We start from the raw sequence: 217228 nt of genomic DNA, 5'->3' as shown, positions 1-217228 counted from the left end.
GACGAGCGGGAGACGGCGCTGCGACGACCGACGGAGCCGTCCGGCGACTCGCCGGCCCACACAGCTTTTGTACGCGGTTCGTAAATATTGCCGCATGCAGTCACACGAACGGGACGAGGAGTGGTCCATCGGCGAGCCGTCCCCAGAGTGGCGCGAGTACCAGGGGTCTCCGACCGGCACCGACATCGAGTGTGAGGGCTGGCGACAGGAGGCCGCCCTCCGGATGCTGAACAACAACCTCGACCCCGAGGTGGCCGAGAAGCCCGAGGAACTGGTCGTCTACGGCGGCACCGGGCGGGCCGCCCGGAGCTGGGACGCCTACGACGCCATCCTCGCGGAACTCCGCGAACTGGGCGACGACGAGACGCTGCTCGTCCAGAGCGGCAAACCGGTAGGGCGGTTCGAGACGCACGAGCGCGCGCCGCGGGTGCTCGTCGCCAACTCGAACCTGGTCGGGCGGTGGGACGACTGGGAACACTTCCACGAACTCGAAGCGGAGGGGAAGATAATGTACGGCCAGATGACCGCCGGGTCGTGGGCGTACATCGGCACGCAGGGCATCGTCCAGGGCACGTTCGAGACGCTGGCGGAACTCGCCCGCCAGCACTACCCCGAGAGCGACGGCCTCCGCGGGAAGGTCGTCGCCACCGGCGGTCTCGGCGGGATGGGCGGGGCACAGCCGCTGGCGGTCACGATGAACCACGGGGTGTGCATCGCCGCCGAGGTGGACGAGCGACGCGTCGACCGCCGCATCGAGACGGGCTACTGCATGGAGAAGACCGACGACCTGGACGAGGCCGTCGAGCGCGCGAGTGCGGCCGCCGAGGCGGGCGAGCCGTACTCGGTGGGCGTCCACGGTAACGCCGCGGACGTGCTGGAGGGGATGCTCGACCGGGGATTCACTCCGGACGTGGTCACCGACCAGACCAGCGCGCACGACGCGCTGGAGGGGTACTGCCCGAGCGGCTACACCGTCGCCGAGGCGGACGACCTGCGCGAGACCGACCCCGAGCGCTACCTCGACGAGAGCCTCGACACGATGGCGCGGCACGTCCGGGCCATCCTCGCTCTGCAGGAGGCGGGCGCGGTGGCGTTCGAGTACGGCAACAACATCCGCGGGCAGGTGCAGGAGGAACGCAGCGTCGAAGACGCGTTCGACTTCCCCGGGTTCGTCCCCGCGTACATCCGCCCGCAGTTCTGCCGCGGGCGCGGCCCGTTCCGGTGGGTCGCGCTGTCGGGCGACCCCGCCGACATCCACCGAACCGACGAGGCGGTGAAGGAGCTGTTCCCCGGGAAGGAGCGGCTCCACCGCTGGATAGACCTCGCCCAAGAGCAGGTGCAGTTCCAGGGTCTCCCCGCGCGGGTCTGCTGGCTCGGCTACTCGACCGACTCCGGCGGTCTCACCGAACGCGCGGCGTTCGCGCTCCGCATCAACGAGTTGGTCCGCGCGGGCGACATCGCCGCGCCGGTCGTCGTCACCCGCGACCACCTCGACGCCGGCTCCGTCGCCAGCCCGAACCGCGAGACGGAGGCCATGCGAGACGGCACCGACGCGGTGGCCGACTGGCCCGTCCTGAACGCCCTGCTCAACTGCGCGGCGGGCGCGGACATCGTGAGCGTCCACGACGGCGGCGGCGTCGGCATCGGCAACGCGCTCCACGCGAACAACCACGTCGTCCTCGACGGGACGGACCTCGCGGCCGAGAAGGCCCGGCGCGTGTTCACCACCGACCCCGGCATGGGCGTGATTCGCCACGCCGACGCCGGCTACGAGGACGCGCTCGACGAGGCGGAACGGTCGGGCGTCCACGTGCCGATGCGCGACGACGCGGCGGCCGACCGGGCGGGACGGGGGGACCGATGACGGACCGCTTCACCGGCCGGTGGTACGACTGGGCCGGCCCGTCGACCGACCCGAACGACGAGCAGTTCGGCGACGTGGTGACCGGGGCGACGCTCGACGACGCCGACGGGTACGCCGCCGTGCTCGTCGGGGAGCCGTACGACGGGGGCGTCATCGGCCGCCGCGGCGCGCGCGAGGGACCGGCGGCCGTCCGGGACGCGCTCGCGGGCGTCAAGACCCACCACTTCGACGCCGGGCCTGTCGGGCGCGGCGACCACTCCGTCGCGGACCTCGGCGACGTCGCGTTCGGTGACGACAGCGTGGACAGGCCGCCCGTCGCCGACCGGCTGACCGTCCGCGAGGCGCAGGAGACCGTCGAATCGGTCGCGGAGGCGGTCCACGCGCTCGACGCGCTCCCCGTGTTCCTCGGCGGGGACAACTCGCTGACGTACCCGAACGCGGCTCCGCTGTGCGACCGGGGCCGTCTCGGCGTGCTCAACTTCGACGCCCACCTCGACGTGCGCGAGGTCCGCGACGGCCCGACGAGCGGGACGCCGTACCGGCAGCTGTTCGAGGCGGGCCTCGACGGCTACGCCTGTGTCGGCGCGCGCCACTTCGAGACGAGCACCGCCTACCACGACTACGTCCGCGAGCGCGACGGGACGGTCGTCACCGCCGAGGAGGTGGGCGAGGACCCGGTGGCGGCCGTCGACCGCGCGCTCTCGGCGCTCTCGGACGCCGACGACCTCTACGTGAGCGTCGACGTGGACGTGCTCGACGCCGCCTACCCCGGGTCGAGCGCGCCCACGCCCGGCGGTCTCGCGCCGCGAGAACTGTACCGCGCGCTCCGGCTGGTCGCCGGCGACGACCGCCTCGCCGGCGTCGAAGTCGTGGAGTGCGCGCCCCCCCTCGACCGCGACGGCCGGACCGTCGACGCGGCCGCCCGGGCCGTCGCGCACGCGCTCGGGGGGTGGAGCGCGTGAGCGGTCGGGACGGCGACACCGACCTCGACCCGAGCGCGAACCGGGATACCGGTGCCGACGGCGACGCGGACGTGGTGGTCCACGGCGCGGCCGAACTCGTCGTCGGTCCCGGCACCGACGACCCGCTCGCCGCCGTCGCGGACGGCGCGCTCGCCGTCGCGGACGGCCGGGTGGTCGCGGTCGGGTCGACGGAGGAGGTGACGCGCGAGCACCCGCCCGAGAACGCGTCGGTCGCCGTCGACGCTCGCGGGAAGACCGTCCTCCCGGGGTTCGTCGACGCGCACACCCACGCGCTGTTCGCGGGCGACCGCTCGGACGAGTTCGCCGCGAAGCTCCGCGGGAAGACGTACCAGGAGATCGCCGCCGAGGGCGGCGGCATCCTGCGGACGGTCCGCGCGACCCGGGCGGCCGACGACGGCCGCCTGCTGTCGACGCTCCTCGCTCACATGGACGTGATGCTCGCACACGGCACCACCACGGTCGAGGTGAAGTCGGGGTACGGCCTCGACCGGGAGACGGAACTCCGGCTGCTCGACGTCGTGCGCCGCGCGGGCGAGCGTCACCCGGTCGACGCCGTGGCGACGTTCATGGGCGCGCACGCCGTCCCGGAGGGGACGGACGCCGACGCGTACGTCGAGCGGGTCGTCGACGACCAACTCCCGGCGGTCGAGGCGCAGGGCGTCGCGGAGTTCTGCGACGTGTTCTGCGAGGAGGGGGCGTTCACCGTCGAGCAGTCGCGGCGCGTCCTCGAGGCCGGCCGCGACCGGGGGCTGACCCCAAAGGTCCACGCCGAGGAGTTCGTCCGCCTCGGCGGGGCGCAGTTGGCCGCCGAGGTGGGCGCGGCGAGCGCCGACCACCTGCTCCACGCCACCGCCGAGGACGCCGAGGCCCTGGCCGCGGCGGACGTGACGCCGACGTTCCTCCCGGGCACCGCGTTCGCGCTCGGCGCGGAGTACGCCGACGCGGACCCGTTCCAGCGGGCGGACGGGCCGCTAGCCGTGGCGACCGACTTCAACCCGAACTGCTACTCCCAGAGCGTGCCGTTCGCCGTCGCGCTCGCGTGCGTCGGGATGGGCCTGTCGCCCGCGGCGGCGCTCGCGGCGGCGACCCGCGGCGGGGCCCGCGCGCTGAACCGCGGCGACCCGCCCGGGGGGGACGGCCCGCCGGGTGGACTCGGCACGCTCCGGCGGGGCGCCTCCGCGGACTTCCTCCTCGTCGACGCGCCGTCACACGTCCACGTCCCGTACAACTTCGGCGTGAACCCCGTCGCGGCCGTCTTCAAGCGCGGTCGGCGGGTCCACCCGGCGGGCGGTTCGATGGACCCGAGCGGCGCGACCGACGCCGACAGCGCGGACGACCCGACCGTCGGACGGGACGACGGGGCGGGAGGGAACCGTGACTGACCGGACGGACGGGCGGGAGGGGAGCGACGCCGACGTCGTCCTCGACGGGGCGTCGCTGACCGTCGAGGAGGTGGTCGCGGTGGCGCGCGAGGACGCCGCGGTCGGACTCGCCGAGGGGGCGCGCGAGGCGGTCCGGGCGTCGCGCGAGCGGGTGCGCGACGTGGTCGAGTCGGGCGACCCGGTGTACGGCGTGAACACGGGGTTCGGCGAACTCGTCGACACCCGCATCCCGCCCGACCGGGTGGAGGAACTCCAGACGAACCTGATTCGGAGCCACGCCGCGGGCGCCGGACGGGACCTGGAGCGCGAGGAGGTCCGCGCGCTGCTTCTCACCCGCGTCAACGCGCTGGCGAAGGGCTACTCCGGCATCAGGGAGGTGGTGCTCGACCACCTGCTCGCGCTGTTGAACGCGGGCGTCCACCCGGTCGTGAGGTCCCGGGGGAGCCTCGGCGCGAGCGGCGACCTCGCGCCGCTCGCACACCTCTCGCTCGTCCTGCTGGGCGAGGGGGAGGCCGACGTGGACGCCGACCCGTCGACGCCCGCGGCGCGCGCGGACCGGACGCGCGGCGGGGACGAACGCGAGGGAGACGCACGCGTCAGCGAGCGCCTCCCCGGGGCGGAGGCGCTGGCGGCGGCCGGGGTGGAACCGCTCGCGCTCGGCGCGAAGGAGGGACTCGCGCTCATCAACGGCACCCAGCTCACGGTCGGGGTCGGCGCGCTCGCGGTCCACGACGCCGAGCGGACGCTCCGGGCCGCCGACGCCGCGGGCGCGCTCACCACCGAGGTGACGATGGGGACCACCGCGGCCTGCGACCCGGCCGTCCACGACCTCAGGCCGCACGCGGGCCAGTCGGCGGTCGCCCGGAACGTGAAGCGGCTGACCGCCGGTTCCGACGTCGTCGAGTCGCACCGCAACTGCGACCGGGTGCAGGACGCCTACTCGATTCGGTGTCTGCCGCAGGTTCACGGCGCGGCCCGGGACGCGGTCGCACACCTCCGCGAGGCGGTGGCGGTCGAACTCAACAGCGCCACGGACAACCCGCTGGTGTTCCCCCGCGAGCGGGTGGACGACCGGGCGAGCGGGACCGCGTCGGCCGCGGTGCTCTCGGGGGGGAACTTCCACGGCGCGCCGCTCGCGCACCGGCTGGACTACGCGGTCGGTGCGCTGACCGACCTCGCGGCCGTCTGCGAGCGCCGGGTCGACCGGATGGTGAACCCGAACCTCCAGGAACCGCACCTGCCGCCGTTCCTCACGCCCGAGAGCGGGGTGGGGTCGGGGTACATGATTCCCCAGTACACGGCCGCGGCGCTCGTGAACGAGTGCCGGAGCGAGGGGCGACCCGCGACGGACACGGTTCCGGTCAGCGGCGGCCAGGAGGACCACGTCAGCATGAGCGCGACGTCCGCGTTCGCCGCGCGCCGCGTCGGCGAGCGGGTCCGGACGGTGGTGGCGGTCGAACTCCTCTGTGGCGCGCAGGCGGCCGAGTTCGTCGACGACGCGCTCGACCACGGCGTCGGGACCGGAGCGGCGTACGAGGCGGTCCGCGCGGTCGTCCCGCCGCTCGACGCGGACCGACCGAGCGACGGCGACATCGACGTGCTCGCCCGCCTCGTCGCCGACGGGGCGCTCGACGACGCGGTGAACGCGGCACTCGCGGAGGAACTGGAGTAGTCGAAAAACGGAACCGGGTTCGCCGCGACGGGGGAGCGGTCCGCCCGTCAGCCGTCGGTCCTACGCCGTCGCGCCGCCGGCGTCGAGTTCGTCGCGCTCGTCGAGCGACTCGAGCGCCGCCACCGCGGCGTCTTTGTACTCCTCGACCGGGAGGTCGTACTGCTCGCGGGCCATCCGGGCGTACTCGTTGCCCTCGTCGTCGAAGCGCTCGACCCGGTCGAGCGTGCGCGCTGCCGTCTCGACGACCCACCGGTCGCGCGTCGCCGCGTCGACGGTGGTGATGGACTCGGGGCGGACCGAGACGTTCACGCTCCCGTCGTCGGTCTCGTACGTCCGCGGCTTCCCGACCACCGCCACGTACGCGGGCGGTTCGAGGTCGCGGAGCGCGCTCGCCGCCTCGGGCTGGTACTGCCCCGCGTACACGAAGAACGTGCCCGTGGGGTCGACGATGCGGCCGCGCCAGTACTCGCTGTCCTCGCCCACGTCCTCCTTCTCGGTGAGCGTGCCGGCGAGGAACACGCGGTTCGCGCGCTCCCCCGTCGGGAGCAGGAGGTACAGCGGTGCGCGTTCGTCGTCGGACTCCTGGAACGTGTAACTGCCGTCGTTGAACTCCCGGGCGAAGACGCGCCGCGCGACCTCTCGGGAGGGGATGTTCTGCTGGCTCATTTCACATCGACCTCGCTCTGATGAGTACGGCCTCCGCGTCGGCGGGGCCGGACAGTTCCTCGAACTCGTCGACGAGCACGTACCGGCCGAGCGTCGGGCCCCGGACGCGGTAGTAGCGCCCGACGACGCGGTCGGCCATCTCCTCGCCCACGACGGTCGTGTCGAGGGCGTCCTGCGCCATCGACTTCGCCTCGTCGAGCGAGATGTCCGTCAGTTCGGTGGTGGCGTCCTCGTCGAAGATGACCTCGTGGACGGCCTCGCCGTCGTCGAGGACCGCCTTGATGCGGAGGTCGAACTCGCCGTCGACCTGTCCGTGTTCGCTGCACCGACCGTTCTGGAGGACGCGCGTACAGCCCTCCTCGGGGCAGCGCTTGATGAGGCCCGACCCGGACTGGATGTCCACCAGTGCGCCCTCGACCTCGTCGGCGTCGTCGCCGACCTCCACCGCCTCGTCGAGTTCGGTGATGGTCGTCGTCCGGTTCAGCTTCACCGAGAAGTTGCCCTGGTACTCGTCGGTGACGACGTTCGAGAGCGCGTAGCTCGTCCCCTCCTCGAGTTCGGGGAGGTCGCTCGTCGTGAACGCGACGAACTTCATCGTCCCCGACTCGTCGCCGACGAGACCGACCTGCGCGATGGACTCGTGGCCGGGGTCCCAGAGGTCGACGACCTTCACTCGGAGGTCGACCCACTGTTCGTCCTCGTCGATCTCGCCGAGGAGGACCTGCTCGCTCCCGCCGCCGCCGCCGAGTTCGTCGCGGTCGAGGCCCGCCTCGTCGAGGTAGGCGTTCACGACGCTCCGGCGCGCCTCGTCGACGGGGACGCGGTACTCGTTGACGAGTGCGTCGAGGCGCTCCTCCACGTCCTCGACCGTGAGGTCCAGGTGGTCTGAAAACTGCTCGCGTATCTCTTCCGCGTGGGTTCGCACGTCTGCCATGGTTGTCCTGCCTCCGTTCTGTTTCGGGTGGGAGGCGTACGACGGTTGGTGCGCGATGATATTTAAATCTCCGGTGGTACGGTGAAAGTGAAAGGGGACGTTTCGAGCCGCGTATACCCCGAATACGGGACCTACATCGGGCTGTCGCACGGTCCGTCCTCGCGGTGTCCGGGACGCCTCACCGACACGCGGACGGCGTCGAGAGGGGTGCACCATCCGGGGCCGGTCCGGGACGGGCCGGGAGGCAACGGACCTATGCCGCCCGCGGCCCCACTCCCACGCATGACGCTGAGCGACCGGTTCCGCCGCGTCCTCAGACAGCAGGCGCGCAAGGTCGGCCGGGAGTACGCCCGGAGCAGGCGCGCCTACCGGGAGGGACAGGACGCGGGCGAACGCGGGGTCGGTGAGGGCGAGCCCGCCGCGTTCGGCCTGCCGGCCGACGAGGAGGGCCGCGCGCGCATCGTCTGCCGGCGACACGTCGACAGGCGAGCGGTCCTCCTCGACCCCGACGGGCGACCCGCGTGTTTCGAGTCGGGCCACCGGGACTGCGAGGGCTGTGCGGAGGACGTGCGGGAGGGCGTCGTGCAGACGTGGCAGCGGTGACCGAACCGGGCGAACCGGGGAGAGCGGAGCGGAACGGAGCGGGCCGACCGCGGCGCCTTTTGTCGGCGGGGACGAGACGCGGACGTGAACCGTCCCATCGTCGCCGTCGTGCTCGCCGGCGGCACCGGCACCCGACTCTACCCCGCCTCGCGGAGCCACCGACCCAAGCAGTTCCTCGCGCTGGGGGGCGAGGAGTCGCTCCTCTCGCGCACCGTCGCCCGCACTGGGTTCGCGGACGAGACGCTGGTCGTCACGCGCGAAGCGTTCGCCGACCGGGTGGCCGAGCACGCACCCGACGCCGGCGTCGTCGTCGAACCCGAGGGGAAAGACACCGGGCCGGCGCTGGTGTACGCGACGCACCGCGCGCGCGAACTCGCCGGCGGCGGGGAGTCGGACCCCGTCGTCGTCGCCCTCCCGTCGGACCACCACGTGCCCGACGCGAACGCGTTCGAAGCGGCGATGGACCGCGGCGCGCGCGTCGCCGCCGACACCGGCCGTCTCGTGGCGTTCGGCGTCGAACCGACCCGACCCGAGACGGGGTACGGGTACGTCGAACCCGGCGACGACGACGGGGAGTACTACGACCTGGCGGCGTTCCACGAGAAACCGGACGCTGAGACCGCCGCCGAGTACGTCGAGGCGGGCTACTACTGGAACGCCGGCGTCTTCGCGTGGACGCCGGACGCGCTGTTCGACGCGGCGCGCGACACGCCGCTCGCGCCGCTGGTGGAGTCGCTGGCCGCGGGCGACCCCGACGCCGGGTTCGCGGCGGTCGACCCGGTCAGTATCGACTACGCCGTCATGGAGCGTGCCGAGAGCGCCGCCGTCGTCCCCGTCGAGTTCGCGTGGGACGACCTCGGGACGTGGGACGCGCTCGCACGCGTACTCGCGCCCGACGCGGACGGGAACGCCGTCGCCGCGGACGCGGAGGTGCTGCCGCTCGACGCCGCCGACAACGTCGTCGCGAGCGACGGAACGCACGTCTCGCTGGTCGGCGTCTCCGACCTCTGCGTCGTCGCGTACGACGACCGCGTGCTCGTCGTTCCGAAGGCCGCGGCGGGTCGGGTCCGCGAACTCGTGCGACGACTGGAGGACGAGGACCGGTTCTGACTCGCCCGCCTCACTCGGACCGGCGGACGCGGACCGCGCCGGTCCGCGTGACGCCCACGAGGATGGGAGCGACCACCTCTCGTCCCTGCACGGCGTCGCCCGCCTCGTCGCTCACGAGTTTCATCAGGTCCGGCGCCGTGTGGTTCACCTTCACGCCGGCGGCGTCACAGGCGTCGTACACGCGCTCCGGCACGTCGTAGAGGTCCGTTCCCCCCTCCACCTCGACGCGGACCGGGGCGGCGAGCGCCTCCGCGAACGCGACCGTCTCGCGCGCCTTCGCGACGTTCTCGCGGGCGCTCGCCTCGACGCTTGAGACGTTCGCGCGCGACGTCCCGAGCAGGGCCGCGATGTCGGCCTGCCGGGCGCCGTGCTCGCGGAGTGCGAGCACCTCCGCCTGTCGCCGGGTGAGAACGCTCCGGTCCGGGTCGAACCCCGCGCGGTCGAGCAGGTCGTCCACGTCCGCGTCGACCGCGTCGGCGTCACGCTCCGGGTCGGCCATGGCCGACGTGCGCGGCCCGGCCACAAAAAAGGATAGTCCGGACTGTCCGTCCGCGGTCCCGGGGGCGCTCCGGGGTTACGAACCCCAGAAGTTGTCGCGCGACCCGAGCCGCTGTCCCTCTCTCTCGTCCTCGCGTTCCTCTCGGTTCTCGCGTTCCTCCCCCGCCGGGCCGGTCCCGTTGCGGTCGACGTCGTCCTCGTCGTCCATCGGGAGTCGCTCGACGACGTCGACCGCCTTCGCGTGGTTCTGTTTCACCTGGTCGATGCGGACCTTCGCCCGCGTCGGCGGCAACAGCCCGTCTATCATCACGATGAAACCGTCCTCGGTCCGGCCGACGCCCGCGCCGCTCTCGTGGATGTCCTCCACGTCGACGACGACCTCCTCGCCGGGTTTGACCGGCTGCTGTTTCAGGTCCGAGATGGGCATGTCGTAGCTGTTACACCACTCGGCACCGCCGCGGTCGCCGTAGTGCTGACAGCCCATGCCCTGGATGCGCTCGGAGAATCGGGGGCACTCGTCCGCCAGTGGACAGTCCGGCATGGGTGAACGTAGCCGTGGCCCCGTCTAAACGCTTCCGTCTGGTCGCCTGCGACCCGCCGGGACCGACGAGAGCGACGGCGTTAACGCTCGCCCGCCCGAACCGCGGGCGTGAACCGACGGGTGCCGGAGCTGGCGCTGGTGACGGGCGCGCTGCTCGCCGTCTCGTTCGGCGGGTTCGCCCTCTGGGCGACCGGCGACGTCTCCCGGTCGTTGCTCGGCGCCGTCGCGGTCCTCTACCCGTTCGCGCTGTACGCCGTCCACCACGACGCCGACCCGACGACGGTGCTGCCGCCGCTCGGCGTCGCGGGCGCGGGCGCGCTCGCCGGGGTGGTCGTCGTGACCGACGCACTCGTCCGGGCGACGGGCGACCCGGTCGAGACGTTCCTGCGCGGCCTGTTCTACGGCCTGCTCGTCGCGCTCCCGCCGGCCGCCTACGCCACCCGCTACGGCGACGCGGACGGGGCGCTCCCGCCGCGGGCGGTCCTCGCCGTCGGGGTGGTCGCGGGCGGTGCACTGGTGCTGGCGGGCGTCGCCGTCGGGTCGGGGTTCGGCCCGACCTGCGGCCTGCTCGTCGCGCTCGCGGGCGGGCTGTACGCCCACGAGCGCGGCGTCCGGGTCGGCCGGACCGCGAAGCTCGCCGCCGTCGCGGCGGGCGTCCTCCTCGGGAGCGTCGCGCTCGTCGCCGGACTCTCGGCCGCCGGGCCGCCGGACGCGTACGTCGTCGCGGCCGTCGCGTTCGTGCTCGCGCCCGCGACGTACTACGCGCTCACGGTCGAGACGAGCGCGTTCTGAGTCTCACGCCCCCCCGTCGGGGGCGCTACAGGAAGTCGCGGACCTCGGAGTACCACATGTCGTGGTGGTCGACCCGGTCGAGACGCTCGGCCACGTCGACGGCGAGCGCGTGCCAGCACTGCTCGTCGGGGTCGTTCGGGTCGAGGTTGTACGCCGCGTCCTCGCAGTCGCAGCCGCCCCCCTCGACGACGTGCTCCGCGCGGTAGCCGACGACGACGGTGAAGTCGCGGTACTGCTTCACCCGCTCCTCGGAGACGGCCTCGATGGCGCGCCGGCCGCGAGCGCCGTGCGTGGAGACGACGGCGTCGACCACCGCCGGGGTGAGTTCGCCCGCGGCCGCGAGCGCCGCGCGCCAGTCGTCGGCCGCGAGGGCGTCGGCCGCGTCCCCCTCTCCCTGAGTCACACGTTCGCTTCGCTGTCGGCGGGCAAAACCCTTCGGACGCGGCGGAGTCGCGAGCCGCACGGCTTAACCCCGCCAGCGCCCGAGCGGTCACACGAACGATGGAGCGAGAGGAGGGCGGCGTGACCGTCGAAGTCGAGAGCGCCCGCGACGGGGCCAGCGAGGGGACCGGCGGGGAGGTGTTCTACAACCCCGAGATGGAGTTGAACCGCGACGTGACCGTCGCCGTCCTCCGGGCGTACCGCGAGCGGGAGTCGCGCGCGGAGACGTACCTCGACGCGATGGCGGCCTCGGGCGTCCGCGGGGCGCGAGCGGCCGCGGAGGGGTGGGACGTCACCTGCGCCGACGTGGACGAGGCGGCGGTCGACCTCGCCGGGTCGAACCTCGCGCCGTACGGCGGGGAGGCGGTCGAACGGGACGCGAACGCGCTGCTCCACGAGGCGTTCTTCGACGTGGTCGACGTCGACCCGTACGGCTCGCCGATGCCGTTCGTCGACGCCGCCGTGGCGGGCACGCGGAACCTGCTGTGCGTCACGGCGACGGACACCGCCCCGCTGTGCGGCGCGCACTTCGAGAGCGGCGTGCGGCGTTACTCGACGGTGCCGCGCAACACCGACTACCACCCCGAGATGGGCCTGCGCGTCCTGCTCTCCGCGCTCGTCCGCCGCGCGGCGAGCAGAGACAAGGCCGCCCGGCCGGTGCTCTCGCACGTCTCGCGCCACTACGCCCGGACGTACGTCGAACTCGACGCGAGCGCGACCCGCGCGAACGAGGCGGTCGGCGACCTGGGCCACGTCTACCACTGTCAGGACTGCCTCGAACGGGAGTCCGAACGCGGACTCGTCGCGGACCCGCCGGAGTCCTGTCCGCACTGCGACTCGGCCCGACTGGTCACCGCGGGGCCGCTCTGGCTCGGGCCGGTGGCCGACCCCGGGTTCGCGCGCGCCGTCCGCGAGGAAGTGACCGACGACATGGGCGAGGCGGAGCGCGCCCGGAGGCTCCTCGACACCGTCGCGGTCGAACTCGACACGCCGACCCACTACGACCAGCACCGGCTGTACAAGCTCTGGGGTCGCCCGGCGTGCGGGATGGACGCGTTCGTCGACGCCCTCCGGGACGCGGGGTACGACGCGAGTCGCGCCCACTACTCCGGCACCGCGTTCAAGACCGACGCGAGCGTCGCGGAGTGCCGCGAGGCGACCGCGGGCCTCGGCTGATTCCGTTTATTGGGTAACTCCCCGGTAAGTAATGGAGGGTGAGCGGCCGCGACTCTCTTTCGTACCCACCGCTAGGACCCTCTCGTGTCGAACGACGGGCTGTCGGAGCTGGTGCGCGACGACGACCGCGGCGAGCGTGTCAACGGCGACGGAGGCGCGAGCGACGACCGCGGCACCGGCGACGACGCGGTCGGCGACTACGCGGGCGGTGGCCGCCCCGAGAAGGGAGGCGACCTGCGAGACGCGAGCGTCGTCCGGCGGATGTACGTCGCCGTCCGCCGGGCCGACGCGACGTTCATCGCGGGCAGTCTCGCGTACCACAGCATCGTGGCCGTGCTCCCGGCGGTGGTGTTCGGCTTCGCCGTGGTGTACGAACTCAGCGGACAGACCGTCGCGCAGAGCGCCGTCGCCGCCGCGGGCGACGTGCTCACGCCAGTCGGGCGGGCGTTCGTCCTCGACGCGATGACGGACGTCTCCCAGCGACGGGGTATCCTCCTCGTCTCCGTCGGGCTGGTCTGTTTCGCGGCCGTTCAGCTGTTCCGCGGGTTCGACCGTGCGTTCGCCGCCGTCTACGGCGCCGAGGAACGCGGAGCGCTCGACCAGGCCACCGACGCCGTCTACGCGTTCCTCGTCGGCGCACTCGGCGTCGCCGCGGTGCTCATCGCCGGCGGCACGCTGTCGGTGTACGCCAACGCCTCGCTCGCGCACGTCGCCGTCCCCGCCGGGATGTTCGTCCTCTCGGTGCTGGCGCTGTGGCCGCTGTACCACGGGCTGCCGGCCGTCGAGACGACGTGGCGGGAGACGCTCCCGGGGACGGTGTTCGCCTCCGTCGGGTGGACCGTCTCCGGCGCCGGATTCGGCCTGTACGCCTCCGGCGACGTCGCCGTCGGCATCTACGGCGTGCTCGGCGGGCTGGCGCTGCTGCTGCTGTGGTTCTACGTCGCGCACGTCCTCTTGCTCGTGGGCGCGGCGCTCAACGCCGTACTCGCCGGCCGAATCGAGTGAGCCGCGAGCGGGCGCCGGCCGAGCGCACGCCGCCCGAGGCTTCTTGGTCGGGTCAGCCGAACGAGTGGTCGTGTCATCGCAGTCCGCCGGCGGCGGACGGGTCGCGGGCGCGGTCGCGCTCGTCCGAACCGTCGCCACCCGCACGAGCGAACAGGACGTGACGTTCCTCGCGGCCGCCGTCGCCTACTACGCGTTCGTCTCGCTGCTCCCGGCGGCGGTGCTCGCGCTCGTCGTCGCGACGGCGCTCGGCGGCGACCAACTCGCCGCGCTCGTCGTCGCCGCGAGCGACGACGTCCTCACCGACACCGGGCAGGAGCTGCTGATAGCGACGCTCCGGAACGGCGGCCAGGGGGGAGCGACCGTCATCAGCCTCCTGCTGACCCTCTGGGGGACGCTCAAGGTGTTCCGCGGCGTCGACACCGCGTTCGTCAAGATATACGGCGTCGTCGAGTCCGCCTCGCTACTCGACCAGGTGAAAGAGTCGCTCGTCGTCGCCGCCAGCATCGGCGCGAGTTTCCTCCTGATGGTGCTGCTGGGGGGCGTCGTCGCGGCGCTCAACCTCGACGTCGTGCTGGAACTCGCCGGGGTGCTCGTCCTCCCGGTGGTGTTGACCGGCGCGTTCCTCCCCATGTACTACTTCTTCCCCGAACCGCGCGTGAGCGTCCGGGAGGTGCTCCCCGGGGCGGCGTTCGCGGGCGTCGGCTGGGCGGTGCTGCAGGCGCTGTTCCAGGCGTACGTCGGCTTCCAGAGCGCGCGCGGCAGCGGACAGGTCGAACTCTACGGCGTGGTCGGCGGCGTCCTGCTGCTCGTCACGTGGCTCTACCTCGGGGCGACCATCCTGCTGGTGGGCGTCGTGGTGAACGTCACCCTCTCGGACCGCCGGAGCGTCGGGTTCGAGGGCGGAGCGCCGGGGGTCGGCGGCGGCCGGCCCGCCGCCGACGGGCGGGGTGGCCCCTCCCGAGACCGGCACGGTAAAGGGCTCCCCGCGTATGCGCGTCAACACATGAGCGAGGACGAACGCGAGGACGGCCCCGCGCCGGACATCTCCCAGCTCGACCGGCAGGTGGCCGAACTGCGGGCGGACCTCGACGACATCGACGACAGGACCGTCGAGAAGCCCGCGCTCGAAGACGAACTGAAACGGTACGTCCGCGCGCGCATGCGACGGGGCCACGCCCGGGGGTGGGGGCCGTACCTCGTCCTCCTGTACGGCGTCGTCCTCACGCTCGGCGCGTTCGCCTGGCTCGACGGCTGGTTCGCCATCGGCGCGATGATAATCCTCTTCCTCTCGACGCTGGGGCTGTACGTCCTGTTCCTGCTCGTCGGCGTCGGGCTGAACCTCGTCGACGTACCGGGCAGGGCCATCGACGCGGTCCGGAACCGGCGGTGAGAGAGGCGTGCAGGTGTGGCGGGCGGGCGCGCCGCGCGGGTCCGACCTCGCGCTCGCGGTCGCGGCCCTGCTCACGCAGGCGGGCGACGCCTGGTTCGTCTTCTTCGGGGTCGCGCTGCTGTACTGGCTCGGCGACGAACGGCTGAGCGCGAACCCGCGCCGAGTCGGCGCGACGCTGGTCGCCGTCGCGCTGAGCGCGGTCGCGGTCACGGTCGGACTGAAGAGTCTGTTCGCGCTGCCCCGCCCGCCGGGCGCGTCGGAGGCGACTCCCCTCCCGTGGCTCCCCGCCCGGGTGGCCGCGGCGTACGTCTCCGTCGCCACCGACACCGGGTTCGGTTTCCCGTCGGGTCACGCCGTCGTCGCGACGATGTGGTACGGCGGGCTGGCGGCCTTTCTCGACGTCTGGACCCGGCGCGGCCGGTGGGCGGTCGCGGGGGTCGTGGTCGGGTCCGTGGCGCTCACGCGGCCGGTGCTCGGCGTCCACTACCTCGCCGACGTGGTCGTCGGCGTCGCGGCGGGCGCGGTCGCGCTCGCCGGTGTCGAGCGGGCCGCGCGTCCGGGGTTCCGCCCCCGCCCCGACCGCGCGTTCTTCCTCGCCGGTGCGCTCGGGGTCGTCGCGCTGACCGTCGCGCTCGTCGGCGGACACGGCGCGGAGGCGGTGAAGGCGGCGGTCGGCGCCGGCGGCGGCTTCGGCGGCTACGCAGTCTGGCGGGTTCGCGGGAGCGAGCGAGCGCGCGTGGGCGTCGGGTGGGCCGCCGTCGGCGCGGCGGTCGTCGCCGTGCCGTTCGCCGGGGCGTACGTCGTCGCGACCGGCGGGCTACCGGTCGTCTTCGGGGTCGTTCCCGACACGACGCCGTACCGACTGCTCGCCGTGGGACCGCTCTCGTTCGTCGCCGTCGCGCTGGTCGTCGCGTGGCCCACGGTCGTGCGGTGGACGACCGACGAGATTCGGACCGCCGGGTCGTGACGGGCGGAGCGCGTCGCCCGGAACGGGCGAGCCGTCGGAGCCAGCGCTGGTCGAGCACCGCGCGGCGAAAGAAAGCGAAATCGGAGGAGCGGACCCGTCGAGTGCCGGACCGCCGGTCGAGGTCTAGAACGTCTCCAGGTACTGGTCGAGTTCCCAGTCGGACACCTCGACGCGGTACTCGTCGTACTCGGCCGTCTTCGCCTGGATGAACTTCTCGCTGATGTGTTCGCCCAGCGCGCCCTGGACGGCCTCGTCGGCTTCCAACTCGTCGACGGCCTCGCCGAGGTTCGACGGCAGCGTGTTGATGCCGTACTCCTCGCGCTTCTGCTCGTCGAACTCGTAGATGTTCTCCCGGACCGGGTCGTCGCACTCCAGTTCCTGTTCGATACCGTCGAGCCCCGCCGTGATGAGCGCGGCGAACGCGAGGTACGGGTTGCACGACGGGTCGGGGAAGCGCGCCTCGATGCGGGAGGCCGCCGGGACGCGCGCGGCCGGTTTGCGGATGAGTGCCGAGCGATTCCGGTCGGACCACGCTACGTAGACGGGCGCCTCGTATCCGGGGACGAGCCGTTTGTAGCTGTTGACCGTCGGATTGGTGACGGCCGCGAGCGCGGGTGCGTGTTCGAGGATGCCGGCGACGAACTGCTTCGCCGTCTCGCTCAGGTTGAACTCGTCGTCCTCGTCGTGGAACGCGTTCTCGCCGTCCTCTGTGAACAGCGACAGGTGCGTGTGCATGCCCGACCCGTTGATGCGGGCGATGGGCTTGGGCATGAACGTCGCGTGGAGGTCGTGCTGGGCCGCGATGGCGCGCACGACCGTCCGGAACGTGCCGACGTTGTCCGCCGTCGAGAGCGCGTCGTCGTACTCGAAGTTGATCTCGTGTTGTCCCTCCGCCACCTCGTGGTGGCTGGCCTCGATCTCGAAGCCCATGTCCTCCAGCCCGTAGATGATGTCCCGCCGGACGTCGGAGGCGAGGTCCTTCGGCGCGAGGTCGAAGTAGCCGCCCGCGTCGTTGGTCTTCGTCGTCGCGCGCCCGTTCTCGTCCTCCTCGAAGAGGAAGAACTCCGGTTCGGGAGCCGCGTTGACCTGGAAGCCCATCTCCTCGGCGCGGTCGAGGACGGTCTTCAGCACGCCGCGGGGGTCGCCCTCGAACGGCTCCCCGCTGGACGTGTCCATCACGTCACAGATGAGACGGGCCGCACCCCCGCCCTCCTCGCGGGTGCGCCACGGGAGGACGGCGAACGTCTCGGGGTCCGGCTTCAGTCGCATGTCCGACTCCTGAATCCGCACGAATCCGTCGATAGAGGAGCCGTCGAAGTAGATTCCCTCGCTGAACGCCTTCTCGGCCTGCGAGGCCGGGATGGAGACGTTCTTCACCGTCCCGAGGATGTCCGTGAACTGGAGTCGGAGGAAGTCGATTCGCTCCTCCTCGATTCGATCGATGACGCCCTGTTCTTGCGCGCTCAAGCCACCGTCCGGTGCCGCCGTGTCGTCTGTCATGTTCTCGAGCGTCTGTCCGATACACATCCACCATAAAATCCTTGTCGGTACGTGCAAGTGACCCGGCGAGCCCGAGACGGTGGACATTCGTTAAATTATAATGGGTGGAGGTAGTGGCCGAGTGTGATGACGTACGAAAACCTCGACGCGAAACTCGTCAACGCCCTCCTCGGGAACGGACGGGCGAGTCTCAGAAGCCTCGCCGAAGAACTCGACGTCTCCGTCACCACCGTCTCGAACCACCTCCGCGACCTGGAGGAGGAAGGGGTCGTCGAGGGGTACACCCCGCGGGTCAACTACGGCCGCCTCGGCTACGACGTGACCGCCATCGTCCAGTTGAAAGTCGAGGGGGACGCGCTCCCGGACATCACGGACCGGCTGAAATCCCAGAAGAAGATGGTGTCGGTGTACGAGGTGACCGGCGACTACGACATCATCGCCATCGGGAAGTTCCTCGACACCGACGACATGAACGACGGGATCAAGGGACTGCTGGCGGACGCGGACATCCGCGAGACCAACACCTCCGTCGTGCTCAACACGGTGGTCGAGAACGCGCAGTTCGAACTCGACGTCGCTGAGTGAGACGCCGGGGACTCCCGGGGGGTCACTGTCGCTCCTGAGAAGTGGGGGGTCGTCAGACCAGATGGTCCGTGACGTCGTTCATGTCCGTCCGACAGAACGGACAGCGGTAACGGGTCGAGAAGCCACCTGACTGGGCCGTCGTCTTCGCTTCGAGTTCGTGCATCCCGATCTGACGGCTGCAGTCCGGACAGTTGACCTTCGGCACAGGTGTGACACACGATTACACGGAGATAAACCCCCCGAACGCGGCCGGAGGAAAACGTATTAGTGCGTCGACTCCTTGTGCTGCGTCCGCTCCCCTCCGTGCGGGACCGACGACTCGCGTCCGTCAGTCCGCCCGCTCCTCGAACGTGAACGTCCCGTCCCGCTGAACCACCTCGCCGTCCACCTCGATGACCGAGTCCTCGGACATGTCGACGATCATGTCCACGTGCTCGGCGCTCTCGTTCACCTCGTTCCCCTCGCCGACGCACTCGGGGTAGGCGCTCCCGACGGCCATGTGGACGGTGTCGCCCATCTTCTCGTCGAACAGCATGTTGTACGTGAAGCGGTCGATTTCGCGGTTCATCCCGATACCGAGTTCGCCCAGGTAGCGGGCGTTCTCGTCGGTGGCGAACACGCCGTCGAGGACCTCCTCGTTCCGTTCGGCCGAGTACGACTCCACGCGGCCGTCCTCGAAGCGGAGGCGCACGCCCTCTATCTCGCGGCCCTGCCGGTACAGCGGCAGGTCGAAGTGGACCTCCCCCTCGACGGACGCCTTCACCGGAGCCGTGAACACCTCGCCGCCCGGGAGGTTCTTCTCGCCGTAATCGTTGAGCGCCGTGTTGCCGGCCACCGACATCGTCACGTCCGTCCCCTCGCCGGACCGGATGCGCACCTCGTCGGCGTCGTCGAGTATCTCGACCATCCGTTCTTGGAACTCGCGCTGTCGCTCCCAGTCGAGCGAGACGGCGTCGTACACGAAGTTCTCGTACGCCTCGGTGCTCATCCCGGCCAACTGGGCGCTCCCGGCGGTGGGAAACTGGGTGAGACACCAGCGCTTCGAGAGCCGTTCCTGCTGGACGGGCCGCGTCGCGCGGTTGTACGCCGCGGTCGTCTCGGGGTCGACGTCGGCTTTTTCCGAGACGTTCGCGCCGCCGCGCGCGATGACCACCGCGTCGGCCGCCTCGAACAGCGCCAACTGGTGGTCGGGCGTCTCGAAGGCGTCCTCGCGGGCGCGGAGGAACGCGCGTTCGACCCGGTCGGAGTTGTTGAGCAGCACCGGGTTCGCGCCGCGGTCGCCCGCGAGTTCGTGGACGGCGACGGCGAGGTCCTCCGCCTCGGGCGGGAGCTGGACGACCAGGTCGTCGCCCGCCGCCAGGTCGACGGAGTGGTCGACGATCGTCTCGGCGTGTTCGCGGATTCTGGGGTCCATCGTTCGTCCGACTGTCCCCGGCCGGGGGATTACGGCTTTCGGAACGCCACCGACCGCGAGCGGTCCCGGTCGTCTCAGCCGTCCGCGTCGGCCGAACCGTCGTCGGGACCCGCGCCGGGGTCGGCGACCACGCGCTCCAAGACGACGCCGTCGTCGAAGCCGCCGCGCTCGTCGGCCTTCTCCGCGCGGAGCCGTGCCACCTCCTCGCGGCCGACGGCGTCGAGCAACGCGTCGACCACCTCCAGCACGTCCGCCAGTTCTCCGGGGTCCCGCTCCTCGCGGAACTCGGCCGCCTCCTCGGCGAGTTTCGCCGCCAGGTAGCGCTCGTACTCCGCGCCGTCGACCCGTCGGGTGACCGGCGTCTCGCCGTCCGCGCGGACGACCGCCGGAACGCCGTCGCGGACGAGTTTGTCGTACTCGGTCACCGTCGGGGAGTCGTCCGAGCGTTCGGTCATTCCAGTGCCAGACAGGCGGTCGTGCGCCGGAGACAAGCGAGTTTCGATGGCCGACCGGGCGAAAGCGGCGGGGCGCCGACTCAGGCGTTCAGCACGGTCCGGAGCACGTCCGGCGCGTCCGCGAGCGCGTCGTCGAGCGCGTCCACGTCGGGGCCGCCGCCCTGCGCGAACCCCGCCGGGCCGCCGCCGCCGCCGCCGACGCGGGCGGCCAGGTCGCTCACCACTTCGCCCGCGTTCACGCCGACGCCGTCGGGGACGGCGACCACGACGGTCGCCGACCCGTCCGCGCCGGAGCCGATGACCGCCACCTTCCCCTCGGCGGCGAGCGCGTTCGCGGTGGCGCGCAACTGGTCGGCGTCGGCGTCCATCCGTTTGACGACGGCGGTCGTCCCGTCGAGGTCGACCTCCTCGCCGCCGGCCTGCGCGCGCAACTCCGCGAGTTCGTCCTTCAGGCGGTCGATGGTCTTGCCGCGCTCCTTCCACTCGGTGAAGAAGCGCTCGGCCGTCTCGGGCACGTCGTCCGGGTCGACGTCGAGCGTCGCGGCGGCGTCGTACAGCGCGTCCTCGGTGCGGTGGGTGGCGTCGATGGCCGCCTCCCCCGCGGCGAACACGATGCGCTCGACGCCGTCCTGTACCGGCTCCGTCTTGAGCACCTTGATGGTCCCGATGTCGCCGGTCCGCGCGACGTGCGTCCCGCCGCACGCCTGCACGTCCTCGCCGACGGTGATGATACGGATGCGCTCGCCCGGCGGGATGCCGCCCTGGTACAGGTCGAACCCGTACTGCTCTTGGGCCGCGTGGCGGTCGGGCCACTCCTGTTTGACCGAGAAGTTCCGGCGCACCAGGTCGTTGGCGACGCGCTCTATCTCCTTCACCTGCTCGCGCGAGATGCGCTCGTAGTGGCTCACGTCGAGCCGCGAGGAGTCGAGCCCCTTCTGAGCGCCCGCCTGTCGGACGTGCTCGCCGAGTACCTCGCGGGCGGCCGCGCCGACGATGTGCGTCGCGGTGTGGTGGCGCATCAGCCGCCGACGGCGCTCTCCGTCGACCTGTCCGCGGACGAACTCGCCCTTCCCGGGGTCCTCGTCCGTCCGGTGGACGACCACGCCGTCGCGTATCTGGACGTCCTCCACCTCGACGGTCACGTCGTCGGTCGAGAGCGTGCCGCGGTCCGCGGGCTGGCCCCCGCCCTCGGGGTAGAACATCGTCTGGTCGAGCACCACGTCGAACCCGTCGTCTCGCTCGAACACGTCGAGGACGACCGCCTCGAACTCGGTGCGCTCCTGGTCGTCGTAGTAGAGCCGCTCCGTCTCCGGGAGGTCCGCCAGCCGCTCGTCGGCCTCGGCCTCCGGACCGAACGCGGACGCGGAGTCGTGGCGCGCCGCCACCAGTCCGTAGAAGTCGTCGGGCACCTCGACGCTCGCGCCGCGCTCCTCGGCGATCTCGGCGACCATGTCGGGCTGGATGCCGTGGCTGTCGTACAGTTCGATGAGTTCCTCGACCGGGATGGGCTCGTCCGTGCCGGCGTACTCGTCGGCCAGCCCCTCGACCTTCCGCGCGCCCCGGTCGAGCGTCTTGCGGTACTTCTCGACCTCGGTCCGCACGATGTCGCGGATGGTGTCGCGGTTCCGGTAGCCCAGCCGCTCGGCCTGCATGTCGACGAGTTCGTCCAGCGGCGCGTCGACGCCCACGTTGTCGACCAGTCGCTTGGTCCGCCGGAGAACCATCCGGGCGAGGTAGCCCGTGCCGACGTTGCTCGGGACGATCTCGTCGCCGAACATGTACGCGAGCGTCCGGCAGTGGTCCGCGATGGCGTAGATGTCCTCCAGCGGGCGCAGGAGGTCGGTGAGCCGCTCGGTCTCCACGTCGAGTTTGTCCGCGATGTTGTCGCGGGCGACCTCCAGGTCTTCGGCCTCGTCGATGTCGAGGTGGCCGGCGAGTTTGGAGGCGCGGTGGACCAGTTCCGCCTCCTCGTCGGTGAGGTCGATGCCGGCGTTCTGCTTGAGGAACTCGATGCTCTCGGGGTACACCGCCTCGTACACCGTCGGCGTCCCCTGGCTCATCCAGGTCCAGCGTTCGAGCCCGTAGCCGGTGTCGACGATGTACGTGTCCATCTTCGAGTAGCGGTTCCCGTCCTTCATCTCGAACTCGCCGTCGGGGTCCTGCTCCATCGACATGAAGACGAGCGTGGCGAGTTCCGCGCCCTTGTAGATGACCTCGATGGCGGGACCGGCGTTGCCGCCGCCGACCCACGGGTCCTCGATGTACGTTATCTCCTCCAGGTCCGCGCCCATCGACTCGAAGAAGCCGTCGCAGTAGCGCACCGTCTCGTCCTTCCAGTACACCTCGCCGCTGTAGGCGTACTCGTCGCCCACCTCCTCGCGGGCGTTGAACGCGTGGTGGGCCATCATCTCGAACGCCATCGTGTGCCGGCCCGTCTTGCCCACGTTGTCGATGTCCTGCATCCGGATGCACGGCTGGGAGATGCACAGCGGGTTCGCCGGCGGCGGCGTCGCCCCCGAGGTGACGAGCGGCTGGAAGTCGTAGATGGACGCCTGCGTGAGCAGCACGTCGTCGCGCCAGCGGTTCGCCGCCACCGGGTACGGGTCGACCCGTTCGTGGCCGTTGTCCTCGAAGTACGAGAGGAACGCCTCGCGCATCTCCGTCAGGGTGTACGCCTCGTCGAACCCCGGGTCGTCGATGAACGAGTAGTCCTCGCACGGCGGCTCGCCGCACAGTTCCCGTCCCTCGTCGCGCGTCCAGAAGTGGTCCCCGCAGGAGGTACACTCCTTCCGCAGGAACCCCTCCTCCTCGAAGTAGTCGAGGCGGTACTCCGCGGTGAGGTCGCTCATTACGGTGTGATGCCCGGTCACCGTGCAAAAGGGTTCCGGGCTGGAACAGCCGGCTCGTTCCGCGAGTCGGCCACGCGTGGCCGCACGCGGCCGGCGTCCCGCTTCACACGGACGATAACCGGAGGCGGAGGTTTATGTAGTCGAAATCAGACGTTCGGGTGAATCGTACCGCCGCCATGCCCACTGTGTACACGCTCCTCACCGTCGGCCTCACCGACTCCGCCGCGGGCGCGCTCGACGCCCGCGCGGGCGTCGAGACGGTACGCGTCGACACCGAGGGTGTCGTGGCCGCCGTCGGTCCGGGGACGACTCCACCCACCGCGGCGGTGGTGGGCGACGGCATCGCGCTCGACGCCGACGCCGTCGCCGCGCTCGACGCCCGCGGCGTCCCGGTGGTCGCGCTCGCGGACGACCCGCCCGCCGCGGCGTACGTCGACGGGGTCGTCCGCCCGACGGACGACCCGACCGACTCCCTGCTCCGCGAGGTGGACCACGCTCTCGCCGGCGAGACGCGCGTCCAGTTGCGCGACGCTCGCCGGCGGCTCACCCGCCTCCACGAGTGCGCGGCCGACGTCGCCGCCGCGCGGACCGTCGAGGAACTGTTCGAGCGGGCCGCCGCGGCGATGCGGCGGGCGCTCCCGGCGGACCGCGTCGAGGTGCTCGTCCACGAGGGCGACGCCCTCGTCTCGACGGTCCGGGAGGGCGCCGAGACACACGCCGAGGTACCGCTCGACCGCGGCGTCGCGGGCGAGACGTACCGGACCGGCGAGCCGGCGGTCGTTCGCGACGCGAGCGCCCGCGACGCCGTCGTGGACCCGCACGGCGCGGTGGGGTCGCTGGTCAGCGTTCCCGTCGGGAAGTGGGGCGTGCTCGAGGCCGCGGCGGCCCACCCGAACGCGTTCGACGAAACCGATCGGGAGCTCGCCACCCTGCTTGCGACTCACGTCGTGCGAGCGTACGACCGCCTCCGCGACGAGACCGACCCCGGACGGGGGGAGTCGACCGCGGCGACCCTACACGAGGCGATTCCCCGCCTCATCGACGCCCGGGACGAGGCCGCCCTGTTCGAGTCGACCGTCGACGTCGCCGAACGGGCGCTGTCGTTCGACCGGTCGTACCTCCACGTCCGGTCGGACGGGGGATTCGCCACCGTCGCCCGGACGGACGACGACCCGCCCGAGCGACCGTCGGACGTGCGCCTGCTCGGACGGACGTACGCCGAGGGGCGGTCCGTCCTCGTGCGGGACGCCCGCGACCACCCCGCTGGCCGGCCGGCGCACGCGGGCGCGCGGTCGGTCATCAGCGTCCCGTTCTGCGGGGACGGAGTGTTCCAGGCGTTCGCCGACGACTCCGACGCGTTCGACGAGACCGACGTCGAACGCGTGGAACTGCTCGTCTCGTGTGCGGCCGCGACACGCGATCGGATTCGCTCGGAGGCGGCGCTGCGCGAGTCGCAGCGCATCGTCGAGTCGCTCCACGCGGCCGCCGCGGACGTGGCGACCGCCGGGACCGAATCGGCGGTGGTCGAGCGCGCCGTCGCCGCCGCCGAGGACGTGCTCTCGTTCGACATCTGTACGCTCATGCTCCGCGACGGCGAGATGCTGGTCCCGGCGGTCGACTCGACCGACAGCCCGCCCGACGCCTCCAGGCCGATGCGCGTCTCCGAGGGCGTCGCCGGGAAGACCGCTCGCACCGGCGAGTCGGTGCTCGTCGACCGCGTCGCGGACGCGCCGGACGCCGACCCCGCGCGCTCGGAGTACCGGTCGGGCATCAGCGTCCCGATCGGCGACCACGGCGTGTTCCAGGCCGTCGGGACCGAACCGGGGATGTTCGACGAGGACGACGTGAAGCGGGCCGAACTGCTCATGGCGCACGTCGCGGTGTCGCTCGAACGGGTCCGCGCGCAGGCGGACCGCCGCGAGGAACACGACCGGCTGTCGGCGCTGTTCGAGAACGTCCCCGACGCCGCGCTGGGGTTCGAGTTGGTCGACGGCGACCCGGTCGTCCGCGAGGTGAACAGCGCCTTCGAGGAGTCGTTCGGCTTCGCCGCCGAGGAGGTGCTCGGGGACCCCGTCGACAGCCACGTCGTCCCCGCCGAGGAGACGGCCGAGGCGGAGGCCGCCGAGTTGAACGGGCGGCTCCGCCGCGGCGAGACCGTCCGCCGGGAGGTCCGGCGGCGCACCGCCGACGGGGAGCGGGACTTCCTCGCGTTCGTCGTCCCGCTGACGGTCGACGAGTCGAACGTGGGGGGGTACGCCATCTACTCCGACATCACCGAGCGGAAGGAACGCGAGCGCGAACTGCGACGCCAGAACGAACGGCTCGACGAGTTCGCCTCGGTCGTGAGCCACGACCTGCGGAACCCGCTGTCCATCGCCGACGGCTACCTCGACCTGGCGCGCGAGACCGGCGATGACGAGCACTTCCGGACCGCGGAGGACGCCATCGAGCGGATGCGGACGCTTGTGGACGACCTGCTCACGCTGGCGCGCGAGGGTCGGGTCGTCGGCGAGTCCGAACCGGTGGCGCTCGACCGGGCGGCCCGGGAGGCGTGGACGAACGTCGATACGGGACGCGCGGACGTCGACGCGACGGCCGCCGAGGGGACGACGGTGCAGTCGGACCCCGACCGCCTCCGGGAACTGTTCGAGAACCTCTTCCGGAACGCGGTCGAACACGGCGGCGAGGACGTCACCGTCCGGGTCGAGTCGACGGCGACGGGGTTCGCCGTCGTCGACGACGGCCCCGGGGTGCCGCCGGCAGAGCGCGACCGGGTGTTCGAGACGGGCGTCAGCACCGCCGCGGACGGGACGGGGCTCGGCCTCACCATCGTCCGACGCATCGCGGAGGCGCACGACTGGAGCGTCGCCGTGACCGACGGCGAGGCGGGCGGCGCGCGCTTCGAGTTCGAGACCTGAACCCCGGCGGAACGGAGCGCGGTTTATTCCCCTCGGCGGCGTTGGGTTCGGCATGAGCACGTCTGCGTCCACGTCCACCGGCGGCCTCGCGGACCGCCTCGACGGCCCGCTCGGTCTGTTGGCACTCGTCGTCGCCGTCAACCTCGTCGGCGGCGCGCCGGCGCTGCTGGCCGGCCCCGACTCGGCGTGGTTCGCCGCGCTCGAGAAGCCCGCGCTGTACCCGCCGCCGGTCGTCTTCGGCGTCGTCTGGACCGCGCTGTTCACCCTCCAGGCGCTCGCGCTGTGGCTCGTGGTGCGCGGCGGGAGCGGCCGCGCCCGCCGGGTCGCCGTCGGCGCGTTCCTCGCCCAGTTCGCCGTCAACCTGGCGTGGACGCCGGTGTTCTTCGCGCTGCACGAACTGCTCGCGGCGCTGGCGATCATCGCGCTCCTGTTCGTCCTCGTCGCCGGCACCGCCGCCGCGTTCGCGCGGGTGGACCGCCGGGCGGCGCTCCTGCTGGTGCCGTACCTCGCGTGGGTGGCGTTCGCGGGCGTGTTGAACTACCGGTTCTGGGTGCTGAACTGAGATGAACGAACTGGACGTGGACCCCGGCGAGTGAGTGGAGGCGGTGGGTGGCGGCCGCGTCAGATGTCGGCCACGTAGACGGCCCCCCCCGAGTCCGAGCTGGGCGACCCGACCACGGCCGAGTTCTCGCCGAGTGCGACCGAGAACCCGAACAGGTTCCCCGACCGAGACGCCGGGACGTACCTGGTCCGTTGTGTCCACGTCCCGTCGCTCCCCTCGAAGAGGTACGCGCCGGGGCCCCCCGAGGCCCCGACGAGTATCCGGTCACCCCGAAGCGCGACTGAGCGCTCGAATCCATCCCCGGTAGCCCCGTCGCTGGCGGTCAGTTTCGCCGACCGGCTCCACCCGGTCTCCGACCGCGAGAACACGTACACTGCGCCGGCATTGGGCACCTCGTCGGCGTCGGCCCACGACGCCGCGACGACGATCCGCTCACCGTCGGTGTCGACGGCTCCGCCGAAGCGGGCTTGGTCGGGGAGACTCTCGCCCGGTGAGAGTCTCGCGGTCTGTTCCCAGTTCCCGGAGCGGTCGTACGCCGCTCCGACGCGCTCGCCGGCCTCGTTCGGTTTCCCGTCCTCGCCGACCACGGCGGTATCGCCCGAGACGGCGACTCCAGTCCCAAAGGTGTAGTCCTCGTCGTCGATCGGGTCTCCCGGGAGTAGCCGTGCCGTCCGCTCCCACGTGCCGGTGTCCGCCTCGTATACGTACGCGGAGCCTGGAAGGTCCACTTCGTTCGGGGCGCCCACGATCGCCACCGAACTATCGATGTCGACCGTCCACCCGAAGATCTCGCTCGGGACGGTGCCGGTCAACATCTGTGCTTGATCCCACGTGTTCGTTCCCGGAACGCGTCCGAACACAGAGACCATCCGAGGGCTACTGCCCGACGCCGAGACGAACGCCGTGTCACCCTCGACGGCGACATCGCGGCCGAACCCGGCGGCGCGGATGGACGGGCCGATCAGCTTCTGCGACTGGGTCCAGCCGTCGGTTCGAGCGAAGACGTACGCCGCTCCGGCGCCCGGACTCGCGTCGTCGTCGCCGGGCGCACCGACGAACAACGTCGACTCATCGACTGCAACCGACAGGCCGAAATCAGTGTCGGCGTCGGGGTCGCTCCCAGTCAGCCTCGTCGTCATCCGTGTCGTCGGCGCCGACGGCTCGCACGGAATCTGGACGCTCAACTGGTGCGTACCGGGACCGAACGTACCCGTCTCCGAATCGACTAGCGTCTGCTCGGTCCCGAAGGAGAATTCCCCGTCGGGGAGGGGGTAGACCGCGAGCGAGAGCGTGCGTTCACACCCGTCTGCGACCTCGAACTCGACGGAGGCGGTACCGAACGCGATGCGGATCGGCTCGGCCGTGACGCACCGCCGTATCTCCGGGTCGAGCGAGTTGAGCCACGTGTCGAGTTCGACGACCTCCTCGCCGTCCCCGTGGAGTACTGGATGAGCCGATTCTGCCGCCCGTAGAAGTCGTCCGCGCTCTCGCCCAGAACCTCGATGGGGTCGCCGGCCACGAAGTCCACCTGGTAGTAGCAGGGGTCGCCTCCTGGGCCGCCGCAGTCCCCGGAACGCCCGCGCCGAGTAGTCCGGCCGCGACCGCACCCGTGCGCAGTACGTCCCGTCGCGTGAACACGTCGTCTCGCGTCATCGTCCCGTCGCGGTCGACCTGCGGACGGGATAAGCGGCGGCGACCGTCCCGCGCGAGCGTCGGCTGTCAGGGTCGGGTTACGGTCGCGCGGCGAAACGGTTGCGAGCGAAACGCGCCGCTACCCCGACGACCGACCGTCCCGGGTCCTTCTCGGTCCGAGTCGCACGTCGTCTCAGGCCTCACTCACGACCGCCTCGATGCGGTCGAGCGCCTCGTCCACGTCCGCCTCGCTCACGTCGAGGTGCGTACACAGCCGGCAGGTGTGCTCGCCGAACGCCGAGAAGGAGACGCCGCGCTCCGTGCACGCCTCGGAGAGTTCGTCGCCGGTCAGCCCGGCCGCCTCGCTGTCGAGCATCACGATGTTCGTGTCCGGGTCCGGCGCGGAGAGTCCGGGAATCTCGTTCAGGCCCGCCGCCAGCCGCGCGGCGTTCTCGTGGTCCTCGGCGAGTCGGTCGACGTTCTCCAGTGCGAGCAGTCCCGGCGCGGCGACGATTCCGGCCTGCCGCATCGCACCGCCGAACAGCTTCCTGATTCGGCGGGCGCGGTCGACGAACTCCGCGTCGCCGGCGAGCACCGACCCGACGGGCGCCCCCAGCCCCTTCGAGAGGCAGAACATCACCGAGTCGACGTTCTCGGTCATCTCCTCGGGAGCCGTGTCGAGGGCGACGCAGGCGTTGAGGAAGCGCGCGCCGTCGAGGTGGACCGGTACGCCCAGTTCGTGGGCGGCGTCGGCCGCCGCGTCGACGTGGTCCTTCGGGACGGCGACGCCGCCGCGGGAGTTGTGCGTGTTCTCCAGACAGAGCAGGCCCGTCCCCGGTCGGTGGAGGTCCTCCGCGACGTACCCCTCCCGCACCTGCGCCGGCGTCGGGACGCAGCGCTCGCCGCTGTCGACGATGCGCGGCTGAACCTGCGAGAGTTGCGGGACGCCGCCGAGTTCCCACTTGTACACGTGTGCCTGTTCGTCGCACAGGAGTTCCTGTCCCCGGTCGGTGTGGGTGCGGATGGCCGCCTGGTTGCCCATCGTCCCCGAGGGGACGTACAGCGCGTCCTCCATCCCGACCAGGTCGGCCGCGTGGCGTTCGAGTTTGTTGACCGACGGGTCGTCCCGGTAGACGTCGTCGCCCACCTCGGCCGTCGCCGCGGCCTGGCGCATCTCCTCGGAGGGCTTCGTGACCGTGTCCGAGCGCAGGTCTATCATACGCGAACGGTGGCGTGTCGACCGGAAATATCGCGCGGTCCCCGGGCGATGTTGCTCCTTGGTCCGCCCGCGTCGGGTCGATCGCCCCGAACGCGGGCGGCGAGAGCGGTTGGACGGAGCGAACGACGGCGTCAGGCGCGTCCGACGGGGTGAGCCGTCAGTCGTTCGGCCACCGCGTCGTCGGCGCCGACCGCCCGGTCGACGGCGTCGAACGCCGCGCCCGCGACGGGAGTCATCGCCGGGTCCACGACGCGGTAGTCGGTGGCGTCCGCGAACCGGCGGCGGAGTTCGGAGGCCACGTACGCGCTCCGGAGTACGCTCCCGACCGGGGCGACGGCCACCGGGGAGTCGAGACACCCGCCGACGAGTCGGACGCCCGTCACGACCTCCGCGACCGCGTCGTCACACAGCGTCCGCGCGACCGGGTCACCGTCCGCCGCTTCGGCCGTGACCAGCGGCGCCGCGGCGTCGAGCGGGTTCCCGGACGAGGAGTTGTCGAACCGCTCGGTGCCCCGAGCCACCGAGCGGAGGTCGGCCACCGAGTCGCAGTCCCACCGCTCCAGCAGGCGGTCGCCGAGCGGCCAGTCCGCGGGCACCTCACCCCCGAGCAGCGCGTGGAGCGCCCGCTCGCCGAGGTTGTGTGCGGCGGCGCGGGCGTAGTGCAGGTGGTCGTAGTTCCGAACCTCGTCGCCGCTGTCCGTCACCCCGAGCACGACCGAGCCGGTGCCGCAGACGGCCACCACGCCCGGGTCGCCGCGGAGCGCTCCGAGGTGAGCGACCGCCGCGTCGCCGACCACGCGCGGGTCGCAGGCGAGGCCGTCGACGTCGAGGAACCGGTCCACCTCGGCGCGGTCGTCCGGCGCACCGACCCCCGCGACGCCAGCCGTGAGCGCCGTCACGTCGCCCGGCGACCGCTCAGCGTCCGCGAGCGCTCCCCGGACCCCCGCGCGGAGGTTCCGCCGGGCCGTCCCCGGGTCGTTGTGCTCGACGCTCGCGCCGCCCTCCTCGGCGACGCCGAGCACGCGTCCGTCGAGTCCGGCGACGACGACGCGCGTCCGGGTGCCGCCGCCGTCGACGTCGACTACCACGTCGTCGCTCATCGGTCCGACGACCGCGAGCGAGCAGCCTAAATCCACCGCCGGCGGCCGGTCTCGCGCGCCGCCGAGCCGGCCGCCGCGGATTCGTCGGATACAAGCGCTCCTGCTGCGAACACGCGGGAAGAGTGCCGTACGCCACGAACGAAGACGCGCGACTCTACTACGAGACGCACGGCGAGGCGTTCGCCGACGACGACGTGGACGCCGTCGCGCTCTGCGGCGAACTCGGCTACGGGCCGTGGCAGTGGGGCTGGCAGCACGCCGCCCTCGCGGGGCCGTACGAACTCGTCGTGCCCGCGACCCGCGGCACGGGCGAGTCGAGCGCCCCGCCCGGCCCGTGGCGCGTCGCGGACCTCGCGGCCGACCTGGAGGCCGTCCTCGCGGACGCGGGGGTGCGCTCGGCGCACCTCCTCGGCGTCGGCCTCGGGGGGCTGGTCGCGTTGACCGCCGCGCTCGACTCGACGCGCGTCGCGAAGGTCGTCCTCGTCGGCACCGCGGCGACCGGGGACGCGCTGGCACCCGACGCGCTGTGGGCGGACCCGGACGACGCCGACGCGCTCGAGTCGTCGCTCGACGCCGCGCTCTCCGCCGACTTTCTGGCCGCGCAGCCGGACGTGGTGGAGCGCATCGTCGCGTGGCGCGCCGCCGAGGACGCCGACCGGGAGGCGTGGGAGTCGGGGCGGGCGGCCCTCGACACCGCCGGCCTGACCGACCGCCTGTACGAGGTGACGACCGAGGCGCTCGTCCTCCACGGCACCGGGGACGCCGTCTGTCCCTCGGAGCGGGGACGGGCGCTCGCGGACGGCCTCCCGCGCGGGTCGTTCGAACCGGTGGAGGGGTCGGGGCACCTCGCCACCGTCGACGGCGCGCGCGCGGTCAACGACCGAGTGCTGGCGTTCCTCGGCGGGTGAGGAGCCGGAGAGCCCTGCGCGTGGCGCAAGCCCTTTGCCGGCGTCCCGCTCACACCCGACAATGACACGCCTCCGGTTCGCCCTCCTCAACGCCGCGCACTCCTCGGAGAACACCGCCCGCAACTTCCGGCGCGAACTCGACGCGGACCTCGCGGAGTTCGACGCCACCGAGGAGCACCTGCCGGACCACTTCGACTGGGACGGGGTCATCATCACGGGGTCGCGCGCCTCCGTCTACTGGGACGAGCCGTGGATTCCGCCGCTGGTCGAGTGGGTCGGCGACGCCGCCGAGCGGGGCGTTCCGGTGCTGGGGGTCTGTTACGGCCACCAGGTGCTCGCCGAGGCGCTCGGGGGGCGCGTCGCCGGGATGGACGACTTCGAAATCGGCTACAACCAGGTGGAACACGCCGGCGACGACGACCTGTTCGCCGGCATCGACGAGTCGTTCACCGTGTTCACCACCCACGGGGACGCCGTGGTCGACCTCCCGCCAGGTGCGGAACTGCTCGCGAAGAACGAGCACGGCGTCCACGCCTTCCGCGCGGGCCACTGCTGGGGCGTCCAGTTCCACCCCGAGTACGACATGGACACCGCGCGCGAGGTGGCCGAGGGGAAGCGCGACCGCATCGGCGACGAGCGGGTTGACGCGGTGCTCGCGGGCGTGACGCCCGAGAACTACGAGGCGGCCTGCGAGGCGAAGCGGCTGTTCGACAACTTCACCGGCTACTGCCGCCGGGTGCGCGACGAGGGCGACGCCGGCGCGGGCGTGGAAGCGTAAGCCGGAGTTCCCCGGCGACGACTGAGGTCACCGGCGGCGTCGATTCTCTCACTCGGCGGCAACACTTGCGAACGCTTTTCACGCCACGCCGCCCCGTGGATACATGCTCGATTACGTGGGACTCGAAGCGGACCTCACGAGCGAGGAGCGACTCGTCCGGGACACGGCCCGGGAGTTCGTCGAGAGGGAGGTGGCCCCCGACATCGCTCGCCACTACGAGGAGGGGACGTTCCCGACGGACCTCATCCCCGAGATGGGCGAACTCGGCTTCTACGCGCCCAACCTGGAGGGGTACGGCTCGCCGAACGTCTCCGAACGGGCGTACGGCGTCCTGATGCAGGAACTGGAGGCGTGCGACTCCGGCCTCCGCTCGATGGCGAGCGTACAGGGCGCGCTCGTGATGTACCCCATCCACGCGTTCGGCAGCGACGAACAGAAAGAAGAGTGGCTCCCGGCGCTCGGACGGGGGGAGGCGGTGGGCTGTTTCGGGCTGACGGAACCGGAGCACGGCTCGAACCCGAGCGGGATGGAGACCAGAGCGGAGAGAGACGCCGACGGGTTCGTGCTCCACGGGTCGAAGACGTGGATAACCAACTCGCCCATCGCCGACGTGGCGGTGGTGTGGGCGCGCGTGACCAGCGACGGGGGGTCGCCGGTCCGGGGGTTCCTCGTCGAGACGGACCGCGACGGCGTGACGACCAACGAGATTCACGAGAAACTCTCGATGCGCGCGTCGGTCACGGGCGAGATCGGGCTCTCGAACGTCAGGGTCCCCGAAGAGAACGTCCTTCCCGGAGTCGAGGGGATGAAGGGACCGCTGTCGTGTCTCACGCAGGCGCGCTACGGCATCGCGTGGGGCGCGGTCGGTGCGGCGCGGGACTGCTTCGAGACGGCGCGCGACTACCAACTCGACCGCGACCAGTTCGGCGGCCCCATCGCCCGCTTCCAGATTCAACAGGAGAAGCTCGCCGAGATGGCGACGGGAATCACGACCGCACAGTTGCTCGCGTACCGGCTGGCCGAGTTGAAGGAGGAGGGTCGCCTGCGCCCCCAGCAGGTGTCGATGGCCAAGCGGAACAACGTCCGGATGGCGCGCGACCAGGCCCGCGTCGCCCGCGAGATGCTCGGCGGGAACGGCATCACGACCGACTACTCGCCGATGCGTCACATGAGCAACCTGGAGACGGTGTACACCTACGAGGGGACCCACGACATCCACTCGCTCGTCCTCGGGGAGGACCTGACCGGCATCGCCGCCTTCGAGTGACACCCACGGTGTCGCGAGTTCCGTGGCGACGCCGGTCGGTCGAACCGGGATTCCGCCCTTCGAGTAACGAGACGACGGAGTCACCTCGAACGGAAAACTGAGCCGCGAGTGACACCGAGCGAGGACCGACCGTACCGTCGCGCTCGCCCGCGACGCACTCGTCGAGGCGCGCGAGTCGGTCCGAGTAGGCGGCGATGAACCCCGGTTAGGCGTCTGATACGTCTGTCGGCGTTCGGCGGTACGAGCGGTCGAACCGACCGAACGTCCACCACCGTGTGAAAGACACACATACCTAAGTAGGTCGACCGTGAGGGACCGACCGTGTCAGCACCAGTTCGCGACCGCTCGGCCACGCTCGCCTTCACACACGAGGAGGCGTGGGTCGTCCACGCGGCGCTGCTCGAGCGTATCCGCGAGGCGACGGAGGCCGACGAGTGCGACGGGAACTACGCCGAACTCGACGCGCTCGCGACGCTCGAGTCCGAGGCGGAGCGGTTCACCGCGCCGGAGATTCGCGCCATCCACGCGTCGCTCATCGGCTACCTCGCCGACGCGCCACTCCGGGACCGCTCCCCGGGTCGCGGGGCCCTCCAGACGGTGAACGCCGCGTACGACTGAGACGGGCACCACAGCCCGCTCGCGGGGTCGTCGGGTTTAATCGTTCGCCCTCCCTCCCCGAGCGTATGGCGTCGCTCCCGGCTCGCTCGTCGCTCCCGGCTCGCTCGTCGGTCGCCGCGCTCGCGCTCGCGTGCCTGCTCGTCGCCGCGAGCGGCGGGGCCGCCGCCCACGCGAGCGTGCTGTTCGACGACCGGGACCTCGCGGTCGAGTCGGGCGGCACCGTCGAGGTCGGACTCACGTTCCACAACGTCGACACGGCGGAGTTCCGTCTGGAGGGCTCGGACGGCTTCCGGCTTGTCGGGGAGGTGCAGAACACCGGCGACGGGTCGGGGGCGACCCTCACGCTCGATACGGACGCGGCGGGTCGCGGCGAGGCGGGCGACGCCCTGCGCGTCGCCGGCGGGCAGGTGACGGACCCGACCGTCGAGAACGCACCCGGCGGCCCGCTCCCGCCCGGGGAGTACGAACTGAGCCTGTTCACGCAGGGGCTGACCGTCGACCGGGGGACGCTGGTCGTGAACGCGACCACGACGACCGCCGTCGAGACGACGGACGCGCCCGCCGGACCGACGACGACCGGAACCGCGACTCCCAGTGCCGAGACGACCGGGCCGACGAGTTCCGACCCCGCGACGGACGGCGAGGGCGAGACGTCCGCCGGGGCCACGGCCGCCGGGGGGCCCGGGTCCGGTGCGCTCGTGGCCGCGTCCGTCGCGGCCCTCCTCCTCGTCGCGTTCCTCGCCGGGCGGCGGTAGCGCCCGGCGTGACAGAGCGAGACCAGACACCCGGCTGGCGTCGTCGACGCTCGACGATGGACGGCCGGCTTTTACGTGCCGCGGGACCGACGCGAGGACATGGCTACGGCACACGCACCCGGGAGCGTGACGACGGTGTTCGCCCCCGGCGAGGACGACTCCGAGGGGTCGCTCGGCGTGAGCTTCGCCACCGCAGACGGCGTGACCGCGGCGGTCGACCCCGCCGCGGAGACGGCGGTCGAACTCGACGGGGAGCCGACGGCGTTCGACCCGGTCGAGGGCGTCCTCGACCGACTCGGCGTCACGGCCGCGGTCGCACTGTCGGCCGAGGTTCCGGTCGGCGCCGGGTTCGGCGCGAGCGGTGCGGCGACGCTGGCGACGGCGCTCGCGGCGGACGCCGCGTTCGGTCTCGACCGGAGCCGCGACGACCTGGTGACGGCCGCCCACCGCGCGGAGGTCGAGGCGGGGACCGGACTCGGCGACGTGTTCGTCCAGGAGCGGGGCGGTCTCGTCTGGAACACCGGCGACGGCGTCGGGCGCGCCGAGCGGACCGAGACGGTGTCGTACGCGGCGTACGGCGAGGTCCCGACCGCCGACGTGCTCGCGGACGCCGACGCGATGGCGCGGGTCCGCCGGGCGGCCGACGACGCGTTCGACGGGTTCGACCCGGACGCCCCGCTCGCCGACCTGTTCGAGGCGTCGTGGGGGTTCGCGGACCGGACGGGACTGCCGGGCGAGCGCGTCCGAGAGGCCGTCGCGGCGGTCGAGGAGGCGGGCGGGGCGGCGACGATGGCGATGGTGGGCGAGACGGTGGTCGCGACCGGCGCGGACGGCGTCCTCCCCGGGACGACGCGCGTCTCGACCGAGGGCGCGGCGCTCCGGTGAGCGGGTCCGAAGGGCGCGAGCGAGCGGTGCCGGCGCGGACGGAGTAGCCTGCGGCCGGAGGCCTCGCGGATGCCGACGCTTTTGTAGCTGTCCGGGCTACCGTCGGACGATGGGAATCGACCCGAACTTCGACGAGAACCGAGAGCGGGTCGGCGAGGAGAACGGCCTCGACGTGTGGGGTCCGGTCGACCCGCCGGAGAAACTCGGCGTCCACGGCGCGCACGTCGCCGTCGATTACGACGCCTGCATCGCCGACGGCGCGTGCCTGGAGAACTGCCCGGTCGACGTGTTCGACTGGGTGGACACTCCCGACCACCCCGCGAGCGAGACGAAGGTCGAACCGACCCGCGAGGACCAGTGTATCGACTGCATGCTCTGCGTCGACATCTGCCCGGTGGACGCCATCGACGTGGACGCCTCGCGCTCCTGAGCACCGGAGGTCTCCCGCCCCGTTCCGGCGTCCGACCGACAGGCGACGACTCCCCGCCAGAGGGGTTCGACTGGCTGGGGCGCGACGGCGAGTGGTACGCCCCGCCCGGGGAACCGACGGTCCCGCTCCGGTTCGCGCTGACGGTCGAGAGACCGGTCTGAGCGGGCGTACAGTATCAGACTCGATACCGCGGCGCGTACACTGATTAGGGGTATCACCCGAGAGCGAACGATGAACGACGGAAGTCGGGTCGTCTCGGTGCTCCTCGTCTGCCTGCTCGTGAGCGTCGGACCCGTCGGGACCGGCGTGGCGGCCGGGGCGGCGGGGCCGGCGACCACGAACCCACCGCCGACTCGGTCGACCGACCGCGTCGCCACGGCGGACCCGTACGTCGAGTCGACCGTCACGTACCGGCTGGCGCCGGAGCGGCCGGACGCGGCGTTCGTCGACGTCCGCCTCCGGATTCGACACGGCGTCCGGAGCCTCCGGTTCCGCGGCACCCGCGGGGCCGTCACCGGCGTCGAGTCAGTGTCGGACGGCCTGTCTATCGAGGGGGACGACATCGTCTGGGACGGCACGACCCGGGAGGTGACGGCCACCCTCCGGGTCGGGACGGACGACGGACGTCACGGCAAGGACTACGCGGTCACCGAGTCGTGGGCGGTGCTCCGCCCGTTCGACGTCGTCCCCGAGGTGACCCTGTCGAGCGGGTGGTCGGGGAGCATCGGGGGCGCCAGCGTGAGGGAGACTCACCTGGTCGAGGGGGAGGGATACCTCGCGGCGTACGTCCTCCTCGGGGAGTACGAGACCGACCGGTTCACGACGCAGGGCCGCGAGTACACCGTGGTCTGGCCGTCGGCGGTCGATTCCGACCCGAACGTCGAGCGGATGCGGGCGTCGCTGGCGGGTGCGGAGCGGCACTACCGGCCGGCGGTGGACACGGCGTCGACGGTGGTGTTCGTCGTCCCGCCGCCGATGCGACTCGGCGGCGAGGCCGCGAACTACGCCGACCCCTCGGCCCTGTGGGTCAACCAGCAGTCGCTCCCGCGGGGTCGGGTCGAGACGTGGGAGCGGGGGAGCAAGGTGGCGCTCGTCCACGAGTTCGTCCACACGGCCCAGACGTTCACCACCGACTCCGAGACGGTGTGGCTCGTCGAGGCGAGCGCTAGTTACTACGCGGAACTCGTCCCGTTCCAGCGCGACCGCGTGTCGTACGACCGCTTCCACCGGAGCGTCAACTCCAGCCGCTACGAGCGGGTCGTCCTGACCGAGCAGCCGGGTCGGTCCCACACCAGTTACTACACCAAGGGGATGCGGGTGCTCGCCGCACTCGACGCCGAGGTCCGGGCCGCGACCGACGGCGAGCGGACCCTCCAAGACGTGATGGTGGCGCTCAACCGGGAGGCGGACCCGGTCTCCTATCGGGAGTTTCAGTCAGTCGTCGAGCGGGTGGCCGGACGGTCGTTCGACGCGTGGCTCGACCGGTACGCCGCCGGTTCGGACGCCCCCCCGGTCCGCTACGACCCGTCGCTGTACGCCGCCCCCGACGAGACCGCCGACGCCGACGCCGACGGTGCGTCCGACCTGACCGAACTCCGAAACGGCACCGATCCCTCCCGCGCCGACACCGACCGCGACGGTCTCACCGACGCCGAGGAGTTGGCCGGGCCGACCCATCCTCTCGCGTGGGACACCGACAGGGACACGCTGGGGGACGGCGAGGAGGTCGAGGCCGGGAGCGACCCGACGCGCATCGACACCGACGACGACGGACTCGACGACGACAGGGAGTTCGACGCGGGCACCGACCCGACCCGTGCCGACACCGACGGCGACGGACTCGACGACGCCGCCGAAGCGGACGGTCGCCACACCGACCCGACGGTCGCGGACTCCGACGGCGACGGCCTCCTCGACGGGGAGGAAGAGGGGTACCACCGCTCGACCGCACCGCGGCGGTTCGACACCGACCCCGACGACCCCGACACCGACGGCGACGGCCTCGTGGACGGTCGAGAGGTCGAGGCGCTCGGGACGCGACCGTCGAGTGCGGACTCCGACGGCGACGGCATCGGCGACGCCGTCGAACTCCGCCGGGGGACCGACCCGACGGTGGCGCCCGGCCCGGCCGTCCCCGACGAGACGGCCGGCTGGCTCCGCTACCACCTCGACCGACTGGTCCGGACCGTCCGAGCCGTTCGCTGAACGCTGACCGGCGAGTCGCGCGCGTCGGCCGGCGGCGACGACTCAGTCCGCGGCCGCGGGTGCGGTCCCGGACCCCGCCCCGCTCTCCGCGTCGAGCGCCTCGCACAGCAGTTCCGCCACGTCGACTATCTCGATGTCGTCCTCGAAGTCGCCCGTCTTCCGTCCGTCCTCGTACATCGTCGCGCACATCGGGCAGGCGACGACGAACTTCTCGACGTCCCGACCGGCGTCGGTGTCTTCGAGCGCCTCGCGGAGGCGCTCCTCGCTCGGCTTGGGGTCCTCGTCGAAGTCCATCCAGAGACCGCCGCCGCCGCCACCACAGCAGAACGAGTCCGCGCGGTTGCGCGGCATCTCGTGGAGCGCGACCCCCGTCGCGCGAATCAGCTCTCTGGGGGCCTCGTACACGTCGTTCATCCGGCCGAGGTGACAGGGGTCGTGGTAGGTGGCGGTGTAGTCGAGTTCCGTCCCGTCGAGACCGAGGCGACCCTCCCGGACGAGCGCCTCGACCACCTCCGTGTAGTGGTGGACCGGCGCGTCGAACTCGCTCATCTCCGGGTACTCGTGCCGGAACGTGTTCATCGAGTGGGGGTCCGTGGTCACCACTTTCTCGAACGTGCACGACGCGAACGCCTCCGTGTTGTCCTCGACGAGCATCTCGAACAGGCCCTCCTCGCCCACGCGGCGCACGTCGTTGCCGTCGTGCTGCTCGTCCTCGTAGAGGATGCCGTACGAGACGCCCGCGCGTTCGAACAGGGTGGCGAGCGAGCGAGCCACGCGCCGGTTGCGCTCGTCGTAGCTGGGGTACTCGCCGACGTACCAGAGGAACTCCACGTCCGCCTCGCGGGCGTCGGGCACCTCGAAGTCGAGGTCGTCGGTCCACTCGGGGCGCTTCCGGGCCGGGTCGCCGAACGTGTTGCCGTTCTGGAACACGTTCATCATGGCGTCCTGGACCGTCTCGTCCATCTGTCCCGTCTCGGTCAGCCGGCGGTTCATCTCGGTGAACTCCGGGACGTGTTCGATGTCGACCGGGCAGGCGTCCATGCAGGCCATACACGACATGCACGACTCCATCGTCTCCGCGGCGACGACCGACTCGCCGCCGTCCGCGACGATTTCCACCGCCTCGGTCCGTCCGGCGTCGAGGTCCTGCCGGTACTGCTTCAGGTCGAGGATGACGTCGCGGGGGTCGAGCGGGCGGCCCGACGCCTTCGCCGGACAGACCGACGAACACCGGCCGCACTTCGTGCAGGCGTCGTGGTCGAGCAGGTGCCGCCACGAGAAGTCGTCGATGTCGGCGTACCCGATGTCGTCCGGGTCGGCGTCGGCGGGCACGCCGGGCAGGCGGACCCCCGCCTTCTCGTCGCGGGTGACGACGTTGGCGAAACTCGACAGCATGTGGAACGGTTTCGCGCGCGGGACGAGCGCGACGAACCCGAGCGCCAGCAGCGCGTGGCTCCACCAGCCCCAGTGGTACAGCGTCTCGGCGGCGGCGGGACCGACCCCCGCCTCGGCGAACAGGCCGGCGAGGAAGAAGCCGACGAACGACACCCGCTCGTAGGCCACGAACTCCGCCGACCCGACGATGCGGAACGCCTCGAGCAGGTAGCCGCCGACGCCGAGGAGGAACAGCGTCCAGACGAACGCGTCGTCCTCCAGCGAGGTGTGTTTGCCCCACAGGCGGCCGTCGCGCTCGGTGTAGCGGCGGTAGATGGCCATGCCGACGCCGACGACGAACAGCAGGCCCATCGCGTCCATCACGAACGAGTACGAGAGGTAGAAGTCGCCGACGAAGAACGAGTCCCCGGTGACGGGTCGCCAGAGGTCCATGTCGACGCCGAGGATGGTCGTCCCGATGAGCAGCGTGAGGAAGCCCCACATCACGAACGCGTGCATCACGCCGGCGTACAGGTCGCGGTCGAACTGCCCCCGGTTCGAGAGCACCGTCCGGGCGGCCGAGACGACCCGCGCCGGCAGGTCGTCGAGGCGTTCGAACCAGTCGTCCGTCCCGCGCGCGTACCGGGCGAACCGCTCGTACGTCCCGTAGAGGAAGTAGACGACGGCGAGCACCGCGAGGAAGTAGAAGACGGCCTTCCCCACCGGGCCGACCGTCCAGAACGTCTCGCGCGTCACCTCGGTCTGCATGCGTGTACCCCGACGGGCCGCGACGTTAAGTCTTCGCAATACTTGCGCCCCGAAACTCGCCGCAGTCGTCCGGTTCGGCCGCCGGTACCCCCGGCCGTCGGGTGCGGTCGGCGACGGTGCTCGGACGCGGCCGGCACCCGCCCGCGACCGCCGCGGTTCGACGGTCGACGACCCCCGGTTCACGTCCTGTCGAGCGGAGACCGAAACGGCCGAATTCGCGCGTCTGAGCCGCTCACGACCGCCCCATAGGCTTTTGTATCCGCGTCGCGTGCCGTCCTAGCCATGGACGAGAAGACGGCCGAACTCAGGGACATCTTCGTGGAGGCCACCGGGTCGGACACGGTGACCGAGAGCCAGGAGGAGTCGCCCGGGTCGTTGTCCGACGAGCGCGACGGCGAGGAGCGGGTGCGGGAGCTCGTCGGGATGATGCGCGACCGGTACGAGTTCGCCTCGTCGCTCTCGGACGAGGAGCTCGAACGGGTCGTCCGGCTGTACCACGACGACGCGGACGACGCCGCCATCGCGGAGGCGACGGGCGTCGACGAGACGGCGGTGTTCGACGCGCGGATGGACGTCCACCTCGTGCGCGAGTCGGACCGCGACGCGCCGTTCGACCTCGACGAACTCCGCTCGCTCCACGTCGACGGGGTGTCGGACGGCGAGTGCGCCGACCGACTCGACTCCGACGAGGCGACGGTGGCCCACTACGTCGAGGTGGTCGAGGCCGACCTGGAGTCGACGCGCGCGAACGACCGCTTCCGCGACGAGTTCCGCGAGCTGCTCGCGGACGCCGACCTTGAGGGCGGCCTCACCGCCGAGGCCCACGAGGACGGCCTCCGCGAGGCGACCGAGGACATGGAGACGGACGTCTCGTTCTGACGCCGGCGCTCTTCTCGTCGACCCGTCCTTCGGAGTTCCCGTTTCGGTCGCGCGCTCGAGCGAGGCGGCCGAGCGCACGTTCAAGTACGAGAGCGCCGCCACTCCCTCCGTGTCCCGTCCGGACCTCGACTCGGTTCCGTTCTCCGACCTCGCACACGCGGCGTACTGTCCCCGACAGCTGTACTACGCCCGCCGCGAGGACGACCGCACGCCCCCGCCGTCGGCCCGCGAGCGCGTCGCTCTCGCGTTCCGCTACCCCGAACTCCGGGCGATGGACGACGCCGCCCTCGACGCGGAACCCGTCGACCGCTCGCCGACCGACTACCGGGCGGCGCTCTCGCGGCTGGCGGACCGCGAGGAGTACGACGACCTGACCGACCCCGCGGCGACCCGGCGGTTCCTCGACGGGAAGGACGCCCACGGCGTCGCGCACAAGGTGCTCGACCCGGCCGACGGGCCGCCGATGCCGAGCATCGTCAGCCCGGGTGTGCCGCCCGAGTCGGGCGTGTGGGAACCGCAGGCGGTCCGGGCGGTGGCGGCCGCGAAGGCGCTGGCGTGGGAGCGCGAGCGGGAGGTGCCGCGAGCGGTCGTCGAGTACCCAGCCCACGGCGTCGTCAGGCAGGTTCGTGTCGGGGTCCGGAAGACGGCGGCGTACCGCCGGGCGCTCCGGGCCGCGCGGGAACTCGACGGCCCGCCGCCGCGGCTCCGGGGGAACGCGAAGTGCGAGGGCTGCGCCTACGCGGACGAGTGCGGGGTGAGGACGCGGAGCCTGCGGTCGTTACTCGGGCTGTGAGGGAGGGGTCGCGGGTCCGCGCGGCGGCGAGGAGCGGGTCAGGGGTTCGAGGCCAGCCACTCGCGCACGGCGTCCACGCGCAGGCCGGCACGGTGGATGACTCCCTGCTCGGGGTCGACGACCGTGCTCCCGCCGCCGGGCGTCTCGCCGCCGTCGACGACCACCGCGACGCCCTCGCGGATGCGCGGGTCGAGGTCCGCGACGCGCCGGACGCTCTCGTCGCCCGACCGGTTCGCGCTCGTCGCGGTTATCGGCCCGGCCGCCCGCGCCAGCGCCCGGGCGGCGGGGTGGTCGGGGACCCGGACCCCGACGCGGTCGCCGCCCGCGGTCAGGACGTCCGGGAACGCCGGCCCGCGCTCGACGACCACCGTGACCGGGCCGGGGAGGAACGACCGGACGAACCGCTCGGCGCGCTCGCCGGGTCGGGTCGCCGCCAGCGCCGCGTCCGCGTCGCCGAACGCGACGGAGAGCGGCTTCTCGCGCGGTCGGCGCTTCAGCTCGTACACACGGTCGACCGCGTCGGCGTCGGTCGCGTCGGCGCCGAGCCCGTACACCGTCTCGGTCGGGTAGACGACGGCGTCGCCGGCACGGACCGCCTCTGCTGCTCGTTCGACGTCGGGGGGAGCGTCGGCGTCGGGCGTCATCTCACAGCGCGTCGATGCGCGCCTCCACCTCGTCGTAGTCGGGGAAGTCGGGCCACTCGCTCGCGACCCAGGCGTACTGTACGGTCCGGTCGGTACCGACGAGGAACACGGCCGGGCGGTGCTCGACGACGCCCTCCATCCCGTCGAGGTCGTGTTCGATGCCGTACTCGCGCGCGACGCCCGCCGCGGGGTCCGAGAACAGGCGGTAGTCCATCCCGCGCTCCTCGATGAACGACGCGTGTTCGTACGGCGTCGAGATGGAGACGCCGAGGACGGTGAGGTCTCCCTCCGTCCCCCACCCGCGGTCGCGAATCTCGTTCCAGACGTACGTCGCCGGGAACGCCCCGTCCATCGGGAAGGCGACGAGGAGGACGGGGCCCTCGTCGGTGAGCGCCGAGAGGGACGCGTCGCTCCAGAACTCCTCGTCGACGAGCGGCCGCGTGAAGTCGGGGGCGGTCTCGCCCTCCGTCGGGTGGTCCGCCTCGGGCAGGTCGACCACCGCGAAGTCGGGCATCTACGCTCCCCCTCCGGTGCCCGCCGGGTCGGGGTCGCTCCCGCCGCCGTACGTCTCCCGGACGTACTCGACGATGTTCCCCGACTCGGACATGGCGACCCCGGTCGTCTCGTCGACGAGCGCCGGGACCGTCCGCTTGTTCGTCAGCCGCGCGACCGCGTCCCGGTCGGAGTGCATCGGCTCGACGAACCGGGAGTCGTACGCGAGGCCGTGTTCGTCGAGCACGCGGACGACGCGCTCGCAGTACGGACACGCCTGAAGTCGGTACAGGGTGATAGCCGGGCCGTCGGACATGAACGGGCGTACGGCGAGCACGCGGGTAATCCCTTCGTCCACGGAAAATCCGTCGTGTGGGCGCGAGGGAGGACAACGCTTAATTCCGCCCCCGGACAATCCACCGTATCACATGGGTTTGTCGTCGGTACACGCCCCCCTAGTCACCCCCGCGCAAGCCGGCGGAGTGTTCGGCGCGATTCCGGTAAACGAGACGACCATCGGAATCGCGGGAAGCATCGCCATTATCATCCTCATCGGGCTCTCCGCGTTCTTCTCGTCCTCGGAGATAGCGATGTTCTCGCTGGCGGCCCACCGGGTCGACCACCTGGTCGAGGAGGGGCGCAGGGGCGCGAAAGCGGTCAAGGAACTCAAGTCCGACCCCCACCGCCTGCTCGTCACCATCCTCGTCGGGAACAACCTCGTCAACATCGCGATGTCGTCGCTGGCGACGGCGCTCGTCGGCATCTACGTCGACAGCGCGAGCACCGCCGTCCTCGTCTCGACGTTCGGCATCACCTCGCTCGTGCTCCTGTTCGGGGAGTCCGCCCCGAAGAGCTACGCCGTCGAGAACACCGAGTCGTGGTCGCTCCGCATCGCTCGCCCGCTCCAGCTGTCGGAGTACATCCTCCTCCCGCTGGTCGTCACGTTCGACCACCTGACGCGGGTCGTGAACAAGGTGACCGGCGGCCGGTCGGCCATCGAGACGTCGTACGTCACCCGCGACGAGATTCAGGACATGATCCAGACGGGCGAGCGCGAGGGGGTCATCGAGGAGGAGGAGCGCGAGATGCTCGACCGCATCTTCCGGTTCAACCGCACCATCGCCAAGGAGGTGATGACGCCGCGCCTCGACGTGACCGCGGTGCCGAAGGACGCCACCATCGAGGAGGCCATCGAGACGTGCGTCCAGTCCGACCACGAGCGCATCCCGGTGTACGAGGGGAACCTCGACAACATCATCGGCGTCGTGAACATCCGCGACCTGGTGCGGGCGCGTTACTACGGCGAGGGCGACGTGACGCTCGCGGGCGTCGTCCAGCCGACGCTGCACGTCCCCGAGTCGAAGAACGCGGACGACCTGCTACAGGAGATGCAGGAGTCGCGGATGCAGATGGTGGTCGTCATCGACGAGTTCGGGACGACCGAGGGCATCCTCACGCTGGAGGACATGGTCGAGGAGATCGTCGGCGACATCCTGGAGGGCGACGAGGAGGAGCCGTTCGAGTTCGTCGACGACGACACGGTGCTCGTGCGCGGCGAGGTCAACATCGACGAGGTGAACGAGGTGCTCGACATCGAACTCCCGGAGGGGGAGGAGTTCGAGACGCTCGCCGGCTTCGTGTTCAACCGCGCGGGCAGGCTGGTCGAGGAGGGCGAGGAGATAGAGTACGACGGCGTCGCCATCCGTATCGAGGAGGTCGACAACACCCGCATCATGCGCGCCCGGGTCACCATCACCGAGCGGTACGGCGAGGAGGAACGGGAAGAGGAACCGGACGAACTGGAAGCGAGAGAGTAGGCGGGACGGACGCCGTGGCAACCCTCGACCGCAGGTACCCGGAGCGCCCAGTACTCACACGAGCGCGTCGACGCCGGTGAACACGCCGTAGCCGAGTCCGAACGCGAGCACGAGCGACCCGATCCACGCGAGGACCGTGTACACCATCTTGCGCGTGCTCACGCCCGCACCGCCCGCGGCGTACCCGGAGCCGATGATGGCCGAGACGATTATCTCGTTGAACGAGACGGGCACGCCCAGCGCGACGGCGGTCTGTGCGATGGCGAAACTCGGGATGAGCGCGGCGATAGAGCGGCGTGGACCGAGCGAGGAGTAGTCCTGCGCGAGCGCCTTTATCATCCGGGGAGCGCCGGTCCACGACCCCGCGAGCAGGCCGATTCCGCCGCCGACGAGGACCGCGGTGAGCGGGATGGAGACGCCGGAGTCGAGCAGCGGGACGAGCGGCCCGATGGCCAGCCCGACCTGCGAGCCGCCGGCGGAGAAGGCGACGAGCGCGCCCAGCACCAGGAGGAAGTGCCGCTGTCCGGCGGTCTCGTCACGCACCATCTCGTACCGAAGCCCGGCAGTCGCGAGCGCGGCGACCGCGAGCGTGACGACCGCGACCCCGCTGGGAACCGGACCGACCGACACCAGTTCCAGTCGGCCGCCGAGCGCCTCCGCGATGGAGGCGTTCTCGCCGGGCGGGCCGAGCACCGAGAACCCGATGTTGGCGACGATGGCCCCCACCAGCCCGGCGAGCGCGGGGACGGCGACCCGCTCGGGGACGCGTTCGGCCCGGAGGAGGCGGGCGGTGGCGTACGCGACGCCGCCGCCGACGAACGGGACCGCGACCCACAGCGTCACGATTTCCCGGTACTTGTCCCAGGCGGGCGCGCCGCCGAGCGCGAGCCCGACGCCGACGACCGCGCCGGTGACGGTGAACGCGGTTGCGATGGGGTAGCCCGCGAACACGCCGACGGCCACCAGCGCCGCCGCGGTGAGCAGACCGACGATGGCGGCCGTCGCGGTGATGGTGACGCCGTCGATGAGCGCGGTCCCGACCGCCTCCGTCACGTTCGCACCCTGGAGCACGGCGCCGAGGAAGCCGAGTACGCCGACGACGAACCCCGCGCGCATCACGGAGATGGCGTTCGCTCCGACCGCGGGGGCGAACGGCGTCGACCCCGACGACCCCGCGCCGATGGCCCACGCCATGAACAGCGAGGCGAGCGCCGCGACGACGAGCGTGGCGAGGGTTCCGAGCGCGACCATACCGCCCGGTCGCTCGCCCCCTACAAGTGCGTGTCCCCACGGGCCACGGCCGTCCGTCCCGGTCCCCGGCCCGACTCTACCCGACTCGACTCAGCGCCCCTCGCGCCCGGCGGCGTACCCCTCCTTGGCGCTGACCAGCACCCGCCGGACGAACAGGTACGCGCCGAAGACGAGCAGGAGGAGGACGACGAGAATCCCCGCGAGGACGGGGTTCGCCGCCACCGCCTCCGCGAGGGTGTCGAGGATGCCCATGTGCCGCCGTGGAGGGGAGCGGTGCAAAGGCTTTCGGGTGCGTTCTCGTGAAACCCCGCTGGGAGGACGACGAGAAGGCTTACGTCCGCCGGGCCGAAAGCGCCGCCGATGGCCGACATCCTGCCCTCCACGCCGGACCTGCGGGGTGCCGAGGACAGAGAGCCCCGGGTCATCGGCGTCGACGGCGACGACGCCGACGACGTGCTCTCGGCGCTCTCCTCGGGCACCGCCCGTCGGCTCCTCTCGGAACTCCACGAGGAACCCGGTCCGGCGAGCGACGTGGCGAACCGCGCCGACACCAGCCTCCAGAACGCCCAGTACCACCTGAAGCGGCTCTCCGAGGCGGGGCTGGTCGAAGTCGCGGGGACCGCCTACTCGGAGAAGGGCCGCGAGATGGACGTGTACGCCCCCGCCGACCGCGCGCTCGTACTCGTCGCCGGCCGCGAGGAGGACACCACCGGGCTGAAGGGGACGCTCAAACGCCTCCTCTGCGCCGTCGGCGCCGTCGGTCTCGGCGCGGCCGTCGTCGAGCAGACGCTCGGCGGTCCGTTCGCGTTCCGGTTCGGGTCCGCGGGCGGTGCCGACGGCGCGTCCACCGAGGGCGGCGACGCCGGCGGGTTCTCGACGCAGGACGCGGGGACGACGACCGAGGCCGCCCGCGAGACCGCCGCGGCCGCCACGGAGACGGCCGCGGACCTCGGCGCGACGGGCGTCGAGACAGCCGCGGCACACGGCCCGACCCTGCTGGAGACGCTCGCGGCGTCGCCGGGCGCGCTCTTCCTCCTCGGCGGGCTGGTCACGCTCGTCCTCGTCGGCGCGTACCTCGGCTACCGGCGCTGAGCGCCGGAGAACTCTCGTGCGTGTGAACTGGTCCCGCGTAACTAAAAGCGGTCTTTGACTCTACGACGTGTATATGTCGCGGGCGCCGCAACGGACTGGTACCGGTCCCCGCGACGCTTCGGTCCTCCACACGCTTCGGTCCCCTCTCGTCCTCCACGGGGCGGCTCCCGCCGCCTCACCCGTCGCGGACCGGGATTTCGAACCGTTCGAACACGTCCCCGTCCGGCGTGACCAGCCGCCCGGAGAGCCCGCCCGCCGACCGCTCCAGTTCGGCGTGCGCCGGGCGGTTCCCCCGCGGGTCCGCGTGGCTCCCCGGGTTGAGCAGCGGAACCGGACCGTCGTCGTCGAACGTCGGGCGGTGGCTGTGTCCGAAGACGACCGCGTCCGCGCCGCGCTCACGGCCGAACAGCGCCAGCCCGGTCGTCCCCGTCCGACTCCGGTGGCGGACGGCGAGCGTCACCCCCTCGTAGGCGACCACCCGCTCGCGCGGGAGTCGCTCCCGGAGTGCCGCGTCGTCGTTGTTGCCCGTGACGGCGTACAGCGACTCGTTCTCCGCGAGGAAGGCGTCGAGCACCGCCTCCCGGTAGAAGTCGCCGGCGTGGACGACGGTGTCGGCCTCCCCGATGGCCTCCCGCGTCCGTCCTTCGAGGCGGTGGTCGGTCGTGCCGTGCGTGTCCGAGACGACGGTGAGCACGGCTAGCGTCTCGGCCGGGCGACTCCTAACTGTTCGGTCGGTCCCGGCCTCCAAGCCCCGTCTCGTCCACGGGGCGCGGCGGGAACACCCCCACGTTATTAGGGGGGCGCGAGTGGCCTCCGCCATGGCCGGGAGCAAGTCCGTCGTCATCGCTGCCCTCATCGCCAACGGTGCCATCGCGATCCTCAAGTTCTTCGGCTTCCTGCTCACCGGGAGTTCCTCGATGCTCTCCGAGACGTACCACTCCATCTCCGACACGGGCAACCAGGTGTTCCTGCTGATCGGCATCCGCTACTCCGGGCAGGACCCTACCCAGTCGCACTCGTTCGGGTACGGGAAGGCGCAGTTCTTCTACTCGTTTCTCGTCTCGGTGTTCCTGTTCGGTATCGCCGGGTGGGAGTCGCTGAAACACGGGTACGACGCGTTCATGGCGGGGGGACACGCCGGCGAGCGGAGCGACGTCGTCCTCGCCGGAATCAATTTCACCGAGTTGGTGCCCGTCGACCCGTTCTGGGTGAACGTCGTCGTCCTCCTCGGCGCCATCGGCTTCGAGTCGTACGCGCTATGGAAGGCGAACGCCGAGCTGCAACGGCAGATAAACAAGTACGGCTGGACCGGCATCCGGCAGGCGTTCGGGCGAACGAGCGACGTGACGACGCTCACCGCGTTCACCGAGGACACCATCGCCCTCGGCGGCGCGGCTATCGCCCTCGTCGGAATCTCGCTCGCGCGCGTCACCGAGAATCCCGTCTACGACGCGATCGCGTCGATCGTGATCGGCCTGCTCTTGATGGGATTCGCCGTCGCGCTCGCGTGGGAGAACAAGCGCCTGCTCATCGGCGAGTCGCTCCACGCAGAAATCGAAGCGGACCTCCGCCGGACGATTGCCGACCACTCGGGCGTCGTCCACGTCGACGAGTTCCGGACGATGTTCATCGGCCCGGCGGACGCGTTCGTCGCCGCGAACGTGAGCTTCGACTCCGATCTCGACACCGCCGACATCGACGAACGCATCGAGCGAATCAAGGCCGCGCTCCGCGAGACGGACGACCGCGTGAACATGGTCTACATCGAACCCGAGGTCTGAGTCGGACGTACCGTCGACGAACCTGACTCGCGTTCGGATCCGGAGCGAGCCGAGAGACCCCGCCCTACTCGGAGGAGTCGAGCGCCAGCGACGCCAGCAGCGCCTCCAACTGCACCTGCTCGTTGGCCCCCTCGGTGATGCGGTAGTCCGCCTCGCCGATGCGCTCCATCACCCGGACCGCCTCGCGGTCGCTCAGGCCGACGTCCCACACCGAGCGGTGGAGTTGGTCGACCACGTCGCCGCCGGCCATCCCCGTCTCGGTGAGCAGGGCGTCGAGCGTCGCCCGCGCCTTCGAGAAGTCGCCGTCGAGGGCGTCCTCGACCATCGCGCGTATCTCCTCGGGCCGGGCGGTCGCCGTGAGTTCGTACACCGTCTCCTCGTCGACGACGCCGCCCGTGGTCGCCGCGGCCTGTAGGGAGTTGATGGCCCGGCGCATGTCCCCGTCCGCGGCGTACACCAGTGCGTCGAGGCCGTCGTCGGTCACCTCGATGTCCTCGGCGGCCGCGATGTCGACCACCTGCGCGCGGACCGCCTCGTCCGACAGCGGCGAGAAGCGGAACACCGCACACCGCGACTGGATGGGGTCGATTATCTTCGAGGAGTAGTTACACGAGAGGACGAACCGCGTGTTGTCGGAGAACTGCTCCATCGTCCGGCGGAGCGCGGACTGGGCGTCGTCGGTGAGCGAGTCCGCCTCGTCGAGGAAGATGATGCGGTAGTCGTAGCCACCGAACGACGAGCGCGCGAAGTTCTTGATGCGGTCCCTGACCACGTCGATGCCCCGCTGGTCGGAGGCGTTGAGTTCGAGGAAGTTCCCCCGCCAGTCGTCGCCGTACACCTCCCGCGCGATGGCGACGGCGCAGGTGGTCTTCCCGACGCCCGCCGGCCCGGCGAACAGCAGGTGCGGCAGGTCGTTCCGCTCGATGTACCCCTCGAGACGCGAGACGATGTCCTCGTGGCCGGCCACGTCCGCCAGTCGCTGCGGCCGGTACTTCTCGATCCAGACCTCCCGACCGGGCGTCCCGCCCGCGCCCTCCTCGGCGTCGGCCTCGCTCATGTCCGACCGTGGGGGGGCCGCCGGGATAAACGCCCCGAGACGCCCCGGGACGCCCCGCCGTCGAACCCGTGTTCCGTCCCACGGCCGACCGCGAGACATATGTCCGCGTGTCGGAAACCCGCTCGCGTGTCGCGTCTCGCTCGACCGGCCGGCGTCGCCCTCGGTGCGCTCGCGCTCTGTCTGCTGCTGGGGGGGAGCGCGCTCGCCGGCGCGGGCGCGTCCGCTGGCGTCGCGGGCCAGTCGGCCGCCCCGGGAACGAGCGGGTCGGTCCCGTCGGGCCCGTTCACCACCGTCGCCGTCGGACCGAACGAGACGGTCGAGGGACGGGTCACCGCCGTCGGGGCGCGGACGGTGGTCGCCGGCACCGTCGAGGGCGACCTGCGTGCGTACGGCGGCGTCGTGGTGCTCACGGGGGGCGCGACCGTCACCGGCGACGTGCAGGCGTTCGGCGGCCTCGTCCGCGTGAACGGCACCGTCGGCGGACCGGTCACCGCCTACGGCGGCCGGGTCGTGGTCGGGGGGGAGACGGGCGACCTGAACGCCGGCGGCGGAACCGTCCGACTGGCGGGGAGGACGGGAGCCGCGACGGTGCTCGGCGGACGGGTCGTCCTCGCGGACGGCGCGCGGGTCGAGGGAGACGTCGAATACGACGCCCGCCTCGTCGACCGGGGGGGCGTCGTCGCGGGCGCGCGCCGACCGACCGACGCGCTGCTCGGCCCGGTCGGGACGCTCCTGCGCGCCGCGGGACTGCTCCCCCGCCTCCTCCCGCTGGCTGCCGGCGCGCTCGCGCTCGGGCTGTCGCAGGTCGCGCCCGAGACAGGTGCGGTCGTCGCCCGCGCCCGGTCGGGGCCGGTGCGGTCGCTCGCGCGCGGCATCGCCGTCGCCTGCGCGTCGGTCACCGGGGTGGTGCTGCTCGCGCTGTCGGTCGTGGGCACGCCGCTCGTCGGCCTGCTGTTCCCGGTGTTCGGCGCGGGCGCGCTGGTGTCGCTGGCGGTCGGAGCGGCGGCCGGCGGGAGGGCACTGGCCGTGCGGCTTCCGGTCGGCGTCGCCGCCGCCACCGCCGCGCTCGCGCTCTTCGCCGCGCTCCGGCGGCCGGTCCGCCGGTCGCCGCCGCGCTCGCGCTGTGGGGCGCGGGCGCGCTGGTCGGGGGAACAACGCTGAAATCCCTCGGCGGTCGACTCCGGGCATGGACGTAGTCGCGGACGTCGTCGGCGAGGGAACCGAGTCGGTGTCGCTGGCCGACGACGCGACGTACGCCGACCTCTGCCGGGCCGTCGGCTACTCCCCTCACGAGGTGACCGTCCTCGTGTCGGGGACGCCCGTGCCGGACGACCGAACGGTCGACGCCGAGCGCGTGCGGGTGCTCAGGCTCGTCAAGGGCGGATGACCGGCGTCCGCGAGGCGACCCCCGCGGACGCGCTCGCCGTCCGCCGAGTGCTCGACGGCGCGCTGCTGGAGGTGCCCGACGACCTCCCGGCCCGAATCGACGCCGGCGACGTGCTGGTGAGCGAGGCGGACGGGACGGTCACCGGAGCGCTCGTACTCGACGGCAACCGGGTCGCGGCGGTGGCCGTCCGACCGCGGCGTCGGGGCGACGGCGTCGGGAGCGCGCTCGTCCGCGCGGCCGCCGAGCGCGCGACCGGCCCCCTGACGGCAGCGTTCCGCCGGGAGGTGCGACCGTTCTACGAGTCGCTCGGGTTCGACGTCGAGGCGGTCGGGAGCGGCGCGGACGCGGGGACGAAGGAGGGGGAGGACGACCCGGGCGACGACCGGCTACGCGGACGACTCGGGTAGCCGCCTGCGCATCGCCGTCGCCGAGTCGGGACACAGCGCCGCGAACTGCCGGGTCTCGCGAATCCCCTCGGGCACGTCCCCGCGGGCGACGCGCTCGTAACCGAGGCGGGCGAAGAAGTCGTCCGCGTCCGTCGTGAGCAGGTAACAGTCCCGGGCCCCCGCGGCCGCGGCGCGCGCTTCGAGTCGCGACAACAGCGCCCGTCCGACGCCCGCGCCGCGTGCGTCCGGGCGGACGACGACCGAGCGGAGGAGGACTGCCGCGCCGGCGGGTTCGAGTCCACCGGCGGCGACGGGGTCGTCGTCGTCCGGTCGCGTCGCGACGTAGAACTGCGCCGGACCGTCGCGCACGTCGTCCGTCGGTAACCCCGCGTCGTCCAGCAGCGAGACGACGGGGTCGACGTCGGTCGCCTCACGCAGCGTGAGTTCGGATGCGGTCATGGGAGGAGGGTCCGTGATTACACCAGCGGCGCGACCAGTTCTCGGCCGTCGTCGAGGATGGCGCGCGAGCGTTCTTCACTACCGGACTCGGCGTACACGCGCATCTTGGGCTCGGTCCCGCTCGGGCGGACGAGCATCCACGACCCGTCCGCGAGCAGGAGTTTGAACCCGTCGACGGTCACCACGTCCGCCACCGCCTGCCCGGCCACCTCGTCGGGGATGTGCTCCGCGAGGTCGGCGATGACCCGCTCTTTCTCCGAGTCGGGGCAGTCGACGCTCGTCTTGTCGGCGACGATGCGGCCGTGTTCGGCCTCGAGGCGGTCGACCCGCTCGTCGTACGACTCGTCCGCCTCCGCGGCCGCCGCGACCAACGCCATCAGGACGCCGTCCTTCTCGCGGATGTGCCCCCGGACGGAGAAGCCGCCCGACTCCTCGCCGCCCATCAGCGCGTCGTGTTGGGCCATCGCCCGCGCGACCCACTTGAACCCGACCGCCGTCTCGACCACCTCCTCGCCGTGCGCCTCCGCGATCCGGTCGATCATGAACGTCGTCGAGACGGTTCGGACCGCCGGCCCGGAGTCGTCCTCCAGGCGGGCGTCGTACGTCGCGGCGAAGAAGAGGTTCTCGTCGAGGAACCCCCGCTCGGGCGTGACGACGGCGAGTCGGTCGGCGTCGCCGTCGTTGGCGATGCCGAGGTCCGCGTCGCCGTGGCCGACGTGTTCCGCGAGCGTGTCGAGGTTCTCGGCGCTCGGTTCGGGCGACCCGCCGCCGAACTCCGCGTCCCGGTCACAGCGGAGCCTGATGACCTCCGCGCCGGCCGATTCGAGCAGCGCGTCCGTGACGCCGCGCCCGCTGCCGTGCATGGCGTCGTACGCGACGGTCAGCCCCGTGAGGTCGGGCGCGCCGTCGGAACCGGACGCGACCAGTCTGCGCGCGTGGTCGGCGTGCGGACGCACGAGGTCCGCGCGGGTCACCTCGCCGGGCGTCTCGGCGTCGAGTGCCGGTTCCCGCAGGTTCGCCTCGATTCGCTCGGTCACGTCCGGGAGCGCGGGCGCGCCGTCGCTCGGGATGAACTTCACGCCGTTGTACTCGGGCGGGTTGTGCGACGCCGTCACCATGAGCGCGCCCGCCGCCCCGCGGTCGACGACGGCGTAGGCGGCGACGGGCGTGGGGCAGTCGCGCTCGGGGAGGACCGCGTCGAACCCGTTGCCGGCGAGCACCTCCGCGAGCGACTCGGCGAACCCCTCGCTGGTCGGACGGGCGTCGTAGCCGACCACGACCGGCGCGTCCGCGTCCACGGCGCCCTCCTCGCGCCGCGTCGCGAGGTAGTCCGCCACCGCCTGTCCCACGACCCGCACCCGGTCGTCGGTGAACTCGTCGAGGGTCGCGCGCCAGCCGTCGGTACCGAACGCGATGGCGTCGGTGTCCATACCGGGCGCTCGCGGGGCGAGGGGAAAAATCCGATGCCGACGGACGGTCGCTCGCGTCCGCGGCCGGCCGAACGGCGGTGGGGCAGTCGCGAGACGGCTCCGTCCGCCGCTATCGTGGCGCTTTTCGGCGTCGGCACCCGAGCGATAGCATGACAGAGCGACCCCTCGTCGTCGCCGTCTGTGGCTCGCGCCGGGACGGCAGCTACACGCGCGCGGCGCTCCACTACGCGCTCGACGCCGCCGCGGAGTACGGCGCCGAGACCGACTACATCGACCTCGGCGACCCCGAACTCGACGCCCCCATGTACCATCCCGACGTCGACCCGGAGGACGCCGGCGACGTCGCCGACCTGCTCGCGCGGATGCGGGCGGCCGACGGCGCGCTCGTCGGCACGCCCGTCTACCACGGGTCGTACTCCTCCGCGTTCCGGAGCTTCCACGACTGGTGTTCGTTCGACGAGTACGAAGACACCGTCGTCGGCCTGCTCGCGTCCGCGGGCGGCGGCTCCTACGAGGGGACGCTCGAACACATGCGCGCGACCGTCCGTGGCGTCCACGGCTGGACCGTCCCGCTCCAGGTCGGCATCCGGAACGCTCGGAACCGCTTCGAGGAGCGGGACGAACCGGGGGCGGGAATCGGCAGGGACTCCCGGTTCGAGTTCGTCGACGACGGCCTCCGCGACCGGACCGAGAAACTGGGCCGCCGCGTCGCCCACCACGCCGGCCACAAGGGGGAGTTCCTGGACGTCCCCGAGTGACGGTGCTGACTGTGCGCGCCGGTTACCCCTGACGCTCGCCCGTGACCAGCCGCTCCTTCTGCCGGCGCGAGAGCTGTTTCACGGCGTACTCCCTGCTCATGGCGGCCGACCGCGAGTCGAACGACTCCGCGTGGACCAGTCGGACCGGCGTCCGCCCGCGAGTGTACTTCGCCCCCTCGCCCGCGTCGTGTTCGGCGACCCGGCGGTCGACGTCGGTCGTGTAGCCGGTGTAGAAGCTCCCGTCGGCGCACTCCACGACGTAGACGTAGTGGCCACCCACGGGGGGAGGAGGGAGCACGGCGGTAAGAAACCGGCGGCGTACCGCGAAGGCCCGCCCGGTCGGTCCGGGCGGGCAGGTGTGTGGTGGCCGCTGCGGCGAGTGAGGTGGTCACAGAGCGGTTCAGTCGTCGGCGCGGGTCCGATCTCGGGCCGCTTCGGCGATTCCCGCGTTCGCGGAGCACGACGGGCAGGCGTTGAGCCTCCCGTGCTCGTCGCTGAAAACGCGGGCGAAGCGGTCGGATATATGCGACCCGCAGTGGTCGCAGCGTGGCATGGTCGACCGGCATCCACCGCTGCCGGCGAGCAACGGTACAACGTGCGCACAGATATACCCTTGCCATCGTTCGACAAGCCCGTCGGGCATTCGTTCCGTGATTTGTGGCCGAATCAGTCCCCCGCGCGCGCCGACGCGACGCGACGGGCGACCAGTGCCGCCTGTGCGCCCGCGACGAACCCCGCGCCCACGTTGACCGTCGAGAGCACCGTACACGACTGGAGCATGCCGAGCAGGGCCGCGAGTCCGTCGCCGCCCGCCCCGTACCCCGACGCGACCGGGAGGGCGACGACGGGCGCGTCGACCAGTCCCGCGACGACGGTGGGGAGCGCCCCCTCCCGTCCGGCGGCGACCACGAGCGCGTCCGCCCCCCGGAGGTCGTCCGTCACGTCGAGCACCCGGTCGATGTTCGCCACGCCCACGTCCTCGTACGTCCGCACGCGCGGACCGGCCGCGCGCGCGACGACGGCCGCCTCCCCGGCCGCCGCGGCGTCGGCGGTGCCGCCGGTGACGACGGCCACGTCGGCGTCGACCGCCGGCGGGTCGAACGCCGGCGTGCGGGCCAGGAGCGTTCGCGCGCGTGCGTTCCGGTCGACCGTCGCGTCGGGGTGCGCGTCCGCGAGGTACGACTGCACGCGCCGCGCGGTCCGGTCGTCCGCCCGGGTCACGAGCGCGCGCCCGGTCGTCTCCAGCGCCGTCGACGCGAGCGCGGCCGTCTCCGTCGGCGTCTTCCCCGCCGCGAAGATGCCCTCCGGGAGCCCGCGCCGCGTCTCGCGCGCCGCGTCGAACCGCGCGCGTCGCCCTGCCTCGTCGCCGTCGCCGGACACGTCCGCCGTCGCGTACCCCCGCAACCGGGCCTCCGCCTCCGCGGGCGTCAGGTCGCCGGCCGCGAGCGCGTCGAGCGTCTCACGCATGCTCCCGACACGGGGGCGCAGCGACTTGCGGTCGTCGGTGGCCGGTGACTTATAAATCCGGCGGGCGCATCCGCCACAAACGGCCGCGAGACCCCTCGTGTACGGCCGAATTTGGGAAATCTTATAAGGCGGGCGTCGGAAACGACGCCTGCATGGCAGACCTCATCGTCAAGGCAGCCGTCAAGGAGTACCTGGATGACAAGAACGTCGCGTCGGACTTTTACGACGCGCTCGACGAGGAAGTCGCGGAACTCCTCGACGATTCGGCCCGACGCGCCGAGGCGAACGACCGGAAGACGGTCCAGCCGCGCGACCTGTAAGTCGGTCGTCCTTTCTCCGCTTATTTCACCGACCGGGTAGTCACGTCCCCGTCCGGCGTCCCGACCAGCAGGTCGTCCGCCAGCCCGACGAACAGGCCGTGTTCGACGACGCCGGGCGTCGCCGAGAGCGTCCGCGCGAGCGAGGCGGGGTCGTCGACGCGGCCGAACCCGCAGTCGAACACGAGGTTGCCGTTGTCCGTCACGACGGGGCCGTCCTTGCGCTCGGCCGCGCGGAGCGTCGCGTCGCCGCCCGCGTCCGCGACGGCGGCAGCGACGCTCGCGCGGGCGGCCGGCAGCACCTCGACGGGTACCGACCGGGTGAGCGCCTCGGCCAGTTTCGTCTCGTCGACGACGACGACGAACCGGTCGGCCGCCGCGTCGACCACCTTCTCGCGGGCGTGGGCCGCGCCGCCGCCCTTTATCAGGTCGCCGCCGGCCACCTGGTCCGCGCCGTCGACGGCGACGTCGACGCGGGCCGTGTCCGCGAGCGAGCGGAGCGGGACGCCGGCCTCGCGAGCCAACTCGCGCGACTGGTACGACGTCGTCACCCCCTCGACGTCGAGTCCGTCCGCGACCCGTTCGCCCAGCCGCCGGATGGCGTGCGCCGCCGTGCTCCCGGTGCCGAGTCCCACCACGTCGCCGTCGGTCACGAGCGCCGCCGCCCCCTCGCCCGCCGCCCGCTTGGCGTCGTCGCCGCCAGCGTTCGACTTCATGCGCGGGGGGTCGCCCGCGGGGCGCAAAACGCTTGCTCGTTTCGCTCGGGCCGCCCGTTCCACCCGAAGTACTCGCTCGGCAGCGTCGCTGGTGCTGTCGTGTCCCTCGCTATCTCCGCCCGAACCGCTCCCTGCTCGCCCTGCTGGCGGCGGCGCTGGTGTCGGCCCGCCACGGTCGGTCCCGCCGGCGCGCGCGCCGCCGCGTCCGGCGTGTGGCGTCTGTACCGACGCGCTCGAGGACGCTATCGACCGGGACACCGCCCGGTGTTCGCCCCGAGAGACGCTACACTCTCGGGGATTCGCGTCCCCGTCGCGCGACTGCTGGCGGTGTGAGCCGACGGCGCGGACGGCCCCCGGTCCCGCCGTCGCGTGACGAAGCCGTTAGGGCCGCCCGGACCCGACCCCTGGGTATGCGAATCGAGTTCGACCGCGACACCTGCGTCGGGATGTACCAGTGCGTCGCCGAGTGGGACGCCTTCGAGAAGAACATGGACGAGGGGAAGGCCGACCTCCGGGGGGCCGAGGAGGTTGAACCGGACCTGTTCTCGCTGGAGGTCCCCGAGGGCGCGGAACTCGACGCGAAGTTCGCCGCGCGGACCTGCCCGGTCGACGCCATCCGACTGTACGACGACGACGGCGAGCGGGTCGTCTGAGGCCGTCCGAACCCGGGTGATACTTGGGGCGCGTCGCGGCGAGACCCACGGAAAACGACCGCGTCAGCAACTGGGAACAGGGGGAACGATTAACTCGGTGCTCGTGGTGCGTTCTACCGATGACGGAGACAGAGGAGTGTCACATCCCCGAGTGGGCCGCGCTCATGGGTGTGCCGGTCCCCGAGCGGGCGTGTGAGGAGCGCCGGTCCCCCGCCCGTCGACGAGAGGACGCCTGAGGGCGGGTTTCACTTTCGCCCCGGTTCGGGAAAGTTTACCCGCGACGACGGAGTAGGAGGCAAGGATGGCGGAGGCCGCCGACCCCGACACCGAGTACGTCGAGCACCCGATGCTCGCGCCGCAGTTCATCGAGCGGCGGCGCTACCAGGTCGAACTCGCGGACACGGCGACGCGGGCGCACACGCTCGTCTGCCTGCCGACCGGGCTGGGGAAGACGACGGTGTCGCTGCTCGTGACGGCCGAGCGGCTGTCGACCGTGGGCGGCAAGGCTCTGTTCCTCGCGCCGACGAAGCCGCTCGTCCAGCAGCACGCGGCGTTCTACCGCGAGGCGCTCGGGATGGACGACGAGGAGGTGGTGGTGTTCACGGGCGACGTGCGGCCGGACGACCGCGCGGCCGTGTGGGACGACGCGCGAATCGTCATCGCCACCCCGCAGGTGGTCGAGAACGACCTGGTGGGCAACCGCGTCTCGCTCGCGGACGTGACCCACCTCACGTTCGACGAGTGTCACCGCGCGACCGGCGACTACGCGTACGTCTACATCGCCGAGCGCTACCACACCGACGCCGAGAACCCGCTCGTGACGGGGATGTCCGCCTCGCCCGGCGGCGACGAGGAGGAGATTCTCACGGTCTGTGAGAACCTCGGCATCGACGAGGTGGAGGTGATGACCGAGGCGGACGCCGACGTGGCCGAGTACACCCACGACACCGACGTGGAGTGGGAGACCATCCAGCTTCCCGACGATATCATCGAGATGCGCGACGCGCTCAACGAGGTTATCCGGGACCGGCTGGAGAAGCTGAAGTCCATCGGCGTGTCGAACACGACCCAGCCCGACGTCTCGCAGAAACAGCTCAACGGCATGCGCGCGCAGCTCCAGCGCATGATGGACTCGGGCAAGTCGGAGGCGTACAAGGGGATGTCGACGCACGCCGAGATAATGAAGCTCCGGCGAGCGGTCGAACTCGTCGAGACGCAGAGCGTCGAGGCGCTCCGGCGCTACTTCGAGCGCCAGCGCAACGCCGCCCGCTCGTCGGGCGCGTCGAAGGCGAGCCAGCGGTTGGTCTCGGAACCCAAGGTGAGAGAGGCGATGCGGCGCGCGGAGTCGTTCGACGACCTCCACCCGAAGTTCCGCCGCACCCGGGTGCTGCTCGCCCAGACGCTCGGCATCGGCGGCGGCGAACGCGTCATCGTGTTCACGGAGTCGCGCGACACCGCCGAGGCGCTGACGGAGTTCCTCTCGGCGTCGTTCGACACCCGGCGGTTCGTCGGGCAGGGCGACAAGGAGGGGAGCGACGGGATGACCCAGAAACAGCAGGGGGAGACGCTCGACGCGTTCCGCGCCGGCGAGTTCGAGGTGCTCGTCTCCACCTCCGTCGCCGAGGAGGGGCTGGACGTGCCCGAGGTGGACCTCGTCCTCTTCTTCGAACCGGTGCCGACGGCCATCCGCTCCATCCAGCGCAAGGGGCGGACCGGCCGGCAGGACGAGGGGAAGGTGGTCGTGTTGATGGCCGAGGACACCCGCGACGAGGCGTACTTCTGGATAAGCAGGCGCAAGGAGAACCGGATGGAGGAGGAACTCCGCGCGCTCAAGGGCGTCGCAGACGAGGTGAGCGCGGAACTCCACGACGGCCAGTCCGCGCTCACGGAGTTCGACGGTGCCGAAGCGGGAACCGGAGCCGAGAACGCGTCGGCGGGAACGGCCGACTCGGCCGACGCCACCGGACCGGCCGAGACGGCCGACGGGGGAGCGACGCGAGCGGGGAGACCGGAGCCGGTGGCGGAGACGGCCAGCCGGGTCTGGCCGACTTCGCCGGCGACGCCGAACCGGACTCCGAGGCCGGCGAGTCGGACGGGACGAGCGCCGACGCGGACGACGAGGGCGTCGTCGCCACCGCCGACGCGGACGCCGACGGGGTCGAGATCGTCGTCGACCAGCGGGAACTCGACTCGACCATCGCGCGGGACCTCTCGACGCGCGAGGGGGTGACGACCCGGCTGGAGACGCTCGCGGTGGGCGACTACGTGCTGTCGGACCGAGTGGCCGTCGAGCGGAAGTCGGTCGCGGACTTCCTCGACACGCTGGTGGGCGGCGACCGCTCGATGTTCGAACAGGTGAAGGACACCGCGCGGGCGTACGCCCGGCCGGTCGTGATAATCGAAGGGGAGGACCTCTACGGCGAGCGGAACGTCCACCCGAACGCGGTGCGGGGCGCGCTCGCGTCGCTCGCCGTCGACTTCGACGCCTCGGTGCTCCGGACGGCCGACGAGGCCGAGACCGCGGACCTCCTGGAGGTCATCGCGCGGCGCGAACAGGAGACGAGCGACCGCGAGGTGTCCGCTCACGGCGAGAAGGCGAGCAAGACGCTCGCGGAACAACAGGAGTACGTCGTGAGTTCCATCGCGGACATCGGTCCGGTGACCGCGCGGGCGCTCCTCGACCACTTCGGCACCGTCGAGGCGGTGATGACCGCCCGCGAGGAGGACCTCCAGGAGGTGTCGGGCGTCGGAGCGGTGACCGCAGAGCGGATTCGGGAGGTCGTCGGGAGCGACTACCCGGAGTAGCCCGAGCAGCGCGAATCAGGGGACGACGGTCACGGGGACGGGCGTGCCCCGAATCACCGTCTCGCTCGCGCTCCCGAGGATGGCTCGTTCGACGTGACCGGCGCCGTGGTAGCCCACGACGACGTGGTCGTACCCGCGGTCGGTGACCAGTTTCAACAGTTCCTTCCCCGATTCGCGCGCCGTCGGGAGTTCCATCTCCTCGACCACGTCGAGTTCCGGGTCGACCGTCGCCCCCATCGACTCCAGCACCTCCGTGGCCCGGTCGAGCACCTCCTCGGTCGCCGGCGTCTCCCTGTCGGTGACGTGGACCACGTCCAACTCGGCCTCGTACCGGTCCGCGAACTCGACCCCGAACCGGAGCGCACGCATGCTGTTGTCGGAGCCGTCGACCGCGACGAGCACGTTCATGCACGAGAAGGTGACCGCGTCCCGATAACGGTTGCCGCTCGCCGGCCCGAGCTATCGTCCGACCCGGTCGAGCGCCGCCAGCGCCTCGGCCGCCTCGCGGGCGGCCGCGAGGTGGTCTCGCGCCCGCCGGGCGTCGTCGGTCGTGGCCGCGTTCGCGTGGGCGGTCAGGGCGGCGACGAGCGCGTCGCGCGCGACGGTCGTGTCGCCGGTTCGGTCGCGCGCGTCCTCCCGACGGTCGGTCGCCGCGGTATCCGCACCGCTCGACGGGCCCGACGGCGACCCCTGCGGCGACGCTCCCACCTCCGCCGCCGGCCGGGCGGGAGCGCGGTCTGCCGTCGACGCCCGGGTCGGCTCCGACCCCGGCGACTGCGAGGGGGGCGACCGCGGGGCACCGGTGTCGGGAGCGTCGGGGGACCCCGCCGGCGGACGACTCGCGCTCTCGTCGGTGACTCGGCCGTCCGTCTCGGCGCCGCTGACATCGGTCACGTCGGTCACTTCGGACGGCGCGTCGGCGGGTTGCGGCCCCCCGGTACCGGCGTTGCGGGCCGCCCCCGGCCCGTCGTCGGTCTGTGCCTCGGACTCCCGGCTCCCGGCGTCCGCGGAAGCGGTCCCGTCGGCGTCGCACGTGGGGCAGAACTCCTGTCCGTTCTGCCGGAAGACGGGCGACCCGCACGTGTCGCAGTGGCGGTTCGTCATCGTCGCCCCCTTGAGCAGCAGTTCGCTCATCCGGCGGGTCGACTCCCGCTTCTCCTCGTCCTTGGCGAACTTCTCCCGGAGTTTCTCGCGTTCGGCCTCCTTGTCGAATCCCGAGTCGTCGTCGGACCCCGGGTCCGAGTCGCTGTCGCTCATAGGGGGACGAACGGTAGGCACGGCGAAAAAGTCAGCGGCGGTGCGGCAGTGTGGTGTGTCCGTCGGTGTACGGGTACGCCGCGGGCAGAGAACGACTCTGCCCGCCTCACAGGTCGCGGACGGCGGGGAACACCGCGCCCGCGACGGCGCCGTAGACGACGTGACCGACCAGACTCATCACGTTCACGTTCGGGAACGGCGGGTTGGCGGGCGAGCCGACCGCCGACAGCCACACCGGCATCACGAGGACGGCGAGGACGACCCACAGCACGACGCCGTAGCCGACGCCGAGGCCGACCGAGCGGACGGTCGACCGGACGTCGAGCGCGTGCGCCGCCGCCACGAACCCGACGCCCAGCACCGCGGCGTGTGACATATGGGCGAACCAGCCCGCGAGGCCGCCCCGGAGCCCGTACATCGACGGAATCGCCACCTCGATGACCGGCGTCATCAGCACCGACAGCATGACGCCCATCGCCGCGCCGCCCGCGAGGCCGGCGACGACGCCACCGCGCCACTCGGTGTTTCCGGTCGATACTTCGGTTTCTGCGACGGTTTCGGTCGCCATACGCGCGTGATATCACCACGAACCGGCATTATCGTGCCCCGGTGTGGCACACCACACGCTCGCCGGGGTAAACGTCAAGAGGGGGTTTCGGTCCCGTCGAACCGACCGGACCGCTCGCCGTCCGCGGCGTCGGCCGGCCTCGCCCGGAGGACGACCGGCGGGTGGTGAGCCGGCTCCACGCATCCCGAGCGTTCAAATCCGATGAGCCGGTAGTGGTGGTGTGTCGACCACGGACGGCCACCTGCGCTTCTTCCCCTACGAGGAGCCGTACCCGAACCAGCGCGAGGCGATGGACCGGGTCGGCAACGCGCTCGCGCGGGGGCAGGACGTGCTCATGGAGGGCGCGCCCGGCACCGGGAAGACGCTCTCGGCGCTCGTCCCGGCGCTCGCGCACGCCCGCGAGCACGACCGGACGGTGGTCATCACCACGAACGTCCACCAGCAGATGCGCCAGTTCGTCGAGGACGCGCGCGCCATCAACGCGACGGAACCCATCCGAGCGAGCGTGTTCCGCGGGAAGGCGTCGATGTGCCACATCGACGTCGACTACCAGGAGTGCCAGACGCTCCGCGACACCACCCGGTCGCTCGTCGACGACCGCGAGGACAGGGAGCAACTGGAACGGCGGCTGGACGACCTCACCGACGAGATGCGCGAGGGCGACGACGCGGCCGCCGACGCCCGGCAGGCCGTCGCGGAGGAACTCGACTCGCTGGAGGACGACATCGAGGAGACGACGAACACCTGCGACCACTACTTCAACAACCTGACCCGCGACACCGGCGAGTTCTTCTCGTGGCTGTTCGCCGACGTTCGGACCCCCGACGAGGTGTACGAGTACGCCGGCGAGCGGGGGTTCTGCGGGTACGAGTTGCTGAAAGAGGGGATGGAGGAGGTGGAACTGGTCGTCTGCAACTACCACCACCTGCTCGACCCCACGATTCGCGAGCAGTTCTTCCGGTGGCTGGACCGCGACCCCGAGGACGTCATCACGGTGTTCGACGAGGCGCACAACGTCGAGGACGCCGCCCGGGAACACGCCAGCCGGAGCCTCACGGAGAACACGCTGGAGTCGGCGCTCGGGGAGTTGGAGGAGAGCGACGACTCGCGCGCGGAGCCGGCGCGCAACGTCCTCGGCGCGTTCCGCGACGCGCTCCGGGAGACGTACGACGCGAACCTGGGGTTCGGCGCGCGCGAGGGCGTCGGCGAGAACTGGACGGACGTCTCGGTCGCGAACGAGGACCGTCGGGACGACCTGACGCTCGCGTTCCTCGACCGGTACGAGGGGCGCGGCATCCGGACGGAGTGTGACCTCGCGCTCCAACTCGGCAAGCGGCTCGACGAGGAGTACGAGGACGCGTACAAGAGCGGCGAGACGACGACCCGCCGGGAGTGTCAGACCCTCCAGGCGGCCGCCTTCGTCGCCGCCTGGATGGACGGCGGCGGCGAACTCGGCCAGCACCCGATGGTGTCGGTCCGCCGGGACGCCGGCACCGACGAGGTGTACGGCCGGGCCGAACTGTACACCTGCATCCCGCGGGAGGTGACGGCGGACCTCTTCGGCGAGGTGTACGCCAGCGTGCTCATGTCCGCGACGCTCCGGCCGTTCGACGTGACCGAGGACGTCCTCGGCCTGACGGACCCGGTGACGCTCGCGTACGGGCTGGAGTACCCCGAGGCGAACCGCCGGACGTACGCCGTCTCGACGCCGGCGCTGTTCGCCTCCGAGCGCGACGAACCCGCCACCCAGGAGACGGTGGCGTCGGCGCTCGCGGACGCGGTGCGGTTCACGCCGGGCGCCAGTCTCCTCTTCTTCCCGTCGTACGCGGAGGCCGAGCGCTACCACGAACTGCTGTCGGGCGACCCCGCGCACGGGGACCTGCTACTCGACGGGAGCGGGCAGGACACCGAGGCGTTGCGGAGGAGGCTGGTGTCGAGCGACGACGCCGCGCTGTTCACCTCGCTGTGGGGGACGCTCGCGGAGGGGGTGAGCTTCGACGGCGACGCCGCCCGGACCGTCGCCGTCGTGGGCGTGCCGTACCCGCGCCTCTCCGAGCGGATGGAGGCGGTCCAGGACGCGTACGACCGGGCGTTCGCGGAGCGCTCGCGCGACGCCGGCTGGGAGTACGCCGTCGAGATTCCGACGGTCAGGAAGACGCGGCAGGCGCTCGGGCGCGTCATCCGCTCGCCCGACGACTTCGGCGTGCGCCTGCTGCTCGACGAGCGGTACACGAGCGCCGACATGGGCAAGTACTCGGTGCGAGACACCTTCCCGCCGGAGGAGCGGACGGAACTCATCGACGTCGAACCCGGAAAGCTGCGGTTCGCGATGCTGAACTTCTACACCGACCACGACGCGTACGACGGCGCGCCGCCCGAGCCGTGACACCGGCACCGGAGTCGCGGCGGTGAACGCGAGTGCGGCGGGAGTTCGTCACTCCGGGCGGACCGCCCGGACGAGCGCCTTGTGGCTCTCGAACGACCGGACCTCCCCGTCCTCCGAGCGGACGTCGAAGAACGCGGCCGCCTCCGCCGGCGCGTCGGCCAGCAGTCGGCGGACCCGCGCCCCGTCTTCGGCGTCGAGCGCGCTCGACCGGCGGAGCCACGGGTCGACCTCGATGGTCTTGACCGCGCGCTCCGTCCCGCGGACGTCGAACCCGGTCTCGGTCATCCACCGGCGCCACGCGGCCGTCGTGTGCGACTCGACGTGCGTGGGGTCGCGCGCCGTTTCGAGGCGGTTGAGGAACGAGCCGAGCGCGTCGTCCGCGGGCGCGACGTTGTCCTCGAACGCGAGGACGCCGCCGGGGCGGAGCACGCGGTGCGCCTCCGCGAGGAACGCCTCGGGCGCCGGGAAGTGGTGGGCCGCGATGCGGCACGTCACGGCGTCGAACGCACCGGACGCGAAGGGGAGCCGTTCGGCGTCGGCGACGACACTCTCGACGCCCGGGAACGCCGCGGCGACCGTGGCGGCCATCGCGCTCGCCGCGTCCGCGGCGACGACGCGCGGGACGCCCGCGCCGAGGAGCGCACCCGCGGTGTGACCGGCGCCCGTCGCCACGTCCAGCGCCCGCGTCGCGTCCCCGCACCACGACGCGAGGCGGTCGAGGTCCGCGCCCTCGCCGTGGGCGGCGCTGTCGAGGTATCCCTCGGCGCTGTCGCCGAACGCGTCGGCCGTCGCCGTCTTCCGTGTCGCGTCGTCGTCCATGCGACCGGTACGCCGGCCCGGTCGAAGAGTCGTCCGGCGGTCGGCTCCGGGGTCGCCCTCTCCGGTTCGGCTCTGCTCCGTCTCCGCTCCGGTGTCTCGGCCTCAGTCCAGTAGCTCGACCAGCAGCCCGTTCTGGGCGTGCATGCGGTTCTCAACCTGGTCCCAGACGAGCGCGCGGTCGGACTCGAGTACGTCGTCGGTCACCTCCTCGCCGCGGTGGGCGGGCAGGCAGTGCATCACCCGCGCGTCCGTGTCCGCCAGCAGGTCCGCGTTCACCTGGTAGCCGTCGAACGCGGGGAGTTTCGCCGCCCGTTCGTCCTCCTCCCCCATGCTCACCCAGACGTCGGTGTAGACGGCGTCGGCGTCGGCCACCGCCGCGGCCGGCGAGTCTGCGAGCGTCGGCGCGCCGCCGCAGTCGGCCGCGCGGGCGAGGCAGTCCTCGCCGAGTCCGTAGCCGTCGGGCGTCGCCACGCGGAGGTCGACCCCCGCGAGCGCACACCCCAGCGCGAACGAGCGGGCGACGTTGTTTCCGTCGCCCACCCACGCCACCGTGGTCTCCGAGAGGTCGCCGAACGCCTCGCGGAGCGTCAGCAGGTCCGCGAGCGTCTGGCAGGGGTGCGCGTCGTCGGTCAGGCCGTTGACGACCGGCACGTCGGCGTACTCGGCGATGGTCTCGACGTCCTCGTGGTCGAACACCCGCGCCATGATGCAGTCGGCGTAGCCGGCGATGGCGCGGGCGGTGTCCTTCAGCGGCTCCCCGTGACCGAGGTGGATGTCGTCCGGGCCGAGGAACATCGCGTGCCCGCCGAGTTTCGTCATCCCCGTCTCGAAGGAGACGCGGGTTCGCGTCGACGGCTTCTCGAACAGCATCGCGAGCGTCGTCCGCGGGAGGTGCGTGAGGTCCTTGCCCGTCTTGAGCGCCGCCGCGCGGTCGAGGACCGCGTCGAGGTTGGCCGCGCTCAGGTCGTCCACGTCGAGGACGTCGCTCGGGAACTCCTCGGTCGAGTCGGTCGGGGTCGGGGTCGTGTCTGCGCTCATCTCTGGGGTCGTGTCGTCGGTCATCGTCTCGGTGTCTCGGTCGTCAGTCGGTCAGGCGCTCGCAGACCGCACACAGCACGTCGAGCGCGCGGTCGAACTCCGCGAGCGGGAGGCGTTCGTCGGGGGCGTGGTCCAGCGAGGAGTCGCCGGGACCGTACGTCGCCATCGGACAGTCCCACGCGCCCGCGTACAGGTTCACGTCGGCCGTGCCGGTCTTCCGGAGGAGTCTGGGGGAGCCACCCCCTCGTCGGATGGCCCCGCGGAACGCGGTGGCGACCGGACTCCGCGGGTCGCCCAGCACCGGCGGTATCGACTCCTCCCACGCCACGTCGCCCGCCTCGACGGCGTCGGTCGCCGTCTCCCGTATCTCGGCCGCCGACAGCCCCGGCGGAGTCCGAAACTGCGCGCGCACCCGCGCCTCGAACGCCGTCCCGTCCGTCGAGAGTCCGCCGTCCATCTCCACCGGTTTCGCCGTCACCGACTCGAACACGGCGTTCGCGTCGTCCTCGTCGCTCTCGAACGCGTCCGCGACCCGCTCCCACCACGCCGTCGCCAGTTCGAGCGCGTTCGGCTCCGGGCGAGCGGTGTGTGCCGACTCGGTCGAGACGGCGTACTCGCCCGCCTGGAAGCCGCGGTAGCCGAGCGTGATGCCCGCCCAGCCCGACGGCTCGCCGTTGACGAGCGCGTCGGGTTCCGGCCGGTCCGTGACGAGGTGGCGCGCGCCGCGCGAGTCCGTCTCCTCGCCGACGACGCCCGCGAACGAGACGCCCGTCTCGACGGCCGCCGCCGCCATCGCCGCGAGCGGGCCGGTCGCGTCGACGCTGCCGCGCCCCCACAGCACCGGACCGCCCTCGGGCGCGGCGTCGTCACCCGCGCCGTCGGTAATCCGGACCGGCACCTCGCCGGGGACGGTGTCGACGTGCGAGGTGAGCAGCACCGCGTCGTCCGCGGGCGCGCGGACGTTCCCGACCGCGTCGGTGTACGCCTCGCGCCCGTGCGCCTCGAAGAACGCCACGAGGCGGTCGGCCGCCGCCGCCTCCTCGCCGGAGACGGACGGCGTCGAGACCAACTCGAACAGCAGGCGGCGCGCCGCCGTGTCGAGCGCGGGGTGGTCCGCGGTCGCGTCGAACTCGGCGTCCGTCGCGTCGCCGTCCGCGTCGTTCGTGTCGCCGTCCGCGTCGTCCGCGTCGGGGGTCTCGGTCGTCATCCGAGCGCCTCCGCGAGCGCGTCCACGACCCGGTCCGCGTGCGCCTCCTCGATTACCAGCGGCGGGAGCAGGCGGACGACCGACCGCCCGGCGGGGAGCGCGAGCACGTCGTGCTCCAGCGCCAGGTCGCGAACGATTCGGTTCGCCCCCCGCTTCACCTCGATGCCGAGCATGAGTCCCTGCCCGCGTATCTCGCGGACCGGGAGGTCCTCCGTCTCGACGGCGGCCGCCAGTTCCTCGCGCAGGTACGCGCCCACGTCGCCGGCGTGGCCGGGCACGTCGCGCCCGACGAGTCCGTCGAGCGTCGCGTTCGCGGCCGCCGAGACGACCGGCCCGCCCGAGAAGGTGGAGCCGTGCTCGCCCGCGCCGTCCGCGAGCCAGTCGGCACACAGCGTCGCGCCGACCGGGAGGCCCGAGGCGAGCCCCTTCGCGGTCGTGAGCGCGTCGGGGACGACGCCGGCGTGCTCGCAGGCCCACAGCGCGCCGGTCCGGCCGAGCCCCGTCTGAATCTCGTCGAACACGAGCGCCGCGCCCGCGTCCGTCGCGAGGTCGCGCGCGGCCTGCAGGTACTCCGCGGTCGCCGGGTTGACGCCGCCCTCGCCCTGGACGGGTTCGAGGAACACCGCCGCCGTGTCGTCGTCGACGGCCGCGTCGAGTTCTCCTTCGTCGCCGTACTCGACGAACTCGACGCCGCCCGCCAGCGGTTCGAACGGCGCGCGGTACTTCCGCTTCCACGTCATCGCCAGCGCGCCCATCGTCCGGCCGTGGAAGCCGCGCTTGGCGGCGACGATCTTCTCGTTCCCGGTGGCCGAGCGGGCGAACTTCATCGCCGCCTCGTTCGCCTCCGTCCCCGAGTTACACAGCCACACCTTCGAGTGGTCGCCCGGCGCGACCGCGCCCAGCCGTTCGTACAGGCCGGTGCGCGCGGCGACCGGGTACGACCCCTGTACGTACAGCAGGTCGGCCGCCTGCTCCTGGACGGCCTCCACGACCGCCGGCGGGCAGTGACCGAGCGGCGCGCAGGCGTACGACGCGCCGAAGTCGAGGTAGTCGGTACCGTCGCCCCCGGTGAGGTAGACGCCCTCGCCGGACGCGATTCCGAGCGGCTTCTCCGAGTAGACGAACCCCTCGCCGGCGCCCTCGCGGCCGGCGAACGGGTCCGAGTCGGAGGCGGTCACGACCCCTCACCTCCGGCGGCGGCCTCCGGTTCGACGACCGCCGACCGCTCGATGCGCGTGCCGGCGCCGTCGAGCGCCGCAACCAGCGGGTCCCGGACGTTCGCGTCCGAGACGACGACGGCGCGCGCGCCGGATTCGAGCGCCTCGGTCGCCGCCATCACCTTCCGGGTCATGAACCCCTCGGCGGCCTCCTCGACCGCCGCGAACTCGGCGGGCGTCGCCGCCGAGTCGATGAGCGTCTCCGGGTCGTCCGGGTCGGCGTAGACGCCCGCCACGTCCGTCAGGACGACCAGTTCCGCGCCGAGCGCGCCCGCCACCGCGGCGGCCGCGCGGTCGGCGTCGGTGTTGACCGCGGTGGCGCCGTCCTCCTCCCCGCCGAGCATCGGCGGCGAGACCACGGGCACGTAGCCGTCCGCGAGCAGCGTGTCGAGGAGGTCGGCGTTCACCGACTCGATGCGCCCGGAGTGGTCCCCGCGGCGAATCTTCCGCTTGCCGTCCTCCAGCACGCGGACCGCGGACTTGCGCGGGCCGGTGAGGAGGCCGCCGTCGACGCCCGAGAGACCCAGCGCGTCCACGCCGGCGTTCCGGAGCGCGACGACGAGGTCCGTGTTCAGCTTCCCGGGCAGCACCATCGAGAACGTCTCCATCGTCTCCGCGTCCGTGAACCGGCCGGTGACGCCGCTCGGCGTCTCGACGTACTCGGGGTCGCGCCCGAGTTCCCGCAGCGTGTCGTCGACGGCGGTCGACCCGCCGTGGACGACGACGACGCGGCGGCCGTTCGCCGCGAGGTGGGCGACGTCGCCCACCGCACCCGCGGGGTCGACCGCGCGCGCGCCGCCGAGTTTCACGACGACCGGCGGCGCGTCGCCGCCGTCGGTCAGGAGGCCGGGCGTCGCGGGCATCATGGCGCCCCCACCGGGTGCAGGCCCAGTCGGTCGAGGCCGGCCGTCTCCTCCAGTCCCAGCGCGACGTTGGCGGCGTGGACCGCCTGCCCCGCCGACCCCTTCATCACGTTGTCGATGGCCGCGAACGCGACCACGCGCGCGTTGCCGGGGTCGAGCGCGAAGCCGACCTCCGCGCGGTTCGTCCCCGCGACGGCCTTCGGCTCCGGGTAGCGGTAGACGTCGCCGCCGCCCGCCACGAGGTCGACGAACGGTTCCTCCTCGTACGCCTCGCGGTACGCGCCCCAGAGGTCGCCCTTGGTGACGGCCTCGGCGGGGAACGTGTGACACGTCGCGGACGCGCCGCGGACCATGTCAACCGCGTGGACGGTGAACGCCGTCGAGAGGCCGAGTTCCTGCTCGATTTCGGCCTGGTGGCGGTGGCCGGTCGGCGCGTACGGCCGGACGACGCCCGAGCGCTCCGCGTGCGAGGAGGCGGCACCGCCGCCGGCGCCGCCCTCCGAGGAGCCGACCTTCACGTCGACGACGGTCCGGTCGTCGTCGGTCACGACGCCGTCGTCCACGAGCGGTTTCAGCGCGAGCATCGCGGCGGTGGCGTTACAGCCGCCCGCGGCGATCAGTTCCGCGCCCGGCAGGTCCGCGCGGTGGAGTTCCGGCAGCGCGTACACCGCGTCGTCGAGGTGCGCGGGCGCGACGTGCCCGTCGTACCACTCGTCGTACGCCGCCTCCTCGGAGAGCCGGAAGTCCGCCGAGAGGTCGACCACGAGGTCCGCGGCCTCGCGGTAGGCGTCGACGTGTTCCATCGAGACGCCGTGTGGCGTCGCGGCGAACAGCACGTCTACGGAGTCGAGGTCGTCGGGCGAACTGAACCGGAGGTCGAGCGACCGGAGGTTCGGGTGGACGTGCCCCACCGTCTTGCGCTCGTACCCGCGGCTCGTCGCCTGTACCACGTCGAACGACGGGTGGCCTGCGAGCAGGCGGAGCAGTTCCCCGCCGGTGAAGCCGGAGCCGCCGACGACCGCGGCGGTGAACGTCCGCCCGTCGCTCATGCCGGCGCCGTCACCCCGTGGTCGCAGTCCGCCGTCTCGGCTCTGAGTTCCAGCCAGTCGACGACCGCCGCGGGCACGTCCACGTCGACCGCACCGTCGAGCGCCTTGAACTCGACCGTGTGGTTCACCTCGTGGACGGTGTAGCCGCCGTCTCCCATCTCCATCAGGTCGATACCGAGCAGGCCGCCGCCGACCGCGTCGCTGGCGGCGCGCACGAGCGCCTCGGCCTCGTCGTCGAGGTCGAACGCCCTGGCCTCGCCGCCCGTCGCGGCGTTGGTGAGCCAGTGGTCCGACGAGCGCGTCATCGCGGCCACGGGCTCGCCGTCGCAGGCGACGACGCGGATGTCGCGGCCCGGCTTGTCGACGAACTCCTGGACGTAGAACACCTTGTGCTCGTAGTGACCGAGCGTCGCCTTGTGTTCGAGCACCGCCTCGGCGGCGGTGCGCGACTCGATCTTCGCCATCAGGCGCCCCCACGAGCCGATGACGGGCTTGATGACGCAGGGGTAGCCGAACGACTCCACGGCTTCCAGCGCCGCGTCGGTGGTGAACGCCACCTCGGTCGCGGGCGTGGGCACGCCCGCCGCCGAGAGCGCGAGGCTGTTCTTCACCTTGTTCGCGCACACCTCCGCCGTCTCCGGGGTGTTCACCACGGGGACGCCGTAGTGAGCGAGGAACTTGCTCGCGTACAGCGAGCGCGAGGTGGCGAGACACCGGTCGAGCACCAGGTCGCAGTCCGCGGCGGCGGCCGCGGCGGTACCGGAGTCGCCGTTCAGCCCGAAGCGCAGGTCGCGCACGTCGAGCTTCTCCACCTCGTGACCGCGCTCGCGCAGCTCCGCGAGCAGGAGCTTCTCGTCCTTCCGGATGCGGGAGTAGAGGAGACCGACCTTCATCTCACTCCCCCCAGTCCTCCTCGAGCTCCGGAGCCCGAGCGAGGACCGGCGGGGACACCTCCACCACTTCCAGTTCCGCACCGCAGGTGTCGCAGTCGAGGATCTCTCCGACTTCCAGGTCGTCGTGGAGGGTCACGTCCGCCCCGCACTCCACGCACTCGGCTTCGGTCATGACGTACCCGTCCGTATCGTCTTAACCGACTTTAATCCGTCGATACTGTCTACAGAATTATACTACCCAGTCGCGGCTCAGCAGGCCAGAGAGCGTTCGTATCCGCCGTGTCCGTTTCCCGTGTCGGATGAGTGATGTTGGCCCCGAAGGGGCCGCGGGAACGGTCGCGGGAGCGGGCGCGGGACCGCTCGCGACGGCTGCGGTCGTCGCGGGGGTCGTGGTCGGCGCCGCGGCGGTCGCACGCCGACGGTCGCGCACGCCTCAGACATACGCGCTCACCGCCTCGTCGCGCCGCGCCGCCGCGTCCCTGAGCGCCTCGCGGCGCTCCGCGACCGCTGCGGCGTGGGTCTCGTGTGTCGTCCGGGTGCGCGCGAGGGAGTCGGCCAGCGCGGCGGGGGCGGGGCCGCCGCGCGAGTCGCGGGCGGCGACGCTCCCGACGGGGTCGAGCGCGGCCAGGACGTCCTCACGGCTCACGTACGTGTATAGGGAGTCATCAAGTACCTCTTCAGCGGCCGCGTCAAGACTTGCGGCGAGCGCCTCCGCGCCGGCCCCGTCGGCGGCGTCCGTCGCGGCGGCCGCGACGAGTTCGTGCGCCGTGCGGAACGGCACGCCCGCCATCGCGAGCGCGTCCGCGACGCCGGTCGCCGTCGAGAAGCCCGCGCCCGCGTCGGCCGCACACGCCTCGGCGTCCCACTCGGCGGTGGCGACGGCACCGGCGGCCACCTCGGTCGCCTCGGTCACGGCGTCGACGGCCTCCCACGCGTGGGGCGTGGCACGCTGGAGGTCCCGGTTGTACGCGCGGGGGAGTCCCTTCAGCGTCGTCACCAGCCCCGTCAGCCCGCCGACCGCGTCGCCCGCTGCCGCCCGGACGAGTTCGAGCGTGTCCGGGTTCACCTTCTGGGGCATGATGGAGGAGGTGGAGGAGTAGTCGTCCGCGAGGACGAGGTAGCCGTCCGTCACCGCCTCGATGCCGTCGGTCGCCAGCCCCGACAGCGTGAGCGAGACGCCCGCGAGCGCCGCGCACGCCTCGACGAGGAAGTCGCGGGCGGTCGAGGCGTCGGTCGCGTTCTCCACGACGCCGTCGAATCCCAGCAACTCGGCGGTGCGCTCGCGGTCGACATCGAACGGCGTGCCCGCGAACGCCGCGCCGCCGAGCGGCGAGACGTTCGTCCGGTCGTACGCGTCGAGCAGGCGCGCCGTGTCGCGTTCGAGCGCGCCCGCGTAGGAGGCGAGCAGGTGGCCCGCCGTCGTCGGTTGGGCGAACTGGCGGTGGGTGAACCCCGGCATCACCGTCTCGGCCTCCGCCTCCGCGGCGTCGAGCAGCGCTTCCCGGAGCGTCAGCGTCGCCTCCGCGGCGTCGAGCAGGTCCTCGCGGAGGCGGTAGCGGATGCAGGCGGCCACCTCGTCGTTCCGCGAGCGGGCGGTGTGCATCCGCCCGCCCTCCGGACCGACCCGGTCGACGACCGCCGACTCGATGGCCTCGTGGACGTCCTCCCCGTCGGGGAGCGCGCCGTGGCCGTCCGCTGCCACCCCGGAGAGCGCCGCGAGGATGGCCGCCGCGTCGTCGTCGCCGATTACGTCCCGCTCCGCGAGCATGACGACGTGCGCGCGGTCGACCGCCAGGTCGGCCGCGAAGATGCGCTCGTCGGCCGCGAGGCTCGACAGGAACGAGCGGGCCGGCCCGCCCGCGAAGCGCTCGCGCCGAACGACGGTCTCGGAGTCCTCCTCGCTCATGAACCCGTCACTCCGCGTCGTCGCCCCCGTCCGTCGTCAGCGTGGTCGTCTCGTCCTCGTCGTCCTCGCTCTCGCCCCCCGTCGCGCGCTCCATGACCTCGTTCGCGAGGCGGTCCTGGAACCCGTGGTACTTGGCGACGCCCGTCGCGTCGGCCTGTTCGATGCCGTCCACCGTCTCGGTGTTGAACGACGCGGCCGTCTCGGAGTAGACGGCGTACTCGGAGTCGCGCGCGACCGGGCGAGCCTGGCCGCCCTGCAGTTTCACGGTGACCGTCCCCGTGACCTTCGCGTTGCTCGCGTCGAGATAGCCCTCGAGGGAGTCCATCAGCGGCGCGTCGACGAGTCCCTGGTACCCCTTCTGGGCCCACTGGTCGTCGACGAGCGTCTTGAAGTCGCGCTCGTCCTTCGTGAGCACTAGCTGCTCGAGCGCCTCGTGAGCCGTCAGGAGCACCGTCGCGGCCGGGTGTTCGTAGTTCTCGCGCACCTTCAGCCCGAGCATACGGTCCTCCATCATGTCCGTGCGGCCGACGCCGTGCGCGCCCGCCGTCTCGTTGAGTCGCTCGACGAGGTCGACCGGGTCGAGTTCCTCGCCGTCGACCGCGACCGGGTAGCCGTCCTCGAACTCGACCTCGACGAGTTCCTCGTCCGCACCGCCGGGCGTCGCGGTCCACTCGTAGATGTCCTCCGGCGGGACGTACCCCGGGTCCTCCAGGTCGTCGCCCTCGACCGAGCGCGACCAGAGGTTCGTGTCGATGGACCACGCCCCCTCGTTGCCGCCCTCGACGGGCAGGTCCTTCTCGTCGGCGTACTCCGTCTCCCACTCGCGGGTCAACCCGAGTTCGCGGACGGGCGCGATGACCTCCTTGTCGGAGGCCCGCCACACCGCCTCGAACCTGAGCTGGTCGTTCCCCTTGCCCGTACAGCCGTGTGCAAGCGCGTCGCAGTCGTGTTCCTCCGCGACGCCGAGGATGGCGTTCGCGATGACCGGCCGCGCGAGCGCGGTGCCGAGCGGGTAGCCCTGGTAGGTGGCGTTCGCGCGCACCGAGTCCAGACAGAGTTCGGCGAACTCGGCTCGCGCGTCGACCACGTAGTGCTCCAGGTCGAGCGCCTCGGCCGTCTCCTCGGCCTCGTCGAACTCCTCGGCCGGCTGGCCGACGTCCACGGTCACGCCGATAACCTCGTCGTACCCGTACTCCTCCTCGAGGAGCGGGACGCACACCGTCGTGTCGAGTCCACCGCTGAACGCGAGTGCCACGCGCGTCATTACCGACACCTGTGGCCCTCTCCCGTATAAATTCGGCGATTGAATGTTCGGAACAAAACCGCGGCGTGCACGCTGGCCGGGCGACGAGCGAGGCGGCGGGAGTCGGGGGGAGGAAGTGTGGATGGGCCTACGGGGCCCGTCGCGGGACGCGTCGCTCCGAGGAGAGGCGGACGTGAGCGACGAAGTCGTCCGTCATTGGAGAGTCGTGAGTGGTCGAGCGTAATAAAACGTGCTCGCCCGGCAAAGATTGAGTCGGTCTCGACGGCGGACGGTCAGTCCGCGGCCGAGTGAGCGAGCGGGCGCTCCGCGGGCGACTCCGTCGCGAGCGGGAGTCGGAACGTGACCCTCGTCCCCGCGACGTCGGCCGCGTCCCCGCCGGTCGTCACCGCCACGTCGCCGCCGAGTTCGGAGGCGACCCACCTGACGAACCAGAGGCCGAGTCCGCTGGTGTGGTCGAGGTCGGTCTCGCGCGCTCGCACCAGCACCGCCCGCTCGCTCGACGGGATGCCGGGACCGTCGTCGTCGACGCGCAGGTTCGCGGTCCCGTCCTCGACCGACACCGAGACGGTCGTCCGCGCGTCGGGACCGGCGTGGTCGGCGGCGTTGTCGAGCAGTTCGTCGAGCACCCCCCCGACGAGCCCGTGGTCGCGGACGACGACCGGGCCGTCGGGGAACGAGCGCTCGGCGGCCGGTCCGACGCCGGAGGCGGCCCGCGCGTCCAGCCGGTCGGCGACGACGCCCACGAGGTCGACCGTGCGGGAGGTCGTCTCGCCCGCGAGTAGTCGGTCGAGGTCGCGAGCGCGACTGCTCATCCTGACGAGCCGCTCGAGGCGACTCCGGACGACGCCGACGTGCTCGTCGGTCGAGTCGACGTGGTCCTCGGCGAGCAGTTCGGTGTGTCCGCGGACGACGTTCGCCGCGCTCCGCACGTCGTGCCGGAGGACGCGATTGAGCACCGAGAGCCGTCGTTCGCGTCGTTGCTCGTCGGTGACGTCCGTCAGGACGACGTACTCGTGGTCGGCGACGCCCGCCGGGACGGGGGTCGTTACGAACTCCCTGACCACGTGGTCGGCCGTCGCGGCACACCGGAACCGCGCGCGTGGCCCCTCCTCGAGCGCCGCGGACAGCGACCGGCTCTCGGTCATCGGTGGGACGCATCCCTCCAGCGGCCGGCCGACGTGCGTGGCGTCCGGGCCGAACGCGTCCCGGAAGGCGTCGTTCGTGGCCAGCACGACCCGTTCCGCGTCGGTGTCCTCGACGTACGCCGCCGGCGTCGGGAGGTTCGCGAACAGGGCCTCTGCCCGGCTGTGTTCGCGCCGCGAGCGGGCGTCGTACGACCCGAGGATCGCGCCGAGAGCCACCCCCGCGGTGAGGGTGTTGGCGACGACGAACGCGAGGTGGTCGATAGTCTCTCCCCGGATGAGACGGTGGCCGGTCGTCCAGACGAAGACGAGCGTTATCGCGGCGACGCCGAACGCGACCCCGCGCAGGACGCTCCACCCCCAGTCGGGTTCCCTGTCGCCGCGAGCGAGCCCGACACCCATCGCCGTCACCCCGAGCGCGACCGCGAGCGGGAGCCACGCCTCCACGAGCGCGCCGAACACGTCCATCCGCGTCGCGTGAACCAGGTGGACGGCGGCGAGGCCGCCCCCGCACGCCGCGAGGAGGAGAGCCGGCACCCGCGACCAGTTTCGCTGCACGCCCGGGTGGGAGCCACGGACGTACATAAACGTCCGTCGCCGCGAGTCACGCGTGAGAATCGGACGGACGCGAAGCGAGCGTGTTTTCCGCGCGCCCGCCGCACCTCCGGCTATGACAGAGGGCACGCTGCGGTTCGCCACCCGGGGTTCGGCGCTGGCGCGCCGGCAGGCCACCGACGTGCGGGAGGCGGTGGAGCGACGCCGGCGGACGGTCGAACTCGTCGAGGTGGAGACGCGCGGCGACCGACTCACGGACGAACTCATCACGCGCCTGGGCAAGACCGGCGCGTTCGTCCGCGCGCTCGACGAGCGGGTGCTCGACGGCGAGGTGGACGCCGCCGTCCACTCGCTGAAGGACATGCCGACCGAACTCCCCCCGGACCTCCGGGTCGCCGCCGTCGGCGAGCGGGCCCCCTCGGGCGACGTGCTCGTCACGACCGACGGCCGCGGTGTCGAGGACCTCCCGCCGGGGTCGGTCGTCGGCACCTCCTCGCTCCGTCGGAAGGCGCAGGCGCTCGCCGCGCGGCCCGACCTGACGGTCGAACCGCTGCGGGGGAACGTCGACACGCGCCTCCAGAAACTCGTCGCGCCGGCCCTGCAGGCCGAACACGAGCGGCGCGTCGAGGCCGAGCGCGACGACGGGAGCGACCCGGAGGGAGACGGCGACGGCGAGGAGTTCGAGCGCTCGGTCGAGGAGTGGTTCGACGACCTCACTGAGTTCCAGCGGGGCGCGCTGGAGTACGAACTCGACGTCGAGTACGACGCCATCGTGCTGGCGGAGGCGGGCCTCCGCCGCTCGGACCTGTTCTTCCGCGACGAGTACGCGGTCGAACGGCTCGAGCGCGCGGAGTTCGTCCCCGCGCCGGGGCAGGGCGCAATCGCCGTGACGGCGAGCGACCCCGCGGTGGTCGAGGCGGTCCGCGAGGCGTTCGACCACCCGCCGACGCGCGTCGCGGTGACCGCCGAGCGGACGGTGCTCGCGGAACTCGGCGGGGGTTGTGTCGCCCCCATCGGCGTCTCGGCGCTGGTACAGGGCGAGTACGTCAACGTCCGCGTCCGCGTCCTCTCGACGGACGGCGAGACGGAGGTCGCCGCCACCCGCGACCTGCCGGTCCAGCAGCACGCGACCGCGGCGCGGGAGTTCGCCGCCGACCTCCGCGACCGGGGTGCGGCCGACCTCATCGAGGAGGCGCGGCGCGACGCCGACGCGGACGCGCCCGCCGCCCGCGAGGAGTGAGCATGGACGAGGAACGGTCTCCCGCGAGCGGCACGGTGTACCTCGTCGGCTCCGGGCCCGGCGACCCCGGCCTGCTCACCGTGCGGGCGCGCCGCCTGCTGGAGGAGGCGGACGTCGTGCTCCACGACAAGCTCCCCGGCCCGGAGATACTGGCGTCGGTTCCCGCGGCGAGGCGCGAGGACGTGGGCAAGCGGGCCGGCGGCGACCGCACCAGCCAGGAGTACACGAACGACCGGCTGGTCGAACTCGCGCGCGAGGGCAAGAGCGTGGTCCGGCTGAAGGGCGGCGACCCGTTCGTGTTCGGGCGCGGCGGCGAGGAGGCGGAACACCTCGCCGCCAACGGGGTCCCGTTCGAGGTGGTGCCGGGCGTCACCTCCGCGATCGCCGCGCCCGGCGTGGCGGGCATCCCCGTGACGCACCGCGAGCACGCATCGTCCGTCTCGTTCGTCACCGGCCACGAGGACCCGACGAAGGAGGAGTCTGCGGTCGACTGGGAGGCGCTCGCGGCCACCGGCGGCACGCTCGTCGTCCTGATGGGCGTCGGGCGACTCCCCGACTACACCCGCGCGCTCCGGGAGGCCGGGATGGCCCCCGAGACGCCCGTCGCGCTGGTCGAGCGGGGAACGTGGCCGGAGATGCGCGTCGCCACCGGCACGCTGGACGACATCGTCGAGGTGCGCGACGAGGCGGGCGTCGAACCGCCAGCGGTGACCGTCGTCGGCGAGGTGGCGGCCACCCGCGACCGGGTGGTCGAGTTCCTCCGCGGGCGCGGCGGGCCGGACGCGACGGCCGAGTCCGTCGAGGGCGACGAAGCGACCGACGGGAACGCGGACGAGGACGAGGAGGACGAGCGATGACGACGGTCCCCCGCGTCGCCGTCTTCCGTCCGGACGACGAGCGACTCGCCGAGGCCGTCCGACTCCTGGAGGACCTCGGCGTCGACCCGGTGGCCGACCCGATGCTCGCGGTCGACCCGACGGGCGCGGCGCCGGCGGCGGGCGAGTGGGTCGTGTTCACCTCCAAGACCGGCGTCGAACTCGCCGCAGAGGCGGGCTGGGACCCGGGCGACGCCCGGGTCGCCGCCATCGGCCCGAGCACGGCCGCCGCCGCCCGCGAGGAGGGGTGGTCGGTCGCGCTCGTGCCCGCCGAGTACTCCTCGGCCGGACTGGTCGACGCGCTCGCGGGCGAGGCGGCCGGCGCGCGCGTCGAGGTGGCGCGCTCGGACCACGGCAGCCCGGTCCTGCTCGACGGCCTGCGCGAGGCTGGCGCGACGGTCCACGAGACGGTCCTCTACCGGCTGACGCGACCGGCGGGCGCGGGCGAGTCGGCCGAACTGGCCGCCGCGGGCGACCTAGCGGGCGCGTGTTTCACCTCGTCGCTGACCGTCGACCACTTCCTCGACGCCGCCGCCGACCGGGGCGTTCGCGAGGCGGCGCTCGTGGGATTAGACGACGCCGTCGTCGGCTGCATCGGCGCGCCGACGCGCGAAACGGCCGAGGGGCGGGGCGTCCCGGTCGACGTCGTGCCCGCAGAGGCGGCGTTCGCGGCGCTCGCGGAGGCGGTGGTGGCGGAGCTACGACGGTAGTCGACGAGTCGGCGACTCGGAAAACGGGAGAGCGGGAGGCCGGAGCGCGACGCGACCGCCCGACTCAGCGCCCGTAGGTGAGCCGGGTCGCCCAGTCGTCGAGGCGCGACGTCACGCCGGCGAGCCACGCAGCCGGGGAGGCGGCGCGGACCTCCCGCTCGGAGAGTTCGATTCGGTCGCCGTCGTACGGGTCCGCGTCCTCGAGCATGCCGGCGGTCGAACTCATCGCGCACCGACCGCACGACTCGGCGTCCTTGCCGCCCATGGGCACACGTCGGACTCGACGGTGTTAACCCTTGTCGTGGGGCTTTTGACCGGCCGCGCGAACGGGGAGGTATGAGCTACCACCACCTCGACCCGACGACCATCGACCCGACGCCCGACCGGCCGAGCGTGCAGCGCGCCATCGGCGACCGCTGCGGACTGGAGAACGTCGCGCTCAACCAGTACGAGGTGGCGCCGGGCGAGGAGATACCGCTCGCGTACCACTACCACGACGAGCAGGAGGAGGCGTTCTACGTGACCGAGGGGCGACTCCACGTCGAGACGCCCGACCGCGAGTACGTCGTCGAGGCGGGCGAGGTGTTCGCCGTCACGCCCGGCAGCCCGCAGTTCGCGCACGTCCCCGACAGGGGCGTGGAGACGACGGTCCTCGCCGTCGGCGCTCCGGCCGTCGACGGCGACGCGCACGCCTACGAGGAGCCATGAGCGGGACCGACCGGTCCTCGACGCGAGCCGGGAGCGGAACCGAAGCGGGAGACGCCGACGCTCCTGACGTCCCGGAGTGGGACGACGAGTACCTCGACCGGGTGGCGCACGACCTGAAGTTCAGCTACGACCTCGCGAAGGACGAGCGGGTCGCGGGCGAGCGGTTCCCGCTGTACGGTCGGCTTGTGGTCGAGAACCGCAAGCAGTTCCTCCACGAGTCCGTCAACTTCGCGAACCACTCGGTCCACGAGCACCTGTTCGTCCGGCGGGTCGACGCCGTCGCGCCGGCGGCGCTCGAACGCGACGTCGAACTGGCGCACGACCTGGCCGACGAGTGGGTCGACGCCGACGAGGAACACCAGAGCACCGACTTCACGTTCGTCGTCGTCGCACCCGAAATCCCGGAGGACGTCCGCTCGTTCGTCTCGGGGTTCCGCGACCGGACCCTCATCAGGTGGGGGTACTACGGCCACTACGAGGTGAACCTCGCCGTCGTCGCCCCCGACCGGGAGGACCACGTCGCCAGCCGGAACGCCGACGTGTGGCGCGCGTTCGCGAACTGGGCCGACGAGGAGGCGGACCGGGGGGAGAACGAGAGCGGACTCCTCTCGCGGCTCGCGGGGCTGTTCGGACGGTAAGGACGGGAGAGCCGGGCGGTCGTCCGACAGGAGCGCGAGTCGAGCGGGGTCGGTGCCGCGGTCAGTCGTCGCTCGGGGCGGTCTCGCCGGGCGACCCGCGCACCCGTCTGATGTTGTCGTAGCCGAGTTTCGCCAGCGAGAGCGCGAGGTACACCAGCGTGAGCGAGATGAGTATCTGGACGGCGTACGATATCTGGTTTATGAGCGTCTCCGCACCCAGCAGCGACGTTGGCGCGCGATACAGCCCGATCCACAGGAGGGCGGTGATGGTGATGAGCAGCATCAGCGCCATCGGGACGCCGGTGCTGATGAGCTGTTTGTTGTCGTCCCAGTTGGCGAGCCACAGCGTCGCCGCGAGCAGCGCCAGCGCGGCGAGCGTCTGGTTCGCGCCACCGAACAGCGGCCAGAGGCTCGCCCACTGACCCGAGGCGACGAGCAGGTACGCCGGGACGCACTGCAGGAGGCCGGCGTTGACGTAGCGGTTCGTCGTCGTCCGCTCCAAGCTGGACTCGGGCGTGCCGACGATCTCTTCGAACATGTACCGGCCGAGGCGGACCGCAGTGTCCGTCGAGGTGAGCAGGAAGCTCACGAACACCAGCCCGATGAACGCCGCGCCGGCGGCCGTCGGGATGCCGAAGCCCGCGCCGAGCATGACCGCGCCGCCCGCGGGGAAGTTGGCGAGCGCGCCGGCCAGCCCGGAGCCGAAGTTGGTCGTGCCGATGATGGCGAGCGCCGCGACGGCGGTGGTCGCGAGCAGCCCCTCGCCGAGCATCGCGCCGTAGCCGATGTCGCGCGCGTCGGTCTCGTTGTTCAGCTGTTTCGCGGTGGTCCCCGAGGAGACCAGCGAGTGGAACCCGCTGATGGTCCCGCACGCGATGGTGACGAACAGGAACGGGAAGATGGGACCGAGCGGGCTGGTGAACCCGAGGAACGCCGGGAGGTTCGTCTCCAGGCTCGTGTACGTCGCGTCGGCGAACGTGACGGAGAAGCCGCCGCCGGTGACCGAGAGCACCGTCGCGACGAGCACGCCGAGCAGCATGCCGCCGACGCCCGTGTACAGCAGGCTGGAGGTGAGGAAGTCGCGCGGCTGGAGCAGCACCCACACCGGGAGCACGCTCGCGACGAAGCCGTACACGACGATGACGGGCACCCAGGCGGCCACGTTGGCGTTCTGCGCCGACGAGAGCGGCAGCCAGTTCCACGCCGACGCGTCGCCCAGCAGGTGAATCGTTCCGGCGGCGTGCGACCCGGTGTCGACGAGCGCGAGCGGGTACTGCAGGCCGACCCAGACGCCGGCGAAGACGAGCGCGACGAACGCCACCGCGCCGGGGAGGAACGGCAGGTCTAGCTGGTAGAGGTACACCCCGAACACCAGCGCCAGCGCGATGTAGATGACGCTCGCCGTCGCCGACGACGGGTACGCGTCGAAGACGACGCCCACCACCAGCGCGAACACCGCGATGACGAGGATGATGGTGAGGAACGCGAACCACAGCAGCATGTTCTTCCCCCGTTCACCGACGTACTCGCCGACGATGTAGCCGATGGACTTCCCCTCGTGTCTGACGCTGGCCGACAGCGACATGAAGTCGTGGACCGCGCCCATCAGCGGGTTCCCGACGGCGATCCACGCGATGGCGGGGAGCCACCCGAACGCCGCTCCCGCCGTGATGGGGCCGACGATGGGTGCCCCGCCGGCGATGCTGGAGTAGTGGTGGCCGAGGAGGACCGGCTTCTTCGACGGGACGTACTCCTGCCCGTCCTCGTACTTGTGTGCCGGCGTCTCGGCGTCCTCGTCGAGTTCGACGAACTGGCTCAGGTACCGCGAGTACGCCACGTACCCCGCGGTGAACGTGACCAGTGACGCCACGACGAGCACGGCAATTTGTACCATGACACAGTGACTCAGGAATATAACCCCATTAAGTATTGTGTTCCCGAAGAGAGATACTTCGGTTCGAGTGAATCCTCTCGTCCGTCACGCGCGGCGGCGCGACCGGGACCGAACCGAGCCGGACCGGCGTCAGGCGGGGAGGTCGACCCCGAGGCCCAGTTCGTCCGCGACGTCGCCGAGCAGGTCACCCCTGACCTCCGAAACCCGGGTCTCGATGGTCGCGACGACCGGCGGGTCGAACGTCTCCTCGAGGTCCCGCAGGCGGTCGCGCTCGGTCGCCACCCGGTCGCGGAGGAACCGCGCGCCGCGTCCCTCCTCGTGGGGTTCCGGCTCCGGCGTCAGGCGGTTGGCCACGATGCCCGCCACCCGGAGGTCCCGCTCCGCGAGGCTGGCTATCGCGCGGCGGGTCTCGCGCAGCGAGAGTTCGTCCGGGTTGGCGACGAGGTAGAACGCGGCCTCCTCGCGGAGCGTCCGGCCGGCGAACTCGAAGTTCTCCTTGCGCTCGCGCAGGCGGGCGATGATGGGGTCGCCCACGGCCGTCCGCCGGGGTTCGCGCCCGCCGATGGCCGCCTTCTCGTACAGGTCGACGCTCGCCTCGCGCTTCGAGAGCAGGCGGTCGATCCACCCGCCGAGGTACTCGGGGAGCGACAGCAGGCGGAGCGTGCCGCCGGTCGGCGACGTGTCGAAGACGACCCGCTCGTGGTCGGCCTCGCGCATCACGTCGATGAAGCGGTCGAACAGCGCCGCCTCGTGCGCGCCCGGCGTCTGGTGGGCCAGTTCTATCTGGCGGTCGATCTCGTTGACGATGGCGGGACTCACCTGGTCGCCCAACTGGCGCTTGATGCCCATCAGGTGCTCGTCGACGGCCTCCTCGGGGTCGATCTCCAGCACCTCCAGCGAGTCGTAGCCGTCGACCGGCGTCGGGTCGTCGCCGAACGACTGGTCGAACACGTCAGCGGTGCTGTGGGCCGGGTCGGTCGAGACCAGCAGCGTGTCCACCCCCGCGAGGGCGCACTTGTGCGCGTACGCCGAGGAGACGGTGGTCTTGCCGACGCCGCCCTTGCCGCCGAAGAAGACGAACCGCTCCATCAGAAGTGGTACTGCTGACCCTTCCGTTCGAGCATCGAGCCGCGGTCCCACATCCGCCGCTCCCACTGCTCGAACTCCTCGCCGAGGTACGGGAGGAGTTCGGCGGTGTAGTACGAGACGGGGCTGGGGATGCCGAACGCGTCCGGGAAGCACGCGAGCAGGAACGCGTCCTCCTGGTCTTCCGCCTCCTTCTCGACGAGTTCGTACGCCGGGTGAGAGATCATCCCGTGGTAGAGCCCCCGGAGCCACTCCTCGACCGTCTCGCGGAACGCGGCGATTCGGTCCGGCAGGTCCATGCGGACACGTGACATGCGGGAGCGAAAAGGGTGTCGGGAGTCGCGCGGCCGGGTGGACTGGTCGTCCCGGCCGAGGGCACGCCGGTCGCGCCGGCGGACGCGACGCATAAGTGCGGGCCGCCCCACCGCGGGAGTATGAACGGCGGGACGCCGGTGACGGTTCTCAGCGGGTCGCTCGGGGCGGGCAAGACGACGACGCTGAACCACCTGCTCTCGAACCCCGGCGGCCGACGAATCGCCGTGCTCGTCAACGACATGGGCGAGGTCAACGTCGACGCCGAACGGGTCGAGGCCGGCGCGGACGGCGTCGCCGAACTGTCGAACGGCTGTATCTGCTGTGACCTCCGGGACGACCTGGAGGTGGCGGTGAGCAGGCTGGCCCGCGAGCGGGAGTTCGACCACCTCGTGGTGGAGTCGTCGGGCATCTCGGAGCCGGCGCCGGTCGGGCAGTTGTTCACCACCGGGGCGGCGTCCGCGCCGTACGACCTCGACACGCTCGCCACCGTCGTCAACGCGGAGACGTTCCGCGACTCGCTCGCGGACGACGACGTGGTGACCACCGAGGACCTCCGCCGGAAACGCCCCGGGCAGGCGGAGCGGCGCGACGCCGAGACGCGCCCGCTCTCCGAGTTGCTCGTCGGCCAGGTGGAGTGTGCGGACGTGCTGCTGGTGAACAAGTGCGACCTGGTGGACGAGGAGACGCTCGCCGGCACGGAGGACCTGCTGACGGCGCTCAACCCCGAGGCGCGCGTCCGTCGGATCACCCACGGCGCCGTCGACCCCGGGGACCTGCTCGGAACCGGCCTGTTCGACGTGGACACCGTGAGCCGGACGGCCGCGTGGCAGCGGGCGGCCGAACACGCCGAGGGCCACCACCACGGGGGCCGAGAGGACGAAGCGAGCCACCACGACCCGGCGGCCGTCTACGGCGTCGACTCGTTCGTCTTCCGCGCGCGCCGTCCGTTCCACCCCGAGCGGTTCGCCGCGTTCGCCCGCGACCCGCCCGAGTCGGTCGTCCGCTCGAAGGGAGCCGTCTGGGTCGCCGGTCGGGACGACGTCGCCCTGTTCTTCAGTCAGGCCGGTCCCTCCGCCCGGGTGGAACCCGACCGGCAGTGGACGGCCGCGATGGAGGAGTCGCGCCGGGGGATGCAGCGCCGGATGCGCGCCGACGTCGAGTGGGACGAGGAGGTGGGCGACCGCCGGACCGAACTCGTCGTCATCGGCCGGGAGATGGACGAGGGCGCGGTCCGCGAGGCGCTGGAGGACTGCCTGCTCACCGACGCGGAGCGCGACCGGGACCCCGCGGCGTTCGAGAGCGGGAACCCGTTCCCGCGACTCGACGGCGACCCCGTCGCGCTGTAGCCCGTCCGACGCCCGGAGGGCCTAAGTCGACGGGGGACCCGGGTCGGGCATGGCGTCCGACGGCGACATCCGCGTGCTGCTCGTCATCGACCTCCTGCTGTCGCTGGTGTTCGGCGCGGTCACGCTGTACGCGCTGGAGTTGGCCGGTATCGCGACGTTCACGCCGCGGAACCTCGCGCTCGCGACGCTCGTCGTCGCGGCGCTGACCTACGTCGTCGTGCTCCGGCAGTAGCGCGGCACCCGACCGCCCTCGGTCCCCGGCACCGGGGAGCGCGCGCGAGCGATAACCGGGGTGGACGCGGCCCGGTTCGGTGTAGTTGACACTGTGAATACACTACGTCCGTCCCGTTTCGGCGCGAGTATTGCCGGGCGAGCGCCGACATTACGTCCTTATACACCCTGTATTCGCCTAGAAATTCGACGCTTCCCTGAATATTCATCCCGAAACCTGTGATGCTCAACTCGTGGGTTTATGTGTTTCCAATTCAGCCCATCTCGCGTGCAGAACAGCACGGAACACACGGAACTGAACGAATCGATGAACGAACGTGAACAATCAGGAGGAGAGACGTGACGCCGCTCCCGCTCCAGACGGACGTGACCGCCATCGCCAACAGCATCAACGCCGTGTGGGTGCTGGTGGTCTCGTTCCTCATCTTCTTCATGCAGCCCGGGTTCGCGCTGCTGGAGGCGGGACAGGTCCGCGCGAAGAACGCGGCCAACGTCGTGATGAAGAACATGTGGGACTGGTCGGCCGGCATCCTCACGTTCTTCCTCGTCGGCGCCGGCGTGTCCGCGCTCGCCGGGTACGCGACCACCCCCGGTGCCGCGTTCGACGTCGCGGGTGCGTTCGCGTACATCGGCGACCCGACGGCGTGGGTCGGCTGGCTGTTCGGTGCCGTGTTCGCGATGACCGCCGCGACCATCGTCTCCGGGGCCGTCGCGGAGCGGATGAAGTTCTCCGCGTACGTCATCTACGCCGTCGCCATGGTGGCCGTCATCTACCCGGTCGTCTCCGGGTTCGCCTGGGGCGGCAACGGGCTGCTCTCCTCCGCCGGCTACCTCGGGCAGGCGATCGGCGCGGGGTACAAGGACTTCGCCGGCGCGACGGTCGTTCACGCGCTCGGCGGCATCGCCGGGCTGACGGCCGCGTACATGGTCGGTCCGCGCCGCGGCCGCTTCGACAGTAACGGCAACGCGAAGCCGATTCCCGGCCACAGCCTCCTGTTCGCCGTCATCGGGACGCTCATCCTCGCGTTCGGCTGGTACGGCTTCAACGTCGGGACGCAGGCGACCGTCCTCACGTCCGAGGGCGAGTTCATGGGCGCCGCGCTCGGCCGGGTCGCGCTCAACACCACGCTCGCGATGGGCGTCGGGATGGTCGCCTCGACGGCCGTCACGGCCGTCTGGGAGGGCAAGCCCGACCCGCTGTTCGGCGCGAACGGTCTGCTCGCGGGGCTCGTCGCCATCACCGGTGCCTGCGCGCACGTCACGTGGTGGGGCGCGCTCGTCATCGGCCTCGTCGGCGGCGTCCAGACGCCGCTCGTCTACCGCTGGGTCGTCGACTCGCTCAACGTCGACGACGTCTGCGGCGTCTTCGCGGTCCACGGCTCGGCGGGCTTCATCGGGACCATCCTCATCCCGTTCTTCGACGTCGCCGGGTTCTCGGTCGCCCAACTCACGATGCAGGTGGTCGGCTCGCTCGTCATCGGCACCTGGACGGTCCTGACGACGATGGTCGTGCTGGGCGCGCTCGACGCCACCGTCGGCCTCCGCGTCAGCGAGGAGGAGGAGGAACTCGGGCTGGACCAGGGCGAACACGGGCTGGCGGCGTATCCCGAGTTCACCGGCGACGACGCGGCCGTCGCCGACGGCGGGAGCGTCCGCACCCACGGCGGCGACGTCCGTACCGACGGCGGCGAGTCGGTCGACGACCTGCCGAACGACGGCGGCATCAAACTCGTCATGGCGTTCATCCGTCCCGACAAGCTCCCGGACGTGAAGCGGGGGCTAGCGGAGATCGGCGCCCCCTCGCTGTCGGTGACGAACGTCACCGGCCGCGGCTCGCAGCCCGCGATGACCGGTCAGTGGCGCGGCGAGGAGTACACCGTCGACCTCCACCAGAAGGTGAAAGTGGAGTGCGTCGTCGCCGACATCCCCGCCGGGGACGTGGCCGAGGCCATCAGCGAGGCCGCCCACACCGGCGAGCCCGGCGACGGCAAGGTGTTCGTCGTACCGGTCGACGACGCCTACCAGATTCGGACGGGCGAACAGGGCACCACCGCGGTCTGACCCGTCCCCTTCCGGTCGATTCGTCGGTTCGACGGGACGCGGTCGCGTCGAAGCCGACGACTCGCTCGACCCGCGTCCCCCCGACGGTGACGTCGGACGGACGGCGGGTCGAACCGCACTCGGAGCGCTCCGAGTCGGTCCTTCTCTCGGTCGACGTGGACCCGGGAGCGGCCGCGCTGGGCCGACGCGAGCGCGTCCGAGCACGCCGGTCGGCGCCGCTCCGAACCCAGTAACACTTTCGGGCGTACGGTCGAAGGCCGGTGCATGAACGCGACTCGACCACCGACGCCCGGAACCCACGGGGGCGAGACGGCGTGAACCACGAACGCTCGCGGGACCTGTACGAGCGCGCGCTGTCGGTGCTCGCCGGCGGCGTGAACTCCTCGGTCCGCGCGACGAGGCCGTACCCGTTCTTCGTCGAACGGGGCGACGGCGCGCACGTCGTCGACGCCGACGGGAACCGCTACGTCGACTACGTGATGGGGTACGGACCGCTGTTGTACGGCCACGACCCGCCCGAACAGGTGCAGGCGGCCGTCCAGCGGTACGCGAGCGAGGGGCCGATGTACGGCGCGCCGACGGAGATCGAGGTGGAACACGCCGAGTTCGTCGCCCGGCACGTGCCGAGCGTGGAGATGCTCCGGTTCGTCAACAGCGGGACCGAGGCGACCGTCTCGGCGGTCCGCCTCGCGCGCGGCTACACCGGCCGCGACAAGGTCGTCGTCATGCAGGGCGGCTACCACGGCGCGCAGGAGTCGACGCTCGTGGAGGCCGGCGACGACCCGACCCACACCCACCCGTCCTCGCCGGGTATCCCCGAGGGGTTCGCGGAGCACACCATCGCCGTCCCGTTCAACGACCGGGAGGCGGTGACCGAGGTGTTCGAGGAACACGGTGAGGACGTCGCGGCCGTGTTGACCGAGCCGATTCTGGGCAACACCGCCATCGTCCGGCCGGTCGACGGCTACCACGAGACGCTCCGCGACCTCTGTGACGAGTACGGCTCGCTCCTCGTGTTCGACGAGGTCATCACCGGCTTCCGCGTCGGCGGCCTGCAGTGCGCACAGGGGAAGTTCGGCGTCACGCCGGACCTCACCACGTTCGGGAAGATACTCGGCGGCGGCTTCCCGGTCGGCGCCGTCGGCGGCCGCGCCGAAGTCGTCGAGCAGTTCACCCCCGCGGGCGACGTGTTCCAGTCGGGCACCTTCTCGGGCCACCCGGTGACGATGGCCGCCGGCCACGAGTACCTCACCTACGCCGCCGAGAACGACGTGTACGACCACGTGAACCGCCTCGGCGAGCGACTCCGGTCGGGCATCGCAGACGTCGTCGAGGAGCACGTCCCCGAGTACACCGTCGTCGGGACGGACTCGATGTTCAAGACGGTGTTCACCCGAGACGCCCCCTCGACGTTCGAGAACCACTGCGAAGCGGGGTGTGAGCAGCGCGAGTCGTGTCCCCGCTACGAGCACTGCCCGAAGACCGGCGCGGACGTGAGCGCGGCACAGACCGAGCGCTGGGAGCGGGTGTTCTGGCAGGAGATGAAAGAGCGCGGCGTGTTCCTCACCGCCAACCAGTTCGAGTCGCAGTTCGTCTCGTACGCCCACACCGACGAGGACGTCGACGAGACGCTGGAGGCGTACAAGGAGGCGCTCTGAGCGCGCGGTCGACCGACTACGACCCGGACCCGGCGTCGCCCGTCTCGTCGATGCGCGCCTCGTACTTCTCCAGCGCCTCGTCGAGCGCCGCGCTCGCGTCCACGTCGAGCGAGTCGCACAGCGCCAGCAGCGCGAACAGCGCGTCGCCGAGTTCGTCCCGGTTCACGTCCAGGTCGCGAGGCGCGGTGCCGTACTCGGTCGACTTCGTCACGTCGGCGGCTATCTCGCCGACTTCGGCCGCCAGGTCGAGCGCGCGGTACGCCGGGTCGCTCTCGTAGTCGTGCGCCGCGAGGAACGCCGCGACGCGGGCTTGTTCGTCCACGGCCCGAGCGCGGAGCGGGGCGGCGAAAAGCTGGCGAAAGGCTACCGAGCGGGTGGCGAACGGACGGTAACTCGGAGTCGACTCGTCTCCCCGCGCGTTCATCCCAGTCTACGAGACGAGAAACGGGGAGAGACGTTTATCACGCTCCACGCTGTAGACGGTTCCCAACGCAATGGAGGAGAGTATCTCCGGGTTCAGGGTGCGAGGAGAGTGGACCGCCGTCGTGGAACACGGCGAGCGGGTCACCCGGGCGCTCCGCGAGGTGGGGGGAGACGAGCGGTCGCCGGCGGCGTTCGCGGCGTGGAACGAGTGGCGGCCGAAGGTCCACGAGCGACTGGGCGAGGACGTCAACGCGAAGACGGCAGAGCAGGCCAGCGTCGGCGAGGGCGAGGGGGAGCGCGCCGGCAAGACGCCCGAGGACGACCTGCAGACGGCGGGCGAGAAGCTCTCGGAGTCGTACGAGCGGGTCGAGGACGGCGACAGCGAGGAGGCGCTCGACTCCTGGCGCGACTCCATCGGGCACGTCGCCCGCGCGGCCGACTCCGCCGGCCGGAAGGCCGTCCGGCGGGTCGAGGACACCGTCTACCGCAACGTGATGACCCAGCTCGCGCCGTACTACTTCGACAACGAACTCGTCTCCGCGAACATCCAGCGCACGAACCGCGGCGGCGGCGGAGAACCCGAGTTCGTCTTCGAGGTGAACGTCAACGACGACGACCTGAAGGCGCGCGTCTCGGACAGGCTGGCCGAGTACGAGAGCGCGGTCGACCGCTGGCACGTGGACACCGAGAAGCAGGTCGAGACCGCCGAGGCCGCCGAGGGCGTCGAGCCGCCGGCCGAGACGGTCGAACGGGTCGACGACGGTCGGTCGAAGTCGACCACGAACTGAGCCGCGAACCGGGAACCGGCGGAGCCGGAGACGACTCCGCCGCGTCGCCCTACTCGACGGGCTCTTTCAGCTCCACCCGGTAGCCGAACGGGTCACGGACGTACACCGCACCCGCCTCCCCGATGGCGCCGAGCGGGGCGTCGAGTTCCTCCTCGACGTCGACGCCGACGTCCGCGAGCCGCGCTTTCACCGTCTCGATGTCCGCCTCGACGAGCAGGGCGACGTGGTTGTAGTTCGTCCCGTCTGGTTCGGTGAACGACTCGGTCGGCCAGAGGTGTAACACGTGCTCGGGCGCGAGCCTGACGTCGAAGAACGGCTTCTCGCCCGCCTCGAAGCGGTCGACGTTGTCGAGCGCGAACCCCAGTTGGTCGACGTAGAACCGCCTCGCGGCCGCGACCCCGTCCGCGGGGATGCGGAGGTTGAGGTGGTCTATCGAGCGAACGTCCATGTGCGGGAGGACGTGCCGGTCGGCAAGAAACATAACGGCGGCTTCCTACTACGGGGTATGGAGCCGCTCCGCATCGAAGCCGGGGAGCTGACCGCCGACGAGATACTGGCGGCGCTCCGAGAGGGGCGGCGCATCGTCGTCACCACCGACCTGTTCGGGAGTCAGCGGGAGATGACCCTCCGCCACGACGGGGAGACGTTCTACTGCGACACGCCGACGCGGCTGCACAAACACACCGACGAGGAGGAGATGCGCGCGTGCATCGAGCGGATGGGGTACGGCCGGGAGCAGGCGTAGTCGCGCCGCGTCGGGACACCGGCGGGATTTATCGTCGCCTCGGTCCATACACTGGACGACATGAGCGACCCCCCGGAGATGGAGGACCTCATCGAGGCGGACGACCCCAGTTTTCAACACGTCATGGCGTGCGTCTTCGGCATCCAGGAGCACGAGAGCCGGACGTACCTCCGCCTGCTGGAGAACCCGGGGAGCACCGTCGAGGAACTCGCCGGCGTCCTCGACCGCGACCGCTCGAACGTGAACCGCTCGCTCACCACCCTCCTGAACAAGCAGCTCGCCGAGCGGGAGCGCCGCCTGCTCGACCCGGGCGGGTACGTCTACCAGTACACCGCGACGCCGCTCCCCGAGGCGAAGGAGATGCTCCACGCCGCACTCGACGAGTGGGTGGACGCCGTCCACGCGCGCATCGACGAGTTCGGTGACGGCGAGGCGGACGTCGACGCTAGGGACGAGTAGAGCGCGCGGGAGCGGGCACGAACCGGGGGAGGAGCGTCCCGACCGCGACGGCTCACTCGCTCCGCTCGGCGCTGTTGGTGTACCCCGGCGGCGGCGGCAGTTCGACCACCGTCGTCTCCTCCCTGTCGTGCGGTATCGTCGCCTCCATCTCCATCTTGACCGCACGGTCGCCGCCGACCACGTCGTTCACGCCGACCATCGCCGTCCCCGGGAGGTCCGGCGGCGCGAAGTGCTCGCGACAGGCCTCACCGATGGCGAACTCGGCCTCCGGGAGCAGGTCCTCGCGGACGTAGTGGCGAATCATCGTCACGTCTGCGAGGCTCCCGTCGCAGTACTCGCGGAGGAACCGGTCTGCGAACGACAGCGCGCGGTCGGCCTGTTCGCCGGGCGTCTCCCCCGGCGCGACGAACCCGTCCAACTGGACGCGGTCGTGGTCCGGGTGTCTCGTCCGGACGGCGGTGGCCGCCACCGCGTCGTCGCCGCGGTTCTCGCGTCGGAACACCGTCTTCTCCATGCCGACGGTGACCGGCCGTCGAGTCGTAAATGTTGGCCGGCGACGGGCGCGCCCGCGGCGGTCGTCCGCCGCCGGGGGGAGCCTCCCCTCCCGCCCGGTACGCGTCGCCAGAAGCGGCCGACTTTTATCCCGGCGCGTCCGACCCACGCGCCATGAGTCTCACTCTCGACGCGTCCCCGCAGTCGGCCCCGCCGGCGGCCGACGACGGCGTCTGGCTGGAGTGTATCGCCTGCGACGCGACGTTCGCCCCGTTCGACGACGTCCGCTACACCTGTGACGACTGCGACGGCCTGCTGGAGGCGCGCTACGCGGACCTCCCGGGGTGGGACGACTTCGAGGGCGAGGGCGTCTGGCGGTACGCGGCCGCCCTTCCCTTCGACGAAGGGGTGTCGCTCCCGGAGGGGAACACGCCGCTGCACGAGGTGCCGCGCCTCCGCGAGGACGTGGGCGTCGCCCGCCTGCGCGTGAAACACGAGGGGATGAACCCGACCGGGTCGTTCAAGGACCGCGGGATGACCGTCGGCGTCCGGGTGGCGCGCGAACTCGGCGTCGACCGCCTCGCGTGCGCCTCGACCGGGAACACGTCGGCGGCGCTCGCGGCGTACGGCGCGCGTGCCGGCATGGAGACGCTGGTGCTCCTCCCGGCGGGGAAGGTGGCCGCCGGGAAGGTGGCGCAGGCGAGCCTCCACGACGCCCGGATTCTGGAGGTGGACGGAAACTTCGACGCCTGTCTCGACATCGTCCAGGAACTCGCCGCGCGCGAGGAGGCGTACCTGCTCAACTCGCTCAACCCCTTCCGGCTGGAGGGCCAGAAGACCATCGGGTTCGAAATCCTCGAACGGTTCCACGCCGACTACGGCACCTACCCCGACCGCATCGTCCTCCCGGTGGGCAACGCCGGCAACACCGCGGCGCTGTTCAAGGCGTTCCGCGAACTCGTCGCCGCGGGCGCACTCGCCGTCGACGACGTGCCCGCGCTCACCGGCGTACAGGCCGCCGGGGCGGCGCCGATGGTCGAGGCCATCGAGGAGGGGGCGGACGCGGTCCGCCGGTGGCCGGAGGTGGAGACGCGCGCGACGGCCATCCGCATCGGCAACCCCGTGAACGCGCCGAAGGCGCTCCCGGGCATCCGCGAGACGGGCGGCACCGCCGTCGCCGTCGACGACGACGCCATCATCGCCGCGCAGCGGGCACTCGCGGCCGAGGGGGTGGGCGTCGAACCGGCGTCCGCGGCGTCGGTGGCCGGCCTCCGGAAACTCCGGGAGTCGGGCGTCGTCGGCGACGACGAGGACGTGGTCTGCCTGACGACCGGACACCTGCTGAAGGACCCCGACGCCGCGTTCGCCGCGGGCGACGACCCGGAACCGGTCGCGAACGACGTGGACGCCGTGCTCGACCTGCTCGGGTGACGGCCGGCGCGACGGTCGCTCCGTCCGACGCCGGTGACCGGTGCTCCCGGCGTTCGCCGTCACTCGCGCGTCGCCCGCGCGTCCGACGCGGGCTTTTGCCGCTCCGCGTGGTACGAGGTCGCATGGAGTCAGAGGCTCGCGACGGGACCCCGAGTGGGGGGTCACGCGACCGACCGGGCGAGACGGCGGCGGAGGTGGAGCGCCTCCGGCGCGAGAACAGGCGGCTGGAGGCGCGACTCGCCATCGAGGAACAGCGGCGCGAGAACCTCATCGACCGGTACGAGGCGCTGTTGCCCGACGGGAGCGAGGAGGGGCGGGGCGGAGGAGACGCCGGACCCACCGACGACCGGTCCGGGGCGGACCGGCGGGGAGGGAACGGCGTCGCGAACGCGGCGGGGTACGCCGCCTGGACGCTGTTCACGCGGGTTCGCCGCCGCGTGTGCGAGTTCCGTGCCCGGCGGCGGTAGAACCGAAACGAGCGCCGCGACGGGGCGGCGACGGGCGCTCGCGGTCGTCCGGGTCGTCAGAGACCGCGAGACCGCGCGACCGCGTCTCGTTACGCCTCGTCGAGCGTGATGCGCGTCGCCTCGATGAGCCGTTCGTCCTCGAGCAGGCGGTCGAGCGTCTCGTCGGACACCTCGTCGTCGAGGTTGTAGACCGTGAGCGCCTCGCCGCCGATGGTCTCGCGGGCGTTGAACATGCCGGCGATGTTGACGTCCGCGTCGCCGAGGACGGTCCCGACGAACCCGATGACGCCGGGTTCGTCGCGGTTGCGCGCGACGAGCATCTGCCCGTACGGCACGGCGTCGACGCGGTAGCCGTCGATGCGGACGATGCGGGGGTCCTCACCCGCGAAGAGCGTCCCGTCGACGGACAGCGAGGTGTCGCCGTTCTCGACGGTCACGGTGACGAGGCTCTGGAAGTCCTCGCTCTGGCGGGTCTTGCTCTCGGTCACCTCGATGCCGCGGTCCTCCGCGAGTTGCGGGGCGTTCACCGCGTTCACCTCGAACTCCAGCGGCGAGAAGACCCCCTTGAGCGCGCTCGCGGTGACGAGGTCGATCTCCTCGGCCGCGATGTCCCCCTCGTAGTGGACCTCGACGCCGGAGATGCGCTCGCCCAGTAACTGGGCGGCGATCTTGCCGGCGGTCTCGGCCACGTCGAGGTACGGTTCGATGCGCGGGAACGCCGACTCGTCGACCGACGGGGCGTTGAGCGCGTTCATCACGGGTTCGCCCGCGAACGCCGCGAGCACCTGCCGGGCGGTGTCGATCGCGACGTTCTCCTGTGCGGCCTCGGTGCTCGCGCCGAGGTGCGGGGTGAGCACGATGTCGTCGACGTCGAGCAGCGGCGAGTCCGACGGGAGCGGTTCCTCGGCGAACACGTCGAGCGCTGCTCCGCGAACCGGCCCGTTCTCCACCGCGTCCGCGAGCGCCGCCTCGTCGACGATGCCGCCGCGCGCGCAGTTCACGAGGTAGGCGTCGCCGAGCGCCTCCAGTTCCGCGTCGCCGATCATCCCCTCCGTCTCCGGCAGGAGCGGCGTGTGGACGGTGACGAAGTCCGCGCGTTCCAGACAGTCGGTCAGGTCGTCGACCAGTTCCGCGCCGAACTGCGCGGCGCGCTCCTCGTTGATGTACGGGTCGAAGACGACGAGGTCCATCCCGAGCGAGTCCAGCCGTTTCGCGACTTCCTGTCCGACGCGACCCAGTCCGACGATGCCGAGCGTCTTGTTGTTCACCTCGCGGCCGAGGTAGTCGCCCTTGGCCCACTCCCCCTGCTTGAGGCGGCCGTGCGCCTGCGGGACCGACCGGGCGACCGCGAACGCCATCGCGACGGTGTGTTCGGCGGCCGCGCGGACGTTGCCCTCGGGCGCGTTCGCCACCACGACGCCGTGTTCGGTGGCGGCGTCGATGTCGATGTTGTCGACGCCGATGCCCGCCCGGCCCACGATATGCAGGTCGGGCGCGGCCGCGAACACCTCGGCGTTGACGTCGGTCCCCGAGCGGACGACGAGCGCGTTCGCGTCCGCGACGGCGTCCAGCAGCGCCTCCCCCGAGAGGTCGTAGCCGGTCTGGACCTCGTGACCCTCCTCCCGTAACAGGTCTAGCCCGGCCTCGGAGACCGGGTCGGTTACGAGTACTTTCACGTCCGCTCGAATCCCCGGCGCGGGGGTAAGCCTTTCCTCGGCGGCCGTACCTGCCCCGCTCGATATCCAGGTTCGTGCACACTCGACCCCTCCGTTTCGGGTGGAGTGTGCCGAGACGTGGTGTGGAACACGGACTCATCCGGAGACGACGGTCCGGCCTCCGCCGGGTCGAGTCGCCTACTCGTGCCCCGAGACCGGGACCGGTTCGTACGGCTCCTCGAGGTGCTCGATGTCCGAGTCCGAGAGGTCGATGTCGAGCGCCGCGACGGCCTGTTCGAGGTGTTCGACGCTGGTGGTACCGACGATGGGGGCGTCCACCCAGTCTTTGTGGAGGTGCCACGCGAGCGCGACCTGCGCCATCTCCACCCCTCTCTCGTCGGCGAGTTCCTCGACGCGTTCGTTTACCTCCTTGCCCGCCTCGTCGACGTACGGGTGCTCGCGGAGCAGGCGGTCGGTCTCGCCCCGCGTCGTGGTCTCCATCTCCCGGTGGGGGCGCGTCAGGAACCCCTTCGCGAAGGGGCTCCACGGGATGACGCCGACGCCCTCCTCCTCGCACAGCGGGAGCATCTCGCGTTCCTCCTCGCGGTAGACGAGGTTGTAGTGGTTCTGCATGGTGGCGAACCGCTCCAGTCCCAGCCGGTCGCTGGTGTGGAGCGCCTCGGAGAACTGGTGGGCCCACATCGACGACGCGCCCACGTACCGCGCCTGATTGCGCCGGACCGCGTCGTCGAGCGCCCGGAGCGTCTGCTCGACGGGCGTGTCGTCGTCCCAGCGGTGAATCTGGTAGAGGTCAACGGTGTCCATCCCCAGCCGGTCCAGCGAGTTCCGCAGTTCCTGCTCGATGGTCTTGCGCGAGAGGCCCGACGCGTTCGGGTGGTCGTCCTCGCCCGAGAACAGGCGCGGCGGGAAGAAGACCTTCGTCGCGACGACCTGCTCGTCGCGGTCGTACTCCCCGAGGACGGTCCCGAGGACGCGCTCGCTGTTCCCGCTGGAGTAGGCGTTGGCCGTGTCGAAGAAGTTGATTCCGAGGTCGATGGCCCGCTCGATTATCTCGCGGCTCTCGGCCTCGTCGAGAATCCAGTCGCGCCCCTCGGACGGCCCGAAGCTCATCCCACCGAGGCATATCTTCGAGACATCCATCCCGGTCGAACCGAGTGTCGTGTACTCCATGCGGTCCGAGCTGCGGCCGTGGACCGCATAGATTCGACGTTATCTGGAAAGCGCGTTTAAACCGTCGTGCGACCCGAGTGCGGACGACATGAGCTGTCGCTCGGCGCGCCGGAGCAGGTCCGACGTCGCTGGCTGGGAGATACCCAACTCCTCGGCGAGTTCTCCCGTCGAAACCTCGCGCGGACTCTCGTAGTAGCCCCGGGAGAACGCGAGCATCAGCGCTTCGTGTTGTCGGTCGGTCAGCCCGTGCTCCGTCGACTCCCCGGTCGTCGCCGGGTTCGGAGAGACGGAGACGAGTTCGAACCCGATGTCGTACTCTCGACAGCGGCTCTGGAACTCGGCGAACCCGTCGAAGCTCTTGAACACCTTCGTCTCGTGCCACCCGTCCGACGTGATGGTCGTCGGTTCGATCTGGGCCGCGTCGAACCGCTCGGGCGCGAACGCCTCCGAGACGACGTCGTCCAGTTCGACGGTGAGCTGGTAGACGACCCTGTCGCCCGCGCGTCCGATGGTTCTCGTCTCCGTGACCTCATCGAGCGCCGCGAGTTCCGTCTCGGAGACGTCGTCTTCGGGGTCGAACTGGACCGTGAACACCCGGACGTCCCGCTGTATGCAGAGGCCGTGGACGCACTCGATGTCGTCGACTCGGAGCAGCCGGGGAGCGTCGACGAGCGGGAGGGACGGAGAGCTGATGACGAATTCGGTAGTGACTGTCACGGGGTGGAATGTTTCGTACGCACAGTTAAGCGTCTGTATCTGTCGGGTGGTTTGACGGGTCGGTCTCCGCGAGACCGCGCCCTCGCGACACGCTCGAATCACACCGAACGCGGACCGGCCGAACACCGCGTGGTTTCAAGCCCGCACCGGTGTGACACGGGACCATGACGAAACTGGTCGCGTTCGACTTCGACGGCACGCTCTCGGACTCGGAGATGACCGTCCTGCTCGGGGAGCGGGAGGGAGTCGCCGAGGAGATGGCCGACATCACCGCGCGGGCGATGAACGACGAACTCAGTTACGCAGAGAGCCTCCGCCGACGGGCGAGGCTCCTGAAGGGGCTGGAGGAGGAGAAAGCCGAGGGGGCGTACGCCGAGGTCACGCAGCGCCCCGGCGCGGGCGACCTCGTCACCAGGCTCCGCGAGGCGGGCCACTACGTCGCGGTGCTCACCGGCGGGTTCGACCGCGGCGTGGCGGCGGCGCTCGACGCGGCGGGCGTCGAGGTGGACGAGGTGGTCGCCAACCGCCTGCCCGTCTACGGCGGTCGCCTCACGGGCGAGGTGGAGGGACCGCTCGTCGAGGGAACGAAAGACGAACAGCTGGAACGGCTCGCGGCCGACCAGGGGATGGAGATGCACCGGACCGTCGCGGTGGGCGACGGCGCGAACGACCTCCCGATGCTGGAGGTGGCGGGGCTGGCCGTCGGCTTCGACCCGAAACCCGCGGTCGAACCGGCGTGCGACGTGACCGTGGGGACGATGACGGAACTCGCGGACCTGTTCGAGGACGAGGGGCTGCTGGCGGCGGACGGGGCGGGCGACGAGTAGACCGGGACGGCGGGCGAAGCGCGGACACCTCGAAGGGGCCGACGCCGCCGAGCCGACCCGGGCGGGCGCGAGCTACGACAGCCGCGACTCCGCCGCCTCGACGCCGTCGGACGTGTCGACGCCGACGCCGACGTCGTTGAGCGCCTCTCCGACGGCCCGCACGCCGCGGACGATGGCCGGGTCGGGGAGCGACCCCATGTTCGAGACGCGGAGTATCTCGCCGCCGAGGTGGGCCTGTCCGCCCGAGATGGAGACGTTCCGCTCCGCGACGGCGTCGAAGAAGTCGGCGGCGTCGCCGCGGATGGCCTCGGGGAGCGAGACGGCGGTGACGGTGTTCGAGAGTTCCGTCTCGCCGGTCGGGTCCGCGAACAGTTCCAGCCCCATCCCGGTGAACCCGGCGCGGAACGCGGCCGCCTGCGCGCGGTGCCGCTCGATGCGTGCCGGCATCCCCTCCGCCTCGATGGCCTCGACGGCGACGGCGAGCGCGCGGAACAGCGGCACCGCCGAGGTGAACGGGGTCTGGTGCTGGTCCGCCTTCCGGAGGTGCCAGTCGAGGTCCTCGTAGAACGGCGCTCCCTCCCCGTCGACGTGCGCTTGGACGCCGTCGGTGAGGTACATCGCGGAGATGCCGGGGGGCGTCTCGATGGCCTTCTGGGCGTCGGTGAGCGCGACGTCGACGTTCCAGTCGTCGACGTGGAACGCGTCGCCGCCGATGCTCGTCACGCCGTCGACGGCGAACCGCGCGTCGTGTTCGGCCGCGAGTTCGCCCACCGCCTGCACCGGGTTCAGCAGGCCGGTGGACGTCTCGTTGTGGACCATCGTCACGAGCGCCGTGCCGTCGGTGACCGCCTCCGCCACCTCGGCGACCGGGATCGATGCCCCCCACTCGGCGTCGACGCGCGTCACGCGCCCGGCGTGTCGCTCGGCGATGCGGGCGAACCGCCGCCCGAACTTCCCGTTGACGAGCGAGACCACCTCGTCGTCGTCGCCGACGAGGTTGGCGACGGCCGCCTCCATCCCCATCGTCGCGGTGCCGTTGAGGACGAGAGAGGTCCCCCCCGAGGAGGTGGCGCTCCCGTCCTCGCTGGAGTGTTCGAACACGTAGTCGAGGCCGCCCTGCGCGCGCTCGTAGACCGCCTCGAACTCGGCCGAGCGGTGCGACACCATCGGCTCCGCCATCGCCTCGAGCACGTCCTCGCGGACGGGGACGGGACCGGGGTTGAGGAGCAGGAACTCCTCGTCCTCGTCGTGCATGCTCGCGCGTTCCGGTGCGGCGGGGATAAGCCTCGCGGGGCGTGCAAGCCTCGCCACTTCGATTCCGGGCGTCGACCGCCGCGACCGGCCCGTGTCGGAGCGTTTACGCGCGCGTGTTCCCAACGCCCGACGATGAGTCAGCACGCCGAGGTCGACCCCGCCGACCTCCGCTTCGCCGACCCCGACAACCCCTACCTCTCGGACCCCGACACCGACTTCCCTCCCGCCGACGCGCTCTCGCCCGCGGAGGCCGCCGAGCAGGCGGCGCTGTTGCGCGACGCGGTCAGGGAGCACGACTACCGCTACTACACGCGCGCCGACCCGCTCGTCGCCGACCGGACGTACGACGCGCTGTTCGCGCGACTGGAGCGACTGGAAGGGGCGTTCGACCTCGACACCGACGGCTCGCCCACCCAGCGGGTGGGCGGGAAGACGCTGGAGGAACTCGGCACGGTCGAACACGTCAGACCGATGCTCTCCATCGACCAGAGCGGCGAGGCCGCGGACGTGCGGGAGTTCGACGAGCGGGTCCGCCGCGCGGTGGGCGACGTCGAGTACGTCTGCGAGCCGAAGTTCGACGGGCTCTCGGTCGAAGTCGTCTACGAGGAGGGTCGCTACGCGCGCGCCGCGACCCGGGGCGACGGCGAGACGGGCGACGACGTGACCGAGCAGGTGCGGACGGTGCGCTCGATTCCCGAGCGCCTCGCCGGCCGGGTCCCCCGGTACCTCGCGGTCCGCGGCGAGGTGTTCATCCCCCGCGACGCGTTCCAGCGGCACAACCGCGAGCGCGTCGAGGCGGGCGAGGAGCCGTTCGCCAACCCCCGGAACGCCGCCGCGGGGACGCTCCGCCAACTCGACATCGACGCCGTCGCGGAGCGCCCGCTCGACTGCTTCTTCTACGACGTGCTGGGCTGGGAGACGACCGACGGGGACGACGCACCCGACCGCCCCGGGACCCACTGGGAGGAACTGTCGGCGCTCGACTCGCTCGGTCTCCACACGAACGAGCGGGCCGAACTGGTCGACGACATCGAGGCGGCCATCGACTACCGCGACGACCTGCTGGACGAGCGCGAGGCGTTGAACTACGAGATAGACGGCACCGTCGTCAAGGTGAACGACCGCGCGCAGTGCGAGCAGTTGGGGACGACCGCGCGCTCGTACCGGTGGGCGTTCGCGTACAAGTTCCCCGCCCGCTCGGAGGTGACGACGGTCGAGGACGTCGTCGTGCAGGTGGGGCGGACCGGTCGCCTGACGCCGGTCGCGCTGCTCGACCCGGTCGACGTGGGCGGCGTCACCGTCTCGCGGGCGACGCTGCACAACCCCGACGAGATAGCCGAGTTGGGCGTGAACGTCGGCGACCGCGTGCGGGTGAAGCGCGCCGGCGACGTCATCCCGCAGGTGGCCGAGGTGGTCGAGTCCCGGAGCGAGGAGCCGTTCCGGTTCCCCGAGGCGTGTCCCGTCTGCGGGAGCGAGGTGGAGCGGGACGGCCCCATCGCGTTCTGCACCGGCGGGTTGACCTGTGAGGCGCAGGCTGAGCGGGCGGTCGTCCACTACGCGAGCCGCGGCGGCCTCGACATCGAGGGGTTGGGCGAGGAGAGCGTCGAGCAGTTGCGCGAGGCGGGCCTGCTCGACCGCCTGCCGGACCTCTACCGCCTGCCGGAGCGGCGCGAGGAACTGGCCGCCCTGGAGGGGTGGGGCGAGACGAGCGCGGACAACCTCGTCGCCGAGATCGAGGCCGCGCGGGAGCCGTCGCTCCCCGCGTTCCTCGCGGCGCTCGGGGTCCCGAAGGTCGGCGGAGCGACCGCGCGCAACCTCGCTCGCCGGTTCGGCACGTTCGAGGCGGTCCGGGACGCGAGCGAGTCCGAGTTACGGGAGGTCGACGACGTCGGTCCGAAGGTGGCGGAGACGGTCCGGGAGTTCTTCGACAACGAGGAGAACGCCGCCGTGCTGGACGACCTGCTCTCGTACGTCGCTCCCCAAGACGTGGAGACGGACGACGGGGAGGAGTCGGCGCTCGACGGCCTGACGGTCGTGTTCACGGGGTCGCTGTCGGTCACGCGGAGCGCCGCCGAGGACCTCGTCCGCCGGCACGGCGGGAGCACGACCGGGTCCGTCTCGGGCAACACCGACTACCTCGTGGTCGGCGAGAACCCCGGGTCGAGCAAGCGCGCCGACGCGGACGACAACGGGGTACCGGAACTCGACGAGGCGGGGTTCGCCGACCTGCTCGCGGAGCGTGGGGTGGCGTGGCCGCCCGACGAGGAGACGTGAGTCGTCGCCGGAAGCGCGCCGGCCCGGGAGCGCGGTACGCTACAGGTCCGCGCTCTCGAACCGGAGTAGGCCGAGCAGCGGCGGCACCAGCAGCCACGCGCCGAGCATGGCGAACGCGGCGATCTCCATCCGCGTGCCGTAGCTACCCGCGGCCTGCCCGACCTGTCCGCCGGCGAAGAGGACGCCGCCGACGAACTCGCCGGAGACTATCTTGAACGAGCCGGTCGGGTTGACGAGTTTCAGCAGCCGCAGCGCCTGCTGCCCCGTGACGGGGAGCCACGAGGGCGCGCCGCCCATGCCGAGGTACAACTGGAGCGGGAACTGGATGGCGCCCCACAGCGGGACGAACAGGAAGTACAGCCCGATGGCGCCGCCGATGGCGAGCCGGTTCGAGGCGACGGCGGCCGAGAAGCCGACGGCGATGGCGACGAACGCGGCCGCCAGCAGGACGGTCAGGAGGACGTAGCCGACGAACACGCCGACCTGCAACCGGAGCGGGCCGATGGCGGCGATGAACGCCGGGACGAGGAAGCCGACCGCGATGGGGACCGCGATGGCGGCCGCGCGGCCGAGCACCTTCCCGAACACCACGTCGGCGCGCGAGTGGGGCAGCGAGAGCAGGAGTTTGAGCGACCCGGACGAGCGCTCGCCGACGACGGCACCGTACGCCATCACGAGCGCGATGAGCGGGATGAGCGTCGTCACCAGCGCGTCCTTGATGAACAGCGAGCCGAGCAGTTGGCCGGTGGTGAGCGTCTGTCCCTCGCCCGGGCGGACGAGGTAGACGACCGCGGAGACCAGCACCACGAACACCGCCGAGAGCGCGAGCAGCCAGCGCGACCGGACCGCGTCCTCGAAGTCCTTGCGCGCGACGGCTTCGAGGCTCACGCGGAGATACCCCCGTCGTCCGCCTCGCCGGTGCGCGTCCCGTCGCCCGCGTAGTGGAGGAACAGGTCCTCCAACGACGCCTCCTCGGTCGTGAAGTCCTCGACGGTGACGCCCGCCTCCTCGAGCGTCGCGATGACGCGCGTCTTGGCGTCGCTCGCACACGAGACGGTGACGGTGCCGCCGTCGGTGGTGGCCGTCGAGACGCCCTCGAGCGCGCGGACCGCGTCGACGGTCGACTCGCTCGCCGCGTCGACGGTGACGACCAGCGTCTCCTCGCCGCCGGCGGCGTCGCGCAGGCCGGCGATACTGTCCTCGGCGACGAGTTCGCCCTCACGCATGATACCCACCCGGTCGCACACCGCCTCCACCTGCCCGAGCACGTGCGAGGAGAAGAACACCGTCGCCCCCCGTCCGGCCTCGGTGCGGACGATGTCGCGCATCTCCTTCGCGCCCGCCGGGTCCAGTCCCGACGAGGGTTCGTCGAGGATGAGCAGGTCGGGGTCGCCCACCAGCGCCATCGCCAGCGCGAGGCGCTGTTGCATCCCCTTCGAGTACCCCCCGGCCTTGCGGTCGGCGGCGTCGGCGATACCCACCCGGTCCAGAAGCGCGTCGGGGTCGCCGTCCACCTCCTTCGACCGCATCGCGAACTCGACGTGGTGTCGACCGGTCAGCCGGTCGTACACGTCGTACCCCTCCGGGAGCACGCCCGTCCGCTCGCGGACGGCGACGGAGTCGGCCTGTGCGTCCCGCGAGAGGACCGTCAACTGCCCCTCCGTCGGCCGGACGAAGTCGAGCACCATGTTGATGGTCGTCGACTTGCCCGCCCCGTTCGGCCCGAGGAACCCGAACACCTCGCCCTCCTCGACCGTCAGGTCGAGGTCCCGGACCGCGGTGACCTCCCCGTACCGCTTGGTGACTCCCCGAAGCTCGATTGCGGCCATGCCCGCCGGTTCCGGCGGGCGTTGATAAAGCGTTTCGCTTCCGCCACTCAGGGCGACACGGCCAGCACCGGCACGCCCGCCCGCCGTCCGGCGCGCGCGGCCGCATCGTCGGCGCGCGCCGCGGGGTAGAGGACCACCGGACGCTCGTCGTCGCCGGCGGCGTCCAGCGCCGGGCCGATGGCCGACACCGCTGCATTCGCGCTGTCGACGGTCGCGACGACGAGCGGCGCCGGCCACGCGTCCACGCGGAAGTCGAGCGGGCCGTCGTCCGAGAGCGACGAGACGGCCGACTCGCCGTACGCGGAGCGGAGGTGGTCGCCGACCCGTTCGCGGAACGAGCCGCCGTCGCCCGGATTCCCCCTGCCGTCGTCCCCGCCACGACCACCGTCCCCGTCGCCGGGTCCGTCCCCGCCGCCCGTCCCGCCACCGTCGCCCCCGTCTCCGTCCCCGCCGCTGCCGCCGCCTCCACTGCCGCCGTCCGACAGCGGCGTGAGTTCCCCGTGCTCCGCCCAGACGGCCGCGAGCGGGATGCCGAGCGTCGCGCGGTCGCTGCCGGCGAACAGGAGGTGGGTGCCGTAGAAGCCGTCGTCGCGGCGGCGGCCGATGAGGCTCCCGCTGTCGCCGCCGGCGCTCATCGGGGCGAACACGTCCACCTCCTCGAAGACGACCCGCTCGTCGTAGTAGCCGCCGACCTTGATGCGGGTGTCCTGACTGCGGAGTTCGCCGGTCGTGACGCCCGTCGTCCGGCCGCTCTTGGTGTGAACCGCCTCGGTCTCCGGCTCGGCCCACCCCGAGACCGGACCGATTTCGAGGACGTCGTCGCGCATCGTCGACGGGTCGACCGACACCAGCGCGCTGTCGGTGGTGTTCGACCCCTCGCGGGTTATCTCGCTCCACTCCAGCAGGTCGCCCAGGTCGTCGTCCTCGGTCCCGCCGTCGGCCGGGCCGGGCTGGAGGAACGGGTCGCCCTCGCTCGCCGCCCCGACCGGTGCGGCGACGTGCGCGTTCGTGAGGACGACCGTCTCGCCGTCGGGCGTCTCCAGCGGCGGAGTGCCGATGGTGCCAGCGGTCGACTCGGGGTGTGCGCCGGAAACCCCCGCGGGGGCGGGGCGGTAGCGCCGCTTCCGGTCGGCCGGTGCCGACGCGAGCGGACGGCCCACCGACTGGGCGCGCACGTCCCCGATCTCCTGGACGTCCGTGGGCACCTCTTCGCCGTCGACGACGACGGTCTTCGGGATGCGCTCGTCGTCGCCGAGCTGGTCGTCGGGCACCTTCCGGGCGACGAGCACGATGACGGCCTCCTCGTCGGTCGCCTGGGCGCGGACGCGCTTGCGCCCGCGACCGGTCCCGACCACGTTCGGGTACGACTCCAGTTCGTCTCGCACGTCGTCGGGGATGTGGTCCATGCTCGCACGTGACGCTCCAGGGGTAAAAATCGGGGCCAAAACGCTTGTCTTTGCGGTCTGACGGGTGGAACATGACGGACGACCCCGCCGACGGGCCGACCACCGCGCTGACGCTCGCGCGCAGGGAGGCGCGAGCGACGCTCGACGGACAGCTCGCGGCGCTCCGGGAGATAGAGACGAAGGCCGCCCAGCTACTCCAGTTCACCACGGCCCTCCTCGGCGTGGTGGTCGCCGCGCTCGCGCTCGCCGACGACGTGACCGCCGCGGCGAACCGGTACGCCGCCGTCGGCGTCGCGGCGCTGGCGACGGGGACGCTGCTCGCGGGGGTCACGTACGCCGCCTCGACGCGCGTGGTCGGCATCGGTCCCGAAGCCGTCGAGCGGGCGACCGACGCCGACTCGGGAGCGGCGTACCGACGGCGAATCGTCGCCGGGTACGCCGAGTGGATCCGGTTCAACGCGGCCGCCAACCGCCGGGTCGCGCCGCTGATCACCGGAACGGTGCTTACCCTCGTCGTCGGGGCGCTGGCGCTCGGACTGGCCGTGCTCCGGGCGCTCGCCGGCCCGCTCCCGCCCCTGGTCCCCGCCGTCGCGTTGCTCGGTGCGGCCGTCGCCGCGTACGCCTCCGGACTGCTCGGGCAGCTCCGCCGCCTCCGCGGGGACGGCTCCCGTCCGGTGCCGGGGACGCCGACGACCGCCGTCGTCTCCGAGGACGAACCGTTCGGCGGACAGCAGTCGTTCGTCGGGCGCGAGTCCGGGCGCGCGAGCGACGGCGACGACGAGTCGACCGGGAACTGACGGGGCGACCGACGACCGGCACCACTTGCCGTAACTACCGTGCATAAATCCGTAGGAGGATATTCCCGTAGTACATGAGCGACGAGGACACGCGGGGGTTCCACACGCGGGCGCTCCACGCCGGGTGGGAGGGCGACCCGGCGACCGGGGCGCGCGCGCCGCCCATCTACCAGACCACCTCGTACGCCTTCGGCGACGCCGACCACGCCGCGGCGCTGTACGCCCTGGAGCGCGAGGGCGACGTGTACAGCCGCATCTCGAACCCGACGACGCGGGTGCTGGAGCGGCGGCTGGCGAGCCTCGAGGGCGGGAGCGGCGCGGTGGCCACCGCGTCGGGGATGGCCGCCATCGACGCGACGACGACGGTGCTCGCGCGCGCGGGCGACAACGTCGTCGCCAGCACGGACATGTACGGCGGGACGAGCGCGTACCTCTCGCACGTGGCGTCGCGCCGGGGGGTCGAGACGCGGACGGTCCCGACCACCGACTACGAGGCGTACGCGGAGGCCGTCGACGACGACACGGCGTTCGTCCACGTCGAGACGCTGGCGAACCCCTCGCTCGTCACCCCGGACTTCGAGCGGGTGGCCGCCGTCGCCCACGAACACGCCGTCCCGCTGGTGGTCGACAACACGTTCGGGACGCCCGCGCTGTGTCGTCCGGTCGAACACGGCGCGGACGTGGTGTGGGACTCGACGACCAAGTGGATTCACGGCGGCGGCACCACCGTCGGCGGCGTCGTGATAGACGGCGGAACGTTCCCGTGGGACCACCCGGACGCCGACTACGACGAACTCTCGGGCGAGAACCCGGCGTTCGGCGTCGACTTCGGCGAGCGGTTCGGCGAGCGGGCGTTCGAGGCGGTCGTCCGTCACCGCGCGGTCCGCGCGCTCGGCAACTGCCAGTCGCCGTTCGACGCGTGGCAGACCATCCAGGGGTTGGCGACCCTGCCACTGCGGATGGAACGCCACTGCGAGAACGCCCGCGCGGTGGCCGAGCACCTCCGCGACCACCCCGAGGTGGCGTGGGTCACGTACCCGGGGTTCGAGGACCACCCCACGCACGACAACGCCGCGCGCTACCTCGACGGGTTCGGCGGGATGGTCGTGTTCGGACTCGAGGGAGGGTACGAGGCGGGTAAACGGCTGTGCGAGGCGGTCGAACTCGCGTCCTTCCTGGCCAACATCGGCGACGCGCGCACGCTCGTCATCCACCCCGCGAGCACGACACACGCCCAGCTCTCGGAAGAGGAACAGGCGGCGGCGGGCGTCACGCCCGACCTGCTGCGGTGTTCGGTCGGCATCGAGGACGCGGACGACGTCGTCGCCGACCTGGACCGGGCCATCGCGGAGGTGTCGTGATGCCCGCGGAGTCGCTCGGGGAGTTCGAGTTCGCGTGCGGCGAGTCGGTGCCCGACCTGAGGCTCGCGTACGAGACGTACGGCGAGTTCGACGGCTCGAACGCGGTGCTGGTCTGTCACGCGCTCACCGGGAGTCACCACGTCACGAACGCGGGCGGGCGGACCCGCGAGGAGGTCGGCACCGCGGGACAGGCCCGCGCGTGGTGGAACGACGTGGTGGGACCGGGGAAGGCGCTCGACACCCGCGAGTACTACGTCGTCTGCGCGAACGTCCCCGGCTCCTGTTACGGGTCGTCCGGCCCGGCGAGCGAGGCTCCGGACGGCGAGCGATGGGGGACGCGCTTCCCCGCCGTGACCGTCGGCGACTGGACGCGCGCGCAGCGGCGGCTGCTCGACGAACTCGGCGTCGGCCGCCTCCACGCCGTCGTCGGCGGGAGCGTCGGCGGGATGAACGTGCTCGACTGGGCGTCGCGCTATCCGGACGACGTGCACCGAATCGCGGTGATAGCGGCCGCCGCGCGACTCGACCCGCAGTGTCTCGCCATCGACGCCATCGCGCGGCGGGCCATCGCCATGGACCCCCACTGGGACGGCGGCGACTACTACGGCGAGGACCACCCGAACCCGGACGACGGGCTGGCGACCGCGCGCCAACTCGGGCACGTGATGTACCTCTCGAAGGCGTCGATGGAGCGGAAGTTCGGCCGCCGCGCCGCCGGGCGGGACGCCCGCGGCGGCCGGCGCGGCGACGACCCCGCCGGGGCGTTCTTCCCCTACCGCGAGGTGGAGTCGTACCTCGACTACAACGCCGAGCGGTTCGTCGAACGGTTCGACGCCAACAGCTACCGCTACCTGACGCGCGCGATGGACGACTACGACCTCTCGGCGGAGTACGGGTCGGACGCCGCCGCACTCGCGGCGTTCGAGGGCGAGGCGTTGCTCGTCTCGTTCACGGGCGACTGGCACTTCACCGTCGAGGACTCGCGGACGCTCCGGGCGGCGTTCGCGGAGACCGAGGCGCCGGCCGCCCACCACGTCGTCGAGTCGGACCACGGCCACGACGCGTTCCTCGTCGAACCGGAGTCGGTCGGGCCGCCGCTGCGGGGGTTCCTCGCCGACGGCGTCGACGCCCGGACCGTCCGCGACGAGGCGACGGACGACGAGACGGACGAGACGCCCCAGCGCGCGCCGGTCCACGCCAGCCTCTTCCCGGGGTAACCGGGGTGACGCGGAGAACCGACCGGAGAGCGGGGTCGCTCCGCGAGCGCGAGAGACGGGGGCGAGCAGGCGACGAGCGAACCGCGGCGCACGGCGCGGCGTCGCACACCCGCGGTACGCCGCGCGGCAGACCTCACGTCACGGGGGCGATGGTCTCGTCCGGGTACGTAAACCCTCGGTGCCCGGAGCCGAACCGGGAGCAAGGTTTTACTCGCGCTCGGCCGTCGCCGTGCGTGTGAACTACCGCGAAGTGGAGGCGACCGGGGAGTACCTCGCCAGCCTCGACAACGGGGCGGACTGGCGCGAGGAGATCGAGGCGCTCGCGAACCGCGTGGGCGCGGACGCCGCGTGGTTCAACGCGATGGGCGCCGTCCAGGACGCCGAGGTGTGGTTCTACGACCAGGACGACAAGGAGTACCAGTCGGTCGAGTTCGACGAACCGCTGGAGGTGGCCGCCTGCGTCGGCAACGTCGCACTGCTGGACGGCGACCGGTTCGCGCACACCCACGCGGTGCTCTCGCGGCCGAGCGGACAGTCGGTCGCGGGCCACCTCAACGCGGCGACGGTGTTCGCGGGCGAGGTGTACCTCCGCGCGTTCGAGACGCCGCTGGAACGCGAACACGACGAGGTGACCGAACTCGACCTCTGGCTGTAGACGGCCACGGGTCCGGGGAGCGAATCGGCGGACGCGGGCCGCTCGGACCCGCTTTGTAGTGCGGTACCGTGTCACAATATAGCACTTGTGCGAGCAGTGCAACGAGCCGTCGTGACCGCGCTCACGGACCACTACGACGCGTTGCTCGCCCGGGACCGGTTCGACCGGCCGGACGCCGCTCTCGGTACCCTCCGCGCGCCGGAGGTGCGCCGCCGCTTCGTCGCCGTCGACGGCGACCCGCCCGAACCGGCGGGGACGATGGTGACGACGGGCGTCGGCATGACGGGACCGCCGCACCTGGGGACGCTCTCGTAGGTTCGGACCGCGACGGCCCTCCAGCGAGCGGGGTACGACGTCCAGTTCGTCGTCGCCGACTACGAGCCGTACGCGGGCGGCCGCGACCGGAACCTGGTGACAGCCCGCGCCGAGCGGTACCTCGCGCTGGTCGAGGCGATGGGGTTCGACCGGGAGGCGGGAGTGCTCCGTCCGCAGGTCGGGACCCCGCCCGCGCGGGAGGCGATGGAGCGGGCGTTCCTGCTCGCGCCCGACCACGAGCCGACCGCGCGCGGGGGCGACGACCCGCCGCCGACCGCGTTCGAGCGGGCGGTCGGAGACGCGTACGAGCGACGGCCGCGGCGCGATGAGGGCGGGGCGACCGGCGACGCCGTCGGCACGATGTCGTGGGTGCTCCACCTCGCCGACTTCCTCCTCCCGCTCACGAACTGGGGGTACGACGCCGTCCTGCTTTCGTTCGGCGCCGACGAGTACGGCCTCCTCCCGGCGGCCCGGCGCCTCCGCGCGCGCGCCGGCATCGACGGACGCCTCGCGGGCACCTACACGCGGCTGATTCCCGACCTCGACGGCGCGCCGAAGATGTCCAAGAGCCTCCCCGGGACCGGTCTCGACCTGTCGACGCCGCCGGAGGAACTCGAGCGGCGGGTCCGCGCGCTCCCGGACGACGGGGCGGGGTCGCCGGCGGCCGCGGCGCTCGCGCTCCTGTCCGACCGCGACGCCCCGCTCCCGGACCCGGGAACGGAGGGGCGGACGGCCGCGCTCGCCGCCCTCGCGGCCGACCTGGCCGCGCTCGCCCGGCGCTGGCGCGACCACGGCGGGTGACCGGCCCGCCGGTCGCGACCGGGCGGCCGGAGAGTCGGATTTTTATCCTCCCCGACGCAGGGGAGTGACGTGCATCGACGACCCCGGCGAGCCGTCAGTTCACACCGGGCCGGACGGGGGTCGTCACCGACGCGCGCGGAGCCGAGAGGGGGAGCCACCGAATGAGACCGGACGACGAGCGCTACTTCACCCGAATCGAGGACCGACTGGACGAGGCGTTCGAGCGAGCCGAGGCGGCGAAGGCGCGCGGGCGGGACCCGAGGACCGAGATAGAGATTCCCGTCGCGCGCGACATGGCCGACCGGGTCGAGAACATCCTCGGCATCCCCGGGGTCGCGGAACGCGTCCGCGACCTGGAGGGGGAGATGTCGCGCGAGGAGGCCGCGCTCGAACTGGTGACCGACTTCGTCGACGGCAGCGTCGGCGACTACGACACGCGCGAGGGGAAGATCGAGGGGGCGGTCCGGACCGCCGTCGCCCTCCTCACCGAGGGGGTCGTCGCCGCGCCCATCGAGGGCATCGACCGCGTCGAACTGCTCGAGAACGACGACGGCACCGAGTTCGTCAACGTCTACTACGCCGGTCCCATCCGCTCTGCGGGCGGGACGGCTCAGGCGCTCTCGGTGCTCGTGGCCGACTACGCCCGCTCGTTGCTCGACGTCGACGAGTACCGCGCCCGGACCGACGAGGTGGAGCGGTACGCCGAGGAGGTGTCGCTGTACGACACGGAGACCGGACTCCAGTACACGCCGAAGGACGCGGAGACGAAGTTCATCGCCGAGCACATGCCCATCATGCTCGACGGCGAGGCGACCGGCGACGAGGAGGTGTCCGGCTTCCGCGACCTCGAACGGGTCGACACCAACTCCGCCCGCGGGGGGATGTGTCTCGTCATGGCGGAGGGCATCGCGCTGAAGGCGCCCAAGATTCAGCGCTACACCCGCCAACTCGACGAGGTGGACTGGCCGTGGCTCCAGGACCTCATCGACGGCACGTACTACGAGAGCGACGCCGACGCGGACGAGGGGAGCGACGACGAGTCCGAGACGGGCGACGAGGAGGAGGAAGCCGACGAGGCCGACGCCGCGGCGCCGTCGGGACCGGCGCGCGTCGAACCGGCGACGAAGTTCCTGCGCGACCTCATCGCCGGCCGGCCGGTGTTCGGTCACCCCTCCGAACCCGGGGGCTTCCGGCTCCGGTACGGCCGCGCCCGGAACCACGGATTCGCCACCGCCGGCGTCCACCCGGCGACGATGCACCTCGTCGACGACTTCCTCGCGACCGGCACCCAGATAAAGACCGAACGGCCGGGGAAGGCCGGCGGCGTCGTCCCCGTCGACTCCATCGAGGGGCCGACCGTCCGCCTGGCGAACGGCGACGTGCGCCGCATCGACGACCCGGCGGAGGCGCTGGAGGTCCGGAACGGCGTCAAGGAGATTCTGGACCTCGGGGAGTACCTCGTCAACTACGGCGAGTTCGTCGAGAACAACCACCCGCTCGCGCCCGCCTCCTACGTCCGCGAGTGGTGGGAGCAGGACCTCGACGCGGCGGGCGCGAACGTGCAGGCGCTCCGGGACGACCCGCGTGTCGACCTGGGCGACCCCGACGCCGACCGGGCGCTGGAGTGGGCCGAGACGTACGACGCCCCCCTGCACCCGGCGTACACCTACTGCTGGCACGACGTCTCCGTGGCCGAGTTCGAGGCGCTCGCGGCGACCGTCGAAGCGGGCGAGGTGACGGGCGACGTGCTCGCCGTCGAGAACACCGACACCGTCCGCCAGACGCTCGAACGCCTCCTCGTGGAACACACCCAGACCGCCGACGCGCTCCGGGTGCCCGACTTCCGCCCGCTCCTCCGGCAGCTCGGCGTGACCGACGGCCTGCGCCGCGAGTGGGACGGGGACGACCTGAGCCGCGAGGCGCGCGAGTGGGGCGGCGGCGAGAACGCCGTGAGAGCGGTGAACGAGGTGGCGCCGTTCGCCGTCCGGGAGCGGGCGCCGACCCGCATCGGCAACCGGATGGGGCGCCCGGAGAAGTCCGAGAGCCGCGACCTCTCGCCCGCGGTCCACACGCTGTTCCCCATCAACGACGCCGGCGGGAGCCAGCGGTCGGTCGGCGAGGCGGCCCGCACCCGGACCGAGCAGGGGCGGGGCGTCGTGGACGTGCTCCTCGGCGAGCGGGCGTGCCCGGACTGCGGGACGCACACCTACGAGAACGCCTGTCCCGACTGCGACGCGCACACCGAGCCGTACTACGAGTGCGACGACTGCGGGACGGTGTGTGAACCCGACGAGTCCGGGCGCGTGGAGTGTCCCCGCTGTGAACGCGAGGTGGAGAGTCCCGACTGGCACACGGTCGACCTGAACGAGACGTACTGGGGGGCGCTCGACGCCCTCGGCGAGCGGGAGGCGAGCTTCGAGATACTCAAAGGCGTGAAGGGACTCACGTCCGCGAACAAGACGCCCGAACCCATCGAGAAGGGGGTGTTCCGGGCGAAGCACGGCGTCTCCGCGTTCAAGGACGGCACCGTCCGCTACGACATGACGGACCTCCCCGTCACCGCCGTCCGACCGGCGGAGCTCGACGTGACCGCGGACCACTTCCGCGAACTCGGCTACGAGACCGACGTCGACGGCGAACCGCTGGTCCACGACGACCAGCTCGTCGAGTTGAAAGTCCAGGACGTCGTGCTCTCGGACGGCGCGGCCGAACACATGATGCGGACCGCCGACTTCGTGGACGAACTCCTCACCGACTTCTACGGGCTGGAGCCGTTCTACGAGGTGAACGAGCGCGACGACCTGGTGGGCGAACTCGTGTTCGGGATGGCCCCCCACACCAGCGCCGCCGTCGTCGGGCGCGTCGTCGGGTTCACGAGCGCCGCCGTCGGGTACGCACACCCGTACTTCCACGCGGCGAAGCGGCGCAACTGCTTCCACCCGGAGACGAAACTCTGGTACCGCGACGAGGCCGACGAGTGGCACTACGGTCGGATGGACGAGTTCGTCGAGGAGCGACTGGTCGACCCGGAGGAGGACGACTTCGGGACGCTCGTCTCGGAACTCGACGGCGACGTGTTCGTCCCCTCGCTCACCGAAGACGGCGAGGAAGTCGTGAGGCCGGTCGAGGCGGTGAGCAAACACCGCGCGCCGGAGCATATGGTCCGGGTCGAGACCCGGAGCGGGCGGGAGATCACCGTGACGCCCGACCACGAGATGCACGTGTTCGACGGCGGGGAGGTCCGCTCGAAACGCGCCGCCGCACTGAGCGGTGACGACAGCGTCGTGACGCCGTCCGACCTCGACGCCGTCGACGCCGATGGGAACGAGGTTCGGACGTTCGACCTCCTCGCGGCGTTCCTCGGGAGCGACGTGATCGACGACGACCGGCTGATGATCGAAGGGATGGACAAGGAAGCCCTGTACGACCTGTTTACCGAGACGCTCTCCGAGGAGTGGGAGGGGGAGTTCTATCCGCTCAAGAGCACCGCCGAGTACCTCGGGCTCTCGAAGAAGGGACTGAGCAACTACGTCTATCGGGGCAGACTCCCCGTCTCGCTCCTCTCGAAACTGTTCGCGTCGACCGACGCGCTTCTCGAACACGTCCCGACGGACGTGAAACTGGGGGTGAAGCGCGACTCGACCGGAATCGACCGGGTAGTCGAGTTGAACGAGCGAGTCGCGACGCTGCTCGGCTACTACGCCGCAGAGGGGTTCGCACGCGAGCAGGCGACACCGAAGGGGACGGTCCACCAGACGACGATCTGTGGGACGGAAGCGCAGGCACGGGAGTTCTACGTCGAGGTGTTTCGCGAGGAGTTCGGCGTCGACCCCTACCGGGAGAACGACGCGAAGGTGACCGTTTCCGGACGACTGCTCCGGGCGTTCTTCGACACCGTCCTTGACGCCGGGAGACTGGGAGGGACGAAGCGCGTCCCGCAGTGCGTGTTCGACGCGGAGGACCGGATCGTCGAGTCGTATCTCAGCGGGTACTTCAGCGGGAACGGAACGGCGGACAGGAACGCCGTCGAGGTGTCCGCGACGACGGTGAGCCGGGAACTGAAGGAGGACCTGCTCGCACTCCTCACGCGCCTGGGCATCGTCGGTCGGGCCGACATCGCCGACCCCGTTCCACTCAGTCAGAAGTTCCCCGACTACTACTCGATCGACGACACGTCCGAGTCCGCACGGACCTACGTGCTCACGGTCAGTTCCGAGGACGCCGCCGTCTTCGCCGAACGGGTCGGGTTCCACCTCGACAGGAAGGACGGGGAACTGCGGAAACAACTCCGAACCCGTGGGACGCGGCGGCGACGCGCCTTCGACGGCGGGACCGACGACTGTCTCGTCGAGTCGATCGCCGCCGTCGAGTACGTCGAGTCCGATGTCGACCACACGTACTGCCTGACCGTCGAGGATACTCACTCGGTCGTCGCGAACGACCTGTCACAGAAGCAGTGTGACGGCGACGAGGACTGCGTGATGCTGCTCATGGACGGCCTGCTCAACTTCTCGAAGGAGTACCTCCCCGACAAGCGGGGCGGGCAGATGGACGCGCCGCTGGTGATGTCCTCGCGCATCGACCCGAGCGAAATCGACGACGAGGCGCACAACATGGACATCGTCGACCGGTACCCCCGGGAGTTCTACGAGGCGACGCTCGAGATGGCCGACCCCGGCGAGGTCGACGTGAGAATCGCGGAGGAGACGCTCGGCACCGACGACGAGTACCGCGGGTTCGCACACACCCACGACACCTCGAACATCGCCCTCGGACCGGACCTGTCGGCGTACAAGACGCTCGGGTCGATGATGGACAAGATGGACGCCCAGTTGAACCTCGCGCGGAAACTCCGGGCGGTCGACGAGACGGACGTGGCCGAACGCGTCATCGAGTACCACTTCCTGCCGGACCTCATCGGCAACCTCCGCGCGTTCTCCAGACAGGAGACGCGGTGTCTGGACTGCGGCGAGAAGTACCGCCGGATGCCGCTCACGGGCGACTGCCGTGAGTGCGGCGGCCGGATGACGCTCACGGTCCACCAGGGGTCCGTGAACAAGTACATGGACACCGCCATCCAGGTGGCCGAGGAGTTCGACTGCCGGGAGTACACCAAACAGCGGCTGGAGATCCTCGACCGCTCGCTCGAGTCGGTGTTCGAGAACGACAAGAACAAGCAGGGCAGCATCGCGGACTTCATGTAGAGATAGAGTCACCGGTAGTACAAAATTAACGGAAAAATTATAGCACTACAATTACAATTCGCCGATATGGTAACGTATGAGAGCTACGACTCCTTAAGCGACCTTCCGCGTCGCTACCGAAAACGTGTGAAAGACCTGATGTTTGACGGTGAAGAGTTCATCATGGCGATAGACACGAAGAGCGGTCGTGTTCGCTCAAAACACAATACGAAGCTCGTTCTTACGAACTCTCGAATAATTCGAGTGAAGTCAGGGATGGTCAAATCCAAAAGTGAGGACTACAGCCTCGGTGAAATATCCAGTATCCAATTTAATCGCGGGATTAGAAAGAGCGAACTCGTGTTGCAAGGGTCAGGAATAAATGACAGTTATCCTACTACAAAGCGACATGGGGAAGCGTTCGCCGGTGCAGCAAGGGAACAACAATCAAATAACCAGTAACGGAGTATTTATTTGTAATTGATATACAACCCCTTGCTTATGGTTTACAATTCCGAGATGGCGTTTCTATCATCTCCTGTCGAATATCCGTCCTGATCCAGAGAGCCAGACGAGGAACTGGAGAACGTACCCTCTGCTTGGGACCTCATTCCCAGCGTCTCTAGAGAGAAGGTTTGGGAACTAACGTTATCGTCGTGAACGACGGAGTGACAGGCTATGACAGACGCGACGGTGTGTCTCTCGATACACTTCGACGCGGTATCCACCTGGCTCTGGGCGTACGACTCGTGGGACATGCCGACGAGACACTCCCGCGGGGTGTACGGCGCGGACGTCGGAGCGCCCCGGTTGCTCGACCTCCTCGACCGGTACGACGTCCCCTCGACGTGGTGTATCCCCGGCCACACCATCGAGAGCTTCCCGGACGTCTGTGAGGAGGTACACGCCCGTGGCCACGGCGTGCAACACCACGGGTGGACGCACAGGGGACCGTCGACGTTCGAGAGCAGGGAGGCGGAGAAACGGGACATCGAACGGGGTATCGAGTCGATTCGCGCCCTCACCGGCGAGACGCCGTCCGGGTACGCGTCCCCGGCGTGGGACTTCTCCGAACACACCCTCGACATCCTCCGGGAACTGGGATTCGAGTGGGACTCGAGCGTCATGGCGGCCGACTTTCGACCGCACTACCTCTACGGGGGGTGGGAAGCCCCCGAGGACGGGCCGTACCAGCGGGGGGAACCGACGGACGTGGTCGAACTCCCCGCCTCGTGGGAGCGCGACGACTTCCCCCCGTTCACGTACACCTGGTCGCGGCCCCACCGGATGGGGTACGTCCCGGAGGACGCAATCTTCCAGAAGTGGTACGACCAGTTCGACTGGATGTACGAACACGTCGAGGACGGCGTGTTCGTGCTGACGCTGCACCCGCAAGTCGTCGGCCAGGCACACCGACTGATGCGCCTCGAGTCGTTCCTCCAGCACGTTCGCTCGAAGCCCGGCGCGAGTTTCGAGACGATGGACGACGCCGCGGCCGCGTTCCGCGACGAGAACCCCCCGGAGGCGGCGTGAGCGACGGGGGCGATTCGATTCCGACTATCCACCGCTTTCACACCACGTCGAGACCGGTCCGTTCGGGACGGTATCCCGGTACCGTCACTCGGTTTTCTCCAGGGAGCCGATGGTATTTAGCCGCGTCCCGGCGAATCTCCCCCCATGGACTCAGGCGAAGAGCCGAACGACGTCACCGAGGAGGAACTGGAACGGGTCGACATCGGTCAGGCCGTCTACGACGAGGAGGGCAACGCGCTCGGCTCCATCCGCGGGTTCGACGAGGCGGGCTTCTACGTGACGATGCGCGAGGGCTACGAGTCGTTGAGCGTCACGCACGCCCGCACCGGCCACGAGTTCGGCGAGGGGTTCCTCATGTGGCGCTGCACCGAGTGCGGCGAGATGGGCGAGATAGACGACGGTCTCCCCGACCAGTGCCCGAACTGCGGATCGCCGAAGGAGGACCTCTACTACTGGACCGAGGACTGACGCCCGACCGGAGCCGGACCGAACCGCTCTTTTCCAGGCCGACCGACCGGCGCGCATGAACGTCGTCGTCTTCGGCGCGGGCGCGCTGGGGAGCCTCGTCGGCGGCGTACTCGCCCGCGAGCACACCGTCACCCTCGTCGGACGCGACCCCCACGTCCGGCGGGTGAACGCCGACGGCCTCCGCGTCTCCGGCGAACTCGACGTTCGGACGCACCCGCGCGCGACGACCGACGGGACCGGCCTCGCGGCGGACCTCGCGCTCGTCACGGTGAAGGCGTACGACACCGCCGCGGCGGCCGAGGCGCTCGCGACGGGTGACGTCGCGCCGGTCTGCTCGCTCCAGAACGGCCTCACGGAGGAGCCGCTCCGCGACCGACTCGGCGACCGCGTGCTCGCCGGTACGGCCACGTACGGCGCGCAACTCGTCGAGCCGGGGCACGTCCGGTGTACCGGCGTCGGCCGGATACACGTCGGCGAACTCGACGGCGGCGCGAGCGAACGGGCCGACCGCGTCGCCGGCGCGTTCCGCGCGGCCGGTCTCGACTGCGAAGCGGACCCGGCGATGCCGCGCCGGCGCTGGGAGAAACTCGCCGTCAACGCGGGCGTCAACGCCGTGACGGCGCTCGCGCGCGTCCGGAACGGCGCGCTCGGGAGCGCGCCCGGCGACGCGCCCGCGGCGCGGGCGGCCCGCGAGACGGCCCGCGTCGCCCGCGCGAGCGGAGTGGACCTGTCCGACCACCAGGCGGAGGAGGCACTCGAGACGGTAGTGGCGGAGACGGCCGCGAACCGCTCGTCGATGCTCCAGGACGTAGAGAGCGGGCGACGGACCGAGGTGGACGCGGTCAACGGCGCGGTCGAAGAACGGGCCGGGACCTTCGGCGTCGAGACGCCCGTGAACCGGACGCTCGCCGCGCTCGTTCGGACGTGGGAGACGGAACGAGGGCTACGCGGACCGACGAACGAGAGCGACGAGAACGACCGGAGCGGGTGACTCCGGCGGACCGACTCGCTACTCGACGTACCCCAGGTCGCGGAGCCGGTCGGTCGCCTCCTCGTCCATCCCGGCGAGCGAGTCGTCCGACACCTCGGCGTCGTCGGCGTCCGTCCACGCGCCGCCGGCGGCCGACTCGAACTCCGCGAGCGCCGCCTCGGCGGCCGCGACCACCTCGTCGTCGCTGTCCGCCAGGTCGTGCGTCTCGTCCGGGTCCTCGTCGATGCGGTACGCCTCGTCCGGGACGCGGTCGATGCGGACGTACTTCGCGCGCGGACTGCGGGCGGCGCGCATCCGCGAGTAGAACCGGGAGTCCTCGTCGAGGGCGATACCGGCCGCGCTCGCCTTCTCCTCTAGCTGGTTGAGTTCGACCACCGGCCGGGAGTACTCGACGAAGCCGTACTCGCCGGTCGGGCCGGCGACCTGTCCGGGGTCTGGGTCGGTCACGCCCTCGAACGCGCGGTACTCCGACGAGAGGAGCGAGCGCGTCGGGTCGAGCGCGACGGCCTCGTCGCCCCGGTCGACGGGCGTCCCGCCGGGGGTGTCGAACGCGTCGAGCACCGTGTGGTAGAGGTCGACCAGTTCGACCGTCTCCGCGCGCCGACCGCCGCCGAGTTCGGGGTGTTTCACCAGCAGCGGGACGTTGACGAGCGGGTCGTACAGGGCGAACTCGTGACCGTAGAGGCCGTGCTCGCCGTGGAGTTCGCCGTGGTCCGCACAGACGACGACGGTCGTGTCGTCCCAACGACCGGTCTCGCGCAGCCAGTCGAACAGGGCCGAGAGCTGGTCGTCGATGTGGGCGATTTCGGCGTCGTACAGCCCCCGGATGGCCTCCCACTCCGCGTCGTCGATGTCGCGCGCACCGCAGTTGAACTCCTTCGAGTTCTGACACACCCGTTCGGAGTCGACGCCCGGGGCGAACCGGTCGACGTACTCCTCGGGCGGGTGGTACGGCAGGTGCGCGTCCATGAGGTTGACGAAGGCGAACCAGTCGTCGCCGGCCGCCTCGCTGTCCTCGACGAACGACCGGGTGCGCTCCATCACGGCGGGCGTCTTCGAGTCAGCCCCCTCCCCCGAGGCGAGGTACTCGTGGGCGACGTTGCCGAGCGAGACGAGTTTGTCCGCGACCGTCCGGAGCGCGTCGCTGTCGTTCATCGTCTTCCACGCCTTCGCCAGCGGCCCCGAGAGGAGGTCCCCGGGCATCACCTGGAAGAAGTTGTCCTGGCTGTCGAACCCGTCGGTCAGGTGCGTGTACGGCGTTATCCAGGCGTTCGATGAGTAGCACGCCGTCGCGTAGCCGGCCGCCGAGAGTGTCTCGGCCAGCGTGGTCGCCCCTTCGAGGTAGGGGTTCTCCTGGTCCGCGCGGTGCTGGTGGGGGTAGAGGCCGGTGAACAGCGACGCGTGGACGGGGAGCGTCCACGGGGCGGGAGCCACAGCGTTCTCGAACACGGTGGCCTCCGCCGCGAACGCGTCGAGGCCGGGCGTCGTGTCCCGCTCGTAGCCGTACGGCCCGAGTCGGTCCTTCCTGACCGTGTCGAGCACCACGAACAGGACGTTCGACGGCGGGTCTCCGGTCATGGGGGCACTGTGACCGGCGCGGAGAATACGTGTTGCGATTGTCCACACGAACCGGTACAGGGCCCTCGTCCGACGCGGCGGGTCACTCCTCGCTCTCTGTGAGGCTGCCCGGCTCGTCGACCTCCGCCTCCCCGAAGATGCCGGGTTCGTTCCGGAGCGCGAACGCACCGGCCGCGACCGAGCGCTTCGAGACGGCGGCGATGCGGAGGACGTACGCCGTGAGCAGGACGAACGGCGCGAGCGCGACCGCGTACGCGAAGCTGACGTAGAGGAGGTGTCGGGACACGCCGAACAGCGTCGCCGACGGGAACAGGTTCGCGTCGATGGCGAGCAGGACGTAGGAGGTGAACACGATGGAGGGGAGCGACACGTACAGGAGCCACGTCGACAGGCTGGCGAGTTCCTGCTTGAAGTAGAGCGTCTTGAAGTACTCCCGGCCGGCCGCGAAGAACTTCAGCGTCTCGATGACGTCGTCCAGTTGCTCGCGCTCGTCCGTCGAGAGCGCGTCCGCGAACGCCGCCTGGAGGTGGCGCGCGCCGTGGATGTGGCGCGCGTACTGGTACTCGAGACCGGCGAGGAGGACGCGCGGGACGCGCGTGTTCGACCGGTCCAGCGTGCGAGAGACCTCGTCCAGCCTGTCGAGTACGTCGTCGGCGTAGGCGTCGAGCGCTGCCGAGAGGTCGGGAGCGTCCCCGGCGGCGTCCTCCCGGAGCGCGGTCGCGTCCTCCCGGAGCGAGCGGACGATGAACTCGAGGAACTCGACGGGTTCGGCCGGACTCACCCCGGCGGCGGCGAACTCCTCGACCTCCAGCTGGAAGGCGAGCGTGTCGTCGATGCGGTCGTACTGCGAGCGGAGCGGCCCGAGTTCCTGCGAGATGACGACCGAGTTGATGGAGACGACGATGGAGACCAGCAGGATGGTGCCGCCGAGCAGGGTGTTGAACAGCGTCTGGACCGCCCGCGTCTCCGTGAGCAGGTCCTGCATCTCGAACGGCCAGAGGATGCCGGCGACGAGGAGCAGACAGAACACGACGACCGACAGCACGGCCGTGACCGCCAGTCTGTCCGCGTCCAGCAGGGCGGCCCGTACGAGTCGGCCGTCGGTGCCGCGGCGCGCGAGTCCGGCGGGAGGGCGTGGGGGAGCGGGCATTCGGGTCGACGCTTGTACGCGCCGGCGTGCATAGGTAGTTGTCGGAGGACGTCGGGAGGCGGCGCTCGGAAGGGAGGCCGAGGTCAGTCGGCGATGGCCGGCTCCTCCTCCAGCCGGCCCGTCGGGCGGGTGCCGCGCCGCGCCGCCGACCGTTCGTACGCCGCGACCACGGCGATTCCCCAGAGTATCGCCAACGCCGACCAGGTGGCGTCCAGGCCCGACATCGTCGGGTTGAACACCGACGCGACGCCGAGCATCACGGCCATCGCGCCGGCGCCGTACGCCGCCAGCCGCCGGCCGCCGTTGTTGAACGCGGCCAGCGCGGCGAGGGCGAGGAAGCTCAGCCCGAAGTAGACCATCGTCGCGTAGTGGCCCATCGCGGCGTGTTCGTCCGTGAGGACGAGCTGGAAGTTCAACTGCCCGGCGACGTAGAGGAGGACGGGGACGGCCGCGAGACCGGCCAGACCGAGCAGGACCGGGTCGACGCCGTCACGGTCGAGGCTGCCGAACTCGAGCAGTTCGCGGCGGGCGGGGTGGAGCACCGCGGCGACGAAGACGGGCGCGAAGAACAGCATCGCGTCCGAGGTCAGGACCGAGACCGGTCCGTTCAGGACCATCCCGGGGCCCATGTCGAGGAGCGTCATGACCAGCGCGACCTGCATCGCGGTGACGCGCCTCGCCGGCCGGTACAGTTGGACGACCATCGCCAGCCCCCAGACCCAGACCCACGTCGCCAGCGCGATGTCGTGGACGAAGTGAATCGTGTCGACGAGCACGGGATCGAACCAGCCGTAGAACACGGCGAACAGGTGGAAGTTGAACGCCACGAGCCAGAAGAACACGAAGACGAGGACCGACAGGTAGAACCCCGCCATCCGGACCAGGTGGAGCGGGCTCCGCCCCCGGAGCACGTCCAGGTTCACCGGCGCTCACCCCCCTCGTCGACCGCCGGTCCGTGCGGACCGCCCGCGCGGCTCGAGGTAGTGTCGGCGTTCGTCGAGAACCCACGGCGGTGAGACCGAACCCGCGGGGCGGGCCAGCCGAGTGCGGCGACGCTCTCCGGTGTCTGTCGTGTCTGTGGAGTCATCACACACCACAGATAGCGGTGTGAGAGTATGATGATATCTCGTGCAATAGTTTCACGTCGCGGACGACTTGCGGGTCAGGTCGGCAGGTCGGCGGCCGTCAACTCGGTCGCCCGCTCGCGAAACCCGTCGTACTGCTCCCGGACCCACTCGCGGACGACGTCGTCCTCCGTCTCGACGAGGGCGCCGGGAAGCCCGTGGTCGTCGGTGGGCGCGAGCATCGCGACGTCGTCCGCGAGTCCGAGGGCGAACGGAACGCGTCCGTCGTACAGATAGACGGGGGCCCGGCCCGATTCGAGGAGGTCGCGAATCCAGCCCACCAGCGTCTCGTCCGCGAGGGCGTGGTCGATGGCCTCCGCCGTGATGACGGTCTCGACCAGCACGTCGTCGTCGGGGTGAGCCGTGACCCGGTTGTGGAGTCCTTCGAGCGAGCGAGACGCGAGCGTGTTCGACAGCAGACGCACCCGCCGCGCGCCGGCGATGAGTTCCTCCGCCCGGCGGACGTGGGCGAGGACGTCGCTGGCCTGGGGGGTCGTGACGGTGGCCGACCCGAACCGGCGAACGTCGAACTCCATCCGGTCGGTGGGCAGTCCGAGGACGGCGTCACCGAGGCGCTGGATGGTCTCGACGGCGTCGACGAGGTCTGCGAACTCCGCGGCGAGGAGGGCACCCCACGCCGTCAGGGCGTACTCCCGGTCCCGCCGGTCGACCCAGTGCCGGTCCTCGAAGTCCCCGAGGACGCGCCCCAGCGTCGGTTGCGGGACACCCGTCTCCTCGTGGAGAGCGGGACGAGTCCGCGGCCCGGAGGCGAGCGTCCGGAGCACCCGAACGCGGTGTTCCGACCGGGCGAGAAACGCGATGTCGTCGAGCGGCGTTGGAGTTGACATGACCAGTCCGTCGAGTGTGAGTAGTTCCCACACAGCATAAGTCCGGAGTGTCTCCCGTGGCGAACGGGCGTCGCTTCCAGAGAGACCGGGGGGAGCGGTGACCGTCAGTGGGGTTCCGCGATGCCCTGCACCCAGACGATGCCGATGTGGATGGCGATGAGCGCCGTCACCACGAACGGGAGCAGGAACACGTGCAGGATGTACATCCGCATCAGCGTCGACTGGTTCGGCGTGAAGCCGCCGAACAGGAGCTGGGTGACCCACTCGCCGACGAGCGGGATGGAGAGGAACAACTCGACGCCGATCTGCCCGGCCCAGAACGCCAACTGGTCCCACGGGAGCAGGTAGCCGGTGTACCCGAAGAGCATGACGAGCGAGATGAGGACGACGCCGAGCAGCCAGTTGAGTTCGCGGGGTTCCTTGTACGCGCCCGTGAAGTAGACGCGCAGCATGTGGAGGAACACGGCCGCGGTCATCACCTGCGCGGACCACCGGTGAATCGACCGCAGCATGAACCCGAACTGGAGGTCCCGCATGATGAACGCTATCTGCTGGTACGCGATGGACTGCTTGCCCGCCGCGGCCGCCCCCACCGCCGGACTGTAGTAGAACCCGAGTAAGGCCCCCGAAATCGCCGCCACCACGTACGAGAGGAGGCTGAAAAGGCCGAGGGTGTAGAGTGGGTACCAGTACCAGAACTTGTTGTCGAGGTCGTACTGTTCGGTGTGGCTCTTGGGCATCTGGAGGTTGACCCGGTAGTAGAGCGTCTCCAGGAGTTCGAGGTAGTCCACGACGCGGAGCCGCTCGTCGAGCCACGCCAGCCCCGTGAGATACCTCCGTTCGAGCGGCGTGAGGTCCTGCTCTCTCATCCACTTCGCGTGGTCGTGGTCGTCCGTCCGCCGGAGGCTCATCGTCCCCACCGCCAGCCGACGGTGTCAGAAGCGCGACCGGGCGGGGTCGAGACGCCACCGAGGACCGCCTCCGGTTCGTGGCCGTTCAGACGACGTGCGTTGCCGCGCGATGACCGGGCCGCGGAACCTGTATGTCTCATGTCGAACCCCGTCACTCTCTCTCACGGCGCCGAACGTCGATAATGATACTGGGTGACACAGTTTCACGGAGTGAAAGTCTCGTTCGGAGTCAGGTCGTCGACGTCGAGGCCGCGAGAAACCGCGAGAAACGACGCCCGTTCCGACGGGTACGACAACGTCGTTCCGGACGGCCCGGGCGGCCCGGAGGACGACGACCCGACCGAACGTGTCCGGTATCGACCAGAGACCGGCGGAACGTGGGGCCCGAAGACGCCGCTCTCCCCGTTCGAAGGACGCGAATCGCGTTCGAGTCGCGGAAACGTATTTGTGGTTCGGGTCCCGAGGTGGTGAGGAACCGACCGATTCGAGGACCCGGGAAAGTGAGGGAAGCGAGTGAACGACCACCCCATCGAGCACGGACGGCCCCGGACGTGAGCGGCCCCGCCCCGTTGGACGACGTCGAGTTCCTCGCCCGTTCCTCGAACCGCGTTCGGGTGCTCCGGACGCTCGCCTCCGGGCCGCGGACTCGTCCCGCTCTCCACGAGGAGACGGGTGTCCCGCAACCGACGCTGGGGCGCATCCTCGGGGGCTTCGAGGACCGGCACTGGGTCGAACGACGGAGTCCCGAGTACGCGCTCTCCTCGCTCGGAGAACTCGTCGTCGAGCAGTTCGACGAACTGTTGAGTACGGTCGAGACCGTCCAGCGTCTCGGCGACGTGATTCGACACCTCCCGACCGAGCGGATGGACTTCGGCGTCGAACGGTTCGAGGACGCCACCGTCACCAGACCCGAAGCCGGCGACGCGTTTCGTCACTTCCGCCGGATAGAGGAACTGTACTACGAGTCCGACCGCGCGCGTCTCCTCAGTCCCACCGTCGCTCCGGGCTCGCTCAAGGAACACCACGAGCGGATGAGAGCGTTCCTCGACAGCGACCGGCGGAACGAGGCCATCGTCCCTCCGGAGGCGCTGAAGCAGGAACTGGCCGACGAAGAGACGGTGGAGTTGGTTCGAACCGCCCTCGAATCGGGCCGCTCGTCGTCGTACCTGTACGACGGCCCCATCCCCTGCATGCTCGGCGTCATGGACGGCACCGCGATGCTCGCCCCGACCGACGAGCGGGGAATCCCCACCGCGGTCGTCGAGACGGACGACGAGACCGTCCGGTCGTGGGTCGAGGCCCAACTCGACGCCTGCCGGGAGCAGTCGACGCGGGTGACGGCGGACGACCTCCCGCTGTGACCCCCCGTCGAGCCAGGTCGTCCGGTTCGACCACCGCAAGGCGACCACGGACCGAGTCCGCGCCTCGAACGGAACGAGGAGGGTATCGGGTACCCCGCCGCTGGTTCGAGGCGGGGTTCCGCCGGACGCCGACGCGCGTGACTTCCCGGTACCCGTACCCTCGCCTGGCGGCCGGTGTCGGGTCGCCGGAGAGGCGGAGGGGGAAGCCACACCGAGAGTGCCGAGCACACGCCGTCGGACGAGTAGCGAGTAACCGGGACCGGAACCGGATTCCTATCGCGCGACCCGGTTTACGGCCTCGGAGGCACGACTGGTGGGTCCGGGGCGACCGGCAGCGAGAGCCGTCGCTGCGGGAGCGAAAGACGGGAGAAGGTGGGAGACCGGCGGTGCGCGAGGCGGACTAGAAGGGGGCCTGCGGTCCCTCGTCGTCCTCGCCGTCGGACTCGCCGGGGAACGACGGCGACGTACCACCCGACTGACCCATGCCGCCCAGGTCGCCGTCCGCGCCCGCGCCCATCCCGGTGTCGGCGTGGACCTCGGTTATCTCCGGGATCTCTTTGGTCATCCGGGACTTGATGGCCTGGATGGTCATCGGGGAGATGCCGCACCCCGAACACGCGCCGCCGAGCGCGATGTGGATCTCGCCCGACTCGCGGTCGAGGTGCTGGATGGCCGCGCTCCCGCCGTGCATCTGGATCTGCGGGAAGTTCCGCCGCAGGAAGTTCGTGACCCGCTCGCGGAGGTCGTCGTCGGCGTCCTGAGAGTCGGTGCTCATTGTGCGTGCGTTGGCGGCACGCGGCTTTATGCCTTGTGCTCGTCCGCCCCGTCGCTCGGCGGGTCGAGGTCGAACACCGCGTACAGTTGTCGCTCGATCTCCTCGACGTACCGTTCGAGCGTCGCCGTCAGTTTCTCCTCGTCGACGACGACGGCCGTGACCCGGTCGGTCGGGTTCTCGGGGAGTTCCACGCGAAACGTCCCCGCGTCGGCGTCGTAGAACGGTTCGGACTCGTTGAGCACCTGCTGGTCGACGGCGTGAATCAGCTCCGAGTCGTACGTCTCGTTCATCGCCTCGAAGGCGTTCTTGTACGCCCGCTGGAGTTCGGGAAAGTAGTGGACGTACTTGTCCTCGAACTTCTCGGGGTCGAACTCGGCCATGGACGCCGATTCGTCGGCGCGGACGTAAGCCCGACGGTCCCGACCGTGAATCCCATAGCACGATACGGAACCGACCTCGCGACCCGAGCGACGAGGCCCGGCGCGGTCGCTCGCCACGTCGGTGCCACGGACTACGACGGACGAGCGGCCGGCTCAGAACGCCGTCCAGGCGCTCGACGACTGGGAGCGGTCGCGAACCCGGAGTTCGCGCGACCCCTCGTGTTCGCGGGTGTTGACGACCGTGTCGAACGGTTCGTACATGGTGTGGAGGGTCTGTTCGTCGTGTATCGTCGACCCGATGACGGCGACGGTGAACCAGCCCTCGCTCTCCGCCTGCGACGTCAACACCCGAACGAACTGGTAGACGTCCTGTGGGTCGAGGTACATCAGCAGTTCCGACAGCGAGTGAACCCCCACGCCGACCGTCTCCTCGAACTCCCGAAACACCTCGAACAGGTCGGTGAACTTCATCCCGATCTCGGTGAGGTTCTTCGGCGAGGAGACGTACCGGACGTACTCGGTGTCCTGAACCGACACGCCCCGCTGTTTCGAGACGCAGTCGACGACGCCGACCTCGTCGGGCGAGACGCCGGCCGCCTCCGCGAAGTCCGCGCGGACGGTCTCGGCCGTGTCGCCGGTCGTCACGAAGATTCCCCGCTTCGCGGCGTCCGCCAGCAGGCGGAACATCAGCGTGTACTTCCCCGTCATCGGAGGCCCGGCGATGAGAACGCTCCGCCCCTCGGGGGGATTATCGAGGGACAGCGGGGACTCCTCCGACATACCCGAACGCAGGCGACGAACTGTCAAAACCTTTGTCCATGCGCTCACCGTTCCGCCGTCGGAAACGGAGTCTCACTCGTCGCCCTCCCGACCGCCCGGGTCGAGGAACGCGGGCGGCTGAAGCGCGCCGAGGTCCGCGCCGCCGTCGAGTAAATCGAGGCGTCCGAACGTCGGCGGCCGGGTCGTCGTCGGCCCGCGGTCGCCGTCTCCGCCGTCCACGGGGTCGGCACCCGCTTCGTCGCTCGCCCCGACGAGTCGGTTCCAGACCGCGTCGTCGTCCGCGGTTCCGCGGAGTCCGGCCGCCTCCCGCCGGCCCTCCTGGTACGCGAGGTCGATGATGCTCCGGTCGTACGCGGTGTCGAGCGCCGCGTGGAGGCGGTCGAGTTCGGCCCGGTTCTCGTAGCCGAAGGCGGCGGCCACGCCGAGCGCGAACGCCCGGTCGATGGCCTCCTCGTCGGGGATGTCGGACCAGTCCGTTCCGAGTCGTTCCTCGTACATCAGCGGCGGGCCGCCTCGTCGCCACCCACGACGACGCCCTCGTCGGTGAACCCGAGGTCGCGGATGTCGGTGTCCACGTCGGTCCCGCGCATCTTCACCACCTGTATCCCGCGGCGCATCCCGCCGTCCTCCATGTAGTTGTGGAAGAAGACCACCCCGTGCGCGAGGTAGTGTTCGTCCGCGTACGCCGACGGGTCGGTCATCTCGGAGATGAGGTACGTCGTCGCGTCGCTCCGCTTGAGTGAGGAGAGGAACCGGATGGCCGTGTCGTCGGTTCCGTCGAGGAGGTACCGCAGCAGCATCGTCGAGTCGATGACCAGACGGTCGACGCCGCGCGAGTCGATGAACGAGGTGATGCGGTTGGTGATGCTGGTGAGGTCGCGCCGCTCGCCGGGGACGCCGAAGAACCGCTGGCCCTCGTCCGAGAAGGCGTCGAGGAACGTCACCTGCCCGGAGTCGAGCGCGTCGACGAACCCGAACTCGTACCCGCCCATGTCGCGCCGGAGGTCGTCGCGACTCTCGTGCATGCTGATGAACAGACAGCGGTCGTTCGCGGCCACGCCGGCGGCCACGAACTGCGCGGAGAACGTGGTCTTCCCGCTCCCCGGCGGCCCACAGATGGCGTACAGCCGGCCGTGCGGGAGGCCGCCGTCGACCACCTCGTCGAAACCGTCCACGCCGCTCGGTACGCGCATGTCGGTCGCTACCTCCGACCGGCGGATAAGCGTTCCCGCTCGAATCTCAGAACGGATACTCGGTGCCGACGCCGGGACGGCTCACGCCGTTCGCGGCGCGACCCAGACCACGAACCGGTCGTCGTCCGTGACGATGCCGGTGACCGCGTCGTCGTCGGTGACGGTCGTGTCGTCGACCTGGTCGGGCGTCACGTCGCGCACCTGGAACACCTCGTCGACGACCCAGCCGACGGTACCGCCCGTCTCGACGGCGTCGGAGTCGAAGACGATGATGCGCTCGTGTGTACCGCCGTCCTCGACGCCGAGGAGCGTCTTCGGGTCGATTATCGTGGTCGTCTTCCCCCGGAGGTCCATCACGCCCTCGACGTGGGCGGGAGCGTTCGGAATCGCCGTGAGGTCCGCCGCGTCGACGATCTCGTCGATGGCGGCGATGTCGAGACAGTACGTCTCGGCTCCGAGGCCGAACTCCAGCACCTGAGTGCGCTCGCCGGCGTCGGCCGCCTCGGTCGCGCGCTGACTGCTCGCCATGGGCGAATCCGGACCGGCATCGCCCTTAACCGTGCGCCTCGTGGTATCAGGGGTGAGATTCGGGACCGTGGGTTGATTAGCGGCGTCGAGGTACGCCTCCGTATGATTCGGTACGCCGCCGGGCCGCGGGGGAGGGGATGGGCGTGACCGGCGCACCACGGGCGGTCGTCGTCGACGACTCGCGGTTCATGCGCGGGCTCATCACCGACGTCCTCGAGTCCGGTGGGGTCGAGGTCGTCGGGGAGGCGGGCGACGGCGCAGAGGCGGTGTCGGTCGTCGCGGAGACCGACCCCGACGTGGTGACGATGGACGTGGAGATGCCGCGGATGAACGGCATCGAGGCCGTCGAGCGGGTGATGGCCGAGCGGCCGACGCCGGTGCTCATGCTCTCGGCGTACACGGAGGACGGCGCGGAGGAGACGTTCGCCGCGCTCGACGCCGGTGCGGTCGACTTCTTCGCCAAGCCCGGCGGCGAGGTGTCGACGGCCGTCTCGCGGCTGGAGGCGCGACTCGTCGAGACGGTCCGGTCGGTCGCGAGCGCCGACCTCTCGGGACAGACGGCGCGAGGCGGGGGGAACCGCGCGCCCTGCGGCCGCACGGACGCCGCGGGGGTCGCGCGGGCCGAGCCGAGCGGCGTCGCACCGGACACGACGGTCGTCGTCGGGGCGTCGACCGGCGGGCCGGACGCGGTCGAGCGGGTGCTGTCGGACCTGCCGACGGACGCCGACCTGCGCGTGCTCGTCGTCCAACACATGCCCGCGGCGTTTACCGGGCGGTTCGCCGACCGACTCGACGCGGCGTGCGACCTGAGCGTGCGGGAGGCGTCGGACGGCGCGCGCGCCGGTCGCGGCGAGGTACTCGTCGCCCGCGGCGGCCGGCACATGGAGGTGTCGAGCTACCGGGCGGGACGGCTCCGGGTCCGCCTCGTCGACGAGGACCGCGGGCAGAGCGTCCGTCCCTCGGTGAACGTGACGATGGCGTCGGCCGCGCGGGTCGTCGACGACCCGCTCGTGGGTGTCGTGCTGACCGGGATGGGCGACGACGGCTCCGACGGCGTCCGCGCCGTCACCGACGCCGGGGGGCGGGTCGTCGCGCAAGACGAGGAGAGTTCGGTCGTCTACGGGATGCCGAAGCGCGCGGCCGCGACGGGACGCGTCGGGGCGGTGCTCCCGCTGGCCGACGTCGCCGCCGGCATCGTCGGGGGAGAGTACGGTGTCTGACGCGCACGTGCGCGCGTTCGTCCGCGAGAGCGAGGAGGCCATCACCGACCTCAACAACGCCCTGCTCGCGCTCGAGAGTGACCCCGACGACTCGGGGGCGATGGACGGCGTCTTCCGGACCGCGCACACGCTGAAGGGGAACGCCGCCGCGGTGGGGTTCGAGGAGTTCTCCGGGCTGGCGCACGCGATGGAGGACCTCCTCGACGAGGTCCGCGGCGGCGAGACCGCCGCCTCCGGCGACCTGATGGACCTGCTGTTCGAGGCGGTCGACCGCCTCGACGCGATGCTCGGGGAGATAGACGAGCGGGGCGAGACGAGCGCCGAGACCGCCGAAGTGGCCGACGCGCTCCGGAGGTTCGCCGAGGGAGACGCCCGGGAGGCGAGTGAGGCCGATGCCGACGCGGGAGACCCGACGAGCGACGGCGACGCGTTCGAGCACGGCGTCGTCCCAAGCGAGGGCAAGGGGGTCTACCGGGCGACGGTGACGCTGCGGGAGACGGAGATGCCCGGCGTCGACGCGCTGTTCGTCCTCAACGCCGCGGCCGAGGCGTTCGGCGGACCAGTCACCGACCCCACTCACGAGGTGGTCGAGGACGGCGCGTTCGGGGAGTCGTTCGACTGCTACGTTCGAGCCGAGAGCGCGGACGAAGTGGAGGCCGAACTGGCGGTGAGTCAGGCGGAGTCAGTGGCGGTAGAGCAGGTCGAACCGTCGGCCGGCGACGACCCGGAGGGAACCGGACCCGGGAACCGGAGGGGAGCGACGCCGACGGGGGCGGCACCGACGACACGGACGGGGCCGAGAGCGCCGAGCGCGGCACCGACGGGTCGTCCGACGCGGACCCCGGTTCGGGGTCGGACGACATCTCGTCGGTCCGGGTCGACGTGGAGCGACTGGACGACCTGTACGGACTGGTCGAGCAGTTGGTGACGAGCCGCATCAAACTCCGCCGGGAGATGGACGGCGCCGGACTCGACTCGGACAACCTCGACGAACTCGACAAGATATCGTCGAGCCTCCAGGACACGGTGATGGAGATGCGACTCGTCCCGCTGTCGGCGGTGGTCGACACGTTCCCGCGACTGGTGCGCGACCTGGCGCGCGACCAGGGGAAGTCGGTGTCGTTCGACGTCGAGGGGCGCGACGTCGAACTCGACCGGACCATCCTCACGGCGATACGCGACCCGCTCGTCCACGTCCTCCGCAACGCGGTCGACCACGGCATCGAGTCGCCCGCCGAACGGGAGACGGCCGGGAAACCGTCCGAGGGAACCGTCGAACTCCGCGCGGACCGCGAGCGCGACCACGTCACCCTCGTCGTCGAGGACGACGGCGGCGGCGTCGACGCCGACGCCGTCCGCGAGAAGGCGGTCGAGAAGGGGGTGAAGAGCCGCGCCGAGGCGGAGGCGATGGACGACGCCGCGGCGCGCGACCTGCTATTCCACCCGGGGTTCTCGACGAACGAGGAGGTGACGGACGTCTCCGGCCGCGGGGTGGGGATGGACGTGGTGCGGACGACGGTCCGGGAACTCGACGGGACGGTCACGCTCGACTCGACGCCGGGCGAGGGCACCCGCCTCGAGATACGACTCCCCGTCACCGTCGCCATCGTCCGGGTGATGTTCGTCCGCGTCGACGGCATCGAGTACGGCGTCCCCATCAAGAACATCGGCGAGGTGTCGCGCGCGGACGACGTCGACGTGGCGCACGGCGAGGAGGTGGTGCGCCACGACGGCGACGTCTACCCGGTCGTCCGCCTCTCGGAGACCCTGCACGAACGCGGCGGCGTCTCGACCCCGACGGTGGCCGACGGCGGCGAGGACGGCGCCGGGATGCTGTTGCGCATCCACGAGGAGAGACGGCCCGTCGCGCTCCACTGCGACGAGGTCCTCCACCAGGAGGAGGTAGTCGTAAAACCGCTAGAGGGCGTCCTCTCGGGGACGCCCGGGCTCTCGGGGACCGCCGTGCTCGGGGACGGCGACGTGGTGTCCATCCTCGACGTGAAGACGCTGGGGGACGGCGAATGAGTCGGGCCGCCGACCGCGGGCTGGCGCGCGTCATCGAGTTCGTCGACGAGGCGGTGCCGTTCGAACCGGGCTACTACAACGAGGCGTACCTCGGCCGGCGCGTCGCCGCGCGGATGCAGCGCCGGAACGCGGCCGACCACGCGGAGTACCTCGACCTGCTCCGGTCGAACGAGCGAGAGCGCGAGGCGCTCCTGGACGCGCTCACGGTCAACGTCACCGGGTTCTTCCGCGACCCGGACGTGTGGGCGGACCTCCGGCCCGTGCTCCGGGAACTCACCGCCGAGCGACGCCGCGTCACCGGCTGGAGCGCACCCTGTTCGGACGGGCGCGAGCCGTACTCGCTGGCGATGCTCGCGGCCGACGACGACGAGGTCCGCGAGCGCCGGGTGGAGGTTCTCGGCTCGGACATCAGCGAGGCGGCCGTCGCCGCCGCCCGCGCCGGGACGTACGAGACCACCCGGACGACCGACATCGGCGCGGAACTCGGCCCGCTCGAGACGTACGAGCCGTACGTGGAACGCGAGGCGGAGCGGTTCCGCGTCCGCGAGCGGGTGAAACGACGGGTCGAGTTCGAGACGCACGACCTGATCCGCGACGGTCCGAAGTCGGACGTCGACCTGTTGCTCTGTCGCAACCTCCTCATCTACATCGACGGCGAGTACAAGCGGCCGCTGTTCGAGACGCTGTGTGCGTCGCTGCGCGAGGGTGGGTACCTCGTCGTCGGGAAGACCGAGACGGTCCCGCCGGCCTGCCGGAGCGCGTTCGAGCCGGTGGCGAAACGGAGCCGCATCTACCGGTACGTGGGATGATGTCGCTGTACACACTCGCGCACGACGACGAGACGGACGAACTGGTCGACCGGGCGCGCGGGAGCGGGAGTGCCGCGGTCCGGCGGCGCGCCGCGGAGATACTCGGCGAGGTGAGCGGCGCTGACGACGACGCGACCGTCGAGGCGCTCGTCGCGCTCGCGCGCGACGACGACGACGAGCGGGTCCGCGCGGCCGCCGTCGACGGGCTGGACGAACTCGGCGGGGGAGCGGTCGAGCGCCTGCTCGCGGCGGAGGCCGGCGTCGACCCGGACGCGGCCGACTGGGTCGCGGTCCGCGCGTTCACGCGGGCGCTCTCGTCGACGACGCCGGAGTTTCGGATGGCGGCCGCGAACGCGCTCGGACGCACCGGCGACGCGGACGCCGTTCGCCCGCTCGTGGCCGCGCTCGACGACGACGACCCGCGCGTCCGCGAGCGCGCGTGTCACGCGCTCGGACGAATCGGCGACGCGCGGGCCGTCGGGCGGCTGAAAGCGCGCCTGGGCGACGACCGCGGAGCGGTGAAGGCCGCGGCGGCCGACGCGCTGGGCACCATCGCCACCGGGCCGGCGCTGGCGGCGCTTCTCGACACGCTCGACGACGAGAACCCCTCCGTCCGCCGGGTGGCGGCGAGCGCGCTCGGGAACGCGAGCGGTGCGGAGCCGGTCCCGCGGCTCGCCGCCGCGCTCGACGACGACCACGACACGGTCCGGCGCGCCGCGGTGTTCTCCGTCATCGAACTGCTGGCGAACGCGCCGACCGACCGGAGCCACGCCGTGCGAGAGACCGTGGTCTCCGAACTGCGGGCCGTGGACGACGAGACGGTGCTCGGGCCGCTCGTCGAGATACTCGACGAGGCGAGCGAGACGCGCCAGCGGCGGAACGCCGTCTGGTTCGTCGGGCGCGTGACGAGCGACCGCCCCCCGCAGGAGGCGGTGGACGCGCTCGTCGGCGCACTCGGCGACGACGACCGGACGACCGCGCAGTTCGCGGCGACCAGCGTCGCGAACCTCGCGGGACGCGAGGTGGAGTCGGCGCTCGTCGCGCTCGTGCGCGACGGGGAGGCCACGAGCGAGGCGCGCGGGCGGGCGGCGTACGCGCTCGGCGACGTGGGCGGCGACCGGGCGCGCGAGGCGCTCGACGGACTCGTCGACGGCGACGTCGACGAGCGGGTCCGACAGCGGGCGTTCGCCGCGCTGTCGAAGCTCGGAGGTGTCCGATAGATGCCCGAGGCGGACGGGGAGGAGTACAAACTCGCCGACACGCCCGGTCGGTTCGCGCAGGCCGCGAAGGGCGGTCGCACGCTGAACGACGTCTCCTGGACCACGGGGCGGGTCGTCCTCTCGAACAGGCGGCTGGTGCTCGTCGGCAACGAGGGCAACCGGACGATTCCGCTCTCTCGGGTCGAGGCGCTCGGCGGCCGGTACGACGCGAGCCAGGAGGTACAGCGCGTCTCGAACTACGTGAGCCTCCGACTCGACGAGGGCGTGTTCCTCGTCTCCGCGACGGACCACGAGGCGTTCCGGACTGACCTCTACCGGGCGTTCCTCGACCGGGAGGTCGTCCGCGCGCGCCACCCTGCGGTCGCCGGCGGCGTCGTCCAGGACACCGAGTGGGAGAAGGCCCGGCTGAAGGTGGAGTCGGACGGCATCAGCCTTGCCCAACAGAGCGGAGCGTTCGTCCGCCTCGAACTCGACGACATCGGCACCGTCGAGGAGGTGGAACGCACGGTCCTCGGCGAGAAGCGGCCCGTCATCGAGGCGGAACACACCGACGACGAGGGGACGAGCGTGCGGACGTACCTCTCGGGCGAGACGTGGCACGTCGCCGCCATCAGGTCGTACCTCGAGCAGGGACAGGAGCGGAACGAGGGCGCGCTCGACCTCTCGGAGTCCGAGCGGGAGGTGCTGATGGCGCTGTACTCGGGCGTCTCGTCGTTCGAGGTGCCCACCTTCCTCGGGATGGACGTCGGCCGAGTCGAGGCGACGTTCGAGCGACTGGTCGAACTCGACGTGCTCGAGGAGGTGCGGACGCGGCGCGAGGTGAGCCTGCTGCCCCGCGGGCGCAACGTCGCCAGCGAGGCGATGAACGAGCAGTGAGCGGTCGCGCTGACGCCCGGCGGTGATTCAGTTCGGGGGCTCGCGTCCCCGTACCGCGAGACGGGCGCCGAGACTCAGTCCTCCAGCGACGCCTCGCCCGCGGTCACCGCCGCGTCCCAGTCGGGTCCACCGCGGAGCGTCGCGGCGTCGACGGGGTCCGCCGGGTCGTCGGGATAGTCGCCGAGCGACAGGTGCCACCACCGCACGTCGCGCCACTCGCCGAGTTTGTACCCCACGCGCTCGTACGTCCCGACGGGGTCGAACCCCATCGCCGCGTGAAAGCCCGTGCTCGCCGGGTTCGGGAGCGCCGTCCCGGCGTAGACGTTCCGGAACCCCTGCAGGCGGAGGAGCGCGAACAGCGACTCGTACAACCCGGTCGCCACCCCGCCTCGGCGGGCGCGCTCCGCGACGTACACCGAACTGTCGACCGACCAGCGGTACGCCCCCCGGCCGCGGTGAGCGTGGGCGTACGCGTACCCGGCAACCGCGCCGTCGCGCTCACAGACGAGCCACGGGAACCGCTCGACGGTGTCGGCGATTCGCTCGCGCACCGTCGCGGCGCTCGGAGGGTCCTCCTCGAACGAGACCGCCGTTTCGGCGACGTACGGTGCGTACATCTCGCGTATGGCGGAGGCGTCGGCCGCGCCGACCGGACGGATGGTGGCCATGCGCGAGCGTGGCACGCGGGAGGCAAAGCCGTCCCGGTCCGGGGGACCCGGGACCGGCACTAACGGGTCGACTGGCGACCCGGGAGCGACCACCGACCGGCCAGTGCCCACAAGTCGGTGGCGAACGCGAGCAGAGGTATGGTCAGAAAGTCCACCCTCGTCATCCTCGTCGGCATCGTGTTCCTGCTCATCCCGATTCCGCCGATCGCCACCATCATCGGCATCGTGACGATACTGCTCGGCGTCGCGCCCCGCGTCCTCGGCGGGTCGTAGACCGACCCCGCCCGGCGCCGTGCCGCACCGTCGGTCGCGAGAGGGGCGGCGGACGGGAGGCGCGGTGAGGACCCCCGTCGAGAGAGTCCGGTAGAGTGACGGGTGCGGCCGGGAAACGGAGCGGAGCGAACCGATGCCCCGCACTCCGGTCGCACGCCGCCGCGCCGTGCTGTCGCTGTTCGTCCTCGCGTACTTCGGCGTCCGGTTCGTCGAGTTCGCGCTGAGCGTGGTGTTCGCGGACCTGAAGGAGGGGCTGGGGCTGTCCGCGTTCGTCGTCGGCGCCGCCGTCGCCGCGAGCACGCTCACCTACGCCGCGGTCCAACTCCCGAGCGGCGCGCTCGGGGACCGCTACGGCGAGCGGCGGGTCGTGCTCGCGGCGCTGGCGCTCACCGGCGCGGCGAGCGTGCTGGTCTCGTTCTCCCCGTCGGGAGCGGGTCTCGTCGCCGGGATGGCGCTCGTCGGGCTGGTGAGCGGCGCGTACTACAGCCCGGCCACGTCGCTCCTGACCGACCTGTTCGAGGACACCGGCGGCGTCGTCGGCGTCCACCGCCTCGGCGCGCAGGCCGTCGGTCTCACCGGACCGGTGGTCGCGCTCGTGGCGGCGACGCACGGCTGGCGGGCGGTCCTCCTGCTCGCGGCGGCCGTCGTCGTCCCAGCGCTCGTGGGCATCGGAGCGGTCGTCGAACCGCGGTCACCGGCGGCCGACGGAGGCGACGAGAGGGGCGGGGGAAGAGCGTCGCCGACCGCGGTGCGGAGCCTCCTCTCGCGGCCGTCCGTGGCGTTCACGACGGCGGTGGCGGCGTTCGCGCAGTTCGCCGACACGGCGGCGTTCTCCTTCCTCCCGCTCCTGCTCCGGGAGTACCACGGCCTGTCGCCCGCGCTCGCCGGAACGCTGTTCTCCGGGTACTTCTTCGCCGTCGCCGCCGCCCAGCCGGTCGCCGGCCGCCTCTCCGACCGGGTCGGGCGCGACGCCGTGGCGTCGGCGGCGCTGGTCGTCGGGAGCGTCGGCTGTCTCGCGCTCCTCGCCCGCGGGTCGCTCGCGGTCACGGCCGCGGCCGTCGCCTGTCTTGGCGTCGGGATGGGGTGGGGACCGCCGGTGCAGTCGCGGCTGCTCGACCGGCTGGGAGCCGACGAGCGCGGGACGGGGTTCGGGCTGGCCCGCACCGCCTACATCGCGTTCGCGGCGCTCAACGGCGTCGCCGTCGGGTGGGTCGTGACGCGCTCGGGGTGGGCGGCGGGCTTGCTCGTCGTCGCCGGCGCGCTCGCGGTTCCCGCGCTCGCGCTCCCGACGAACCGGGTCGCGGGCACCGGCTGGTAGCGGCGGCGTTCGCCGGCCCCGGTACGTTGACGCCCCCGGTCTCGAATCGTCCACCCTCACGAGATGAGGGGAGCGCTCGACGACGTCTCGGCGCGTGCGAGCGCCGCGTTCGGCCTCGCGAACGGACGACGGGTCGCGCTCGTCAGCGGGGCGCACGCGGTCAACGAGTTCTTCAGCCTCGCGGTCCCGCCGGTCATCCCCTTCCTCGTCGCGGACGCCGGGCTGACGTACGCCCGCGCGGGCCTGCTGGTGTCGGCGTACTTCGCGATGTACGCGGTGTTCCAGCTGCCGGTGGGGTTCCTCGCGGACCGGGTCGCTCGCTCGGGACTCGTCGCCGCCGGGACCGCGGTGATGGCGGCCGGGCTGGTCGTCGCGAGCGCCGCGCCGACGTACGAGGGACTCCTCGCGGGGGTCGCCCTCTCGGGGGTCGGCGGGAGCACGTACCACCCGGCGGGGATGTCGCTCGTCAGCGACCTGGAACCGGACGCGAGCGCCGGGCGGGCGATGGGCGTCCACGAGGTGGCCGGCATCGGGGGGAACCTCCTCGCGCCGGTCGTCGTGGGCGGGGTGGCGTCGCTCGCCGGGTGGCGGACCGGGTTCCGCGTCGCCGGCGCGCTCGGACTCTGTTACGCGGCGGTGTTCGCGGTCGGACTGCGCGTCGGCCCGTCCCCGTCGGGCGGGGGGTCGGCGGCGACCGGGCGAACCGGGGGACGCTCGCTCGCGGCGTCCGTCCCCTCGCTGGCGTCGGTCCGCGCCGGCACGGTTCGCGCGGTGGGGGCGGTGCTCGCCCCCTGGGTACTCGGCCTGGCCCTCCTGAAGTTCGCGTTCACGCTCCAGTCGTACGGCGTGCGGACGTACGCCACCTCGTACGTGACCGTCCGAGCGGGGGCGACGGCGGCGACGGCGAACGCTGTGTTCGCCGCGCTGCTCGTCGGGAGCGCGCTCGCGACGCTGTTGTTCGGGTCGCTCGCGGACCGGTTCGAGCGCCACCGCCTCGTCGCCGCCGCGTTCCTCATCGCGGGCGGGGCGGTCGCCGCGACCGCTCTGCTCCCCGGCCGGGTGGCGCTGCTCCTGCCGTGGTTCTTCCTGCTCGGGACGACGGTGTACGCGGCGCTGCCGGTCGTGAACGCGCTCGTCTCGGAGTACGCCGAGCGGGGCTTCAGCGGCGGCCTGTTCGGCGTCGTCCAGACCGCCTCCGCGCTCGGGGGGGTCGTGGGCCCGGCCGTCTTCGGCGCGCTCGCGGGCCGGACCGGGCTGGCGCGGGCGTACCCGGCCATCGCCGTCGTCCCCGTGGTCGCCGGACTCGTCGTGTTCGCCGTCTCCCGTCGGAACTGAGCGGTCGGAAGGGCCGGTCGTCAGGCGTTCACCGATTCGAGCCGCTGCCCGACGACGACCCGCCCCGTCGCGGTGAGTTCGGTCCCGTCGTCGGTGTCGACCACCAGTCCGTCCTCGGCGAGACCGTTGAGAAGCACTGCGAGCCGCTGGGGGTCGGCGTCGAGCACCGACGCGAGCGACGCGTCGCTCCCCGCGGTGTACAGCGCGACGAGCACCTCCAGTTCCGCCTCGTTCGGCTCCGTCTCCTCGGCCGCGGCGCGCACCTCCGCGTAGCGCAGGCGGACGTACCGGCCGAGGAGGTTCGTCTCCCGACCGGTCGGCAGCCCGATTTCGGAGGTGACGGCGGCGCCGTCGACGACGTGGCGGAACGAGACCACCGGGCGGGGACCGTCGCCGAAGTCGCGCTCCACCCGTTCGACGGCGACGACGGCCGAGAGGGCGACGGAGAACGGGTCGGGACAGTCCGCGAACGAGAACGACCCCGGGGAGACGGTGAGACGCGCGCGGGAGACGGGCGCGTCGGTGACGCGCCCGCCGACCTTCGCGGGGTGGCGCACGCGGACGGTCGACCCGCCGAGCAGCACCCGGAACAGGACCGCCGCGAACCGGTCGATGGTGTCGTCGGTCCCCTCGACGGCCGCGACCCGCCGGGCGTCGCCGTCGCGGTAGGCGACGGTGACGGTGTCGTTGAAGTAGTCGGCCGCCTCCGGGGGAACCTGTCCGACCGTCACGTCGAACACCGACGAGAGCGGAATCGTCTCGCGAGCGTCGGCGGCGGCGAGGACGAGGCGGCGCCGGCTGAGCACGACGCGCCCGCGGGAGGGTTCGTCCGCGCCGGGGGCGGCGAACCGCCCGACGAAGTCGGCGACGGCGGACTCTGCCATACCGACCGGATGCGAGTCGCTCTACTTGACCGTTGCGCGCCCCGTTTCGGCGCTGATAACGGGAGGCGCGGTCGCACGCGGCCGGCGGGAAGCGGACCGAGCGGCGGACGCTCGCCGCGTCCGGCCCGGTCGACCGGTCGAGTCAGTCCGCGTCGACGCCGACCAACCGTTCGACGCGGGCCGCCTCGCTCATCGCGACGGTGCCCGCGAACGCCATGACGAGGACGTAGCCGACGGCGAACGCCGGGACCGTCGCGGCGACCGTCGGGTCCGGCGAGAGGGCCGCCAGCGCCGCGATGACGAGCGAGAACTCGCCGCGGGCGACCAGCGCCAGTCCGGCCCGCAGCGAGCGGCGCCGCGAGAGCCCGTAGAGGCGGCCGCCGAGCGCGCCGCTCACCACCTTCGCCGGGCCGGTGAGCAGGGCCGCGAGCGCGAGCGGTCCGGCGACGGCGGCCACGAGCGCCGGGTCGGTGCGGAGGCCGACCCACGCGAAGAACACCCCGGCGACCGCGTCCCGGACGGGCGCGAGCGTGTCGGCCGCGCGGTCGTGCAGCGGCGTCGCGCCGACGCCCACGCCGACGAAGAACCCGGCGACCGCCTCGCTCGCGCCCACCGCGAGCGCCAGCCCCGCGACCACCAGCGCGACGGCGAGCGTGCGGAGTACGAACTCCTCGTCGCTCCCGTCGAGCACGCGGGCGAGCGGGCGCGCGCCGAACTGCGCGAACAGTGCGACCGCGAGCAGGAACGCCAGCGCGACGCCGATGCGCGTCAGCGCGCTCCCCGCGTCGCCGCCGAGGACGACCGCCGAGGCGAGCGCGAGGTACACCGCGACCACGAGGTCCTCCGCGACGAGCGTTCCGAGCACGGGTTCGGCCTCCGGGTCCGCGATCCAGCCCAGGTCGACCAGCGACTTGGTGATGACCGCCGACGAGGAGACGTAGACGACGCCGCCGAGCAGGAACGCGCCGACGGGCCCCCAGCCGAACAGGAGACCGAGCGCGACGCCGACGGGGAAGTTCACGAGGAGGTCGACCCCCGCGGCCGCCGACAGCCGTCGCCGCGCGGCCAGCAGGCGGTCGAGGCTGAACTCCAGTCCCAGGAAGAACAGCAGGAGCACGACCCCGACCTCCGCGAGGACCGTGACCGCCTCGGAGTCCGCCACGTACGGCAGACCGGCCGCGCCCGCGACGTGCGGGCCGACGACGACGCCCGCGAGGACGTACAGCGGGACGGCGGGGACGCCGACCCGGCGACGAGCGCGCCCGCGACGGCGACGGCGGCGAACAGGACGCCGAGCGCCAGCAGGCCGTTCTCGACCGCCATCAGGCGTCCGCGTCGGCGTCGGACAGGAACGTCGCCTCGAACGCGTCCACCTGCTGGCGCGTGCCGACGACGACCACCGTGTCGCCCGCGTGGACCTCGTCCTCGGGAGGGGGGTTCCCCGTCACCTCCTCCCCGTGTTGGACGGCGATGACGGACGCGCCGGTCCGCTCGCGCACCCGGGCGTCACGGAGCGTGCTGTCCGCGAGCGGGGAGCCGTCGGGGACCGCGAACCACTCCAGCAGCGTGTCGCCGCCGAGGACCGTCTCCATCCCGTCGCTCCTGACCGGCTGGAAGTACGCTCCCTCCAGCACCGTCCCGACGGTCCGGGCCAGGTCGTCGCTCAACTCGAACAGTTTCTCGGCGTCGGCGTCGGCGTCCGCGCGCCGGAACACCTCGCGCTTGCCCGTGTTGTGGGTGACGACGACCAGCCGGGTGCCGTCGCCGAGGTCTATCTCGTGTTTCTTGCCTACCCCCGGGAGGTCTGATTCGTACACCGTCATCGTGAGTCGTGCGCGTGCAGTGGGGCGATTCCGGCTTAAGTGTACGGCGCGGGGTCCCGTCCGGACGGGGGGTGGGAACGGGAAGCCGCGAACGTTTACCCCTGGGACGCACACGTCCGGCCGATGACGCAGTTCCCCGAGTTCGAGGTCGTCCCCGCGGTGGACGTGAAGGACGGCGAGACCGTCCAACTGGTACAGGGCGAACCGGGCACCGAGTCGCGCTACGGCGACCCGGTCGAGGTGGCCGAGCGCTGGGTCGACGAGGGCGCGCGCACGCTCCACCTCGTCGACCTCGACGGGGCGTTCGCCGGCGAGCGGGCGAACGCCCCCGCGCTGGAAGCGGTGGTCGACGCCGTCGGCGAACGGGTCGACGTACAGGTCGGCGGCGGCATCCGCACTCCCGCGGACGCCCTCTGGCTGCTGGACCACGGCGTCGACCGGGTCATCCTCGGCACCGCGGCGGTCGAGAACCCCGACATCGTCGCAGACGTCTCCGAGAAGAAACCGGGGAGCGTGATGGTCAGCCTCGACGCGAGGGCGGGCGAGGTGGTCGTCTCGGGGTGGACCGAGGGGACCGGTCTCGACCCCGCGGAGGCGGCCGCGCGCTACCAGGACCTCGGCGCGGGGTCCATCCTGTTCACCGACGTCGACGTGGAGGGCCAACTGGCGGGCGTGAACCGCGACGCGGTCGAGCGCGTGGTCGACGCGGTGGACGTTCCGGTCGTCGCGTCGGGCGGGGTAGCGACGCTCGACGACGTCCGCGAACTACGGGCGGCAGGCGCCGCCGCCGTCGTCGTCGGGACGGCGCTGTACGAAGGGGAGTTCACGCTCCGGCAGGCGATGGACGCCTGACCCGGAGCGGGGCGATACCGCGTCCCCGGCGGACCCGACCGCCCGCGGGGAAGCCCGGATTCGCGTCCGCTCACCCGGTCGGTCGACCGCTCAACTGGCGGGAGACGAACGCGACGGCGAGGGTGTTCGCGAGGGCCATGAGTGCCATGCCGGCCACGAGACCGGCCAGCGTCGCCGACGAGAGCGACAGGGACCCACCCGCGAACGCCAGCATCGCCGGGAGTTCTGAGCGCATCGCGTCGGATTGAAACCACCTCGAGGGTATTGAAATCAAGGCAGACGACCGTCCGACGCCCGTCCGTCCGGAGTCACACCCGGATAACGCTCGTGGCCGACGGTCGGGCGCGACCGTCCCCGCCGCGCGGTCCGCAACGGTCTTGGCCCGTCCGGCCCGAACACCGACGATGAGCGACCGCACGGCCGCCGTCGCGCGCGAGACGGCGGAGACGGACGTCGAACTCACGCTCGCGCTCGACGGCGACGGCGAGAGCGAGGTCGAGACGGGAATCGGCTTCTTCGACCACATGCTCGGCTCGTTCGCCAAGCACGGGCTGTTCGACCTCACGGTCCGGTGTGACGGCGACACGGAGATAGACGACCACCACAGCGTCGAGGACGTCGCCATCGTCCTCGGGGAGGCGTTCGCGGAGGCGCTCGGCGACAAGCGCGGCATCCGGCGTTACGCCGACCGGCGCGTCCCGCTGGACGAGGCGGTCGCGAGCGTCGTCGTCGACGTGGCCGGCCGGCCGTACGTCGGGTTCGACGGCTCGTTCTCGCAGGACCGGGTGGGCGGCCTCACCAGCGACATGGCGCGCCACTTCGCCTACTCGCTGGCGATGAACGCGGGGGTGACGCTGCACGCGGAGATAGAGCGGGGAGAGAACGCCCACCACGAGGTGGAGGCGCTGTTCAAGGCGCTCGCGCGGGCGCTCGACGACGCGACCCGGCTGGACGAGCGGCGGAGCGACACCCCGAGCACGAAGGGCGACCTGTAGGGGGCGCGGGTCGGAGCGGGTTCTCGGCCCGACCTCAGGCCTTCCGCAACTGGCCGTCCTCTTCGACCAGTACGTCGCGCTCGACGGCGTAGTCGACGATGTCGTTCGCCTCGCCCGCGTCGAGGTCGTACGCGCTGCCCGCCAGGTCGACCACCTCCGCGCGGTCGACCGGGAACTCGCGGTTGCCGAGCAGGCGCATCACCTGCCGGAACCCCTCGGGTTCCTCGGATTCTTCGGACTCCGTCGGGTCGGCGGAGTCCCCGCCGGACGTCTCGGCGGCGTCCTCGTCGTCGGTCGGGGCGTCCTCGTTCGCGTCGTCCGCGAGTTGCGCCTCCCGTTGGCTGGCGTCGATGATGACCGCGTCGTCGGCGGGCAGGCCGGGGTTCTCCGAGCGAGCATCCGCCTGCGCGTCGTCCTCCTGGTCGGAGCGAGCGGCGTCGGCGTCCCCGCTCTGGGACTCCCCGCCCGCGGGCGGCGGCGCGCCGGCCGTTCCGGCCGCGGTCCCGCCGTCGGCCGCGCTGCCGGAGCCGACGCGGGCGAGCAGGGGGGCGAGAACGCCGTCGAGCGTCTCCCGACAGTTCGGACACAGCACCACGCGCACCTGCTCTGCGGGCGACGGGTCGAGGTCGGCCGGGAGCACCTCGTACGCCCCGGCGGCCGCCGCGCCACAGAAGTCGCAGTCGAGTTCGCGCATGTCCGGTCTCTCGCCGGCCGGGACTATGGTTCTTCTGCCGGCGGCGGCGAGGCGGCCGGTGCGCGGGCGGTTGGCGGGGAGTTTCGCTCCCCCGCCCCCGGCACTCCCGGCCGAGAGCGAACCGTTATGGCCCGTCGCCCGCCACCAGTCGGACGACGGATGTTCGACGAGATAATGGGGAAGTTCGAGGGGTCGCCGAGCCAGCAGGCGGTCATCAGGCTCCTCTTGGAGCGGGGGTTCTCCGTGAACGACGAGGGGCGGGTGGTCTCGGGGGGTATCGAGATACCGAACACGGGCATCGCGCGCGAGGCTGGGGTCGACCGTCGGGTCGTCGACGCGACGACCGACGCCGTCCTCGCGGACGACGAACTCCGGCGCGTGTTCGGGAACATCACCTCCATCCCGAGCCTGATGGACCTCGCCCCGGTGCTCGACCTGACGGTGCTCACCGTCGAGGTGGGCGACCCCGACGCGTCTGGCATCGTCGCCGAGATAACCGGGATGCTCGCGGACGCGGACATCTCGCTGCGGCAGGTGCTCTCGGACGACCCGGAGTTCGCGGACGACCCCAAACTGTACATCATCACCGACGGCGAGGTGCCGGGAGACCTGCTGGTGGAGATACGCGAGTTGCCGTACGTGCGGAGCCTGGAGTTCTGAAGGAAACCTCGAGAGCCGCTCTCCGCGGTAGTCCGTCGGTCGGACGCGGTGAGCGAACCGACACCCTCTTCGCGGTCGGTGCCCGAGCGCCGCCATGGACGACGCCGCCGCCACCGCGACCCGGTTCATCGGCGTGCAGGCGGCCGCAGTGGCCGCCGCCATCCACCTCATCGAGGGGCTGCCGCGGCTGGCGGTGTACCTCCCGCTGCTCTCGTTTCGCGACCCGCGGCCGTACCTGTTCGTCCCGTCGGGCCTGCTGCTGCTCGGTATCGCCGCCGCGGTGCTGTACGGCTCCCGCCACCGACGGCTCTACTCGCTCGCGGCCGGCGTGATGGCGACGTACGTTGCCGGCTACGCCTGGTGGCACCTCACGGGTCACGGCGGACTCGTCCCGACCCACGGGACGACCGACCCGGTCGGCGAGATACTCGCGCACCTCGCGGTCGACCCGCCGGCGCTCGTCGCGTTCGCCGCGGAACTCGTCGGCGTCGTCGCGTTCCTCGTGCTGTTCGTCGCCGACCCCGAGGTCGGAACGGGCGGGGAGGACGCGACCACCGACGCGGGACCGAACGCGGACGGGTGACCCAAACCCTAATCCTCTGCCGCCGCGGACGAACGCCCGGGTATGTCGGACACTGAGCCGTACCGCACGGTCGGCGGGCGTGCGTCCGCCGAGTTCGCCGTCCGCGGCTCGCGGTTTGTCGGCCACCTCGCGCCCGCCGACACCGTCGCCGAGGCGGAGTCGGTGGTCGACGAGGTGCGCGCGGAGTACGACGACGCGACCCACAACGTCCCCGCCTACCGCGTCCCCGCGGAACCGCCCGGCGAGGCGCGGGGGCCGGCGACTGGCGAGCCGATGCTCCGGGAGTACTCGGGCGACGACGGCGAACCCACGGGGTCGGCGGGCAAGCCCGCGCTGAACGTGCTCCAGCAGGAGGACGTCCGCAACGTGGTGGCCGTCGTCACGCGCTACTACGGCGGGACGAACCTCGGGGTCGGCGGTCTCGCGCGGTCGTACTCGCGGGCGGTGAAGGAGGGGCTCGACGCCGCGGGCGTCGTCGAGGAGGTCCCGCACGAGCGCGTCCGGGTCACGACCGAGTACGACGACTCGGGGACCGTGCGCGGGATTCTGGAGAGCGCGGGCGTCGAGTTCGACGCGGCGTACGAGACGGAGGTCACCTTCGAGGCGCGCGTCCCGGTGGACGCGGCGGCGCGGCTGCGCGACAGGCTCCGGAGCGCGACGAGCGGGCGGGTCGACATCGACTGAGGGGACCGTCCCCGGTCGTCCGACGCCCCGGGGGACCGGCGCGGCGGGAGCGTGTCCGCGTGACCGGGGGACGTAGATTCACGGCCCCCGCGTGCCAACGGCGGTCGTGAGCGAACACGACGGACACAACGGACACGACGAACGCGTCGCCGTCGTCGGCGGCGGCATCGTCGGCTCGTCGGTCGGCTACCACCTGGCGCGCGCGGGCGTCGAGACGGTGTTGTTCGACCGGGCCGACGAGGGGCGCGCCACCGACGCCGGCGCGGGCATCGTCTCGGCGGCGACGAGCAGCCGGACCGACTCGGACGCCTGGTTCGAACTCGGCATCCGCGCGGCGGACTACTACCCCGACCTGGTGGAGCAACTCGAGGCCGCCGGCGCGACCGACCACGGCTACGCCGAGTGCGACCTGCTGAGCGTCGCGTTCGACGAGGACGAACTGGACCCGTTCGCCGAGGCGAAGGCGCGCACCGAGCGCCGGGCCGAGTCGCACGGCGCGCCCGAACCCGGGAGCTTCGAGGAGATATCCCCGGCGCGGGCCCGCGAGTTGTTCCCGCCGCTCGGCGACGCGGAGCGGGTCGTGCGGTACCGCGACCGGGGGCGCGTCGACGGGTGGGCGTTCACGAGCGCGCTCCGCGAGGCGGGCGAAGGGCACGGACTGACCGTCGAGTCCGCCGACGTGACGGACCTGTGCGTCGAGAGCGGCGCGGTGACGGGCGTCGTCGCCGACGGCGAGGACCGCGAGTTCGACGCCGCCGTCGTCGCCGGCGGGGCGTGGTCGGGCGCGTTCGCGGAGACGCTCGGCCTCCCCGTCCCGGTCGACCCCCAGCGGGGGCAGATACTCCACGTCGACGTGGACGCAGACACGAGCGACTGGCCCATCGTCAGCCCGTTCCGGCACAAGTACCTGGTGTCGTGGCCAGACGGCCGCGTGGCGGTCGGCGCGACCCGCGAGGACGGCACCGGGTTCGCCCCCCACGCCACGGTCGGCGGGCTGTACGACGTGTACGGCGAGACGCTCCGCATCGCTCCCGGCCTCGCGGACGCCCGCCCGCGCGAGGTGCGCGTGGGCCTGCGGCCGATCTCGCGCGACGGACTCCCGCTGCTCGGTCCGGTGCCGGACGTGGACGGCGCGTACCTCGCGACGGGGCACGGCCCGACGGGGCTGACGCTCGGCCCGTACAGCGGCCGGGTCGTCGCCGAGACCGTCCGGGGGGCGACGCCCGACGCCGACATCTCGGCGTTCGACCCCGGACGGTTCGCCTGAACCGGAGCACCTGCTCCACCCGAACCACTCGAACCATCCGAACCATCCGAACCATCCGAACCATCCGAACCATCCGAACCATCCGAACCATCCGAACCATCCGAACCATCCGAACCATCCGAACCATCCGAACCATCCGAACCATCCGAACCATCCGAACCATCCGAACCACCCGCATGGTCCGATTCGTCCGGACCACCCCTCACCACTCCAGCACGACGCCGAGCGCGTCGGTCCGGTCCCGGAGCAACCGTTCGTACGCCCCGGGGGCGTCCCGGGCGTCGACGCGGTGACTGACCAACGGGGCGACGTCGAGGCGGCCGGCCGCGAGGGAGTCGAAGAACAGTTCGTAGTGCTGCGCGTGGGTCCACCGCGACTGGGCGTACGAGTGGCCGTCCTCCCGCCGCGGCGGCGCGTGCGACGAGCCGTGTGCCCCGATTATCTCGTAACTCGGGGCGTTACAGTGGTCGTGGAGGTTGAGCTCCGTCGACCCCCGGGGGCTGGAGAGCACGACCAGTCGCCCGCACGGCCGCAGGACGTCGAACTCGTCCGCGACCGCGTCGGGGACGCCGGTGACCTCGAACACGACGTCGGCGACCCCGTCGCGCGCGGCGTCGTCGACGGCCGTCGCGGGGTCGGTCACGGCGGGGTCGTACCCCGTGATGGTCTCGTCCTCGACCAGGTAGTCGAGCCGCGACGCCGCGAGGTCGAACCCGACGACCGAGCGCGCGCCGGCGAGCCGGCAGACCCGGGCGGTGAGTTGACCCAGGAGTCCCAGCCCGTACACCGCGACGTCCTCGCCCCACGCCAGCCGGCTCCGGCGGACGCCGTTCATCACGATGCCCGCGATGGTGAAGAACGCGGCCGTCTCGGACGCCAGACCCTCGGGGACCGGGACGCACAGCCCCGCTTCGGGGTCGATGGTCGAGTAGCGCGCGTGCGGGGCGTGGGTGGCGACCCGGCGCCCGACCCACGACTCGTCGGCGTCGCGGCCGGCGTCGACGACGGTGCCGACGTTACAGTAGCCCGCGGTGAACGGGTACGTCCCGTACTCCGCCCACTGCGACCCCTCGGGGAAGTCGCCGGACAGGACGGTGAGTTCCGTTCCCGTGCTGACGAGCGAGCGCTCGGTCTCGACCAGCACCTCGGTCGGTTCGGGCGTCGGAACGTCCGCGTCCCGGACGACCACGCGCTCGGGTTCGGTGAAGACGACGGTTTCGTTGGGCACGGGGAGGGGTAGTCGGTCGCGCGTAATGAGTGTAGGTCACACGCCACACGAACCCGACGCACCGGCACGACGCCGCCGGGTCGGGGCGGCGGTGGAGTCGACGAGCGGGAAACGAGGGGTGACGCCACCCACCACGGAGCGAGCGAGGCTTCCGCCTTCCGAACGGCTTTCCCCCGCCACGTTCACGCCGGCGTATGGAGCCGATGCAGGCGAGCGACTACCACGACATCGCCAGGCCGAGCGACCCGCGGCTCTCGCCCGACGGCGAGCGGGTGGCGTTCGTCCGGACCGCCCCCGACGGCGACGAGGAGTACGAGTCGTCGGTGTACCTCGTCCCCGTCGACGGGAGCGAGGAGCCGCGGCGGCTCACGCTCGCGGAGGGGGCCGACGCGGAACCGCGGTTCTCGCCGTCGGGCGACCGCCTCGCGTTCACCTCGACGCGCGGGAAGGACGACGACACCCAGCAGCTCTGGGTGCTCCCGCTCGGCGGCGGCGAGGCACGGCAGGTGACGAACGTCGTCGGCGGCGTCTCGTCCATCGCGTGGAGTCCGGACGGGAGCCGCATCGCCTTCCTCCAGCAGGTGACCGTCGAGGACCGCGAGGGGGGGCGCGACGAGTGCGCACCCGAGGAGTACGAACCCGAGGAGCCCGACCCGCGCGTCATCGACCGGACGGTGTACCGCTCGGCCCAGCGCTACTTCGACGGGAAGCGACCGCAGGTGTACCTGGTCGACGTCGAGGCGGCGACGGCCGACGACGCGGACGGCACCGACGGCAGCAGTGGAATCACCCGCGTCACCGAGGCCGACTACGACCACGCCGACCCGACGTGGGGCGACGAGGGGACGCTGTACTTCACGGCGCGACAGGTGGGCGACGACCCGGACGACGACCTGCGCTACGACATCGTGGCGTACGACACCGACGCCGGCGAACGCGAGGACGTCCACCGCTCGTCGGGGTGGGGCGCGGCGCTCGCCGTCACCGAGGACGACCGCATCGCACACCTCTACACCGACGAGGAGCGGTCGACGCTCAAACCGACCGAACTCCACGTGTACGACCGCGCGGCCGACGAGACGCGCGACGTCACGGCCGGAATCGACCGCACGCTCGGCTTCGGGGCGGCCCCCCAGTGGGGACCCGGCGAGGAGACGCTGTACTTCACCACGCCCGACGAGGGTGCGACGGCGCTGTGGGCCGCCCCGGGCGACGCGAGCCGGGAACCCGAGCGGGCGTACCGCGGCGGCGAGGTGACGGGCGCGCGCGTCGGCGAGTCGGTCAGCGTGCTGACGAGGAGCGAGTGGGACCACCCCGGCGACGTGTTCGCGCTCGTCCACGGGAGGAGCGGCCTCACCGACGGAGCGGAGGAGCGCCGGCTCACCGAGTTGAACGCCGACCTGCTCGGCCGGGTGACGGTCGGCGAACCCGAGGAACTCGCGTTCGAGTCCGAGCAGGGGCCGGTCGAGGGGTGGGTGCTCACGCCGCCCGGGTTCGGGGAGGACGGAGACGAGACGTACCCGATGGTCGCGGAGGTCCACGGCGGTCCGCACGCGATGTGGACGACCAGCGGGACGGTGTGGCACGAGTTCCAGACGCTCGCGGCGCGCGGCTACGTCGTCTTCTGGTCGAACCCCCGCGGCTCCACGGGCTTCGGCGAGGAGTACGCGGCGGCCATCGAGCGCGACTGGGGGACCGTCACGCTCACGGACGTGCTGGCGGGCGTCGAGACGGTCGCCGACCGGGAGTACGTCGACGAGTCGAACGTCTTCCTCACCGGCGGGTCGTTCGGCGGCTACCTCACCTCGTGGGCGGTCGGCCGGACCGACTCGTTCCGCGCGGCCGTCTCCCAGCGGGGCGTGTACGACATGACGGGCTTTTACGGCTCGACCGACGGCGCGTACAAACTAATCGAAGGGGACTACGACACGACGCCCTCGGAGGACCCCGAGTTGCTCTGGGAACAGTCGCCGGTCGCACACGCCCACGAGGTGGACACGCCGACGCTGGTGCTCCACTCGGACGAGGACTACCGGACGCCCGCGAACACGGCGGAACTGTTCCACCGCATCCTCCGCAAACACGGCGTCGAGACGCGGCTGGTGCGCTACCCGCGCGAGGGGCACGAACTGTCGCGCTCGGGCGAACCCGCCCACGTGGTCGACCGCATCGAGCGCATCGCGCGCTGGTTCGACGGCTACAGCGACCACCACGACGCGGAGAAGGCGCTCGACCGTCCGGCGAACGACGGGTTGAGCGCCGGCGAGGACGACGGAGGGGACGACGGTCCGGACGGCGACGACGGACCCCGGCCCGAGACGACAGGGGAGACCGACCCGGAGGTCAGTCGACGATGATGTCCTCGTCGCCCTCGACGGTCGCCCGGGCGCCCGCGCGCATCTCCGACTCGTAGCGGGCGATCCAGTCGGCGAAACAGGTGGGACAGAGCCGCTGTTCGTCCACGTTCGACCGGTCGACCGAGAGCCGCACCGTGCGCGCGAGCGCGTCGGCGACCGGGTCGCCGCAGGCGTCACAGGAGTCGGCCATGGTGTAGCGTGCGAGAGCCACCGGCATAGGCGTTGCCTCGGACCGCGCCGCCGGCGGGGTCACGCGTCGGGCGCGCCGTCCCGGTCACGTCGTCCGGAACGCGCGGTCGCCCGCGTCGCCGAGTCCGGGGACGATGAACCCCTCGTCGTTGAGGTGGTCGTCGATGGCGACGGTCAGCAGGTCCGCCTCGGGGAACGACTCGCTCACCCGGACCAGCCCGTCGGGCGCCGAGACGGCCGAGAGGACGATGAGCCGCTCCGGGTTGGCCCCCTGCGAGAGCACGTGGTCGAGCACCGCGCACATCGTCGACCCGGTGGCGAGCATCGGGTCGGCGACGATGACCGTGTCGTTCGGCGTCACGTCCGGGAGCTTCGTGTAGTCGATCTCGATGGGGAACGTGCCATCCTCGCTCATGCCGGCGTCCTCGTTGCGGCCCGCCGAGATGACGCCCTGTTTCGCGCGGGGGAACGCCTTGAGCAGGCCCTCGACGAACGGCGTGGCGGCCCGGAGGACGTTCACGATGACCACGTCGTCGAGCCCCTTCACCCGCTCGCCGGTCGTCTCCGCGAGCGGCGTCTCGATGGAGACGAACTCCGTCTCCATCGCCCCGTCGATGACCTCGTAGCCGCAGATGCGGCCGAGTTTCACCAGTCCCTTCCGGAACGCCACCTGTTCGGTGTTCACGTCCCGGAGTTTCGAGAGGGTGTCCTTCGCGAGCGCGTGGGTGATGAGGTGCGCGTCGCCGCGTTCCTCGATGGGCATGCGTCGGGGTCGCGCTCGTGGCGACATAAATCCCGACCAATCCCGCGCGTCGGCGGCTCGGACGCCGGTCTCGCCGTTCGGTGCGGACCGACGCGGGGACGGACGGTCGGCGCCCGCCGCGTCCGCCGGCGGGCGCCCGGCCTCGGCGGCGAGCCGCCGGAGGTTCGACTATTGACGAACCCGAATACGACGCGTGCGCCCCGGAATCCCGGGAGTCGAAACGCTTACCCGGATTTCGGGCGGCGATTCACGTGGTATGACGAAAGTTAGCATCATCGGCGCGGCCGGCACGGTCGGGGCCGCGGCGGGCTACAACCTCGCGCTCCGGGACGTGGCGGACGAACTGGTGTTCGTCGACATCCCGGACATGGAGGAGACGACGGTCGGACAGGCGGCCGACACCAACCACGGCATCGCGTACGACTCGAACACCCGGGTCCGGCAGGGGGGCTACGAGGACACCGAGGGGTCGGACGTCGTCGTCATCACCGCGGGCATCCCCCGAAAGGAGGGCCAGACGCGCATCGACCTCGCGGGCGACAACGCGCCCATCATGGACGACATCGGCTCGTCGCTCGCCGAGTACAACGACGACTTCGTCTCCGTCACCACCTCCAACCCAGTCGACCTGCTCAACCGCCACCTCTACGAGTCGGGCGACCGCGACCGCCACAAGGTCGTCGGGTTCGGCGGTCGCCTCGACTCCGCCCGCTTCCGGTACGTCCTCTCCGAGCGGTTCGACGCGCCCGTGAAGAACGTCGACGCCACGATTCTGGGCGAACACGGCGACGCGCAGGTCCCCGTCTTCTCGAAGGTGCGCGTGAACGGGCGCGACCCCGAGTTCGACGACGGCGAGCGCGAGGAGATACTCGCGGACCTCCAGGAGTCCGCGATGGACGTCATCTCGCGCAAGGGCGCGACCCAGTGGGGTCCGGCGACGGGCGTCGCACACACCGTCGAGGCCATCCTCCGCGACACGGGCGCGGTCCTCCCGGGGAGCATCGTGCTCGACGGCGAGTACGGCTACGAGGACACCGCGTTCGGCGTCCCGGTGAAACTCGGCTCGGACGGCGTCGAGGAGGTCGTCGAGTGGGACCTCACCGACTACGAGGCCGACCTCATGGACGAGGCCGCGGAGAAACTCCGCGAGCAGTACGACGAGATATCGTAACGCGGGACGGCCCCCCCGCTCGCGCCACTCGGTCGGCGGCACCGAGTCGGTCGCGGGTCGCTCGTCGGTCCCGTCGGTCGTTCTCCCGCGGCGACCGACGGGTTCACGTCGTCCGCTGCGGAACCCATCGAGCGAATGTCCGCCACCGATGTCGACACGCGTCGCCTCGGCGTCTTCCTCGCGGTCACGTTCGGCGTCTCGTGGGCGACCGCCGGCGTCATCTACGCGACCGGCGGGCTGTCGGTCAGCCCGCCGGTGCTCGGGCCGCTGACGCTCGCGGGCGTGCTGCTCCCCACGGCGTACATGTTCGGCCCGGCCGTCGGCAACGTCGTCACGCGACTCCTCACCGGCGAGCGACGGCGGGACCTCCGTCTGCGCCCGAGTCCGAGGGGGCACCTGCGGGTGTACGCCGCGATGTGGTTCGGACCGGTCGTGCTGGTGGTGCTCGGCGCGCTCGTCTTCTTCGCGGCGTTCCCGGCGACGTTCGACCCGTCGATGCGGGCGTACGCCGAGGGCCTCGGGGCCGCGGGCGTCGACCTCGACCCGACGACGCTCGTGGCGATTCAGGTGGTGAGCGCGCTCACCGTCGCGCCGCTCGTCAACGCGCTGTTCGCGTTCGGCGAGGAGTTCGGCTGGCGGGGGTACCTCCTGCCGAAACTCCTCCCGCTGGGCGCCCGCCGGGCGACGCTGCTCCACGGCGTCGTCTGGGGCGTCTGGCACTGGCCGCTCGTCGGGATGGGCTACGAGTACGGCTTCGGCTACCCCGGCTTCCCGTGGGTCGGGATGGTCGCGTTCCTCCCGTTCACCGTCGCGCTCGGCGTCTGCTTCGCGTGGGCGACGCTCCGCGAGGGGAGCGTCTGGCCGGCGTCGGTCGGGCACGGCGCGGTGAACGCCGTCGCGGGACTCGCGCTCGTCGCCGTCCGGGGGAACCCCAACCCCCTCCTCGGGCCGCTCCCGGTCGGCCTGCTCGCGGTCCTCCCGTTCGTCGCCGTCGCCGCCGTCCTCCTCGCGCGCAGCGACGTGCTGACCGACCGAGCCGGCACTTCAGTGCGAACGTGAGGAGGACCCCGGGCGCGGTGGCGACACCGACCGACTCGTCGCCCTGCTCGTACGTCCCCGGCACCGCCTCGGTGGCGAGCGAGGCGACGACCGCGCCGCCCGCGAACGCCCGACGACGGGGAGCGGCCGACGCCCCCGGACCTACAGCCGCTCGGTCAGGGTCCGCGCGGTCTTCGCCCCGACGCCGTTCACGTCCGTGAGGTCCTCGGTCGAGGCGGCGCGGACGTTCTCGACCGAGCCGAACCGGCGGAGGAGGCGGCGGCGCGTCTCCGGGCCGACGCCGGGCACGTCGTCGAGCACCGTCGAGACGTCGTCTCGGAGCGTCTGGTGGTACTGGACCGCGAAGCGGTGCGCCTCGTCGCGCACCCGCTGGAGCAGGTGGAGGTGGGGGGCGTCCGACGGCCAGTCGCGCACCCCGTCGTCGATGACGACCCTCTCCTCGGCCTTCGCCAGCGCCACCGCCGGCACGTCCCAGCCGACCTCCGCGAGCGCGTCCCGCGCGGCGGCGAGTTGCCCCTCGCCGCCGTCGACGAGCAGCAGGTCGGGGTCCGGGCGGTCGTCGCGGCCCTCGACGGCCCGCTCGGCCCGCCAGCGAATCAGCTCGCACATGTTCGCGTAGTCGTCGTTGCGGTCGGTGAGCTTCTTCCGGCGGTAGTCGGCCTTCTCCGCGGCGCCGTCGACGAAACAGACGTTCGAGCCGACGACGTGTCGCCCCTGGCCGTGGCTCACGTCGAACCCCTCGACGCGCTCGGGCCGGGCTCCGTCCAGGACGCCGCCGAGCGCGTCGCCGAGCGCCGCCGTCGCGTCCGCTCGGGTGGGACCCTGTCGGGCGTTCTTCAGCGCGAGGTCGACCAGCTTCGCCTCCCGGCCGGCGCCGGGGACGCGCACGTCGACGCCCTCCGCGGCGAGCCAGTCGAGCACGTCCGCGTCGGTCGGCCGCTCCGAGAGCAGGACCGCGTCGGGAAGCTCCCGCTCGGCGTAGTACTGCACGAGGAACGCCCCGAGCACCTCCGCGACCGGACTGCCCGCCTCGGCCGGGTCGTCGCCCGCGCTCGCGGGCGCGTCGAGCGTGTGCCGCGAGCGGTCGACGAGCTGTCCGCGCTCGCTGTGGAGGCGCGCGACGACGGCGGCGTCGCCCTCGACGGCCGCGCCGAGCACGTCCACCGTCCGCTCCTCGTCGCGGGAGTCGACGGCCTCCTCGCCCGCGCCGTGGAACGACTCGACCGCGGTCAGCTTGTCGCGGAGGTTGGCCGCGCGCTCGAACTCCTCGTCCTGTGCGGCCGCCTCCATCGCGCGACGGAGCGGGTCGGCGAGCACGCCCGTCTCCCCCTCGAAGAACCGGACGACCGACTCGGCGTCGCTCCGGTAGTCGGCCTCGGCGATCTCTCCCGTGCAGGGGGCCGAGCACAGCCCCATCTCGTAGTCGAGACAGGGCCGCTCGCGCCCGCTGTACTTGTGGTCCGAACAGCCGCGCAGGCCGTACGTCTCCCGGACCGCCTTCACCACCGTCTCCACCCGTCCCTTGTCGGTGTAGGGCCCGAACACCGTGGCCCCCTCCTCGGGGTCGCGGGTCACCTCGATTCGAGGGACGGAGTGGTCGGTGAGTTGGACCAGCGGGTACGACTTGTCGTCCTTCAGGCGGACGTTGAACCGCGGCCGGTGACGCTTGATGAGGTTCGCCTCGAGCAACAGCGCCTGCGTCTCCGTGTCGGTGACCGCGAACTCCAGCCGGTCCGCCCGTCCCACCATGCGAGCGACGCGCCCCGAGCGGGGGTCGGCGTACGACCGGACCCGCGCCCGGAGGTCGACCGCCTTCCCCACGTACAGGACCGCCTCGCCCCGGTGGAACAGGTAGACGCCCGGGTCGCGGGGGAACTCGCCGGCCCGCTCGCGGACGGCGCTCGCGTCCATCGTGAGACGACAGGCGCTCCGCGCGTTTGAGGGTGACGCGTCCCCCCAGATATCACAGCGGATACCCGGGGAGAAACGTTAAGGCGGACTCGTAGAGCGATGGGCGGTATGCTGTCTCTGGTCGGTCGCATTCGAGACTGGTTCACGCGGGGTGAGAGCGCCGTCACCGACGGCGGTGTCGCGGTGGGGGAGAGCGTCGACGCCGCGTCGGCCCCGGGTGCGCCGGGAGCCGACGCCGACGGCGAACTCAACGTCGACGACGACGTGTTGCTCGACGGCGTCGGGTCGCCGGTGTTCATGCTCGACGCGAGCGGCGAACTCGTCGCGTGGAACGCCGCCGTCGCGGACCTGACGGGCGTCGGGGCCGCGGAGGCTATCGGCCACTCGCACTCGAGCGAGATGTTCTACCCCGACGGGCGCCGGACCCAGACGCTCGCGGACAGGGTACTGGCCGCCCCCGAGAGCGCGCACCGCGAGTACGACGTCGAGTTGACCGACGAACGGCTGTCGCTGTACGCCGACGAGGGCGAGATGGTCGACCGGCACGGCGAGGAGCGGTACGTCTCGTTCACCGCGATGCCGCTGTACGAGGACGGCGAACTGGTCGCCGTCATCGAGACGGTCCGCGACCACACCGAGCAGGTCCGCAGACAGGAGGCGGTCGAGGCGCTCGTGGACGAACTCCAGGGGACGCTCCGCGCGCTCGTGAACGGACGGCTCGACGCCCGCGCGGAGTTCGACGACGCCGAGCGCCGACTCGACGACCGCCTGCTGGGGGTCGTCGACGAACTCAACGAGATGGCCGCGGCGTTCGAGGACACGGCGACGGGCGTCGACGACCAGACGAGGCGTCTGGAGGAGGCCGTCGAGGAGGCCGCGGACGCCGCCGAGAGCATCGCCGGGAACGTGCGCGAGCAGAACGAACTGCTCACCGAGGGCGTCAGCGAGATGCAGACGTTCTCCGCGTCGATGGAGGAGGTGGCCGCGACCGCAGAACAGGTCGACGCCGCCGCAGAACAGGCCCGCGACGCCGCGACCGAGGGGCTCGACGCCTCCGAGGACGCCAGCGAGGCGACGGCGGACGTGACGGACATCGGCGAGGAACTCGTCGACTCCGTCACCGACCTCGGCGAGCGGATGGACGACATCGAGGCGGTCGTCGAGGTCATCTCCGACGTGGCCGAGCAGACCAACCTGCTCGCGCTGAACGCCAACATCGAGGCCGCCCGCGCGGGCAAGGACGGCGACGGGTTCGCCGTCGTCGCCGAGGAGGTAAAGACGCTCGCCGACGAGACCCGTCAGCACACCGAGCAGATAACCGAGAACATCGACCAGCTCCAGACGCAGACCGACTCGACGGTGGGCGCCGCGAAGGAGAGCCGCCAGCAGATCGACCACGCGGCCGACCAGATCGACGACGTGTTGACGGCGTTCGACGACATCGCGGCCGCCATCGACCAGGCGGCCGACGGCATCGGCGAGGTGTCGCGCGCGACCGACGACCAAGCGGCCACGGTCGAGGAACTCACGGCGACCATCGAAGACGTGCGCGAACGAGCCGAGGAGACCGAGTGCGCCGCCGACCGCATCGTCGCGGCGACGGACCAGCAGACCGGGGCCATCGACGACCTCTCCGAGCGGGTGCGGGAACTCCGCGGACGCGACGGTACGCCGGAGCGAGCGTCCGGCGGCGGCGGGAACGAGCGGGTTCGGACGGACGGTCAGTTCCGGTTCGAGTAGCCGCACGCCGTCGAAGACCGGCGACCGGCGGGGGCGCCCTTTTTCCACCCCACTCCCGTAGCCGCCGCCATGCGACTCTGGCTGGTCGAGCGGGAGTACGACGCCCGGCAGACCGTCACGCTCGTCTACGCGACGCCCGACGGGGAGCGGCAGTACCGACGGCAGGCGTCGGTCGAACTGCTCGGGCGGGAGCCGACGACCGCCGCGACCGACCGCGACGAGGCCGACCTCGACCCCGTGACCGACGAGGAGACGCGCGACCGCTACGCGTCGGAGGCGGCGCGGATGGCCGAGCGGCACGACCCGGACGACGAGGTGTGAGAGGGGGCCGACCGAGAACGCGACCGCCGGGGCTGGGGACGGTCGGAGGGTCGACCCGCGGGGACCGTCAGGGGGACGCGCTCAACACCAGTTCTCGAGGACCGGCGCGTCGCGCGACTCGACGGAGAGCCACGCGTCGTCGCACGCGATGTCGGCGATGACGAACTCGGAGCTGTCCTCGTCGACCGACGCCATCACTTCCGGTTCCGTGCACTGGTCGGGCATGCATGCTACTCCCTCCCACTCACTGATAAACTCGTCGTATTAGTTCTCGAAGATGAAACCGCCGCTCGCGTCGGAGCGGTCCGTGCCCGGTCGTCGACCGGTGTCGGAGTTTACAAGGGTGCGGGACGAGACGCGGTGGTATGAACGTTGCCGACGCGATGACCCCCCGGTCGGAGCTCGTGACGGTGTCGCTCCCGGGCGGCCGCGACGACGTGCTCTCGTACTTACAGGAGTACCGGTTCTCGTCCGTTCCCGTGGTCAAGGGAGAGGGCGACGAGGAGACGTACCGCGGGCTAGTCTCGCGCGACGACCTCATCGAACGGCCCGACGAGGACCAGTTGGCCATCCTGATGCGCGAGGTGCCGACGCTGACGCCCGGCACGAACCTCCGCGACGCCGCCCAACTCATGCTCGGCGAGGGGATGCGCCGGCTCCCGGTCGTCGAGGAGGACGACGGCGGACGGCTCGCGGGCATCATCACCGTGACCGACCTCATCGACGCCGTGGCGCGCGGCGACGTGGAGACGGACGCGACGTGCGGCGACGTCGCCGCGGACGAGGTGACCACCGCGTACGTCGGGACGCCGCTCACCGTCGCCGAGCGGCAGTTGTACTTCGCGAACGTGCCGTACGCCGTCGCGCTCGACGAGGAGGGCGACATGTCGGGGATGTTGACCGAGGTGGACATCATCGACGTGGCCCGCGTGGTCGAAGGAGTCGACGACACCGGCGACTCCATCGCGAACGAGGACGACGAGTGGAAGTGGGAGGGCATCAAGGCCGTCGGGAGCGCGTACATCCCGACCCGGAACGTGGAGATTCCCGTCGACCCGGTCTCGGAGTTCATGACCGAGGACGTCATCACCGTCTCGCGTCGCCGCTCGGTCCGGGAGGCCGCACAGGAGATGATATCGAACGACATCGAGCAGATTCCGCTCGTGACCGGCGGCGACCTCGCGGGCATCGTCCGCGACGTGCACGTGCTGGCGGCGCTGTAGCCGGCGGACGCGGGCGGCCCGAGGGACGGATGACGACGCGTTTCTCGCTCGCTCCGTGCGCGATGGATACGGGGTGTCGTCCGGTCGCCGCCCCGGAGATGCCGACCGCGCGCGTCGGTCGGACCGCTCATTACCGCGTGGGCGAGATATCAGCCGAGGACCGACACGGATGCGCGTACTACTCGTCCCAGAACTGTACCGGCCGGGGGAGGCCAGCGCGAACGCCACGCTCAACGACGCGGTGACGTGGGTGGAGCAGTGGCTCCGCATCGACGACTCGCTCCACGTCTACTGGCTGTTGCCCCACCGCGGGGACGCGAACTACGACCGCACGGACGTGTTCGCGGACCGCGACCGGGTGACGCTCGTCGAGGCCGACCCGTTCATGCACGACACGTCGACCCGACACCTGTTCACCGAGGGAGGGTACTCCGAGGACCAACTGCGCGAACTCCGCCGCCGGATATACGACCAGTTGGGGTACGTGGACGTCGTGGTCGACCAGTTCCGGAACGGCCGGAAGGAGTTGTACAAGTGGCTGCTGTACCTCTCGGGCCACCGCGCCGGGCAGCCGAACCCGTTCGACGTCGTCGTCAACGTCCACGACCTGATGCTCCCGTTCAAGTACACCGACGACGGCTACCGCGACGACTACCACCGCCTGCTGGAGTCCATCGAGGCGGTCCTTGCGGACGGACTGTGGTTCAAGGCGAAACTCGACCGGGACGAACTCCCGCTGTTCGCGCGGCGGGTGCTCCTGGAGGGTCCGCTCGAGGCGGCGCTCGAGGCGTCCGTTCTCACGAACAGCCCCATCGACTTCGACCGGTTCAACGAGCGGTACAGCGAGCGGCCCCGGTGGTTCCACGTCGCCGGGTCGAACTGGGAGAAGAAGCGCCAGGACATCGTGATGGACGTCGCGACGATGCTCCACGAGGAGTACGACATCGGCACCGTCATCACGAGCATGGGCGACGTCCCCGAGAAGTACGCCTCCCTGCCGTGGGTCAAGGCGTACCCGGAGGCGTCGCGGAAGCTGTACGAGGAGATGCTCGCCACGGGCGACCTCGCCGTCTGTGCGACCGAGTACGACACGCTGGCGCGGACGTGGTTCGAACAGGCCGCCTCGGGGCAGGTGCTCGTCCTCCGCGACGAGCCCTGGATATACGACTGCGTCCCCGAGGACCACCCGCTCGTCGCCCCCGTCGAGGAGTTGGAGTCGACGGTCCGGTGGGTCGTCGAGCACTGGGACGACGCCGTCGCGCTCAACCGACGGCTCGTCGAGCACGTCCGGCAGGTGCGCAGCCCCGAGCGGACCGGCCGCGTCACGCACGACGACATGGTCTGGCGGGTGGCCGCGAAACTCGACGCGTACGAGCGGCCGAAGCGGGCGGCGTTCCGACGGGCCATCGGGGCGGCCGAGGACACCGTCGCGCTCGACGCACTCGACGAGGCGGGCGCGGATTACACGACCGACGGCGAGCCGCTGCTGGAGCAGTCGTGGTGCGGACTGGCCGACCTCGTGTTCGGACTCCGGCAGGCCGGCTACGCCGACACCGGCAACCCCGGGACGCCCGTGTTCCGGCGCGAACAGCCGTCGAGCGAGGGGTCGACCGCGGGTGCGGCGGGCGCGACGACCGCGCGGGAGCGGCCGGACCGCGACCCGTCGTAACCGCGGCGGTACCGTGTCAACCCTCCGCGCGGTGTCGGTGCGCTTAACAGCGTCGTGTGGATACTGGCGGGCATGACCGACGCCGACGCGCGCGGCCCGGGTGCCGCGAACCCCCGACGACGGTGGTCCCCATGAGCGAGCGCGAGGAGTCGACGCCCGCGCCGACCGACCGGAGCGAGGCCATCACCGAACTCGCGAAGCGACGCGGCTTCTTCTTCGGGTCGAGCGGCGCGTACGGCGGCGTCGCCGGCTTCTACACCTACGGCCCGGAGGGCGCCGCGCTGAAGGACAACCTCGAGTCCGCGTGGCGCGACCGCTTCACCGTCAGGCAGGGCAACTTCGAGATCGAGGCGCCGACGGTGATGCCGGAGGCCGTCTTCGAGGCGTCGGGCCACCTCGACGGCTTCGACGACATGCTCGTAGAGTGTCCCGAGTGCGGCACCTCCCACCGGGCGGACCACCTCATCGAGGGCGCGACGGACATCGAGGACGCCGAGGCGCTCCCCATCCCGGAGGTGGAGGAACTGCTGCGGGAGCACGACGTCCGCTGTCCGGCGTGTGACGCGCCGCTCGCGGGCGAACCGGTCGAGGAGTTCAACCTGATGTTCGAGACGAGCATCGGCCCCGGTTCCGGTCAACCGGGCTACCTCCGGCCGGAGACGGCGCAGGGCATCTTCGTGGAGTTCCCCCGGCTGAAGGAGTACGCGCGCAACCGGCTCCCGTTCGGCGTCACGCAGGTCGGTCCCGCCTACCGCAACGAGATATCGCCGCGGCGGGGGCTGGTCCGCGTGCGGGAGTTCACGCAGGCGGAACTCGAGCAGTTCATCGACCCCGAGACGGACGAACCGCCGCTCTCGGAGGTGGAGGACGTGGAGGTGGCGCTGTACTCCGCGGACGCGCAGGACGGCCCCGACGGCGAGGCGTCCGTCACGACCGTCGGCGAGGCCGTCGAGGACGACGTCATCGCCTCCGACTGGGTGGCCTACTACCTCGGCGTCGCCCAGGAGTGGTACGAGCGGGTCGGCGTCGACCCCGACCGGTTCCGCTACCGCCAGCACCTGCCCGGCGAACTCGCCCACTACGCGGCCGACTGCTGGGACGCCGAGAGCGAGGTGGACGGCGACTGGATAGAGATAACCGGCTTCGCGTACCGCGGCGACTACGACCTCTCGAAGCACGCCGAGCACAGCGGCGAGTCGTTCACCGTGTTCCGCCAGTACGACGAACCGCGGACGGTCGAGCGCGCGACGGTCGACCCGGACATGGCGACGCTCGGCCCCGAGTTCGGCGGTGCGGCCGGCGACGTGGCCGACGCGCTGGAGACGCTCGCGGCGCGCGACCCCGGCGCGTTCGACGCCGAGGCGGTCACCGTCGAGGTGGACGGCGAGGAGCACGCCGTCGCGACCGACGTGGCGAACTTCTCGGTCGAGGAGGTGACCGAGAACGGCGAGCACATCACCCCCCACGTGGTCGAGCCGTCGTTCGGCGTCGACCGCATCGTCTACACGCTCATCGACCACGCCTACGAGACCGACACCGTCGACGGCGAGGAGCGGACGTACCTCGCGCTCGACCCGGAACTCGCGCCGACGCAGGCCGCGGTGTTCCCGCTCGTCTCGAACGAGCAGCGCCTGCTCGACCTGGCCGACGAGGTGGTGACGGACCTCCGCGCGGCCGGCCTCTCGGTGACGTACGACGACTCCGGCTCCATCGGCCGGCGCTACCGCCGACAGGACGAGGTCGGCACGCCCTTCTGCGTCACCGTCGACCGCGACGGCGTCGAGGGCGAGGGCGACCCGACGGTGACGCTGCGCGACCGGGACACGACCGCGCAGGTCCGGCTCCCGGTGGCGGCGCTCGCGGAGACCCTCGCGTCGCTCCGCGAGGGCGAGACGTCGTTCGACGCGGTGCTCGAGGCGCACGAGCGGGTCGAGTGACGTGAGCAGCGAACTCGCTCGACGGGCGGTCCACGCGTCGGGGACCACGCTTCCGGCGTCGTACCTGCTCGGACTGGTGACGTGGGCGCAGTTCCGCCTGCTGTTGCTCGCGCTCACCGGCCTGGTGTTCGTCCTGGAGTTCCTGCGACTCGTCGTCGGTCTCGACCACTGGGTGTACGACAGGCTCACCCGGAGCTACGAGGCCGAGAACGTCGCGGGCTACGCGCTGTTCATGGTCGCGTTCACCGTCGCCGCGTTCGCGTTCCCGCCCCCGGTGGCGGTCCCGGCGATGCTGATGCTCTCCATCGGCGACCCCATCTCGGGGCTGCTCGGGTCGAACGACGCGGGGACCGCGAAGGAACTCGGCGTGCTCGCGGTCATGTTCCTGGTCTGTTTCGCCATCGCGGTGCCGTTCACCGGCCGCGACCACTCCGTCGCGACCGGGGTCGCCGCCGCGGCCGCCGGTGCGCTCGGCGCGACGCTCGCCGACGGTCTCAAGCCCGTCATCGCGGGGTACGTCGTCGACGACAACCTCACCATCCCCCCGTCCGCCGGCGTCGGGATGACGCTCGTGTATCTGGTCGCCGGGGCCTGAGAGGACGGCGACGCGAGCGCGACCGCCCCGGAATCGCGGTCGGTCGGAGCGGGAGTGCGTCGACGCGCCGGGCTCAGATGGTGAGGATGCTCGTCACGAGCGCCTTGGTGAACAGCGCGACGAGACAGCCGAGCCACGTCATCAACACGAAGTGGAGGTAGGCGTTCGCCTTGTTCCCGCCGTCGATGGTGCGGATCATCACCGACGAGAGCAGGGCGTTGAACAGGATGACGAGCAGCAGCAGGAACTCGATGAGCGGGATGTCGTACACCCCGGCGTAGATGAGTCGCCCGACGCCGCCGGCCCCGGTGATGGAGAACTGCTCGGAGAGGTCGGCGAGGATGTTCACCACCTGCAGGCCGATGAAAAAGGCGAACGCGGACGCGGAGGTGATGCCGTACAGCAGGCCGATCATCGTGGTCGTCGCCTGTCGGCGCTGTTCGCGCAACTGCATGACCGTCGTCATGTTCGTCGAGATGAGTTCGCCGAGCTGTTTCGGGCGGCCGCCCATCGCGCGGCCCTCCAGGTACATGTCCGAGAACTTCTGGATGAGGTATGACCGGGTGTCCGTCGCGAATGTATACCACGCCCGCCCGGGGTCGATGCGGACGTTGAGCCGGCGGTACAGTCGGGTGATGGACGGCGAGAGCGCCCCGAAGTCCTTCCGGTGGAGCGTCTTCAGGACGTCGCCGGTGGTCGACTGCTTCGCGCTCTCCGCGGCCCCGAGCGCGCGGATGAACGACGGGAACTCGGCGTCCCTGCCGGCGATGGCTCGTTCCTCGAGTCGGAGGACGACCCCGGTGAGCGCCAGCGGCGAGACGGGCACGCAGACGTACAGCGGGAGCGGCACCCGGTCGAGGAAGAACAGCAGCCCCGGGAGTCCGGGACCGTACCCGAACACGCCCGCACCGGTGACCCCGATGAGCGCGAACGTGAGGCCGACGCCGACGAACAGGCCGGCCCACAGGCGGGTGTCGGAGGGAGCGCCCTGTTCGGAGTGGAACCAGACGGGGTCGTACGGCGACATCGCCCGGACGACGACGTAGAAGCCCAACTGGACCAGCATGAACAGGACGATGACGGCCGCGACGGTGAGCGTCGGGTCGTCGCCGGTGAGGATGGGGAGGACGATGGCGAACACGAGCGCGAACGTCATCGAGAGGATCATCGACATGTAGAGGTCCTTCATCACCTCCAGGTTCGACAGCGCCCCCTCGTACACCGTGATGTAGTTCTGGATGACCGCGTCCTGTTCCGACAGCAGGAAGTCGTCGAGCGACTGGCCCGCGCCGATGGTGTAGCCGAGGCGGTCGAAGAAGTCCGAGAACGCGTCCGAGGGGACCTCCTTCGCGCGGCGGCGGAGCGCGTCGTCGAGCGACTGGTTCCACGTGTCGACGAGGTGGACGACGCGCCCGAGTTCGGCGGCGGCGGCCCCGTACTCCTCCTCGGCCGCGAGGGTGCGGAACACCTCCATCCGGTCGATGTTGGTGGTCGACAGCACCGTCAGGTGGGTCATCACGAGGTGGAGTTGGTTCTCGATGGCCACCTTCCGGCCGTTGAGGTAGAGTTTGGGGTAGCCGACGGCCGCGCCGAACACGAGCAAGCCGAGCAGCGGAATCGGGAGTCGAACGGTGAGCGGGAGCGGCAGCACCACCGCGCCGGCGAGCGTGAGCACCAGGAAAACGAGCGCGGGCAGGAGGACGTAGCCGACGTACGCCCGCCTCGACATCTCGAGCGCGTCGTACGAGTCGAGCAGTTCGCCCGCGAGTTCGAGCAGCGAGTCGGGGAGGAGTCCCGAGTCGCCGGTGGAGGTGCCGGCGCTCATCTATCTGGAGGAGCGGTGCATGTCGAACGGGAGGCCCTCCACGCCGTCCCGCTGGAACGCCCTGATTCCCTCGTTCACCTCGTGGTAGCCGAGCATCCCCTCCTGAATCATCCGCTCGATGAGTTCGGCGCGGAACTGCAGGTCGTCGTAGATGTCGCGCGTGTCGGCGTACCCCAGCAGGGTGGCGATCTGCTCCTCGAGGACGTAGGAGTTGTTCATCCCCCGGAAGACTATCTCGTCCTCGACGGGGTCCCAGTCGAACACCTGCCTCGTGACGACGCCGTCCATCTCCTTGGAGTAGCCCTCTATCTCCTGGACGGAGGTGACCCGGCGAAGCACCTTGTCGCCCTGTTTCACCCGGTTCTGGAACAGCGCCACGTCCGCGTTGTCCATGAACGTCTCGGGGACGTTGATGGGGTCGGACGTGAACCGCTGAATCATCGAGACGATGTCCGAGGCGTGGAACGTGAGCATCACCGGGTGGCCGGTCTGGGCCGCCTGGAACGCCATCCGCCCCTCCGCGCCGCGCACCTCGCCGACGATGATGTAGTCGGGGCGCGACCGGAGCGCGGCCGCCACCAGGTCGAACATGTCCACGTCGTTCGAGTCCGCGCCGTCGCCCTCGCGGGTGAGCAGTTGCTGCCACGTGTTGTGCGGCGGAATCACCTCGGCGGTGTCCTCGGCCGTGTATATCTTCGAGTCGCGCGGGATGTACGAGAGGATGGCGTTGAGCGTGGTCGTCTTCCCCGACGCCGTCTCGCCGACGACGAACACGGTCTGTTCGTTCTCCAGACACAGCCAGAGGTACGCCGCCAGTTCCGGGCTGAGCGTCCCCCAGTCGGTGATCTGGTTGACCGAGAGCGGCGTGTCCTCGCCCTGCCGGATGGTGAGCGACGACCCCTTGATGGAGACGTCGTCGGAGTAGATGATGTTGATGCGCGAACCGTCGGGTAGCGTCGAGTCGACGATGGGGTTCGAGTCCGAGACGGGGTCGCCCATCCGCTCGCCCATGTTCCGCAGCCAGTTGTCGAACTGCTCGGGGGTGCCGAAGTCGACGGTCGTCTCCAGCATCCCGAAGACGCCGTGGTCGACGTGACACTCCGAGGGGCCGATGACGTGGATGTCCTCGTTCTCCGGGTCGCGCATCACCGGTTCGAGCGGCCCGAACCCGACGATGTCGCGGTTCAGCCGGTAGCGAACGTCCCGGTACGTCTGCGCCGACACCTCGATCCGTCCCACGTTGAGCAGTCTCGACAGCGGACCGTACGACCGCTCTTCGGAGACGACCGTCACCTCCTCCAGCAGTTCCTCGATGAGGTCGTCGTAGCCGGACTCGTCCTGGGGGGTGGCGCGGTGCCCGCTCCTGTTGAGCAGTTTCCCCTTGATGACGTCGAGTATCCGCTCCTCGGCCGTCGAGAGCGTGGGTTCGACGGTGTAGTACTTGGTGTCCTGTCCGAAGTCACCGTACACGTGACAGTAGATGGGACCGCCGACCGGGTAGAGGACGTTCGGGTGACGCGTCTCGTGAGCGCTCTCGATGTCCTCGACGAACAGCGGGAACTCCCCCGTAATCTGTTTGAACTTCTGGAGGTGCTCGCGCAGGTGTGGCCGCTTCATCGCGGCCTGCTTCAACTCGCTCGACGGTTTCGCCGTCCCTTGGTCCGTCATGTGTCAACACCACGCCGCACGCGGGTGCGCGGGTTCCGGGGGCGCACCCAGCCCGCCCATCTTACGCGACGCTCCGCGACTCGATGACCAGTCCCGTGCCGGAGCGCACGGAGAACCCGATGGTGTCGCCGACCTGACTCCCCATGCCGGCGAAGCGCTTCACCGAGATGTTCCGGCGCACGTCGCTGCCGACCTCCACCATCTGGAGTTCCATGAACACGTCCGCGATGGAGCGGAACGGGCCGATGGCCTCGTCGCCGACCGCCGAGGGGTCGACGGTGAGGACGATGGTCTTCCCGCGAGATATCATGTTCCTGAAGAAGGAGATTATCTCGAGGGCGGCCTGTCGCTCCTCGTTGTTGCGGACGAGCGCCTCGAACGTCGGGTCGTTCCGGAGGATGGAGTCGAACGTGTCCAGGATGACCACGTCCGACCGCCACATCACCTCCGCCTCCATGAGGCGCTTGAGCAGTTCTTTCCGCTGGCCGCTGTCGCCGGAGAACGTTCCGCCGGAGTCGAAGTCCGCCGAGAGGAACAGGAGTCTCTCGTCGAGGAGCGGCCTGGTCACGTCGTACTCCAGCGAGTACATCTGGTCGACGAACCCGGAGACGGTGAGTTCCGTCGAGAGGAACGTGACGGTCGCCCCCTCGTCGACGAGTCCGTAGCTGAACCGCTGAGAGAGCGCGGACTTCCCCGCGCCGTAGTCCCCTTCCATGAGGACGATGCTCCCGCGGGGGATGCCGCCGCCGAGTTCCTTGTTGAGTTGGTCCCGCTCGGGGAGACCGATGGACAGGAGGTTGCGGTTGGGGTCGCGGTGGCTCATGTGCGGAACCGGAACACCTCCTCGTCCTCGCGGACCACAAGCTTCAGCCGGTGGTCGCCGCTCTGGAGCCCCGGCGCCGACAGTTCGACGCGCGCGACGGTGCCCTCGGCCCAGGTCTCCCCGCCCTCGACGGGCGTGACGCGCACGTCCGTCCGGTACCGGCCGTCGAGGAGCACGTCGACCGCCGAACCGTCGGCCGGGAGCGTCGACGCGCCCGTGTTCCGGACGTAGACGGTGACGTTCTCGTCGCCGGAGGCGTTGTACACCCCCGCGGCCGGGTCCGAGACTATCTCGACGTCGGAGCGGACCTCGTCGGCCACGTCGAGCGACCGGGCGCTGATGGCGTCGCCCACGCGGGTCACCTCGCTCGTGAGCGTCCCCGCGACGGAGGCGGCGACGACGAGCGCGGCGATGAACAGGATGAGTTCCGAGAGGCTCGCGCTCGCCACTCAGGCCACCTCCACCCAGTCGCGCACGCCGTGGTCGACGACGACGCTGACGCGACCGGGCGGCGTCGGGGTGTCGGTCACGGCGAAGCGGGCCGTCTCGCCCGGGAGCCAGAGGCTCGTGTCCGTCTCGCCCGAGACGGTCGCCGTCGCCGTCGCGTACGCGTTGTCGACCAGGAGGTCGACCCGGCTCACGTCGAGCGTCGTCGCGCCGTCGTTGCGCGCGGTCACGACGAGCGTGTCGTTACCGGGGTAGTGCGTCGCGTTCGTGGCGACGACGTCGGTGTGCTGTCGGTCGAACGCACGGTCGGCGGCGCCCGCGTTCGCCTCGGCCACTCGCTCGGCGCCGTTCGCGATAGCCGGGTAGGCCACGCCGGCAGCGACGAACATCCCGAGGAACACGACGGCCGTCGAGGCGCTAACGCTGAAGCCCACGGCTCCCTCCCGAGAGCTGCGGCCAGCGGTCGATGACGACCGACTCGGCCGTCGCGTTCGCGAGCTGCATCACGTACTTCAGGCTCTGCGTGTGGTGGTCGAGCGTGAGCCGAGCGGTTCCCGGCTCGTCAACGTAGTTGCGGTCGATGTCACCGAACCCGGAGAGGTACGCCTCGAGCTGGTCGGCCACCTCGCCGTCGATCCACTCGACGCGCTCGTAGTAGTTCACGGCGCGAACCGCGTCGGTCGGGTCCGACTCCTCGACGAGGTACTCCAGCCACTCCATCACCATCAGGTCGCCGACGTAGTCGCCGGGGAGCGTCGTCAGGTAGGGCTTCTGGGGGTTCGTCGAGAGGTCGTCCTCCTCCACGAACTCGAACCCGCCGTCGTCTCCGGCGGGTCGGCTCGACCCGCCCGAGTCGTCGGCGATGTCCCCCCCAACTGCGCCGTCGTCGAGCGGGTCTCCGGTCGACCCGTCCCCGTCGACCCAGTCGGCGTCGCCGGAATCGTACTCGTCTTTCAGTTCGGTGAAACTCTTGCTACCGCCGTTTTCGGTCGCCATGGATTCGGTGTCGGTGGTGTCGTCAGTCGGTTCGAAGTCGTCGAACTCCTCGTCGAAGTCGTCCTCGTGTGTCTCGTCGTCCCGTTCGTCCCCGAGGTCCTCGTCGAAGAACGCCTCGGCGTCCGCCGACGCGAGGTCGTCGTCGAGGTCCTCGGTTCCGTCGTCCTCGCCGTCGTCCTCGAAGAGACCGAACGACGCCTCGCCGCCGAACTCGCCGCCCATCGCCCCGGCCTGGGCGTCGTCGACGAACGGGTTGATACCGCGAGTCACCATCTCGTAGATGTCGAGCAGACTCCGGACGTTCTCGCCCATGTCGTCGACCTGTTCGGCGAGTTCCTCGTTCTCGGAGCGGACGGTGCTGACCGTCGAGGAGAGGCTCGCGACCTCGTTTTCGAGGTCCTCTAGCCGGTTCTCCAGTTCGGCGGCGTCGTCCTCCTCGCCGCCGAACGGGTCGTCGTCGTCCCAGTCGTCCATTCCCCCCAAGTCGCCGAGGTCGTCCCCGCTCTCGTCGCCGCCGCCGAACGCGCCGTCGTCGTCGAGCAGCGGGTCCTCCCCGTCGTCCACGGCGCCGTCGTCTCGGAAGCGGTCGAGCAGGCTGGCGCCGAGCAGACCGAGGGCCGTGAGGAGCCACGCGTCGCCGGGAACGACGCCCGCTCCCAACAGTGGTGTGAGGAGACCCATTACTGCGAGTACACCCGCGACCGAGTCTTAAACTCTCCCCGCGGATTATCGGAATAGATAGCCGACGGGAGAGTCCGTCCGTCGGCCTCAGAGGACGGCGTCGCCGTCGGTTCGGGAGACGCGGAGGCGGCCGGTCGCGGTCTCGAAGGAGAGCGACCGACCGCGGGCGCCGCCGGTGTCGGCCGCGACGACCGGGACGCCGTGCCGGTCGAGCGTCGCCTCGGCCGCCGCCACGTTCCGGTCGCCGATGGAATCGTCGCCGCCGGTCGTGAGGTCGAGCATCGCGGCACCGCCGGCGAGTTTCGCTCGCAGGCCGTCGGTGGCGCCCGCCGCGGCGAGCCCGTCGACCAGCGCGGCGATGCCCTCCGCGACGAACTTCTCGTCCGGACCGGGACGGGCGGCGGCCACCGGGAGCATCGCGTGGAGCAGCCCTCCGACGCCGGTCACCGGGTGATAGATGGCGACGCCGAGACAGGACCCGAGTCCGCTCGTCACGAGGACGGTCCCGTCGGCCGCGACGCGAGCCTCCGAGAGACCGACCCTCAGCCGCCGGCGGTCGAGAGGCGAGCGGTCCGTGGAGACGGCGGCGTCTCGTTCGCCGCCGGGAGCCGCCGTAGGGTCAGGCCGGCCCATCGGCTCCCTCGCCGACCGCGTGTCCGTCCGTCGCCGCGGGGTCGATGCCGTCGAGCGCCGCCGCGAGTTCGCGCTGGTCGGGGAGCGCGTAGATGTCACACCGCACGTCGTCGTCGGGCGTCCGGACGGTGGAGTCGACGATGAACGCGTGCTCCCGCGTCCGGCCGAGCCGGCTCACGAGCGGACTCATCACGGCCGAGCCCATGTCGTGGACGAACTGCGGAGGGGTGTGCTCGATGGTCGTCCCGAGCACGTCCGCCCAGCCGTCGACGAACCCGCTCGTCATGATGTTGCCGAGCTCCCGCAGAGCCCCACGCTCCGGTTCCCCGATTCCGGGCGTGGTCTCGGTCGGAATCATCCCGTGGGCGACGGCCTCCGCGGACGCCTCGTCGAACAGGACGGCCAGGAACCCGCTCGGTCGGCCGCGGAGTTCGAAGACGGTGCCGACGACCGGTTCGTCGCCGACCTCCGACGGGACGTCCCGGACGGAGACGAATCGGAGCCGCGAGGCGTCCACGTCGGTCTCGGTGCCGGTCAGCGTCGTGACGTGGTCCGCGGCGCTCGCGGTGCCTCGCTTCGTGAGCCGGTCGAACGTCGGGAGTCTGTCGACCCGGACGGTTCCCCCCTCGCCGGACGACTCGGCGGCGAGGCGGTCGATGAAGCCGTCGTACTCCGGGAACAGGTAGATGGCGAACCCGAACTCGGCGTCGGCCGCGGAGACGCGCGACTCGAACACGAACACGCCCTCGCGGTCGCCGTCGACCGCGCCGTCGGGGAGGACGTCCGTTCCCGTCGCGCTGACGTACCTGGGAGGCGTCACGTCGACGGCGACGCCGAGGTGGTCCGCCCAGCCGTCGACGAAGCCGCTCGTCATGATGTTTCCCACCTCGGTGACGCCGCTGCGCGCGAACTCGCCGTCGGCCCCGTCGACGCCGGGCACGAGCAGCGAGCAGAGCGTCTCGACCGCGTCACGCTCGAACGCCATCACCGTCTGGCCCGCGAGTCCGCCCCGGAGACCGACCTCGACGCCGACGAACTCGCGTCCGTCGAAGACGCGGCTGAGGTCCTCGGCCGCGAGCAGCGTCACCTCGGAGACGGTCGCGGAGACGGTCGCTCCCGTGAGCTGTGAGAACGCGGCGGCGGCCCGGTCGGCCCCCTGACTGGCCAGTCGACTGAACGTACCGAGCGACCGGATGTCGACGTTCATCCCGCCGCGGCGACGGCGTCGTCGATCGCCTCGAGGACGTTCGGCTTCTGGAACGGCTTCGTGATGTACCCCTGCGCGCCGGCCCTGATGGCCGCCTTCATCTTCTCCTCCTGCCCGACGCTCGTGCACATGATGACCCGGGCGCCCGCGTCGCCGTCCGTTATCTCGCTGGTCGCTTCGATGCCGTCGCGGATGGGCATCACGATGTCCATCATCACGACGTCGGGGTCGTGTTTGCCGTACATATCGACGGCCTCGACCCCGTTCTCGGCCTCGCCGACGACCTCGAACTCCCCCTCGAGAATCTCCCGGAGGAGGTTCCGCATGAACTCCGAGTCGTCGGCGATGAGTACTCCGGTCGACATGCGGAAACCGGGCCCGGCGACGAGCATAAACGCTCGCCTGTGGGTATCACGCGTGAGATTCTAGCTACTCGAGTGCGAGCCCGCCCGCCTCGTCCACCGCGGCGAGGAGGTCGGCGATGGAGTCGTCCCGAGAGAGGCCGTGCCGGGCGAGTGCCCGGCGGACCTGTCCGTCGGAGAGGCGCACCGGGGCGTCGATGCTGGCGAGGAGCACGCCGAGTGCGTCCGCCGGCGGGACGTCGCCACCGGCGTTTCGGGCGAACCAGCGCACCAGCGTCTCGAACGTCTCGGACACGTCGTCGGAGGCCATCCGGTGACGGGTCGTCTCCCCGTCGACCGCGAGAACGGCGTCGAAGCCGTAGTCGAACCCGCTCGCCGAGAGCGCGTCGGCGGACGGTCGTCCGTCCGAGTCGCCCGGAGTTCGGTCGTCGTCGCCGGTCGCGTCGGAAACACGCGGCGCGCGCGGCGGTCCGGCACCCGTCGAGACGACCAATCGGTCGTCGTCGAGCGTGCGGACGTGCTCGCTGTCGGTGACGTCGAGGTCGTTCGGGTCGAGCGGACCGTCGCTGGTATCGTCGCTCATGTGAGTCGTGTACTGAAAAAACCGCAAACGGAACTGTGTGGCTGTGCTACCTTACAGTTCGACCGCGCTCTTGCCCTGCAGCGACTCGGGCACCGTGAACCGGATGGTGGTCGTCGCGCCCGACATCGTGTTGATCTTGATCGTCACTTCCGCCCCCTCGTTCAGTTCGCTGCCGCCGTTGAACGAACTCGGGTCGAAGGTGATCTCCAGCCGGTCGTCGGGGTCGTTCAGGACCGGCGCGGAGCCGTCGGCGTCCTTGACCGTGTTGTTGTCGAACGTCCCGTCGGCCTCGCCGACGGAGGCGTGCGTGAGCGTGTACGTCCCCGTCGGGCCGATCCACGTCACCGTCGCGTTCGTGAGGTCGATCTCACCCGCGCCGGGTGCCTGCGACACCATCGCCTGCACGTCGGTGACCTGCTCGCCGGTGACCGACCCCGTCACGGAGACCTCCTGCAGGCGGTCGGACACCTGACTGCTCGACTCCTCGCCGGTCTGTTGGGCCTTGCTCTGGAGGAAGCCGGCGGTGTTGATCAGGACGCCCGCGGCGATCGCCGCCACGAGCACCATCGCGATGAACACGATGAGCGTCCCGATGCCCACCTGACCGCGCTCCTCATCGTCCGTGATGAACTCGAACATGATTACAGCTCCACCGCGCTCTTGCTACCGAGCGACTCGGGGACCGAGAACCGGACGGTCGTCGTCGCGCCCGACATCGTGTTGATCTTGACCGTCACTTCCTGACCCTCCTGCAGCGGACCCGTGAAGCCGCTGTTGGAGGCGCCGTTCACGTTGAAGACGAGTTGAAGGCGGTCGTCGGCGTCGTTCAGGACCGGTTCGGAGTCGTCGGCGTCCTTGACCGTGTCGATGTTGAAGTAGGTGTTCCCCGTCTCGCCCTGCGCGTCGTAGACGGACTTGTTGACCAGCGTGTACGTCCCCGTCGGGCCGACCCACGACACCGTCGCGTTCGTGAGGTCGATCTCACCCGCACCGGGCGCCTGCGAGACGGTGACGTTGACGTAGCTGATGGTGTCGTTGTCGGTCACCTTCCCGGTCGTGACGACCTCCTGAAGGCGGTCGGACACCTGACTGCTCGCCTGCTGCCCCGTCTGCTGCGACTTGGACTGGAGGAAGCCGGCGGTGTTGATCAGGACGCCCGCGGCGATCGCCGCCACAAGCACCATCGCGATGAACACGATGAGCGTCCCGATGCCCACCTGACCGCGCTCCTCCTCGTCTGTGATGAACTCGAACATGGATTGGCTTCGTTGTATGGTTCAGATCCGGCGCCGAGGAGCCCCCCGGTCGGTATCTACAGTAAAGGGATGATTACTCGGTAATAAATACGACTGTGAAAGTATCAGTATGGATAATGATATCGGCTGGCTCGGGAGACGAGCGCGGAGCAACCCGACGGGACGGATTCACCCGGGGAGACCGCTGCCGGCGAGCGTCGGAGTCCGTCGATAGATTTTTTGCACCGCGAATCACTTCCGATATTGAATGCCGGCACAGGACGAAGAGATCATCGAGGTGCTGGGAAACAAGTACAATCCGGAGATCCTCGACGCGGCTGGGGAACCGAAGTCGGCACAGGACCTCTCGGAGGAGCTCGGCGTTCCCATCGCCACCTGTTATCGCCGCATCAACGAACTGGAGGCGACGCAGTTGCTCGAACTCCACGACAGGCCGCTGTCGGACGAGCACCGGCGTATCAAGGTGTACCGGCGGTCGGTCGACGGCGTGAACGTCACGTTCCAGGACGGGCTGACCGTCGAGTTGGAGGAGCGCTCGGAGGTCAAGAACAAACTCGACGAGGTGTGGCGGACGATGACGGACGGGTGAGTCCGGGTCAGAAGCCGTCGCTGGGGCTCTCGCGCCCCATCATCGAGAACCCGCCCGCGCGCTCGTACACTTTGATACCACCGTTGGCGATCTCCATCGGGAAGATGTCCGTGTCGATGTCCTGCTTGCGCATCTTCGCCACCCAGACGTAGCGGTTGACGCCGGAGTCGGTCGGCGTCTGAATGAAGTAGATGTTCCCGTCGGTGAGAAAGTTCTCTAGGCCGATTTCGGTCTCCGGGAAGACGGCTCCCTGCTCGTTGATGAGCAGCGAGGTGAGTCCGTTCCGCTTGAGGATGTCCGAGAACTTCAGGAGGTACGTCCGCTTCTCCTTCTCGTTTTCGAAGAACAGTTCGAACATGGTGAGCGAGTCGAGCACCAGTCGGTCGTAGTTCGCGTTGGCGAAGTCCTCGAGGAGCGTGTCCATCGTAGCGGTGAAGTCCCCCTCGCGGAGCATGTGACTCTTGTCGTACACCTTGATGTCGCCCGCGTCGACGTGTTCACCCCAGTCGCCGAACCCGATCGATTCGGCCGCCTCGCGGATGTCGTCCGCGTTCTCCTCGAACGATATGTAGATCCCCCGCTCGTCGTGGTCGGTGACCCCGTGGTGGAGGTACTGGATACCGAACAGCGACTTCCCCGTCCCGGGATTCCCACTCACCAGCACGGTCGCGTTCTCCACGAGACCGCCGTTGAGAATCGAATCGAGCCCGTCGACCCCAGTTTGTACCGTATCGACCATGTCTCTCAAACAGGGATGGCGGCCGCATAAATGAAAACCGTTGTGCCGGCCATTCGCCGAGAGCGACGATAGCTTTAAGCCCGAACGATTCTGGAAAGAGAGTATGAGGGACGGAGGGGGCAAAGTCGTCCGGGGGGGGGCGACGGTGAAGCGAGTACTGATCGTCGAGGACGAGGCCGAGGTCGCGGCGTTGTACCGTGGCTACCTGAGCGACCAGTACGACGTGGACGTGGCCCACACCGGCGAGGAGGCGTTCGACGTGTTCGAAGAGTCCGGCGCGTCCATCGATGCCGTCCTGCTCGACAGGCGGCTCCCCGACATGTCCGGGTCGGAGGTCCTCTCGGAGATACGCGACCGCGAACTCGACTGCCGGGTCGCGATGGTGACGGCGGTCGAACCCGACGTCGACATCATCGAGATGGGGTTCGACCTCTACCTCGTCAAGCCCGCCACCCGCGACGACATCCTCGACGCCGTCGAGCGACTCGGCACGCGCGCCAACTACGACACGAAACTCCGCCGGACCGCGGCGCTCGTCACGAAGCGAGCGCTGCTCGAAGCCGAACGCACCCCCTCGGAGCTACGCGACAGCGCGGAGTACAACGCGCTACTCGACCGCATCGACACCCTGCAGAGCGACCTCGACGACCTCGGGACGGCGTTCGCCCCCGACGACTACCGGATGCTCTTTCGCAACATCGGCGGTGCGAACGCCGGCTCCGAATCCGTCTGACTCGGACGCGCCGCCGGCGCGCCGACAACCCCGATACCCGTCCCGTCTCACCGTACCTGCTCTCCGACCAGGTCGTCCGCGGCCGCGAGGAACGCGTCGCGCGCGTCGTCGGGGATGGTCGCGCCCGCCGCCACGTCGTGGCCACCCCCGTCACCGCCGACCGACCGCGCGGCCTCGCGCATCACGACCGAGAGGTCCAGCCCCGAACGCACGAGGTGTCCGCTCCCCCGCGCGGACACCTTCACTTCGCCGTCGCCCGCGTCCGCGAACGCGACGATGGGCTTGCTCCGCGCGACGCCGGCCGCGCCGACGGCCATCCCCGCGACGATACCGACGATGGTCTCGCGGATTCGCGTGCCCGCGTCGAACCACTGGAGGTGCTCCTCGCTCGTGACGCCCTCGTTCTTCACCCACTCGAGCCCCTCCGAGAGGTTCCGCCGGTGGTTCCGGAGGAGGGTCCGCGCGCGCGCGAGCGCCTCGCCGCGGTCGCCGAGACAGACCGCGAGCCCCACGTCGGCCCGCTCGTAGCGCGCGGTGGCGTTGAGCAGCGTGGAGAACTCGCTCACGTCCCGGAGTTCGGTGCCGGACTCCTCGGCCGCGAGGACGTACGTCGTCCCGACGAGCGCGTCCACCCGTTCCGCGGGGACGCCGGAGGCGACCGCCCGGCGGATGAGCGCGCTCGCGACCGTCTGTCGCTCGTCGCCGTCGAGGTCGACCCACCGCCGCCAGTCGCCGTCGGCCTTCATCGGTACGTCCACCCCCGAGAGGAACTCGATGGCGCCCGCCTCGTCGTCGGAGATGCCGGGGATGCGCGCCTCGCTGGCGTACTGGAGGAGTTTGGGGAGCGGCCGGGTCTGCCGGCCGTACAGCGCGAGGTCGGTCTCCTCCGCGAGCGCGCCGGCGGCGACCCCCTCGGCGACGAGCCGCTCGTTCGCTCCCGAGAGGCCGTCCTCGGAGTCCTGCATGTCGCCGACAGCGCCGACCACCGCCAGCGCCGCGAGGTCGCGGTTGTCCGTGTCGGGTCCCTCTAGCGCGCGTGCGAGGACGTACGCCGCCCCCGCGCCCGAGAGTTCCGCCGCGCCGTCGATTCCCTCGAGCAGGGGGTTGAGGTGGTACTCCGTCTCCGCGTCCGCCGGCTGGTGGTGGTCGACGACGACGGGCGTGAACGCGCCTGCCGTCTCGTAGTCGGTGACGACGTCGAGTTGGCCGCTCCCGAAGTCGGTGAACAGGACCGTGTCGTGGTCGGTGGCCGCGATGCGCTCGAGTTCCGCGGCGTCGAGCTGTTTCGAGAACAGCGTCTCGAACGGGACGCCCGCGCGTTCGAGCGCGGTGGCGGCCACCGCCGCGCTGGTCAGCCCGTCGGCGTCGATGTGCGACGCCAGGAGGACGCGCTCGGCGTCCCGGAGGCGCGCCGCGCACCGCTCGGCGCGCTCCCGGAGCGCGGGCACGGGGAACTCGTCGGTCTCTGCGTTCGCGTCCGCTGTCGCCATTGGCGTCCACTCGGTCGCTCTCGGGGTTAAACGCTCGCCTCGGAGTCGAAGTGGTCGACGACGGAACGCGGACGGTGTATACGGTCGTCGAGTGAGTCGTGCGCGTGGCGACCGCGAAAGCCCCCGGCTGCTGGACTCGCGCGGCTCGCTGCGCGCTCGATCGCTCACTCCGTTCTGCTCTCTCGCGTGCTTGCGTCGCCGTGCTTCGTCCAGCAGCCGGCCCCTTTCAGTCCCACCTGACGGCTGTCAGGGAGCGATGCGGCCTCGGTTCCAACGCGTCTACACGGGAACCGGCCGGGCGCGGCCGCGGAACGGCTGAACCGAATCACAGCGACGCGGCCACGTCCTCGGCGAAGTACGTCAGAATCAGGTCCGCGCCCGCGCGCTTGATGCTCAACAACGACTCGCGGGCCGTCGCCTCCAGGTCGAGCCACCCCCTCTCGGCGGCGGCGTGCAGCATCGCGTACTCGCCGCTCACGTTGTACGCGGCGACCGGGTGGTCGAACTCGCGGCGGACGTCCCGGACGATGTCGAGGTACGGCAGCGCGGGTTTCACCATCAGCACGTCCGCGCCCTGCTCGGCGTCGAGGCGCGTCTCCCGGAGCGCCTCGCGGGCGTTCGCCGGGTCCATCTGGTAGTGACGGCGGTCGCCGAACGCGGGCGCGCCGTCGGCCGCGTCGCGGAACGGCCCGTAGAACGCCGACTCGTACTTCGCGGCGTAGCTCATGATGGGCACCTCCGCGTACCCCCCCTCGTCGAGTCGCTCGCGAATCGCGCCGACCATCCCGTCGGTCATCGCGGAGGGCGCGACCATGTCCGCGCCCGCGGCCGCGTGCGACGCCGCGGTGCGCGCGAGCAGGTCGAGCGTCTCGTCGTTCTTCACGGTGAGGGTCGGGTCCTCCCTCGCCGACTCCTCGACGACGCCGCAGTGGCCGTGGTCGGTGTACTCGCACAGACAGACGTCGGTGACGACGTACGCGTCCGTCTCGGCCGTGACCGCGCGCACGGCCCGCTGGACGACGCCGTCGTCGGCGTACGCGCGCGACCCCTCGGCGTCCTTCGACTCGGGGATGCCGAACAGCATCACCGCCTCCACGCCCGTCTCGCGCACCTCGGCGACGCGCGCGGCCGCCTCGTCGACGGGGACGCGCTCGTGGCCCGGCATCGACTCGATGGGCGTCCGCTCGTCGGCGGTGGCGTCGACGAACACCGGCGCGATGAGGTCCGACGCGGCGAGGCCCGTCTCCGAGACGAGGGGTCGGACGCCGTCGGTCCGGAGCCGCCGGGGCCGGTCGGTCAGGTCCATACCCGGTCTGGGGTCGGCGCGGGCGTAAACCCCGCGTTCCTCGGGCTCCGGCGAGCGGGGGACGACGGCGCGTGACGCAACCCATATAGCGCCCGCTGTGCAACCCGCTCCCGTGACTGTTCCCCTCCAGACCATCGTCGACAGTTTCCCGCCGTGGCTCGAGGGGTTCCTCACCTCGGAGTACGCGCTCGCGGTCCTGTTTCTGGTGTTCGTCCTGGAGGGGGCGATGCTGATGTACTTCATGCCGAGCGAACTCATCGTCCCGGGTACGCTCGTCCTCCTCGGGTACGACGCGGGGACCGTGCTGGGGGTGCTCGGCGTCGCGGTGGTGGGCGCGACGGTCGGGCAGTACGCGCTGTTCAAACTCGCCCAGCGGGGCGGGAGGGAGTGGCTGCTCCAGAAGCGGTGGTTCCGCGTGAGCGAGTCGTCGCTCGACCGGTTCGACGGGTGGTTCGACCGCTGGGGACCGGTGGTCGTCCCGGTGTCGAACGCGCTGCTGTTCACGCGCGGGATGCTCACGGTCCCCGCCGGTCTCGCCGAGATGGACGACCGTCGGTTCGTCACCCTCTCCGCGGTGGGTACGCTCGCGTTCGAGGCGGCGCTCGCGGGGCTGTACGTCCTCGGCGTCGACCTGCTCTGGTGAGGCGGTGGAGACGGAACCGACCGCGGCCCGGAGCCGCCGCTCGGGGTCGCGTCCGTCGGGCACGGAGGAGTGGAGGGCGGTTCGGCCGAGCCGTGATTACTCGTCGTCGGCCTGCGTTACGTCGACCCGCTCGCGGAGGGCTTCGAGACCCTCGCTCTCGGCGAGTTCCTCGACCCGCTCGCGGAAGTGGTTCTCGCAGAGGCCGACCCGCACGCCGTCGCGTTCGGCGGTGTAGGCGGCCTCCCGTTCACAGTAGTGACACCGCATACCCGCACTGGGGGCCGCTCGGAGTTAAACCCGCGTGTTCGCGCTCGGGAGGCGCTCGCGGACGGTCGACCAGCCGTCGCGGTCCAGTCCGGCGACGCCCAGCGTCTCGTCGTGCGCGTCGCTCCCCCCGGTGAGCAGCAGGTCGTGCTCGCGCGCGACGGCCTCGACGCGCCCGGGGTCGTCCGTCCCCCGGTCGCCGTAGGGGTAGTACCGCTCGACGGCGTCGAGGTGTCGGCACAGCGCGAGCGCCGCGTCGGGGTCGTCGTAGCGGAACGGGTGCGCGAGGCCGACCAACGCGCACGCGTCCGCGAGGAGGTCGCGGCCCCGTTCGAACGGCGTCACCGCTCGCGGGACGTAACAGGGGCCGTCGTTCCCGATGAGGTGCTCGAACGTCCCCTCGTAGTCGTAGGGGGCGGCGCTCTCGGCGACGGCGCGCGCGACGTGCGGCCGCCCCAACCCCGGACGGGGTTCGAGGTCCAGGTCGACGCCCGTCTCGGCCTCGACCGCCTCGATTATCCTCCGCCCGCGCTCGACCCGGTCGCGCTGGAGGCGGTCGCACTCCGCGGCGAGCGCGTCGGTCTCCGTCAGTCCGTACCCCAGCAGGTCGACGCGTTCGGCGTCCGTCTCGACCCGGAGTTCGATGCCGCGGACCACCGTCACGCCGCCCACCGTCGTCACGGGCGCGTCCAGCCCCGGGTGGAACCGGTCGTGGTCGGTGACAGCGACGACTTCGACGCCGGCCCGGTCGGCGGCGGCGGGGAGCGTCTCCAGCGTGAGCGTTCCGTCCGAGACCGTCGTGTGCGCGTGGAGGTCCGCGACGACCATACCCCACGCACCCCGCGCCGGAGCGAAAGGGTTGTGGTGCGGCGCGAGCGCCGTCCCGCTGACGCGACCGCACGGCTGCGTCGGGGCGGGGTGTGTCCTAATATGCCCCTTAATCACGAAACATAGGTATGTCCTCTCCAAGGACGTACATGGACAACCGTTATCTTTCTCACGCGACTCCGTCCGGTCGATGCGCTTGAACGAACTCGGGGAGACGCTATCGGGCCACCAGTACCCCGCGACCAGCGGGGAACTCATCGACGCCTACGGGGAGCGTCGAATCGACCTCTCGGATGGGTCCGAGACGGTCGGCGCGGTGCTCGGACGGGTCGGACCGCAGACGTTCGCCTCCGCGGCGGAGGTCCACGAGACGCTCCGGGGGAACGTCGGGTACGAGGCCGTCGGCCGGCGGTTCTACAGCGACCGGGACGCGCCGACCGTCGCGGAGGACGGTCCCGAACAGGTCTCGTTCTGAGGCGGGGCACGTCCGGCGCGACTCGTACCCGCCGCCGGTTCGCGCCTACACCCACTCCAGCGCCGCGTCCAGGTCGAGGGGAACCTGTCCCTTCGCGTACGCCTCCGTCCGGCCGTCGGGCCTGCTCCGGAAGACGACGGCGGGGCGGTGGCCGACGTCCGGCCGCTCGCCGCGGACGGCGGCCCAGTCGTCGTCCGGGAACGACGAGCAGTCGACGAACAGCGTGACGCCGCCGCCGTGTTCCCGGAGCTGGCCGCTCGACTTCGTGGCGACGGTGTCCCGGACGGCCGCCGAGGGGTTGCTCGCGGACCGCCGGTTCGGCGGCACGGGACGCGTCACCTCCACGAGCGTCGACGTGCCGTCGTCGCGTTCGGCGCGGTAGTCGATGACGTGGTCGGTCGTGACCTCGATCTCGGGGACCACATCGTACCCCGCCAGCGTCAGCAGGCGCGCCACGTCGAACTCGCCCATCGTCGCGGTCATCCGCGTCACGTCGAAGTACTCCGAGGTGCCGAGTTTCCCCGCCATCTCCTCGCGGTAGTCGTCGAGCACCCCCATCGAGAGGAACTCCTCGTAGAACGCGAGCGCCGCCTCCCGGGTCGCGTCGGGGAAGCCCGCGGCGTGGTCGCGGAAGAACCGCCGCGTCGTCTCGGCGCCGTCCTTCGAACAGAACACCGTGAGGAAGTACCACGAGAGGTGCGGGTACTCCGCCAGCCACGGCTCCTCGGCGTGGAGGCCGGCGGTGAGTTCGCGTTCGGCCCACCGGGCGACGGGGTACGGCACCGACTCGAACGCGTACTTGTCGGTGCGCCACAGCGACGAGGGCGTCTCGGTGTTGCCCAGCCAGTACGCGCCGGGGCCGCCGCCGGTCCCGTCGGGCCCCGGGTCGTCGTCCGTCCAGCAGAACAGCGCGACGCTCCCGTCGTCCATCTCCAGCCGACGCGCCTCGTACCCGTCCGGCGGTTTGAACCAGGTCCGCTCCACCGCCGCCCCGAGGTTCGCGTCGAGCGGGTCGTACACCTCGGACTCCACTCGCGCGAGCGACCAGGTGCCCGGGGCGTACCGGAACCGCAGGGGACGAGCCACACCGGACATGCGCGGCGTCAGGGTTTGAACCCACCGCCTCCGGGAATGTTTCAGTCCACGTGGCGTGGTATCGACCGACACATTAATACGAACTGTTTGCCAAGTTGTGTCGTACCATGTCGTTAGGTGCTTACGACGAGGACGAACACGAACGGCGCGAGAAGAAGGCGCAACTCGACGCCGACCTCCCCGACGAGCGGACCGAGTACCGCGGCGAACTCTCCTTCGACTCGGGCGAGTCGACGGAGGCGCTCCTCGACCAGTTCCGCGAGATAAAGGGCGAGTGACGCCGGCTGGCGCGACTCAGCCCGACTGACGGCGGAACGACAGCACGACGGCGACGCCGGAGACGAGGACGACCGCGACGACGTGTCCACACACCGCGAGCAGCAGCGCCGGCCGGTCGTGGATGAACGGCACCAGCACCAACTGTGCGAGCGCGAACGCCACGTTGAGGTAGTCGATGCGGCGGAACTGCGCGCCCGCCTCGGGCGGGAGCGGCAGTCGGAGTTCGCCGTACAGCGAGACCACGGCGATCCACCACGAGGCGCCGATGCGGTAACAGACGTCCCAGAGGACGAGCAGCGCGAGGAAGACGACCGGCACCGGCGGCTCCGGCCCGAACAGCGCCGTCACGATGGCCGTCTCCGAGCGGGGAATCGATATCGGGAGCCAGCGGACGACGGGCAGCGTCTCGCCGACGTGCCGCGGGTCGAAGACGAACAGGTGGGTGACGAGCGCGATGAACGCGAGGACGGTGAGGACGACCTCGATGCTCGACCCGAACAGGAGGCGGGTGTACGTCGGCGGCGCGTCGAGCGTCCGGTTGCTGCTCCCCAGTCGCAAGAGGAGGTAACTCCCGACGGCTGCGACGAACACCGCGGCGGTGCCGGCGGCGGCCGCGTTCCACAGCCCGTACCCCCACGCGAACAGGAGCACCCCCACCTCGAACAGCGCGAGTTGGAGCGCGATGGCGGCCGCCGGCGAGAGGTTCGCTCCCGGGAGCGCGCGTACGATGCTCTCGTACACCCAGACGTCGCCGAACTCGAGGAGCGGCCCGTCCGCCTCCTCGCCGTCGCCGCCGCCGCCGCCGGAGTCGTGCGTCCCCTGCCCTGTCACGCCGCGACCTCCGCGTCGGCTTCGGGCTCGTCCACGCCGAAGCCGCGCCGGGCGTCCTCGGCGCCGAGCGCGCGCCGGACCGCCTCGTCGAACGGGGTGAGGTCGACCGGGACGAGGTCCTCGATGCGGTGGTCGGTGACGACGACCGTGTTCCGCATGCCGTCCACGAGCGGTTTCACCACGTCGGGGTCGACGTCGGTGACGAGCCGGACCCACCCGACCGAGAGCCGCGGGGTGAGCACCGGGACGGGAATCACGCGGAGTTCGCCGCCGAGCGCGCGGCGGGTCCGGCGGAGGACGTCCTCGTACGTGAGCACCTCCGGACCGCCTATCTCGTACGTCTCGCCCGCGGTCTCGGGCACGTCGAGCACGCCCACGAGGTACGCGATGACGTCGTCGACGTAGATGGGCTGACACTCCGTGCGGACCCACTTCGGGGTGACCATCACCGGGAGCTTCTCCGCCAGTTGCCGGACGATGGAGAAACTCGCGCTCCCGTCGCCGACGATGACGGCCGCGCGGAGCGTGGTCAGCGCGTAGTCGCCGTCCGCGAGCATCCGCTCCACCTCGCGGCGCGACCGGAGGTGCTCCGAGAGTTCGTCCTCGTCGTCCCCCAGGCCGCCGAGGTAGACGACCCGCGAGAGACCGCCGCCCTCGGCGGCCGCCGCGAAGTTCGCGGCCAGGTTGCGGTCCATCTCGACGAAGTCCTCGGCGTGCCCCATCGAGTGGACGAGGTAGTACGCCGCCTCGACGTCGAGGTCCGCGAGCAGGTGACCGAGCCACTCGCCGTCGTCCCCGTCGGCCGCCTCGCGCTCGTCGCCCTCGTCACCGCCGGTCGCGCCCGGTCGCCTGACGAGTCGGCAGTCGCCCGGCTCCAGGAGGCTCCCCTCGACGACGCCGACGCCGTCCGGCGCGTCGTACTCGCCCGCGTCTCGGACGAGAGCCGTCACGTCGTGGTCCGCCTCGCGGAGCGCCGCGAGGAGTCGGCTGCCGACGAATCCGGTCGCGCCGGTCACGAGGACACGCATGGATTATCGAAGGGCCGCCGGCCGAATAACGGTTGTTGCGGCGGGCGCGAGCGCCGGCGATTTCGGGGTCGCTCGACGACGGTTCCGACCCGGTCGGGACGACTCGGCCTACTCGCGCTCCCACCCGGGCGTTGGGGGCGCGCCGCGCGCCTCCTCGACCGTCTCCGGGTCCGGCGGGTCGTCCGCCGGACTCCCGCGCTCGCCCGCGGCCGCGGTCCAGTCCTCGAACGCGCGACCGACCCACGAGTCCGCCGCGCGGGCGCGCTCGCGGGCCGTCGCGGCGCGCTCCTCGTTCACTTCGACGACGCCGGGGGCGGAGCCGGCCGCCGCGCCGACGAACAGCGCCCGGTCGTCCGCCGTCGTCTCGCCGGCGACGAGGCGGTCGACCGCGCCGGTCAGGTCGGTCGCGTCGGGGTACGCGAACACGGTCGACCCGAGCGCCTGCGGCCCGAACGCGGGCGGCGGGAGGTCGGCCGGAACCGAGCGGTCGCGGAGGCGCTCGCCGGGGTCGCCGTGCGCCCGCTCGACCCGCTCGCACTCCGTCTCCCGGTCGAGGTCCAGGTTGTGCCCGGGGTACGTCGAACAGGCATCGGGGTAGCGGTCGTCCTCGTGGATGCGACACTGGAGCGTCTCGGGGTCGAGGAAGGCGCAGGTGTCGAGCCAGACCCGCTCGCCGTCGAACGGGGCGACCGGCTTCGGGGGTTTCCGCAGGCCGACGAGGAACAGCGGTCGGTCGCCCAGCGCGGCGACGCGGTGACCGTCGAGTTCCACAGAGCGGTCGGGGTCGTCGGCGTCGAACAGCCGCGGGGCGAGCGCGTCGCCGTGGCCCGCGTCCACGAACGCGCGCACCTCGTCGCGGGTCAGCGGCACGAGGTTGTACGTGGAGTCGAGCGCGCGGTAGCGCCCTCGGTGTTCGTGGTCGGGCGCGCCGCCCAGCGGCCGCCAGTCGATACAGCAGCCGGCACACCCCTCGCAGTTCACCTCCATGTCCCGTGAGAGGGGGTGGCGAACCAAATGCGTTCCCGTGGCGCCGGCAAGCCGGCGGACACCGCGACGCGAGCGCACGAGACGAGCGGCGAACCGGCGCGAGCGCCGCCGGAAGGGGTTTTTCCGTCGCCCTCGAACGCCCGGTGATGGGCAAGCGCACCTGCGACGGCTGTGGCCGGCGCGTCCGGGTCGGGGGCGGCATCGGCGACCTCTGGTCGTTCGAGACGGGCAGCACCGACGGTCTGACGCTCGAACTCGTCGACGGCTCGGAGCACTTCCTCTGTTACGACTGCATCGACCGCCTCCCGGACGACGAGGAGGTCACGGCCGACAACGTCGAGGCGCTCCCGCCGTACCGCGACCCGTAGTCGCTCGGACGGGCCGGCCGACACGAGTCCCGACCGCCCGACTGCGCGGCTTCGACCGGACCCATCCGACACCCTTACGCCCGCGCCGCCGATTCAGACGCACGAGTGGACCCCGACCGAATCCTCGACTCGTTCCCCGCCCCCTCCTTCCGCGGGAACCAGGAGGCGGCGCTCGCGCGTATCCGCGACGCGTTCGCCGCCGGCAACGACGTGGTGCTCGTGCGCGCGCCGACCGGAAGCGGCAAGTCGCTGCTCGCGCGCGCCGTCGCCGGGGCGGCCCGGACCGTCGAGGAGGCCAGTCCGTCGGAGGCGACGGGGGCGTACTACACGACGCCGCAGGTGTCGCAACTCGACGACGTCGCCGCGGACGAGTTGCTGGACGACCTGAACGTCATCCGTGGGAAGTCGAACTACACCTGCATCCTGCCCGGCGAGGAGCAGACGCCCGTGAATCAGGCACCCTGCGCGCGCCAGCGGGGGTACGACTGCTCCGTGAAACACCGGTGTCCGTACTACTCGGACCGCGCCATCGCCTCCAACCGGGACGTCGCGGCGATGACGCTGGCGTACTTCATGCAGACCGCCGGCTCGGAGGTGTTCCGGAAGCGCGACGTGGTCGTCGTCGACGAGGCGCACGGGCTGGCCGAGTGGGCCGAGATGTACGCCACCATCGAACTGAAACCGCAGACGGTGCCCGTCTGGGACGACCTGCGCGTGCCCGACGTCCACGGCGCGGACGCCGACCCCGTCGAGCGGACGGCCCGGTTCGCGGAGCAACTCGCCTCGGTCTGCGAGCGCGCGAAGGACGACCTGCTCGCGAAACCCGAGTTGACCCCCGAGGAGGCGGCGCGGCGCGACCGGCTACAGGAACTCCGGTCGGAACTCGCGTGGTTCGTCGACGACTACCGGGACCGCGACTCCGCGACGACGTGGGTGGTCGACCAGCCCGACGGCGCGGGCGGTCCGCTCACGGTCAAGCCGCTCGACCCGGCGAAGTACCTCCGACACACGGTGTGGGACCGCGGAAACGCGTTCGCACTGCTGTCGGCGACCATCCTCGACAAGGCCGCATTCTGCCGGGGCGTCGGTCTCGACCCCGAGCGGGTGGCGCTCGTCGACGTGGGTCACACGTTCCCCGTCGAGAACCGCCCGCTGTACGACGTGACCCAGGGGAAGATGACGTACGAGCACCGCGACGAGACGATTCCCGACGTCGCCCGACTCTGTCTCCGCCTGATGGCGCGCCACCCCGACGAGAAGGGACTGATTCACGCGCACAGCTACGCAATCGCCGACCGACTGGCGCGGAAGTTCGACGAGTTCGGCGTCGGCGCGCGCGTCCGGACCCACGGGCGCGCGGACCGCGACGCCCAACTCGACGAGTGGAAGGCGAGCGCAGACCCGGAGGTGTTCGTCTCGGTGAAGATGGAGGAGGCGCTCGACCTGAACGGCGACCTGTGCCGGTGGCAGGTGCTGTGCAAGGCGCCGTACCTCAACACGAGCGACTCGCGCGTCGCCGCCCGGTTGGAGGAGGGCCAGTGGGCGTGGTACCACCGCGCCGCGCTCCGGACCGTCATCCAGGCGTGCGGCCGGGTCGTCCGCGCGCCCGACGACCACGGACACACCTACCTCGCGGACTCGAGCCTGCTCGACCTGTTCGACCGCGCCGCGAGCGACACGCCCGCGTGGTTCCGCGAGCAGGTCGACCGGATGGAGCGACCCGACCTGCCCGAGTTCGACCCCGCGGCGGCGCTCGCGGGGATGGACGCCGACCCCGGTCCGGCGGGGCGGCGAGGGCGAACGGGCGGAGGCGTACGCGGGAGCGGGTCGTCCGGGTCTTCTGGGTCCTCCGGGTCGGCGGGGGGTGCGCGGAGCGGCGGGTCCTCGGACGCGCCGACCGCCGGAGGCACGTCGGGGGGGTCGGCCGACGAGGACGACCCGATGGCCGACCACCCGCTCTCGGACGTCTGGGGCGACGGCTGACGCGGCTCGCACGCCGACCGGCACGCTCCTCTCGCAGCCACGCTCGCGAGCGCCGGCAGATGGTTTGCGAAAAACACCTTTTCCAGAGATAAGGAAACATACGTCACGTTATATTCCGATCATCATAGTGTATACCCCCCTACTACCGAGGATAGATTTACATACCTGCACTCGATACTACGTATCGAGACAGATGCACTCTCACGCCGCGGCGGCCGCGCTGACGCTGTACCGGAGCGGAACACTGACGCTCGCACAGGCGGCCGCCCACGCCGGCTGTTCGGAGGCTGAGTTCCGCGCGACGGCGGCGGCTCACGGCGCGGGGGCGCGAGAACGGGACCCGGTCGCCGGCGACGCGACGACGCCCGCCCGGGCCGACTGAGACCGACGCGACCGGTCGGGTCGGCGGTACGGGACCGGCGACGCCGCCGACCCGGTCAGTCCCGCCGGTCGACGGCGTCCGCCGGGAGGACGTACAGCCCCTCGCGACTCCTGAGGACGGACACCGTGTCGCTGTCGGGGTCGAAGTAGTCGGGGCGCGGGACCGTCTTCGCCTCGAACGTCTCGGGGTCGAGCACCTGCACGGCGTGGTCGTCCTCGACGGTCACGACGGTCGTCTCCTCGGCGTCCGCGACCTCTCCCACCTTCTCCGCGTCGGGGGTCTCGCCCTCCTCGAACTCCGCCTCGTACGGGTCGCCGGTGGCGACGCGGACTCCCTTCAGGTTGCCCTGCACCGACCGCACCAGCACCGGCCCGTCGCCGTCGTCCGGGTCGATGAGGTCGCCGGGCCGGAACTTCGGGAGGCGGAGCGCGAACGTGACCCGGTACACCTCGTTGCCGTCGCTGTCCTCGGTGACGAGCGTCGGCGCCTCGGAGTAACTCCCGCCGAGGCGGTCGGTGACGCGCGTCGCCACCGCCTTCCCGAGTTGGTTGGTCGAGAGCTTGATGTCCTTGCCCTCGGGCTGGTCGGTTATCTCCGTGATGAACGCGTCGCGGTCGCCGTCGGCCTCCCGGTCGGCGACGAGTTCCTGTGCGACGTCGACGGCCTCGCGTTCCTCCTCGGGGTCGGGCGTCCGACCGCGCCCGCGGACCTGCACCGTGGCGGCGTACGACCCGCCGGCGACGCGGCCGCACCGGTCGCACGTCCCTCGGCTGATCTTGACCGGGACGACCGCCTCCTCCTCGACGTGGACGCCACGGACGACTCCCGAGAAGGTGCAGTGCATCCGGATGGTGTTCTGGTCGACCTGTTCGGGGTCGACGCCCCAGCGCACCTCCTCGGCGTTGAGGTGGACGCCGAGCGCCTCGCTCACCTCCTCCACGGCGACGTCGGTGTAGTCGCGCGCGCCGACGTCGACCCAGCGATTGCCGCGGTGGACCGCGCCGCAGCCCGAACACACCTGCACCTCGATGCGCTCCGGGGCGTCCACGAGTTCGAAGTCCTCGAAGTAGCAGGCGTCACACAGCACCCGGTCGCGCTCCCGGGGCTCGCCGGGCAGCGGCTCCTCGCGCTCGGGTACGGGGTCGCCACAGCGGGGGCAGAACTCCCCCGAACCTCGCGACTCGCTCATACGCGCCGGGTAGGCGACTGTGCGGTTTAAACCGCGCGACCGCCGGCGCCCGTGTCGTCCGTCGGCGCGCCGGCGGTCGCTCGCGTCACTGCTCGCTCACGGTCGGCTCACCGTCCGTCTTCGAGCGCGCGGGCCCGTTCGCCGTCGCCCCGGTCGCCGCTCGCGCCGTTCCCGACGATGGTCTCGACGTCGTCGAGTCCGAGCAAGTCGCGCGTCTCGTCGTCGAACGACAGCGACTCCAGTCCCGCCCCCGCCGACACGTCGCTCCCCGAGAGGCGGCGGCCGTACCGGCCGAGCGTCGACGTGAGTTCCTGCGGGAGCACGAACGTCGTCGCGTCCCCCTGCCCGATGGCCGAGAGCGTCTCCAGCCCGCGGTCGATGACGGCGCGCTCGCCCATCGACTCGGCGGCGTTGGCGCGGAGCACCGTCGCGACGGCGTCGCCCTGCGCCTCCAGCACCGACGCCCGCTTCTCGCCCTGTGCGTTGAGGACGGCGGCCGTGCGCTCCCCCTCGGCGCTCTCGACGGCCGCGCGGCGCTCCCCCTGCGCCTCCAGAATCATCGCGCGGCGGCGGCGCTCGGCGCTGGTCTGTTCTTCCATCGCGTCCTGCACCGTCTGCGTGGGGAGCACCTCGCGCACCTCCACCATCTCCACCTCGACGCCCCAGTCGTCGGTCGGGCCCTGGAGTTCCCGGCGGATGCGGGTGTTGATGTCGCCGCGCCGCGAGAGCGTCTCGTCGAGCGCCATGTCCCCGAGCACGGCCCGCAGCGTCGTCTGCGCGAGCAGCGCGGTCGCGCGCCGGTAGTCCTCCACCTGCAGGAACGCCCGTTCGGCGTCGACGACGCGGACGTACACCACCGCGTCGGCGACGACCGGCGAGTTGTCCTCGGTGATGGCGTCCTGCCGGGGGACGTCGATGGTGACCGTCCGGAGGTCGAACCGGTACGTCTTCGAGATGAACGGCGGAATCAGGTGGAGCCCGGGGTCCAGCAGGCCCCGGTGCTGGCCGAACACGGTGAGCGCGCGCCGCTCGTACGCCTGTACGATTTCGACCGAGGAGACGAGCGCCGCGAGCAGGAGGGCGGCGACGAGGAACCCGGCGCCGAGCGCCGGCGAGACGACTGCAAGGAACACCCCGACGACGACGACGAGCGCCGCTGTCACGGCGCGGGAGGGACCCGCCGCCCCCAGGTCCCCGAAGCCACCGAGGTTGAACTCCGGGCCGGCGCTCAGCCGGCCCAGTTGGCGGAAGACGGTTCGGCTTCGGTCGTCCATGCGGGTAGTTGACGCCGGGCACACTTATCGGTTGGTGCGGTTCGGCGACGGCGAGCGGTGGCGAACCCCTCGAAACCGCCGAGAAGCTTTTTGTCTCGCCGGCGAAACCGCGGGACATGGACGTCGAGGACCTCCTGAAACTCGTGCTCGCGCTGGTGGTCGTCTGGCTGGTCATCGAGATCGTCACCGAGGTGCTCGGGTTCGCGCTGGGCGTGCTGGCGGCGCTCCCCACGATTCTCGGCGTCGTCGTCGTCGCACTCATCGTCCTGTGGCTGCTGGACCGCATCTGAGACTCGAGACCGTGTACAGCCTGAACGTCCCGGTGCCCGGCGTCGTCCGTCGGGTGGGGGCCGACCTCGCGCCGGAGTTGACCGCGTTCGACCGCGTCCGCGACCGGTACACGCTCGTCGTGAAGCGCTTCGACGGCGAGCCGTCGCTCGCGCGCCTCCGAGAGCGGTCGCGGCCGTTGCTCGCGGACGTCGCGCCGTTCGAGGCGCGCGTGACCGGCGTGGACGCGTTCGACGACCCGGTGCTGGGCGAGGGACCGGTCGTCTACCTCGCCGTCGAGAGCGACGGCCTCCGGCGGGTCCACGAGCGGTTCGTCCGCGAGTTCGGGACCGTCGACTCGCTGGAGGGCGAGGAGTACACCCCGCACGTCACGCTCGCTCGCGGACGGCGGCCGGGCGCTGACGCGGACGCGGCGGTCGAGCGCCTGCGGGCGCGCGGCGTCGACCCGGTGTCGTGGACGGTCGACGAACTCGGCATCTGGTCGCGCGAGTACCGCGAACTCGCCGCGCGACTCCCGCTGCGTGGGTGACCACGAGGGTCGGTGGTGGCCGCCGGCCGAGCCGCGGTAAGAACGTCTGCGTAGTCCGTCCGTATCCGGGAATGTAGCTGGTGTCGAGATCGAGGTACCGTACGGTCTATATAGACGCATATCGCCCAAACAGAAACGTAGATGGGAACTACCGCGAATCCGACTGGACATGTCACGCGTACTCAAGGCGTCGGGGTTCCTCGCGCTCACCGTCCAGATGGTGTGGGGGCTCGTACAGGTCGTCCTCATCATGCCCGGCGGACCGTCGCTCCCCGGCGCGTCCGTCGGCGCGCACGCCCACTTCGGCGTGCTGTCCATCCTCGCGGTGGTGACCGGCTACGAGGTCGCGGACGTCGGGTTGACCGGGTGGGTGCGGTCGGTCGCCGTCTGGGGGTTCGTCGCCGGCCAGTGGCTCCTGCCGGCGACCATCATCGTCGGGGAGATGGTGCTCCCGCCGCTCCTGCTCACCGCGTTCCTCTGGGGCGGCCTGCTCGTCGTCTCGACGGCGCTCGTCACGTGGGGCGTCCTCACGACCGAGGAGGCGGCGAGCGGGCGGACGGGCGGTGTCGCGCCCGCGGACGACTAATCTCGGTCCCTCATCGTCCCCGCGTCGCTTCAGTCGTCCGCCGGAACGCCAGCGCCGTCGCCGGCCTGCCGTGCCCAGAGGTCGGCGTACGCGCCGTCGGCCGCGACGAGGTCGGCGTGGCTCCCCACCTCGTCCACCTGCCCGTCGTCGAGGACGACCACCCGGTCGGCGTCCCGAATCGTGGAGAGGCGGTGGGCGATGACGAACGCCGTCCGGTCGGCGATGAGCCGCTGGAGACTCTCCTGAATCAGCTCTTCGGTCTCGGTGTCCACGTCGGAGGTGGCCTCGTCGAGGATGATTATCTCCGGGTCGTTCAGGATGGCGCGGGCGATGGCGACCCGCTGGCGCTGCCCGCCCGACAGCTTCACCCCGCGCTCGCCGATCTGCGTGTCGTAGCCGTTCGGGAGGTCGGTGATGAACCCGTGCGCCTCCGCGGCCTTCGCGGCCTCCACGATTCGTCGGCCGGGGCCGTCACCCCCCTCGTCGAGCGCGGAGAGGTCGCCGTACGCGATGTTCTCGGCGGCCGACCCCGAGAACATGTACGGGTTCTGCTCGACGATGCCGACGTGTTCGCGCAGCGCCGTCAGGTCGTACTCGCGGACGTCGGTGCCGTCCACCTCGACGGCGCCGGAGTCGACGTCGTAGAACCGCGGAACCAGCTTCACCAGCGTCGACTTGCCCGCGCCCGTGGTGCCGGCCAGTCCCACGGTCTCGCCCGGCGAGACGTCGAGCGAGACGCCCGACAGGACCTCCTCCTCGTCGCCGTAGCCGAACCACACGTCGTCGAACGTCACCCGGCCGTCGACCGACTCGGGGACGTGCGCGTCGTCGGGCGAGGTGACGCGCGGGTCGTGCCCGAGCAGGCCGAACACGCGCTCGGCGCTCGACTTCGCCAGCTGGTACTTGTTCGCCGTCTTTCCGACCCGCCGCATCGGGGAGTACAGCCGGCGCAACAGCAGGAAGAACAGCGCGAACGCGCCGGCGGAGATGGTCCGCGGGTCGTCGAACCCGTACTGGATGATGTCGCTGCCGGCGATCCACAGCACGGCGACGAACACGATTCCGGTGACGAGCCTGAGCGTCGAGAAGAACGCGCGGCGCAGTCTGATTGCGTCGACCTTCTCGGCGTGGTAGCGCTCGCTCTGGTCGGCGACCCGGTCGAGTTCGAAGTCGTAGCGGTTGAACGTCTTTATCACTCTGGCGCCGCCGATGTTGTTCTCCAGCCGGGAGTTGAGTCGCGACACCGTCTCGCGAATCTCCCGGTACTTCGGCTCGATCCACGAGAGGAACTTCCACGACGCCAGCCCGATGAGCGGGACGGGCGCGAGCGCGACGAGCGCGAGTTTCGGCGAGTAGTAGAACATGATGACCGCGATGCCGCCCACCGTGGCGACGACCCGGATGGCCTGCCGGATCTCCGTGTTGAGGAACTGTTCGAGCCGGTTCACGTCCTGGTTCAGGATGGACATCATCGCCCCGGTCTGGTGGTTCGCGAAGAAGTCGAGCGAGAGGTGCTGCATGTGGTCGTACGTGTCGTCGCGCAGGTCGCGCTGGACCTTCTGTGCGGTCGACTGGAACAGGTACCGGGAGGCGAACCGCGTCACCGACCGGACGAGGTACGCGAGCGCCGCGAGCACCACCAACTGTTCGAGCAGACCGAGCCGCGCCGCCTGCCCCGAGATGGTACCGCTCGGGAGCAGCCCCGCGTCGGCGAGCATCCCCGGCTCCCCGTCGGTCTGGATGACGCGGTTGATGGCGGCGGCCACCAAGAGCGGGGGAACGAGCCGCGAGGCCCGGGTGAGCAGCGCGGCGAGCAGGCCCACCGAGAGACGCGGCCAGTAGGGCGTGCAGTACCCCAGCAGCCCCGCCATCGGGTGGCCGTCGGCGGACTCGCGGACGTCGGCGAACCCGCCGTGGTCGTCGTCGGACATAGCGTCTCCACACGACGTGGAGAAACAAAGCGCTGTGGGACCGCGAACCCGCGTTCCGGGAGTTTCGCTCCCGGCTCGCGTCCTACTCTCGCCCGAACCGCGTCTGCTGGATGGGGACGGCGGCGAGTCCGCCGGCGTTCCCGTTGCCGTACGCGTACAGGACGACCCCGGCCTCCCAGTCGACGGCGCGCTTGAGCGTCCCGCTGAAGTCGTCGTCGCGGAGGCGAACCGCCTCGAGGCGGTCGAACGGCGACGGTTCGGCGTCGCTCTCGCTTCCGTCGCCACCGCCGCCGCTCGGCGCGGTCCCCTCCACCGGTTCGAAGGAGGGTTCGCCGTCTCCGTCGGAGGGCTCGTCGTCGCTCATGTCGGTGTCTCGGTCGAAGAGACCCATGCGCGAGTCGTTCGGTCGGGGGAGTATGAATCTAGTCAGTGCCGACGCGATTCGCTCCGCGTGGGCACGCGATTCCACCCGAAGCCTACCGGTTCAGCGTGTGAATCGCCTCGCCCATCGCGTTCTCGGCGGCCTCCATCACGGCCTCCGCGAGCGTCGGGTGCGTGTGGACGGTCGCCGCGACGTCCTCCAGCGTCGCCCCCATCTCGACGGCGAGCGCGAGTTCCGCGACGAGTTCCGAGGCGTCGGGGCCGACTATCTGCCCGCCGAGGACGAACCCGCTCTCGCCGTCGGCGACGACGCGGACGAACCCCTCCGCGTGGTTCGTGGTCAGCGCGCGCCCGGACGCCCGGAACGGCATCTGGCCGACGACCGGGTCGAACCCCTCCGCCTCGGCTTCGGCCTCGGTCAGCCCGACGGTACCGATTTCGGGGTCGGTGAAGACGGCCGCGGGGACGGCCTGGTAGTCGAGCGCCGCGGGTTCGCCCGCGGCCACCTCGGCGGCGACGATACCCTCCTTGCTGGCCTTGTGTGCGAGCATCGGTTCGCCGGCCACGTCGCCGACGGCGAAGACGGTCTCCACGTCGGTCCGCGCCTCGCGGTCCGTCTCGAGGAAGCCGTCCTCGTTCGGTTCCAGCCCGACGTTCTCCAGTTCGAGCGTGTCCGTGACGGGCGTTCGCCCGACGGCGACGAGCACCGCCTCGCCGCCGTACTCCAGTTCGACGCCGTCCTCGTTCTCCGTGGTGACGGTGATGCCGCCGCCGCTCTCGTGCCAGCCGCTCGCCCCCTCCCCGAAGTGGAACTCGACGCCCAACTCCTCCGCGCGCTTGCGGACCGTCCGCCGGACGTCGTCCTCGTAGCCCGGGAGCACGTCCTCCAGCATCTCGACGACGGTCACGTCGGTGCCGAGTTTCGCCAGCATCGTCGACAGCTCCATCCCGATGTAGCCCGCGCCGACGACGACCAGTTCGTCGGGAAGGGACGCCATCCCGAGCAGGTCGCGCGAGGAGAGGACGTGCTCGCCGTCGAACTCGAAGCCGGGAACCTGGACGGGCCGCGACCCCGTGGCGACGATGGCGTGCTCGAACTCGATGGACTCGCTACCCTGTCCCTCGCCGCCGTGTGCGACGCGGAGTTTGTTCTCGTCGGCGAACGTCGCGGTGCCGTCGACGAGGTTCACGCCGTTGGCCTTGCACAGTTTCTCGACGCCGCCGGTGAGCTGGTCCACCACACCGCCCTTCCACGACTGCATCTGTTCGACGTCGACCGCCGGGTCGGCGTGGACGCCCATCTCCTCGGCGTGGCCGGCCTCGTACGCCACGTCGACGCCGTGGATGAGCGCCTTCGACGGGATACAGCCGTAGTTCAGGCAGACGCCGCCGTACGCGTCGCGCTCGATGAGGGTCGTGTCGAGGCCCCGCTGTGCGGCGCGGATGGCGGCCACGTACCCGCCGGGTCCGCCGCCGATGACCGCGAGGTCCGTCCCTGTCGAGATGTCTCCGACGACCATTGCCCGGCCGTTCCGACTCTGGGATGATAAACGGGGAGGAATCGCCCCGTCGTCGCCTCCGCGACCCGAATCGGTACTCACTCTCCAGTACCAGTTACCGGCGACCCGGTCGGACGTAACCGCCGGACTGGGCGGGGAGAGTCGGACGGCGGACGCGGGGCGCGCCGAGACGTGCTTCGGAACCACTATGCCCGGAGACGCCCGACCACTCTCCGAATGAAGGTCTTCGGCTCCAGTGGGACCCGCGGGGTCGTCGGCGAGGGGTTCACCCCGGAGTTCGTCCTGCGCGTCGCCAAGGCGGCGGCGAGCGTCTGGGAGGGCGAGCGCATCGCGCTCGGACGCGACACGCGGACGACGGGCGGGATGCTCACCGACGCGGCGGCCGCCGGGGTGGCGAGCGTGGGCGTCGACGTGGACCGCCTCGGCGTCACGCCGACGCCGGCCACGGTCCGCTACTGCGGAGTGGAGGGGGTTCCGGGCGTCCAGATAACCGCCTCGCACAACCCACCCGAGTACAACGGCGTGAAACTCATCGGGGCAGACGGGGTCGAACTCTCCGTGAGCGCGCTCGAACGCGTCGAGGACGCACTCCTCGGGGAGCGGTTCGCGGACGTCGAGTGGGACGGGGTCGGCGAGACCCGGACGGTCGAGACGGCCAACGACGACTACGTGGCCGAGATGCTCGCGGCGGTCGACCGCGACGCCATCGCGGCCGCCGACCTCACGGTCGCGCTCGACCCGGGCCACGGCGCGGGCGCGGTCACGTCGCCCGAGTTCTTCCGCGAACTCGGCTGTACGGTCGTGACCGTGAACGCCCAGCCCGACGGCCACTTCCCCGGCCGCGAGCCCGAACCGGTCGAGGCGAACCTCGCGGACCTCGAACGACTCGTCGAGAGTTCGGACGCGGACGTGGGCATCGCACACGACGGCGACGCCGACCGCGCCATCTTCTACGACGAGACCGGGTCGTACGTGCAGGGCGACGCCTCGCTCGCGGCGCTCGCGGCCGCCGGCCTCTCGGCGGGAGACGCGACGGTCGCCGCGGTCAACGTCTCTCAGCGCCTCGTCGACGTCTGCGAGGCGACGGGCGCGCGGCTCGAACTCACGCCCATCGGCTCGACGAACATCATCACCCGCATCCAGGAACTCCAGGCGGACGGCGAGCGCGTCCCCGTCGCCGGCGAGGGGAACGGGGGTATCTTCTTCCCGGACTACCGGCTCACGCGCGACGGCGCGCTCATCGGCGCGAAGTTCCTCGAACTGCTCGCGTCGCGCGACGCGACGGCGAGCGAACTCGTCGAGCCGTACGACGACTACTACAACGTCCGGACGGACCTCACGTACGACACGGACGAGGAACTCGACGCGATGCTGGCGGCCGCGGAGTCGTTCGCGGCCGCCGCCGACGCGGAGCCGAACACCATCGACGGGTACCGCCTCGACTACGGCGACGCGTGGGTGCTCGTCCGCTCGTCGGGGACCGAGCCGAAGATCCGCATCTACGCCGAGGCGCGCGACCCCGACCGGGCGGAGGAACTCGCGACCGCGGTGCGCGACGCGCTGGCGGCCGCCCGGTGAGAGAGCGCGAGTCGAGGGGCGCGGGGACGAGACCGAAGAGGCGTCGCGGACCGCCTGTCGAACCGGGTGTCGTTTTTGCCGTCCGGCGGAGGGGTAGCGTATGGAGGTTCGACCGGTCGGGTCGCGCGCGGAACTGCGCGCGGCCCACGAGGTGAACCGCGCGACGTGGCGGTCGGCGTACGCCGACATCCTCCCGAGCGAGACGCTCGCCGACCTCGACGTCCCCACGGGTGACGCGTTCGCGGGGCGGTGGGACGCCGCGAACGCCGACACCGAACTCCGGCTGGTGGCGGTCGACGACGCCGGAGCGGTGCGGGGCCACGCCGACTTCGGGTGGGGCGACCGGACCGAGGAGTTCGTCGGACCGGCCGACGCCGAACTACGGGCCATCTACGTCCACCCCGACCACCAGGGGCGCGGAGTCGGAAGTCGACTGCTGGAGGCGGGTCTCGACCGCATCCCGGCCGACCGCGACCGGGTAGTGCTGGAGACGTTCGCGGCCAACGCCGGCACGCGGGCGTTCTACGAGGCCCGGGGGTTCGACGCCGTCGGGGAGCGAACCGTCGGTATCGACGGCGGGTCCTACCCGACGGCAGTGTACGCTCGGCGGCTGTGAGACTCGAATGCGGACCGTCTCTCCGGGAGCCCGGCCGCTACCCGTCGGCCGCGAGCGCCTCGCGCAGGCGCTCGCGCTCCTCCCGCACCGCTTCGCGGTCCGCCTCGACCGCGCCGCTGGCCAACCGCTCGCGCTCGTCGGCCGCGAGTTCCGCCTCCGCCTCGGCGGCCCGGCGGAGCCGGTCGTAGTCCGTCCGTCCGGCGAGTCGCCGGAGCGTCCGGGCGCGGGCGACGACCGACTCGTCGGCGAACTTCGCGGTGACCGAGACGAGTTCGCCCGCCAGCGCCCGGAGTTCCCCCGCCGGCGGCGGCGGCCACCCGACCGCGAGCGGGTCGGCCGAGAGGCGGTCGAGGTACGTGCGGTGGACGGGGACGTGCGTGCTGAACGCACCGGGGTCGTCGACGTAGTGGTCGAGCTTCGACGCCGAGTAGTCGGCGTACTCCAGGAGCGTCGGTACCGACTCCCGCCCGGCGTCGTGCTCTTCGACGTACGCGCGGAGGTCCGACGGCGGCGTCTCGAAGTCGACGAGCGGGTAGTGAGCGGTGTCGGCGACGAACGCGAGCAGTTCGCGGGCGCTCACCTCGGCGCGGAACTCGGCGAACGCCATCCGGACGGCGTTGTCGTACGCCGTCAGCGGCTCGCGGAGGTCGGCGGTCGGTGCGTCGAGGTCCGCGTCGCCCAGTTCCAGGAGGCGGTCGAGGTCCGCGATGCGGTCGTCGAGGTCCGCGAGCCGCTCCTCCACCCGCCGTTCGGCGTCGTGGACCGCCCGCTCGGAGTCGGCCCGTTCCTCCAGCCGGCCCGCCAGGTCGCGGGCGGGGTCGAGCGCCTCGCGGGCCGCCGCGAAGTCCGACTCCGAGAGGCGGCGGCCGTCGACGGCGCCGTTCGCCCGCTCGAACGCGTCGCGTTCGGGCAGGTCGTCCGGGAGGTCCTCGACGAGCGTGCCGAACTCCCCCTGGAACTCCACGTACGCCTGGAAGTCGCCGGTGCCTGTCGCCGAGTCGACGTAGCCGTCGAGCAGGCGCTCGGCCCGGTCGACGGCCTCGCTCACCCGCCGCAGGTCGCCCTCGCCCACCGCCTCGACGGCCGCCTCCGCCTCGCGCCGGCGCTCGCGGGCCTCCCGGAGCGCCGTCAGCGGGTCCGAGGACCGCGAGCCGGCCGCGTCACTCGTAGACGGCATCGGGGTCGAACACCCGTTCGCCGACCGTCTCGCCGTCGACGGTCCGGTAGAAACACGAGCGGTGGCCGGTGTGACAGGCGCCGCCGGTCTGGTCGACCAGGTAGAGCAGGGCGTCGGCGTCGCAGTCGACGCGGACCTCCTCGACGGCCTGCGTGTGGCCGCTCGTCGCCCCCTTCTCCCAGAGCTCCTCGCGCGAGCGGGAGTAGTAGTGCGCCCGGCCGGTCTCGCGGGTCCGTTCGAGCGCCTCCCGGTCGGCGTACGCGAGCATCAACACCTCGCCCGTCTCCGCGTCCTGGGCGACGGCCGGGACCAGCCCCGAGTCGTCGAACTCCACGTCTACCGCGACGGCGTCGTCCGTCTCGTTCGCCGCGCTCATGTGCGACCCGAGGCGCGTTCCCCGCATAGGTCTTTTGCGCCCCTCGCCCGCACGCGGCCCGGTCGGCTCGGTGGAGAGGGCGGAGGCGACGGAGCGGTCACACGAACCCGAGGGTGTCGAGCAGGACGGTGAGCGCGTCGCCGTACGTGAGCGCGAGCACGAGTCCGCCGAACAGCGGGACGAGAAACGGGAGCCCCGGCGAGACCCAGACCTCCCCCTCGCTCGTCACCGCCTCCAGCCCCTCGCGCAGCGTCTCCGGCGTCGTCCCGTACGCCGTCCCCTCGATGTCGTCGAGGAACCGCGCGGCGGCCCAGGGGTCGTCGAACGCCGGAGCCTCGGACGCCGGAGCGTCGTCGGTCGCCGAGTCGAGCACGCCGGACCCGACGGACTCCCGTGTCGGGGTGTCGCCGGCGGAGCGTCCGCCGTCGGACCGCGCCGGCGCGCCGGCCGTGCCGACCGCGCCGTCGGTCGGCGGGTTCGTCTCTCCGACGCTCGCGGGGTCGCGGTGGCGCGCCGGGTCGGCTCGGAGGTCCGCGAGCGCCGCCCCGCGCCACCGGAGGTACATCCGGAGCGCGTCGAGGTCCAGCCCCCGTGCCGGGACGACCCCGTCGACGTCGAGCAACGCGCCGTGTCGGTCGGGGAGCGCGGTCACCGGCGTCGGCCTCCCGACGAACATCGCCGGGGAGAGCCGGCCGGCGAGCGCGTTGTGAACCCCGAGCGAGGCGACGTACAGCGCTCCGACGAGGACGGCGTTGGTGAGCGCCGACATCGCCGCGACGCCGAGCGTCGAGGGGAACAGCGGGAACCCGCGGTGGAGCCACGCGACGCCCGGCAGCACGGACAACGGGACGAGGTAGGTCGGGGACGTGGGGAACGCAACCGCGAGGACGACGAGCGCCTTCGCGTCGGCCCCGCCGAACGCCGAGGCGCGGTGCGCGAGCAGCGCGAACGGGACGAGGACAGGAGCGCGAACCCGACGCGGAGCAGGAACAGCCCCCCGCCGTAGCCCGCGAACGGGAACGCCGCCGCCGCCTCGACGACGAGTGCGACCAGCCCCGCGGCCAGGAGGGGCGGCCACAGTCGGTTGGGAACCCGTCGGGTCAGCGCGTCCCGGTACGCCGCCCACGCGAACGCCGGAACCACGAGCAGGCGGAGCAGGTCCGGCGCGCTCGCGACCCCCAGTACGGTCATTGGTTTCACGCCGGACGCAGCGACATTAGCCGTTGGGGAAGCGGGCCGGGGAGACCCGGGCGGCGAGTAGCCTCCCGTCGTCGTTTCGGTCCGTCCGTCGACACGACGGTGCGGGGGAATTATGTCCCCGGCGTAGCTATCTGTACTAATATACGATGGGCGGTCCCCACCTGTCGACTCCGGCCCCCTCGGAGGTCGATTTTCAGTCGCGCGTCGACGACGAGACCATCACCGTCCTCCACGTCGACGACGAACCCGGGTTCTCGGGAATGGTCGCCGCGTTCCTCGAGAGCGGGAGCGACGACATGGAGGTGATACCGGAGACGAGCGCCGACGACGCGCTCGACCGACTGGCCGACGGCGGTCGGTCGGTCGACTGCGTCGTGAGCGACTTCGAGATGGCCGGGTCGACGGGCGTCGAGTTCCTCGAAGCCGTGCGCGAGCGCGACCCCGACCTGCCGTTCATCCTCTTCACCGCGCGGGGGTCCGAGGAGGTGGCCGGCCGCGCCATCTCGGCCGGCGCGACCGACTACCTCCAGAAGGAGAACGGCACCGAGCAGTACGCCGTGCTGGCACGGCGCGTCCGGAACGCCGTCGAACGGGCGAGGGCGGAGCGGAACGTGGAACGACTGCTCGGCGCCATCGACACCGCCCACGAGGGCATCGGCCTCCTCGACGGCGACGGTCGCTTCGTCTACGTCAACCGGGCGTACGCCGACGCGTACGGCTACGACCGGTCCGAACTGCTCGGCGAGCGGTGGCACCGGTTCCACCCCGACGCCGACGCCGAACACGTCGCCGAGGAGGTGCTCCCGAACCTCCCGGAGCGTGGCGCGTGGCGCGAGGAGGTCCGGATGACCCGGGCGGACGGGAGCGAACTCGTCGTCGACAGCGCGTTCTCGCGCACGCCGCCCGGGCTGTTGGTCTGTACCGTCGACGTCGGTCCCGACGGGACCGTGTCGGCCTCTCGGGAGACCGGCGAGCGGAACGACCGACTCGACGGCCTCACGAGGGCGCTCTCGCACGACCTGCGAAGCCCGCTGAACGTCGCGCAGGGGAACCTCGAACGGTTCGACGAGACCGGCGACGAGGAACACTACCGCGCGGCCGACCGCGCGCTCGACCGGATGGACGACCTGATAGCGGACCTGCTCGCACTCGCCGAGAGCGGCGAACTGGCCGACGGCAGCGGCGACGACCCCGTCGACGTGGCGACGGTGGCCGAGGACGCGTGGGACCTGGTGCGAGCGGAGGAGGCGACCCTCGACGTCGTCGAGACGCCGCGCGTCGAGGCGGACGCCGCCCGCTTCCAGGAGGTGCTGGAGAACCTGTTCCGCAACGCCGTCGAACACGGAGGGGAGGACGTGTCGATACGCGTCGGGCTCCTGTCGAACGAGCGGGGGCTGTACGTGGCCGACGACGGTCCCGGCGTCCCGCCCGACGACCGCTCGGGCGTGTTCGAGGCCGGCCGCTCGGCGAAGGAGGACGGAACCGGGTTCGGGCTGGCCATCGTCGAACGGGTGGCCGACGCCCACGGGTGGGACGTCCGACTCGCGGAGAGCGCCGACGGCGGCGCCCGGTTCGAACTCGTCGGGGCCGAGTTCGTCGACGGGAGCGACGGCGGGGAGTGACGCGTCGCGCCGGGCGGCGCCTCGTCGGTTACTCGTCCCGCTCCCGTTCTCCGCTCGGCGTCGTATCGTCCGACTCGTACACCCGAATCCAGCCGTCGCTCCCGACCGTCACGCGGTACCCCTCGTAGCGAAACTCGGCGGTGCCGGCTCCCCGTCGGGAGCGGTCACCGACCTCGAAGAACGTCTCCTCGAGCGCCGCCGCGTCGAAGTGGTCGTACAGCGGCGTCGACCGCTTCTCGAACGGGGCGACGCCGTCCGCCTCCGCGACGGCGAACAGGAGTGCGGTCGTCAGTTCCTCGTCCCCGTCGGGGTGGAAGTGACGCTGGACGACCTGCGTCCACTTCGGCGCCGAACTGGCGGACGACGCGTCGCCGCTAGCCGTCTCCCCGCGGTCACTCCCCGTCATCCATCTCCTTGCGCGCGTGCGTCTCACTGTGCGTCGTCGAGGCTCGCACCCATCCCTTCGAGCGCCGCGAGCACCTGGTCCGCGTTCGGCCCGGCCGAAACCGTCTCGGTCGTGTCGTCGTACTCGACGACGTTCAGGTCGGCCAACTTCGGTACGTGGGCGTGGTACAGCGAGACGAACGCCTTCTCCCGCTCGCGGTCGTCCACCGCGTGTCCGGGGACGTCCTGCTCCCACACCGCGACTTTCGTCGCGAGGTCGGTCAGCGTCCACTCCGTCCGCTCGAGCAGCGTGTAACAGAGGTACCGCCGCCGCGGGTGCGACAGCGCGTCGTACACGTGGTCCAGTTCCAGCACCTCCTCCGACGGGAGCGACTCGAACCGCAACCCTCCCATCTCCGAGACGATGCTCTCTCGCTCCTCGTCTCCACGGTCCATGTTATGTGGTATCACACTCCACCGAAAAAGGATTCCTTCCACCTGCCGTTTGTACCGTCCCCAGTGCTAGTGAAGGGCTATTATGTTGTTTTCCGGTCGGTGTCCAGTACAACACACTTGGTTACGTACTAGCCAATCGTCACAATCGTTCGGGGACGTCCGGGAAGACCGGTCCAGGGACGGGCGTCGGGTTGGCGCGAAAGAGAAGTCGGTACGCGGACGACTCGAATCGCGGGCTGTGCGCCCGGTCGGCTCAGATGACGCGGTTCTGGAGGTAGTCGAGGTGCTTCGCGTTGTAGACGATGCGAATCTCCTCGGCCTGCGGCGACCCGATGCAGGTGAGGCGGACGTTCTTGTCCTCGACCTCCTCGTCCGAGAGGATCTGCTGCATGTCCATCTCGATCTCGCCCTCCTTCAGGATGGCCGCGCAGTTGGCGCACGCGCCGGCGCGACACGAGAACGGCCAGTCGTACCCCTGGGCCTCGGCGGCCTCGAGGATGTACTCCCCTTCGTTGACGTCGAGGGTACCGTAGTCCTCGTCGCTGAGGTCGGCGTCGGCCGCCTCCTGGAAGAGGTCGTCGTCGTCCATGGACCAGCCGTGGTCGTCGAGTACTTCGTAGTTCAGGTATTCGACCGTGGGCATCTCAGTCGCGGCTTCGAGTGCCGCCCAATTAGATGTTGCTATCTCGCTCAGCCGAATCCCGCGACGCGAGCGCTTTAGGCCCGCCAAAACGGCGGATTGGCCCGAAGGTTTTCACGTGTCGAGACGGCCGCGTCGACCGGTCCCGAGTCACACGGGCGCGACCGTGAACAGCGCGTACGACGCGGCGAACGACAGCGACGGGGTGAGTATCCAGAAGAAGATGACCCGGCCCGTGGTGCCGGGGTCGAACAGGTCGGAGGCGAGCAGGTCCTCGCCCGCCTCCTCGCCGACGCCGGGGACGGAGCCGTCGGCCTCCCGTTCGGCCGCGAGGGCGTTCACCGACACCTCCGGGCGCTCGCCGCGCACGGCGTCGCCGACGCTGGTCGTCCGCGTGGCGCGCCCCCAGCCGAGACCGACGATGCACATCGTCGCCGAGACGGCGAGCGACGCCGGGATGTCGATGTACGAGAGGAACGTGATGAGGCTCGCCGAGACGATCTCGACGATGAGCGCCGCCAGCAGCGGCAGGTCCGTCAGGTCGTTGCCGACGGTGTCGAGCGTGCGCCGGGCGATGGTGAACGCGCCGAGCCCGATGGCCCCGCACGCGACGACGATGCCCGCGTCAGCCGAGAGGTTCGCCTCGGGACTGCCCACGAGCGGTGCGACGGCGTTGGCGGCGTTCGACGCGCCCGCCGAGAACGCCATGTAGCAGGCGATGACGACGACCACGACCGTCCCGACCAGTTCGCGGCTCGTCGTTCCGTCGGCGAGTCCGACCCGGGGGAGACCGCCCGCGACGGCGAACTCGACGAGGTTCCCGTCCGACCGGTCGATGGCGAAGGCGGCGTCGAGGTACGGGTAGAGGTAGCGACCGACGACCGCACACACCCAGAAGGCGATGACGGGCGAGACGAGCCACCAGCCGACGATGCGGACCATCACCTCGGAGTTGAGCGTGCTCGTCGCCGCGCCCAGCCCCGCGATGGCGCCGACGGCGGTCATCGACGTCGAGGCGGGGACGCCGAACGTGTTCGAGATGAGCAGCGCGAGGCCGACGAAGAACAGCACGCCCACGCTCGCGAGGAGCGTGAACTCCGACGAGGGGACGATTCGCCCGCCCATCGTGTCGATGACGCCGCGGCCGACGGTCCACGCGCCGACGAAGGCGAACCCGGTCATCAGCGCCGCCGCCGCGAGTTTCGAGAGCAGACCGCTCCCGACCGCCGGCCCGAACGCGACTCCGGTCGAGGAGCCGCCGATGTTGAAGCCGACGAACACCGCGACAGCGAGACCGACGAGGAGGAGTTCTGCGACCACACCGAGGATGGTACCCCGCGCCGAATAAGTCCCTCGTCCGGCGACGACGGGGACGACCCCGCCCCCGACGCGGGGCGAGTCGGCGGTTCGCGGAACGGGACCGCGGGCGCGGTTATCCACCGCGCGTGTCACGACAGCGTTTAAGCCGTCAAGCGAGTAGTAGCCTGTATGCAGTGGAAGACGGACTGGGGCTTGCGCGGTCGCATGCTCTTCACGATGTTCCTCCTGTTCGCCCTCTACCTCGTCTTCGCGGCCGTCATCTCCCAGACGAGGTACGTCGGGTTCCTCGTGTTCATGGTGCCGTTCCTGCTCGTCCAGTTCTTCTTCAGCGACAGGCTCGCGCTCTACTCGATGGGGGCGAAGGAGGTGAGCGAGGAGGAGTACCCGCAGCTCCACCGGACGATAACCCGCCTGTGTCAGCAGGCCGACCTGCCCAAGCCGAAGGTGGCCGTCGCCGACTCGCGCGTCCCGAACGCGTTCGCGACCGGCCGCTCGCAGAAGAGCTCTGCCGTCTGCGTGACGACGGGGCTGCTCCGGACGCTCGACGACGAGGAACTGGAGGGCGTGCTCGCGCACGAACTCGCGCACGTGAAGAACCGCGACGTGATGGTGATGACCATCGCGTCGTTCCTCTCGACCATCGCGTTCATGGTCGTCCGCTGGGGCGCGTTCTTCGGCGGCGGGCGCGACCGGAACAACGGCGGCGTCATGGTCGCCATCCTCGCGTCGCTCGTCGTCTGGGTGGTGTCGTTCTTCCTCATCCGGGCGCTCTCGCGCTACCGCGAGTTCGCCGCCGACCGCGGCGGGGCGGCCATCACCGGCAAGCCCGGCGCGCTCGCGTCGGCGCTGCTCACCATCGACGGGAACATGGACCGCGTGCCCGACGAGGACCTGCGCGAGACGTCGGAGATGAACGCGTTCTTCATCATCCCCATCCGGAGCGGGTTCATCGGCAAACTGTTCAGCACTCACCCGAGCACCGAGAAGCGCGTCGAGCGGCTCCGGGACCTGGAGCGGGACCTGGAGACGCGCTGACGGAGGCGAGGTCGGTGGACCGAGCGACCGGCACGCCGAACCGGTCACGCTCCCGAAGACGAGCCAGTCGCGCGAACCGTCGGTCCCGGCCGTCCCGGCGTCAGACGGGCCACATCGTCGAATCGTCGAGGACGACCGACCGCGACGGGTCGAGCGACAGACGACGCGCGCTCTCCGCCGCCCGGTGACCCCGTCGACCCCCCTCGACGACGTCGAGTCCCTGGCGCGGTCGGCTCGCCGCGTCGAGGTGCTCCGGACCCTCGCCGCCGGCCCTCGCACTCGACCGGCCGTCCACGAGGAGACGGGCGTCCCGCAGCCGGCACTCGGGCGTATTCTCGGGTCGTTCGAGGACCGACACTGGGTCGAACGGCGCGGACGCGAGTACGCGCTCACGCGAGGAAGAACCCCACCGCGACGGAGATGAACACCACCTTCAGCGCGGTGTTCAGCGCGACCACCTTCGACCCGAACTCGGGCCCCCAGACGCCGTACTGGAACGGGATGGAGCGCTTGAACGTCGAGACGGCGAACGAGACGACGCCGCCGACGAGCATCGTCGCCACCGCCGTCTCCGGGGTGAGCGTGTCGCCGACGAGCGGCGCGACCGCCGCCGCGCCCGCGGTGGTGTCGAACGCGAATATCACGATTACGGGGACGGCCGCGGCCGGGAGGCCGGCCACCTCCGCGAGCGGTCCGGCGGCGGACGACAGCGCCCGCAGGTCGACGTACGCGACGAGTAGCGTCACCAGCGCGTAGACGACGACGAGTCGCGGGACGATACGGCGGACGGTCGACCGCGTCGCGCCCGCCGCCGCGCGGACGCGCGCCGCCGTGCTTCGGGCGTCCTCGTCGGCGTCACCGGCCCCGGCTGACGGGCTCCGTTCGGCGGCCTCGCCGTCCGCTGCTCCGCCGCCGTCGGTGCGCCCCGGAGGGGCGGTCGGAGCGTCGCCGCGCCGGTCGGCCGGGGAGAGGAGAAGCGCCCCGCCGAGCACGCCCGTCAGGGTGATTGCGAGCGCGATGCCCGCCCGCGCGCCGACGTACATGACGCCGACGCGCGCGCCGAGCACCGGGACGAGCACGGGGACGTAGAACGTGAGCACGTGCTGGAGGAACCCGAAGAACGTGTTGACGGTGACCGCGACCAGCGTCGCGCGGTCCGAGAGGCGGCCGGACTCGCGGAAGTCCGCGAGCATCCCGTAGCCCGCCGTCGTCGACGCCGCCGTAGTCAGGATGGCGGTCCCCACCTCGTCGGGCAGGTTCGCCGGGCCGGTGAGGAACCGCGAGAGACCGGCGAGCCGTTCGACCGCGCCGAACTCGACGGCGACGTTGGCGAGGAACACCCCGAGACCGACGAGCGCGGCGATGCGGGCCGCCCGCACCAGGACGTCCGCGAGCAACGGGAGGAGGGCGGCCTCGCCGGGTTGCATACGGGCACGTCGGTCCCCACGAACAAGCCGGTTGCGACCGCCGACCGGCATCCGGCGCGACGGTCGTCACCCCCCGTCGGCGCCGCCGCGGTCCGTGCCGCCGAACGCCGGACAGCCCGCCAACTGCTCGCGACAGCCGCCGACGAACGTCGAGAGCGCGCTGGCGGCTTCGGGGTACAGCGAGACGATGACCCCGACGCCGTCCGCGCCGACCAGGTGGAGGACGACGGCGTCCTCGAACAGGCGGACCGTCGAGTGGAACCGACCCACGTCGTACTGCTCCTGGCGGCGTATCTCCTCGCGCCGGTCCTCCCGGTGGTTCCGAACGAACGCCGCGACCTCCTCGTCCGTGTCCGCCGCGAGCGCGTCGGAGCCGTACAGCACCTGATGCCCCGCCTCGTCGTACCGGACGACCGAGCGGAGGCTGTCGCCGGCGGTCCGCCGGAGGTACGCGAACAGGTTCCGGAACGCGGCCGTTTCGCCCATACATTCGGATGATAGTGGGGTGGAATTAAATCCACCGCGTCGTCGGGTTCGACGCGGTAGGGCCGCGGTGCGCGCGTCGCAACCCGCGCCTTTCAGTCCGCTTTTCACCGGGCGCGTCGTCGTCCGGACGATGGGAGTCGCCACACGGCTGGGCCGTCTGGAGGAGTACGACGCGCTGGCGCTGACGGCGCTCGTCTGGTTCCTCGCGAAGTTCCTCCGGTACGCGTTCCCGCCGCTGTTCCCGCGCTTTCAGGCGGAGTTCGGCGTCTCGAACGCGCTGCTCGGCACCGCGTTCACCGTCATGATGACCGTCTACGCGCTCATGCAGTTCCCCTCGGGCGCGCTCGCGGACCGTCTCGGCGCGAGCAAGGTCATCGTCGGCGGGGGACTCGTCGCCGCTCTCGGGGCGCTCTGGCTGGTCGTGCCCGTCCCGAGCGGTCCGTCCCTCGCGCTCCCCGCGGTCGGGACGGTGCCCGCGGGCTTTCTCGCGCTCGTCGCCGGGATGCTCCTCGTGGGGCTGGGTACCGGCGCACACAAGACGGTGGCCGTCCGCCTCCTCTCGCGGGTGTACCCGAGCCGAACGGGACGGGCGCTCGGCGCGCTGGACACGTTCGGCGCGTTCGGCGGCGTCGCCGCCCCCGCCGCCGTCGTCCTGGTCACGAACTTCGGGGACTGGCGGGCGCTGTTTCTCGCGGGCGGGCTGACCGGCGTCGGGTTGGCGGCGGCGGTCACGGCGCGCGTCCCCCGGCGGGTCCCGCCGGCGCCGACGCGCCCCGACGAGGGCGACGCGACGGGGACGTACCTCGCGCTGTTCCGCGACCGGCGCTTCGTCGCGTTCGTCGGCGTGACGCTCGGGTTCTCCTTCGCGTACAACGGGGCGGTCGCGTTCCTCCCGCTGTACCTCACCGACGCGGCGGGCGTGTCGAGCGAGACGGCCTCGCTGCTGTACAGCGCGTTGTTCGTCGTCAGCCTGGTCCAACTCGTCACGGGCGACCTCTCGGACCGGGTCGGCCACCTGTCGGTCATCGGCGGGACGCTGACGCTCGCGGCCGTCGCACTCGCCGCCCTGCTCGCGCTCGGCGGCGCGAGTCCGCTGGCGCTCGGTGCGACCGTCGTCGCGTTCGGCCTCGGTAGCCACGGGTTCCGCCCCGTCCGGGGCGCGTACCTCACGTCGGTCATCCCGGACGACGTCGCCGGCGGCGGTCTCGGCGTCGTCCGCACGCTGCTGATGGGCGCGGGGGCCGTCGCGCCCGCCGTCGTCGGCGTCGTCTCGGACGCCACCGGCTTCGAACCGGCCTTCGGCCTGCTCGCGGCGTCGATGGCCGCGGCGGCGCTGCTGACCGGCGTGGTGGCACTGCTGGGAGAGTGAGCGCCGACGGCGGGTGGCCGGAGCCACGACGCCCTCCGACCGTGCGGGAGTATCGTTCGAGAGAACTGGGGACGAAGCGTTATTACCACCCTCGATTATATCCGTTAATGGACATTTCACACGCCAGAGACCGGATGATGAAGGTGAGAGACGGAGTGCTCCTCCGAACGGGCGTGGCCGACCGGGTGCAGACGAGCACCATCGATGGCGGCCGGTACGAGGCCGAGTTCGACGTCGAGACGCCGTCCGAACTTCACCGGGCGCGGATGGTCGCCGGGGAAGGGGACGTACTTGTCGCGTTCCTCGACGAACTCGAACCGGAGATGGTCGTGTGGGACGTCGGGGCGGCGGTCGGGACGTGGACCTGTTTCGCCGGCCGCGTCGTCGACCGGGTGCGGGCGTTCGAACCGCATCCCGGGAACGGCGACCGCCTGCTCGAGAACGCGGCGCTGAACGACATCGCGGGGCGAGTGTCCCTCGAACGCGTCGGTCTCGCGGCCGAACCGGGCGAGGCCCCGCTCGCGGTCCACGGCGGCGTCGGTACGGGCGCTCACCGAATCGGAGAGGGCGGGGCGGAGTCGCTCGACGTGACGCTGAGACGCGGCGACTCGTACGTGCCGGGGCCGGACGCACTGAAGGTCGACGTCGAGGGGTTCGAGCGACAGGTGTTCGAAGGCCTGGGAGCGCACCTCGACGGGGTCCGGGTAGTCGCAGTCGAAGTCCACCCCCAGCACGGTGTCGACGTCGAGGGGATACGCGGCCTGCTGGAAGACGCCGGGCTGACCGTCGAGGAGGTGCCGGCGGACCGACGGGAACGCTACCTGCTCGCCCGCCGGCCGGCCGACGCGTAGCGTCCCTCGTCGGAGTGCGCCCGACGGGGCGTCAGTCGTCCGCCGCCGCCTCGTCCGCGCGCCACTCGTCGTTGTACGCCGCCACGAGTTCGTCGACGGCCGGTGCGTGGACCGACTCCTGCGGGACGCGCATCGCCGAGACGCTCACGTCGCCCGCGACGACGGCCGCGCGGTCGGACCAGTCCGGGTACGTCTCGCTCACCCGCTCCAGCGTCGGGTAGCGGTCGGACTGGTCGAGTCGCGCCCAGTAGTCGTTGTCGAGTCGCCAGTCGCCGTCGTCGGTCTCCCGTTCGTCCTCGGTCGCCTCGCGCACGTCCACCGCGTAGTCCGCGAGCGGTTCCGTGACGCGCATCCCGCCGTGGGCGGCCATCGGCGCGTTCACGTTCAGGTAGTCGGCGGCGTGGAACACGTCCGAGTCGACGAGGCGTTCGACCAGCGCGCGCGTGACCGTCGCGGGCGTCTCGAAGGACACCTCGTCGGGCGGGAAGAACGCCTCCCGGTGGTACGCCGAGACGGCGAGCGCGGGCGCTCCCAGGAACGCCGCCTCGACGGCCGCGCCGACGGTGCCCGAGTGGCCGATGAGGTACTCCCCGCAGTTCGGGCCGAGGTTGCACCCCGAGACGACGAGGTCGAAGTCGGCGTCGAGTCCCCGCAGTCCCCACGCGGCGCAGTCGGCGGGCGTGCCGTGGACGGCGTACCCCCACTCGTGGTCGTCCACGCCGACGGCGTCGGACCGCGAGCGGCCGACCCCCGACTGGTCGTCCGCGGGGGCGACGGCCGTCACGTCCGCGACGGCCCGGAGTTCCTCGTACAACGCGGCGAGACCGGGCGAGTCGATGCCGTCGTCGTTCGTCAGGAGGACGTGGAACTGGTTCACGTCGGGGAGAGAACGCGAGGAGATAAGGGCGCGTCGGTCGCGTCAGCCGGAGAGACGTTCACGGGCCGACCGGCGGGGGAACGTTCGGCGCTCGCCGGGACGCGTCCGAGTCCACGCGCCCGACTTTTGTCGGGGGGGCGCGTGCGCTCTCGCATGGGAGCCGGAGACGTGGCGCGCGAGGCGTACCGCGAGGCGCTGCCGGCGCTGGCGACCAGCCTCGTCGGCGGTCTGCTCGCGGGCGTCGTCCTCGGCGGGATGCGGGCGGAACTGCGCGCCGTCCCGGGACTGCTCGTGCTCGTCCCCGCGCTGCTCGCCACCCGCGGGAACGTGTACGGTAGCCTCGGCGCACGCCTCTCGACCGGGCTCCACCAGGGGCTCGTCGAGCCCCGGGTGCGCGCGGGCGACGAGCGGTTGCGCGCGGCGGCCGCCGCCGCGCTGGCGAACGGGCTGCTCGCGTCGACGTTCGCCGCCGCGGGCACCGTCGCGCTGCTCGGTCTGCTCGGCTCGCCCGTCGCGCCGCTCCGGGTGATGGTGACCGTCGCGCTCCTCGCGGGGCTCCTCTCGGGGAGCGCGCTCGTCGCCGTCGTGGTGTCCGTCGTCCTCGTCGGCTACCGCCGCGGGCACAACCCCGACACGCTCGTCGGTCCGCTCGTGACGACGACGGGCGACGTGTTCGGCGTCGCGTTCCTCCTGCTCGCCGTCCGGGCCACGCTCGCGCTGTTCGGGGGTGCCGCGTAGTGGCGACCGAGTGGAGCGTCCGGGCCATCACCCGCGCGACGCTGCCGGTGCTGCTCGCGTTGACGCTGGTGGAACTCGGCTCGGGACTGGTGCTGGGCTCGTTCGAGCAGCGCCTGCTGGCGGCGCCGTCGCTGCTCGTACTCGTCCCCGTCACCATCGGAACCGCGGGGAACCTCGGCTCGATTCTGGCCGCGCGGCTCTCGACGGCGTTCCACCTCGGGACGCTCTCCTTCTCCCCGACGGACGACGAACTCGCGGGCAACGCGCTCGCCACCGTCGCACTCGCGGCCACGCTCTTTCCGGTCGTCGGTCTCGGGGCGTGGGCGCTCGCGGCGCTCACCGGAACGGCGACGCTCGCCCCCGAGACGGTGCTCCTCGTCGCGCTGTCGGCCGGCGTCACGCTCGCCGTCCTCGCGGTGGGAGTCACGCTCGCCGCGACGTACGTCGCCTACCGCCTCTCGCTCGACCCCGACGACGTCGTCATCCCCGTCGTCACGAACGTCTGTGACGTGCTCGGAGTGCTCGTCCTGTTCGGGGCGGTGCTGCTGTTCGCGTGAGAGACGGGTCGGCCCGTCCACGCCCGTCGACGCCGAGACGGGTCGCGGTGTCGCCGGAGCGCGTGTCGAACGTATCCGGTCACGACTCGGCGGGAGCGCTTTTGGGAACCCCGGGAGAGTCGAGGGGTATGCACGAAGCGCTCGCAGACGAACTCCGCGAACAGGGCCGCGGCGTCGTCGGTGCCCTGTTCGTCCTCGGAGTGACGGCGACGTACACACGCGAGATCTGGTGGCTCGGGCAGTCGCTCTCGGTGGAAGGCGTGCTCGCGTACTCGACGGCGGGAGTGATACTCATCTACCTCGCCGCGCAGGCCATCGGGTTCCGCGAGGGGACGGAGAGCCACGCCCGCCCGTACGGCCTCGGCGAGTTCGTCGACTTCGCCGAGGTGCTGCTCCAGGGGCTGGTCACCAGTCTCGTCGCACTGTGGCTGCTCGGGATGCTCTCGTGGGGCGACTCGCTCGTCGTCATCGCGCGTCGGACGCTGTTTCTCACGGTCCCGTACGCGATGGGAGCGGCGATCGCCGACACGCTGTTGGCGGGCGCCGAGGAGGACGACGAGCCCATCGTCGGCGGCGAACGAGACACCCGCGCGCTCGCGTTCGTCGCCGGCGCGCTGTTCCTCTCGTTCCCCATCGCGCCGACCGACGAGGTGCTCGTGATGGCGAACCGGATGGGCTGGTGGCGGCTGTTCGCCATCGCGCTCGTGAGCCTCGGCACCGGCTACCTGACGCTGTACACCGTCGAGTTCCGCGGGCAGGGCCGCCGACTCCACGAGAGCACGTTGCGCGGACGGGTCGGACTGACCTGCACCGCGTACGTGTTCGCGCTCTCGACCGCCGCGCTGTTGCTCGCGGGGTTCGGCGCGTTCACGCACGTCGGCCCGGTCGAGTGGGTCCGCCAGACCGTCGTACTCGGGTTCCCGGCGACCGTCGGGGCCGCGGGCGCGGGGGTGGTGCTGTCGTGAGCGACGACCGGGACGACGGGACGGACGGAGGGGACCGCGACTCGAACGGCGAACCCGACGGCGACGGCGACAGCGTCGACCCGATCATCGGCGGGGACGAGAGCGTCCGCGAGGCCGTGCCCGACAGCGCGACCGAGGCGACCGACGAGGTGACCCACTCGGTGCTCGCCGTCGAGCGGGCGGTACTCGTCGCCAGCGTCGTCGTGACGGTGCTCCTGCTGGGCTTTCTCGCCTACAGCGCTGCGACGACGCCGGAGACCGCCCCCCCGACCGCCGAAATCGTCGGGGCGACGCCGACGGGGAACGGTACGGTCAACGCGCAGGTCGTGATCACGAACCACGGCGGACGCGGACTGTCGTCCGCGACGGTCGACGTCGCGTGCGGCGACGTCTCGACGGAGATGGCGTTCCAGGACGTGCCGGCGTCGAGCACCGCCACGGCCATCGTCGTCTGTCCGGCGGACGCGGAGCGGAACGCGACCGTCAGGTCGTGGGTCGTGGCGTAGCGCCGGCGGAGCGACGACCGCGGGTCGCGAGTCGGCGGCGTCGGCGCGTCAGCGACGCTCGGGGTCGACCGGCCGTCCGTCCTCGGTCGGCGGGGCGATGTGGTCGATGTACTCCGCGACCGACGGCTCGCGGACGACGACGTCCACCTCGATGTCGCCGAGTTCGTCGGGTTCGCCGACCGCGAAGTTCACCACGCCCTGGAAGGCGGCCTGCTTCTTCAGCTTGAACGAGAACCCGTCCGCGCGGGCGTTCCGCTCGAACTCCCGGCGGGCGGTGTCGAGTATCTCCTGCTCGTGGAGTTTGTCCGAGAAGGGGTCCAGCGTGTGCGTCTCTGCGACGAGTTTCCCGGGTTCGGCCGTCGTCTCGGCGTTCGGGAACAGGTTCTCGACGGCGTCCGCGACGCGGTCGGTGACCTCCGTGTCGCGCACCGGCGCCTCGATGCGGGCGTCGATGCTGTAGACGCTCGTCATTCCGTCGCCTCCGGGACGTCCTCGGTCTCGGTGAGCAGGTCGCGCACCCGGTCGCGGAACGACGCCAGCGAGTCGGTGTTCTCGACGGTCACGTCGGCGGCGTCGATGACCTCGCCCATCCCGAACGCGAGTTCGCGCTCCTCGCGGTCGCGGAGCGACTCGGTGTCGAGGTCCGAGTCGTCGCGGCCGCGCGCGCCGAGGCGTTCGGCGCGCAGGTCGAACGGCGCGTCGACGGCGACGAGCAGGAACCCCTCGCCGAACCGCTCGCGGAACCGCTCCAGTTCGACCATCGAGCGCAGGCCGTCGACGAGGACGACGTCCGCGTCCGACTCGGCGGCCGCCGCCTCGACGAGCGGGACGGTCCGGTCGGCGATGGCGGCGGGGCCCTCCTCGTCCCGGAGCGCCTTCGCCACCGCGCCGTGGTGCTCCGCCGGGTCGAGTCCCCGGCGTCGGCACTCCTCGCGGATGACGTCCCCCATCGTCACGACCGGCACCCCCTCCTCCTCGGCGACCGTCGCGGCTTCGCCCTTGCCGCTCCCCGGCAGGCCGACCGTTCCGATTACGCGCATCGTCCGCGCTTCGCCGCTTGCGCTCGTAAATCCTGCGGGACCGTCGAGCAGTCCGCTCGAATCGGGTCGTTTTTGCTCCTCCCGCCGCTTTGTCCCGGCGAGGGCGCGTAGCTCAGTCCGGACAGAGCGTCGGACTTCTAACCGCGGCGGCGACGCCGTCGCGGGGAGCCATCCGACGGTCGCGGGTTCGAATCCCGTCGCGCCCGCTGTCTGTCACGAGCACTCGCGAGTGACGACAGCGGGCACGGGATTCGAAGCAGGGAGGGCGCGCGCAGGCGAGCGGCCGCCGGAAGCGAGCCGAACGCGTCCGACCGTGGTGAGAATCCCGTCGTGCTCGCCGTCCGAGGGCGAACGGAAGGGTTTCGACCGCTCGCCGCCTCTCCCGGGTATGACGCAACGGTCGCTGCTCACGCGCGCGCTCTGGTTCCTCGCCGTCGGCTGGTGGGCGACGCCGATAGTCGCGAACGTCGCGTGGCTGTTGAACGCGACGATAGTCGGCATCCCGCTCGGGGTCAAACTCGTCAACCTCGTGCCGACCGTCCTCTCGCTCCGGGAGCCGCAGTCGCTGTCCGCGCCGGGAGCGGGTCGGGGCCAGCGGTCGCTGCTCGTGCGCGGCGTCTACTTCGTCCTCGTCGGGTGGTGGCTCGGCCTGCTGTGGGCCAACGTGGCGGGCGCGCTCGCGGTGAGTGTCGTCGGACTCCCCGTCGCGTTCTGGCTGTTCAACCGCCTGCCGTACGTCACGTCGCTCTACCGGTTCGACGGCTGAACCGCTCCGTCGGCGAGGGGGCCGAGAAGAACGGAGGGTGCCGGGAGAGGCGGGAAGAACGGTGGGCACCGAGAGAAGCGAGAAGAACGGTGGGGAGACCCGACCTCGTCGCTCAGTACCGCGACGGGAGGTACGCCAGGCCGGTCAGGAAGAGGACCGACAGACCGCTCAGGATGGTGACGCCCCACAGACCGTTCGTGAGCGTGGTGAACTCGGTCGACTCGTCCTGATACGCCTGGTACTGCGAGTAGTCGGTCGACAGCTCCAGCGTGGAGTTGTCGGGGAAGGACGCGAAGTACGTCGTGGACCCGACGGTGGCGTTCGCCTGGTCGTTCACGCTGACCTCGTTCGTCTGCGGGGCGACCCACGCGAGCGTCGCGGCCTCGCTCGTGACCTCCGTCACGGTCGTCTCGTTACCGGCGTACTGGAACTGGTCGCCCTGCTCGAACTGCTCGGTCTCGGGGTCCGGGAAGTACTCCGAGGCGTTGACGAGCGTCCGGGTGCCGTTCTCCTGTCTGACGACGTACTCCACGCCGTCGACGGTGGTCGTCTGGTTCGCCGCCGCGGAGTCGTTCCGGAGAATGGCCGTCCGGTTGACGACCTCGACGAGCGAGAACTGCGTGGTGTTGTTGCCGGGCGCGACCGACACGTTCCAGCTTCCGCCGTCGTACGTCACGGTCGACCCGTTGGCCCACTCCTCGGTGAACCTCGCCGACTGGTTGGTCCACCGGATGGTGCCCGACCGCTCCAGCGTCGCGGCGCCACCCCCGCCGTGGCCCCCGCTGCTCCCGCTCGACATCTCGGCCTCGATGGAGGTGACGGTGTACTCGGTCTCGTTGACCGTGAACGACTCGTTGACCTGGAGCGACTGCTCGGGGTCTTGGAGCGAGAAGTGGGGCGCGCTGGCGGTCGCGATGAGCGAGAACGACACCGCCCCCACCACGAGGAAGAACGCGACGTAGACGGCCGCGGCGCGTCGTTGCATACCCGGACGACTGTGCGCCCGGCGTTTAACCGTTACTTTCTGCGAGAGCGCGCGCGGCGCCACGTCCCCGATATGGGGAGCGACGCTCGGAACGGGACGAGTCGGCAGTGCGAGACGCACCGGTGAACGAGGATTTTAGGGGACTCCTGACGAGGGGTCCCCATGGACTACGACATCGCGGGGAACGCGGCGCTGGTGACCGCATCGAGCAGCGGACTCGGGAAGGCGTCCGCGCTGGCGCTCGCGCGCGAGGGCGTGAACGTCGTGATGAACGGCCGCGACGAGGACCGACTCGACGACGCCGTCGAGGAAGTGAGCGGCGAGGCGGCGGACGGAGCGACGGTCGTCGGCCGACCCGCGGACCTGACCGACGAGGCGGAAGTCGCGGCGCTGGTCGAACACACCGTCGACGAGTTCGGCGGACTCGACCACCTCGTGACCAGCGC

General features: G+C 71.3%; 222 protein-coding genes, 1 tRNA gene and 4 pseudogenes (1 of these 227 cut by a window edge). 111 read left to right on the top strand and 116 right to left on the bottom strand.

Features of this window, described 5'->3' with window-relative positions:
- The first annotated feature begins 94 nt into the window (after positions 1-94).
- The 4 genes from hutU to AC6RUA_RS10095 all read left to right on the top strand — a co-directional run bounded on the left by hutU (position 95) and on the right by AC6RUA_RS10095 (position 5901).
- The gene (hutU, locus tag AC6RUA_RS10110) at positions 95-1864 is read left to right on the top strand and encodes a urocanate hydratase (RefSeq protein ID WP_499812894.1); all 1770 of its coding nucleotides are present in this window, start codon (positions 95-97) and stop codon (positions 1862-1864) included.
- A complete protein-coding gene (gene hutG, locus AC6RUA_RS10105) occupies positions 1861-2826 on the top strand; it encodes a formimidoylglutamase (RefSeq protein ID WP_499812893.1) in 966 nt (321 codons plus the stop codon). Before hutU ends, hutG begins: the two co-directional genes overlap by 4 nt.
- A gap of 71 nt (positions 2827-2897) precedes the next feature.
- Positions 2898-4229: an imidazolonepropionase gene (hutI, locus tag AC6RUA_RS10100; RefSeq protein ID WP_499815435.1), complete on the top strand. Its 1332-nt coding sequence runs from the start codon at positions 2898-2900 to the stop codon at positions 4227-4229.
- Positions 4222-5901 (top strand): HAL/PAL/TAL family ammonia-lyase, encoded by a 1680-nt coding sequence (locus AC6RUA_RS10095; protein WP_499812892.1) that lies wholly within the window; start codon positions 4222-4224, stop codon positions 5899-5901. Before hutI ends, AC6RUA_RS10095 begins: the two co-directional genes overlap by 8 nt.
- A gap of 60 nt (positions 5902-5961) precedes the next feature.
- Here the strand turns inward: AC6RUA_RS10095 and AC6RUA_RS10090 are convergent, their stop codons facing one another.
- Positions 5962-6567 carry an RPA family protein gene (locus AC6RUA_RS10090; protein ID WP_499812891.1) on the bottom strand — a complete coding sequence of 202 codons (606 nt, stop codon included), beginning with the start codon at positions 6565-6567 and terminating at the stop codon, positions 5962-5964.
- Between the two features lies 1 nt (position 6568).
- Positions 6569-7501 (bottom strand): replication factor A, encoded by a 933-nt coding sequence (locus AC6RUA_RS10085; protein WP_499812890.1) that lies wholly within the window; start codon positions 7499-7501, stop codon positions 6569-6571.
- A 288-nt stretch (positions 7502-7789) separates the two neighbouring features.
- Here AC6RUA_RS10085 and AC6RUA_RS10080 point away from each other — a divergent pair, with 288 nt between their 5' ends.
- Both AC6RUA_RS10080 and AC6RUA_RS10075 read left to right on the top strand, forming a co-directional pair.
- Positions 7790-8104 carry a DUF7091 family protein gene (locus tag AC6RUA_RS10080; protein ID WP_499815434.1) on the top strand — a complete coding sequence of 105 codons (315 nt, stop codon included), beginning with the start codon at positions 7790-7792 and terminating at the stop codon, positions 8102-8104.
- A gap of 84 nt (positions 8105-8188) precedes the next feature.
- Positions 8189-9214 (top strand): mannose-1-phosphate guanylyltransferase, encoded by a 1026-nt coding sequence (locus AC6RUA_RS10075; protein ID WP_499812889.1) that lies wholly within the window; start codon positions 8189-8191, stop codon positions 9212-9214.
- 10 nt (positions 9215-9224) lie between these two features.
- On the opposite strand, the gene AC6RUA_RS10070 is transcribed toward AC6RUA_RS10075, so the two are convergent.
- The gene (locus AC6RUA_RS10070) at positions 9225-9713 is read right to left on the bottom strand and encodes a Tfx family DNA-binding protein (protein WP_499812888.1); all 489 of its coding nucleotides are present in this window, start codon (positions 9711-9713) and stop codon (positions 9225-9227) included.
- A gap of 75 nt (positions 9714-9788) precedes the next feature.
- A complete protein-coding gene (locus AC6RUA_RS10065; RefSeq protein ID WP_499812887.1) occupies positions 9789-10253 on the bottom strand; it encodes a TRAM domain-containing protein in 465 nt (154 codons plus the stop codon).
- 108 nt (positions 10254-10361) lie between these two features.
- On the opposite strand from AC6RUA_RS10065, the gene AC6RUA_RS10060 reads away from it, so the two are divergent.
- Positions 10362-11045, top strand: a complete 684-nt coding sequence (locus AC6RUA_RS10060) for a hypothetical protein (RefSeq protein WP_499812886.1) — start codon at positions 10362-10364, stop codon at positions 11043-11045.
- A 25-nt stretch (positions 11046-11070) separates the two neighbouring features.
- On the opposite strand, the gene AC6RUA_RS10055 is transcribed toward AC6RUA_RS10060, so the two are convergent.
- Positions 11071-11448: a hypothetical protein gene (locus tag AC6RUA_RS10055; protein ID WP_499812885.1), complete on the bottom strand. Its 378-nt coding sequence runs from the start codon at positions 11446-11448 to the stop codon at positions 11071-11073.
- Between the two features lie 98 nt (positions 11449-11546).
- On the opposite strand from AC6RUA_RS10055, the gene AC6RUA_RS10050 reads away from it, so the two are divergent.
- The 4 genes from AC6RUA_RS10050 to AC6RUA_RS10035 all read left to right on the top strand — a co-directional run bounded on the left by AC6RUA_RS10050 (position 11547) and on the right by AC6RUA_RS10035 (position 16024).
- The gene (locus AC6RUA_RS10050) at positions 11547-12662 is read left to right on the top strand and encodes a tRNA (guanine(26)-N(2))-dimethyltransferase (RefSeq protein WP_499812884.1); all 1116 of its coding nucleotides are present in this window, start codon (positions 11547-11549) and stop codon (positions 12660-12662) included.
- Positions 12663-12746: 84 nt separating this feature from the next.
- On the top strand, positions 12747-13667 hold the full coding sequence (locus AC6RUA_RS10045) for a YihY/virulence factor BrkB family protein (RefSeq protein WP_499812883.1): 921 nt from the start codon (positions 12747-12749) through the stop codon (positions 13665-13667).
- Between the two features lie 70 nt (positions 13668-13737).
- The gene (locus AC6RUA_RS10040; RefSeq protein WP_499812882.1) at positions 13738-15057 is read left to right on the top strand and encodes a YihY/virulence factor BrkB family protein; all 1320 of its coding nucleotides are present in this window, start codon (positions 13738-13740) and stop codon (positions 15055-15057) included.
- Positions 15058-15064: 7 nt separating this feature from the next.
- Positions 15065-16024, top strand: coding sequence for a phosphatase PAP2 family protein (locus AC6RUA_RS10035; protein WP_499812881.1), 960 nt, complete (start codon positions 15065-15067; stop codon positions 16022-16024).
- A 123-nt stretch (positions 16025-16147) separates the two neighbouring features.
- On the opposite strand, the gene glnA is transcribed toward AC6RUA_RS10035, so the two are convergent.
- Entirely contained in the window at positions 16148-17524 is a 1377-nt protein-coding gene (glnA, locus tag AC6RUA_RS10030) for a type I glutamate--ammonia ligase (protein ID WP_499812880.1), read from the bottom strand.
- Between the two features lie 126 nt (positions 17525-17650).
- On the opposite strand from glnA, the gene lrp reads away from it, so the two are divergent.
- Positions 17651-18109 carry an HTH-type transcriptional regulator Lrp gene (gene lrp / locus AC6RUA_RS10025; RefSeq protein WP_499812879.1) on the top strand — a complete coding sequence of 153 codons (459 nt, stop codon included), beginning with the start codon at positions 17651-17653 and terminating at the stop codon, positions 18107-18109.
- Between the two features lie 52 nt (positions 18110-18161).
- On the opposite strand, the gene AC6RUA_RS10020 is transcribed toward lrp, so the two are convergent.
- From AC6RUA_RS10020 to alaS, 4 genes are all read right to left on the bottom strand, one after another.
- The gene (locus AC6RUA_RS10020; protein ID WP_499812878.1) at positions 18162-18314 is read right to left on the bottom strand and encodes a hypothetical protein; all 153 of its coding nucleotides are present in this window, start codon (positions 18312-18314) and stop codon (positions 18162-18164) included.
- A 123-nt stretch (positions 18315-18437) separates the two neighbouring features.
- On the bottom strand, positions 18438-19523 hold the full coding sequence (locus AC6RUA_RS10015; RefSeq protein ID WP_499812877.1) for an aminopeptidase: 1086 nt from the start codon (positions 19521-19523) through the stop codon (positions 18438-18440).
- Positions 19524-19597: 74 nt separating this feature from the next.
- Positions 19598-19978 carry a nucleoside triphosphate pyrophosphohydrolase gene (locus tag AC6RUA_RS10010; protein WP_499812876.1) on the bottom strand — a complete coding sequence of 127 codons (381 nt, stop codon included), beginning with the start codon at positions 19976-19978 and terminating at the stop codon, positions 19598-19600.
- Between the two features lie 80 nt (positions 19979-20058).
- The gene (gene alaS / locus AC6RUA_RS10005) at positions 20059-22827 is read right to left on the bottom strand and encodes an alanine--tRNA ligase (protein ID WP_499812875.1); all 2769 of its coding nucleotides are present in this window, start codon (positions 22825-22827) and stop codon (positions 20059-20061) included.
- 176 nt (positions 22828-23003) lie between these two features.
- Here alaS and AC6RUA_RS10000 point away from each other — a divergent pair, with 176 nt between their 5' ends.
- Complete coding sequence (locus AC6RUA_RS10000) at positions 23004-25745, top strand: GAF domain-containing protein (protein ID WP_499812874.1); 2742 nt, start codon at positions 23004-23006, stop codon at positions 25743-25745.
- A 52-nt stretch (positions 25746-25797) separates the two neighbouring features.
- Complete coding sequence (locus tag AC6RUA_RS09995) at positions 25798-26307, top strand: TspO/MBR family protein (protein WP_499812873.1); 510 nt, start codon at positions 25798-25800, stop codon at positions 26305-26307.
- A gap of 59 nt (positions 26308-26366) precedes the next feature.
- Here AC6RUA_RS09995 and AC6RUA_RS09990 read toward each other — a convergent pair whose 3' ends face one another.
- The 3 genes from AC6RUA_RS09990 to AC6RUA_RS09980 all read right to left on the bottom strand — a co-directional run bounded on the left by AC6RUA_RS09990 (position 26367) and on the right by AC6RUA_RS09980 (position 30258).
- Complete coding sequence (locus tag AC6RUA_RS09990) at positions 26367-27914, bottom strand: hypothetical protein (RefSeq protein ID WP_499812872.1); 1548 nt, start codon at positions 27912-27914, stop codon at positions 26367-26369.
- Positions 27915-28132: 218 nt separating this feature from the next.
- Complete coding sequence (locus AC6RUA_RS09985; RefSeq protein WP_499812871.1) at positions 28133-29158, bottom strand: threonine aldolase family protein; 1026 nt, start codon at positions 29156-29158, stop codon at positions 28133-28135.
- Between the two features lie 131 nt (positions 29159-29289).
- Complete coding sequence (locus AC6RUA_RS09980; protein WP_499812870.1) at positions 29290-30258, bottom strand: BadF/BadG/BcrA/BcrD ATPase family protein; 969 nt, start codon at positions 30256-30258, stop codon at positions 29290-29292.
- A 122-nt stretch (positions 30259-30380) separates the two neighbouring features.
- On the opposite strand from AC6RUA_RS09980, the gene AC6RUA_RS09975 reads away from it, so the two are divergent.
- From AC6RUA_RS09975 to AC6RUA_RS09940, 8 genes are all read left to right on the top strand, one after another.
- Positions 30381-31166 (top strand): alpha/beta fold hydrolase, encoded by a 786-nt coding sequence (locus tag AC6RUA_RS09975; protein ID WP_499812869.1) that lies wholly within the window; start codon positions 30381-30383, stop codon positions 31164-31166.
- A 61-nt stretch (positions 31167-31227) separates the two neighbouring features.
- Entirely contained in the window at positions 31228-31944 is a 717-nt protein-coding gene (locus AC6RUA_RS09970; RefSeq protein ID WP_499812868.1) for a type 1 glutamine amidotransferase, read from the top strand.
- A 103-nt stretch (positions 31945-32047) separates the two neighbouring features.
- On the top strand, positions 32048-33211 hold the full coding sequence (locus AC6RUA_RS09965) for an acyl-CoA dehydrogenase family protein (RefSeq protein ID WP_499812867.1): 1164 nt from the start codon (positions 32048-32050) through the stop codon (positions 33209-33211).
- Positions 33212-33532: 321 nt separating this feature from the next.
- A complete protein-coding gene (locus AC6RUA_RS09960; RefSeq protein ID WP_499812866.1) occupies positions 33533-33829 on the top strand; it encodes a DUF7853 family protein in 297 nt (98 codons plus the stop codon).
- A 65-nt stretch (positions 33830-33894) separates the two neighbouring features.
- Entirely contained in the window at positions 33895-34584 is a 690-nt protein-coding gene (locus AC6RUA_RS09955; protein WP_499812865.1) for a hypothetical protein, read from the top strand.
- A gap of 99 nt (positions 34585-34683) precedes the next feature.
- Positions 34684-35469: a GHMP family kinase ATP-binding protein gene (locus tag AC6RUA_RS09950; protein ID WP_499812864.1), complete on the top strand. Its 786-nt coding sequence runs from the start codon at positions 34684-34686 to the stop codon at positions 35467-35469.
- A gap of 109 nt (positions 35470-35578) precedes the next feature.
- Complete coding sequence (locus AC6RUA_RS09945; protein ID WP_499812863.1) at positions 35579-35899, top strand: 4Fe-4S dicluster domain-containing protein; 321 nt, start codon at positions 35579-35581, stop codon at positions 35897-35899.
- 231 nt (positions 35900-36130) lie between these two features.
- Complete coding sequence (locus AC6RUA_RS09940; RefSeq protein ID WP_499812862.1) at positions 36131-38104, top strand: hypothetical protein; 1974 nt, start codon at positions 36131-36133, stop codon at positions 38102-38104.
- A gap of 42 nt (positions 38105-38146) precedes the next feature.
- Here AC6RUA_RS09940 and AC6RUA_RS09935 read toward each other — a convergent pair whose 3' ends face one another.
- Positions 38147-40246: a (Fe-S)-binding protein gene (locus AC6RUA_RS09935; RefSeq protein ID WP_499812861.1), complete on the bottom strand. Its 2100-nt coding sequence runs from the start codon at positions 40244-40246 to the stop codon at positions 38147-38149.
- A 282-nt stretch (positions 40247-40528) separates the two neighbouring features.
- On the opposite strand from AC6RUA_RS09935, the gene AC6RUA_RS09930 reads away from it, so the two are divergent.
- Both AC6RUA_RS09930 and AC6RUA_RS09925 read left to right on the top strand, forming a co-directional pair.
- On the top strand, positions 40529-41125 hold the full coding sequence (locus tag AC6RUA_RS09930) for a conditioned medium-induced protein 4 (RefSeq protein WP_499812860.1): 597 nt from the start codon (positions 40529-40531) through the stop codon (positions 41123-41125).
- A 109-nt stretch (positions 41126-41234) separates the two neighbouring features.
- Entirely contained in the window at positions 41235-41918 is a 684-nt protein-coding gene (locus AC6RUA_RS09925) for a hypothetical protein (RefSeq protein WP_499812859.1), read from the top strand.
- A gap of 38 nt (positions 41919-41956) precedes the next feature.
- Here the strand turns inward: AC6RUA_RS09925 and AC6RUA_RS09920 are convergent, their stop codons facing one another.
- From AC6RUA_RS09920 to AC6RUA_RS09910, 3 genes are read right to left on the bottom strand one after another with little or no spacing between them, the layout of a single operon-like run.
- Positions 41957-42562, bottom strand: a complete 606-nt coding sequence (locus AC6RUA_RS09920; protein WP_499812858.1) for an L-threonylcarbamoyladenylate synthase — start codon at positions 42560-42562, stop codon at positions 41957-41959.
- A 1-nt stretch (position 42563) separates the two neighbouring features.
- Positions 42564-43076, bottom strand: a complete 513-nt coding sequence (locus AC6RUA_RS09915; RefSeq protein WP_499812857.1) for a redoxin domain-containing protein — start codon at positions 43074-43076, stop codon at positions 42564-42566.
- A complete protein-coding gene (locus tag AC6RUA_RS09910; RefSeq protein ID WP_499815433.1) occupies positions 43077-43370 on the bottom strand; it encodes a glutaredoxin family protein in 294 nt (97 codons plus the stop codon).
- Between the two features lie 112 nt (positions 43371-43482).
- On the opposite strand from AC6RUA_RS09910, the gene AC6RUA_RS09905 reads away from it, so the two are divergent.
- Positions 43483-44871 (top strand): hemolysin family protein, encoded by a 1389-nt coding sequence (locus AC6RUA_RS09905; RefSeq protein ID WP_499812856.1) that lies wholly within the window; start codon positions 43483-43485, stop codon positions 44869-44871.
- A gap of 54 nt (positions 44872-44925) precedes the next feature.
- On the opposite strand, the gene AC6RUA_RS09900 is transcribed toward AC6RUA_RS09905, so the two are convergent.
- Both AC6RUA_RS09900 and AC6RUA_RS09895 read right to left on the bottom strand, forming a co-directional pair.
- Positions 44926-46122, bottom strand: coding sequence for an inorganic phosphate transporter (locus AC6RUA_RS09900; RefSeq protein ID WP_499812855.1), 1197 nt, complete (start codon positions 46120-46122; stop codon positions 44926-44928).
- 90 nt (positions 46123-46212) lie between these two features.
- Positions 46213-46374: a DUF7859 family protein gene (locus tag AC6RUA_RS09895; RefSeq protein WP_499812854.1), complete on the bottom strand. Its 162-nt coding sequence runs from the start codon at positions 46372-46374 to the stop codon at positions 46213-46215.
- Positions 46375-46482: 108 nt separating this feature from the next.
- On the opposite strand from AC6RUA_RS09895, the gene AC6RUA_RS09890 reads away from it, so the two are divergent.
- A complete protein-coding gene (locus AC6RUA_RS09890; RefSeq protein WP_499812853.1) occupies positions 46483-47214 on the top strand; it encodes an ArsR/SmtB family transcription factor in 732 nt (243 codons plus the stop codon).
- 175 nt (positions 47215-47389) lie between these two features.
- On the opposite strand, the gene AC6RUA_RS09885 is transcribed toward AC6RUA_RS09890, so the two are convergent.
- The gene (locus AC6RUA_RS09885) at positions 47390-47908 is read right to left on the bottom strand and encodes a metallophosphoesterase (RefSeq protein ID WP_499812852.1); all 519 of its coding nucleotides are present in this window, start codon (positions 47906-47908) and stop codon (positions 47390-47392) included.
- A gap of 124 nt (positions 47909-48032) precedes the next feature.
- On the opposite strand from AC6RUA_RS09885, the gene AC6RUA_RS09880 reads away from it, so the two are divergent.
- Entirely contained in the window at positions 48033-48995 is a 963-nt protein-coding gene (locus AC6RUA_RS09880; RefSeq protein ID WP_499812851.1) for a cation diffusion facilitator family transporter, read from the top strand.
- 64 nt (positions 48996-49059) lie between these two features.
- On the opposite strand, the gene AC6RUA_RS09875 is transcribed toward AC6RUA_RS09880, so the two are convergent.
- Positions 49060-50052 (bottom strand): replication factor C small subunit, encoded by a 993-nt coding sequence (locus AC6RUA_RS09875; RefSeq protein ID WP_499812850.1) that lies wholly within the window; start codon positions 50050-50052, stop codon positions 49060-49062.
- Between the two features lie 126 nt (positions 50053-50178).
- Between AC6RUA_RS09875 and AC6RUA_RS09870 the strand changes: the two genes are divergently transcribed.
- Genes AC6RUA_RS09870 through AC6RUA_RS09860 form a run of 3 tightly spaced genes read left to right on the top strand, consistent with a single transcriptional unit; the run spans position 50179 to position 51846 of the window.
- A complete protein-coding gene (locus AC6RUA_RS09870; RefSeq protein ID WP_499812849.1) occupies positions 50179-51213 on the top strand; it encodes a bactofilin family protein in 1035 nt (344 codons plus the stop codon).
- A 25-nt stretch (positions 51214-51238) separates the two neighbouring features.
- Entirely contained in the window at positions 51239-51439 is a 201-nt protein-coding gene (gene samp2, locus AC6RUA_RS09865) for a ubiquitin-like small modifier protein SAMP2 (RefSeq protein ID WP_499812848.1), read from the top strand.
- On the top strand, positions 51436-51846 hold the full coding sequence (locus tag AC6RUA_RS09860; protein WP_499812847.1) for a GNAT family N-acetyltransferase: 411 nt from the start codon (positions 51436-51438) through the stop codon (positions 51844-51846). Before samp2 ends, AC6RUA_RS09860 begins: the two co-directional genes overlap by 4 nt.
- Here the strand turns inward: AC6RUA_RS09860 and arsN2 are convergent.
- Both arsN2 and AC6RUA_RS09850 read right to left on the bottom strand, forming a co-directional pair.
- Positions 51826-52284 (bottom strand): arsenic resistance N-acetyltransferase ArsN2, encoded by a 459-nt coding sequence (arsN2, locus tag AC6RUA_RS09855; RefSeq protein ID WP_499812846.1) that lies wholly within the window; start codon positions 52282-52284, stop codon positions 51826-51828. The genes AC6RUA_RS09860 and arsN2 overlap by 21 nt on opposite strands.
- 17 nt (positions 52285-52301) lie before the next feature.
- The gene (locus AC6RUA_RS09850) at positions 52302-53714 is read right to left on the bottom strand and encodes a phosphoglucomutase/phosphomannomutase family protein (RefSeq protein WP_499812845.1); all 1413 of its coding nucleotides are present in this window, start codon (positions 53712-53714) and stop codon (positions 52302-52304) included.
- 149 nt (positions 53715-53863) lie between these two features.
- Here AC6RUA_RS09850 and AC6RUA_RS09845 point away from each other — a divergent pair, with 149 nt between their 5' ends.
- Complete coding sequence (locus AC6RUA_RS09845; protein ID WP_499812844.1) at positions 53864-54472, top strand: NADPH-dependent FMN reductase; 609 nt, start codon at positions 53864-53866, stop codon at positions 54470-54472.
- A 22-nt stretch (positions 54473-54494) separates the two neighbouring features.
- Here AC6RUA_RS09845 and AC6RUA_RS09840 read toward each other — a convergent pair whose 3' ends face one another.
- From AC6RUA_RS09840 to larB, 3 genes are all read right to left on the bottom strand, one after another.
- On the bottom strand, positions 54495-54752 hold the full coding sequence (locus tag AC6RUA_RS09840; RefSeq protein WP_499812843.1) for a GIY-YIG nuclease family protein: 258 nt from the start codon (positions 54750-54752) through the stop codon (positions 54495-54497).
- A gap of 120 nt (positions 54753-54872) precedes the next feature.
- Positions 54873-55025: a DUF7563 family protein gene (locus tag AC6RUA_RS09835; RefSeq protein ID WP_499812842.1), complete on the bottom strand. Its 153-nt coding sequence runs from the start codon at positions 55023-55025 to the stop codon at positions 54873-54875.
- A gap of 113 nt (positions 55026-55138) precedes the next feature.
- Positions 55139-55939, bottom strand: a complete 801-nt coding sequence (larB, locus tag AC6RUA_RS09830; protein WP_499812841.1) for a nickel pincer cofactor biosynthesis protein LarB — start codon at positions 55937-55939, stop codon at positions 55139-55141.
- Between the two features lie 152 nt (positions 55940-56091).
- On the opposite strand from larB, the gene AC6RUA_RS09825 reads away from it, so the two are divergent.
- Complete coding sequence (locus AC6RUA_RS09825) at positions 56092-56259, top strand: hypothetical protein (RefSeq protein WP_023394975.1); 168 nt, start codon at positions 56092-56094, stop codon at positions 56257-56259.
- 20 nt (positions 56260-56279) lie between these two features.
- Here the strand turns inward: AC6RUA_RS09825 and rpiA are convergent, their stop codons facing one another.
- Positions 56280-56972 carry a ribose-5-phosphate isomerase RpiA gene (gene rpiA, locus AC6RUA_RS09820; protein ID WP_499812840.1) on the bottom strand — a complete coding sequence of 231 codons (693 nt, stop codon included), beginning with the start codon at positions 56970-56972 and terminating at the stop codon, positions 56280-56282.
- A 410-nt stretch (positions 56973-57382) separates the two neighbouring features.
- Here rpiA and AC6RUA_RS09815 point away from each other — a divergent pair, with 410 nt between their 5' ends.
- Both AC6RUA_RS09815 and AC6RUA_RS09810 read left to right on the top strand, forming a co-directional pair.
- Positions 57383-57625 carry a ferredoxin gene (locus AC6RUA_RS09815; RefSeq protein WP_499812839.1) on the top strand — a complete coding sequence of 81 codons (243 nt, stop codon included), beginning with the start codon at positions 57383-57385 and terminating at the stop codon, positions 57623-57625.
- Between the two features lie 301 nt (positions 57626-57926).
- Positions 57927-60430: pseudogene (locus AC6RUA_RS09810) on the top strand (DEAD/DEAH box helicase).
- Between the two features lie 15 nt (positions 60431-60445).
- On the opposite strand, the gene AC6RUA_RS09805 reads toward AC6RUA_RS09810, so the two are convergent.
- From AC6RUA_RS09805 to AC6RUA_RS09795, 3 genes are all read right to left on the bottom strand, one after another.
- Positions 60446-60838 carry a universal stress protein gene (locus AC6RUA_RS09805; protein WP_499812838.1) on the bottom strand — a complete coding sequence of 131 codons (393 nt, stop codon included), beginning with the start codon at positions 60836-60838 and terminating at the stop codon, positions 60446-60448.
- 51 nt (positions 60839-60889) lie between these two features.
- Entirely contained in the window at positions 60890-61687 is a 798-nt protein-coding gene (locus AC6RUA_RS09800; RefSeq protein WP_499812837.1) for an Sjogren's syndrome/scleroderma autoantigen 1 family protein, read from the bottom strand.
- Between the two features lie 106 nt (positions 61688-61793).
- A complete protein-coding gene (locus AC6RUA_RS09795; protein WP_499812836.1) occupies positions 61794-62255 on the bottom strand; it encodes a histidine kinase in 462 nt (153 codons plus the stop codon).
- A gap of 220 nt (positions 62256-62475) precedes the next feature.
- On the opposite strand from AC6RUA_RS09795, the gene AC6RUA_RS09790 reads away from it, so the two are divergent.
- Positions 62476-64641, top strand: coding sequence for an ATP-dependent DNA helicase (locus AC6RUA_RS09790; protein ID WP_499812835.1), 2166 nt, complete (start codon positions 62476-62478; stop codon positions 64639-64641).
- Between the two features lie 48 nt (positions 64642-64689).
- On the opposite strand, the gene AC6RUA_RS09785 is transcribed toward AC6RUA_RS09790, so the two are convergent.
- The 11 genes from AC6RUA_RS09785 to AC6RUA_RS09735 all read right to left on the bottom strand — a co-directional run bounded on the left by AC6RUA_RS09785 (position 64690) and on the right by AC6RUA_RS09735 (position 76597).
- A complete protein-coding gene (locus AC6RUA_RS09785; protein WP_499812834.1) occupies positions 64690-65460 on the bottom strand; it encodes a class I SAM-dependent methyltransferase in 771 nt (256 codons plus the stop codon).
- A 102-nt stretch (positions 65461-65562) separates the two neighbouring features.
- Positions 65563-66498: an ornithine carbamoyltransferase gene (gene argF / locus AC6RUA_RS09780; protein WP_499812833.1), complete on the bottom strand. Its 936-nt coding sequence runs from the start codon at positions 66496-66498 to the stop codon at positions 65563-65565.
- Positions 66499-66541: 43 nt separating this feature from the next.
- Positions 66542-67705 (bottom strand): [LysW]-lysine hydrolase, encoded by a 1164-nt coding sequence (locus tag AC6RUA_RS09775; protein ID WP_499812832.1) that lies wholly within the window; start codon positions 67703-67705, stop codon positions 66542-66544.
- Complete coding sequence (locus AC6RUA_RS09770; protein ID WP_499812831.1) at positions 67702-68883, bottom strand: aspartate aminotransferase family protein; 1182 nt, start codon at positions 68881-68883, stop codon at positions 67702-67704. The genes AC6RUA_RS09775 and AC6RUA_RS09770 overlap by 4 nt, the downstream gene beginning before the upstream one ends.
- The gene (locus tag AC6RUA_RS09765; RefSeq protein WP_499812830.1) at positions 68880-69785 is read right to left on the bottom strand and encodes an acetylglutamate/acetylaminoadipate kinase; all 906 of its coding nucleotides are present in this window, start codon (positions 69783-69785) and stop codon (positions 68880-68882) included. The genes AC6RUA_RS09770 and AC6RUA_RS09765 overlap by 4 nt, the downstream gene beginning before the upstream one ends.
- Positions 69785-70834: an N-acetyl-gamma-glutamyl-phosphate reductase gene (argC, locus tag AC6RUA_RS09760; protein ID WP_499812829.1), complete on the bottom strand. Its 1050-nt coding sequence runs from the start codon at positions 70832-70834 to the stop codon at positions 69785-69787. Before argC ends, AC6RUA_RS09765 begins: the two co-directional genes overlap by 1 nt.
- Positions 70831-71727 (bottom strand): lysine biosynthesis protein LysX, encoded by an 897-nt coding sequence (gene lysX, locus AC6RUA_RS09755; protein WP_499812828.1) that lies wholly within the window; start codon positions 71725-71727, stop codon positions 70831-70833. The genes argC and lysX overlap by 4 nt, the downstream gene beginning before the upstream one ends.
- Before the next feature lies 1 nt (position 71728).
- The gene (lysW, locus tag AC6RUA_RS09750; RefSeq protein ID WP_499812827.1) at positions 71729-71899 is read right to left on the bottom strand and encodes a lysine biosynthesis protein LysW; all 171 of its coding nucleotides are present in this window, start codon (positions 71897-71899) and stop codon (positions 71729-71731) included.
- A 261-nt stretch (positions 71900-72160) separates the two neighbouring features.
- Positions 72161-73633, bottom strand: a complete 1473-nt coding sequence (argH, locus tag AC6RUA_RS09745; protein WP_499812826.1) for an argininosuccinate lyase — start codon at positions 73631-73633, stop codon at positions 72161-72163.
- A gap of 7 nt (positions 73634-73640) precedes the next feature.
- The gene (locus tag AC6RUA_RS09740; protein ID WP_499812825.1) at positions 73641-74897 is read right to left on the bottom strand and encodes an argininosuccinate synthase; all 1257 of its coding nucleotides are present in this window, start codon (positions 74895-74897) and stop codon (positions 73641-73643) included.
- A gap of 272 nt (positions 74898-75169) precedes the next feature.
- Positions 75170-76597, bottom strand: a complete 1428-nt coding sequence (locus AC6RUA_RS09735; protein ID WP_499812824.1) for a sensor histidine kinase — start codon at positions 76595-76597, stop codon at positions 75170-75172.
- A 112-nt stretch (positions 76598-76709) separates the two neighbouring features.
- On the opposite strand from AC6RUA_RS09735, the gene hemC reads away from it, so the two are divergent.
- From hemC to AC6RUA_RS09720, 3 genes are read left to right on the top strand one after another with little or no spacing between them, the layout of a single operon-like run.
- On the top strand, positions 76710-77834 hold the full coding sequence (hemC, locus tag AC6RUA_RS09730) for a hydroxymethylbilane synthase (protein ID WP_499812823.1): 1125 nt from the start codon (positions 76710-76712) through the stop codon (positions 77832-77834).
- Between the two features lie 2 nt (positions 77835-77836).
- Positions 77837-78691: a uroporphyrinogen-III C-methyltransferase gene (cobA, locus tag AC6RUA_RS09725; RefSeq protein WP_499812822.1), complete on the top strand. Its 855-nt coding sequence runs from the start codon at positions 77837-77839 to the stop codon at positions 78689-78691.
- Positions 78688-79419 (top strand): uroporphyrinogen-III synthase, encoded by a 732-nt coding sequence (locus tag AC6RUA_RS09720; protein ID WP_499812821.1) that lies wholly within the window; start codon positions 78688-78690, stop codon positions 79417-79419. Before cobA ends, AC6RUA_RS09720 begins: the two co-directional genes overlap by 4 nt.
- A 64-nt stretch (positions 79420-79483) precedes the next feature.
- On the opposite strand, the gene AC6RUA_RS09715 is transcribed toward AC6RUA_RS09720, so the two are convergent.
- On the bottom strand, positions 79484-79684 hold the full coding sequence (locus AC6RUA_RS09715; RefSeq protein ID WP_499812820.1) for a DUF8007 family protein: 201 nt from the start codon (positions 79682-79684) through the stop codon (positions 79484-79486).
- Between the two features lie 71 nt (positions 79685-79755).
- On the opposite strand from AC6RUA_RS09715, the gene AC6RUA_RS09710 reads away from it, so the two are divergent.
- Entirely contained in the window at positions 79756-80127 is a 372-nt protein-coding gene (locus AC6RUA_RS09710; RefSeq protein ID WP_499812819.1) for a cupin domain-containing protein, read from the top strand.
- A complete protein-coding gene (locus AC6RUA_RS09705) occupies positions 80124-80765 on the top strand; it encodes a DUF8052 family protein (RefSeq protein ID WP_499812818.1) in 642 nt (213 codons plus the stop codon). The genes AC6RUA_RS09710 and AC6RUA_RS09705 overlap by 4 nt, the downstream gene beginning before the upstream one ends.
- 61 nt (positions 80766-80826) lie before the next feature.
- On the opposite strand, the gene AC6RUA_RS09700 is transcribed toward AC6RUA_RS09705, so the two are convergent.
- The 3 genes from AC6RUA_RS09700 to AC6RUA_RS09690 form a co-directional block, all read right to left on the bottom strand.
- Positions 80827-82659: a carbon starvation CstA family protein gene (locus AC6RUA_RS09700; RefSeq protein ID WP_499812817.1), complete on the bottom strand. Its 1833-nt coding sequence runs from the start codon at positions 82657-82659 to the stop codon at positions 80827-80829.
- 129 nt (positions 82660-82788) lie between these two features.
- Positions 82789-83748 (bottom strand): ArsA family ATPase, encoded by a 960-nt coding sequence (locus AC6RUA_RS09695; RefSeq protein WP_499812816.1) that lies wholly within the window; start codon positions 83746-83748, stop codon positions 82789-82791.
- Positions 83748-84044 (bottom strand): DUF7990 family protein, encoded by a 297-nt coding sequence (locus AC6RUA_RS09690; protein ID WP_499812815.1) that lies wholly within the window; start codon positions 84042-84044, stop codon positions 83748-83750. The genes AC6RUA_RS09695 and AC6RUA_RS09690 overlap by 1 nt, the downstream gene beginning before the upstream one ends.
- A gap of 135 nt (positions 84045-84179) precedes the next feature.
- Here AC6RUA_RS09690 and AC6RUA_RS09685 point away from each other — a divergent pair, with 135 nt between their 5' ends.
- The 4 genes from AC6RUA_RS09685 (at position 84180) to hemL (ending at position 89356) form a co-directional block, all read left to right on the top strand.
- Entirely contained in the window at positions 84180-85406 is a 1227-nt protein-coding gene (locus AC6RUA_RS09685) for a CobW family GTP-binding protein (protein WP_499812814.1), read from the top strand.
- A 49-nt stretch (positions 85407-85455) separates the two neighbouring features.
- Positions 85456-85638, top strand: a complete 183-nt coding sequence (locus tag AC6RUA_RS09680; protein ID WP_499812813.1) for a DUF8107 family protein — start codon at positions 85456-85458, stop codon at positions 85636-85638.
- Between the two features lie 338 nt (positions 85639-85976).
- Positions 85977-87698 carry an ammonium transporter gene (locus AC6RUA_RS09675; RefSeq protein WP_499812812.1) on the top strand — a complete coding sequence of 574 codons (1722 nt, stop codon included), beginning with the start codon at positions 85977-85979 and terminating at the stop codon, positions 87696-87698.
- Positions 87699-88012: 314 nt separating this feature from the next.
- A complete protein-coding gene (gene hemL / locus AC6RUA_RS09670; RefSeq protein ID WP_499815432.1) occupies positions 88013-89356 on the top strand; it encodes a glutamate-1-semialdehyde 2,1-aminomutase in 1344 nt (447 codons plus the stop codon).
- 16 nt (positions 89357-89372) lie between these two features.
- Here hemL and AC6RUA_RS09665 read toward each other — a convergent pair whose 3' ends face one another.
- On the bottom strand, positions 89373-89678 hold the full coding sequence (locus AC6RUA_RS09665) for a MazG nucleotide pyrophosphohydrolase domain-containing protein (protein WP_499812811.1): 306 nt from the start codon (positions 89676-89678) through the stop codon (positions 89373-89375).
- 172 nt (positions 89679-89850) lie between these two features.
- Here AC6RUA_RS09665 and AC6RUA_RS09660 point away from each other — a divergent pair, with 172 nt between their 5' ends.
- Complete coding sequence (locus AC6RUA_RS09660; RefSeq protein WP_499812810.1) at positions 89851-90567, top strand: DUF5828 family protein; 717 nt, start codon at positions 89851-89853, stop codon at positions 90565-90567.
- Between the two features lie 49 nt (positions 90568-90616).
- Here AC6RUA_RS09660 and AC6RUA_RS09655 read toward each other — a convergent pair whose 3' ends face one another.
- Entirely contained in the window at positions 90617-91015 is a 399-nt protein-coding gene (locus AC6RUA_RS09655) for a VOC family protein (protein ID WP_499815430.1), read from the bottom strand.
- A gap of 57 nt (positions 91016-91072) precedes the next feature.
- Here AC6RUA_RS09655 and AC6RUA_RS09650 point away from each other — a divergent pair, with 57 nt between their 5' ends.
- Entirely contained in the window at positions 91073-91312 is a 240-nt protein-coding gene (locus tag AC6RUA_RS09650) for a DUF8001 family protein (protein ID WP_499812809.1), read from the top strand.
- 60 nt (positions 91313-91372) lie between these two features.
- Positions 91373-91771, top strand: coding sequence for a helix-turn-helix domain-containing protein (locus tag AC6RUA_RS09645; RefSeq protein ID WP_499812808.1), 399 nt, complete (start codon positions 91373-91375; stop codon positions 91769-91771).
- 52 nt (positions 91772-91823) lie between these two features.
- Here AC6RUA_RS09645 and AC6RUA_RS09640 read toward each other — a convergent pair whose 3' ends face one another.
- Positions 91824-92285 carry a hypothetical protein gene (locus tag AC6RUA_RS09640; RefSeq protein ID WP_499812807.1) on the bottom strand — a complete coding sequence of 154 codons (462 nt, stop codon included), beginning with the start codon at positions 92283-92285 and terminating at the stop codon, positions 91824-91826.
- A 152-nt stretch (positions 92286-92437) separates the two neighbouring features.
- Here AC6RUA_RS09640 and thrC point away from each other — a divergent pair, with 152 nt between their 5' ends.
- Complete coding sequence (gene thrC / locus AC6RUA_RS09635) at positions 92438-93694, top strand: threonine synthase (RefSeq protein WP_499812806.1); 1257 nt, start codon at positions 92438-92440, stop codon at positions 93692-93694.
- 122 nt (positions 93695-93816) lie between these two features.
- Positions 93817-94161 carry a hypothetical protein gene (locus tag AC6RUA_RS09630; protein ID WP_499812805.1) on the top strand — a complete coding sequence of 115 codons (345 nt, stop codon included), beginning with the start codon at positions 93817-93819 and terminating at the stop codon, positions 94159-94161.
- An 89-nt stretch (positions 94162-94250) separates the two neighbouring features.
- Here the strand turns inward: AC6RUA_RS09630 and serA are convergent, their stop codons facing one another.
- The 3 genes from serA to AC6RUA_RS09615 all read right to left on the bottom strand — a co-directional run bounded on the left by serA (position 94251) and on the right by AC6RUA_RS09615 (position 97724).
- Positions 94251-95837: a phosphoglycerate dehydrogenase gene (gene serA / locus AC6RUA_RS09625; RefSeq protein ID WP_499812804.1), complete on the bottom strand. Its 1587-nt coding sequence runs from the start codon at positions 95835-95837 to the stop codon at positions 94251-94253.
- A 177-nt stretch (positions 95838-96014) separates the two neighbouring features.
- Positions 96015-97007, bottom strand: coding sequence for an aldo/keto reductase (locus tag AC6RUA_RS09620; RefSeq protein WP_499812803.1), 993 nt, complete (start codon positions 97005-97007; stop codon positions 96015-96017).
- Between the two features lie 39 nt (positions 97008-97046).
- Complete coding sequence (locus AC6RUA_RS09615) at positions 97047-97724, bottom strand: helix-turn-helix domain-containing protein (protein ID WP_499812802.1); 678 nt, start codon at positions 97722-97724, stop codon at positions 97047-97049.
- A 164-nt stretch (positions 97725-97888) separates the two neighbouring features.
- Between AC6RUA_RS09615 and serB the strand changes: the two genes are divergently transcribed.
- A complete protein-coding gene (gene serB / locus AC6RUA_RS09610) occupies positions 97889-98551 on the top strand; it encodes a phosphoserine phosphatase SerB (protein ID WP_499812801.1) in 663 nt (220 codons plus the stop codon).
- Between the two features lie 72 nt (positions 98552-98623).
- Here serB and AC6RUA_RS09605 read toward each other — a convergent pair whose 3' ends face one another.
- On the bottom strand, positions 98624-99805 hold the full coding sequence (locus AC6RUA_RS09605) for a pyridoxal-phosphate-dependent aminotransferase family protein (RefSeq protein WP_499812800.1): 1182 nt from the start codon (positions 99803-99805) through the stop codon (positions 98624-98626).
- 132 nt (positions 99806-99937) lie between these two features.
- On the opposite strand from AC6RUA_RS09605, the gene ligA reads away from it, so the two are divergent.
- Positions 99938-102079, top strand: coding sequence for an NAD-dependent DNA ligase LigA (gene ligA, locus AC6RUA_RS09600; protein WP_499812799.1), 2142 nt, complete (start codon positions 99938-99940; stop codon positions 102077-102079).
- Positions 102080-102118: 39 nt separating this feature from the next.
- On the opposite strand, the gene AC6RUA_RS09595 is transcribed toward ligA, so the two are convergent.
- The 3 genes from AC6RUA_RS09595 to AC6RUA_RS09585 are packed head-to-tail and all read right to left on the bottom strand — an operon-like array spanning position 102119 to position 105314.
- Positions 102119-102967 (bottom strand): ABC transporter permease, encoded by an 849-nt coding sequence (locus tag AC6RUA_RS09595; RefSeq protein WP_499812798.1) that lies wholly within the window; start codon positions 102965-102967, stop codon positions 102119-102121.
- A complete protein-coding gene (locus AC6RUA_RS09590) occupies positions 102964-103908 on the bottom strand; it encodes an ABC transporter ATP-binding protein (protein ID WP_499812797.1) in 945 nt (314 codons plus the stop codon). Before AC6RUA_RS09590 ends, AC6RUA_RS09595 begins: the two co-directional genes overlap by 4 nt.
- Before the next feature lie 47 nt (positions 103909-103955).
- Complete coding sequence (locus AC6RUA_RS09585) at positions 103956-105314, bottom strand: hypothetical protein (RefSeq protein ID WP_499812796.1); 1359 nt, start codon at positions 105312-105314, stop codon at positions 103956-103958.
- A gap of 71 nt (positions 105315-105385) precedes the next feature.
- Between AC6RUA_RS09585 and AC6RUA_RS09580 the strand changes: the two genes are divergently transcribed.
- The 11 genes from AC6RUA_RS09580 (at position 105386) to AC6RUA_RS09530 (ending at position 118635) form a co-directional block, all read left to right on the top strand.
- Positions 105386-106111 carry a hypothetical protein gene (locus AC6RUA_RS09580; RefSeq protein ID WP_499812795.1) on the top strand — a complete coding sequence of 242 codons (726 nt, stop codon included), beginning with the start codon at positions 105386-105388 and terminating at the stop codon, positions 106109-106111.
- A 74-nt stretch (positions 106112-106185) separates the two neighbouring features.
- A complete protein-coding gene (locus tag AC6RUA_RS09575; protein ID WP_499812794.1) occupies positions 106186-107472 on the top strand; it encodes an O-acetylhomoserine aminocarboxypropyltransferase/cysteine synthase family protein in 1287 nt (428 codons plus the stop codon).
- A complete protein-coding gene (gene metX / locus AC6RUA_RS09570) occupies positions 107472-108689 on the top strand; it encodes a homoserine O-acetyltransferase MetX (RefSeq protein WP_499812793.1) in 1218 nt (405 codons plus the stop codon). The genes AC6RUA_RS09575 and metX overlap by 1 nt, the downstream gene beginning before the upstream one ends.
- A 235-nt stretch (positions 108690-108924) precedes the next feature.
- Positions 108925-109344 carry a PPC domain-containing DNA-binding protein gene (locus tag AC6RUA_RS09565; protein WP_499812792.1) on the top strand — a complete coding sequence of 140 codons (420 nt, stop codon included), beginning with the start codon at positions 108925-108927 and terminating at the stop codon, positions 109342-109344.
- Positions 109345-109440: 96 nt separating this feature from the next.
- Entirely contained in the window at positions 109441-109659 is a 219-nt protein-coding gene (locus AC6RUA_RS09560) for a hypothetical protein (RefSeq protein ID WP_499812791.1), read from the top strand.
- A 96-nt stretch (positions 109660-109755) separates the two neighbouring features.
- A complete protein-coding gene (locus AC6RUA_RS09555) occupies positions 109756-110460 on the top strand; it encodes a hypothetical protein (RefSeq protein WP_499812790.1) in 705 nt (234 codons plus the stop codon).
- Positions 110461-110621: 161 nt separating this feature from the next.
- Positions 110622-115664, top strand: coding sequence for a DNA polymerase II large subunit (gene polC / locus AC6RUA_RS09550; RefSeq protein ID WP_499812789.1), 5043 nt, complete (start codon positions 110622-110624; stop codon positions 115662-115664).
- Positions 115665-115730: 66 nt separating this feature from the next.
- Positions 115731-116105, top strand: a complete 375-nt coding sequence (locus AC6RUA_RS09545) for a PH domain-containing protein (RefSeq protein WP_499812788.1) — start codon at positions 115731-115733, stop codon at positions 116103-116105.
- A gap of 216 nt (positions 116106-116321) precedes the next feature.
- Positions 116322-117176 (top strand): polysaccharide deacetylase family protein, encoded by an 855-nt coding sequence (locus AC6RUA_RS09540; RefSeq protein WP_499812787.1) that lies wholly within the window; start codon positions 116322-116324, stop codon positions 117174-117176.
- A gap of 144 nt (positions 117177-117320) precedes the next feature.
- Positions 117321-117644: a DUF7130 family rubredoxin-like protein gene (locus tag AC6RUA_RS09535; protein ID WP_499812786.1), complete on the top strand. Its 324-nt coding sequence runs from the start codon at positions 117321-117323 to the stop codon at positions 117642-117644.
- A 55-nt stretch (positions 117645-117699) separates the two neighbouring features.
- Complete coding sequence (locus tag AC6RUA_RS09530; RefSeq protein ID WP_499812785.1) at positions 117700-118635, top strand: ketopantoate reductase family protein; 936 nt, start codon at positions 117700-117702, stop codon at positions 118633-118635.
- 18 nt (positions 118636-118653) lie between these two features.
- Here AC6RUA_RS09530 and AC6RUA_RS09525 read toward each other — a convergent pair whose 3' ends face one another.
- The 5 genes from AC6RUA_RS09525 to AC6RUA_RS09505 form a co-directional block, all read right to left on the bottom strand.
- Positions 118654-120213: a sulfatase gene (locus tag AC6RUA_RS09525; protein WP_499812784.1), complete on the bottom strand. Its 1560-nt coding sequence runs from the start codon at positions 120211-120213 to the stop codon at positions 118654-118656.
- 82 nt (positions 120214-120295) lie between these two features.
- Positions 120296-121363: a DUF7972 family membrane protein gene (locus tag AC6RUA_RS09520; protein WP_499812783.1), complete on the bottom strand. Its 1068-nt coding sequence runs from the start codon at positions 121361-121363 to the stop codon at positions 120296-120298.
- Between the two features lie 83 nt (positions 121364-121446).
- Positions 121447-122286 (bottom strand): hypothetical protein, encoded by an 840-nt coding sequence (locus AC6RUA_RS09515; protein ID WP_499812782.1) that lies wholly within the window; start codon positions 122284-122286, stop codon positions 121447-121449.
- A 239-nt stretch (positions 122287-122525) separates the two neighbouring features.
- On the bottom strand, positions 122526-123335 hold the full coding sequence (locus AC6RUA_RS09510) for a helix-turn-helix transcriptional regulator (RefSeq protein ID WP_499812781.1): 810 nt from the start codon (positions 123333-123335) through the stop codon (positions 122526-122528).
- Positions 123336-123439: 104 nt separating this feature from the next.
- Positions 123440-124246 (bottom strand): cytochrome b, encoded by an 807-nt coding sequence (locus tag AC6RUA_RS09505; protein WP_499812780.1) that lies wholly within the window; start codon positions 124244-124246, stop codon positions 123440-123442.
- Positions 124247-124797: 551 nt separating this feature from the next.
- Between AC6RUA_RS09505 and AC6RUA_RS09500 the strand changes: the two genes are divergently transcribed.
- The gene (locus AC6RUA_RS09500; RefSeq protein ID WP_499812779.1) at positions 124798-125607 is read left to right on the top strand and encodes a helix-turn-helix transcriptional regulator; all 810 of its coding nucleotides are present in this window, start codon (positions 124798-124800) and stop codon (positions 125605-125607) included.
- Positions 125608-126007: 400 nt separating this feature from the next.
- Here the strand turns inward: AC6RUA_RS09500 and AC6RUA_RS09495 are convergent, their stop codons facing one another.
- The 6 genes from AC6RUA_RS09495 to AC6RUA_RS09470 form a co-directional block, all read right to left on the bottom strand.
- A complete protein-coding gene (locus AC6RUA_RS09495; RefSeq protein WP_499812778.1) occupies positions 126008-126382 on the bottom strand; it encodes a NifU family protein in 375 nt (124 codons plus the stop codon).
- A gap of 26 nt (positions 126383-126408) precedes the next feature.
- Entirely contained in the window at positions 126409-126762 is a 354-nt protein-coding gene (locus AC6RUA_RS09490) for a DUF5783 family protein (RefSeq protein WP_499812777.1), read from the bottom strand.
- 153 nt (positions 126763-126915) lie between these two features.
- Positions 126916-127542 carry an RAD55 family ATPase gene (locus AC6RUA_RS09485; protein ID WP_499812776.1) on the bottom strand — a complete coding sequence of 209 codons (627 nt, stop codon included), beginning with the start codon at positions 127540-127542 and terminating at the stop codon, positions 126916-126918.
- Positions 127543-127614: 72 nt separating this feature from the next.
- Complete coding sequence (locus tag AC6RUA_RS09480; RefSeq protein ID WP_499812775.1) at positions 127615-128040, bottom strand: DUF8057 family protein; 426 nt, start codon at positions 128038-128040, stop codon at positions 127615-127617.
- A complete protein-coding gene (locus tag AC6RUA_RS09475; protein ID WP_499812774.1) occupies positions 128040-128735 on the bottom strand; it encodes an RAD55 family ATPase in 696 nt (231 codons plus the stop codon). Before AC6RUA_RS09475 ends, AC6RUA_RS09480 begins: the two co-directional genes overlap by 1 nt.
- 81 nt (positions 128736-128816) lie before the next feature.
- On the bottom strand, positions 128817-129263 hold the full coding sequence (locus tag AC6RUA_RS09470; protein WP_499812773.1) for a chemotaxis protein CheW: 447 nt from the start codon (positions 129261-129263) through the stop codon (positions 128817-128819).
- A gap of 137 nt (positions 129264-129400) precedes the next feature.
- On the opposite strand from AC6RUA_RS09470, the gene AC6RUA_RS09465 reads away from it, so the two are divergent.
- From AC6RUA_RS09465 to AC6RUA_RS09445, 5 genes and pseudogenes are all read left to right on the top strand, one after another.
- The gene (locus tag AC6RUA_RS09465) at positions 129401-130483 is read left to right on the top strand and encodes a protein-glutamate methylesterase/protein-glutamine glutaminase (RefSeq protein WP_499812772.1); all 1083 of its coding nucleotides are present in this window, start codon (positions 129401-129403) and stop codon (positions 130481-130483) included.
- Positions 130476-132508, top strand: a pseudogene (locus AC6RUA_RS09460) (chemotaxis protein CheA). The gene AC6RUA_RS09465 and the pseudogene AC6RUA_RS09460 overlap by 8 nt, the downstream one beginning before the upstream one ends.
- Entirely contained in the window at positions 132505-133317 is an 813-nt protein-coding gene (locus AC6RUA_RS09455; RefSeq protein WP_499812771.1) for a CheR family methyltransferase, read from the top strand. The pseudogene AC6RUA_RS09460 and the gene AC6RUA_RS09455 overlap by 4 nt, the downstream one beginning before the upstream one ends.
- Entirely contained in the window at positions 133317-134537 is a 1221-nt protein-coding gene (locus tag AC6RUA_RS09450; RefSeq protein WP_499812770.1) for a HEAT repeat domain-containing protein, read from the top strand. The genes AC6RUA_RS09455 and AC6RUA_RS09450 overlap by 1 nt, the downstream gene beginning before the upstream one ends.
- Positions 134538-135413, top strand: coding sequence for a CheF family chemotaxis protein (locus AC6RUA_RS09445; RefSeq protein WP_499812769.1), 876 nt, complete (start codon positions 134538-134540; stop codon positions 135411-135413).
- 74 nt (positions 135414-135487) lie between these two features.
- Here AC6RUA_RS09445 and AC6RUA_RS09440 read toward each other — a convergent pair whose 3' ends face one another.
- Entirely contained in the window at positions 135488-136081 is a 594-nt protein-coding gene (locus AC6RUA_RS09440; RefSeq protein WP_499812768.1) for an arsinothricin resistance N-acetyltransferase ArsN1 family B, read from the bottom strand.
- A 138-nt stretch (positions 136082-136219) separates the two neighbouring features.
- Between AC6RUA_RS09440 and AC6RUA_RS09435 the strand changes: the two genes are divergently transcribed.
- The 3 genes from AC6RUA_RS09435 (at position 136220) to AC6RUA_RS09425 (ending at position 139007) form a co-directional block, all read left to right on the top strand.
- Positions 136220-136354: a transporter gene (locus tag AC6RUA_RS09435; RefSeq protein ID WP_499812767.1), complete on the top strand. Its 135-nt coding sequence runs from the start codon at positions 136220-136222 to the stop codon at positions 136352-136354.
- A 133-nt stretch (positions 136355-136487) separates the two neighbouring features.
- Positions 136488-137672 carry an MFS transporter gene (locus AC6RUA_RS09430; RefSeq protein ID WP_499812766.1) on the top strand — a complete coding sequence of 395 codons (1185 nt, stop codon included), beginning with the start codon at positions 136488-136490 and terminating at the stop codon, positions 137670-137672.
- Positions 137673-137735: 63 nt separating this feature from the next.
- Positions 137736-139007: an MFS transporter gene (locus tag AC6RUA_RS09425; protein ID WP_499812765.1), complete on the top strand. Its 1272-nt coding sequence runs from the start codon at positions 137736-137738 to the stop codon at positions 139005-139007.
- Positions 139008-139027: 20 nt separating this feature from the next.
- Here the strand turns inward: AC6RUA_RS09425 and AC6RUA_RS09420 are convergent, their stop codons facing one another.
- From AC6RUA_RS09420 to AC6RUA_RS09410, 3 genes and pseudogenes are all read right to left on the bottom strand, one after another.
- Positions 139028-139891, bottom strand: coding sequence for a CheF family chemotaxis protein (locus AC6RUA_RS09420; protein WP_499812764.1), 864 nt, complete (start codon positions 139889-139891; stop codon positions 139028-139030).
- Positions 139892-140033: 142 nt separating this feature from the next.
- Positions 140034-141214 (bottom strand): annotated as a pseudogene (locus AC6RUA_RS09415) (cation:proton antiporter).
- Entirely contained in the window at positions 141214-141714 is a 501-nt protein-coding gene (locus AC6RUA_RS09410) for a cation:proton antiporter regulatory subunit (RefSeq protein WP_499812763.1), read from the bottom strand. The pseudogene AC6RUA_RS09415 and the gene AC6RUA_RS09410 overlap by 1 nt, the downstream one beginning before the upstream one ends.
- A 123-nt stretch (positions 141715-141837) precedes the next feature.
- Here AC6RUA_RS09410 and hisA point away from each other — a divergent pair, with 123 nt between their 5' ends.
- The gene (hisA, locus tag AC6RUA_RS09405) at positions 141838-142566 is read left to right on the top strand and encodes a 1-(5-phosphoribosyl)-5-[(5-phosphoribosylamino)methylideneamino]imidazole-4-carboxamide isomerase (RefSeq protein WP_499812762.1); all 729 of its coding nucleotides are present in this window, start codon (positions 141838-141840) and stop codon (positions 142564-142566) included.
- A gap of 70 nt (positions 142567-142636) precedes the next feature.
- On the opposite strand, the gene AC6RUA_RS09400 is transcribed toward hisA, so the two are convergent.
- Positions 142637-142801 carry a hypothetical protein gene (locus AC6RUA_RS09400; protein WP_499812761.1) on the bottom strand — a complete coding sequence of 55 codons (165 nt, stop codon included), beginning with the start codon at positions 142799-142801 and terminating at the stop codon, positions 142637-142639.
- 169 nt (positions 142802-142970) lie between these two features.
- Here AC6RUA_RS09400 and hisB point away from each other — a divergent pair, with 169 nt between their 5' ends.
- On the top strand, positions 142971-143561 hold the full coding sequence (hisB, locus tag AC6RUA_RS09395; protein ID WP_499812760.1) for an imidazoleglycerol-phosphate dehydratase HisB: 591 nt from the start codon (positions 142971-142973) through the stop codon (positions 143559-143561).
- A gap of 34 nt (positions 143562-143595) precedes the next feature.
- On the opposite strand, the gene AC6RUA_RS09390 is transcribed toward hisB, so the two are convergent.
- Positions 143596-144255, bottom strand: a complete 660-nt coding sequence (locus AC6RUA_RS09390; RefSeq protein WP_499812759.1) for a DUF8528 domain-containing protein — start codon at positions 144253-144255, stop codon at positions 143596-143598.
- A 159-nt stretch (positions 144256-144414) separates the two neighbouring features.
- Between AC6RUA_RS09390 and trpY the strand changes: the two genes are divergently transcribed.
- From trpY to AC6RUA_RS09370, 4 genes are all read left to right on the top strand, one after another.
- Positions 144415-144915: a TrpY family transcription regulator gene (trpY, locus tag AC6RUA_RS09385; protein WP_499812758.1), complete on the top strand. Its 501-nt coding sequence runs from the start codon at positions 144415-144417 to the stop codon at positions 144913-144915.
- Between the two features lie 94 nt (positions 144916-145009).
- The gene (locus AC6RUA_RS09380; protein WP_499812757.1) at positions 145010-145498 is read left to right on the top strand and encodes a hypothetical protein; all 489 of its coding nucleotides are present in this window, start codon (positions 145010-145012) and stop codon (positions 145496-145498) included.
- 42 nt (positions 145499-145540) lie between these two features.
- Complete coding sequence (locus AC6RUA_RS09375) at positions 145541-146182, top strand: IMPACT family protein (RefSeq protein WP_499812756.1); 642 nt, start codon at positions 145541-145543, stop codon at positions 146180-146182.
- 106 nt (positions 146183-146288) lie between these two features.
- Positions 146289-147449, top strand: coding sequence for an NAD(P)/FAD-dependent oxidoreductase (locus tag AC6RUA_RS09370; protein ID WP_499812755.1), 1161 nt, complete (start codon positions 146289-146291; stop codon positions 147447-147449).
- Between the two features lie 202 nt (positions 147450-147651).
- On the opposite strand, the gene AC6RUA_RS09365 is transcribed toward AC6RUA_RS09370, so the two are convergent.
- Positions 147652-148677, bottom strand: a complete 1026-nt coding sequence (locus AC6RUA_RS09365; RefSeq protein WP_499812754.1) for a zinc-dependent alcohol dehydrogenase — start codon at positions 148675-148677, stop codon at positions 147652-147654.
- Positions 148678-148871: 194 nt separating this feature from the next.
- Here AC6RUA_RS09365 and AC6RUA_RS09360 point away from each other — a divergent pair, with 194 nt between their 5' ends.
- Complete coding sequence (locus AC6RUA_RS09360; protein ID WP_499812753.1) at positions 148872-151034, top strand: S9 family peptidase; 2163 nt, start codon at positions 148872-148874, stop codon at positions 151032-151034.
- Here AC6RUA_RS09360 and AC6RUA_RS09355 read toward each other — a convergent pair.
- Positions 151021-151224: a DUF7569 family protein gene (locus AC6RUA_RS09355; protein ID WP_499812752.1), complete on the bottom strand. Its 204-nt coding sequence runs from the start codon at positions 151222-151224 to the stop codon at positions 151021-151023. The two genes, AC6RUA_RS09360 and AC6RUA_RS09355, sit on opposite strands and share 14 nt — an antisense overlap.
- Positions 151225-151308: 84 nt before the next feature.
- A complete protein-coding gene (gene upp, locus AC6RUA_RS09350; RefSeq protein ID WP_499812751.1) occupies positions 151309-151986 on the bottom strand; it encodes a uracil phosphoribosyltransferase in 678 nt (225 codons plus the stop codon).
- Between the two features lie 256 nt (positions 151987-152242).
- Here upp and mdh point away from each other — a divergent pair, with 256 nt between their 5' ends.
- Positions 152243-153157 carry a malate dehydrogenase gene (gene mdh / locus AC6RUA_RS09345; RefSeq protein ID WP_499812750.1) on the top strand — a complete coding sequence of 305 codons (915 nt, stop codon included), beginning with the start codon at positions 152243-152245 and terminating at the stop codon, positions 153155-153157.
- 135 nt (positions 153158-153292) lie between these two features.
- Positions 153293-154216, top strand: a complete 924-nt coding sequence (locus tag AC6RUA_RS09340) for a CPBP family intramembrane glutamic endopeptidase (protein WP_499812749.1) — start codon at positions 153293-153295, stop codon at positions 154214-154216.
- Positions 154217-154357: 141 nt separating this feature from the next.
- On the opposite strand, the gene AC6RUA_RS09335 is transcribed toward AC6RUA_RS09340, so the two are convergent.
- A complete protein-coding gene (locus AC6RUA_RS09335; RefSeq protein ID WP_499812748.1) occupies positions 154358-156127 on the bottom strand; it encodes an excinuclease ABC subunit C in 1770 nt (589 codons plus the stop codon).
- Positions 156128-156235: 108 nt separating this feature from the next.
- Between AC6RUA_RS09335 and AC6RUA_RS09330 the strand changes: the two genes are divergently transcribed.
- Together AC6RUA_RS09330 and AC6RUA_RS09325 are read left to right on the top strand one after the other, a co-directional pair.
- Positions 156236-157867 carry a methyl-accepting chemotaxis protein gene (locus AC6RUA_RS09330; RefSeq protein ID WP_499812747.1) on the top strand — a complete coding sequence of 544 codons (1632 nt, stop codon included), beginning with the start codon at positions 156236-156238 and terminating at the stop codon, positions 157865-157867.
- Positions 157868-157936: 69 nt separating this feature from the next.
- Positions 157937-158188 carry a DUF7967 family protein gene (locus AC6RUA_RS09325; protein WP_499812746.1) on the top strand — a complete coding sequence of 84 codons (252 nt, stop codon included), beginning with the start codon at positions 157937-157939 and terminating at the stop codon, positions 158186-158188.
- Positions 158189-158269: 81 nt separating this feature from the next.
- Here AC6RUA_RS09325 and AC6RUA_RS09320 read toward each other — a convergent pair whose 3' ends face one another.
- Positions 158270-158413: a DUF7556 family protein gene (locus AC6RUA_RS09320; protein ID WP_499812745.1), complete on the bottom strand. Its 144-nt coding sequence runs from the start codon at positions 158411-158413 to the stop codon at positions 158270-158272.
- 140 nt (positions 158414-158553) lie between these two features.
- Here AC6RUA_RS09320 and AC6RUA_RS09315 point away from each other — a divergent pair, with 140 nt between their 5' ends.
- The 4 genes from AC6RUA_RS09315 (at position 158554) to AC6RUA_RS09300 (ending at position 163612) form a co-directional block, all read left to right on the top strand.
- Entirely contained in the window at positions 158554-159411 is an 858-nt protein-coding gene (locus AC6RUA_RS09315; protein ID WP_499812744.1) for a CBS domain-containing protein, read from the top strand.
- A gap of 169 nt (positions 159412-159580) precedes the next feature.
- Positions 159581-161080, top strand: a complete 1500-nt coding sequence (locus tag AC6RUA_RS09310; RefSeq protein WP_499812743.1) for a glycosyltransferase family 1 protein — start codon at positions 159581-159583, stop codon at positions 161078-161080.
- 131 nt (positions 161081-161211) lie between these two features.
- A complete protein-coding gene (gene glyS / locus AC6RUA_RS09305) occupies positions 161212-163017 on the top strand; it encodes a glycine--tRNA ligase (RefSeq protein ID WP_499812742.1) in 1806 nt (601 codons plus the stop codon).
- Position 163018: 1 nt separating this feature from the next.
- Complete coding sequence (locus AC6RUA_RS09300) at positions 163019-163612, top strand: dolichol kinase (protein WP_499812741.1); 594 nt, start codon at positions 163019-163021, stop codon at positions 163610-163612.
- A gap of 73 nt (positions 163613-163685) precedes the next feature.
- On the opposite strand, the gene arlJ is transcribed toward AC6RUA_RS09300, so the two are convergent.
- From arlJ to AC6RUA_RS09240, 12 genes are all read right to left on the bottom strand, one after another.
- Positions 163686-165437, bottom strand: a complete 1752-nt coding sequence (gene arlJ / locus AC6RUA_RS09295) for an archaellar assembly protein ArlJ/FlaJ (protein ID WP_499812740.1) — start codon at positions 165435-165437, stop codon at positions 163686-163688.
- Positions 165438-167105 (bottom strand): archaellum flagellar ATPase motor FlaI, encoded by a 1668-nt coding sequence (flaI, locus tag AC6RUA_RS09290; RefSeq protein ID WP_499812739.1) that lies wholly within the window; start codon positions 167103-167105, stop codon positions 165438-165440.
- A 61-nt stretch (positions 167106-167166) separates the two neighbouring features.
- Positions 167167-167928, bottom strand: coding sequence for an archaellum protein ArlH (arlH, locus tag AC6RUA_RS09285; RefSeq protein WP_499812738.1), 762 nt, complete (start codon positions 167926-167928; stop codon positions 167167-167169).
- Entirely contained in the window at positions 167925-168377 is a 453-nt protein-coding gene (gene arlG / locus AC6RUA_RS09280; protein ID WP_499812737.1) for an archaellum stator protein ArlG, read from the bottom strand. The genes arlH and arlG overlap by 4 nt, the downstream gene beginning before the upstream one ends.
- Entirely contained in the window at positions 168378-168809 is a 432-nt protein-coding gene (arlF, locus tag AC6RUA_RS09275; protein ID WP_499812736.1) for an archaellum stator protein ArlF, read from the bottom strand.
- Positions 168793-170052 (bottom strand): FlaD/FlaE family flagellar protein, encoded by a 1260-nt coding sequence (locus AC6RUA_RS09270; protein ID WP_499812735.1) that lies wholly within the window; start codon positions 170050-170052, stop codon positions 168793-168795. The genes arlF and AC6RUA_RS09270 overlap by 17 nt, the downstream gene beginning before the upstream one ends.
- Before the next feature lie 87 nt (positions 170053-170139).
- A complete protein-coding gene (locus AC6RUA_RS09265; protein WP_499812734.1) occupies positions 170140-170685 on the bottom strand; it encodes a chemotaxis protein CheD in 546 nt (181 codons plus the stop codon).
- Positions 170672-171892, bottom strand: coding sequence for a chemotaxis protein CheC (locus AC6RUA_RS09260; RefSeq protein ID WP_499812733.1), 1221 nt, complete (start codon positions 171890-171892; stop codon positions 170672-170674). Before AC6RUA_RS09260 ends, AC6RUA_RS09265 begins: the two co-directional genes overlap by 14 nt.
- Positions 171889-172257, bottom strand: a complete 369-nt coding sequence (gene cheY / locus AC6RUA_RS09255; RefSeq protein ID WP_499812732.1) for a chemotaxis protein CheY — start codon at positions 172255-172257, stop codon at positions 171889-171891. Before cheY ends, AC6RUA_RS09260 begins: the two co-directional genes overlap by 4 nt.
- 64 nt (positions 172258-172321) lie before the next feature.
- Positions 172322-172837 (bottom strand): DUF7500 family protein, encoded by a 516-nt coding sequence (locus tag AC6RUA_RS09250; RefSeq protein ID WP_499812731.1) that lies wholly within the window; start codon positions 172835-172837, stop codon positions 172322-172324.
- A gap of 51 nt (positions 172838-172888) precedes the next feature.
- Positions 172889-173476, bottom strand: a complete 588-nt coding sequence (locus tag AC6RUA_RS09245; protein ID WP_499812730.1) for a flagellin — start codon at positions 173474-173476, stop codon at positions 172889-172891.
- A 2-nt stretch (positions 173477-173478) separates the two neighbouring features.
- The gene (locus AC6RUA_RS09240; protein ID WP_499812729.1) at positions 173479-174093 is read right to left on the bottom strand and encodes a flagellin; all 615 of its coding nucleotides are present in this window, start codon (positions 174091-174093) and stop codon (positions 173479-173481) included.
- 247 nt (positions 174094-174340) lie between these two features.
- Between AC6RUA_RS09240 and AC6RUA_RS09235 the strand changes: the two genes are divergently transcribed.
- On the top strand, positions 174341-174682 hold the full coding sequence (locus AC6RUA_RS09235; RefSeq protein ID WP_499812728.1) for a helix-turn-helix domain-containing protein: 342 nt from the start codon (positions 174341-174343) through the stop codon (positions 174680-174682).
- Between the two features lie 7 nt (positions 174683-174689).
- On the opposite strand, the gene AC6RUA_RS09230 is transcribed toward AC6RUA_RS09235, so the two are convergent.
- Positions 174690-175421, bottom strand: coding sequence for an RAD55 family ATPase (locus AC6RUA_RS09230; RefSeq protein WP_499812727.1), 732 nt, complete (start codon positions 175419-175421; stop codon positions 174690-174692).
- A 103-nt stretch (positions 175422-175524) separates the two neighbouring features.
- Here AC6RUA_RS09230 and AC6RUA_RS09225 point away from each other — a divergent pair, with 103 nt between their 5' ends.
- Positions 175525-176154, top strand: a complete 630-nt coding sequence (locus AC6RUA_RS09225; protein ID WP_499812726.1) for a response regulator — start codon at positions 175525-175527, stop codon at positions 176152-176154.
- Between the two features lie 47 nt (positions 176155-176201).
- On the opposite strand, the gene recJ is transcribed toward AC6RUA_RS09225, so the two are convergent.
- Together recJ and hemB are read right to left on the bottom strand one after the other, a co-directional pair.
- Positions 176202-177644: a RecJ family nuclease gene (gene recJ, locus AC6RUA_RS09220; protein WP_499812725.1), complete on the bottom strand. Its 1443-nt coding sequence runs from the start codon at positions 177642-177644 to the stop codon at positions 176202-176204.
- Positions 177645-177969: 325 nt separating this feature from the next.
- Positions 177970-178950, bottom strand: coding sequence for a porphobilinogen synthase (gene hemB, locus AC6RUA_RS09215; protein ID WP_499812724.1), 981 nt, complete (start codon positions 178948-178950; stop codon positions 177970-177972).
- Between the two features lie 112 nt (positions 178951-179062).
- On the opposite strand from hemB, the gene AC6RUA_RS09210 reads away from it, so the two are divergent.
- Positions 179063-179593, top strand: a complete 531-nt coding sequence (locus AC6RUA_RS09210; RefSeq protein WP_499812723.1) for a DedA family protein — start codon at positions 179063-179065, stop codon at positions 179591-179593.
- A 96-nt stretch (positions 179594-179689) separates the two neighbouring features.
- Here AC6RUA_RS09210 and AC6RUA_RS09205 read toward each other — a convergent pair whose 3' ends face one another.
- Both AC6RUA_RS09205 and AC6RUA_RS09200 read right to left on the bottom strand, forming a co-directional pair.
- A complete protein-coding gene (locus tag AC6RUA_RS09205; RefSeq protein WP_499812722.1) occupies positions 179690-179860 on the bottom strand; it encodes a DUF6757 family protein in 171 nt (56 codons plus the stop codon).
- Positions 179861-179884: 24 nt separating this feature from the next.
- On the bottom strand, positions 179885-180685 hold the full coding sequence (locus tag AC6RUA_RS09200) for a PHP domain-containing protein (protein WP_499812721.1): 801 nt from the start codon (positions 180683-180685) through the stop codon (positions 179885-179887).
- 190 nt (positions 180686-180875) lie between these two features.
- Here AC6RUA_RS09200 and AC6RUA_RS09195 point away from each other — a divergent pair, with 190 nt between their 5' ends.
- Complete coding sequence (locus AC6RUA_RS09195; protein ID WP_499812720.1) at positions 180876-181160, top strand: DUF5789 family protein; 285 nt, start codon at positions 180876-180878, stop codon at positions 181158-181160.
- Between the two features lie 45 nt (positions 181161-181205).
- On the opposite strand, the gene AC6RUA_RS09190 is transcribed toward AC6RUA_RS09195, so the two are convergent.
- Complete coding sequence (locus tag AC6RUA_RS09190; RefSeq protein ID WP_499812719.1) at positions 181206-182246, bottom strand: DUF5784 family protein; 1041 nt, start codon at positions 182244-182246, stop codon at positions 181206-181208.
- Between the two features lie 116 nt (positions 182247-182362).
- Between AC6RUA_RS09190 and AC6RUA_RS09185 the strand changes: the two genes are divergently transcribed.
- The gene (locus AC6RUA_RS09185) at positions 182363-182533 is read left to right on the top strand and encodes a DUF5786 family protein (RefSeq protein WP_499812718.1); all 171 of its coding nucleotides are present in this window, start codon (positions 182363-182365) and stop codon (positions 182531-182533) included.
- Positions 182534-182549: 16 nt separating this feature from the next.
- Here AC6RUA_RS09185 and AC6RUA_RS09180 read toward each other — a convergent pair whose 3' ends face one another.
- The 3 genes from AC6RUA_RS09180 to AC6RUA_RS09170 all read right to left on the bottom strand — a co-directional run bounded on the left by AC6RUA_RS09180 (position 182550) and on the right by AC6RUA_RS09170 (position 185380).
- Positions 182550-183275, bottom strand: a complete 726-nt coding sequence (locus AC6RUA_RS09180; protein WP_499815429.1) for a DUF7530 family protein — start codon at positions 183273-183275, stop codon at positions 182550-182552.
- Positions 183276-183361: 86 nt separating this feature from the next.
- Entirely contained in the window at positions 183362-184393 is a 1032-nt protein-coding gene (locus AC6RUA_RS09175) for an NAD-dependent epimerase/dehydratase family protein (RefSeq protein WP_499812717.1), read from the bottom strand.
- Positions 184394-184501: 108 nt separating this feature from the next.
- On the bottom strand, positions 184502-185380 hold the full coding sequence (locus AC6RUA_RS09170) for a YkgJ family cysteine cluster protein (RefSeq protein ID WP_499812716.1): 879 nt from the start codon (positions 185378-185380) through the stop codon (positions 184502-184504).
- A gap of 146 nt (positions 185381-185526) precedes the next feature.
- Here AC6RUA_RS09170 and AC6RUA_RS09165 point away from each other — a divergent pair, with 146 nt between their 5' ends.
- The 3 genes from AC6RUA_RS09165 (at position 185527) to AC6RUA_RS09155 (ending at position 188113) form a co-directional block, all read left to right on the top strand.
- Positions 185527-185748 carry a DUF7561 family protein gene (locus AC6RUA_RS09165; protein ID WP_499812715.1) on the top strand — a complete coding sequence of 74 codons (222 nt, stop codon included), beginning with the start codon at positions 185527-185529 and terminating at the stop codon, positions 185746-185748.
- A 105-nt stretch (positions 185749-185853) separates the two neighbouring features.
- Positions 185854-187731 (top strand): helicase C-terminal domain-containing protein, encoded by a 1878-nt coding sequence (locus tag AC6RUA_RS09160; protein ID WP_499812714.1) that lies wholly within the window; start codon positions 185854-185856, stop codon positions 187729-187731.
- 193 nt (positions 187732-187924) lie between these two features.
- Complete coding sequence (locus tag AC6RUA_RS09155; RefSeq protein ID WP_499812713.1) at positions 187925-188113, top strand: DUF7317 family protein; 189 nt, start codon at positions 187925-187927, stop codon at positions 188111-188113.
- 55 nt (positions 188114-188168) lie between these two features.
- Here the strand turns inward: AC6RUA_RS09155 and AC6RUA_RS09150 are convergent, their stop codons facing one another.
- Together AC6RUA_RS09150 and AC6RUA_RS09145 are read right to left on the bottom strand one after the other, a co-directional pair.
- Complete coding sequence (locus AC6RUA_RS09150) at positions 188169-189302, bottom strand: 60S ribosomal export protein NMD3 (RefSeq protein WP_499812712.1); 1134 nt, start codon at positions 189300-189302, stop codon at positions 188169-188171.
- A 107-nt stretch (positions 189303-189409) separates the two neighbouring features.
- Positions 189410-190576 carry an SPFH domain-containing protein gene (locus tag AC6RUA_RS09145; RefSeq protein ID WP_499812711.1) on the bottom strand — a complete coding sequence of 389 codons (1167 nt, stop codon included), beginning with the start codon at positions 190574-190576 and terminating at the stop codon, positions 189410-189412.
- A 116-nt stretch (positions 190577-190692) separates the two neighbouring features.
- Between AC6RUA_RS09145 and AC6RUA_RS09140 the strand changes: the two genes are divergently transcribed.
- The 3 genes from AC6RUA_RS09140 (at position 190693) to AC6RUA_RS09130 (ending at position 191979) form a co-directional block, all read left to right on the top strand.
- Positions 190693-190866 carry a DUF7554 family protein gene (locus AC6RUA_RS09140; RefSeq protein WP_499812710.1) on the top strand — a complete coding sequence of 58 codons (174 nt, stop codon included), beginning with the start codon at positions 190693-190695 and terminating at the stop codon, positions 190864-190866.
- Positions 190867-190877: 11 nt separating this feature from the next.
- On the top strand, positions 190878-191393 hold the full coding sequence (locus tag AC6RUA_RS09135) for a 2'-5' RNA ligase family protein (protein WP_499812709.1): 516 nt from the start codon (positions 190878-190880) through the stop codon (positions 191391-191393).
- 169 nt (positions 191394-191562) lie between these two features.
- Positions 191563-191979, top strand: a complete 417-nt coding sequence (locus tag AC6RUA_RS09130; RefSeq protein ID WP_499812708.1) for a DUF8059 family membrane protein — start codon at positions 191563-191565, stop codon at positions 191977-191979.
- 29 nt (positions 191980-192008) lie between these two features.
- Here the strand turns inward: AC6RUA_RS09130 and AC6RUA_RS09125 are convergent, their stop codons facing one another.
- From AC6RUA_RS09125 to lpdA, 3 genes are all read right to left on the bottom strand, one after another.
- Complete coding sequence (locus tag AC6RUA_RS09125) at positions 192009-193910, bottom strand: ABC transporter ATP-binding protein (RefSeq protein ID WP_499812707.1); 1902 nt, start codon at positions 193908-193910, stop codon at positions 192009-192011.
- Positions 193911-193992: 82 nt separating this feature from the next.
- Positions 193993-194301 (bottom strand): hypothetical protein, encoded by a 309-nt coding sequence (locus AC6RUA_RS09120; RefSeq protein WP_499812706.1) that lies wholly within the window; start codon positions 194299-194301, stop codon positions 193993-193995.
- Positions 194302-194386: 85 nt separating this feature from the next.
- Positions 194387-195811 (bottom strand): dihydrolipoyl dehydrogenase, encoded by a 1425-nt coding sequence (gene lpdA / locus AC6RUA_RS09115; protein WP_499812705.1) that lies wholly within the window; start codon positions 195809-195811, stop codon positions 194387-194389.
- A gap of 216 nt (positions 195812-196027) precedes the next feature.
- Here lpdA and glmM point away from each other — a divergent pair, with 216 nt between their 5' ends.
- Positions 196028-197389 carry a phosphoglucosamine mutase gene (gene glmM / locus AC6RUA_RS09110; RefSeq protein WP_499812704.1) on the top strand — a complete coding sequence of 454 codons (1362 nt, stop codon included), beginning with the start codon at positions 196028-196030 and terminating at the stop codon, positions 197387-197389.
- Between the two features lie 100 nt (positions 197390-197489).
- Positions 197490-198005, top strand: a complete 516-nt coding sequence (locus AC6RUA_RS09105) for a GNAT family N-acetyltransferase (RefSeq protein ID WP_499812703.1) — start codon at positions 197490-197492, stop codon at positions 198003-198005.
- A gap of 37 nt (positions 198006-198042) precedes the next feature.
- Here AC6RUA_RS09105 and AC6RUA_RS09100 read toward each other — a convergent pair whose 3' ends face one another.
- From AC6RUA_RS09100 to AC6RUA_RS09090, 3 genes and pseudogenes are all read right to left on the bottom strand, one after another.
- Positions 198043-199182: a DUF7118 family protein gene (locus AC6RUA_RS09100; protein WP_499812702.1), complete on the bottom strand. Its 1140-nt coding sequence runs from the start codon at positions 199180-199182 to the stop codon at positions 198043-198045.
- Positions 199166-199558: a phosphoribosyl-AMP cyclohydrolase gene (gene hisI, locus AC6RUA_RS09095; protein ID WP_499812701.1), complete on the bottom strand. Its 393-nt coding sequence runs from the start codon at positions 199556-199558 to the stop codon at positions 199166-199168. Before hisI ends, AC6RUA_RS09100 begins: the two co-directional genes overlap by 17 nt.
- Before the next feature lie 97 nt (positions 199559-199655).
- A pseudogene (locus AC6RUA_RS09090) lies at positions 199656-200749 on the bottom strand (A24 family peptidase).
- Between the two features lie 155 nt (positions 200750-200904).
- Between AC6RUA_RS09090 and AC6RUA_RS09085 the strand changes: the two are divergent.
- Positions 200905-202380 (top strand): sensor histidine kinase, encoded by a 1476-nt coding sequence (locus AC6RUA_RS09085; protein ID WP_499812700.1) that lies wholly within the window; start codon positions 200905-200907, stop codon positions 202378-202380.
- Between the two features lie 28 nt (positions 202381-202408).
- Here the strand turns inward: AC6RUA_RS09085 and AC6RUA_RS09080 are convergent, their stop codons facing one another.
- The 4 genes from AC6RUA_RS09080 to AC6RUA_RS09065 form a co-directional block, all read right to left on the bottom strand.
- A complete protein-coding gene (locus AC6RUA_RS09080) occupies positions 202409-202786 on the bottom strand; it encodes a HalOD1 output domain-containing protein (protein WP_499812699.1) in 378 nt (125 codons plus the stop codon).
- 23 nt (positions 202787-202809) lie between these two features.
- Positions 202810-203220 carry a DUF7344 domain-containing protein gene (locus AC6RUA_RS09075; RefSeq protein WP_499812698.1) on the bottom strand — a complete coding sequence of 137 codons (411 nt, stop codon included), beginning with the start codon at positions 203218-203220 and terminating at the stop codon, positions 202810-202812.
- A gap of 253 nt (positions 203221-203473) precedes the next feature.
- Positions 203474-203863 carry a ferredoxin Fer gene (fer, locus tag AC6RUA_RS09070; RefSeq protein WP_499812697.1) on the bottom strand — a complete coding sequence of 130 codons (390 nt, stop codon included), beginning with the start codon at positions 203861-203863 and terminating at the stop codon, positions 203474-203476.
- 147 nt (positions 203864-204010) lie between these two features.
- A complete protein-coding gene (locus AC6RUA_RS09065; protein WP_499812696.1) occupies positions 204011-205180 on the bottom strand; it encodes an inorganic phosphate transporter in 1170 nt (389 codons plus the stop codon).
- Between the two features lie 168 nt (positions 205181-205348).
- On the opposite strand from AC6RUA_RS09065, the gene htpX reads away from it, so the two are divergent.
- Positions 205349-206215, top strand: a complete 867-nt coding sequence (htpX, locus tag AC6RUA_RS09060) for a zinc metalloprotease HtpX (protein WP_499812695.1) — start codon at positions 205349-205351, stop codon at positions 206213-206215.
- A 184-nt stretch (positions 206216-206399) separates the two neighbouring features.
- Positions 206400-206639, top strand: coding sequence for a helix-turn-helix domain-containing protein (locus AC6RUA_RS09055; protein ID WP_499812694.1), 240 nt, complete (start codon positions 206400-206402; stop codon positions 206637-206639).
- On the opposite strand, the gene AC6RUA_RS09050 is transcribed toward AC6RUA_RS09055, so the two are convergent.
- Together AC6RUA_RS09050 and AC6RUA_RS09045 are read right to left on the bottom strand one after the other, a co-directional pair.
- Complete coding sequence (locus AC6RUA_RS09050) at positions 206605-207642, bottom strand: nucleoside recognition protein (RefSeq protein WP_499812693.1); 1038 nt, start codon at positions 207640-207642, stop codon at positions 206605-206607. The genes AC6RUA_RS09055 and AC6RUA_RS09050 overlap by 35 nt on opposite strands.
- A 66-nt stretch (positions 207643-207708) precedes the next feature.
- Positions 207709-208128 carry a DUF7522 family protein gene (locus AC6RUA_RS09045; RefSeq protein WP_499812692.1) on the bottom strand — a complete coding sequence of 140 codons (420 nt, stop codon included), beginning with the start codon at positions 208126-208128 and terminating at the stop codon, positions 207709-207711.
- Between the two features lie 130 nt (positions 208129-208258).
- Between AC6RUA_RS09045 and AC6RUA_RS09040 the strand changes: the two genes are divergently transcribed.
- Together AC6RUA_RS09040 and AC6RUA_RS09035 are read left to right on the top strand one after the other, a co-directional pair.
- Positions 208259-209497, top strand: a complete 1239-nt coding sequence (locus AC6RUA_RS09040) for an MFS transporter (RefSeq protein WP_499812691.1) — start codon at positions 208259-208261, stop codon at positions 209495-209497.
- Positions 209498-209604: 107 nt separating this feature from the next.
- Positions 209605-210348 carry an FkbM family methyltransferase gene (locus AC6RUA_RS09035; protein WP_499812690.1) on the top strand — a complete coding sequence of 248 codons (744 nt, stop codon included), beginning with the start codon at positions 209605-209607 and terminating at the stop codon, positions 210346-210348.
- Between the two features lie 31 nt (positions 210349-210379).
- Here the strand turns inward: AC6RUA_RS09035 and surE are convergent, their stop codons facing one another.
- Entirely contained in the window at positions 210380-211225 is an 846-nt protein-coding gene (gene surE / locus AC6RUA_RS09030; protein WP_499812689.1) for a 5'/3'-nucleotidase SurE, read from the bottom strand.
- A gap of 153 nt (positions 211226-211378) precedes the next feature.
- On the opposite strand from surE, the gene AC6RUA_RS09025 reads away from it, so the two are divergent.
- From AC6RUA_RS09025 to AC6RUA_RS09010, 4 genes are all read left to right on the top strand, one after another.
- Positions 211379-211963 carry a magnesium transporter gene (locus tag AC6RUA_RS09025; protein ID WP_499812688.1) on the top strand — a complete coding sequence of 195 codons (585 nt, stop codon included), beginning with the start codon at positions 211379-211381 and terminating at the stop codon, positions 211961-211963.
- Positions 211963-212520 carry a magnesium transporter gene (locus tag AC6RUA_RS09020; RefSeq protein WP_499812687.1) on the top strand — a complete coding sequence of 186 codons (558 nt, stop codon included), beginning with the start codon at positions 211963-211965 and terminating at the stop codon, positions 212518-212520. The genes AC6RUA_RS09025 and AC6RUA_RS09020 overlap by 1 nt, the downstream gene beginning before the upstream one ends.
- Before the next feature lie 128 nt (positions 212521-212648).
- On the top strand, positions 212649-213485 hold the full coding sequence (locus AC6RUA_RS09015) for a DUF2391 family protein (protein WP_499812686.1): 837 nt from the start codon (positions 212649-212651) through the stop codon (positions 213483-213485).
- Entirely contained in the window at positions 213482-213991 is a 510-nt protein-coding gene (locus AC6RUA_RS09010) for a hypothetical protein (protein WP_499812685.1), read from the top strand. The genes AC6RUA_RS09015 and AC6RUA_RS09010 overlap by 4 nt, the downstream gene beginning before the upstream one ends.
- Before the next feature lie 48 nt (positions 213992-214039).
- On the opposite strand, the gene AC6RUA_RS09005 is transcribed toward AC6RUA_RS09010, so the two are convergent.
- Positions 214040-214462: an RNA-binding domain-containing protein gene (locus AC6RUA_RS09005; RefSeq protein WP_499812684.1), complete on the bottom strand. Its 423-nt coding sequence runs from the start codon at positions 214460-214462 to the stop codon at positions 214040-214042.
- On the bottom strand, positions 214459-215031 hold the full coding sequence (locus AC6RUA_RS09000; RefSeq protein WP_499812683.1) for an AAA family ATPase: 573 nt from the start codon (positions 215029-215031) through the stop codon (positions 214459-214461). Before AC6RUA_RS09000 ends, AC6RUA_RS09005 begins: the two co-directional genes overlap by 4 nt.
- A 101-nt stretch (positions 215032-215132) precedes the next feature.
- Between AC6RUA_RS09000 and AC6RUA_RS08995 the strand changes: the two genes are divergently transcribed.
- Both AC6RUA_RS08995 and AC6RUA_RS08990 read left to right on the top strand, forming a co-directional pair.
- Positions 215133-215237: transfer RNA gene (locus AC6RUA_RS08995), tRNA-Arg, on the top strand.
- Between the two features lie 182 nt (positions 215238-215419).
- Positions 215420-215797: a YccF domain-containing protein gene (locus AC6RUA_RS08990; protein WP_499812682.1), complete on the top strand. Its 378-nt coding sequence runs from the start codon at positions 215420-215422 to the stop codon at positions 215795-215797.
- Between the two features lie 112 nt (positions 215798-215909).
- Here AC6RUA_RS08990 and AC6RUA_RS08985 read toward each other — a convergent pair whose 3' ends face one another.
- Positions 215910-216782 carry a DUF8231 family protein gene (locus tag AC6RUA_RS08985; protein WP_499812681.1) on the bottom strand — a complete coding sequence of 291 codons (873 nt, stop codon included), beginning with the start codon at positions 216780-216782 and terminating at the stop codon, positions 215910-215912.
- A 162-nt stretch (positions 216783-216944) separates the two neighbouring features.
- Between AC6RUA_RS08985 and AC6RUA_RS08980 the strand changes: the two genes are divergently transcribed.
- Positions 216945-217228, top strand: the 5' portion of a protein-coding gene (locus AC6RUA_RS08980) for an SDR family oxidoreductase (protein WP_499812680.1). Its footprint extends 514 nt past the window's final position; 284 of the gene's 798 nt are visible here — the first part of the coding sequence; it begins with the start codon at positions 216945-216947; its stop codon lies beyond the right edge, outside the window.

It is taken from the genome of Halorarum sp. SLYT50, assembly GCF_059821265.1.
Note: the sequence above shows the minus strand (reverse complement) of the source record. Positions and strands in the feature narration are given on the sequence as shown.

What these genes read in the sequence shown, in the direction of transcription:
- hutU (WP_499812894.1), top strand. Translation starts at nt 95, where the DNA reads ATGCAGTCACACGAACGGGACGAGGAGTGGTCCATCGGCGAGCCGTCC.
- hutG (WP_499812893.1), top strand. Translation starts at nt 1,861, where the DNA reads ATGACGGACCGCTTCACCGGCCGGTGGTACGACTGGGCCGGCCCGTCG.
- AC6RUA_RS10090 (WP_499812891.1), bottom strand. Translation starts at nt 6,567, where the DNA reads ATGAGCCAGCAGAACATCCCCTCCCGAGAGGTCGCGCGGCGCGTCTTC.
- AC6RUA_RS10085 (WP_499812890.1), bottom strand. Translation starts at nt 7,501, where the DNA reads ATGGCAGACGTGCGAACCCACGCGGAAGAGATACGCGAGCAGTTTTCA.
- AC6RUA_RS10070 (WP_499812888.1), bottom strand. Translation starts at nt 9,713, where the DNA reads ATGGCCGACCCGGAGCGTGACGCCGACGCGGTCGACGCGGACGTGGAC.
- AC6RUA_RS10065 (WP_499812887.1), bottom strand. Translation starts at nt 10,253, where the DNA reads ATGCCGGACTGTCCACTGGCGGACGAGTGCCCCCGATTCTCCGAGCGC.
- AC6RUA_RS10050 (WP_499812884.1), top strand. Translation starts at nt 11,547, where the DNA reads ATGGAGCGAGAGGAGGGCGGCGTGACCGTCGAAGTCGAGAGCGCCCGC.
- glnA (WP_499812880.1), bottom strand. Translation starts at nt 17,524, where the DNA reads ATGACAGACGACACGGCGGCACCGGACGGTGGCTTGAGCGCGCAAGAA.
- lrp (WP_499812879.1), top strand. Translation starts at nt 17,651, where the DNA reads ATGACGTACGAAAACCTCGACGCGAAACTCGTCAACGCCCTCCTCGGG.
- AC6RUA_RS10015 (WP_499812877.1), bottom strand. Translation starts at nt 19,523, where the DNA reads ATGGACCCCAGAATCCGCGAACACGCCGAGACGATCGTCGACCACTCC.
- AC6RUA_RS10010 (WP_499812876.1), bottom strand. Translation starts at nt 19,978, where the DNA reads ATGACCGAACGCTCGGACGACTCCCCGACGGTGACCGAGTACGACAAA.
- alaS (WP_499812875.1), bottom strand. Translation starts at nt 22,827, where the DNA reads ATGAGCGACCTCACCGCGGAGTACCGCCTCGACTACTTCGAGGAGGAG.
- AC6RUA_RS10000 (WP_499812874.1), top strand. Translation starts at nt 23,004, where the DNA reads ATGCCCACTGTGTACACGCTCCTCACCGTCGGCCTCACCGACTCCGCC.
- AC6RUA_RS09995 (WP_499812873.1), top strand. Translation starts at nt 25,798, where the DNA reads ATGAGCACGTCTGCGTCCACGTCCACCGGCGGCCTCGCGGACCGCCTC.
- AC6RUA_RS09985 (WP_499812871.1), bottom strand. Translation starts at nt 29,158, where the DNA reads ATGATAGACCTGCGCTCGGACACGGTCACGAAGCCCTCCGAGGAGATG.
- AC6RUA_RS09980 (WP_499812870.1), bottom strand. Translation starts at nt 30,258, where the DNA reads ATGAGCGACGACGTGGTAGTCGACGTCGACGGCGGCGGCACCCGGACG.
- AC6RUA_RS09970 (WP_499812868.1), top strand. Translation starts at nt 31,228, where the DNA reads ATGACACGCCTCCGGTTCGCCCTCCTCAACGCCGCGCACTCCTCGGAG.
- AC6RUA_RS09965 (WP_499812867.1), top strand. Translation starts at nt 32,048, where the DNA reads ATGCTCGATTACGTGGGACTCGAAGCGGACCTCACGAGCGAGGAGCGA.
- AC6RUA_RS09955 (WP_499812865.1), top strand. Translation starts at nt 33,895, where the DNA reads ATGGCGTCGCTCCCGGCTCGCTCGTCGCTCCCGGCTCGCTCGTCGGTC.
- AC6RUA_RS09950 (WP_499812864.1), top strand. Translation starts at nt 34,684, where the DNA reads ATGGCTACGGCACACGCACCCGGGAGCGTGACGACGGTGTTCGCCCCC.
- AC6RUA_RS09945 (WP_499812863.1), top strand. Translation starts at nt 35,579, where the DNA reads ATGGGAATCGACCCGAACTTCGACGAGAACCGAGAGCGGGTCGGCGAG.
- AC6RUA_RS09940 (WP_499812862.1), top strand. Translation starts at nt 36,131, where the DNA reads ATGAACGACGGAAGTCGGGTCGTCTCGGTGCTCCTCGTCTGCCTGCTC.
- AC6RUA_RS09935 (WP_499812861.1), bottom strand. Translation starts at nt 40,246, where the DNA reads ATGCAGACCGAGGTGACGCGCGAGACGTTCTGGACGGTCGGCCCGGTG.
- AC6RUA_RS09930 (WP_499812860.1), top strand. Translation starts at nt 40,529, where the DNA reads ATGGACGAGAAGACGGCCGAACTCAGGGACATCTTCGTGGAGGCCACC.
- AC6RUA_RS09920 (WP_499812858.1), bottom strand. Translation starts at nt 42,562, where the DNA reads ATGACGCCCGACGCCGACGCTCCCCCCGACGTCGAACGAGCAGCAGAG.
- AC6RUA_RS09915 (WP_499812857.1), bottom strand. Translation starts at nt 43,076, where the DNA reads ATGCCCGACTTCGCGGTGGTCGACCTGCCCGAGGCGGACCACCCGACG.
- AC6RUA_RS09910 (WP_499815433.1), bottom strand. Translation starts at nt 43,370, where the DNA reads ATGTCCGACGGCCCGGCTATCACCCTGTACCGACTTCAGGCGTGTCCG.
- AC6RUA_RS09905 (WP_499812856.1), top strand. Translation starts at nt 43,483, where the DNA reads ATGGGTTTGTCGTCGGTACACGCCCCCCTAGTCACCCCCGCGCAAGCC.
- AC6RUA_RS09900 (WP_499812855.1), bottom strand. Translation starts at nt 46,122, where the DNA reads ATGGTCGCGCTCGGAACCCTCGCCACGCTCGTCGTCGCGGCGCTCGCC.
- AC6RUA_RS09895 (WP_499812854.1), bottom strand. Translation starts at nt 46,374, where the DNA reads ATGGGCATCCTCGACACCCTCGCGGAGGCGGTGGCGGCGAACCCCGTC.
- AC6RUA_RS09890 (WP_499812853.1), top strand. Translation starts at nt 46,483, where the DNA reads ATGGCCGACATCCTGCCCTCCACGCCGGACCTGCGGGGTGCCGAGGAC.
- AC6RUA_RS09880 (WP_499812851.1), top strand. Translation starts at nt 48,033, where the DNA reads ATGGCCGGGAGCAAGTCCGTCGTCATCGCTGCCCTCATCGCCAACGGT.
- AC6RUA_RS09875 (WP_499812850.1), bottom strand. Translation starts at nt 50,052, where the DNA reads ATGAGCGAGGCCGACGCCGAGGAGGGCGCGGGCGGGACGCCCGGTCGG.
- samp2 (WP_499812848.1), top strand. Translation starts at nt 51,239, where the DNA reads ATGGACGTAGTCGCGGACGTCGTCGGCGAGGGAACCGAGTCGGTGTCG.
- AC6RUA_RS09860 (WP_499812847.1), top strand. Translation starts at nt 51,436, where the DNA reads ATGACCGGCGTCCGCGAGGCGACCCCCGCGGACGCGCTCGCCGTCCGC.
- arsN2 (WP_499812846.1), bottom strand. Translation starts at nt 52,284, where the DNA reads ATGACCGCATCCGAACTCACGCTGCGTGAGGCGACCGACGTCGACCCC.
- AC6RUA_RS09850 (WP_499812845.1), bottom strand. Translation starts at nt 53,714, where the DNA reads ATGGACACCGACGCCATCGCGTTCGGTACCGACGGCTGGCGCGCGACC.
- AC6RUA_RS09845 (WP_499812844.1), top strand. Translation starts at nt 53,864, where the DNA reads ATGACAGAGCGACCCCTCGTCGTCGCCGTCTGTGGCTCGCGCCGGGAC.
- AC6RUA_RS09835 (WP_499812842.1), bottom strand. Translation starts at nt 55,025, where the DNA reads ATGCCACGCTGCGACCACTGCGGGTCGCATATATCCGACCGCTTCGCC.
- larB (WP_499812841.1), bottom strand. Translation starts at nt 55,939, where the DNA reads ATGCGTGAGACGCTCGACGCGCTCGCGGCCGGCGACCTGACGCCCGCG.
- AC6RUA_RS09825 (WP_023394975.1), top strand. Translation starts at nt 56,092, where the DNA reads ATGGCAGACCTCATCGTCAAGGCAGCCGTCAAGGAGTACCTGGATGAC.
- rpiA (WP_499812840.1), bottom strand. Translation starts at nt 56,972, where the DNA reads ATGAAGTCGAACGCTGGCGGCGACGACGCCAAGCGGGCGGCGGGCGAG.
- AC6RUA_RS09815 (WP_499812839.1), top strand. Translation starts at nt 57,383, where the DNA reads ATGCGAATCGAGTTCGACCGCGACACCTGCGTCGGGATGTACCAGTGC.
- AC6RUA_RS09805 (WP_499812838.1), bottom strand. Translation starts at nt 60,838, where the DNA reads ATGAACGTGCTCGTCGCGGTCGACGGCTCCGACAACAGCATGCGTGCG.
- AC6RUA_RS09800 (WP_499812837.1), bottom strand. Translation starts at nt 61,687, where the DNA reads ATGAGCGACAGCGACTCGGACCCGGGGTCCGACGACGACTCGGGATTC.
- AC6RUA_RS09795 (WP_499812836.1), bottom strand. Translation starts at nt 62,255, where the DNA reads ATGGCGACCGAAACCGTCGCAGAAACCGAAGTATCGACCGGAAACACC.
- AC6RUA_RS09785 (WP_499812834.1), bottom strand. Translation starts at nt 65,460, where the DNA reads ATGGACGACGACGCGACACGGAAGACGGCGACGGCCGACGCGTTCGGC.
- argF (WP_499812833.1), bottom strand. Translation starts at nt 66,498, where the DNA reads ATGAGCGCAGACACGACCCCGACCCCGACCGACTCGACCGAGGAGTTC.
- AC6RUA_RS09775 (WP_499812832.1), bottom strand. Translation starts at nt 67,705, where the DNA reads ATGACGACCGAGACCCCCGACGCGGACGACGCGGACGGCGACACGAAC.
- AC6RUA_RS09765 (WP_499812830.1), bottom strand. Translation starts at nt 69,785, where the DNA reads ATGCCCGCGACGCCCGGCCTCCTGACCGACGGCGGCGACGCGCCGCCG.
- argC (WP_499812829.1), bottom strand. Translation starts at nt 70,834, where the DNA reads ATGAGCGACGGGCGGACGTTCACCGCCGCGGTCGTCGGCGGCTCCGGC.
- lysX (WP_499812828.1), bottom strand. Translation starts at nt 71,727, where the DNA reads ATGAAGGTCGGTCTCCTCTACTCCCGCATCCGGAAGGACGAGAAGCTC.
- lysW (WP_499812827.1), bottom strand. Translation starts at nt 71,899, where the DNA reads ATGACCGAAGCCGAGTGCGTGGAGTGCGGGGCGGACGTGACCCTCCAC.
- argH (WP_499812826.1), bottom strand. Translation starts at nt 73,633, where the DNA reads ATGAGCGAGGAGGACTCCGAGACCGTCGTTCGGCGCGAGCGCTTCGCG.
- AC6RUA_RS09740 (WP_499812825.1), bottom strand. Translation starts at nt 74,897, where the DNA reads ATGACGCGCGTGGCACTCGCGTTCAGCGGTGGACTCGACACGACGGTG.
- hemC (WP_499812823.1), top strand. Translation starts at nt 76,710, where the DNA reads ATGACAGAGGGCACGCTGCGGTTCGCCACCCGGGGTTCGGCGCTGGCG.
- cobA (WP_499812822.1), top strand. Translation starts at nt 77,837, where the DNA reads ATGGACGAGGAACGGTCTCCCGCGAGCGGCACGGTGTACCTCGTCGGC.
- AC6RUA_RS09720 (WP_499812821.1), top strand. Translation starts at nt 78,688, where the DNA reads ATGACGACGGTCCCCCGCGTCGCCGTCTTCCGTCCGGACGACGAGCGA.
- AC6RUA_RS09715 (WP_499812820.1), bottom strand. Translation starts at nt 79,684, where the DNA reads ATGGGCGGCAAGGACGCCGAGTCGTGCGGTCGGTGCGCGATGAGTTCG.
- AC6RUA_RS09710 (WP_499812819.1), top strand. Translation starts at nt 79,756, where the DNA reads ATGAGCTACCACCACCTCGACCCGACGACCATCGACCCGACGCCCGAC.
- AC6RUA_RS09705 (WP_499812818.1), top strand. Translation starts at nt 80,124, where the DNA reads ATGAGCGGGACCGACCGGTCCTCGACGCGAGCCGGGAGCGGAACCGAA.
- AC6RUA_RS09700 (WP_499812817.1), bottom strand. Translation starts at nt 82,659, where the DNA reads ATGGTACAAATTGCCGTGCTCGTCGTGGCGTCACTGGTCACGTTCACC.
- AC6RUA_RS09695 (WP_499812816.1), bottom strand. Translation starts at nt 83,748, where the DNA reads ATGGAGCGGTTCGTCTTCTTCGGCGGCAAGGGCGGCGTCGGCAAGACC.
- AC6RUA_RS09690 (WP_499812815.1), bottom strand. Translation starts at nt 84,044, where the DNA reads ATGGACCTGCCGGACCGAATCGCCGCGTTCCGCGAGACGGTCGAGGAG.
- AC6RUA_RS09685 (WP_499812814.1), top strand. Translation starts at nt 84,180, where the DNA reads ATGAACGGCGGGACGCCGGTGACGGTTCTCAGCGGGTCGCTCGGGGCG.
- AC6RUA_RS09680 (WP_499812813.1), top strand. Translation starts at nt 85,456, where the DNA reads ATGGCGTCCGACGGCGACATCCGCGTGCTGCTCGTCATCGACCTCCTG.
- AC6RUA_RS09660 (WP_499812810.1), top strand. Translation starts at nt 89,851, where the DNA reads ATGGAGGAGAGTATCTCCGGGTTCAGGGTGCGAGGAGAGTGGACCGCC.
- AC6RUA_RS09655 (WP_499815430.1), bottom strand. Translation starts at nt 91,015, where the DNA reads ATGGACGTTCGCTCGATAGACCACCTCAACCTCCGCATCCCCGCGGAC.
- AC6RUA_RS09650 (WP_499812809.1), top strand. Translation starts at nt 91,073, where the DNA reads ATGGAGCCGCTCCGCATCGAAGCCGGGGAGCTGACCGCCGACGAGATA.
- AC6RUA_RS09645 (WP_499812808.1), top strand. Translation starts at nt 91,373, where the DNA reads ATGAGCGACCCCCCGGAGATGGAGGACCTCATCGAGGCGGACGACCCC.
- AC6RUA_RS09640 (WP_499812807.1), bottom strand. Translation starts at nt 92,285, where the DNA reads ATGGAGAAGACGGTGTTCCGACGCGAGAACCGCGGCGACGACGCGGTG.
- thrC (WP_499812806.1), top strand. Translation starts at nt 92,438, where the DNA reads ATGAGTCTCACTCTCGACGCGTCCCCGCAGTCGGCCCCGCCGGCGGCC.
- AC6RUA_RS09630 (WP_499812805.1), top strand. Translation starts at nt 93,817, where the DNA reads ATGGAGTCAGAGGCTCGCGACGGGACCCCGAGTGGGGGGTCACGCGAC.
- AC6RUA_RS09620 (WP_499812803.1), bottom strand. Translation starts at nt 97,007, where the DNA reads ATGGAGTACACGACACTCGGTTCGACCGGGATGGATGTCTCGAAGATA.
- serB (WP_499812801.1), top strand. Translation starts at nt 97,889, where the DNA reads ATGACGAAACTGGTCGCGTTCGACTTCGACGGCACGCTCTCGGACTCG.
- AC6RUA_RS09605 (WP_499812800.1), bottom strand. Translation starts at nt 99,805, where the DNA reads ATGCACGACGAGGACGAGGAGTTCCTGCTCCTCAACCCCGGTCCCGTC.
- ligA (WP_499812799.1), top strand. Translation starts at nt 99,938, where the DNA reads ATGAGTCAGCACGCCGAGGTCGACCCCGCCGACCTCCGCTTCGCCGAC.
- AC6RUA_RS09590 (WP_499812797.1), bottom strand. Translation starts at nt 103,908, where the DNA reads ATGGCCGCAATCGAGCTTCGGGGAGTCACCAAGCGGTACGGGGAGGTC.
- AC6RUA_RS09585 (WP_499812796.1), bottom strand. Translation starts at nt 105,314, where the DNA reads ATGGACCACATCCCCGACGACGTGCGAGACGAACTGGAGTCGTACCCG.
- AC6RUA_RS09580 (WP_499812795.1), top strand. Translation starts at nt 105,386, where the DNA reads ATGACGGACGACCCCGCCGACGGGCCGACCACCGCGCTGACGCTCGCG.
- AC6RUA_RS09575 (WP_499812794.1), top strand. Translation starts at nt 106,186, where the DNA reads ATGAGCGACGAGGACACGCGGGGGTTCCACACGCGGGCGCTCCACGCC.
- metX (WP_499812793.1), top strand. Translation starts at nt 107,472, where the DNA reads ATGCCCGCGGAGTCGCTCGGGGAGTTCGAGTTCGCGTGCGGCGAGTCG.
- polC (WP_499812789.1), top strand. Translation starts at nt 110,622, where the DNA reads ATGAGACCGGACGACGAGCGCTACTTCACCCGAATCGAGGACCGACTG.
- AC6RUA_RS09545 (WP_499812788.1), top strand. Translation starts at nt 115,731, where the DNA reads ATGGTAACGTATGAGAGCTACGACTCCTTAAGCGACCTTCCGCGTCGC.
- AC6RUA_RS09540 (WP_499812787.1), top strand. Translation starts at nt 116,322, where the DNA reads ATGACAGACGCGACGGTGTGTCTCTCGATACACTTCGACGCGGTATCC.
- AC6RUA_RS09535 (WP_499812786.1), top strand. Translation starts at nt 117,321, where the DNA reads ATGGACTCAGGCGAAGAGCCGAACGACGTCACCGAGGAGGAACTGGAA.
- AC6RUA_RS09530 (WP_499812785.1), top strand. Translation starts at nt 117,700, where the DNA reads ATGAACGTCGTCGTCTTCGGCGCGGGCGCGCTGGGGAGCCTCGTCGGC.
- AC6RUA_RS09525 (WP_499812784.1), bottom strand. Translation starts at nt 120,213, where the DNA reads ATGACCGGAGACCCGCCGTCGAACGTCCTGTTCGTGGTGCTCGACACG.
- AC6RUA_RS09520 (WP_499812783.1), bottom strand. Translation starts at nt 121,363, where the DNA reads ATGCCCGCTCCCCCACGCCCTCCCGCCGGACTCGCGCGCCGCGGCACC.
- AC6RUA_RS09510 (WP_499812781.1), bottom strand. Translation starts at nt 123,335, where the DNA reads ATGTCAACTCCAACGCCGCTCGACGACATCGCGTTTCTCGCCCGGTCG.
- AC6RUA_RS09505 (WP_499812780.1), bottom strand. Translation starts at nt 124,246, where the DNA reads ATGAGCCTCCGGCGGACGGACGACCACGACCACGCGAAGTGGATGAGA.
- AC6RUA_RS09495 (WP_499812778.1), bottom strand. Translation starts at nt 126,382, where the DNA reads ATGAGCACCGACTCTCAGGACGCCGACGACGACCTCCGCGAGCGGGTC.
- AC6RUA_RS09490 (WP_499812777.1), bottom strand. Translation starts at nt 126,762, where the DNA reads ATGGCCGAGTTCGACCCCGAGAAGTTCGAGGACAAGTACGTCCACTAC.
- AC6RUA_RS09485 (WP_499812776.1), bottom strand. Translation starts at nt 127,542, where the DNA reads ATGTCGGAGGAGTCCCCGCTGTCCCTCGATAATCCCCCCGAGGGGCGG.
- AC6RUA_RS09480 (WP_499812775.1), bottom strand. Translation starts at nt 128,040, where the DNA reads ATGTACGAGGAACGACTCGGAACGGACTGGTCCGACATCCCCGACGAG.
- AC6RUA_RS09475 (WP_499812774.1), bottom strand. Translation starts at nt 128,735, where the DNA reads ATGCGCGTACCGAGCGGCGTGGACGGTTTCGACGAGGTGGTCGACGGC.
- AC6RUA_RS09470 (WP_499812773.1), bottom strand. Translation starts at nt 129,263, where the DNA reads ATGGCGAGCAGTCAGCGCGCGACCGAGGCGGCCGACGCCGGCGAGCGC.
- AC6RUA_RS09465 (WP_499812772.1), top strand. Translation starts at nt 129,401, where the DNA reads ATGGGCGTGACCGGCGCACCACGGGCGGTCGTCGTCGACGACTCGCGG.
- AC6RUA_RS09455 (WP_499812771.1), top strand. Translation starts at nt 132,505, where the DNA reads ATGAGTCGGGCCGCCGACCGCGGGCTGGCGCGCGTCATCGAGTTCGTC.
- AC6RUA_RS09450 (WP_499812770.1), top strand. Translation starts at nt 133,317, where the DNA reads ATGTCGCTGTACACACTCGCGCACGACGACGAGACGGACGAACTGGTC.
- AC6RUA_RS09445 (WP_499812769.1), top strand. Translation starts at nt 134,538, where the DNA reads ATGCCCGAGGCGGACGGGGAGGAGTACAAACTCGCCGACACGCCCGGT.
- AC6RUA_RS09440 (WP_499812768.1), bottom strand. Translation starts at nt 136,081, where the DNA reads ATGGCCACCATCCGTCCGGTCGGCGCGGCCGACGCCTCCGCCATACGC.
- AC6RUA_RS09435 (WP_499812767.1), top strand. Translation starts at nt 136,220, where the DNA reads ATGGTCAGAAAGTCCACCCTCGTCATCCTCGTCGGCATCGTGTTCCTG.
- AC6RUA_RS09430 (WP_499812766.1), top strand. Translation starts at nt 136,488, where the DNA reads ATGCCCCGCACTCCGGTCGCACGCCGCCGCGCCGTGCTGTCGCTGTTC.
- AC6RUA_RS09425 (WP_499812765.1), top strand. Translation starts at nt 137,736, where the DNA reads ATGAGGGGAGCGCTCGACGACGTCTCGGCGCGTGCGAGCGCCGCGTTC.
- AC6RUA_RS09420 (WP_499812764.1), bottom strand. Translation starts at nt 139,891, where the DNA reads ATGGCAGAGTCCGCCGTCGCCGACTTCGTCGGGCGGTTCGCCGCCCCC.
- AC6RUA_RS09410 (WP_499812763.1), bottom strand. Translation starts at nt 141,714, where the DNA reads ATGACGGTGTACGAATCAGACCTCCCGGGGGTAGGCAAGAAACACGAG.
- hisA (WP_499812762.1), top strand. Translation starts at nt 141,838, where the DNA reads ATGACGCAGTTCCCCGAGTTCGAGGTCGTCCCCGCGGTGGACGTGAAG.
- AC6RUA_RS09400 (WP_499812761.1), bottom strand. Translation starts at nt 142,801, where the DNA reads ATGCGCTCAGAACTCCCGGCGATGCTGGCGTTCGCGGGTGGGTCCCTG.
- hisB (WP_499812760.1), top strand. Translation starts at nt 142,971, where the DNA reads ATGAGCGACCGCACGGCCGCCGTCGCGCGCGAGACGGCGGAGACGGAC.
- AC6RUA_RS09390 (WP_499812759.1), bottom strand. Translation starts at nt 144,255, where the DNA reads ATGCGCGAACTCGACTGCGACTTCTGTGGCGCGGCGGCCGCCGGGGCG.
- trpY (WP_499812758.1), top strand. Translation starts at nt 144,415, where the DNA reads ATGTTCGACGAGATAATGGGGAAGTTCGAGGGGTCGCCGAGCCAGCAG.
- AC6RUA_RS09380 (WP_499812757.1), top strand. Translation starts at nt 145,010, where the DNA reads ATGGACGACGCCGCCGCCACCGCGACCCGGTTCATCGGCGTGCAGGCG.
- AC6RUA_RS09375 (WP_499812756.1), top strand. Translation starts at nt 145,541, where the DNA reads ATGTCGGACACTGAGCCGTACCGCACGGTCGGCGGGCGTGCGTCCGCC.
- AC6RUA_RS09360 (WP_499812753.1), top strand. Translation starts at nt 148,872, where the DNA reads ATGGAGCCGATGCAGGCGAGCGACTACCACGACATCGCCAGGCCGAGC.
- AC6RUA_RS09355 (WP_499812752.1), bottom strand. Translation starts at nt 151,224, where the DNA reads ATGGCCGACTCCTGTGACGCCTGCGGCGACCCGGTCGCCGACGCGCTC.
- upp (WP_499812751.1), bottom strand. Translation starts at nt 151,986, where the DNA reads ATGCCCATCGAGGAACGCGGCGACGCGCACCTCATCACCCACGCGCTC.
- mdh (WP_499812750.1), top strand. Translation starts at nt 152,243, where the DNA reads ATGACGAAAGTTAGCATCATCGGCGCGGCCGGCACGGTCGGGGCCGCG.
- AC6RUA_RS09340 (WP_499812749.1), top strand. Translation starts at nt 153,293, where the DNA reads ATGTCCGCCACCGATGTCGACACGCGTCGCCTCGGCGTCTTCCTCGCG.
- AC6RUA_RS09335 (WP_499812748.1), bottom strand. Translation starts at nt 156,127, where the DNA reads ATGGACGCGAGCGCCGTCCGCGAGCGGGCCGGCGAGTTCCCCCGCGAC.
- AC6RUA_RS09330 (WP_499812747.1), top strand. Translation starts at nt 156,236, where the DNA reads ATGCTGTCTCTGGTCGGTCGCATTCGAGACTGGTTCACGCGGGGTGAG.
- AC6RUA_RS09325 (WP_499812746.1), top strand. Translation starts at nt 157,937, where the DNA reads ATGCGACTCTGGCTGGTCGAGCGGGAGTACGACGCCCGGCAGACCGTC.
- AC6RUA_RS09320 (WP_499812745.1), bottom strand. Translation starts at nt 158,413, where the DNA reads ATGCCCGACCAGTGCACGGAACCGGAAGTGATGGCGTCGGTCGACGAG.
- AC6RUA_RS09315 (WP_499812744.1), top strand. Translation starts at nt 158,554, where the DNA reads ATGAACGTTGCCGACGCGATGACCCCCCGGTCGGAGCTCGTGACGGTG.
- AC6RUA_RS09310 (WP_499812743.1), top strand. Translation starts at nt 159,581, where the DNA reads ATGCGCGTACTACTCGTCCCAGAACTGTACCGGCCGGGGGAGGCCAGC.
- glyS (WP_499812742.1), top strand. Translation starts at nt 161,212, where the DNA reads ATGAGCGAGCGCGAGGAGTCGACGCCCGCGCCGACCGACCGGAGCGAG.
- arlJ (WP_499812740.1), bottom strand. Translation starts at nt 165,437, where the DNA reads ATGAGCGCCGGCACCTCCACCGGCGACTCGGGACTCCTCCCCGACTCG.
- flaI (WP_499812739.1), bottom strand. Translation starts at nt 167,105, where the DNA reads ATGACGGACCAAGGGACGGCGAAACCGTCGAGCGAGTTGAAGCAGGCC.
- arlH (WP_499812738.1), bottom strand. Translation starts at nt 167,928, where the DNA reads ATGAGCCACCGCGACCCCAACCGCAACCTCCTGTCCATCGGTCTCCCC.
- AC6RUA_RS09270 (WP_499812735.1), bottom strand. Translation starts at nt 170,052, where the DNA reads ATGGGTCTCCTCACACCACTGTTGGGAGCGGGCGTCGTTCCCGGCGAC.
- AC6RUA_RS09265 (WP_499812734.1), bottom strand. Translation starts at nt 170,685, where the DNA reads ATGGGCCGGCCTGACCCTACGGCGGCTCCCGGCGGCGAACGAGACGCC.
- AC6RUA_RS09260 (WP_499812733.1), bottom strand. Translation starts at nt 171,892, where the DNA reads ATGAACGTCGACATCCGGTCGCTCGGTACGTTCAGTCGACTGGCCAGT.
- cheY (WP_499812732.1), bottom strand. Translation starts at nt 172,257, where the DNA reads ATGTCGACCGGAGTACTCATCGCCGACGACTCGGAGTTCATGCGGAAC.
- AC6RUA_RS09250 (WP_499812731.1), bottom strand. Translation starts at nt 172,837, where the DNA reads ATGAGCGACGATACCAGCGACGGTCCGCTCGACCCGAACGACCTCGAC.
- AC6RUA_RS09245 (WP_499812730.1), bottom strand. Translation starts at nt 173,476, where the DNA reads ATGTTCGAGTTCATCACGGACGATGAGGAGCGCGGTCAGGTGGGCATC.
- AC6RUA_RS09240 (WP_499812729.1), bottom strand. Translation starts at nt 174,093, where the DNA reads ATGTTCGAGTTCATCACAGACGAGGAGGAGCGCGGTCAGGTGGGCATC.
- AC6RUA_RS09235 (WP_499812728.1), top strand. Translation starts at nt 174,341, where the DNA reads ATGCCGGCACAGGACGAAGAGATCATCGAGGTGCTGGGAAACAAGTAC.
- AC6RUA_RS09230 (WP_499812727.1), bottom strand. Translation starts at nt 175,421, where the DNA reads ATGGTCGATACGGTACAAACTGGGGTCGACGGGCTCGATTCGATTCTC.
- AC6RUA_RS09225 (WP_499812726.1), top strand. Translation starts at nt 175,525, where the DNA reads ATGAGGGACGGAGGGGGCAAAGTCGTCCGGGGGGGGGCGACGGTGAAG.
- recJ (WP_499812725.1), bottom strand. Translation starts at nt 177,644, where the DNA reads ATGGCGACAGCGGACGCGAACGCAGAGACCGACGAGTTCCCCGTGCCC.
- hemB (WP_499812724.1), bottom strand. Translation starts at nt 178,950, where the DNA reads ATGGACCTGACCGACCGGCCCCGGCGGCTCCGGACCGACGGCGTCCGA.
- AC6RUA_RS09205 (WP_499812722.1), bottom strand. Translation starts at nt 179,860, where the DNA reads ATGCGGTGTCACTACTGTGAACGGGAGGCCGCCTACACCGCCGAACGC.
- AC6RUA_RS09200 (WP_499812721.1), bottom strand. Translation starts at nt 180,685, where the DNA reads ATGGTCGTCGCGGACCTCCACGCGCACACGACGGTCTCGGACGGAACG.
- AC6RUA_RS09195 (WP_499812720.1), top strand. Translation starts at nt 180,876, where the DNA reads ATGCGCTTGAACGAACTCGGGGAGACGCTATCGGGCCACCAGTACCCC.
- AC6RUA_RS09185 (WP_499812718.1), top strand. Translation starts at nt 182,363, where the DNA reads ATGTCGTTAGGTGCTTACGACGAGGACGAACACGAACGGCGCGAGAAG.
- AC6RUA_RS09175 (WP_499812717.1), bottom strand. Translation starts at nt 184,393, where the DNA reads ATGCGTGTCCTCGTGACCGGCGCGACCGGATTCGTCGGCAGCCGACTC.
- AC6RUA_RS09170 (WP_499812716.1), bottom strand. Translation starts at nt 185,380, where the DNA reads ATGGAGGTGAACTGCGAGGGGTGTGCCGGCTGCTGTATCGACTGGCGG.
- AC6RUA_RS09165 (WP_499812715.1), top strand. Translation starts at nt 185,527, where the DNA reads ATGGGCAAGCGCACCTGCGACGGCTGTGGCCGGCGCGTCCGGGTCGGG.
- AC6RUA_RS09155 (WP_499812713.1), top strand. Translation starts at nt 187,925, where the DNA reads ATGCACTCTCACGCCGCGGCGGCCGCGCTGACGCTGTACCGGAGCGGA.
- AC6RUA_RS09150 (WP_499812712.1), bottom strand. Translation starts at nt 189,302, where the DNA reads ATGAGCGAGTCGCGAGGTTCGGGGGAGTTCTGCCCCCGCTGTGGCGAC.
- AC6RUA_RS09145 (WP_499812711.1), bottom strand. Translation starts at nt 190,576, where the DNA reads ATGGACGACCGAAGCCGAACCGTCTTCCGCCAACTGGGCCGGCTGAGC.
- AC6RUA_RS09140 (WP_499812710.1), top strand. Translation starts at nt 190,693, where the DNA reads ATGGACGTCGAGGACCTCCTGAAACTCGTGCTCGCGCTGGTGGTCGTC.
- AC6RUA_RS09130 (WP_499812708.1), top strand. Translation starts at nt 191,563, where the DNA reads ATGTCACGCGTACTCAAGGCGTCGGGGTTCCTCGCGCTCACCGTCCAG.
- AC6RUA_RS09125 (WP_499812707.1), bottom strand. Translation starts at nt 193,910, where the DNA reads ATGTCCGACGACGACCACGGCGGGTTCGCCGACGTCCGCGAGTCCGCC.
- AC6RUA_RS09120 (WP_499812706.1), bottom strand. Translation starts at nt 194,301, where the DNA reads ATGGGTCTCTTCGACCGAGACACCGACATGAGCGACGACGAGCCCTCC.
- lpdA (WP_499812705.1), bottom strand. Translation starts at nt 195,811, where the DNA reads ATGGTCGTCGGAGACATCTCGACAGGGACGGACCTCGCGGTCATCGGC.
- glmM (WP_499812704.1), top strand. Translation starts at nt 196,028, where the DNA reads ATGAAGGTCTTCGGCTCCAGTGGGACCCGCGGGGTCGTCGGCGAGGGG.
- AC6RUA_RS09105 (WP_499812703.1), top strand. Translation starts at nt 197,490, where the DNA reads ATGGAGGTTCGACCGGTCGGGTCGCGCGCGGAACTGCGCGCGGCCCAC.
- AC6RUA_RS09100 (WP_499812702.1), bottom strand. Translation starts at nt 199,182, where the DNA reads ATGCCGTCTACGAGTGACGCGGCCGGCTCGCGGTCCTCGGACCCGCTG.
- hisI (WP_499812701.1), bottom strand. Translation starts at nt 199,558, where the DNA reads ATGAGCGCGGCGAACGAGACGGACGACGCCGTCGCGGTAGACGTGGAG.
- AC6RUA_RS09085 (WP_499812700.1), top strand. Translation starts at nt 200,905, where the DNA reads ATGGGCGGTCCCCACCTGTCGACTCCGGCCCCCTCGGAGGTCGATTTT.
- AC6RUA_RS09080 (WP_499812699.1), bottom strand. Translation starts at nt 202,786, where the DNA reads ATGACGGGGAGTGACCGCGGGGAGACGGCTAGCGGCGACGCGTCGTCC.
- AC6RUA_RS09075 (WP_499812698.1), bottom strand. Translation starts at nt 203,220, where the DNA reads ATGGACCGTGGAGACGAGGAGCGAGAGAGCATCGTCTCGGAGATGGGA.
- fer (WP_499812697.1), bottom strand. Translation starts at nt 203,863, where the DNA reads ATGCCCACGGTCGAATACCTGAACTACGAAGTACTCGACGACCACGGC.
- htpX (WP_499812695.1), top strand. Translation starts at nt 205,349, where the DNA reads ATGCAGTGGAAGACGGACTGGGGCTTGCGCGGTCGCATGCTCTTCACG.
- AC6RUA_RS09050 (WP_499812693.1), bottom strand. Translation starts at nt 207,642, where the DNA reads ATGCAACCCGGCGAGGCCGCCCTCCTCCCGTTGCTCGCGGACGTCCTG.
- AC6RUA_RS09045 (WP_499812692.1), bottom strand. Translation starts at nt 208,128, where the DNA reads ATGGGCGAAACGGCCGCGTTCCGGAACCTGTTCGCGTACCTCCGGCGG.
- AC6RUA_RS09040 (WP_499812691.1), top strand. Translation starts at nt 208,259, where the DNA reads ATGGGAGTCGCCACACGGCTGGGCCGTCTGGAGGAGTACGACGCGCTG.
- AC6RUA_RS09035 (WP_499812690.1), top strand. Translation starts at nt 209,605, where the DNA reads ATGGACATTTCACACGCCAGAGACCGGATGATGAAGGTGAGAGACGGA.
- AC6RUA_RS09025 (WP_499812688.1), top strand. Translation starts at nt 211,379, where the DNA reads ATGGGAGCCGGAGACGTGGCGCGCGAGGCGTACCGCGAGGCGCTGCCG.
- AC6RUA_RS09015 (WP_499812686.1), top strand. Translation starts at nt 212,649, where the DNA reads ATGCACGAAGCGCTCGCAGACGAACTCCGCGAACAGGGCCGCGGCGTC.
- AC6RUA_RS09005 (WP_499812684.1), bottom strand. Translation starts at nt 214,462, where the DNA reads ATGACGAGCGTCTACAGCATCGACGCCCGCATCGAGGCGCCGGTGCGC.
- AC6RUA_RS09000 (WP_499812683.1), bottom strand. Translation starts at nt 215,031, where the DNA reads ATGCGCGTAATCGGAACGGTCGGCCTGCCGGGGAGCGGCAAGGGCGAA.
- AC6RUA_RS08990 (WP_499812682.1), top strand. Translation starts at nt 215,420, where the DNA reads ATGACGCAACGGTCGCTGCTCACGCGCGCGCTCTGGTTCCTCGCCGTC.
- AC6RUA_RS08985 (WP_499812681.1), bottom strand. Translation starts at nt 216,782, where the DNA reads ATGCAACGACGCGCCGCGGCCGTCTACGTCGCGTTCTTCCTCGTGGTG.